We start from the raw sequence: 211897 nt of genomic DNA, 5'->3' as shown, positions 1-211897 counted from the left end.
CTGCTTTTCGTAAAAGCAAAACATTGCGAGCAAAGAAATGAAAAATAACTTTTACTATGCTTTTCGTAAAAGCTAAACATTGCAAGCAAAGAAATGAAAGATACTTTTACCATGCTTTTTTCAAAAGCATAAAAATTTTGTTAAGCTTTTTTCAAAAGCAAAAAAGAACGCCTTAACGACAAGGCGTTCTGGACTATTTATATATGAGTACTTTTAAAATTATTTTTCACGATGACGCCGTCCTCCGTAACAATAACAGGCTCGGACATCATATCCAGCGGGTCGCAGTGCTTAGGGTAAAGCTGGAAATCGGCGTCCTTTCCAACCTCTATGCTGCCTGTCAGGTCAGCTATTCCAGCGGCTTCCGCCGCATTGCAGGTTATAGCCTTCAGTGCTTCGTCATAGTCCATTCCGCCCTTGACTGCAGCCGCAGCCGACAGCGGCAGATATTGTATAGGAACGACTGTATGATCTGTGCAGATAGCCGTCTTAACTCCATTTTCGGCCAGTGCCCCCGCATTTTTCAGTTCAAGTGACTTCATTTCCGGCTTGCATCTGTCGCATAATATTGGGCCTGCTATTGCGGTTACATTTTCTCCTCCAAGAATATCTGCGATAAGGTGTCCCTCGGTTGCATGGATCAACACAGGCTTTATTCTAAATTCTTTGGAAATTCTCAGAGCGGTGAAAATATCGTCGGCTCTGTGACAATGAAAATAAGCTGCTGTTTCATTTTTCAGAAGCGGCAGAAGCGACTCGCATTTTATATCGTATTCAGGCAGCTCGGAGTTTTCTTTGTCATTTTCATAATCACGAATTCCATCAAGGTATCTCTTCGCCTTGGCAAGCCCTTCTCTAATAACTGCGGCAGTAGCCATTCTTGTAATAGGCATTTCATCTCTTCCGTTATAGACTCTTTTCGGATTTTCACCGAGAGCAAATTTAACGCCTACCGTTCTGATTACCATATCGTCGATACGTCTGCCGGCAGTTTTTGCTGCTATTATCTGCCCTCCGCAGGGATTGGCGCTCCCCGGACAGATAACTGCGCTTGTAATTCCCCTTGCTACAGCCTCGTAAAAGCATCTGTCAAATGGGTTTATACCGTCTATTACTCTCATCTGAGGCGTAAACGGGTCGGTAGCTTCGTTGCAGTCGTCGCCCTCAAAGTCTATTCCGTTTTCAATAATACCCAGATGAGTATGAGCGTCGATAAAGCCCGGTAAAAGCAGACCGCCGCTGCCGTCGATATCGTGGCTTTCCGTTTCCTGGGGGCGTCCCTCGCATACCGCTGCGAATTTTCCGTTTTCGATTTGAACCCACCCGTTTTCGATTACCCTGTCGTCCGCCATTGTTTTAATTTTAACGTTATAAATTTTCATAATTGAATTAATCTCCGAATTTATTTCTGGAATAAGCTTAAATTATCCATTATTTCTTTTGCAACGCTTAAAGGACCGCCTTCACATTTTATAGTCATAGAAGAATTTTTTTTATATACGGGATATCTTTCATTAAAAAGCTCTTCAAGCTGCTTTGGAGTACGGCTTGCAGCAACCGGACGGTTTGAGTCTCCTGAAATACGGTAAAAGCAGGTCTTGAACGGGACGTCAAGAAAAACGACAATACCGTTTTCACGGGCGATACCGCTGTTTATATCGCTCAGCATCGCGCCGCCTCCGCATGCCGCTATTCCGTTGAAATCGCAGAGCTCTTTTATAATGTCCGTTTCCAGCTTTCTGAAATAAGGCTCTCCGTATTTTTTAAATATATCGGGTATGGGCATTCCCGCTCTTTTAACAATAAGCTCGTCGGTATCGCAGTAGCCGCGTCCGCTTATCTCCGCAAGCTTTTTGCCAACCGTAGTTTTGCCGCAGCCCATGAAGCCGCATAAAAATACAGTCATCTGTGCTCCTCCTTTATTTTAAACAAAAAAGTAAGATGTTAATTAATTAAAATCCCGTTCTACAATTTTAGCGGCGTCCGAAATAATTGTGTTTATCTGTTCGTCGGCGTAGCTGTCGCCGTCCCATATTTCATGAGCGGACACAGCCTGAAGTACAAGCATCGACATACCGCCCACAGCGGCTATTCCCGCTTCCTCCGCATACTGTATAAGCTTGGTTTTAACGGGATTATAAACGGCGTCGAAAACCGCTCCGCAACGGCCTGTAATTTCTCTGCTTACCGGACATGCGCCGGTCTTAGGGTACATTCCCACAGGCGTAGCGTTTATAAGCAGGTCGAATTCGCCGGATATACTATCCATAGAGGTTATACTGATTTCCGCGCCGCTTATTTTTTCCTTCGCTTCTCCGACAAGCCTTACGGCGGTTTCCATAGCCTCCGGAATTACAGCCATAGTAACCGCAGCGCCGTGCCTTGCCGCTTCTATAGCCATCATTCTGCCAACTCCGCCGCAGCCCAGAAGCAGAACGCGTCCTCCGAGATTTTTTTTCGGAACTGAACGCAAAAAACCGTCGCAGTCTGTATTAAAGCCGGTCAGCCTGCCGTTTTTTCTGCATATACAGTTTACCGAATTATATCTCTCGGCGCTTTCGTCCAGCGAATCGAGGTATTCTATAACGGAAACCTTATGCGGTATGGTTACGTTAAGTCCGTCATAGCTTTCGAGCAGCTCCGGCAGCTTAACTGCTATTTCCTCCGGAGCTATATCCAGCAGATCGTATTGAGCGCTTCTGCCGGATTCCTCAAAAAGCCTATTATGTATAAAGGGGGACATGGAATGTCCCAGCGGATGACCTATCAAACCGTATTTTTTCAAAATGATTACCTCCCTGCAAACAGCTTAAAATTATATTTTCTTATTTTAATTCCGCCGCTTTTTCAAGTGATTTGATATCCTCAATATTTGCGGCGTTTACGCCCTTAAGGGTTTTTCTGACAAGTCCGGTCAGAACCTTATTCGGACCAAGCTCTATAAAGCTTTCAATGCCGTTTTCCTGCATATTCGCAAGCTCTGAGGTAAACAGAACCGGCGAAGTCATGTGCTTTGCCAGAAGCGACGGCATATCGGAGAAGTCCTTAAGCTCTCCGCCAAGTACGTTTGAATAAAAAGGCACGCGAGGCTTTTTGAATTTAATATTCTTTATTTCATTATAGAATTCTTTTGCCGCGCTCTCCATAAGCTTTGAATGAAAAGCCGCCGAAACCTTTAGCTGAACTGCTCTTGCGCCCGCTTCGGCAAAAGCCGCCGCCGCTTTTTCAGCCGCCGCCTTTTCTCCCGCAATAACGGTCTGCGCCGGAGAATTATAATTGACTGGAACAACATAGCCTTCGGTATCGGCGCAGATTTTTTCGATTTCCTCAGGGGACATTTTCATAATGGCGTACATTGCTCCGTCGGTTTCATTTCCGGCCTTGTCCATAGCCGCCGCTCTTGCTTTTATTATACGGAAGGCGTCCTCTAAGGAAATCATTTCAGCGGCGGTCATCGCCGCGTATTCTCCCAGAGAATGACCTGCCGCGGCGTCGAATGAAAAACCGTTTTTCTCAGCGGTTTTAAAGCACAGCAGGGACATAGCCATTATGGCCGGCTGCGAATTACAGGTTTGAGCAAGCTCTCCTTCAGAGCCTTCAAAGGTTAGCTTTGCCAGATCGAATCCAAGTATATCAGAGCCCGTTTCATAAATATACGAAAATTCTGGGTTTGCGTTCAAAAGCTCTCTGCCCATACCCGGATACTGAGAGCCTTGTCCGGAAAATAGGAATGCTGTTTTAGACATAATAATAACTCCAATCAAAAAAATTTTTTATGTTTATATTCCACAGTTTTTTTGAATGATATTTGTGCAAACTGCGGTATTTTATTTTGAGTGTCACAAAATAACAATTATTACATTGCAAAAAAGTTAAAAATAGATTACAATAAAATATGATTGATTTAAAGGTTAGCTGAAATCACTGGCTTCAGTTTGACCTTTTATAATAACTATACCACAAATTAAAGGATATGACAACTTACAAGGAGGAATTTTTTTTGCCGGGAATCAGAATTTTAGGTACTGGTAGCTACCAGCCTCAGAAAAAAGTAGTGAATGAGGATTTCACATCGTTCATCGAAACCAGCGACGAATGGATCACAACCAGAACGGGAATGAAGGAACGGTTTGTTTCAAACGGCGAGCCGACATGGTTCATGGGAGCTCAGGCGGCAAAGTCGGCTATATCGGCCGCGGGAATTTCTCCTGAGGATATTGGAGTCATAATAGATACCAGTGTTTCACCGGATTATTACACTCCTTCTATGTCCTGCATGATTCAGAGGGAAACGGGAGCCGTCAACGCTATGACAATAGACGTCAACTGCGCGTGCGCCGGATGCGTTTACGCTATTGATATGGCAAAGCGTTATTTGCAGACTGATAAGGATATTAAATATGCTCTTGTAGTTGCAAATGAAAATCTGACTAAAATAACCGATTATACCGACAGAAGCACATGCGTACTGTTCGGAGACGGCGCGGCGGCTATGGTTATAGAAAGAGCCGACAACGCCGTTTATTCAAGCTTTCTGGGAGCTGACGGAAACGGGGCCAAGTATCTCTTTGCAAGGTCTATACCGCCGGCAAACGCTTTTATGACCGGAGAGGGCAAGGTAGACGACGGTTTTCCCGAGTCGAATTCCCACTATCTTTATCAGGACGGCAGAGAGGTCTATAAGTTTGCTACGAAGGCTCTGCCCAGCGCGCTGACCAAGGCGGCTGAAAAGATAGATTTCGAACTGACAAGGCTGAACGTTATAATACCCCATCAGGCAAACGTAAGAATTATTGAAACCGCCGCTAAGAATCTGGGTATATCCATGGATAAATTCATTATCAATTTGGATAAGCACGCCAATACGTCAAGCGCTTCGATTCCTATTGCTCTTCATGAGGCGGTAACGGAAGGAAAAATCAAAAGCGGAGATTTGGTGGGACTTGTCGGTTTCGGCGCGGGACTAACGTTCGGAGCTATAATATTTGAATTTTAAACGACAGGCCTTAGTGTTGACTGCCGGCGGGTTATTGTATATAATATTGATTACGGCGTCAGATTAATTTCGTGAAATTTAAGCGGACATTTTAAGAAATAGCCTTAGGAAAGAGGAAAACTGATGACTACAAGAATAACAGAACTTCTGGGTATAAAATACCCTGTAATACAGGGCGGAATGGCATGGGTGGCTGAAAGCACCCTTGCAGCCGCCGTATCAAACGCCGGAGGACTCGGCATTATCGCGGGCGGAGCCGCTCCGATCGACTATCTCAGAGAACAGATAAGAAGGACCAAGGAGCTTACAGATAAACCGTTCGGCGTTAATATAATGCTTATGAGCCCTAATGCGGAGGAGCTTTCTCGGCTTGTAATAGACGAGAAGGTCCCGGTTGTAACCACAGGGGCCGGAAATCCGGGCAAATATATGGCGGCATGGAAAGAAGCGGGTATAAAGGTGATTCCTGTTATACCGTCGGTGGCTTTGGCAAAGAGAATGGAAAGAGCGGGAGCAGACGCGGTAGTTGCCGAGGGTACGGAATCCGGAGGACATATAGGTGAAAATACTACTATGTGTCTTGTTCCTCAGGCTGCCGACGCTTTAAATATTCCGGTAATAGCTGCCGGAGGAATTGCGGACGGCAGAGGAATTGCAGCGTCCTTTATGCTGGGTGCAGAGGGCGTTCAGATAGGAACACGCTTTCTGGCGTCCGAGGAATGTCAGATACATCCCGTTTACAAGCAGCTTGTGGTTGAGGCAAAGGACACCGATAACGTCGTTACCGGCAGAAGCACGGGCCACCCGTGTCGGAATCTCAAGACTAAATTTTCAAAAAGACTTTCCGGCGGCGAAATGAACGGAACTATCACTCCGGACGAGTTTGAGAAGATAACTCTCGGCTCAACCAGAAAGGCGGTTGTGGACGGCAATCTCGAAGAGGGATCTTTCCTTTGCGGACTTATTGCGGGAATGATAAATGATGTAAAGCCCTGTAAGGAAATAATTGAGGAAATGATGGCGCAGGCTGAAAAGCTGATGAAGATATAATTATGCTTTCAGTTTTTCGATACCGGAAAGAAAAGAATAAAGCCTGGCGGCAAGAGTATCGCAAAAATGGGAATTGTAATCTGTATTATATAAAAGGTTTAGATAAAAGCAAACAGGAGGTAGCAGTAAATGGCAACAGCTTTAATTACAGGCTCTTCAAGAGGAATCGGCGCGGCTATAGCCTTAAGGCTTGCTAAGGACGGCTTTGACATAGCTCTCAACGATTTAAACGAGGGAATGTTTGAAAATAACGATATTGCGGAAAAAATCAGGGAATTCGGAGTAAAGTGCGAAATTTTCCTCGCCGACGTATCTGATTATTCGCAGTGTGAGGAAATGGTCGGCAGCATTAGGGAAAAATTCGGCGGACTTGACGTTTTAGTAAACAATGCCGGAATAACCAAGGACGGACTTATGGCGAGAATGTCTGAGGAGCAGTATGATAAGGTAATAGCGGTAAATCAGAAGAGCGTGTTTAATATGATGAAGCTTGCCGGAAAAATAATGATGAAGCAGAGAAGCGGAAGGATTATCAATATGGCTTCCGTTGCCGGTCTTTACGGAAATCCGGGGCAGATCAATTATTCAGCCTCTAAGGCTGCCGTTATAGGAATGACAAAGACCGTTGCCAAGGAGCTTGGCTCAAGAGGCGTCGGCGTCAACGCCGTTGCTCCGGGATTTATAAAAACTCCCATGACCGATAAGCTTACCGAAGAGCAGAAAAACGCAGTGCTGAATCTTATCGCCATGAAGCGTTACGGCCTTCCGGAGGAGATTGCCGGAGTAGTTTCTTTCCTTGCCTCAGAGGATTCAAGCTATGTTACCGGACAGGTTATCGAGATTTCCGGCGGGCTTTCGATGTAATAAAAAAGAGAAAAGGAATGTATATATGAGCAGAAGAGTTGTAATTACTGGACTGGGAACTATTAATCCGCTCGGAAACAATGTACACGAATTCTGGGAGGGAGTAAAGTCTAATAAACTCGGAATAGACAGAATCAAGGAGTTTGAAACAGACGATATCGGAGTACGCGTAGCGGGAATTGTAAAAGGCTTTGAGCCTACGGATTTCATTGAAAAAAAAGAAGCGAGAAAAATGGAACGGTTTACACATTTTGCGGTAGTGGCTTCAGACGAGGCTCTCAAGGACTGCGGATCGGATTTCAAGGATATCGATCCTTACAGAGCCGGAGTAATAATAGGCTGCGGCATAGGCGGAATCGGGCTTACTCTCAGCGAATATGAAAAATTTCTGGGCAAGGGAGTCAACAGGGTATCTCCGTTTTACGTTCCTATGATGATAGGAAATATGGCGGCAGGACAGGTTTCTATGAAAACCGGCTTCAAGGGAGATAATTTTTCAACTGTAACCGCATGCGCTTCAGGTACTCACGCGGTAGGAGAGTCCTTCAGAAAAATAAAGGACGGTTATCTTGACGTTGCGCTCTGCGGAGGAACCGAATCGGCAATACTGCGTTTCACACTTGCCGGCTTCAACAATATGAAGGCGCTTACTAAGGCGGAGGATCCTCAAAGGGCGTCCATACCCTTCGACAAGGAAAGAAGCGGCTTTGTTCTGGGAGAGGGCTGCGGAATGCTTGTGCTTGAGGAATACGAGCATGCGAAGGCCAGAGGCGCAAACATATATGCGGAGGTTGCCGGCTATGGCGCAACCTGCGACGCATATCATATAACGTCTCCTGATCCGGAGGGAGAGGGCGCCGCCGCCGCAATGAAAAACGCCTACACGGAAGCCGGACTTAAGCCGGAGGATGTGACATATATTAATTCTCACGGCACTTCTACAGGTCTTAACGATAAATATGAAACTCTGGCTATTAAAAAAGCGCTGGGCGAAGCGGCCTACAATGTTAAAATCAATTCTACCAAATCCATGATAGGACATCTTCTTGGTGCGGCAGGCGGCGTGGAGGCAGTTGTAACGGCTCTCAGCGTTAAAAATGACATTATCCATAAAACTATCGGTTTCCAGACGCCGGATGAGGAATGCGATCTTGATTACTGCGTTTTAGGCAATGTTGAAACAACTGTAAACGCGGCGCTTTCAAACTCTCTCGGCTTCGGCGGACATAACGCTACAATTTGTATGAAAAAGGCTATTGATTAAGGAGAATGTATATGAGCGAAAATATGATTGCCTGTAATCTTACATTCGAGGAAATAAACAAACTTGCGGATAAGGTTGAAAACGGAAAGCTTTCGAAGGTAAAGATCAAAAACGGCGACTGCGAGATTGTGATAGAAAAGGAAATAAAAGGACCTCCCGTTATGCCGATGATTCCGCCTCCGTCAATGAGTATGGGTATGGCTGCAGGAACGGTTCCGGCTTCTCCGTCGGTTTCGCAGGAGCAGCATGAAGCGGAAAAGGAAATAAGCGGAAATATAGTTAAGGCACCTATCGTAGGCACATACTATTCAAAGCCCGGACCTGACAAGGCTTCCTTTGTCGAAGTGGGAAAAACCGTTAAAAAGGGCGACGTGCTGATGATAATCGAGTCTATGAAGCTTATGAACGAGGTGCAAAGCGAATTTGACGGCGTTGTAAAGGAAATACTGGTCAGTGACGGAGCGGCCGTTGAATACGATCAGCCTATTATGATAATCGGATAAGGAGGGTAAATAATGTCCGACGCAGTATATAATAAGGAGCAGATAATGGAGATTATCCCTCACCGAGATCCTTTTCTGCTGATCGACGAGATAAATGAGATAGAGCCTGGAAAGAGAGTAGTTGCAACTAAGCATATAAATGAAGACGATTTCTGGTTCAAAGGTCATTTTCCTGAATATCCCGTTACCCCGGGAGTTCTCATGATAGAAATGCTTGCGCAGGCCGGGGCCGCGGCAATGCTGGTTCTTCCTGAAAATAAGGGTAAGCTGGGGCTTTTTGCCGGTATCGACAAAGCAAAATTCAAAAAACAGGTAGTTCCCGGCGACACGCTGAAGCTTGAGGTTGAAATCATAAAGGTAAAGGGCCCTATCGGAGTAGGAAAGGGTATCGCAACTGTTGACGGTCAGAAGGCGGTTTCCGCGGAGATCACTTTTGCTATTAAATAAAAGTGAAAAATCAAACATACCTGAAAGTAGGCGAATAAATGTTTAAAAAGGTATTGATTGCCAATAGAGGCGAGATTGCTGTCAGAATAATAAGGGCGTGCAGAGAGCTTGGAATACGCTGCGTCGCCGTTTATTCCACTGCCGACCGGAACGCTCTTCATGCGCAGATAGCCGACGAGGCGGTGTGTATAGGGCCTGCCGATACAAAGGACAGCTATCTGAATATGAAGGCTATTATAGCGGCATGTGAAACTACGGGCTGTGACGCCGTCCATCCCGGCTTCGGTTTTTTATCCGAAAACGCCGCTTTTGCAAAAATGTGCAGAAAGTGCAATATAGAATTTATAGGACCGTCGCCGGAATCAATTGAAATGCTGGGCGACAAGGCGGCCGCCAAGGAAACTATGAAGAGGGCTGGAGTGCCGGTTATACCCGGCTCGGACGGAGCTGTCCGCACATTAGAGGAAGCGGAGGAGGCTGCGGAAAAAATCGGATTTCCGCTGCTTGTAAAGGCTTCTGCGGGCGGAGGCGGACGCGGCATAAGAATGGTGGAATCAAGGGAGCAGCTTGCGGCGCAGATAACCGCGGCTCAGTCGGAGGCAAAGAGCTTTTTCGGGGACGACGCCGTTTATATGGAAAGGTTCGTTGAAAATCCAAGACATATCGAAATACAGATACTTGCCGATAAGCAGGGGAACGTTATACATCTGGGAGAGCGTGACTGCAGTATGCAGCGGCGTAATCAGAAGGTTCTTGAGGAAAGCCCCAGCCCTGTTATGACCGACGAGCTTAGGAGAAAAATGGGCGAGGCGGCCGTAAAGGCGGCGAAGGTCTGCGGCTATTATAATGCCGGAACTATCGAGTTTCTTGTGGAAAACGGAAAAGATTTTTACTTCATGGAAATGAATACAAGAATACAGGTTGAGCATCCGGTAACGGAATTTGTGACCGGAGTAGATCTTGTCAAGGCTCAGATAAAGATCGCGTCGGGAATTCCCCTTGAAATCAAGCAGGAGGATATAACTATTTCGGGGCATGCGATCGAATGCCGTATCAACGCTGAAAATCCAAAGCTTAATTTCCGTCCTTCTCCGGGAAAAATAATAGCTTTGCATACTCCGGGCGGTCCGGGAATAAGAATAGATTCAGCGGCGTATCAGGGATATACCATTTCACCCTATTATGATTCCATGATAGCAAAGCTGATAGTTTACGCCCCTGCAAGGGAAGAGGCTATCATGAAAATGAAATGGGCTCTTTCAGAGTTTATTGTAGAGGGTATTGATACGAACATAGACTTCCAGCTTGCGCTGATAAAGTGTAAAGCCTTTGAAAGCGGGGAATACAGCAACCGTTTTCTTGATACATTTGAATTTGAAGGATAGGAGGCGGCGGATAAAAAATGTTAGAGGATCTTTTTAAGGTCGTAAAGACGAGATTCAACGGAAGTGAAAAGGCGGAGGTCAAATCTGCCGCAGAATCCAATAAAATACCGGATGATCTGCTTTTTAAATGTCCGAGATGCCGATGCGTTGTATTTGAGGACGAAATCAGAGCCGTTAATATGGTTTGTCCGGGATGCGGCTATCACGCCAGACTTACGGCTCAGGAGCGTCTTGCTATTACGGTTGACAAGGGAAGCTTTCGTGAAATAAACGGAAATATGACAAGTAGGAACCCTATAGGATTCCCGGGCTATGAGGAAAAGCAGCAAGGTCTCAGAGAGAAAACCGGTCTAAACGACGCCGTTGTAACAGGAGAGGCTGAAATCAGAGGGATTCCTGTCGTGATCGGTATCATGGATTCCAGATTCATGATGGCTTCAATGGGAAGCGTAGTCGGTGAAAAGATTGCAAGAGCTTTCGAATACGGCGCGAAGCATAAAATGCCTGTTATATTGTTTACCGCTTCGGGGGGAGCGAGAATGCAGGAGGGCATAGTCTCCCTTATGCAGATGGCGAAAACCTCCGGAGCCGCCGCAAGGCACGACGACGCGGGCCAGCTTTATATTACAGTGCTGACTGATCCTACGACCGGAGGAGTTACGGCGTCCTTTGCGTCGCTTGGGGATATTATAATAGCCGAGCCTAAAGCGCTTATAGGATTTGCGGGAAGGCGCGTTATAGAGGGTACTATAAAGCAAAGGCTTCCCGATGATTTTCAGCTTGCCGAATTTCTGCTTGAAAAGGGATTTATAGACATGATAGTTGAAAGGCGCAGAATGCGCAGCGTGCTTTCACATCTGCTGAAGCTGCACGGCTATCTTCCGGATAAGGAGGGACGCTGATATGAATAATAAAACTCCTTGGGAAAGAATGGAGCTGCTTCGAGGCAAGGAACGTCCGACTATAAACGATTATATACCCCTTATATTTGACGAGTTCTACGAAATGCACGGAGACAGACTATACGGCGACGACGCCGCAATACTTGGAGGTATAGCCCGTCTTGAGGGAATTCCGGTAACGGTTATAGCCGAGGTAAAGGGCAGAGACCTTAATGAAAATAAGAAAACAAATTTTGCTATGCCTCATCCGGAGGGCTACAGAAAAGCCCTGAGACTTGCAAAGCAGGCAGAAAAGTTTCACAGACCGGTTATCTGCTTTATAGACACTCCCGGCGCGTTCTGCGGAGTTGAAGCTGAGGAAAGAGGTCAGGGCGAAGCGATAGCCAGAAATATCATGGAATTCATGAGATTGAGAACGCCCATTACTTCCGTGGTTCTCGGTGAGGGCGAAAGCGGAGGCGCGCTTGCGATCGGCGTGTGCGACAGACTTGCCGTGCTTGAAAACGCTTTATATTCGGTGATATCTCCGAGGGGCTGCGCAAGTATACTCTGGAAGGACGCTGCTCGCGAAAGGGAAGCGTGTGAAATTCTCAGGATAACCGCCGAGGATATGCTTGAGATGGGAGTGGCGGAGGCCATAATCGAGGAGCCGAACGGAAGCGCTCATAACGATTTATATAAAATAGCAGAAAATATTAAGGAATTTTTGTCAGATACTATAAGAGAAAATTTACAAAAAGATATTGACATTTTGCTTGAAGCAAGGTACACTAAGTTTAGAAAAATCGGAGAATATAACGAATAGTTATATTTTACTAAATGTTATATCGGTGTTAGCACCTTTATATAAAAATTAGACAATGGAGGAAATAAGAAGATGGTTTTTGACAAGGTAAAAGAGCTTATCGTTGACCAGCTTGATGTTGAAGAAGACGCTGTAAAGACGGAGTCGGTAATTATTGACGATCTCGGGGCTGATTCGCTTGACGTCGTTGATCTGGTTATGTCAATCGAGGAAGAATTTGATATTGAAATTCCTGACGAAGCGGTTGAAGGTATCAAGACTGTTGGCGATATTGTAAGCTACATCGAAAGCAATCAGTGATTTAAATATAAAGGCGGACGCGAAAGCGTCCGCCTTTTTTATAATATAGCGCGCAGTCAAAAAAGACTTAGAATTTGAAAATATAAAATAAAGTGGAATCGGCAGTTTTAGACAAATATGCCGCATACGTGCGAAATTACCGAACATATTACTATGCCGAAGGCTGTCGGCAGAAGAATCGCAGCGGCAGTCCATTTCAGGCTTCCTGTTTCCTTTTTAATAGTCAGACAGGTTGTAGAGCATGGGAAGTGAAACAATATGAAAATCATGGTACAGATAGCCGTTACCCATGTCCAGCCGTTGTCCACCAGCAGAGCCTTGAGTATTTCAGGACTTTCCGCCTCCGTTAGCATTCCGGCGGACATATAGGACATCATAATTATCGGTACAACGATTTCATTTGCCGGAAATCCGAGAATAAACGCCAGCAGAATCGTTCCGTCCATGCCCAGAAATTTTCCGGGTACTTCAAGAAAGCCGGCAAGCTTTGAGAGTATTGTTATATCGCCCACCGAGGCGTTAGCCAGAATCCAAATAAGAAGCCCTGCCGGAGCCGCAACCAGACATGCTCTTCCAAGTACGAAAATAGTCCGGTCAAATATTGATCTTATAATGACCTTACCAATCTGCGGACGTCTGTATGGCGGAAGCTCAAGGGTAAACGACGACGGTACGCCCTTTAAAACGGTAATTGAAAGAAGCCATGACGCAAGAAGAGTTGCCGCGACGCCGAGAACTATTACTCCGAGCAGAATTATTGCCGATGAAAAGGATTTTCCTATTCCGGTAACAGAGGCTGTAAAGAACATTGTAATAATAGTAATAAGCGACGGGAATCTTCCGTTGCAGGGCACGAAGTTGTTGGTCAGAATAGCTATAAGGCGTTCTCTGGGAGAATCAATTATACGGCATCCGGTTACGCCGGCGGCGTTACAGCCGAAGCCCATGCACATAGTCAAAGCCTGCTTACCGCATGCGTTTGCACGTCTGAAGTGTTTATCAAGATTAAACGCTGCTCTCGGCAGATAGCCGAGATCCTCCAGAAGAGTGAAGAGCGGAAAGAAAATTGCCATCGGAGGAAGCATTACGGAAACAACCCAGGCGAGTACGCGGTAAATTCCGTTTACGGCCATATCCGTTACCGTAGGATTGCAGTTGAGGGATCCGAGCAAAGCCTCCAGTTTGTCTCCAAGATAGAAAAGTCCGTTTGAAAGAAGCTGAGAGGGGTAATTTGCGCCGACTATCGTTATCCAGAAAATAATTCCAAGAATACCCAACATTATCGGTATTCCGAATATTCTGCTTGTTAAAATCCTGTCTATTTTGCTGTCGCGCTCATAATAGTCGGAATTTTTGAAGCTTACGGTTTTTTCTGCGATTTCCTCCGCGGAATTTATTATGCTCGATATTATATCGTCGTTTATAGTTTCCGCAGTAAAGCTTTTTCGGGCGAGAGATTCTCTGCATCTGTTAAGACATCCGAAAATTCTTTCCTCTGCGTCGAAGCCGAGATAGCTGTTTATGGAGCGGGATAGACGTTCATTACGGTCAATAAGCCTGACAGCCGTCCACCTTGCCGGTAATTTTCCGTTAATCTCCTTTTCAAGACTAAGGGAAACCTTTAATATTTCTTCCTCCAGACCTCTGCTGTAGGACGGCATAAACGAGCTTTCAGGCGGGCTTTCTATAACCTTCTCTACCGCGTCCATGAGCTCGTCAAGTCCCTTATTGTCTCTTGCCGTTACGCCCACCACCGGAATACCGAGTATCCCTGATAGTTTATCAATATCTATGCTTATTCCTTTTTTCTTTGCTTCGTCCAGCAGATTAACGCATAAAACTGTTTTCGGCGTGATTTCCATTGCCTGCAAAGTAAGGTTAAGATTTCGTTCAAGACAGGTTGCGTCGCAAACCACTATAACTGCGTCAGGTGACGCAAAGCAGATAAAATCTCTTGCCGCTTCCTCCTCCGCCGAATGAGCCATCAGCGAATAGGTTCCGGGCAGGTCTGCAAGTATGTATTTTTTTCCGTTATGCTCACACCGTCCTGCCGCGTTTGAAACCGTTTTGCCGGCCCAGTTGCCGGTATGCTGCCGCATTCCGGTCAGGGCGTTGAATACTGTGGACTTGCCGACGTTGGGATTTCCGGCGAGAGCTATCAGAAATTCTCCTTCCTGCTTGGCGGGCATATTTCCTTCAAAGGCATTTTTACCCGTTGATTGTGAGGTTAGTCCCATTTTGTCCTCCTCGATTAAGATTTATCATAGCTATAATATGAAAAATCCTGTATGTCCGATACAAAAAATTATGTAGTAAAAGTGCGAATGGAACGAGGTATCTGAATTATAAAAGAGATTTTTAATGAATTGTTGTAATTGAAATTAACGCATGGAAGAGCTGTCAACGAATTATGATGTATTTTCTGACGTGCGATAATAGTGCATAGTGACGATAATCTGAAGAGGACGGCAAAAAATAATTGTAATTGATTACAAAAATAGATTTTTTTATTGACATTTTGAGTAAAAACGTGTATAATAATAAAGCTGTTTGAATGAAAAACAATAAAAATAGTGTAATCGAGGCGTAACTCAGTTTGGTAGAGTGCTTGGTTTGGGACCAAGATGCCGCAGGTTCAAGTCCTGTCGCCTCGACCATTTTCCTTGAAAAATTTCAAAAAAAGGTTGACAAGCAAAAAAAGGTTGACAAGCTTAGATACTTGTGATATAATAATTAAGCATTCTGAAAAGATGCTGGTGTAGCTCAGTTGGTAGAGCAGCTGATTTGTAATCAGCAGGTCGGGGGTTCGAGTCCGTCCACCAGCTCCATATTCTGTCGGCAGAGTCCGACGGAATTTTTATGGGAGAATTCCCGAGTGGCCAAAGGGGGCAGACTGTAAATCTGTTGCTTTCAGCTTCGATGGTTCGAATCCATCTTCTCCCACCAATAACAAGTCCTGCATTTTTATGCAGGACATTTTTTATGCATTAAAAAAAACGCTCTTTAGACAAAATGTGCAGTTTAATGTTGATTCATTTAGGGGAAATTATATGGTAAAAGCGATTATGAACGGTTATGATGAAAACGATATATATTCGCTTTTTCAGGCAAGTTAAGCGCACTGCTGAAAAATTATAATTAGACTTTAGGTTATATTAATATAAATTTCATACCCTAAACATTTCTGGAGGAATGAAAAATGATCAGAGAAGATTTAAGAAACATAGCCATTATAGCCCACGTCGATCACGGTAAAACTACCCTTGTCGACGAAATGCTCAAGCAGGGCGGCGCGTTCAGGGAAAATCAGGTGGTTGCCGAAAGAGTCATGGACAACAATGATATAGAACGTGAAAGAGGAATTACCATTCTCGCAAAAAATACGTCCGTTTGCTATAACGGAACTAAAATTAATATAATAGATACGCCCGGACACGCGGATTTCGGCGGAGAGGTCGAGCGCGTGCTCAGTATGGTGGACGGGGTGCTTCTGCTTGTGGACGCAGCCGAGGGAGCAATGCCTCAGACCAGGTTTGTACTGTCTAAGGCTTTAGAAATGAACCATAAGATTATTATCGTAGTCAATAAGATTGACCGTCCCGACGCCCGTCTTGACGAAATCGGCGACGAGGTTCTCGAGCTTCTGCTTGATCTTGACGCAAACGAGGAACAGCTTGAAAGTCCTATACTTTTCTGCTCCGGAAGAGCCGGTACGGCGTCGCTGAGCCAGTATGAGGCGGGAACTGACCTCGCTCCTCTGTTCGATACTATTTTAAGCTATATTAATCCGCCTGAGGCAGACGAGGAAGGCCCGTTTCAGATGCTCATTTCATCAATAGATTATAATGAGTATGTGGGAAGAATCGGAATAGGCCGCATACAGAGAGGATCGGTCAGAGTCAATCAGAACGTTTCGGTCTGTAATCATCAGAATTCCGAAAAAAGGATTTCCAACGCAAGGCTTGTTTCTCTGCTTCAGATAGAGGGACTTCAGAGAGTGCCTGCCGAAACGGCAAAAGCGGGCGACATCGTCTGGATCAGCGGTATCGAGGGAATCACCATCGGCGACACAATATGCGCTCCCGATTGCGTGGAGCCTGTTGAATTTACAAAAATAAGCGAGCCTACGGTTGAAATGACTTTTTCCGTAAACGATTCTCCTTTTGCAGGCAGAGAGGGAAAATTTGTGACCTCGCGTCAGCTCCGTGAAAGACTTTTCAAGGAAACTCTAAAGGACGTTTCCCTGCGCGTTGAGGAGACCGAAAACACCGATTCGTTTAAGGTCGCCGGAAGAGGAGAGATGCATCTTTCAATCCTTATTGAAAATATGCGCCGCGAGGGCTATGAGCTTTCGGTTTCAACTCCGAGGGTGCTTTTCAAGGAGGACGAAAACGGCAGGAAGCTGGAGCCTGTCGAAAGACTTGTTATAGACGTTCCTGAAGACTGCGTCGGCTCTGTAATGGAAAAAATGGGAACGAGAAAGGCCGAGCTTGTTGAAATGCATCCGCAGGGTTCAAGAATGAAGCTTGAATTTATTATTCCCGCAAGAGGACTTTTCGGATATAAAAGCGAATTTCTGACGGATACTAAGGGCGAAGGAATAATGTCCAGCGTTTTTGACAGCTATCAGCCTTATAAAGGCGAAATTCCCAGAAGAAACACCGGCTCGCTTATTTCCTTTGAAACGGGCGAGGCGGTTACCTACGGCTTGTATAACGCGCAGGAGCGCGGACAGCTTTTTATCGACGCCGGCACTCCGGTTTACGAGGGTATGATAGTGGGGGCGTCTCCTAAAACCGAGGATCTGGTTGTAAATGTCTGCAAGAAAAAGCACCTTACCAATACGCGCGCAAGCGGTTCGGACGACGCTCTCAGACTTGTTCCTCCGAGACGTCTTAGTCTTGAGGACAGTCTGGAATTTTTGGCGGACGACGAGCTGCTGGAGGTTACTCCGGAAAATATCCGTATAAGAAAAAGAATCCTAAGTAATACTCAAAGAGCAAAAAACAGGGCGAAGCAGTAATTTGAAGGAATAAAAGCGCGGATAATTTTAAATCATGATTAAATTTATATGTTATTGATGAAAAAAGTTCGGGCAATATGTTAAAAACCTGAATCGGGTATTGAAAAACGGCAGCTTTTATAGTATAATGATTTTGTGAAAACTTTTATTTGTCTGCGCTTAACAGTACAGACAGTATATAAAACAATTCCATTTCATATGGGAGATAGGAGATAATAATGACAATAAAGCCGGAAATCGCAGATATAAAAGAGTCATTTATAAAAGAGCTTCAGCTCAGGTATAATATTTCACCGGATGAAGCTTCGGATAAACAGATATATCAGGTTTTGTCCTCGATAATAGTTGAATTTCTCAAAAAAAAGCGACAGAAGTTTATAAACAAGGTACATTCGGACGGCAAAAAGCAGGTATACTATCTTTCAATGGAATTTCTTATGGGACGTTCGCTGAAAACAAGTCTTTATAATCTTGAAATTGCCGGCGAAGTTGAAAAAATGCTTAAGGAATACGGCGTAAAGCTTGAAAATGTATATGAATACGAGCCTGACGCAGGACTTGGAAACGGCGGACTCGGACGTCTTGCGGCGTGTTATCTTGACGCGCTGGCAACTCAGGCATATCCGGCGATGGGCTATTCTATCTGCTATGAATACGGAATATTCAAGCAGAAGCTTGAAGACGGCTGGCAGACCGAACTTCCTGATAACTGGCTGCCCGGCGGCTCCGTATGGCTTGATCCCCGCCCCGAGCTTTCAATAGACATTCATTTTGAGGGCGAGCTTCAGGAATACTGGGACAATCAGTATCACCATATTTCACATGTCAATTACTCCACGGTTCAGGCTATTCCGTATGATATGTATGTTTCCGGACACGACAGCGAGGGAGTTTCGGTGTTAAGACTCTGGGCCGCTAAGGCTCCGAGCTTTGATATGTCGATGTTCAATCACGGCGACTATGAAAAGGCGTTGGGCCAGAACGCGGCTGCAAACGCCATCTCAAAGGTCCTTTATCCTAATGATAATCACCTTGAGGGCAAGGCTCTGCGTCTGCGTCAGCAGTATTTTCTCTGCGCCTCCTCTGTGGGGGATATTGTAAACAATCATATGTCGGTATACGGCACCTTGGATAATCTTCATGAAAAAACGGCTATTCATATAAACGATACGCATCCGACTCTTGCTATTCCCGAGCTTATGCGCATACTTCTTGACGACTGCGGCTATACATGGGAAAAGGCGTGGCATATCGTTACAAATACCTTTGCGTATACTAACCACACTGTAATGGCTGAAGCCCTTGAAAAATGGGACGTTAATCTTGTCAAGAGAATAATTCCGAGAATTTTCTCCATTATTGTTGAAATAAACAACCGCTACTGCGCCGAGCTTATGGAAAGAAACAACGGAGACAGCGCAAAAACGACAAGAATGTCTATTATCAAGGATAATCAGATTCATATGGCTACGCTCTGCGTTGTGGCGTCGCATAGCATAAACGGAGTTTCAAAGCTTCACTCGGAAATTATCAAGCACGATGTTTTCAACGACGAATATACCGATACTCCGAGAAAATTCAAAAACGTTACCAACGGTATCGCTTACAGAAGATGGCTTTATCAGTCCAATCCGGGACTTACCGCTCTTCTCAGGGAAAAGATCGGAGACAAATTCCTTCATGACGGCAGCGAGCTGAAAAAGCTCTGCGTATTTGAAAACGATAAATCAGTCCTTGAGGACATTATGAAAATAAAGAAGGATAATAAGGAGCGTTTTGCAAAGTATGTAAAGCAAAACAGTAATATCCTTATAGATACCGACAGCATTTTCGACGTTCAGGTAAAGCGTCTGCACGAATACAAGCGTCAGCATCTGAATGTTATGAACATTCTTGCGGATTATGAATTTCTGCTTAACAATCCCGACGCGGATTTTATTCCTAAGACATATATCTTTGCCGCAAAGGCGGCGCCGGGATATTATCTGGCAAAGCAGATCATCAAGCTTATATGGGCGATCTCCGAGGAGATAAGAAAGAATCCAAAGATAAGCAAAAAGCTTTCAGTTTATTTTCTTGAAGATTATAGGGTTACTCTTTCCGAGCTTCTTATGCCGGCAAGCGACATATCCGAACAGATTTCTCTGGCGGGCACAGAGGCTTCGGGTACGGGAAATATGAAGCTTATGCTCAACGGCGCTATTACGCTTGGAACGCTCGACGGCGCTAACATTGAGATAAAGGAGGCTGTCGGGGACGAAAATATAATAATCTTCGGAATGAAAACCGAGGAGGTCAACGATCTCAAGAGATCAGGCTACGATCCCGGCGCATATTATAAATCAAACCCTGTTATAAAAAGCTGTATAGACAGAATGTATCACGGCATAAACGGCTGCAGCTTCAGCGAGGTTGCAAATTCCCTTAAGGACGCGGATCCCTATATGGTTCTTGCGGATTTCGATTCCTACAGAAAGGCTCAGGCTCACTCTTCCGAATGCTATAAGAATTCTGAAAAATGGGCGAAAATGTCATTGAATAACATTGCCGGAGCAGGAATATTCTCCGCTGACAGAGCTGTAACAGAATATGCAAAGGACATCTGGGGACTTTGATAAGCTTATATAGATTTAAAGAAGGGCGCCCGGTTTTTCCGGACGCCCGGTTTTTATAACATTAAAGAGGAGAGGCTCTATGAAAAAGATTTTCGATAGCTGGAACGTTATGTATAAAAAGCCGTTCGGGGCTATAAAAAAGGGCGAGCCGTGCGAATTCAGGATAAGGCTTCCTAAAGACGTTGTTCCTGATTTTCCGCCGGTGCTTGTGCTTTTCAGAAACGGCTTCAAGGAAAGGTTTCTTCAGATGAATCTGGAGTCGGAGGACTCGGCGAATAACGTATATCAGACTACGTTTATTGCAAAATACGCCGGAGTACATTATTATTATTTTTCCTATACGTTAAACGGTACCAGAAATTATATAAAAAAGACTGCGTGTCATGAAAGCAGTATAAATTTCGGCGATTTATATCAGCTTACGGTTTACGACGAATCCTTTGAAACTCCCGAATTTTTAAAGGGCGGTATAATGTATCAGATTTTTCCGGATCGTTTTTATAAAAGCGGAAGGGTTCACGAAAATATTCCTTACGGCAGGGTAATGAGAGATAATTGGGAAGATACTCCTTATTACCGTCCTGACGAAAACGGTCACGTCTGGAATAACGATTATTTCGGCGGAGATCTGGAGGGTATAAGGGAGAAACTGCCTTATCTCAAGGAGCTTGGCGTGACCTGCATATATCTGAATCCTATATTTGAGTCCCATGAAAATCATAGATACAATACGGCTGATTACCGAAAGGTAGATCCGCTTTTAGGCACTAACGAGGATTTTAAAGCTCTTTGCGCAGAGGCGAAAGAATTCGGTATTTCCATTATACTTGACGGAGTTTTTTCCCATACGGGAGCAGACAGCGTTTATTTTAACAAGTTTAACCGTTACGACAGTCTGGGAGCTTATAATTCAAAGAACAGCGAATTTTATCCCTGGTATACCTTTTATGAATATCCTGATAAATATGAGGCGTGGTGGGGGATAGATACCCTGCCGAATGTGCGGGAAAACAACAAGGAATATACGGAGTATATCTGCGGAGACGGCGGCGTACTGGATTATTGGATTGAAATGGGAGCTGCCGGTTATCGTCTGGACGTTGCCGACGAGCTGCCCGACGAGTTTCTGGATAAGCTTAATAAATGCGTCAAGAAGCACGGCAAGGAAAAGCTAATAATAGGAGAAGTCTGGGAGGACGCCTCTAACAAGGAGAGCTACGGAGTTAAAAGGCGTTACCTGCTTGGACATCAGCTTGACTCGGTTATGAATTATCCGTTTCGTTCAGCGATTATGAATTATGTAAAGGGCGGCAGTCCTTATGATTTCAGAAACAGCGTTATGACGATTGTCGAAAATTATCCGAAGCCGTCGGTAGACGTGCTTATGAACAGTATTTCAACCCACGATATTGAGAGAGCCATAAATGTTCTTGGCGGTGAAAGCTGCGAGGGAAAAAGCAAGGACTGGATGAGCGGCCGTATGCTGACTGCGGAGGAATATGAGCTTGGCAGAAACAGAATGAAGGTGGCTATGGCTTTGCAGTATTTTCTTCCGGGGGTACCCTGTATTTATTACGGCGACGAGGCCGGTCAGCAGGGATATAAGGATCCGTTCAATCGCCGTTGCTATCAGTGGGGCAAAGAGGATCAGGAGCTGCTGAATTATACCCGTCTGCTTGCCAAGGTAAGAAAATCCTCTAAGGTTTTCAGGGACGGAACATTGAAGTTTTTGTATATAGACGATAACGTTATCGCTTTTTCAAGGGCGAGAAATCACAGGAGAAAAGCCGTTATTATATTTATAAACCGTTCGGCTCAGGAGCAGGTAATAGACAGCTCAAAGACGGACGTTAAATCTTGCTCGTATTATCATACTCTTTACGGAGATGTTAAGTTTGAGGAAAGACTGGTTCTGCCGCCGTATGGGTTCGCCGCGTTTAAGGTCGAGCTGCCGCTGCAATAAAAAGAATATAAGGGACGCTTTCTGAGCGTCCTTTTTTTGCCTTTGAAAAGTATGAACATGCGTTTTGCCTTTACAAAGCTGTCGGATTATGTTAGAATTACAATGAAAACAGGTTATAAAAAAACCGCTTATTACTTTTTCCGTACAGTCGGAGGAACGGAGGGCGTCTTGAAAAAATTAAGAACGGCAATAGCTTTATTTTTATTATTCGTAACGACGTGTACTTTTTGTATAAACGCGTATGCGGAAAACGTGCCGCTGTTGTATATAAACGCCGGCTACGGCGAAGAGAACGGCGTTGCCGAGGTAGAACTGAAAATAAAAAATAACAAAGGTATATCTGCCTATTCGGTAATTGTGAATTACGATCCGGATATGCTTACCTTTATTGAAGCTTCGCAGTCGGACGCGCTTTCCGGCGGAGTGTTTTACTGCAACGGAAGCTATGCTCAGGACGCGGTCAGGCTTGTCTGGTCAGACAGCAGAAATAAAAGCGGAGACGGAACGGCGGCGGTACTTCGCTTTAAAGCGGCGGACGGAACAGCCGATTTGAATACGCTTGTTTCTATCGGTCATACGTTGGTGGGAGACGATTTGCAGCCGGCAGCGTTTGAAGCGTCTGACGGTGAACTGAAAATTTCCGGAGAAATATTTTACGGCGACGTAAATAGGGACGGAATTGTTAATGTGGCGGATATAGTCGCCCTGAATATGTATCTGCTGGATTCTGATAAAAACGTCTTAACTAATACGTCGCAGGCAAATGCGGACGTAAACGGCGATAAGCTTATTAATTCAAACGACAGTCTAACTATAATGAACTATATCTCTATGACGATAGGGGGTTTTTAAATGAACGCCAAGGGAATTTGTCTGAAAATAGTTTCGGTTATACTTTCGGCCGTAATGCTTTTTCCGTATTGCACGGTTGAAGCCGGCAATTCTATGAAGGCCGGGCAGGATTGCATAGAGCTTATCAAGAAGTGCGAGGGATTCAGTAAATATAAATACTGGGATTACAGCCAGTGGACTATCGGCTATGGAACGGGAGTGGGAGCGGACGAATATCCGGACGGAATAACGGAGGAGGAAGCGGAAAAGCTCCTTAAAAACGCGTTGGGTACATACGAGGGCTATGTTAATAAATTTGCGGATAAATATAATATAAGCCTTAAACAGAATCAGTTTGACGCGCTGGTTTCACTTTCTTATAATATGGGTAATATATGGTCTGTATATGATGAATTTGATCTGAAGAGCTATCTTATAGACGGGGCTGAAAAGCATAGCTTTCTTGAGATTGCAAAGGCGTTCGGAGAATGGCGCGTAGCCGGAGGAAGCGTTTTGCAGGGGCTTGTAAACCGCAGAGAGGACGAAACAAAGCTTTTCCTTTCCGACAGAACGGAAAATAAATCCGAGGTATGGAGAGTGAATACGGAAAGCGGTATAAATCTGCGCGAGTCTGCGGATTCGTCGTCGTCAAAAACAGGTTTTCTGCCCATGAACACCATTTACGAGGTGACGGAGAAAAAAACGAACGATGGAAGTCTCTGGGGAAAAATCTTTGCCGACGGCAGGGAGAGCTGGTGCATACTTGATTATTCAAGATATATAGTCGGGGGGCCGCTTGAATACGGCGAAAGCGGGAACGGCAGCGGTAAAACCGAAAAATGGAGGGTGACATCGGATAACGGTCTAAATCTCAGGGAGGGGCCGGGCCTTAGCTATAAGTCGCTGGAGGTTCTGGATAACAGGACCGAATTCAGCGTATCGCAGACGGTTGAGGCTGACGAGCATATCTGGGGCAAAACAAAGTATAATAATAAAGAAGGATGGGTGGCTCTGACATTTGCGGAACGTATCAGCGGAGAAGAATTTGAATCCGCTGTCCTGGAAAGCATAGCGATAACCTCCGAGCCGGCGAAGAAAGAATATAAGGAGGGAGAAAAGCTTTCGCTGGAGGGTATTGAGGTAACGGCGAAGTACGGCGACGGAAGCGAGAAAATTGTAACGGATTTTACTGTGTCGGGATTTGAGCCGATTGCCGGAGAACATACCGTAATCGTTTCATATATGGAAAAAACCGCGTCATTTAAAGTCAGGGTAGCGGAGAAAAGTCTAATAGGCATCGAAGTTGTCAGCGCGCCTGAAAAAACCATGTATAAGCAGGGCGAAAGACTTGACGTTACCGGTTTAAGGATAAATGCAGTTTACGACAATAACGTTATGGAGGAAATATCGGATTATAATATAAACGGTTTCGACAGCAGCGCCGGAACAAAAACTATAGAGGTGGAGTATAATGGATTTAAAGACTATTTTATGGTGACGGTGAGCGAAAAGCAGATGACGGAACTTAAAATAACAAGACTGCCGGATAAAACAGAGTATGTTATCGGTCAGCAGCTTGATTTGAGCGGAATGATAGTTTACGCTTATTTTGATAATAATAGTAAAAATCAGATAACCGCCTATTCCTTCGACGGGTATAATCCGCAGGTGGAGGGGGTTCAGACAATAACTATCGGCTATAACGGCTTTTATCAGAGCTTTGAAATAACAGTCAGCGAGCCGGATATGTACGAGCTGCCCGGAGATCTCAACGGAGACGGCGTGAGGGATATTTTTGATCTTGTCCTGCTGAACAGGTTTGTTTTTGAGGGCAGGGGAGAATTCCCTTCTGAGAGAGTTTATCTTGCGGATATAAACGGAGACGGATATTACGACATAAAGGATATTGAAGCGCTGAGCAGAATTGTTTCGGAGCAGTAAGGGAGAATTAAAAATGCTTAAGGGTTTACTGGAAAATAAAATATGCGCGTCCTGCAAAATATGCTGCGGATTTGACAATACAGATCTTTGGGAAATGCCGGTTATGAATGAAAAAACCAGGCGAAGGCTTGCCGAACTCAGACCGAACGTAGGATTCATTGAAAAGGACGGCGGCTTTGTGGTAGACGCCGGAAATCTTCCTGACGGCGAATTGTTTTATTGTCCCGCACTTGATCCTGAAAAGGGCTGTATGCTGGGCGTTGATAAGCCCTTTGACTGCTTTATATGGCCGTTCAGAATTATGTCCGTTGATGAAGGACTGCTTGCTATAACGATTTCGCCTGTGTGTCCTGAGATTTACAGCCGTCCTCTGTCACAGCTTATGGATTTTCTTTCCCGGGGACTGGAAAAAACTATTTATGAATATGCCGGAAAACACCCGGAAATAATAAAGCCATATGAACATGATTATCCTATTTTGTCAATAAAAAGGTTGTTTTAGTATATTTCTGCCAATGTACTATACAATCTGCACAAGGCTGCTAACAATTATTTTATCAAAATAGAGAAAACGCCGAAATTAGTTGACTTCCAAGGAAAATCATGGTATACTTAGAACATAGAAAAAGCGAAAGCATTGATGCTATTAAGCGATTCTAAATTGCAAGCAAGAAGAGTGAGAAAAAATATTTTGGCAAACTTATTGAAAAGTAAGGACGCAAAGCTAAGGGTCTAACCCGTTTCTCATTTGAAACGGTATGATTGCCAGTTGCACAATAATTTATGATTATTGTTTTTTGATAACTGATTAAAAACAGTTATCGTAATCAAAAGTCATACGTCCCAAACAGTAAGATTGCCCTTGATTTTTTGAAAGAAGGGTAATTATGAAAAAAACATTTAAAAGATTGTCCGCATTATTAGCAACGGCCGCTATGGCTGTTTCTTGCGGAACGATGAGTCTATCCGCGGAAGAAACCAGCGCAGTAATCAATTTATCCGATTCAGTTGCGGTTGCAGGTAAATATGTTACCGTTGACTTAACTCTTGAGTCGGGAAACAGATGCGCAGGCTATAACCTTGACATTGAATTCGACAGTGAACTTAAGCTTGAAAGAATAGAAGGCGTTGTTACTTCTTGCGTAGTTGATAATGTTGTTACCTTAGTAAATTTTACCGGTACGCATTTTCAAGACGGTAAGGTAATGTCTACTTTAACTTTCGAAGTTCCGGAAAACGCTGAAGAAGGAACAGTTTATGATGTAAGGGTTTCCAGAATCGGCAATCTGTGTAATGGCAATATCGGCGAATTTGACAATGTTGAAATCAACGACAGCGCTATTACGGTTTTAGAGGCTGCAAAGCCTGTAACCAGGCACATGGTTTATATTGAAGAAAAAGGCAATACCAATGCTGAAGTCGCTTTAAGAGGCGATGTAAACGGCGACGGCAATGTTGATCTTTATGATGCGATTATGGTTACAAAGAAAATGATGAGTATGGAAAATCTTAACAAAAAGCAAGAATTTTTTGCTAACGTTAATGAGGACCAATCTACTGATTTGTATGACGCTATCAGTATATGCAGATACAATATGTCAGCAGATAAGGAAAATGCTTGGGGTGAAATTATTTCCAAGTGAGTTATTTGTAATTTCAAAGAAGGACGCTGGCGCGTCTTTCTTTTTTTATTTCTAAGTGATAACCATTATCACCTGTTATTGCATATTGAACAGCTTGATTGTGAAAAGTTTGTGAATTTTTATAAAAATGGCTTGACAACTGAATTTTGATGTATTATAATAAATTCAGAACTTAAGAGACATTATTCTTTTCGGTTCGATTTTGATTTAAAACATAATATATTTGGAGGATTTTAGAATGAAGAAGTTTATTTGTTCAGTTTGCGGTTATGTATATGAGGGAGAAGCTGCTCCGGAGTCATGTCCACAGTGCAAGGCGCCGGCTTCGAAGTTTAATGAGGTTAAGGAAACAGCGGGTCTTGCATGGGCTGATCAGCATGTTGTAGGCGTTGCAAAGGGCGTTGATCCTGAAATAATAGAAGGTCTTAAGGAGAATTTCAACGGCGAATGTTCCGAGGTTGGCATGTATCTTGCTATGGCAAGAGTAGCGCACAGAGAAGGCTATCCTGAAATTGGTCTTTACTATGAAAAGGCAGCTTATGAGGAAGCAGAGCATGCGGCTAAATTTGCTGAGCTTCTCGGCGAAGTAGTAACAGATTCCACAAAGAAAAATCTTGAGCTTAGAGTTATGGCTGAAAACGGCGCGTGTGAGGGCAAGAAAAAGTTGGCTTCAAGAGCTAAGGAGCTTAATCTTGACGCAATCCATGATACGGTACATGAAATGGCTAAGGACGAGGCTCGTCACGGCTGTGCGTTTGCAGGTCTTTTAAAGAGATATTTTGGTTAAGCTAATACGAGAGTCTTTAACATAGATTTCCTTCTTCTTTATTTATACAAACCGGCGCCTGATTTTATTCAGGCGCCGGTTTTAATATGTCAATAATTGAATCACAATCAGATTAAACGATACGTTCAGGTCTTTTCGTGGTTTTACAGGGGCAAAGGGCTGTCAGCATATAGAATACCTGACTTTATAGCCGGTGAATTTTCAAGAATTCATAGACCTGTCAGAATAGCCGAATTCCTCGTCTTTTTATTTTGTTTCAATTTATAAATAAAAGTCCCGTATCAGACTTTTAAACGTCTGAACGGGGCTTTTTGTGTTTAACGAAAGCAAAGGCTTTTGTTAAACATGATTATTAAAAATACAAAGATTACTTGCTTGCAATAGCAGCCTGTGCAGCGGCAAGTCTTGCGATCGGAACGCGGAAAGGCGAGCAGGAAACGTATGTCAGACCAAGCTTGTGGCAGAATTCAACTGATGAAGGATCTCCGCCGTGCTCGCCGCATATGCCGATGTGCATTTCAGGACGAACTTCCTTACCGAGCTTAACAGCCATATCCATAAGCTTGCCTACACCTGTCTGGTCGAGCTTAGCGAACGGATCGTTCTCGAAAATCTTAGCGTCGTAGTAAGCGTCGAGGAACTTGCCTGCGTCGTCTCTTGAGAATCCGAATGTCATCTGAGTAAGATCGTTTGTGCCGAAGCAGAAGAATTCAGCTTCCTTGGCGATTTCATCGGCTGTCAGCGCAGCTCTTGGAATCTCGATCATTGTACCCACCTCATACTTGAGGTCTGCGCCGGCTTCCTTTATTACTGCGTCTGCTGTTTCAACAACAAACTTCTTAACGTATTTAAGCTCCTTGATGTCTCCGATCAGCGGGATCATGATTTCAGGAACGATTGTCCAATCGGGGTGTCTCTTTGAAACTGCGATAGCAGCCTTTATAACAGCCTTTGTCTGCATTACTGCGATTTCGGGATATGTTACGGCAAGACGGCAGCCTCTGTGACCCATCATTGGATTGAATTCGTGAAGCGAAGCTATGATATTCTTTATTGTTTCAACTGACTTGCCCTGAGCCTTAGCAAGAGCTTCAATGTCAGCTTCTTCTGTAGGAACGAATTCGTGAAGCGGAGGATCCAGGAATCTGATTGTAACAGGGCAGCCTTCAAGCGCTTCATAAAGGGCTTCAAAGTCGGCCTGCTGCATAGGCTCGATCTTAGCAAGAGCGGCTTCTCTTTCTTCAACAGTATCGGAGCAGATCATTTCACGGAAAGCGCCGATTCTGTCCGGCTCAAAGAACATGTGCTCTGTACGGCACAGACCGATACCTTCAGCTCCAAGCTCTCTTGCCTTTTTAGCGTCGGCAGGAGTGTCCGCGTTTGTTCTTACCTTGAGAGCTCTGTATTTATCAGCCCAAGCCATGATTCTTCCGAATTCACCGGCAATGGTAGCGTCTACCGTAGGAATAATTCCGTCGTAGATGTTGCCTGTTGAACCGTCGATTGAGATGAAGTCGCCTTCATGATATGTCTTTCCTGCGAGTTCAAACTTCTTGTTTGCTTCGTCCATCTTGATATCGCCGCAGCCTGAAACGCAGCATGTACCCATACCGCGGGCAACAACGGCAGCGTGAGATGTCATACCGCCTCTTACCGTGAGGATACCCTGAGCGGACTTCATGCCTGTGATGTCTTCAGGCGAGGTTTCAAGACGAACCAGAACAACCTTTTCGCCCTTTTCAGCCCATGCAACAGCGTCGTCGGCTGTAAACACGATTTTACCGCAGGCAGCTCCGGGAGACGCGCCCAGGCCTTTGCCGACAGGAGCGGCAGCCTTAAGCGCCTTTGCGTCAAACTGAGGGTGAAGCAGAGTGTCAAGGTTTCTTGGGTCGATCATAGCTACCGCTTCTTCTTCAGTTCTCATACCTTCGTCAACGAGGTCGCAGGCAATCTTCAGAGCAGCCTGAGCCGTTCTCTTGCCGTTTCTTGTCTGAAGCATAAAGAGTTCGCCGTGTTCAACTGTAAATTCCATATCCTGCATATCTCTGTAGTGATCTTCAAGAGTCTTGCATACGTTCTGAAATTTTTCAAACGCAGCCGGGAATTTTTCAGCCATCTGCGCGATCGGCATAGGCGTTCTTACGCCGGCAACAACGTCCTCGCCCTGTGCGTTTGTAAGGAATTCGCCCATAAGCTTCTTTTCGCCTGTTGCAGGATCACGGGTAAACGCAACGCCTGTACCGCAGTCGTCGCCCATGTTTCCGAAAGCCATTGACTGAACGTTGACAGCGGTACCCCATGAATAAGGAATATCGTTATCTCTTCTGTAAACGTTAGCTCTCGGATTGTCCCATGAACGGAATACAGCCTTAACTGCTCCCATAAGCTGTTCCTTAGGATCTGAAGGGAAGTCTGAACCAATCTTTTCCTTATATTCGGCCTTGAACTGACCAGCAAGCTCCTTGAGGTCGTCAGCAGTCAGGTCAACGTCCTGAGTAACGCCCTTCTTAGCCTTCATTTCGTCAATAAGCTCTTCGAAATATTTCTTGCCGACTTCCATAACTACGTCGGAATACATCTGAATAAATCTTCTGTAGCAGTCCCATGCCCATCTCGGATTATTTGACTTTTCAGCGATAACCTCTACAACCTCTTCGTTAAGACCAAGGTTTAGAATGGTGTCCATCATGCCGGGCATTGAAGCTCTTGCGCCTGAACGAACGGAAACGAGAAGAGGATTTTCGTGATCGCCGAACTTCTTTCCGGTGATTTCCTCCATCTTGCCGATGTATTCGTTGATTTCAGCCATGATGTCAGGGTTGATCTGACGGCCGTCCTCATAGTATTGTGTGCAGGCTTCGGTTGAAATAGTGAAGCCCTGAGGAACGGGAAGACCCATGCCTGTCATTTCAGCAAGGTTTGCGCCCTTGCCGCCGAGGAGTTCTCTCATGCTTGCGTTACCTTCAGAGAAAAGGTAGCAATATTTCTTTGCCATTGGTTTTATACCTCCAGATATTTTTTTACTAAAGACCGGAAAAGGGCAGAAAAATCCTTTTTGGTCCGGTTAATTAATATTATACCATATATACGAAAAAAATTCCATATATTTTTGAAAAAAATCTCAATACTTATTTTGTAGCAATATTCACAAATTTTTTATATTTATCAACTTTTTTGAAAAATCCCTTGAAAAATTTTCATTTTATTGTCATAATATATTAATACGGTATACGAAGACTCTGAATATGTGACGTTTAAAAGACGATCCGTTTTAAAAGAGCGGGTAATAATTTTATAGATCAATTTACAGTTTGATTTCAAGGAAAAGAGGAAATTTAGTTATGAATAACGCTGTTATACTGGCCGGAGGTCAGGGAAAAAGAATGAAAGCGGAGATTCCCAAGCCTATGTTCAAGGTTTTGGGCGAGCCTATGCTTGAATGGGTTATAGGAGCCTGCGAGGGCGCGGGTATAGAAAAGCTTTGTATTGTCAAGGGATTTATGTCTGAAATGATAGACGAATATCTTAACGGACGTTATGAAACTGTATTGCAGGAGGAAAGGCTCGGAACAGGTCATGCCGTTATGCAGGCTGTGCCGTTTATGGAGGAAAGCGGCGGTAAAAATACTCTTGTTCTATGCGGCGACGCGCCCTTCATAGACAGCGAAACCATCAGAAAATCTCTTGAAGCTCATGAGAGAGGCGGAAATTCCATAACCGTCATAACCGCCGTATCGGAAAATCCGACGGGCTACGGCAGAATAGTCAGAGGTGAAAACGGCATAACCTCTATTGTCGAGGAAAAGGACGCTACAGTCGGACAGAAGGAAATAAAGGAAATAAATTCAGGAGCCTACTGGTTTAAAACGGCGGATCTTACGGAATATCTGGGAGAGCTGACGACAAATAACTCTCAGGGAGAATATTATCTTACAGACAGCGTATTCATTGCGCTTAACAAGGGCAGACGCGTGGACGCTTATATATCGGAAAATCCAGATGTCGTGCTGGGCGCCAACGACAGAAAGGGGCTTTTGGAGCTTAATACGGTTGCAAGAATGGCGGTTATAGAAAAGCATCTTGAAAACGGCGTGGAATTCAACTGTATTGACGGCGTTGTGATCGGGCGCGGCGTCGTGATCGGCGAGGGGACCGAGATCATGGAGGGAACCCATCTGAGAGGAAACACGGTTATTGGAAAGAATTGCCTGATAGGGCCTAACTGTATAATATCCGACTGCGAAATCAGAGATAACGTAAGCTTGAATTATGTTCAGGCGTTCAAATCCACTATTGACGCCGGAGTTAAAATAGGTCCGTGGGTGCATATAAGGCCCGGCAGCCATATAAAATCCGGCGTAAAGATAGGCGATTTTGTGGAGATCAAAAATTCTACCGTCGGCGAGGGAACAGCCGTTGCGCATCTTACTTATGTGGGAGACAGCGACGTCGGTAAAAACGTCAATTTCGGCTGCGGCACTGTAACGGTAAATTACGACGGAATAATCAAGAGCCGCTGCGAAATAGGAGACAATTGTTTTATAGGCTGCAATACCAATCTGATCGCTCCTGTTAAGCTTGGAAAGGCGGTTTACACCGCGGCGGGTACAACGATTACAAAGGACGTTCCCGATTACGCTCTGGCGATTGACAGGGGAACGATGCAGATAAAAGAGGGGTACAGCCTAAGAAAGCTGAAAAAAAGACTGGAAAAAGCGTGATATAAATGAGTATTTTCGATAAATTCAGACAAATATCAAAACAGGACGATACGCCGGCGGGGCCTGTTGAATATATTATCGCCGGACTTGGAAATCCGGGAGAAAAATATGAGGGAACCCGTCATAACGCGGGCTTTATTGTTATGGACGCTCTGGCGGAAAAGCTTGGATTTGAGATGAAAAAGCTGAAATTCAAATCTTTGTGCGCGGACGTGTCGGTAAGCGGAAAGCATTGTCTGGTAATGAAGCCCTCCACTTTTATGAACAACAGCGGTCAGGCGATTTCCGAGGCAATGAATTATTATAAGCTGGATATCGAGCATGTCGTTATTGTTTATGACGATATTTCTCTTGAGCCGGGAAAGCTGCGTATCCGAAGGAAGGGCAGCGACGGCGGTCATAACGGTATTAAAAGTATAATATACCTGACAGGAGAGGATACGTTTCCGAGGATAAAGATGGGCGTAGGAAAAAAGCCCCATCCTAAATATGATCTTGCGGACTGGGTGCTGAGCCGTTTCAGTCCTGATGACAGAAAAAAGCTTGGAGAAGCGGCTGACAACGCCTGCGAATGTATCGAGATGATCGTCGGCGGAAGGATAGACGAGGCTATGAACAGATATAATTCATAGTTGCCGCGGCGGGCTTTGGTCTTATCAAAAAGTTATTAAAAGTAAAAAGGATTTAAGATAATTGCGGCATTCCCCCTTTATACAAATGGGGGTATGCTGTTTTGCGCGTTATAAAAAGGAGGGCGGAATGGATTTCTTTAAACATAGCTTTATGGAGCTTGCCGGCTGGAGAGATATTGAAAAATATCTTTCAGACGGAATATCGCCGGTCTGCGCAACCGGACTGTCTCATATTCACAAGGCGCAGCTTCTCTATACGCTCAGCGGAAAGACCGGTTTTTTAGTTGTTACAGACAGCGAGGCGGAAGCAAAACGTCTATGCGATAATATAAATACAATGGCTCAGTCGTCAAGGCTTGCCATGCTTTATCCGGCAAGAGAAATTTTTCTGACCTCTGCCGAGGGCATGTCCAGGGATTATGAGCATCAGCGTATAGAGGCGCTTTCCGCTGTGCTGAGCGGGGAGTGCAGAGTGCTGGCGGCGTCTGCCGAGGCCGTTATGCAGCCGGCTATACCGCCCGACGTTTTGTCCGGGCATACTTTAACGATAAAAAGCGGTTCGCAGCTTGATCTCAAAGAGTTTAAAACAAGGCTGGTCAATATGGGCTATGTCCGAAGCGATAAGGTAGAGGGTCCCTCGCAGTTTTCAGTAAGGGGCGCTATAGCCGATATTTTTCCGGTGCAGTCGGAATTTCCCGTCAGGATAGAGCTATGGGGGGACGACGTTGACAGTATAGCTTATTTTGATCCGGAAACACAGAGAAGGACGGAAAGCGCCGGCGAATTCAGGATAGCTCCGGCAATCGAAACTATTACGGACAGAGCCGGATTGGCGGAAAAAATTGAAGGACTCGCGAAATCGGCGCGCGGCAAAAAGGCGGAAGCCGTAAGGGAAAAGCTTTTTCGCGACGCGCAAAAGCTGAGAGACGGTTCGGAGCTTGAATGCATAGATAAGTATATACCCGTTATATACGACAGGCTGCCGTCGGTTTTTGATTATTTCAGTGGTCTTACGGTATTTTCCGAATATACAAACGCGGTCGAGCGGGCCAAGGGAGTTATTTCGCAATATAACGAGGATTGCAGGATTCTTCTGGAGGAGGGATCGCTTTGCAGAGGTCTTGAGGGGCATTATTTTGACTTCGGTGAAATAACGGAGCGGGCGTCCGGCGGCGAGCGGCTTTTTATAAGTAATTTTATATCGGGGCTTGACCGTGTGGGATATAAGAAAATAGTCAATTTCGAGGGAATTCAGAACGCGCCGTGGGGCGGCGAAATGCGTCAGCTCAACGAGGATCTGACCGGCTACTGCGAGAGGGGCTTCCGCACTATGCTTATCGCGGGAAGCGAAAAAACTCTCCCTATCATAAAGCAGGATCTGGAGGACGCCGGAATAGGCTGCGATATAGCTAATCCCGAAAGCGTATGTCAGCCGGGCAGGGTACTGCTGATGACCGGAAGTCTTTCCGGAGGCTTTGAATATCTTGAAAATAAAACTGCCGTTATAACGCAGGCTAAGGCGGCAGGCTCAAAAAAGAGAAAGAAAAAGCATAAAAAGGGCGAGGAGATAAGAAGTCTTTCCGATATAACGTCCGGGGATCTTGTGGTTCATTCTCTTCATGGAATCGGGCGTTTCGCCGGAATAAGAAAGCTTGAGCTTGAAGGCGTAACAAAGGATTATATTACTATTCAGTATGCCGGAAAGGACGTTTTATACGTTCCGGTGACTCAGCTTGATATGGTTTCAAAATATATCGGTCCGAGGGACGACGCGGGAGTAAAGCTCAATAAGCTTTCCTCCGCCGAATGGCAGAAAACGCGCAGCAGCGTAAAGCGGGCGGTAAAGGATATGGCCCATGAGCTGATAAAGCTTTACGCAAAAAGAGAGCAGAGCAAGGGAATCGCTTTTCTGCCTGACGATGAGACGCAGAGAGATTTTGAGGCGAGGTTTCCTTATGCCGAAACCGACGATCAGCTTCAGTCCATAAGCGAGATAAAGGAGGATATGGAAAGACCGCGTCCAATGGACAGACTTCTCTGCGGCGACGTAGGCTTCGGAAAGACCGAGGTTGCTTTTCGCGCGGCGATGAAGTGCGTTATAAGCGGAAAGCAGTGCGCCATACTTGTTCCGACGACGGTGCTTGCCATGCAGCATTACCAGACCGCTCTGAGAAGATTCGAGCAGTTTCCGGTAAATATAGAGCTGATATCGAGGTTTCGTACTTCAAAACAGCAGCAGGATATTGTCAAAAGACTTAAAAAAGGGCTTATAGACATAATAATAGGCACTCACAGACTTGTTCAGAAGGATATAGAGTTTAAATCCCTGGGACTTGCAATCATAGACGAGGAGCAGCGATTTGGGGTGGCTCATAAGGAGAAATTCAAGGAATATTTTTCCGGGGTGGACGTTCTTACATTGTCGGCTACTCCTATTCCGAGGACGCTTAACATGGCGATGAGCGGAATAAGGGATATGTCGGTTATAGAAGAGCCGCCCCAGGACAGATATCCCGTGCAGACCTATGTGGTGGAATACAATGCGGGAATGATATTACAGGCAATAACAAAGGAGCTTAAAAGGGGCGGTCAGGTGTATTATATCCATAACCGGGTGGACAGCATTTCAGGCTGCGCCGCAAGGCTTCAGGAGCTGCTGCCTGACGCGAGAATCGCCTATGCCCACGGTCAGATGACCGAGGAGAAGATGTCCGGAATATGGAACAGTCTTGTGGAGCATGAAATTGATATACTTGTCTGCACCACTATAATAGAAACCGGCGTAGACGTTCCTAATGTCAATACTCTTATAATAGAGGACAGCGACCGATTCGGTCTTTCACAGCTTTATCAGCTCAGAGGACGGGTAGGACGTTCAAACAAAAGGGCGTACGCTTATTTTACATTCCGACGGGAAAAGGTGCTTTCGGAAATCGCCTCTAAAAGGCTGAATGCAATGAGAGAGTTTACCCAATTCGGCAGCGGCTTCAGGATTGCTCTCAGGGATCTTGAAATCAGGGGAGCCGGAAGTATTTTAGGCGGAAAGCAGCATGGTCATATGGAGGCGGTGGGCTACGATATGTACCTGCGCCTGCTTACCGAGGCAATAGCAGAGGAAAAGGGCGAGCCGGTTGAAAAGGCGGCGGACTGCTCTGTGGATATCCGCATAGACGCTCATATTCCGGAAAAATACATTGAAAGCTCCGCTCAGAGAATTGACGCCTATAAAAAAATAGCGGCAATTGAAACGCCTGAGGATAAAATTGAAATGATAGACGAGCTGATAGACCGTTACGGGGAGCCTCCGAAGTCGGTTACGGGGCTTATAGAGGCGGCTCTTCTGAGAAACACGGCGGCCGCGTTGGGTATTACCGAAATCCAGCAGAGAAAGGAAAACCTGTTTTTCTATATAGAAAATCCTAAGCCGGAGCAGATAAGCGGGCTTTCAAGGACGTTTAAGGGCAGAATACTTTTCAACAGTCTTGCAAAGCCGTATATCAGCGTAAGGCTTGAAAAGGGCCAGAGACCGGAAATTCTGATGAAAGATGTGTTAGATGAAATGAAATCCGCTGGAAAAATAATGAATTGAATAAAAATAATTCAGAATTAAATGGAGAAATAATACAATTATTGTGCATTATGAGCAGAACATACAAATTAAATGTTCAATCTTTGGTTAGCATTAACATAGACATATCAGTGCCGGTAATGTTATAATTAAGACGTGAAAATTTGCTTTTTAGGTAAGACAGCAAAATAAAAAAATATAAAATAACGAGGTGCTAAAAATGAAGAAATTAAAAAGAATAATCGCTTCCGCTTCTGCCGCAGCTATGGCGGCTTCCGCATTGCTTGCCGCTGTTCCGGCATCCGCAGCAAGCGTCGAAAAGGAAATTGCGTATACAGGTCCGTCTGACGGAGCTTTGGCTTTTGAAAACGACGGTTCATCGCTGCGTATGAACATTTTTAACGAATGGGGAATCGACATCAAGGATATCGAAAATAAAGGAGATTTTTCCGAAAAGATTTCTGTAACATTTACAGTTTCCGGTCTTGGAGAAAATTCTGCAAACATTGCCGAGGACGGAACTGAAACGCCTTACGAAGCGTTTCTTTCAGGATCTGTCGGAACAGATTCCTATTGGGGTTCGACCGCTGAAGGAAATACCGTTGACAATAAGTCTGTTGCAATCGAGGGCGACGGAACATATATGGCGGAATTTTTGTTAAGCAGTCCTGCCGATACGATCAGTTGCTTGATTCTTTCTACTAATATCAACGCTTATCAGTATGCGGATTCGGCTGAAATAGACGAGATGGGAGCAGCCGCTGCCGGAATTACATTTAACATTGATAAGGTTACAACAATGGCTGAAGAAACAGAGCCTGATCCGGACGTTCCGGTCGGCACTATCGGAACCGCAACAATAATCGGTAATATCGGCGCAACGGGCGTATGGGGCGCTGATGAAATTACAGAAGGTTCAAAAACAGCTAATATTGACGGAGACGCTCAGTACGAAGTCGTATGGAACGTAACGGACGGCGGTACTGACACGCTTGAATTCCTTGCCGTTCAGATTCCCGGTCTTTCGAGCGATAAATATGAGAATCTTGCCGTAAAGGTAGACGGAGTTTATATTGACGGCAAGGCTGTTGAAAACTATGAGACAAGCGCGGCCGCTATTGATCTTAATTATGTAGAGGGCACGGTTGCTACGAGAATTTATCTGATCGATCAGTGGGCGGGTACCGGCGTTGAGGATCTTGCCGCTGATACTGCGATTACACAGAGTCTTAAGGTTGTGTTCACAGTTTCCGGTACAGGCAAGGACGGTACTTCAAACGTCGCTAAGTATGAAAAGGGCGATATCACAAGAGACGGAGTAGTAGACCTTTACGACGCTATTGAAATAGCTAAATATATGATGAACATGATTGATATAGACGAGGAGCAGATGGAAGTCGGAGATATAAACAACGACGGCGTAGTTGATCTTTACGATGCAATCGAGGTTGCAAGGACTCTTCTGCCTAAAAAATAATATCGGGACGGTTTATTTATGAATTTTAAAAAAATATTGTCAGTCGTTTCTGCCTGCGCCGTAACAGCGGCTGCTGGAATGAATTTAATAACGGCAAGCGCTGCGGTGCGTGAAATTACATATACCGGGCCCAGCAGCGGAGCTTTCGCCAAAAATGATGACGGTTCTACACTGCGTTTTAATATTTATAACGAGTGGGTCAACCCCGTAATAAAGGACATGAATAACACAGGAGTCTTTGAAGAGGCGATTGATGTTACGTTTACTGTTTCGGGACTTACGGGTTCTGTAAATAAGAATGATGATGGATCTGATGGCGAGCCTTATGCAGCGGAATTGGTTGGAACTGTCGGAACAGATCAATTTTGGGGAGCAGGAAAAAATGGTAATACTGTAACGAATGATTCAGTACTTATAACAGGAAATGGACAATATACAGTGTCGTTTAACCTTTCTTCTCCTGCAGATACTGTTCTTTGTCTTATACTTTCTACAAATATAAATGCGTATAATTACGATGCGGGTGGTAATCCGGAAAAAACGGGTATAACATTTAATATTGATAAAATTGTGACACAGGATTCGTCGCAATCTGAAGAAACTACAGAACCGATTCCAGTTACCGAGGAAACGACCGAGCCGGCAACGGGCGGAGTAGAGCCTACTCCTACGGATCCGACAGACGCAGCTGAAACTGAGCCTACTACAAATGCTCCTGCCACTTCTGCCAATACGCAGGTGACGACCGTTGCCGCAAACGCTAACAATAACAGCAATAACGGCGGCAATACAAACGGGGGAAATCAGGTGTCAAACAGTACGTCCGGATCACCGACGACAAAGGGAGCCGGTATTGCGGCTGCTTTTGCAGGTCTTGCTCTTACGGCAGGTGCCGCTGTGCTGACAAAGGTTAAGAGAAAATAATTTATTTGAGGTGTTAAATATGAAATTCAAAAAGATTTTTGCGGCTGCGGCTGCATGTGCGGTAGCAACTCTTTCTGCAGCGTCGTACGCTGCGACTACTGTTAGCGCTGCAACTGTAGTTGGAAAAGCTATGCTTAGCGGTCAGATGGGAACTTACTCTCAGTGGAAGGAAGAAGATGCAATTGCCAACGGGTCAACTGTTGCAAATATTGACGGTAATGCGCAATATGAAGCAACGTGGAATATAACAGGCGATGGTACGGGTTCAATTGAGTTTCTTATTCTCCAAATCAGCGGTTCTGATTCGTCAAGCGAGGATTATAAGAATTTTACCGCAGATCAATATCCTGATTTAAAAATAACAGTTGATGAGGTTTATATTGACGGTGTTAAGGCTCCTTATACATCAAGCGCTGATTCAATCGATTATAAATATTATGAAGCAGATCTTGGAAAGGCAAGAATATATTTAACCAGTACATGGGAACAGCCTAAATTATGTCAGGATCTTTCACCACAGACAGAAGTAAAACAGCAGATCAAAGTTGTTTTTACAGTTTCCGGATTATATAATGATGGCACTTCTAATGTAACAAACAATTCCTCCGGCGGCAATAATACAACGCCTACACAGGCTCCGTCGGAAAATAATAATCAGCCGACGCAGGCAAATAACGGAAATAACCAGACTACGCAAGCTCAGAATAATAATACTTCTGGCGGTACGTCAGGCGGCGCTGTTCTGGGCAACTCAACTCAGACAACTTCTGCTTCTACAGGCGACGCAGGCGTTGCAGCAGCAGTTGCAGGTCTTGTTATAACAACTGGTATTGGTATAACTGCAGTTGCTCTAAGAAGAAAAAAATAATTAAGTAAAAAGCATTTAAGCTTCCCCTTGTTAAAAAAGGGGAAGCTTTTTTGGTATATTTCATTGTTTTCTTTCACGTTGTTGAATATATTTGACAAAAAAGTAGGAATATGCTATACTTAAAATGTTTATTTAAGTTAAAGTGGGGGATAGGAATGTACATTGCAGTTTATATTGTTGCCGTTGCGGTATTTATTTTTATGTCGGTCGTTTATATAAGCGACATGAAAAACAGGGATATAAGCTTGGCGGAGAACGCCGGTAAATTGAAAAAGCGTTTAAAAGCGGCGGCGTTTACGGCCTCGGCGGTTAATGCGGTATTGGGAATTGCAGACATTGCACGTATATTGAAATCAGATATGTTTGTTCATATCTTCTTATTTATAGGTATTGTGTCCGCTGTCGAGACTGTAATTTATCTGCTCTATATGAAGCTGGGGTTTAAAACCCTGCGGTTTTCAGCCAAGGTTATATTTATATCCTCTTTGCTGGAGCTTACCGTTTTTAATTATCCGTCGTTTTACCTATGGAATTCTGACTTTAAGGAACAGAATGTTGAAATTTCAAAGGCATATTACGGCAGTGAAAACAGCTTTTATGACGAACAGAATAATCTTATAGCGGCTAACGGAGCCGGTGAATTTAAAGTTTCAATTGAAAATTTCAACGGAAAAATAGGCTCCGTTTATGCTGATTTGGATTTTGGGAAAGACACTCAAAGGGTACTGTTTAAAATAGACGCCGGAGATGAGGCGCAGAAGGCCTTGCTCCGCACTGATTACATAAGCAGGTATATGGTAAACGGACGCATAAATTCACAGACTGTTCAGACGCTTTTTTCCGGAGATGTGAACGAAATCCATCTCAGATTCATACTTGAGAATCCCGGAGACAGCGTTAATTTGAAAGGAATTACTTTCAACAAGCCTATTCCGTTTACAGTTTCGGTTCTGAGGCTGACAGCGACCGTGCTTATTCCGATTTTGGCGTATATCTTTTATGCCGCGGCCGTTATGAAGCGAAAATATGAAAAAGGAAAACGCTTTTGCAATTGGGGGGCAGCTATAATAACAGCGGCGTTCTGCGCTATGGCGGTTGGAACCGTTGCATACAGGCTTGAGACTCCCCTTGCTGAAGAAATGAAGCAGACAAAGGGGAATCAGATAACTCAGGAGCTTGTCGACGCCTTTTCAAATGGTCAGGTAAATCTTCTTGCGGAGCCGTCTGCCGAGCTGCTGGGGATGGATAATCCGTATGATCGTACGGAAAGAGACGTAGTGGGGTGCGATTTTGAATGGGATCATTTACTCTATGACGGCGCGTATTTTTCATATTACGGCATAGCTCCGGTATTATTGCTTTTCTGGCCGTATCATTCTCTGACGGGGTATTATTTTCCGTCTACGATTGCGGTATTGCTCTTTGCGGTTATAGGAATGGTTGGTTTGTCCCTTGCATACATGACCTTTATAAGAAAATGGTTCGGCGGCCTTTCCACAGGTATGGCTTTAGCCGGTCTCATTATAATTCAGCTTGTAAGCGGTATATGGTTCTGTATCGGCAGACCGGATATTTACGAAATTGCAGAATCGGCGGGCTTTGCGTTCCTGACCTGGGGAGCGTGGCTTCTGTTTGACGGCAATATAATCGGACCCGGGAAAATATCATTGGTTAAAACGGCTCTATCATCGCTGATTTTAGCAGTTTCAGTTTTATGCAGACCGACTCTTGCGGTATATTGTATCTGCGCTGCCATATTTATGATTTATGCGATTCCACGGTCGGCAAGCGTTACGGGAGTTTCCGGTTCGAATATAAGAAGGAGCAGATATATCGTTTACATTCTGTGCGCCGCTGTTCCGATGCTTCTAATTGCCTTGATTCAGATGTGGTATAATTATGTAAGGTTTGGTTCGCCGTTTGACTTCGGTATACAGTATTCCCTGACTATAAATGATTTTACTAATGCGCAGTATCATTCAAAGCTTTCGCTGGTACCGGTTTTCAATTATCTTTTCGGTATTCCGTCCTTTGTTATGAGGTACCCTTTTGTATATACGGAATATCAGAGTCTTGACGTTGAAGGTTTTTTGTATGCCGATCTGATAACTAAAAATACATCGGGAATATTTTTCCTTGTTCTCCCTGCCTTTGCTTATTTCCTGTCAGGAAAGGCATTAAAAATGCTGCCGGACAAAAAAAGCAGAATATTATCAATACTGTATATAGGCCTGCCGTGCGTTATAATGCCGGTTATCATTATGGCGGCGGTATGGGAGAGCGGCTATTCTATAAGATACACGGTTGATTTTTCATGGGAAATGGCGATGGGCGCGTTTGCGGTTTTTTTCTGTATTTATCTTAATATGAAAAATCAGACTGTAAAAAAGCTTATGAAGAAATTTTTCATGTTTTCAATGGTATGGGCTATCGCGGTTTCAGGATTTCAGATAGCCGACCAGATGTTCAACAATTCCTTCAACAGCTTTCCGGAAATACAGTATTCTATTGAGCAGGCGTTTGCTTTTTGGAAATAAAGGTTTCTAAAAGTCAAATTATAAATTTAGACAAAATAAAATATTGAGAATGAGTTTGATATTGTATCGGACTCATTCTTTTTAATTTCAAGTAAAATCGTTCGTTGTTGCAGTAAAAACATGCACCCCAAAAGTCAGACGCTTTTGGGGTGCATTTTATTTTACCTTTTTAATATTTTTCTGACGGTAGCCATAAGCTCCGGGAAATTTACGGCGGTTATAAATATTGTTATACCGATTTGCAGGGGAATATAGAATCCCGGCTGATGTACGGCTATAATAGCCATTCCCAGCAGAATTGAAAGGTTCATAACTGTTTTTGTATGGTCCACCTTAAAATAAATGTATCTTCTTGCGTCTATAACGCGTATAATATAGCATGCTACATAGCTTATAAAGCTTGCCGCAACCGCCCCGTGGACGCCGAATTTTTTTATTAATATAATGTTCAGAACTACGTTTAGCACCATGGAAACCATGCTGGTCCAGAAGGAATTTTTCGTATGCTGCGAGGCGGTGTAAATACTGCTGAAAAACAGGTTAAAGCACATCATAAGAACAGCCAGAATCAGAACGGGAGTGTATAAATAGGCTTTTGCATATTCAGGATGGTTGTTGTAGTTCAGCAGTAGTTTTGAAACAGGCTGTACAAGGGTAATAAGAAAAGCGGAGGCTATATACATTATAGACTGGTAGGCTGAAAATACGGTGCCGAAAAACCTTCCCTCACCCTTGTTTCCGTGTTCCGTTATAGCCGACATATTCCACGCCTGGAAAAACACGGTTGACACCATGGAAATAAGGTTCGGCACCTTAGAGGCGGCGGTATAAAGTCCCACTGCGGTATCTCCGGTTTTTCCGGCGGGTCCGTCTATATATTTAATCAGCAGACGGTCTGAAAAGCCTGTTATGATCCACATTATAGCGGTCGGTATCAGCGGAAGTGAAAATCTTACCATCATACGCATTGTGTCTCTATCCGCCCAATAGGGCCTGAAAAACTTGCCCAGACCGGCAATATTCCAAAGGAAAATTCCTGAACAAAGATCTGAGAGTATCATAGCTATCATAAAGCCCTTTATGCCCATCTGGAAATGGGAAATAAATATAATATTAAATATAAAAAGCGTCAGCGTAGCGAGTATGCCGTCAAAGGCGAACAGCTTTACGAAGCCCCTCGAACGTATAAAATTCGAGCATGTAAGTCTGAAAACCGAGGTGCAGACATAAATCATCAGCCAAGGCGTATAGCCTTTAATAAAAGGTATAAGCGAAATAATCGGCGAAAACAGCAGCATTATGATAAGTCCTCCGATCTGAACCATGCATGCTGTTGAAAATATCTGACGCTTGTTGAATTCACGGTCAAGTCCGAATCTTATTATAGCCTCGGACATTGAAAAAGAAAAAACAGGTATCAGAAAGTTTGCGGCGGCTTCGATCAGTTCCTTGCTTCCAAGTATATCCGCGCCCATATAGGTAGTGTAAAGGCGGGTAAGAAAAAGCGTAAGGATTTTTGAGCCGAAAGTGCCTATAGCAAAAATAACAGTATTAAACGCAAGACTTTTATATTTATTCATGTTATAATCTCCGCTTTATTATGATGAGTTTAAGCATATACAATTATTATATCAGATTTTTCCTTAAAATGAAATAGATGGAGGTAAATTTGTTTGTTTATTACAACACTTTTTAATAACGGTAAAGCTTAGAATATTAGAAAACGTAATTAAAAATATAAACGAAGCAGGGGTTATCGGCTGTTTTTTAGCAGTTTTTCACACATTTACCATATATGAAAAGCAAAATATATTGCAATTTTCTTGACGCTGTGATATAATAAACTGTAAACAAGTTCGTTTTTTAAATGAACATTAAGCCGGAAAACTTATAAACAGGCGAAAGGAGTAGATTTGCTTTAACGGCAGATCAAACAATATATATGTGCGGAATAGTTGGATATGTAGGACCCAGGGAATGCACCGACGTTTTGATCGACGCGCTTTCCAAGCTTGAATACAGAGGCTATGATTCGGCTGGAATCGCCGTTTTTGACGGCGGAGAAATAAAGGTTGCAAAATCCAAGGGCAGACTAAAGGATCTTGTTGATAAGATGAATAATACCGAAAAGCCGGGCGGTCATGCGGGCATCGGTCATACAAGATGGGCTACCCACGGAGAGCCTTCGGACGTTAATTCTCATCCCCACAGCGGAAAAAGAGTTACAATAGTACATAATGGAATAATAGAAAATTATAAAGCCCTGAAGGATTTTCTGATTGCTTCGGGACGCGAGTTTCAGAGTGAAACGGACACCGAGGTAGTGGCTCAGCTTCTTGATTATTACTATGAGGGAAATCCCCTTGATACGATTATAAAAACCATGAATGAGCTTGAAGGCTCGTTTGCACTGGGAATTGTATTTTCTGATTTTAAGGATACGGTCTATGCGGTAAGACGTGAAAGCCCTCTGATAGTCGGAGTGGGCGAGGGCGAAAGCTTTATTGCGTCGGACGTTCCCGCAATTCTTAAATATACGAAGGATTATTATCTGCTTGAGCACGACGAGATAGCGGTACTTGATAACAGCGGCGTCAGCGTATATGACAAGCACAAGCAGAAAATAGCGAAGGAGCTTAAAACTGCCGACTGGGATATGGACGCGGCTGAAAAGGGCGGCTATGAGCATTTTATGCTCAAGGAAATTCACGAGCAGCCCTCTGCTGTCAAGACTACGATTACTCCCAGAATAACCGACGGACTGCCTAATCTTGAGGAATGCGGAATAACTCCGCAAAAGCTTAAAAACTTTAATCAGATTTACATTGTTGCCTGCGGTACGGCTATGCATGCGGGGATGGTTGGAAAATATGTTATCGAAAAGCTTGCAAGAGTTCCCGTTGTTGTCGATATTGCGTCAGAATTCAGATACCGCGATCCTTTGATTACTAATAAGGATCTTGTGATTATTATTTCCCAGTCCGGAGAAACGGCGGATAGTCTTGCGGCGATGAGACTGTCTAAAAAGCTGGGGGCTGAAACCCTTGCGATTGTAAATGCAAAGGGAAGCTCTATAGCAAGGGAAGCGGATATGCTAATATATACCCATGCGGGTCCGGAAATTGCCGTAGCCTCCACAAAGGCTTATATGGTGCAGATTGCAGTCATGTACCTTATAGCGTTTGAGCTTGCGCTTGCTGTCGGCGCGATAGACGAGAAGGAGTGCCGCCGGCTTACCCGCCTTCTTCAGGAAATGCCTGAATATATAGCTGAAATTCTTGATAATAAGGAGGATACGCAGTATATAGCTTCCTCGCTTATAACTGCCGACAGTCTTCTTTATATAGGCAGAGGCCTGGATTATGCGCTTAGCATGGAGGGCTCGCTTAAACTAAAGGAAATCTCCTATATTCATTCAGAATCATATGCGGCAGGAGAGCTAAAGCACGGAACCATATCTTTGATATCCGACGGAATGCCGGTTATTGCTGTAGCGACTCAAAAAGCGCTTTTGGAAAAAACTGTAAGCAATATAAAAGAAGTCAAGGCAAGAGGCGCAAAGGTAATAATGATATGCCGCAGCGGTTATGAACCGGACGCTGACGCGGCGGATTATAAGTTCGGTCTGCCGGATATAGACGATATACTTATGCCGATGGCGGCTGTGGTGCCGTTACAGCTTATCGCTTATTATACCTCTGTCCTGAAGGGCAATGATGTTGATAAGCCGAGAAATCTCGCGAAATCCGTAACGGTTGAATAATGAAGTAATGCTGCTGCGGGAAAAGATTTTTCCGCAGCGGAAAAAATGATGGAGAGCTTATATGAAATTAATAAAAAGAATAGCGGCGGTAATTATTTCCGGTGCGGCAGCATTAAGCTGTTATACATTTTCCTCCGCTGCTGAAGAGGATATTGACGGCGACGCGGATGTGATTGATACGGAGGACGAAGCTTCGGAGGATAGTGATTATATCACCAGCGGCGATTATAAATATTCCGTTAAGGTTTATGACGACGGAAGCGACGTTGCTTTTCTGGAGGAATATACAGGGGACGCCGAAAAGGTGGAGATTCCTGAGGAAATAGACGGCTATAAGGTAAAGGGGCTGGGTAATAAGACCTTTTATCTGAATGACAAAATAACTGAGATAACTATATCTGAAAATCTTGCGGATTTCGGTTATTATCCCTTCTACGGCTGCACTTCTCTTATGGAATTCAAGGTAAATGAAAATAACCCTATTTATACCTCCGACAGCGACGGCGCTCTTGTGGGGAAAGACGGTCTTGCGATAATGGCTTATCCTACGGGAAAAAATCCGGAGAAGTATACGCTTGCAGATGGCATAGTAGCGATAAACTCCAGCGCGTTTGCAATGTGCTCTGAGCTTAAGGAAATAAATTTTCCGGATAGTCTGGAGTATATCGGCAATTTTGTTTTTTCCGAGTGCACGTCTCTGGAATCCATAACGTTCCCCGATTCGGTTTCAGCTCTGGGTAAGTTTGTTTTTTCCGGCTGTACTTCTCTTAAAGACGTTACGCTTCCTGCGAATCTTCAGAAAATAGGCGATGCCGCGTTTTATAAATGCGAATCCCTTGAACTGATTGATTTTCCGATAACGCTGACTGAAATAGGACAGGCTGCTTTCGCGTCTACCGGAATGACTTCGATTAAAATCCCCCCGACCATAACGGCAATCGGATACAGTGCGTTCGGATTTTATACAAATGAAAACGACGAGATAATACTTGACGAGGATTTTGTGGTAATGGGCTACGAGGGAAGCTACGCTCAGACCTACTGTCAGGAAAACGAGGTTACGTTTTTAGCGCTTGACGAAGATGAAGCTGCCGGTTCTGATGAAAAAGCTGAAAATCAGACTTTTTCAAAAAGAGCTATAGTTCTGATTTGCATAGGCGGCGTTTTGGCGGTTGCTGCTGTAATTGCAGCAGTTATAATTATAAAGAAAAGAAAATCGTTAAAAGATAAAGAGGACGGGGAAGAGGAATCCGAAGAAAATAACTATACGGAGGATGAATAATGAAAATTGCCCCGAAAAAAAGTCTTTTTGCTCTGCTCTCGGTTGCCGCGGCAGCGTTAACCCTTTTACCCGCAGCTTATGCCGAGGATGCAAGCGATGAATCGTCTACAGTTTCTTCTGCCGCTCCTGAGCTTGTTGAGGGAGAAACGTTTACCGATGAAATACTTACCTATAATAAGGCTGAGGGCGGAGTATATATAACCGCGTGCAGCATAAACGCAACGTCTGTAAGCATAGGCGGAGAAATAGACGGATATAGAATATTGGGTATATACGACGGCGCTTTTGCTGAAAGGGACAAGCTTAGGTCGGTGGAAATTTCAGATGAGGTTTCTTATATAGGTACTTCCGCCTTTGCGTCCTGCGAATTGCTTGAGTCTGTCAAGCTTCCCTCCGGTATTACGGAGATACCGGCTCAGTGCTTTGCCGCTTGTTCCAGCTTAAAGGATTTGGAAATACCGGATACGGTAGAGTCGATAGGCGCTTATGCATTCAGCTACTGCGACAATCTCAGCGGTCTTGAAATTCCTGAATCAGTACGTTCGGTAGAAGATTACGCTTTTGCATATTCCAATCTGGGAGATTCGTTAAAGCTGTGGGAAGGTCTTGAAACTCTCGGTTCAATGTCGTTTTATTATTGCAGAGGAATCAAGAATGTGAGTATTCCTGCTTCTCTGACCTCGATAGGCTCCTTGTCGTTTTTGGGCTGCGAGGATTTGGAACGTTTTGAAGTATCTCCCGACAGTCTTTATTTTAAGGAAACTGACGGCATACTTTATTCAAAGGACGAAACTATTCTTGAAATATTTCCGATGGGAAAAAATCTTACTGATTTTACTATACCCGATTCGGTGCAATACATACCGTCAGGCGCATTTTTTGACAATCCATTTTTAGAAAATATAGTTATGCCGGACAGCGTCGAGGCGGTAGGAGAAGCCGCTTTTTCAAATTGCACCGCCCTAAAGAGTATAACTCTTTCAAGTAAGCTTACTGAACTGCCGGGAAGCATATTCTGTGACTGCTCGTCGCTTAAAAGCATAGAAATTCCTCAGAACGTAACCACGATCGGCGACTATGCTTTTTTGGAATGTACGTCTCTTAAAAGCGTAACTATACCTGACGGAGTTGAAGCTATAGGGGAATATGCTTTAGGATTTACCGACGATGACGACGGTGAATTTCACAGGCTTGACGGTTTTGAGATAAAGGCAAATTATGAAACCGCCGCAAGGAAATATGCGAAAAGCAACAGAATTTCCATTGAATATCTGGACGGAAACAAGGATCTGCCTTACATTATAACCTTGATCGTTGTCGGCGTAATCGCTGTGGCGGCAATTTCGGTTATTTCCGTTATTCTGATCAGAAATAAGAAAAAACGCGACGAATTTTACAAAATTTGAATTATTAGCTATAAATACTGTTCATTTTATTATATGAACAGTATTTTTATCTTTAAATATATTTTCGGTCTAAAAAATTTACTGCGGGGATTGAAATTATGTCCTTTTTTTGTTATAATATATAGTATGAATTGAGGTGATCTGAGCAATGAGGGCGGGAGTTTCAACTGCGTGCCTTTATCCTAAGCTGCTCGAGGAATCGGTTTATGACCTGGCGCTTAACGGCATTGCTCATACCGAAATTTTCGTGAATACCGGCAGTGAGCTTGAAAGGAATTATATAAACGGTCTTGCATCTACGCTGAAGCAGTTTGAAGTAACCTGCCGTTCGCTTCATCCGTTTACCTGCGCTATGGAGCCAATGATGTTTTTTTCAGGTTATAAACGACGGGTAGACGATATGCTGGAATTTTACAAAAAGTATTTTGAGGCGATGAATATACTCGGGGCTGAAATTTTTATTTTTCACGGAAACAAGAAAATACCGGATATATCCAAGGAGATTTACTATGAAAGCTTTAGTCGTTTAGCTGAAACAGGCAGGGAATTCGGCATAACAGTCGCGCAGGAAAATGTTGCGCGATGCGTCAGCGGTTCTCTGTCGTTTATGAAGGATATGGTAAGAAACTTGGGCGGCGACGCAAAATTTGTACTGGATACAAAGCAGTCTGTAAGAGCCGGCGAAAGTAACTTCGATATTCTTCGTACACTGGGAAGTCATATCGTTCATGTTCATATCAGCGATCACGGCGAACTGGGAGATTGCCTGCAAATTGGCAGGGGGAGATTTAATATAAGAAAGTTTTTATCTATGCTAAATGAAAATTCTCCCGACTGTTCGGTTATGCTTGAGCTTTATAGGAGTAATTTTGAGGGTATTTCAGATCTGGTTAACAATTATAATACTCTGGTGAGTATGATAGGAAAACTCTGAATAAAGGAAGGAAACAAGCTATGCAATGTCCTTACTGCGGAAACGAGGATACAAAGATCATAGATTCACGCTCGATGGAGCGTAAAAAACGCAGGCGGCGCGAGTGCGGAAAATGCGGGAGACGTTTTACTACCTTTGAAATAATAGAGCGTCCTATGCTTATGGTGATAAAAAAAGACGGAACGTTTGAACCCTTTGACCGCAATAAGCTTATGAGAGGAATTTTCAACGCTATAAAAAAGCGACCGGTTAATATTGAAAGGGTAAATAAGATAGCTGAGGACGTTGAGAATCATTTTGCTAACGCTATGATAAGCCAGACTACCTCCGAGGAGATTGGAAACATGACTCTGGAGCTTTTGAAGGATGTCGACGACGTAGCTTATATTCGGTTTGCTTCAGTCTATAAGGCCTTTACAAGCGTGGAGGGATTTATCACTGCGATCAGCGAGCTTGATAGAAAACATAAATAATACACAAAATTCTACGGTGAAAATTGTCTGTTATGTAGAATTGCTTATTTCTTATAGAAAAATACGCCGCGATATGATATGATAAAAACATCACTATGAAAGAGGTTGATATATAATGTCAAATAATTTTGATTCGGACGATCTGACCGGAATGTATGACACAAATGACATAAATCAGAATAAGGCGCTTTCTATCGTAGCTTACATACCGGTGCTGTTTCTGATTACGTGGCTTGCGGCCGGCCATTCGCCGTATGCCAAATTTAATGCGAATCAGGGACTGATTCTTACTATATTTGCTGCTGCTGCGGCAATCGTAAATAAGTTTATAGGCTTTGTAATAGGCTGGATACCATTTATAGGCGATGTTATTTCGTGGCTTGTCTGGATGGTTCTCAGCATAGCCGTCCTGGCGTTAATGATAATCGGTATTGTAAACGCCGCACAGGGCAAGGCTAAGAAGCTGCCGCTAATAGGCGATCTTATTAACGCTATTCACTGATTTATAAAGGGACGCTTCACAGACGGGGCGTCCCTGAAATATCTGATATAATAAAGGGCTGCGCCGCAGAACCGGCGCTTTAATTATTTTTACCGAAGGGAATGACTTAAAAGCATGCGGGAAATAAATGTCAAGGCTATAGAAAATACCGTAAGGGATCTGTGTATCAAGGCAAATATACATCTTCCGTCAAGTCTGGAAAAAAGAATTAAAGAGGCTGCTGAGGAAGAAATATCTCCGGCCGGAATTAATGTTTTTGACGATCTGAAAGCCAATCTCAGGGCGGCTGACGAGGAAAATATACCGATATGTCAGGATACCGGAATGGCGGTTATATTTGCAGAAATCGGACAGGACGTGCATTTTACAGGCGGGGAATTCGAGCAGGCGGTAAACGCGGGAGTTTCCAGAGGCTATACAGAGGGGTTTCTGCGCTGCTCTGTCGTAGGCGATCCGCTGGAGAGGGTAAATACGGGAGATAATACGCCGGCAGTTATACATACGAGAATAGTTTCGGGAGACAGGGTTAAAATAGATGTGTGTCCAAAGGGTTTCGGAAGCGAAAATATGTCGGCGCTTAAGATGTTTACGCCGTCTGCCGCGACGGATGATATAGTGAATTTTGTTACCGAAACCGTGTCCGGAGCCGGAAGCAATCCATGTCCCCCTATGGTTGTAGGCGTAGGTATCGGCGGAAATTTTGAATACTGCGCTTATCTCGCTAAAAAGGCCTTATGCCGGGACGTTTCTGTCAGAAATTCAAAAAAGCTTTACGCGGATTTGGAAAAGGCTATGCTTGAAAATATAAACCGCTTGGGTATAGGTCCTCAAGGCTTCGGAGGATTAATCACTGCTCTTTGCGTTAATATTGAGGAAGCGCCGACTCATATTGCAGGGCTTCCTGTAGCGGTAAATATAGGCTGTCATGTAACTCGTCACGCGGGAGCTGTTATTTAATATTGAAAGGCTATTATGAAAAATTTATTATTTATAGGCGATGTTGTCGGAAAAAGCGGCTGCGATTTTCTGGCGTCACGAATATACAGTATGAAAAAAAAATACTCAGTGGATATAACCGTAATTAACGGAGAAAACTCTGCGCAGGGGAACGGAATAACCGCTTATTCAGCGGGACTTATAAAAAACAACTGCGGAGCCGACGTTATAACAACCGGCAATCACTGTTATAAACGACGTGATTCCTTGGCTATATACGATGAGGAGTATATAATAAGACCTGCCAATTATCCGGAGGGCTGTGCAGGAAGAGGACTGTGCATTATAGATATGGGCTCTTATAAGGCGGCTGTGGTAAATCTTATGGGTACCGTTTATATGGAGCCGCTTGATAATCCTTTTACTGTGGCAGAAAATATTTTAAAGGATATAGGAACGCCCAATATTTTTGTGGATTTTCATGCCGAAGCAACTGCTGAAAAAAAAGCGATGGGCTATTTTCTTTCCGGAAAGGCGACCGCCGTTATGGGGACGCATACTCATGTCCAGACGTCTGATGAAGCTATAATTGACGGACATACGGGCTATATAACCGACGCCGGCATGACAGGCCCTGAAATATCGGTGCTTGGCGTAGATGTAAAACCGGCTGTGGATAAGCTGCGGTTTAAGTTTCCTGTCAGGTTCAAAGAGGCTGAAACTCCCTGTTTTATTAACGGAGTTGTAGTAACGTTTGATGAAAAAGTGGGCAAATGTACTAAAATTACAAGAATAATTGAGAGATAATTCACAATTTTTAAAGCTGGCTATTGAAAAACAAATCCGAATGTTGTATAATGAATGTGTATTAAAACCAGCTTAATATATGGTTATTATTATCAGTATTAAACAGATCAGCTATTTTCATGGAGGTCAAAACAATGGAAATTTTAAAGGTTTCATCACACTCCTCTCCCAATTCAGTTGCAGGAGCGATCGCAGGAGTAATTCGTGAACAAAGAGCAGTTGAGGTTCAGGCAGTGGGCGCGGGCGCTGCAAATCAGGCAATTAAGTCTATAGCTATTGCAAGGGGTTACTTAGCTCCTATCGGAGTAGACTTAATCTGTATTCCTGCGTTTGCTAATATTCAGATAGACGGCGAGGAAAGAACGGCTATTAAGCTTATTTGTGAGCAAAGATAAATAAAACGGCGGTTTAGCGGGCGGTCGATAAAGAAGTATAATAAAGGCGCTTTTGATATTCATGTCAGAAGTGCCTTTGCGTTTGTTACGCTATTGATTTTTCAGCAGATTTCCGCTATAATAAGCTAAGCGATAAATCAGAACTTGGAGAGTAATACTATGCATATTGAAATAATTAATAAAGACAGCTTTTGCGTAATAGGAAAAGAAGGCTCTACTGATATGGGAACAGGTTTCATTCAGAAATTGTGGAATGAAGCAAATACACATTTCAATGAAATCTCCAATTTGGTAAAAAGAGATGATGAAGAAAAACCTTTGGCTTGTTGGGGTGCTATGAGCGATTTTTCTATGAGTTTTATGCCGTGGGAAAACAACTTCACTCGTGGTAAATACCTTGCAGGTGCTGAATGTTTGGATGAGGCTCTGGCTCCTGAAGGATGGGTTAAATGGACAGTACCTGGGTTTAAATATATAAAAATTCGTTGCGATGATTTGGATACATTTCCTAATGGTTTAAAATATTTAGAAGAACACGGATATAAACTTGTTGGTGCAGTACACGATTTCACAGATATAAAAACAGGTCAGAATTATATGTGTTTTCCAATTGAAAAATTATAAATCAAATTTCAGTTTATCAAACAGTGTTACATAAAAAATCCCAAAAAGATTTTTCTTTTTGGGATTTACTTCTATATGACCATCCGTCTTTAACCGCCGTTTTTTTGTTTTATGGAAGTAAAAAAGGACGGCTTAACCGTCCTTTTTAATTAACATCAGAATTCTGTTTTTTTGTTTAAATAGTTTTCAAGCTCTTCTATCCTGATTCTTTCCTGTTCCATCGTATCTCTGTCGCGTACTGTTACACAGCCGTCGTTTTCAAGTGTGTCGAAGTCGTAGGTAATGCAGAAGGGCGTTCCTATTTCGTCCTGACGGCGGTATCTCTTTCCTATTGTACCCGTTTCATCGAAGGTAACCATAAACTTCTTTGAAAGCATTTCAAATACCTCTTCAGCCTTTGGAGTGAGCTTTTTAACTAACGGAAGGACTGCTGCCTTGTAAGGCGCAAGAGCCGGGTGAAGTCGCATAACTGTTCTGACTTCCTTCTTTTCGTTGCCGTTTTTGTCCGTTGAGATAAGCTCCTCCTCGTCGTAGGCTTCTGTAACAATAGAAAGGAACAATCTTTCAACACCGAGGGAAGGCTCGATAACGTAAGGTATGTATTTTTCATTAGTTTCAGGATCAAAGTATTCAAGCGATTTTCCGCTTGTTTTGATATGCTGGGTAAGGTCGTAGTCCGTTCTGTCGGCAACGCCCCAAAGTTCTCCCCAGCCGAACGGGAAAAGATATTCGAAGTCAGTCGTTGCCTTTGAATAGAAACAAAGCTCCTCGGGAGAATGATCTCTAAGGCGGAGGTTTTCTTCTTTCAGTCCAAGGCTGATTAGGAAGTTTCGGCAGAAGCTTCTCCAATATTCAAACCATTCAAGGTCTGTACCGGGCTTACAGAAAAATTCAAGCTCCATCTGTTCAAATTCACGGACGCGGAAAATAAAGTTTCCCGGAGTAATCTCATTACGGAAGGATTTGCCTACCTGAGCAACGCCGAAGGGGATTTTTTTTCTGGTAGTACGCTGGATATTTGAAAAGTTTACGAATATACCCTGAGCGGTTTCAGGACGGAGATAAAGCTCGGATTTTGTATCCTCTGTAACTCCCTGAAACGTCTTGAACATAAGATTAAACTGTCTTATATCAGTAAAATTGGATTTTCCGCAGTTAGGACAGCAGATTTCGTGATCTCTGATATAGTCGGTCATCTGTTCGTTTGACCAGCCGACGACGTTTGTACCGTCGAAATCCTCAATAAGATTGTCAGCTCTGTGGCGGGTTTTGCATTCCTTACAGTCCATCAAAGGATCTGAGAAGCCGCCTATATGACCCGACGCAACCCATGTCTGAGGATTCATCAGAATAGCGCTGTCGAGTCCAACGTTATATTTATTTTCCTGAACGAATTTTTTAAGCCAAGCTTTTTTGATATTATTTTTCAGCTCAACGCCAAGCGGACCGTAATCCCAGGTATTAGCAAGACCGCCGTAAATTTCAGAGCCGGGGTAAACAAATCCCTTGGATTTGCATAGGTCGACGATTTTGTCCATTGATTTCTCTTTATTAGATAACATTTAAGCGCATCCTTTCACAGTTTAAAATCATTCTATTTTATTTTACTCTAAACTGTAAAAAAAGTCAATACGGGTAAGCATTTTAGCTTTTTTAAAAAGCAAAATAAAAGTTTGGTCAAGCTTTTCAAAGCTTGCGGATTCCAAAGGCGGAGCCTTGGACGCCCTCCGCAGAGGGCGGAAAGCCTTGCCTTAGAGGAGCTCCGCAAAGGGTGAATTTTCAAATAGTCCTTACGGACTGTTTGAAAAGAGGGAACGCCCTGCGATAGAGGGCGTTCCTTTATTTAGCTTTTTAAAAAGCTAAGTAATTGCTTTTACGAAAAGCATAGTAAAAGTTATTTTTCATTTCTTTGCTCGCACAAAGAAACGAAACAAAGAAATGCGCCGGCTCAAACGCCGCCGGACCGCTTATGCCGCATAAAGCGGCAAATTTTATACATTAAATTATAAAGCTAACTAAATTGACTCCCATTAAAAGCTTACATATCTCGGATGGGAAATGCTCCTATGTTTTATAAGAATATTAATCATTTTTCAACAAAAGATAAGGTGGAATTTTCAAAACATCTGCAATATCAAAAAGAGTATCTAACGATATTGTTCTGTTTATATTAGGAGCTTCAACTGCCCCAACAAATGATAGACTTTTATCAATTTTTTCCGCAAATTGTAATTGTGTTAAGCCGTTTATTTTTCTATAATAGCTTATTTTTAAACCTAATTTCTTATATTTATCTAAATGCTCCTGTTTCATATCCTCGCCCACTTTCTGTATTTAATTTTACCAAAATATCTTGACAATTTAAATTGTGGGTGGTACAATAATTATTGTATAAAAAGCAATAATTTATGCATTGAGAAAAAATAAAACACTAACGTAATATTTAACGTTAGTGTTATTCAGTATCTAATAATTTTGATGCCGGTATTTCTAAAACATCAGAAATATCAAAAAGGGTATCTAATGATATTGTTCTATCAATATTCGGCGCTTCGACAGCGCCTATAAAAGAAAGACTTTTACCAAGTTCTTCGGCTAATTGCTCTTGTGTCATTCCCTTTACTTTTCTATAATAACTTATTTTTAAGCCTAATCTTTTATATTTATCTAAATGTTGTAATTTCATACTACACTTCACTTCCTATTATTATTTTAACATAGAAAAGAAGAAAAGTGTATTAGATGTAAATCAATATATATTGTATTATAGTGTATAAATTATGCTTTTAAAACAAATTTTAAGAAATATTGGAGTGTAATTTTAAAATGGGCATAAAATTAATAAACGGAATCGTTATCGGTAAAACCGGAAATTATCTTAAAATTATAAGGGAAGATAGAAAAGAGGATGGGTATGATCTTTTAATATATGAGGGAGCAGCTAAGGATTTGAGAATAGGAAGCAGATTTTCACTTTATGTTACTTCTAAATCAGTAAAAACAAGAAACGGTAAAAAAATTATGACCTATATAAACCCAACCCTTATCCAAAACGGACAAGCTACATATAATATTGAATTTAGGCTGCCAGAAATTGAAGCTGTTTACTGGGCTATTATAACTTCGCTTGAAAGCCATAACTACCGCAAGGAAAATATGAAGGGTTATGAATATGACTTTGATGGAGAAATTGAAAAAAAGTGTAATATTCTAAAAATTGTTGCCGATAGAATTGCGGATTCTGCATTACGTTAATTAATTTACATAAAGTTTAAATAAAACAAAAACAGCATATCCTATTGATATGCTGTCATGTATTTAATCTGATTACTTAAATTATCAGCCGGCCGCGTTAAGCTTCTTAGCAAGCTGAGATTTTTTTCTTGCCGCACAGTTTTTGTGCATAAGTCCCTTAGCTGCTGCCTGATCAACCTTCTTTATTGCAACTCTGATTGCGTCTGCCTTGTCAGCTGAATTTGCTGTACAAGCTGCGTCTGCATTCTTGAGAATAGTTTTAAGATTTGATTTTCTTGACTTGTTTGCTGCCGCTTTAGTCTTATTAACCTTTACTCTCTTCATTGCGGATTTAATATTTGGCATATTCTCTGCACCTCCTTAAATTTGAAATATCCTGAATTATTATTTACAAATTTTATCGTAATAATTCAAAAAATTCAGCATAATATAAAAGCAGCGCATGCTATTAAAAGCAGGACACGACCGCCGCTTTTCAGATCCGGACGTAATGATCATCCGGACGGCGCAGTCAAGCTGCACCAACGCTAATAATTATTTTACCATTTTAAGCGTTAAAATGCAATAGGTAAAATACAAATAAAACAACAAAATTAAAGCGTTGATTTAAAGCATAATGCACAAGTTTATAGATACGGGAGCCGAATTTACATGAATATTAGAACAGACCTTGCTCTTGAAAGCGTCAACGCCACTAAGGTCAGAGACGGTATAACGAAAATTTCAAGGGGAAAAGCCTTTAAGGTAACGGAAATTAAAATTGCCGAGGACCGGCACGGAGTTCCCATAGGAAAGAAAAAGGGACGCTATATAACGCTTGAGGGCGCGCCTTTGGGACGTTTCTCCGAAAGCTTCAAGGATATGGCCTGCGAGCTTTCTGAGGAGCTTTCACAGCTTGTCCCAAAGGGACCTGCGTTAGTTATAGGGCTGGGAAACAACGATATAACGCCGGACGCGTTAGGACCTCAGGCGGCTTCAAGGGTGCTTGCCACAAGGCATCTGCGGGAGGAATTAGGCTCGGAGGACGAGTTTTTGTCAGGGCTCAGGCAGGTAAGCGTTATGGCAAGCGGTGTACTTGGACAGACTGGAATTGAAACCGCTGAAATAATCGAGGGCCTGCTGGAAAAGCTAAAGCCCTCCTGCGTTATAGCGGTGGATGCTCTCGCCTGCTCGGATATCAGCCGTCTGGGAACGACTATACAGCTTTCCGATTCTGGCATATCTCCCGGCAGCGGCGTCGCCAACAAGCGTAAGGAGCTTTCTGAAGCCACGCTTGGAATACCCGTCATAGCCGCGGGAGTTCCGACGGTTGTGGATATGTACACGATTGTTGAGGGAATGACGGGCAGGAGAGCGGTTACGGAGGTTCCTAACATGATGGTTACTCCCAGAGATGTGGACAGGCTCATAGAGCGTTCTTCGGCGCTTATTTCAATGGGAATAAATCTTGCTCTTCATCCCGAGCTAAGCTTTGAGGATGTTGAAACAATTATGTTTTAAACAGCTCTTTCAACACTATGTTGAAAGACGTGTTGAATCAAATTTGGAATATGCCTTCAAAAGTCGCGTTTTTCCCATGAATATGTGTGTTAAGCGACTGTTAAATTGTTGAAAAACTTTCAAGAGCGAAACTATGTGATTTTTTGCTGAAATTTTATTGAAAATTACCATTGACAAAACAAATCCCCTTTAAATACGGATAAATTGCAATATACCGGAAAAAATAAAAATGTATTGCAGTAAATGCAATAGAAAAACGAAAGGATTGAAGATAATGAAAAAAACGCTTCCTATTATATTTTCACTTGCTCTTATAAGCTGTTCGTTTACAGCCTGCGGAGATAAGGATAAGAACTCAGGCGCTAATGGCACAACAGAAGCTCCTACTATGGCGGTTGATGAAACCTCCGGTCTTAATTCAGCGACCGACGCTTCTATGGACGCTGCCGGAGAAAACGGTGCGCAAGGCAATAACGGAAACACCGGTAATACCGATAACAATAATGGTAATGACAGAAATAACGGGAACGGCGGCATAGGCAATAATCTTGTTACAGATGCGGAAGGACTTGTGGACGACCTTGTATCAACAGGCGAAGACATAGTTGACGACGCCGGATCTGTAATCGAGGGCGCCGGCGACGCGATTATGGGTACAGACTAATATATGATAAAATAAAGGACGTCCTGTTTTAAGGAACGTCCTTTTGTTTTTATATTAGATTTCCGCAATAACTTCAACTTCAACCAGAACGTTCTTAGGAAGCTCTCTGACTGAAACACAGCTTCTTGCCGGTTTAGAAGTGAAATATTCTCCGTAAATTTTATTGAACGCGGCAAAATCGGACATATTTCTTAAAAAGCAGGTTGTTTTAACCGCCTTGTCAAACGACGAGCCCGCTTCCTTTAATACGGTTCCGAGATTTTTCATAACCTGAATAGTCTGGCCTTCGATATCCTGCGTTTCAATAGCGTTTGTCGCCGGATTAACGGCAATCTGTCCTGACGTAAAAACAAGTCCTCCCGTTATAACTGCCTGCGAATAAGGACCTAATGCTTCCGGTGCGTCCGGAGTATAGATGATCTTAGACATTTTATTTCCTCCTGAATATTTTTTATTCGACTATTTTAAATCCTGCGTCTGCCAAGGCTTTTCTGATTGACATTTTATGCTCAAAATTCCTTGTTTCCAGTACGATTCTCAGGTAGCAGCCGTTTATATCCGAGCCTTCGCTGGCTCTTTCGTGATGAATAGCCACAACGTTTCCGCCAAGCTCGGCAATTATACGTGAAACGTCCCTTAGCTGTCCGGGCTTATCCATCAGCTCGATATTTATGGAATCTGAACGGCCTGATTTAAGAAGGCCTCTTTTGATAACCCTTGAAAGAATAGTTACGTCTATGTTGCCTCCGGATACTAAGCAGACCGTTTTCTTTCCTTTTATAGGAACTTTGTTGAACATTGCGGCGGCTACAGAAACTGCTCCGGCGCCTTCGGCTATTAGCTTATGCTGTTCGATAAGCGCGAGAATTGCCGACGAAATTTCGTCGTCGGTTACAGTTACGATTTCATCTACATATTTCTGACAGCAATCAAACGTATTTACGCCCGGCTCTTTAACCTTGATACCGTCAGCTATAGTTGAAACGGAATCAAGGCATTCTATCTTTCCGCTTTCCATAGACACGAGCATACTTGGCGCGCCGCTTGCCTGAACGCCGTAAATCTTGATTTCGGGCTTTAGCATTTTAGCGGCAAAGGCAACGCCGGAAATAAGTCCGCCGCCGCCGATGGGGACGATTATTGCGTCAATATCGGGAAGCTGGTCAAGCAGCTCAAGTCCGATAGTTCCCTGCCCTGCAATAACGTTTTCATCGTCGAACGGATGAATAAACGTGTAGCCCTTTTCATCTCTTAGCTGTATCGCTTTATTATAGGCGTCGTCATAGACTCCGTTTACTAAACAAACATCGGCTCCGTAGCTCTTTGTTGCCTCAACCTTGGAGATAGGCGCGCCGTCCGGCAGACATATCAATGATTTGATACCGTTTTTCGAGGCGGCAAGGGCAACGCCCTGAGCGTGATTTCCGGCGGAGCATGCTATAACGCCTTTTGCCTTTTCATCGTCGCTTAGCTGGGAAATTTTATAGTATGCGCCCCTTACTTTAAAAGAGCCCGTTATCTGAAGGTTTTCGGTTTTCAGGTAGATATCGCTCTCGGGATTTATTTTCGGGGCGTGAATTAAATCTGTTTTTCTGATTACGTTTTTCAGCACATAGCCTGCATGATAGATTTTATCAAGAGTAAGCATTTTTTATACACTCATTTCAGTTAAATTTTGCTTTAAGGACGGAATTCGATCCGCTTAAACCACCTTAAAGCGGTAATTTTTATCGTATCTGACAATACGGTTCCTTTTTAACGGGGGAAAGCCGGAGCGACTTAATACCCTTTAAGGGATTCGGCCGTCTGCTCTGGGAGGATAATATTCCGGATCCGTAAACGCCGTTTTCTCAGCAGACTCGGCTCTCTGTAAATTCGTAATCCGGATAAGTTCCCTTCACGGCATTTTAACTCTTACAATCAGTTCAGAGTGTTATGGCAGGTAAGCATTTTGTCTATAAACTGCTTTGCGGCTCTTGCCGACCGTCCGCTTCTGCCAACAGCGAAACGTTCAGCCTCTTTCTCAAGCTCTTCTCTGGTCATGTCAAGCTTGCATTGCTCGGCAAGACCGTATACAATATCAAGATATTCCTCCTTGTTTGGTCTTGAAAAGGAGATTTTTATTCCGAACCGTTCTGAAAGGGATATCAACTCCTGAACGGTATCGTTTCTGTGCATATCGTCGCCGTCTCTGTCTGAAAAGCTTTCCTTGACAAGATGACGTCTGTTGCTTGTGGCATAGATAACGATATTGTCTGCTCTGGCTGATACGGAGCCTTCCAGTATGGCCTTGAGAGCGCCGAAATTATCATCGTCCGAGGCAAAGGAAAGATCGTCGATGAAAAGGATAAATTTAAGGGGATTTTTGCTGAGATTGTCGATTATTACCGGTATATCTCTAAGCTGATCCTTGCGCACTTCTATTATACGCAGTCCTTTTCCCCTGAATTCATTAGCAATGGCTTTAACCGACGAGGATTTGCCTGTTCCTGCGTCGCCGGTAAGCAGTACGTTGGAGGCCGGCTTGCCGCTGAGAAGGGCGAGGGTGTTGTCAATTATCATCTGCCGCTGCCGCTGATAGCCGATAAGCTGTGAAAGCTTGATTTCATCAGGATATTTGACGGGAACAATATTGCCCTCTTTTACTATAAACATATAATACTTTGCATAAATTCCATAGCCAAAGCGATCAATATTTTCGATTCTGTCCCGATATTCCGATTTGAAATCATAGCGTGTATTGTCCCATTCGGGCAGAAAGCCTGAATAGGCTATATTACTTTTAACCGTTTCAGAGGTCATGTCGGCTATACATTGCAGGGCTTCAAGCTCGTTCATAAGACAGTCCTGCATTTTACCGCTTATTTCAAGCCCGTGGGCCTTTCTTATCATATAGATATTTTCGTCCTCAAGCATAAGCGTGAGGATATAGGAGCTTAGGTCGTTGTGGTGGCGGTAAAGGTTAGATACGAAATCCGAATACGCCTGAATCTGCTTTACCGTATCGTCGTCCTCTAAGCTTTTCAGCAAACGTTCAAGACTCCGCATAGTTCGGCAGTTTAATATATCTCTGAAAATGACCAGTGAGCTTAATTTAAAATAAAGCTCCGTTAGCTTGCTGTTCAATCAAAACGCCTCCGCTCTTTAGAGAAGCTCTAAGATTTTATCGGTTACTTCTGTTGTGGACAGAGGCTTGATTCCCGTATTTCCCACAAGATCGGCGGTTCTGAAGCCCTTTTCCAGAAAATCATCTACCGCGGATTCAATAGCGTCAGCTTCTTTATCAAGATCAAAGGAGTATCTGAGCATCATTGCGGCTGAAAGGATCGTCGCGATGGGGTTAGCCTTGTTCTGTCCGGCGATGTCGGGGGCGGAGCCGTGAATAGGCTCGTACATTCCTCTTTTTGACGAGCCCAGCGACGCGGACGGAAGCATGCCGATCGAGCCTGTAATCTGGGAGGATTCGTCTGAAAGTATATCGCCGAACATATTGGTTGTTACCACCACGTCGAACTGCGCCGGATTTTTTACAAGCTGCATCGCAGCGTTATCAACCAGCATATCTGTGCATACGACGTCCGGATAATCCTTTGCGATTTCATGAACCGTAGCTCTCCAAAGACGCGAGCTTTCAAGGACGTTTGCCTTGTCTATGCTTATAACCCTTTTATTTCTTTTTTCAGCCGTTTCAAAGGCCACTCTGGCGATACGTTCTATTTCCATTTTACTGTAGCATTCCGTATCGTAGGCTTCCTCGCCGTATTTGCCCTCTCTTCTGCCTCTTTCGCCGAAATAAATTCCTCCGGTAAGCTCCCTGACCATCATAAGATCGAATCCGTTAGCGGCAATATCGGGGCGGAGCGGGCACTCGTCCCTAAGCGCTTTGTAAAGCTTGGCAGGACGCAGATTTGTAAAAAGACCCAGTGCGGAGCGTATACCGAGGAGAGCCTTTTCCGGACGGCGGTCGCCGGGAAGGTTATCCCACTTCGGACCGCCGACCGCGCCCAACAGGACGCTGTCGCTTGCAAGACAGCCCTCTACGGTTTCCTTGGGAAGCGGATTTCCTGTTGCGTCAATAGCCGCGCCGCCGATAAGATAAGGCGTAAAATTAAATTTATGTTCGAATTTTTCAGCGGTTTTTTTTAGTATAAGGACGGCGCTGTCCACGATTTCCGGACCGATTCCGTCGCCTCTCAGCAATGCTATGTTAAATTCCATGTTATATATCTCCTTATTTAAAGCTGCCGTTTTTTATCGACTCTATAAGTCCGCCGTTTTTAATAATTGATTGTATAAATTCCGGAAACGGCTCGGTTTTGAACTGTCTGCCGGTATTTTTATCCGTTATAACGCCCTTATCCAGATCGGCTTCAACAATATGTCCTTCTTCAACAGCCTCGGCGGCCTCCGGACACTCCAGTATTGCAAGACCGATATTTATAGCGTTTCTGTAAAATATTCTTGCAAAGCTTTTAGCTATAACAAGAGAAATTCCGCTTTCCTTTATTGCAATCGGAGCGTGTTCACGGGAAGAACCGCAGCCGAAATTGAAGCCGGCCGCCATAATGTCGCCCTTTTGAACCCGTCCGGCAAAGCTTTTGTCAAGATCCTCCATACAGTGTGACGCAAGCTCCTTTTTGTCGCTTGTGTTAAGGTATCTTGCGGGAATTATAACGTCTGTGTCTACATTATCGCCGTATTTTATGACCTTACCTTCAAAAACCATTTTACATTACCTCCTTAGGCTCTGCAATTTTTCCGGCAATAGCCGACGCCGCCGCAACAGCCGGACTTGCCAGATATACCTCTGAATCGACATGTCCCATTCTGCCGACAAAGTTTCTGTTTGTAGTGGCGACAGCTCTTTCGCCCTCGGCGAGAATGCCCATATATCCGCCCAGACAAGGACCGCAGGTAGGAGTTGAAACGACTGCTCCGCACTCGATAAAGGTTTTCAGGAGTCCTTGCTCCATAGCTTCAAGATAGATTTTCTGAGTTGCCGGAATTATAATTGTCCTGACATTCTTAGCAACCTTTTTGCCTTTCATGATTTCAGCGGCAAGCTGAAGATCCTCAAGACGGCCGTTTGTACATGAGCCTATAACTACCTGATCTATTTTTATATCGTCGATTTCGTCGACAGTGTGAGTATTCTCCGGAAGATGAGGGAAAGAAACGGTAGGTTTGATTTCGCTCAGGTCAATTATGTAGGTTTCGTCATAAGCCGCGTCCTCGTCAGCCTTGTAAACCTTTGGCTCTCTTGAGCTGTGTTCCCTGACATATTCTATGGTTTTATCGTCGACTTCGAATATACCGTTCTTAGCGCCCGCTTCAATAGCCATGTTAGCCATACAGAGCCTGTCGCTTACAGAAAGACTGTGAAGACCTTCTCCGGTAAATTCCATTGAACGGTATAACGCGCCGTCAACGCCGATCATTCCGATTATATGGAGAATAACGTCCTTACCTGTTACATATTTATTGAGCTTTCCCTTGAGCTCGAACTTTATAGCTGACGGTACCTTGAACCATGCCTTTCCCGTAGCCATTCCGCACGCCATATCTGTTGAACCTACGCCTGTAGAAAATGCGCCCAGCGCGCCGTATGTGCAGGTATGGGAATCGGCGCCTATTACGGCGTCGCCTGAAACAACCAGTCCCTTTTCGGGAAGGAGAGCGTGTTCAATACCCATTTCGCCCACGTCGTAAAAGTTTGTGATTTCCTTTTCACCGCAGAAGTCGCGGCACATTTTACACTGCTGCGCCGCCTTTATATCCTTGTTCGGAGCAAAGTGATCCATAACCATAGTCACCTTATCCTTGTCAAAGACATTTTCGGCGCCGAGCTTGTTGAATTCCTTGATGGCTACAGGAGAGGTAATGTCGTTGCCGAGAACTAAATCAAGGTTTACTAAAATAAGCTGTCCGGCCTCGACCTTTTCCAGTCCCGCATGAGCCGCAAGAATTTTCTGCGTCATTGTCATGCCCATAATATATCATTCCTTTCAGATTTTTAATTTGTTTGCTATTGTGGTTTAGATATTCTTAATTTTTTTCTACTATACTTTTATTTCCAAAATATTTGATTAAAATTAATATCAAAGCGCTGCCAGCGAGTATTCCATCCATTATTCCGGCAGGAAGCAAAAACATCATTAATGTTATTGTGATAACGCAATTTATGACTGATAATACCAGTCCCCACATTCTATTTTTTAACAATCCTATTGCACCGATAAGCCTAAATATTCCATAAATTGCTCCTATGATCATCATCATATAAAGATTGTCTTGTAAATATGAAAGTTTAAATGCAAAATATTTACCAATATCAAATTTGTCAGTTCCGAATATCAATGCCGGTATTTTGTAACTTTTCATAAAAATTAGATTTCCATTCAAATTAGTTATTTATTAATAATAGCTCCCTTATCAGCGGAGGAAACCATAGCCGCGTATCTTTTAGCATAGCCCGTTATGCCCTCTTTTACAAGCAGCTTTGTATTTTTCTTTCTTGTCTCAAGCTCCTCGTCGGAAACCTCAAGAGTGATTTTATAGTTTGGAATATCTATTGAAATAATATCTCCGTCCTTAACGTATGCGATATTTCCGCCGCTGACAGCCTCCGGAGAAACATGACCGATAGCGGCGCCTCTTGTAGCTCCGCTGAAACGTCCGTCTGTAATAAGAGCAACGTCCTTGTCAAGCCCCATTCCGGCAATCGCCGACGTAGGAGAAAGCATTTCTCTCATACCCGGACCTCCGGCAGGACCTTCGTAACGAATCACTACAACGTCGCCGGCCTTAATTCCGCCGCCTCTGATAACTTCTATGGCTTCCTCTTCGCTGTTGAATACCCTTGCAGGACCGGTATGCTTTAACATTTCAGGAGCAACCGCGCTTCTCTTTACAACGCAGCCGTCGGGAGCGAGGTTACCTCTTAATACGGCGATTCCGCCGGTTTCGCTGTAAGGATTATCAATTGTTCTTATAATTTCAGGATTTCTGTTGACAACGCCCTTTATATTTTCACCTAAAGTCCGGCCGGTAACGGTCATAACATCGGTATTGATAAGTCCTTTTTTGTTAAGCTCGCTGAGAACCGCGTAAACGCCGCCCGCTTCGTTAAGATCCTCCATATATGTATGGCCGGCGGGAGCGAGATGACAAAGGTTAGGCGTTTTGGCGCTGATTTCATTTGCCATGTCAAGATTTATTGTAATTGAGCATTCATTTGCGATTGCGGGAAGATGAAGCATGCTGTTTGTTGAGCATCCCAGCGCCATATCGGCGGTTAATGCGTTATGGAACGCTTTTTCCGTCATGATGTCAAGAGGACGGATATTCTTTCTGTAAAGCTCCATTACAGCCATACCCGCTTTTTTCGCAAGCTTTATTCTCTCCGAATAAACTGCCGGAATCGTACCGTTGCCGCGGAGTCCCATACCCAGAACCTCAGTCAGGCAGTTCATGGAGTTAGCGGTATACATTCCGGAGCATGAGCCGCAGGTAGGACAGGCCTTGTTTTCATATTCCTCAACGTCCTCAAGGCTAATTTTGCCGGCAGAATAAGCGCCGACGGCTTCAAACATGCTTGAAAGACTGGTCTTGCCGCCGTTTACGTGCCCTGCAAGCATAGGGCCGCCGCTTACGAATATGGTAGGAACGTTTACTCTTGCCGCCGCCATAAGAAGTCCCGGAACGTTTTTATCGCAGTTGGGAACCATAACGAGAGCGTCAAAGTGGTGAGCAAGCGCCATGCATTCAGTTGAATCGGCAATAAGATCGCGGGTTACCAGAGAATATTTCATTCCCTTGTGTCCCATTGCAATACCGTCGCACACCGCGATTGCCGGAAATACTACGGGGGCGCCGCCGCCCATTGCGACGCCGAGCTTAACCGCCTCGACGATTTTATCTATGTTCATATGTCCCGGTACAATTTCATTGTATGACGAAACAATACCGACCAGCGGACGCTTCATTTCCTCGTGAGTCATTCCGAGAGCGTTGAACAGCGAACGCTGTGGAGCCATTTCAACTCCGTCGCAGAAAAAGTTTTCAGCCATTTTTATTACCTCGTTTTATTTATTTTACATCAATATCCGTTTTTATATTTCCCACATCAACCTTAACATTAGTTTTGATATCATCAGAATCATTTGAACATCCGACTAAAACTCCCAAAGAAACAATACAACAAATAAATATTAGAATTTTTTTCATGATATTTTCTCCAAAAAGCAAACTGCTTTCCCGACTTTGTAAATCAGGAAAGCAGCAGTTATTGATTATAAATGCCGGCCAGTCCGATTACAGCGATTTCTCGTTTAATCCAATACCGGATATAACAGCGTCAGTTTTATCAGTTATTGATAAACTTATCTTCTTCGTTGTTCCAGCTATAAAGCTTGCGGATTTCTTCGCCGACCTTTTCTGACGGATGCTCGGCGGCAAGCTTTCTCATAGCTCTGAAGTGAGCCTGACCGCCTGCGGCAGACATATCGAGGAGGAATTCCTTTGCAAAGGAGCCGTCCTGAATATTTTTGAGTATCTGCTTCATAGCCTTCTTGGTATCGTCAGTGATGATCTTAGGACCTGTTATGTAATCGCCGTATTCAGCGGTGTTTGAAATAGAATATCTCATGCCGGCGAAGCCGCTCTGATAAATGAGGTCGACAATAAGCTTCATTTCATGAATACACTCGAAATAAGCGTTTCTCGGATCATATCCCGCTTCAACAAGAGTTTCAAAGCCCGCCTGCATAAGAGCGCATACGCCGCCGCAAAGAACTGCCTGTTCGCCGAAAAGATCTGTTTCTGTTTCTGTTCTGAAAGTTGTCTCAAGAACGCCCGCTCTTGCGCCGCCGATTGCAAGACCGTATGCGAGAGCCATATCCTGAGCCTTTCCTGACGCGTCCTGAGCAACTGCCACAAGACACGGAACGCCCTTTCCGGCCTGATATTCGCTTCTTACCGTATGACCGGGTCCCTTAGGAGCGATCATTGTAACGTCAACGAATGACGGAGGAACGATCTGACCGAAATGGATAGCGAAGCCGTGAGCAAACATGAGCATATCGCCTTCCTTGAGATTAGGCTCTATATCCTGCTTATACATAGCGGCCTGCTTCTCGTCATTGATAAGTATCATGATGATATCGGCCTGCTTTGCAGCCTCTGCGGCCGTAAACACTTCAAAGCCCTGTGCCTCGGCCTTTGCCCATGACCTGCTGCCTTCGTAAAGACCGATAATAACTCTTGCATTGTCTCCGAGAGATTCCTTGGCGTTAAGAGCATGAGCGTGTCCCTGGCTTCCGTAGCCGATAACCGCTATCGTCTTGCCGTAAAGTAAGGTTAAATCGCAGTCTTCCTGATAAAATACCTTTGCTGAATTTGACATTATAAAGACTCCTTTTACAATATAATAATTTATTGGACAGCCGACGAGATTAATTTTTTCTCAGACAATTGCTGCCTCTTTCAAGAGCTACTATACCCGTACGGCATATCTCCATTATGCCGAAGGGCTTTACAAGCTCAATAAAAGCGTTGATTTTTGAGCTTTCTCCGGTTATTTCAATGCAGAGAGCGTCCGGAGAATAATCTACGATCTTGGAACGGAAAACGTCTACCGCGGCGAGTATATCCTGTCTTGTCCTGGAATCGTTCTTGATTTTGATAAGAAGAAGCTCTCGGGTGACAGTTTCGTCGCGCTCCATAATCTGAACCTGCTTTACGTCGTGAAGCTTACTGAGCTGTTTGATAATCTGAGTTTTTGAATATTCGTCGCCTCTCATGGAAATGGTTATCCTTGAAAATTCAGGCGATTCTGTCTCGCCGACGGTCAGCGTATCAATGTTAAAGCCTCTTCTTGTGAACATGCTTGAAACTCTTGTTAAAACTCCGAATCTGTTTGAAACAAGTATACTGAAAACATATTTTTCCATCAGATTTCACCTCCGCGGATTTCTGTTATAATATCGTCGATAGAGCCGCCCGGAGGAAGCATAGGAAGAACAAATTCATCCTTATCTATTTTGCAGTCTATAACCGCCGGACGCTTTGCCTCAGCGGCCTTATCCAAAGCCTCTGAAAGCTCCGCTGTGTCTGACGCTCTAAAGCCCAAAGCGCCGAAGGCCTCCGCAAGCTTTACAAAATCGGTCTGACGGCAGAGCGTCGTATTTGAATAGTGCTTGTTGAAAAACAGCGTCTGCCATTGCCTTACCATTCCCAGAACCCCGTTGTTCATAATTACGATGATTACCGGAATGTTGCATGAAACTGCGGTTGCCAGCTCGTTTAGATTCATTCCGAAGCTTCCGTCGCCTGTGAAAAGAACGGTCGGTTTCCGCGAAGCCGTATACGCGCCGACAGCGGCTCCCAAACCAAAGCCCATAGTGCCTAAGCCGCCGCTTGAGATGAATGTTCTCGGCTTTTCGAATTTGTATCTCTGCGCAACCCACATCTGATGCTGTCCTACGTCGGTTACTATAATAGCGTCGTCAGGCATTTTTTTATTGACTGTGTCTATAATATCATAGGGAGTCATAGCGCTTGACTTTGCAGTCATTCCGGCTTCCTCAGCCTTGAATTTTTCTATTTCGGCATTCCATTCAGGACGCTGCTGCTTTTTAAGCATAGAATTAAGCTTTGAAAGTATTTCCTTAACATCCCCGTTTAATCCGAGATGGCTGGTTACGTTCTTATCTATTTCCGCGTCGTCTACGTCAATATGTATTATATTGCAGTTTCTAACGTAAACGTCCTTGTTTCCCGTCGCTCTGTCGCTGAATCTGGCGCCCGCGGCAATAACCAGATCCGCTTCGGCCTGAGCCATAGATGACGCGTAATGTCCGTGCATTCCCTGCATTCCGAGGAATCTCGGATTTGAACATGGAACGGCGGAAACGCCCATCATACTGCATCCGATCGGAGCGTCGATAAGCTCGGCAAATTCCATGACCTCGCTTCCCGCGTTTCCTGAGATTATACCGCCGCCGCAGTAGATATAGGGCTTGCGTGCTTTGGCTATCATTTCCGCGGCAATTTTAAGCTGCTCGTCGCTTGCTTGGGGATTTTTATAAGGCTCGAACGGCTTTTTATTTTCAAACTCTGTCGTGGCTATCTGAACGTCCTTGGGAACGTCTACCAGAACAGGTCCGGGACGTCCCGATTTTGCTATCCTGAAAGCTTCTCTCAGCGTATCCGCAAGCTCGTCTACGTCCTTTACAATATAATTGTGCTTTGTTACCGGCAGGGTAACTCCGCAGATATCAACCTCCTGAAAGCTGTCTCTGCCCAGCAGACTGCACGGAACGTTGCCGGTTATTGCGACTACCGGAACAGAATCCAGATAAGCGGTCGCTATTCCGGTTACAAGGTTTGTGGCTCCCGGACCGGACGTTGCAAGAACGACGCCTGTTTTTCCGGTTGATCTTGCATAGCCGTCCGCGGCGTGAGCCGCGCCCTGCTCATGGGCCGTTATTATATGCTTTATGCGGTCCTGATTTTCGTAAAGAGCGTCGTATATATTTATAACCTGACCTCCGGGATAGCCGAAGATACAGTCGCAGCCCTGTTCTAACAGAACCTCGATTATAATCTGTGAACCTGATAATTTCATAAGTAAAATCCTTTCGATAAAAATATGTTAAAAAGCCTGCGGAAATCTTTACCGCAGGACTGCTGAGTATATCTAAAATAAAAATAAATATAGCAGGTGAAACTCAGACTCGGTAAATCGCCGGCTCTCCCGGCATAATAATCAAGCTTGAAGCGGAAAACACTTCGGCAAATCTATTCACATTTATTTTAATCATCCGGGAAAACCTCCTTTAATCCTATTTTGAATACTATTAAATATATCACGATTAAATAAAAGTTTCAATAGATAATTTTATTTTTGTAGAATTTGAACATATAAATCACGGGAAATCATGCCGTCGGTTAACGGTTTAACAATAATCGAACGGAAAAATTCAGCCGCGGAAGATTCAAATCATTAAAATTATACCACAATTCAGATATTATTTCAATATACCGGAAGAAAAAAGGTATAAAAAAGATTTACATAACAAAAACAAACTGGTATTTTCAACCTTGACATTATCTTTACAAACGGGTATACTATTAATGAATTGTTCAAAGACATAAGGGGAGGATATTATGCCCGCTGACTATTCGGTTCTTATGGCGGTTTATGCCAAGGAAAAACCGGAAAACCTGCGTGAAAGTATAAAAAGCATGGTAGAACAGACTGTCGCGCCGAACGATTTCGTTATTGTCTGCGACGGTCAGCTTACCTCTGCTCTTTATCTTGTTATAGACGAATTTAAGGAAAGATATCCTTATATCAACGTAATCTACTCTGAAAAAAACAGAGGACTGGCCGCGGCTTTAAGCAATGGTCTGAATTACTGCAAAAATGATATAGTAGCAAGAATGGACAGCGACGATATAGCCTTTCCCGACAGAATGAGGCTTCAGCTTGACGCTTTCAGGGAACAGGGCGCGGATATAGTAAGCGGTACTGTGACGGAATTTGAAGGGGATATAAGCAACGCTCTTGCTGTCAAGGAGCTTCCCGAAACACCGGAGGAAATAAAAAAATATGCCGGCAGGAGAAATCCGTTTAATCATCCCTGCACAGCGTTCCGAAAGCAGCAGGTTTATGTGTCCGGAGGATATATGGAGTGCCGCTGGTTCGAGGATTATTATCTTTGGCTTAGAATGCTCCGCCGCGGCTGCAAGGCGTATAATATACGTCAGCCGCTGCTTTACATGAGAGCGGGAAGAGGTATGTACGGCAGGAGAGGCGGTCTTGATTATACGATAGCGGCGTTGAAATTCCGCAGGAGAATATACAGAGAGGGATTTTGCGGATTCGGTGATTTTTTAGCGGCCTGCGCCGCACATATAGCGGTCGGACTTGTTCCCAACAGGCTTCGCATATTTCTTTATTCGAAATTTCTGAGAAAGCGGAGGGATAAATGAGCTTTTTAAGAATGGCTCCGAGAAGGATATGGTCCTTTTTGAATATCGTCAACAGCGTTGTTCCCAAAAATGAAAGAAAAATATTTTTATATTCTAACATGGGCTTCCGCGACAATATCAGGGCGGTTTACGATTATCTTATTGAAAACGGCTATAACAGTCGTTTTAAGATAATATGCAGCCTTGACGACAGAGCCGTTGTAAAACGGGAAAAAAACGTTAAGCTTATAAACAACCTCAGGGGACTTTTCAGCTTTTTTACCTGTAAATATGTTTTCTACTGCTTCGGGAAATATCCCGTAAAGCCGAAAAGAGGGCAGAAGGTTTTTAATCTCTGGCACGGCATGCCGCTTAAAAGAATAGGAAATATGCTTCCGGGATATGAAAAAACCGATTATAATTATTTTACCGGAATATTGTGCACCTCCGAGTTTTTCCGAGATATAATGAAAAAAAGCTTTAGCTGCGACGACGGTCAGATCATAATCTGCGGGCAGCCCAGAACTGACGAAATGATAAAAAGCGCGTCTGTAAAACATTCAGACGGCGACAGACTTCTGCTCTGGCTTCCCACCTTCCGTCAGGGGCATGCGGACGAGCTTGATATTCTTAATCCAGAACAGTTTAAACGCCTTGATTCCCTCTGCGGCAAATACGGCTGGAAAGTGACGATCAAGCTTCATCCGCTGTCGGAGTCCTCGCCGGACAGGTTAAGAAAATTCAATAATATAAGCGTAATAGATCAGGAAACCTTTGAAAAAAACGGCGTGGGACTTTATTCCCTGCTCGGAAGGGCGGACGCTCTGATAACCGATTATTCGTCGGTTTATTTTGATTATCTGCTTCTTGACCGTCCTATCGGTTTCGCGGTAGGCGATATGAAAGATTATGAAGGAGAGCGCGGCTTTACAGTGGATAATCCGTATGACTATATGCCTGGCGAAAAGTTTTCAGACGGCGAGGGAATGCTGGAGTTTGTACGTTCTGTTTTCAGCGGCATAGATCCTTACGGGGCAAAGCGAAGGGAAATGAACGATATTTTCAATAAATATCAGGACGGTCAAAACTGCCGCAGAGCTGTCGAGGCTGTCGGAATAAGGTAAACGAGATGAGTATAAAGGAAAAAATAAAGGAAGTTGCGTTCTTAAAGAAGCTTTTAAAACGACTTTATCTTAAAATCAGGTCGGATAAATTCGTTAAGCTTTCTCAAAGGGAAAAGACTGACGCCAAGCTCGTGGTTTTCGAATCCTTTCAGGGCAGAAGCTATTCGTGCAGTCCAAAGGCTATATACGAGTATATGCAGAAGGCTCCTGAATTTGCGGATTACCGCTACGTTTGGGTTTTCCGTGATATTAAGTCTCATGGAAGCTTTGCTGAAAACACAAGTCTTGTAAAATTTGATTCTGATAAAGCGTACAGGGCGTATGCCCGGGCGGGCACATGGATAGTTAATTCAAGGCTCAGGGATTTTATCTTCCCCAGAGCGGATCAGCGTTATATACAGTGCTGGCACGGTACTCCGTTTAAAAAAATAGGCTGCGACATTGAAGCGGCGGGAAACGCAACCTCTACGGTTGACGAAATCCGCAGGGAATATACAAAAGAGGCGGAAAAAATAACCGCTATGATCTCACAGTCGCCATTTTGCACTCAGAAGCTTATATCGGCTTTTAATCTTGACAGGCTCGGCAAAGAAAATATTATATTGGAAACCGGATATCCGAGAAACGACGAGCTTTTTAATTACAGCGGAGAAAAAGTTGAAAGAATAAAGGAAAGCTTTAATATACCGGAAGATAAGCTTGTGATTCTTTATTGCCCTACGTTCCGCGATAATCAGTTCGGCGGCGCGGGCTACACCTTAAAGCTTTCAATGGATTTTGAAAGCCTGCGTCTCAAATGCGGCGATGATTTTGTTATACTTTTCAGGGCGCATTATTTTGTGGCGGATAATTTTGATTTTGAAAGGTTCGGAGGCTATGTGCTGGACGCGTCCGATTATGGAGACATAAACGATCTGTATATTATAAGCGATGTTCTGATAACCGATTATTCAAGCGTTTTTTTTGATTATGCTAACCTGAACAGACCGATGCTGTTTTATTTATATGACGTAAGCGAATACATGACGAGAATGAGAGACTTTTATTTCGGTACCGCAATGCTTCCGGGCTTTACGGCTCAGACGCAGTCAAAGCTTGAGGAATGTCTGAAAATGGTTTTGAACGATCTGAGAGCCGGAGGAAACGGGCTATTAAAATATGAATCGGTTCTGAAGGCCTTTAGAAAGAAATTCAATCCATATGACTGCGGAAGCTGCGCTAAGAAGGCTGTAATCGAAATATTCAAATAAACCGGAGATGATAAAATGGTAAAGAGAAAAACGCGTTTCGGATTGACTGAGATAGTTTCCGAACACAGAGGACAGTGGAAAAAAATATGGATGCTTGCGGTAAACGATCTTATAAAAAAATACAAGGGTTCCGTTATGGGGCCTTTATGGGCGCTGATTAAACCGTCGTTTACGCTGTTTATATTATGGTTTGCCTTTACTGTGGGAATAAGAAACAGCGGGATGGTAAGCGGCTATCCGAGGTTTGTCTTTATGCTTTCAGGATATATTCCGTGGTTTTTTATAAATGAGGAAATCGTAGGCGGATCCCGTTCTATCAGAAACAACAGTCAGTTTGTGACGAAGCTTTCCTTTCCAGTATCTAATATAATGACCTTTAATGCGCTTGGTTTGCTGATTGTCCACATAGGCATGTGCGTTATAATGTATATTATGCTTATATTTATGGGATACGGACCGTCCGTTTACAATCTTCAGTTTTTCTACTATATGCCGATGATGTTCCTGTTTCTGCTGGCTCTTTCTTGGGCGACGGCGCCTCTGAGCGCGTTCAGCAGGGATTTTGAAAATCTTATTAACTCAATTATGACCGGCCTTTTCTGGCTTTCAGGCATATTCTGGAACACATATGAGGTGCAGAGCAGAATTTTAAAAACGGTTATGTATTTTAATCCGCTGAATTATTTTATAAACGGTTACAGGAAATGCTTTCTTTACCATGAATTTATTTTCGACAGCAATTACACTACGGAAACCCTTGTATTCTTTGCGGAGTTTCTGCTTATTATCTTCTTAGGCTCGCATTATTACAGAAAGCTTAGAAAAATCCTACCCGATGTTCTTTAAAATAACAGCAAAGGAGCGGCAGTCATGAGCAAAACCGTAATAAAGTTTGAAAATGTCAGTAAAGAATATTTTCTTTATAAAAATGAAAAAGCAAGATTCAAGGCTATTTTCAACAATAATAAGGGCGTCAAGCGCCATAAGGTATTGGACGGCATTTCATTCGAGATAAAAGAAGGAGAATCAGTCGGAATAATAGGTAAAAACGGCGCGGGAAAATCGACTCTGCTGAAAATGATAACCGGCGTGTCCTTCGCAACCTCCGGAGATATATACGTAAACGGCAAGGTGGCGGCGCTTTTAGAGCTTACGGCCGGTTTTTCCGGGGATATGACGGGCAGGGAAAATATTTATCTTAAGTGCTATCTGCTCGGTCTTGAAAAGTCCGAGATAAGTGAAATAGAGAATAGTATAATTGAATTTGCAGCGCTGGGAGAATATATTGATCAGCCGGTAAGAACCTATTCAAGCGGTATGAAAATGCGTCTGGGCTTTGCTATAAATATAAATATACGTCCGGATATACTTGTTATAGACGAGGCTCTCAGCGTGGGGGACGCCGAATTCAGAAAAAAATGCGAGGCCAGAATAAGAAAACTGAGAGATTCGGGCATAACCGTTTTATTTGTAAGTCATTCTATGGCGAGCATGAGCGACACATGCAGCAGGGCTATTTATTTGAACGGCGGAAAGATTGTTTTTGACGGGGACGTCTGCGAAGCGTTTGAAAGGTATAACGGAAAGAAAAAGTGAGTTTATTGTTAAGAACTTTATTATGATAGACCGGTCAAACGTGCCCAAAACATTTGTTATGTGACGACGATATACAGAAACAAACCCTCAGGAAATAAAAATCCTGAGGGTTGATAAATTTAATTACTGTTAAACTAAAAGCTATAGTTAAAATTCAGCCTGTAATTGAAGATTTCTATTTCAGCAAGTCTTGATGTATCATCTTGTCTTGCTTGACGTATATTAATCATTTTTTTACCTCAAATTTCTGTTTATTGCTTTTAATTATAGCAAAGTAAACGATATGAGTCAATACAATAAAAATACTTAAAGCCTTTGATACTTTAATTTCAAAGGCTTTTGGTATTTTAATCATTAACTATTTCCGCATATTTTTTCTAAAAAATATCTGTGCACTGAAACGTCGTTTGTAAGCTCCGGATGGAATGCGGTAACAAGCTGCTTATCCTGTCTTGCCGCGACTATTTTGCCTCCGCAGACAGCAAGAGGCTTAACCCCTTCGCCTGCCTCTTCGATATACGGCGCTCTTATAAAAGTCATTGGGATTTTTCCTATTTCGTCAAAGCTTTCTTCCGCGTTGAAGCTTCCGAGCTGACGTCCGTAGGCGTTTCTTTTGGCGGTAATCCGCATTGTGCCTAAGTGAACGGATTCGTCGCCGAGGATTTTTTCCGCAAGCAGAATAAGACCGGCGCATGTGCCGAATACGGGCATACCGTCCTGTATAAACTTTCTCAACGGATTCATTAATTCAAGCTCGTTTAAGAGCTTTCCCATGACCGTGCTTTCTCCGCCCGGCAGCATCGCCGCGTCCATGCCCTGCTCTATATCCTTTTTCTGCCTTATTTCAAAGACATCGGCGCCTAAAGACGCAAGCATTTTTTCATGTTCAGTAAACGCTCCCTGTAAAGCCAGTACGCCGACCTTCATTATTTCCCTCTTTCTGCCATAAGCAAAGCTATTTCCTGCTCGTTTATTCCGACCATTGCTTCTCCGAGATCCTCGGAAAGCTCTGCGAGCATTTTGTAATCGTTAAAATTGGTTACGGCTTTTACTATTGCAGCCGCACGTTTGGCGGGATTTCCCGATTTGAAGATTCCCGAACCGACGAATACTCCCTCTGCGCCAAGCTGCATCATAAGAGCGGCGTCCGCCGGAGTCGCAACGCCTCCCGCCGCAAAGTTTACAACAGGCAGTCTTTTGTTTTCTGCAACATATCTTACAAGGTCATAATCAACCTGCAAGTCCTTTGCCGCCTGATAAAGCTCGTCTTCGGACATTGACGAAATTCTGCGGATTTCTCCCTGCGTCGTTCTCATATGTCTGACAGCCTGAACGACATCTCCGGTACCAGGCTCGCCCTTTGTTCTTATCATAGACGCGCCCTCGCTGATTCTTCTGAGAGCTTCCCCTAAATCCTTGGCGCCGCATACGAACGGAACCTCGAATTTTGTCTTGTCGATATGATATTTATCATCGGCCGGCGAGAGCACCTCGCTTTCATCTATATAGTCAATTTCTATAGACTGCAAAATCTGAGCCTCGGCAAAATGCCCTATCCTGCATTTTGCCATAACCGGTATTGACACCGCCTCCTGTATTCCCTTTATCATTTTAGGATCGCTCATTCTGGCGACGCCTCCTGCCGCCCTTATATCGGCAGGTATCCTTTCAAGCGCCATTACCGCGCATGCGCCGGCCTTTTCAGCTATTTCCGCCTGTTCGGGAGTTGTAACGTCCATAATAACTCCGCCCTTGAGCATCTGTGCAAGCTCCTTATTCAGTTCATAACGATTATTTGCCATATTAATCTCCATTCTGCCGCTTTCGGAATCAGCGAATATAGTAATGAAAATATCTCTGCGGCTTTATGTATTTTCATTTGATCTGTCGTACTAACGATTTATCAGTATAATATTAATATTTTTTACGCTGATTGCCGCTTGACTGTTTTTATAAAGTACGATATAATATTAATACTGAATTGACATTATTTCAATAACCAATTTTAATATTTTTTATAAGGTCGATTTTATATGCTAACTTTTAATTTAGATCCTCAATCTCATATTCCGTTATACAGTCAGCTTTACAGCGCTGTCAGAAGCTCTATAGAAAAAGGTGAAATAGCCGCAGGAGAGCGGCTGCCGTCGAAAAGAGAGCTTGCCTCGCATCTGAAAATAAGCGTTGTTACAGTTGAAAGCGCTTATTCTCAGCTTTGCGCGGAGGGCTATATTCATTCGAAGCCGGGCAGCGGTTTTTATGCTGAAAAAATACAATCAAGGCTTGCTTCTGAAAATATGGATATTCCGCATATAGACAAGGAGCCGCCGGAAGACAATTATAAATATGATTTTGGTACTAACCGCGCTGACACGGCCTTCTTTCCGTTTTCATCATGGGCAAAGCTTTCAAGGGAGGTGCTGAACAGTCAAAGCGAAGATCTGCTTAATTCCTGCGGTCCTTATGGTACGGCGGAGCTGAGAGTGCAGATAGCGGCATATCTTAAAAGCTTCCGCGGTATGAATGTAAACCCAAAACAAATCGTTGTGGGAGCGGGCTCAGAATATCTTACGGGACTTATTATACAGTTATTGGGGAGGGAACGTTCCTATGGAATAGAAAATCCCGGATATGGGAAAATATATCGAATATTCAAGCAAAACTGCATGAAAACTGTGCCGATAGCTATGGACGATTACGGCGCGGATATAAGAAATGTATTTGATAATACTGATATTTATCATATTACGCCCTCCCATCACTTTCCCCTCGGAACAATAATGCCCGTCAGCCGCCGTCAGGAAATTTTAGGCATGGTTTATTCTGAAAACGGAAAATATATAATTGAGGACGATTACGACAGTGAATTCAGATTTTCCGGTAAACCGATACCGACTCTTCAAAGCATGGATACCGGCGAACGCGTTATATATATTAATACTTTCACAAAGACGCTTGCTCCGTCAATGAGAATAAGCTATATGGTTCTTCCGCCTCATCTTGTAACGGCCTACCGTAAAAGGCTTGGATTTTACGCCTGCACTGTTCCGGTTTTCGAGCAAATTACTTTATCGGAATTTTTAAAGCAGGGTTTCTTTGAGAGGCATATCAGCCGCATGAGAAAGCTTTACAGAAAGAAGCGGGACATTTTTCTGACAGCGGCGGAGGAATGGAAAAGAAAAGGGACGGTTATTATAAGCGGTGAGGATTCGGGACTTCATTTTCTTATGCGCGTCAGAAATTCAATGACTGAAAGCGAGCTTTTGGAGTCGGCGGCGGCACACGGAATAGGACTTCACGGATTGTCCGAATATTACTGGACGGATAAAGAGTCGGCGCCCGAAAGCCGAATCGTCATAGGCTATTCGGGAATGGACGGCGAAGCGATAAGAGAAGCGGCCTCACTGCTTGGAGAAATATGGAGACTTTAAAATAATAAAAAAGTACCGGATATTATTCCGGTACTTTTCATATATAATATATTAACCCATTATAACTGTGATTTTGTTTTCTGTCGCGAGCTTATCAGCCGGAATGTAATTACCCTCCAGTTTTTCTCCGTTGAGTACGATTTCCCTTACTCCGCTCTGAACATGCTCCGCATTCTGAACTTCAATAGAAAGCTGTTTTCCTCTGAATGATTTCTCGATTCTGAAACCGTCCCATTCAGATGGAATTGCAGGAGAAACAGTCAGTCCGTCGGCGTCGGGACGCATTCCGCAGATACCCTCCACACAGCCAACCATAACAGTTGAGGCTGTTCCGGTAAGCCAATGAACATGAGAGCGTCCCTCATAAGGAGAAGCCTTGCTTTCAGTGAACTGTCCGTGAGCATAAGGCTCGATAACTCTTATTTCCGCCTTGTCGTTCATTGCCGCCGGAGAACTTTCCATAAAGTATTCAAACGCTCTGTCGCCGTGACCTATCAGGGATTCGGCAAGAATGAGCCAGCCCTGCGACTGAGAGAATATTCCCCCGTTTTCCTTTGTATCGGCGTTGAAAATATGCATTAAAGCGCCGTCAAAGTAATGATCCTTATAGGGAGGATCTAAAAGCTTAGCGCCGTATGGAGTATTGAGTATATCGTGAACGCTGTTCAAAGCGTCCTCCGCCTGCTTGTTCGAAGCGAATTTTGAGATTACGCTCCAGCTCTGAGGATTAAGCCACATGCTTGCTTCAGGATCGTTCTTTGCTCCTACGATTACGCCGTCTTCGCGTATTCCTCTTATAAATCTGTCCTCGTCCCAGCACTTTTCAAGCGACGCGCCTAATTCGGACTGAACCTTTTCAATATAAGAAACATATTCTATATCGTTTCTTTCAGCCGCCATATCCTTTATTACAGACATTGCATAATAAAGCTGGAATGCTACAAAGGTGGATTCGCCCTTTGCGCCCATTCTCAGGCAGTCGTTCCAATCGGCGTGAAGTCCGGCCGGCATAGCGTGAGCGCCGAGTCTTTCCATTGAAAAGCGTATGGCGTTTTTAAGATGATCGTAAACTGAAGCCTCGCCGCCGTTGGCATATACGATTACCTCGTCAAGAAAGCTCTTGTTGCCGCTTTCTCCGATATATTTAACGATAGTCGGAAACAGCCATAATGCGTCGTCTGCACGGTATGAAGGGTGTCCTGTTTCCTTAACGTATTCCGGATCGTCCGGCGTATTTTCATGACCGGCGTTATGATTGAATTTTACAAGAGGCAGACCGCCGCCGTTATCAACCTGCGCCGAAAGCATAAAGCGGATTTTATCCGCCGCCGTCTCCGGATCAAGGTGAATAATGCCCTGTATGTCTTGAACGGTGTCGCGGTAGCCGTAGCCGTTTCTGAGTCCGCAGTAAACGAATGAAGCCGCTCTTGACCATATAAAGGTTATAAAGCACTGGAAAGCGTTCCATACGTTTATCATATTATTAAATTCTTCTGACGGAGTTTCAACCTGAAAACGGTTGAGAGTAGAATGCCAGTAGCTCTTAAGCTCTGCTATTTCCCTGTCCGCCCTGCCTTTTTCCTTGTATTCCTCAAGGATAGCGCTTGCTTCCCTGTTATCCTTCTGACCTAAAATATATATAAGCTCGGCAGTCTGTCCCGGCTCAAGAGTAATATCCGATTGCAGCGCTCCGCAGGAGTTGGAGTTATAATTCATAGAGCCGTCAAGCCTGCCCTTTTCAACTGCCTCGGGATTTGAATAGGTTCTGTAAGAGCCGATAAAGCTGTCGGGATTTCCGCAGGCTGCCGTCACGTCGGCGCCTACCATACCGAAAAATCTTTCGCGGTGGTTTGAGCCTGTTTCGTCCCTGCCTGAATTTTCGTTGATGTGCTGAAGAATCTTGTTGCCCTCAAAGCTTGTTCTGGTAATAAAAAGCGTATACTGCAGATTTACCTGATCCTGTTCATAGTTGTTGTCATTGGTAAATTCCACAAAGCCGAAAACAGAAAGCTTTCTTGGCTTTGAATCGTTATTTATTATTTTGCTGCGCCATACCTCGTAGGTTTTTCCGTTCGGCACATAATAAGCGGTTTCAGCGGCTATATTCTCATATTCCGAGCTTATAACCGTATAAGCGGTACCGTGGCGGCATTCGCTTTTATACTTGTCCAGAGGCTTTCCCACAGGCTGCCATGAAGCAGACCAGTAATCAGCCGTATCGTTATCTCTTATATAGATATAACGGCCGGGCAGAGCCATCATGGAATTGAAGCGGAAACGGCTGATTCTGCCGTTGGCGCCGGATTTTACAAAGCTGTAGCCGGCGGCATTGTTTGAAATGATAGCGCCGTATTCAGGCGAGCCGAGGTAATTCACCCACGGCGCCGGCGTATCAGGCTTAGTTATGACATATTCCTTGTTTTTAAGGTCAAAATAACCATAGTTCATCGTCAGATCTCCTTTTAGCTGAATAGTAAAAGATTCGCTTCGCCTTCCGGCATAAAGCTAATAATATGATACCATTTAATAAGATATATTTCAAGGGGGTATATTAAATTTTTTCTTTTGTCTATCAGGTATATTAATGAAAGGAATTTTTTTATTTAACACTTCCATTTTTTATGGAAAAGTAGTATAATAATAAAGATTAAGCAAAAGACTATTAAGATTGGAGGTTTTTCCTTTTCGGGAAATACGTACTTAACATGAAACCATATCTTAAAAGAGCGTGGGCGGAAATAAGTCTGAGCGCACTTGAAAAAAACATAAGAGCGATTAAATCAACGCTTTTCAGGGAAACGTCTCTGATGGCCGTAATTAAGGCTAACGCTTACGGTCACGGCGAGGACGGCATACTGAAAAAGCTTTGCGAATGCGGAGTAAAATATTTTGCCGTATCTAATCTTGACGAGGCGGTGAGCGTCAGAAGTCATTGTCCCGAGGGAGAAATACTTATTCTCGGCTACACTCCCCCTGAGTTTGCGGATGAGCTTGTAGAAAATAACATAATACAGGGAGTGCTTTCGCTTGACTACGCCGGAGAGCTATGCAAAAACGCCAAGGCGGCGGTTCGCTGTCATATAAAGATAGACACCGGAATGGGCAGAATAGGACTTAAATATCGCGCTCCGGAGGAATGCGCCGTCGAAATAAGAAATATTCTCTCGCTTGATAAACTGAGCGTAGAAGGATTATACACTCATTTTGCGGCAGCCGACGCAGATGATGAGGAAAGCTGTGAATATACCGAACGTCAGGCGGATTTTATTATCAGAACCTACGATCTTCTTAAATCAGAAGGAATCGTTCTTCCGCACCTGCATTTCCTCAACAGCGCAGGGCTTTGCTATCACAACAATAAAAGAAGCACTCTTGCCCGGGCGGGAATTATAATGTATGGGCTTCACCCTAATTACCCGTTGAAGCTGCCGATAGAGGTAGAGCCGGTAATGACGCTCAAGGCTGTCGTTTCTCAGGTCAAGGAGCTTGGGAAGGGAGACAGTGTAAGCTACGGCAGAATATACCGCGCGCCTGAGGATAATATAAGGGCCGCGACGGTAACGGTCGGTTATGCGGACGGCTATTCAAGGCTTCTTTCTGAAAAGGCGGAGGTACTGGTAAACGGGAAGCGATGTCCTGTTATAGGCAGAATATGCATGGATCAGCTTGTGCTGGACGTTTCGCATGCCGGAAACGTCAGGGAGGGCGATATTGTTACGCTTATAGGAAGAGACGGAAACGAAGAAATAACCGCCGACGAGTTAGCGTCGCTTTACGGAACTATCGGCTATGAGGTCGTATGCGGCATATCTAAAAGAGTGCCCAGAATATATGTGGACTAACGATATTTGGAGGAATATGATTTGACTGAATTACAAAGGGAAATAAACAAAAGGCGCACGTTCGCCATTATATCGCATCCTGACGCCGGAAAAACCACTCTTACCGAAAAGCTTCTGCTTTACGGAGGCGCAATAAATCAGGCGGGCAGCGTTAAAGGAAAAAAATCAGACAGACACGCGGTTTCGGACTGGATGGAGATAGAAAAACAGAGAGGAATCTCGGTTACGTCATCTGTGCTTCAGTTCCGTTACAGGGATTTCTGCATAAATATTCTGGATACGCCGGGACATCAGGACTTTTCCGAGGACACCTACCGAACGCTGATGGCTGCGGATTCCGCGGTAATGGTTATCGACGCGTCGAAGGGGGTTGAAAACCAGACCAGAAAGCTTTTTAAGGTTTGCGTAATGAGGAATATACCGATATTTACGTTTATAAATAAAATGGACAGAGAATCGCGTAATCCCTTCGATCTTCTTGAACAGATAGAAGATGAGCTTGGCATAAAAACCTATCCCGTAAACTGGCCTATCGGATCGGGCAGGGAATTCAAGGGCGTTTACGACCGCGGAACAGGTCGTATAATCAGCTTTGAGGCGAACGGCGGAAGCCGTCAGGCGGACGCGGTAGAGGCAAGTCTTTCCGACAGTTCTCTTGACAGTCTTATCGGCGCAGAGCGTCGTGAAGCTCTCGTGGAGGATATTGAATTGCTCGACGGTGCAAGCGAGGAATTTGATATGGAGCAGGTAAGAAACGGAAAGCTTTCTCCGGTATTTTTTGGCTCAGCGCTTACCAATTTCGGAGTACAGCCGTTTTTGGAAAGCTTTCTTGATATGACCACATCTCCGCTTCCGAGAATCTGCGCCGAGGGAAGCGCGGATCCGTTTGACGAGGAATTTTCAGCCTTCGTGTTCAAAATACAGGCGAACATGAATAAGGCTCATCGTGACAGACTGACGTTTATGAGAATATGCTCGGGTAAGTTCGAAAGGGATATGGAGGTTGTGCATGTCCAGAGCGGCAAGAAAATGCGTCTTTCGCAGCCCCAGCAGATGATGGCGCAGGAGCGTGAAATAATTGAAAGCGCGTATGCGGGAGATATAATCGGCGTTTTTGATCCCGGTATTTTCTCTATCGGCGACACTGTTTGCTCTCCGAAAAAAAAGGTTACCTTTGAGGGCATACCTACCTTCGCTCCCGAGCATTTTGCAAGGATTAGGCATAAGGATACCCTGAAGAGAAAGCAGTTTGTCAAGGGCACGGAACAGATTGCGCAGGAGGGCGCAATTCAGATATTCAAGGAGCCTTATACCGGTATGGAGGAGGTTATTGTCGGAGTTGTCGGCGTTTTGCAGTTCGAGGTATTCGAATACCGCATGAAAAACGAATATAACGTTGAGATAATCCGCGAGCCTCTGCCGTATTCATATATCAGATGGATTGATAAAAGTCCCGTCGAGCCTAAGGAGCTTATAATAAGCTCAGATACCAAGCTTGTTCAGGATTTCAAGGATAATTTCCTGCTGCTGTTTTCAAGCGAATGGAACATTAAATGGGCTTTGGATAAAAACGAGGGACTGGAGCTTTCAGACTTCAACAGATAAAATAAAAGCCTTTCTGATAGAAAGGCTTTTAATTTTAGCTTTTAGAAAAAGCAAAGCAAAATATTTTTGCTTTATGAAAAGCAAAGAAAAGTATTTTTCATTTCTTTGCACGCAAGATTTAGCTTTTACGAAAAGCATAGTAAAAGTTATTTTTCATTTCTTTGCTTGCACAAAGAAACGAAACAAAGAAATGCACCGGCTCAAACGCCGCCGGACCGCTAATGCCACATAAAGCGGCAAATTTTATACATGAATTTACAAAAATAACTGTTTTCTCACCCATTAAAAGCTTACATATTTTAGATGGAAAACGCTCCTATGCTTTATAAGAGTGTGGTTTTACTTGACTTATTTCTTTATTCTACTTTTTTGTTTTTATGAAAAGCAAAGAAAAGTATTTTTCATTTCTTTGCTCGCACAAAGAAACGAAACAAAGAAATGCGCCGGCTCATTCGCCGCCGGACCGCTCATGCCGCGTAAAGCGGCAAATTTTATACATGAATTTACAAAAATAACTGTTTTCTCACCCATTAAAAGCTTACATATCTCGGATGGAAAACGCTCCTATGATTAATAAGAATGTGGTTTAATTGAATTTTAAAGTATTTTTATTCAATGCCAATAAAAAAATAATATATATCAACATCTAATGCTCTGGAAATATCAAATAGAGAATCTAAGTTAATTTCTTTGCCATACCGAGGATATTCAATTAAACTTATAAATTTTCTGCTTTTGCCAATCATTTTACCAAGCTGCATTTCCGTTAATTTTTTCTGCTTTCTAATATTTTTAATATTTCTGCCGAGAATCTTGCTTTTCTCATAGTTTTCCTTATTTTTCTTATATTCATTACTTCTTTCAACTTCCTTTTTCACTTTAACCTCCACTATTAATAACTTATAAGATAATTATATCATATAAAGATATTAATAGTGAATTTTAGCGAATATTTCGCTATATCATAAACAATGTTCTTATAAATCATAGGAGCGTTTTCCATCCGAGATATGTAAGCTTTTAATGGGAGTCAATTTAGTTATCTCACACATTCATGTATAAAATTTGCCGCTTTATGCGGCATAAGCGGTCCGGCGGCGTTTGAGCCGGCGCATTTCTTTGTTTCGTTTCTTTGTGCGAGCAAAGAAATGAAAAATACTTTTACTATGCTTTTTCTAAAAGCTAAATCTTGCGAGCAAAGAAATGAAAAATACTTTTACTATGCTTTTTTCAAAAGCTAAATTTGGCGAGCAAAAAAATAAACAAAAAAAGCCAAAGGAGCAATCCTTTGGCCTTTTTTATTTAAAATACATATAAAGATTACACTTTATCATGCCGTTGTAAAGCTTTCGTTTTTTATCGGCTTTTTTTCCGAAAAACCGTTCAAAATCCTCATGAGGAGAAATTATATAGCAGGGATTTTCTGCCGACGGATTCATTACCTTACCCATTATTGTATAAAGCTGTTCCGCCTCTCTTATGTCAAGCATTCTTTCGCCGTAAGGAGGATTACAGATAACTATGCTGCCCGGCGTCGGCTTGAAATCTGCAATATCGGCCGCGTCTATCCTGATTTTAGATTTAACGCCCGCCTTTTTGGCGTTTTCAACCGAAAGCATAACCGCCTCTCGGTCGATATCAAAGCCGAAGGCCTGAAATTCCGCTTCACGGTTTACCATGCTGATTGCCCGCTGTCTTTCATCGCTCCAGACGCGCTGATTAATACAGTCCCACTTTTCAGCGGCGAATCTGCGGTTAATGCACGGCGGAATATTCAGCGCCTTTATTGCTGATTCAATAAGAAACGTTCCGCTGCCGCAGAGAGGATCGCATACTGTGCTTGAGTCTCTGATCCTTGCGAAGTCGATTATTCCCGCCGCAAGCGTTTCCTTTATAGGAGCCGCGTTGGCGTTTCTGCGGTAGCCTCTTTTGTGAAGTCCCGCGCCGCTGGTGTCAAGGTAGATAACAGCGTTGTCTTTCAGAATACTGAACTGTATCTGGTGAACGGCTCCGGTTTCTTCAAACCAGCCGGTATGGTATTTTTCCTTAAGGCGTTCAACAGCCGCCTTTTTGATTATCGACTGACAGTCGGGAATACTGTGTAGTGTGGAATTAAGGGAATGTCCCTTTACCGGAAACGCGTCCTTTATCCCTATAAAATTTTCAAAAGGAATTTTTTTTACTCCCTGAAAAAGCTCTTCGAATGTAACTGCTCTGAATTCCGAAAGCTCTATGAGTACTCTTTCAGCGGTGGAAAGGCAGATATTAGCCCTTGCCGCCATATCGAAGCCGCCCTCGAAGCTTACTCTGCCGTCTCTGACAGTTATGTTCTCTCCGCCGATTTTATTTACTTCGTACTTCAGTACGCTTTCAAGTCCGAAATGACATGGACAGGTCAGTTTAAGTTTATTATCCAAAATATCTCCTATTCCGCATTGCTGCTTTCAGGCGAGGATTCCGGAGCAGATTCGGAGGATGAATCGGAATCTACTATTTCCACGCTGCTTTCATCGGGCTTTGAGCTGCTCTCTGCTTCTGAACTGCTTTCATCCTCTGAGCTTTCGTCCTCGTCGTCCTTAGACGGAGCGGAGGAATAATGATTAGAACAATAAGGCGCGTTAGTTGATTTCCAATATCCGGTTATTCCCTTGGGACATCCGTCGCCGGCTATCATTCCGGTGGAGGTGCACATAGGCGCGGAAATTACGTCGTCGCATTCGGGATAATGATTGTCTGATTCTATGCTGTCGGCATATTCTCCGATTATATTGTACCAAACCTGTGCCGATGAAAGACTTGTATTAAGCTCGGTTTTGGTATCGTATCCGATCCATACGCCGCTTACAAAATCCTCGGTCATTCCCACAAAGCAAAGGTCGTTCCAGTCCTCTGAAGTACCGGTTTTTCCCGCAACGGTTTTATTTGAAAGCTGTGCCGCCGTACCTGTACCGCTCTTTATAACCTCCTGAAGCAGTTTGTTCATAACATATGCCGTTTCCTTATCGACCGCTTCGTGAGGATTGCCGTCGTTTTCATAAACGAGGGATCCGTCGCCCTTTTCCACGCGGCTCACAATATGAGCGTCGTAATAGGTTCCGCCGTTTCCGTAGGGCATAAACGCGTTTACCAAATTTTCAATCGAAACGCCGTAGGTCAGCGCGCCGATGGTCAAGGGAGCATATGCTATATCCGAAGCGCCGTCCTCTGTTATATCCACAAGGTCCATTCCCAGATTCTGTGTAGAGAAGTTGAAAACCGACTGCGGAGTAAGCTCCTTGCAGAGCTGTGCCGGAACAGTATTTCTGGAGCGTCTGAGAGCGTCGTAAATCGGAATGCTTGAACGAGTCCAAATATAGTCGTAGTTCTGCGGCCATTCCTTGCCGTCGTCGAGCTTTATAGGGGAGTCCTTATACATGCTTCCCCAGTGAATGTGATCGCTGAACAACGCCAGCCCGTAGGTTGATACCGGTTTCATACAGGAACCCGGCTGTCTTTTGGCCATTGTCGCTCTGTTAAATGCGAGCGATTCGGTTTTTTCGCCGATACCGCCTACGACGCACTGTATTTCACCCTTATAATTCATAGCCATGAACGAGGACTGAGGATAAATCTTTTCATCGTTTTCGTCCCATGAGTAATTTGAATCGGGATCCATAAGATTGCTCAGATCAAGATACTTTTCTTCTACATATTTCTGCATATCCAGATCGACCGTGGTATATATCTGATACCCGCCGCTGTTGATTCTTTTGATGGCCTCTTCTTCGTCTATGCCGTATTCGTCCATAAGCACGGCCGCATATTCTCTCAGGGCGGTATCGACTACCCATGAGGTGGCCTTCTGTTCGTCCATCATATCGTCGGCGCTGGCCTCCGGATGTTCTTTTTTGTATTCCTCCGAGTCTGTAAATATAAGCTTTTCATCAAGAGCCTCTTTATATTGGTCATAGGATATTGCCCCGTTATTATACATGTGGTATAAAACGGTCTCCTGACGGTCGCGGTTTGCTTCCTTTCCGGTGTTAACCCATTCTCCCGTTTCCTCGTCCTCGTAGCCGGCAAAGGGATTAAGGGTTTCCGGACTTTTCGGAATAGCCGCAAGGCAGGCCGCCTCCGCAATAGAAAGATCCGCAACGTCCTTTCCGAAATATTTTATCGAAGCGAGCTGTATTCCGTTTGTGGGACCTCCGAAGCCTATATAATTAAGGTAATTTTCAAGGATAACGTCCTTTGAGTATTTTTTCTCAAACTGCATGGCTCTGAAAATTTCCCTTATTTTACGCGACGGACTGGGATCGTCGTCTCCCGTAAGGTTTTTGATAAGCTGCTGGGTTATCGTAGAACCGCCCTGATTGGTGTCGTATATATGAATGAACATATTGGCGAAGGCGGCGAAGGTTCTTTTATAATCAACGCCCTCGTGCGAATAGAAACGTTCGTCCTCAACGCAGACGAAAGCGTCTCTTACGTGCTGGGGAATATCCTCAATATCTACCGGTACTCTCTGAACGTCGTTTTTAACCGTATAGAGCTGAACCAGCTCTTTGTCGCCCTTATTGGCGTATACTATGGTGTTTGCGCTGCTGGCAAGCTCGGTAATGGTAACGTCGGAAGTTTCGTCCATGAATTCCAGTACGTAAACTGTCATTGCCGTTGCGACTATTGTACCGGTTATGACGACTACCAGGAATATAGACAGCAGCGTAGTTCCCATTATTGCCGCAATTTTTTTTGCCAGCGCCGCCTTTTTATTTTCAGGCTTTTTCCTTGTCGGTCTGCTCTGCGGGTTAGGAGGAGTATGCTTTGCCGACGTATTTGCTTTTCCGGGCGGTCTTCCTCCTGTGCTTCCGCTTCTGCTTTTAGCGGTATGACCGGTTTTTCCCGCGGCGCCTGAAGCGCGCGGCTGCGTCTGCTTTTTGTTCGGCGATTTTCCGCCGTCTGAATATGCGGCGTACGGCGACCGCTGCCGTGAGACGTTATCACGTTTATGATTATCTGACGGTTTACGGCTTTGCCTGTTTCCGGAATTTCCGGAGCTGTGCCTGTTGCTTTTATTGTCTGTCATAATAAAATACCTCTGTAACGCTTTGTATTATTCGGGTGAATCCCGTTTTCCTTTCCGTATATTGTAATATGTATTTATACATTATAATTATAACATATTTTTTTAATGCTGTTAAGTCTTTTTTAAAAAAATCATATGGTATATTTTGAAAAAAAACAGTCAATAATAAGAGAAATACTTATGAATAATGTAAAAATGGAGGTAAAAAATGACAAGACGGCACATTGTATACACTATTATAACGGCTTTGGCGCTTTCCGCAATAATCGTTATCGTTTCTCTTGCTTATTCCATAAAGGGACAGCGTGCCGAGGCTCATAGGAGAAGCTTGGAAAACAGCGTTGCAGAAACGCAGACGGAGGTGGGCTTTATGCTAAAGGAATTCGGAGGCGAGCTTGCGGTTTTCAGAGGCAGCAGTGAGACTCCCTATCGGCTTCTCGGAATATCTACCGCGGTAATGTCCGACTATGACAAAGAACAGCTTAAAAGCGGAATTTATGTCCGTACAGAGCAGGAGCTGAATTCTCTGCTGGAGGATTATACCTCGTAATTCAGATAAAAGCTAAAGGACGGCTAATAAAGCCGTCCTTTAGCTTTTATCAGTCGACAGGACTGAACATATCCTTTCCTACTCCGCATACCGGACATACCCAGTCGTCAGGAATATCCTCGAACGCTGTTCCGGGAGCTATTCCTGAATCAGGATCGCCTGTTTCAGGATCGTAAATATAACCGCATGGATCGCACTGGTATTTCTGCATAATTAAATATCTCCTTTTATTTTTATTTGTCCGAACATAATCCGGACGGATCGTAACCATATAATAGCATTGTATGCCGCGCTTGTCAAGCTAAAAATTATGATCTGCGTTTGAGCAGCCGGAAAGACCTCGGAAAATTGACATTTCATACCGATATGTGATATAATTAAGCGTTAATATTTGATAAAAAAGGAGCTTAAACTTTTATGAGTAATACAAACAGCTATGAAAGTCCTTTCTGCACCCGCTATGCGAGCGGCGAAATGCAGTATATTTTTTCTGCGGATAAAAAGTTTTCCACATGGCGCAGGCTCTGGGTTGCTCTTGCAAGGGCTGAAATGAAGCTGGGGCTTCCTGTTACTCAGAAGCAGGTAGATCAGCTTGAAGCCAATATTGAAAACATTGATTATGAAACTGCCGCCGCACGGGAAAAGGAGGTACGCCACGACGTTATGGCGCATGTTTATACCTACGGCAAGGCATGTCCCGACGCAAAGGGTATAATTCATCTCGGCGCAACATCATGCTATGTCGGCGATAATACCGATATAATTATTATGCGTGACGCGCTCAAAGTTATACGCAGAAAGCTGATAAATGTTATAGCCCAGCTTTCAGATTTTGCCATGAAATATAAGGATATGCCGTGCCTTGCTTATACTCATCTTCAGCCGGCGCAGCTTACTACTGTTGGCAAAAGGGCGACGCTGTGGATAAACGAGCTTCTGATGGATCTTATTGAAACAGAGCGCAGGATTTCAGATTTAAAGCTTTTGGGTTCAAAGGGTACTACCGGGACGCAGGCCTCGTTTATGGAGCTGTTTGAGGGAGATACCGGAAAGATCAAGGAGCTTGAAAAAATGATAGCTGAGGAAATGGGCTTTGACGGAGTAGTTCCGGTTTCCGGTCAGACATATTCTAGAAAGATTGACAGCTTTGCGGTAAACGCTCTTGCGGGAATAGCCCAGTCATGCAGCAAGTTTTCAAACGATATGAGAATCCTGCAGTCTTTTAAGGAAATGGAAGAGCCCTTTGAAAAAAGCCAGATAGGCTCCAGCGCTATGGCTTATAAGAGAAATCCTATGAGATGCGAGAGAATAACGTCGATTTCAAGGTATCTTATGATAGATTGTCTGAATCCGGCGTTTACCGCGGGAACTCAATGGTTTGAAAGAACGCTTGACGATTCCGCAAACAAGAGAATTTCAGTCGCGGAGGCATTTCTTGCGGCGGACGCAATTTTAAATATTATGATTAACGTGACAAGCGGAATGGTCGTTTATCCTAAGATTGTCCGCAGAAGGGTTATGGCGGAGCTGCCATTTATGGCTACTGAAAATATTATGATGGACGCCGTTAAAAAGGGCGGCGACAGACAGGCTCTTCATGAAAAGATCAGACAGTATTCAATGGAGGCCGGCAAAAGGGTCAAGGAGGAAGGGCTGGATAACGATCTTTGCGAAAGAATACTTGCAGATCCTATGTTCATGATTACAAGAGAAGAAATGGACGCTATTATGAAGCCGGAGAATTTTACAGGAAGAAGCGGTCAGCAGGTTGAGGAATTTATAGATGAATACATTAAGCCAATCCTCGATGAAAACGGGAATATTCTTAACGAAACCTTTGAGATGAAGAACTGATTCGGAGGCTGGAAATGTCTGATAAGACAAAAAAGGTGAAGCCGGAAAAGCGTTTTATCGTAAAAGATCAGCAGTCGTTAGACATGGGAGATATTTTAAAGTAATTGCCGACAGTCAGACAGGCGTAAATTATATTTTGGCAGGCGATACAAGTCGAGATTTATTACTCCTCTGATTGATGGCGAAGGAAAGATTGTTGTTGACAAATTTAGGAGCTTTCCGGAATTTGTGAAAAAACAATGAAAAAACGGCAAATATGCAAAAATCACTTGACATGTTGATTAAATAATCATATAATTATAAGTAACTGCCGGCATATAAAACGTGTATTATGCCGGGAAAAAATATACAGGAGGTTTGAATGTGAAACATGCAAAGAAACCGGTATTTTTCATCGTCTTCGGACTGATACTTGTTTTTGCCGCTTCCGTAGTGTTCGGATTTTCAACGCAATACGGCGACATAAAGACGGTACGGATCAAGGGCGTTGAGGATATCCGTCTGGGAATAGATATTCAGGGCGGCGTCGACGTTACGTTTATTCCGGCCGACGGGGCGGAAGCAACGGACGAGCAGCTTGACGCGGCTCTTGAAGTAGTAAAGCTCAGACTTGCTTCGCTTAATATAAATGACAGCGAGGTATACGAGGATACGGAAAACGACAGAATTATCGTCAGATTTCCGTGGCAGGCCGGAGAAAAGGACTTTGATCCTGAGGCTGCCGTAAAGGAGCTTGGAGAAACGGCTATGCTTTCGTTTAGGGTAGGAACTGATACTAATGAGGACGGATCCCCGGCAGGAGATATTGTGCTTCAGGGTACCGACATAAAGAAAGCCGAGCCTTTGAGACAGGCTGAAGCCGACGGTACATACAGCTATGTCGTGTCGCTTGAGCTGACGGATACGGCGGCTGAAACCTTTTCCGCAGTTACGTCTACTATGGCTGGAACAGGCGAATCCATTTCCATATGGATGGATAACAATATGATCTCCGCGCCGACCGTAAACGAGGCTATTACAGACGGAAAGGCGGTCATTTCAGGCAGCTTTACCGCTGACAGCGCAAAGAGCCTTGCGGATAAGATAAATTCCGGCGCGCTTCCGTTCAAGCTGGAAACGTCAAGCTTTAAGACAATTTCACCGACGCTGGGAACAGGCGCGCTTAAGGCTATGATAATAAGCGGTATTATCGCTTTTGCCTTTATTGCGGTTTATATGATTTTTCTTTACAAGGTTACAGGCTTTGTTGCCGCTATTTCTATTATAGGACAGGTTGCCGTAACGCTCGCATGCATATCCGGCTGGTTTGGATTTATGCCAAGCTCGACGCTTACAATACCCGGTATAGCCGGTATTATCCTGACGGTCGGAATGGGCGTAGACGCCAATATAATTACCGGAGAGCGTATAAGAGAAGAGCTGCGTGCGGGAAAGAGCCTTGACTCCGCGCTGAGAGCCGGTTATAAGAGAGCGTTCTCTTCTATTTTTGACGGAAACCTGACCGGACTTATCGTCGCTGTAATTCTTATGGGCGCGTTCGGAACGCCTGACAGTTTCTTTGCAAGCGGGTTAAATAAGGTTCTCAGTCTGTTTGGAATAGGCGCGACAACGGAGGGCGTTATTTATTCGTTCGGCTTTACGCTCCTTATAGGAACACTGATGAACTTTGTAATGGGCGTTTTTGCTTCAAGACTGATGGTTTATTCACTTTCAAGGTTTAAGATCTTCAGAAATAAGAAGCTTTACGGAGGTGAGAGTAATGACTAAAAAAGTTTATGATTTTTCAGCTAAGAAAAAAATCTGGTTTCTCATTCCTCTCATATTGATTGTCGGAATAATAGTGTTTACAGTAATCAGAGGCGTTGAAATCGCCATTGAATTTAAGGGAGGAACTATAATTTCCTATTCCTCTGAGGTAGAATGCGACGTCAATTCCGTTAAGAAGGATATAGAGGAGCTGCTGGATACCCCCGTAACCATACAGAAGGGCGAGAGCCTTTCAGGAAACGCAGATACGTTTTCAATTTCTTTCAGCTATGATCAGGGACTTTCAGCGGAAAAACAGAATTCTCTGACAAGCCTGCTGCAAGAGAAATTCCCTGACGCCGGTATTGAGCAGTTGGATTCAAACGATGTAAATCCTACCTCCGGTCGCGAGTTTTTTATAAAATGCATAATCGTTTCAGTTCTTGCCGCTTTGCTTATTATCCTGTATATTGCTTTCAGATTCAAACAGATAAGCGGCTGGTCCGCGGGCGTATGCGCGGTTGTCGGTCTTGTTCATAACCTGATTTTTGTTTTCGGTACATTTGTAATTTTAGGCTATGAGATAAACGCAAACTTTATCGCCGTTATTCTTACTATACTCGGCTATTCTGTAAACGATACTATCGTAGTATACGACAGAATAAGAGAAAACAAAAGTATCATGAAAAAGGCTTCTGTGGCGGAGCTTGTAAACGTAAGTACGTCGCAGTCTATGAGACGTTCTATCAGAACGTCCGTTACTACTGTTTCGACAATGGTTATAGTTACAATAGTCGCTTACTGCTTCGGTGTAAGCTCGATTCTGAGCTTCTCCATTCCGATGATAGTCGGCATGGCGGCCGGAACATATTCAAGCCTTTTCATTGCTTCACAGCTATGGGTTTGGTGGAATGAAAGAAAATTAAGCAAAAAATAAAACAAAAGTCGCCTGAAAAGGCGGCTTTTTTTCCTTAGGGCATATAAGTATTTCAGAATTGGAATATAGCGTTTGTTATTATTAAAGGGGCGAAGCGTTATGATTAGAAAGCTGAGGAACGAGGACGTTGAAGCGGTTATGGATATATGGCTTTACGGAAATATTCAGGCTCATTGGTTTATCTGTGCGGATTATTGGCATAAAAATTATGAGTATGTCAGAAGAGCCGTAAAAAAGGCCGAGGTCTGGGTTTATGAAACAGACGGCGTTATTGCCGGATTTATTGGATTAAACGATGATTATATAGCCGGAATATTTGTAGAGTATGAATACCGTTCAAAGGGTATCGGAAAAGAGCTGATAGATTTTGCTAAAATGAATCGTATGCGTCTTTCCTTAGACGTTTATGAAAAAAATAACCGAGCAGTGGATTTTTACAAAAGGGAAGGTTTTATTACAGTAAATAAACGGCCGGATAAGGATTTCGGGGAAAGAGAACTTCTGATGGAGTGGCACAAATGCAAAAACCGCTTATAATTCCGTTAAAAAATGGTTTCGCTTTTTATGCGAAACCATTTTTTTATACTCTTGCCTTTTTAAAAATCAGCTCTGACTTCAATTCCTTAATCTTTAAAAAATAGGTTATAATAAGAAGTATGTCTGCGAACAGCCATGCAACCGGACTTGCCAGACATGCCGCCATAAAACCGAACGATGAAACGAATGCAAATACTACAAGAGTTCTTGCTATAAGCTCGCTTACGCCGGCCATCATGGGAAGGAAGCTGTAGCCCATTCCCTGGAGAGCGTTTCTTAAAATAAAAAGTATTCCTAAAACAGGATAGAATATACTGTTGAGCCTTAAATATTTTACCGAAAGGCTTATTATTTCTTTAAGCTCTTCCGGAGAGGTTTGCTTCGATTCAACAAATAAAACTGTCATAAATCCGCCCAGTAACGATACCGCTAAAGCAGAAATAACGCAGTAGATCATGGACATTATCAGGCTTTGCCTTATACCGACGCGTATTCTTGTATATTTTCCCGCGCCTCTGTTCTGTCCGCAGTAGGTTGCCATTGTTATTCCAAGGCTTTCCATGGGGCCGATGGCTACCGTTTGTATTTTCGTAGCTGCCGTTACCGAGGCCACGGAGGCGGTCCCTAGAGAGTTAACGGCGCTTTGCAGTATAATACTGCCTATTGCCGTTATAGAAAACTGCAAGGCCATTGGTATTCCTACAGAAACAAGTCTTTTGGCTCTGTGCGCTTCGAATTTAAACTCGTCATGTTCAAATCTCAGTATATCATAATTCTTTCTGATATATATTAAGCAAAGGAAAGCAGATATTGCCTGCGATATTACGGTAGCTATACCCGCGCCGGCAACGCCCATCTTAAATACAATGATGCACAGAAGGTCAAGGCCTACGTTTAAAACTGAGGATACTCCTAAAAAAATCAAAGGAGTTCTGCTGTCTCCCACTGCTCTTAAAATACCCGAAAGGATATTATAAAACATGGTGGCTGATATTCCGGCGAATATAATAATGATATAATTATAAGCGTAATCGTATATTTCCTTGGGAGTGTTCATAACGGTTAATATCGGCTTAGTCAGGAGCATCGTTACCGCTGTGAGTATCACCGCTACCGCTATGCATAAATAAATAGAATTTGCTATGAATTTTCTCATTCCCGAATAATCTCCGGCTCCGAAGCGTTGAGCGATCATAATGGAAAATCCGCTGCATATCCCCAGAGCAAAGCCTATAACAAGGAAATTAATAGCGCCTGTCGAACCAACTCCGGCAAGCGCGTTTACTCCAACAAATTTTCCTACGATCACAGTGTCGACCATATTGTAAAGCTGTTGAAACACATTGCCGAGTATTAACGGTATGGCGAAGCTCAGTATAAGCTTATATGGTTTTCCCGACGTCATTTCTTTTGTCATTGACATTGCTCATCATCCTTTCTATGTATTGCTATATTTTAAAGTTTATGGTAAAATATGATTATATTATAAATAGGGGAGTGTATAAATGGAAAATTACAGTCATGAACAGATTCAATATCAGCCTGAAACAGGAATGCTGTTTGAAATCTACGATACAGACGGTTTTTTTAATTCAAAGCATTGGCACAACGGTCTTGAAATAATATATCTAATTGCCGGCGGAATGACGCTTAATATAAGCGAAAGCAATTATATGCTAAAGCCGGGCGGATTCATAGTGGTGAATTCAAAAACTATACATTCTGTTATATGCCGTGAAAAAGGCCGTCATCTGCTGCTTCAGATTCCCTATGAGATTCTGGAAAAAAGTATATCCAATATTGACATTATTAAGTTCAACTGCTACAGCGCGCCGGCTGCGTCAGACGGAAACGGAAATAATGCCGGAGTCAGGGAAACTCTTGAAAAGCTCAAAAGTCTTTTTGAAGCCCCGAGAGACGACGGTTATATTTTAATGTTTAATTCGCTGGTTTATGAGCTGCTTTATAAGCTCGTTAAGGGATTCAAGTCGAGCGCAGATCCTGCGCTGAAAAAGAAAACTGACAGGAATATTCAAAGACTGGGGGTTGTTCTTCAATATGCCCGTCAGCATTATGCCGAAAACATAACGCTGCAGGACGCAGCCGAGGCCGTTGCCCTTAACAGGGAATATTTTGCGCGGTTTTTCAGAAAATATATGGGCATGACGTTCATGGAATATGTTTTCGCTATTCGTCTTGAGCATGTTTATTACGATATCGCAAACACCGATTATACAATAGGCAGTATTGCAGATAAGCATGGCTTCTGCCATAACTATAAGCTCTTTGTGAAGAAGTTCAAGGAGCAGTATGGGTGCAGTCCCGGAGAGGTTAGAAAGCGATCTCGCAAGGACGAATAATCTTTTCCAACAAACAATAGTATATCAGTATAAAATTTATTTTTCAAGAGATGATTATGACGATTATATTATGTAATATTGACCTTAAACGATTTAGTTCGCAATTTTAAGAATTTTTTTATTGTTTCCGATTAATTCGCAGAATACTATCTCAGGGGGATTAAAAAGTCTCGGCTTGCCGATCCCCCCCGAAACGATCATTTCTGTTTTGCCTATACGATAGATTCCCTTGCTGTATTCAGGAAGAAATTTTCTTTCAGGAGAAAGCAGTCCGCCCAGAAGAGGCAGTCTTACGGCGCCGCCGTGTATATGTCCGCAGAAAACAATATCGGCTCCCCATTGGCTGTAAGCCTTGGCGCACAGCGGGTTATGCGCCAGCAATAATGTAAAACCCGCTTTTGGACCTATATCCTCCTCAAGCTCTTCGGAGGTATATTTGTGAAGTCTTTTATATCCGCCCTTGTCGTCCCGATAGACGCTTTTTCTCAGAGAGGCTCCCGCTATATTTATTTTAACGCCGTTTCGTTCAAAGACCGTCCGGCGGTTTTCAAGATAAATAACGCCGTTTTTCTGCATAATCGTTTTATACTTTTCGTATATTTCTGAGGGCAGATCAAGCTCATGGTTTCCGGGGCAGGCATAAACAGGACATAAATCTGATAAGGAGCGCGTTAGGTTATCTATTCCGGACATATCCCTGACTGATCTCGAAATCATATCTCCGGTTAGCAAGATAATATCCGGTTTTAACTGTTTTGTTCTTGAAATAATCTTATTTTTTTTATTGCTTTTATGTATATCGGAAATCTGAACGATTTTCAGGCTCCGCACATTATCTGTGCCGAGCCTTATTTTGTATTTTCTTGTTAAAAGAAGTCGGTTTTCTGCAAAGAAGTAAATAAGCGCGAGAGTTATAAAGCAAAGCGCTAAAAAAATCAATTCCATATTATTTTCCTCACAGTTTTATATGAATATTGAACGTATATATTCCTCGTCAAGGCGATACTTAGGATTAAAGCTTTCGGAGCCGCAGTAATCGCAGACGCTTTTAACAAACCATTTTCCCTCTATTGATTCGAAGAGCCGCCTCAGCGACATTGTGCATACGATAAGCTTTCCGTTTAAAACGTTTGCTTCAAACAGATTTCCGAGCTTATGGTTTCTTTCTATGTTATCAATTGTCTGTACTATCGGGTAAAAATCCTTCGGAGCGTCGTCCAAAACGGCGCATACTCCGCTTTTTACTATGTTGTACCATTGCGGCGTGGAGTAATATTCGCTTGCGAAATATTTCAGAGCTTTATGGGAATTATCTATGAGAAGTCCCATTGTTCCCACAGGAACAGGCTTATTCATTTGTTCCGATATGGTTTTGAACATAGGATAGCACCAGAAATCGGTACAATAGGTTCCCTCCACATAATTTTTCAGATTTTCTGAGGCGAGCAAAACGTTTCCGCCCTCCCTCAGCGTTTTAACGGCTGTATCCGTACTATCAGTTACAATTATTTTGTTGCCGTCCGCGGGATTCCAGCTTTTTAATTCCGGAAAATACCAGAGATCATAGCTGTTTTCAGTATTTTTCGCAGTAAGGGTAAGCGTCAGTTTTTTCGGCGTTTTATAATCCTCCGGGATATTCCAATTTACAGAGTCTATCTTGAAAAGACCTGTTTTGTTTCCGTCCGCCGCAAGCTCTCCTCCGCCGGCGGTGCGACCGCCGTCAGAAATTTCCCATCTTATATAATCGTCCTTAAATCCCTCCGGTTTATAGCATCTGGCGTATATCGAAGCTGTAAACCGTTTATCGGTTATAACATAGCTTTTAAAGTCCGCAAGGAGGATTTTATCGGAGCAAAAGCCCTTCCATTTTTCAGGAGTTATAAAACCTTTGCTTTCCATGAATGAGTTGAGTATGCCGACCAGCGCCGTGCCTTGTCCGGGAAAATCCTGAATATCCAGAAGCTGAAAGCCTGCCAGCTTTTCAGAACGCATTGCGGTTTCTATTTCATTTTTATAGCATTCCGCGGCGAATCTTCCGTTTGCCTTGAAAAATTCCTCCCACTTGCTGAGCATACCCTTTTCAGCCAAACGTTCTCTGAATATTTTAAGATTTTCCGCCTTCAAAACGCCGGTATATTTATCTATCTCATTAAAATCGGGATAAAATGAATATTGACCTACCTCGTGGGAAATTACAGGAATATTCGGCTCAAGTCCGGCCTTGCTGCCGGAGGCCTTAACTCTTTTAACTCCTGTTCCGTATTGAATTTCAATTTCTGTTTCCTCAGCTTCAACGGCGTCGGAAGCTGCCGGACATATAATGTTGTCATAGCAATGAGAAGCATTGGGAATGTCCGTCTGTATATGTCCAAGCGGAGCGTCGCACATTGCGTAGGAGCCTCTTATCAGTCTTTCACGGCTCAGTCGAACTCCGCAGAAAAAGTCGTCGTTTTCAACAATGGTAGGGTAGAACTGAAAATTGTTCGAACCTATGGTATAAAGACGGCTGCTGTCGAATTCCTTATAGTTTTTTAGTATAAGGTTCATTCTTTCAGGACTGCCCCAAAGCTCGTTGCCCAGTGAAAACATTACGAAGGACGGATGGTTTCCGAAGCTTTCAAGAATTCTATATCCCTCGCTTATCAGATATTCCTGTTCCTCTTTATTAAAGCCCTCCTCGTTTTCCGCGTGAATTGTTCCCCAGAACGGAAGCTCCGGTTCCATATAAATTCCCAGTAGATCGGCCGCAGTAAACGCGGCGTCGGGCGGGCAGCAGGTATGAAAGCGGTAATGGTTGATTCCGTAATCCTTTGCGGTTTTCAGCGTTTTTATCCAGCTTTCAGTATCGGTGGGAGCCGCGCCTGTCAGAGGAAAAACCATTCCATCGTGCTTACCTCGGAGAAAGACGGGCTTTTCGTTGATTCTGAATTCCATTCCCTCCGTACTGAATTCCCTCATGCCGAAGCAAGTCCGTATGGATTCTCCGCTTTCGAGTTCTATAACCAAGGTATAAATATACGGAGTATATTCGCTCCACAGCTTTGTATCTCCGTCCATTTTGTAAGTAAATTCTGAATATCCATATTCGTCGGTGCAAAGCTCAAAATGCTGCTTTTCGTGGATATCGTCCTCTATGAAAGCAAAGACTGCTATATTGATACCGTCAGCTCCGTTTATACGGAGTTTAACCTTAACGGATTTATTATGTATATCCGGAAACGTCCGGATATTGTCGATATAAACGTCTTCATAAATCCTTACCGAGATTTCTCCCGTAATTCCGTTCCAGTTAGTTTGGGTATCCTGAGAGGTCATATGTCCTCCATTGGTGGGGTAATCGGTGTTGTCAACCATTATTGTTATAGTATTTTCCCCGGCTCTCAGCGATTCTCCTATATCGTATATGTGCGGAGCGTTAAGGCTGTCGAGGACTTTTCCGGTTTGCCGGCCGTTTACCCAGAGCATTGTTTTTCTTGTTCTTTCAAGAAAAAGCTTCGCATTTTTAAAGTTTTTTTCTTTTATATTGAAGCTTTTTCTATACCAGGCATATCCCTCAAACCTATATTCATCTGTAAGAAAGCCCGGCTCCCGTTCTTTATTTGGCGTTCCCTTTTTTGACTGCGAGGTGGTTCCGGGAAGATTTATGGTATCGTTAAAGGAGGAATGAAAGTATCCCTGATTTAGCCCCGCTTTATCGGCGTCAAGGCGGAAATCCCAAGAGCCGTCAAGATAGATAATATTCTTCATTTTGCTTTTTCCTTTCCTAAATGGCTGGCATAACTCTGCCGCCGTTTACCGGAATATATGCTCCGGTTGTGAACGACGCAAGATCAGACGCAAGAAATGCCGCCATAGCGGCGATTTCTTTATCCGTACCTCTTCGTCTCAGAGGTACGGTGGAGTCGTAAGCCTCCTGCTTCTGAGTTCCGTTTTCTCTGTCTGCAAAGCTTATTGTCCAGCCCGGAGCGATTTGGTTTACCGTAATATTGCTGGGACCAAGCTCCTTGGCAAGACATCGTACAATTCCGTCAAGCCCTCTTTTGGCAGAAGTATACGCGCTGCATCCGGCTTCTGCAAGGGCGGCGGATTCTGTGTTTATAGCTATTATCCTGCCGTAATTCTGTTTGATCATATACGGGGCAAAGGCCTTTGTCATATAAACCGTCTGCATCACACACGATTCAAACTGACTGTAATAATCCTTTATGTCCTGATCCAGCAGCGGTTTCCATTCATACTGAATAACCGCGTTATTTATGATTATATCGGGCATTTTGAACTCTGAAACGCGTTTCTTCATACGCTCGATCGAATCTTGGCTGGTTATATCGGCTTGAACTGAAACGGCGTTTCTGCCCATAAACTTTATTTTTTCCTCGATAAGCCTTGCTTGCTCGGCGTTTGAGTTATAATGTATGATTATATCTGCTCCGCATTGCGCCAATACCTCGCACATGACGCGTCCAAGCTGTCCGGCCGCACCGGTTATTAAGGCGGTTTTTCCTTCTAAATTGATATTTAACATAGTTTTACTTGACTCCAATCAATTATTTTATATTTTGTGTATTTATTATAGCATTATAATGGTAAAAATAAAAGTGAATATTATTTTTTTATTTTTTTAATTTTTATTTATATTATAGGATTATTTTTAATTTCTGAATAGCTTGACGAATATTGTGTAAAATAAGATTAATTATGAAATACAGCGCGTTAGAAAGGAAGGGTTTCATTTGAATATTGTATTTATCCGTGCAATTATTTTATATATAATTGTAATATTTTCAGTCAGACTTATGGGAAAGAGGCAGATAGGCGAGCTGCAGCCGTCGGAGCTTGTTATTACTATTTTAGTTTCAAATATTGCCACCCTTCCGCTTGAGGACCTGAATATACCGCTTGTAATGGGGATTCTTCCTATATTGTCGCTTGTCTGCTTTGAGGTAATAATGTCGTGGATATCCCTGAAATCAAAAAGGATACGGCATATAGTGTCCGGCAGCCCCAAGGTTATAATCAGGGACGGAACGCTTGATCAGAAGGTTATGAGAGAACTGAGATTTTCGGTGGACGATTTGATGACGGCTCTGCGGGGCAACAATATATTCGATATTTCCGACGTACAATTTGCGGTTGTTGAAACTAACGGAAGCGTTTCGATCTATGAAAAATTCGCGCAGAGAAATGTTACTAATAACGATCTTAACCTTACGGGAACCTCAATGGATCCGCCGGTTATTATTGTATCGGACGGAAAGCTGATACAAAAGGGACTTGAGGTTTCAGGTCTGAAAAAACAATGGCTTTATGATCTGATTGACCGAAAGCATATGAAAATATCTGATATTTTTCTGCTTACCGCGGATAAAACCGGAAAATATAATTTGATAAAAAGGAGCAGCGGCAATGATAAGAATTAAAATCAGTATAGGCATTATAGCGGCTATAATTGTTCTTGGCGCAGTAGGTTTTTTTATGCTAAAAAATGAAACCGACGAAATTATTGCCATGCTTGATGAAACAAGGGAGCTTTCTGATAATGGAAAAAAGGAAGAAGCTCTGGAATCGGTCGACGCGTTGCTGGAGGAATGGGATAAATTTCATACTTACGCAAGCGTTTTTGTCAATAATGATAAAATTTCGGCTACGCAGAATTCCATGTCCCGTTTGAAAGCGCTTATAGAAACTGATAATGACGAGCTAAACGCGGAATATGACACCGCCGAATCATCTATAAAATGGATAGTGGAAAGCGAAATACCCAGATGGACCAATATCCTTTGATATATGCTTTAAAAGCCTCCTTGAATCGGGAGGCTTTCATTATATTTCAAGCTTTAGAAGTCTTAGGGCGTTCTTGTAGAAAATCATATCCTTTTCCTCTTCGCTTAAGGGAAGTCTGCGGATCATATTAATTTCATTTTCCGGATCGTCCCAAGGGCAGTCGCTTCCTAAAAGAATTCTGTCTGCTCCGTGCTTTTTTATAATTCTCAGAAGCTGCTTTTCACCGATTTCTCCGGCGGTGAAGCCTACGTCAAAATAGATGCCGCCGCTTTTTCCCGCCAGCAGTCTTTCAACGCCGTCCCAGCGATACATACCTCCGCAGTGGGCGATTATCATGGTAAGCTTAGGAAATGACTCGTAAACCTTTAGAAAGCCCTCCGGCGTACCGTGAATCAGTTCGGGCGAAAGAGGATCGTAGCCTGCGTGAAAAGTAATCGGAAGGTTAAGCTCCGAGCATTTCTGATAGATGGGAAAAGCTTTTTCATCCTCTACAAAAAAGCCCTGGTAGTCCGGATGCAGCTTGACGCCGTGCAGTCCTGACGCCTTTATGCTTTCAAGCGTTTGAACGGCGTCGTCCGCGTCCGGATGCACGCTTCCGAACGAATATATACCGTTTTTTCCGTTAATATCCGCGGCCCAGTCGTTGACAACCCTCTGCTGAGACGGCTTTGTCGCAATCGGAAGTACGACCGCCGCGCTAATATCGCGTTCCCTGAGCTTTTTTTTAAGACCGCACAGGGTTCCGTCCGTATACGGCTTTAAGCCGGAGGTAGCCGAAAGAGCCTCCATTGCTCTTCCCGCAATTTTATCGGCGAAGGCGTGGGTATGAAAATCAATATACATCTGAACATCTCCTTTTTACTATTAAATATAGTATACCCTTAGTAAAACTTTGTCAACCATTAAATTAAAAAAAGGTATTGCAATTTTATAAAAATATGTTAGAATATATTTAGGGCTGTAAGAAAACAGTTCATATACCGCAAAAGACAAAAACGGAGGTGTTTTTAATGGCATACGCAATTTCAGACGAATGCATCAGCTGCGGCGCTTGCGCGGCAGAATGTCCTGTTGAGGCTATTTCAGAGGGAGACGGAAAATACGTTATCGATCCTGAAAAGTGTATTGACTGCGGCGCTTGTGCAGGCACATGTCCTGTTGACGCTCCGGCAGCTCAGTAATTTAACTGAAATACATTTGAAAATAAGCTCTCTGTTTTTTAACGGGGAGTTTGTTTTTTTGTTTATTATTAACTGTTGCAAATTTTGCGATATAATGTTATAATCATATTATTATAAACAGAAATTTTTTATTTAAGGAGATTCTATTGTGAAAAATATAAAAAAAGTTATAACGGTTTGCTCTGCGGTAACTTTAATTTTTTCAGCCGGATGTTCCGATAAAAGAAACGTTACTGAAAACGGCATAGTTTATTATGACGGTTCGTCAAACGAGTACGTTCAGCAGACGGAGGGCATGGAAAACGGCGACGGGCAGGTTGTTCCGCAGGACGAGCTGATCGAAAATATACCTACGCAGCAGATTCAGCAGGGCGTTAAATCCGAGGTGTCCGGTCTGGACGTAACCCTTACCGATATTTTTGACGTGGGAGAAATAAAGGCGGAGCAAGTAAATTACGACAGGCAGGTAATAGCGTTTGTTTTTGAAATAACTAATAATACCGATTCTGATATCGACGTCAACGCATTCGATGTCAAAGTCGAATATATGGACGGTGAGAGAAATACGGTGACAACCGGCGTGGAAGCAATGCTAAAGGCGGAGGACAAAATAAAGGATATGGAGTCCCTTAACGCGACCTTAAAGCCCGGAGAAACTGTTAAGGGCTATGCCGCTATCGGCGTTTATTCAGTCTGGGAAACCATGACCGTTTATTTTACTCCTCAGGGAACCGGCCAAAAGGACGCTCTTGCCTTTGATATTACTAAAGACGCTGTTAAGGAATTATAAAATAAAACAATACGGACAGATATAAGGAAAGAGGCGAAAGCGCTCGTTGCTTTCGCTCTCTTGTCTGCCTATGAGCAGGGACAAACGCGCTTGCGGGGCGGGCAAAGCCGTTCATCTTGAAAATAATAAGTTGACGGAGGGACATATGTTAAATAATAAAGGTTTTGATTTATGGGCAGATGATTATGATAAGAGTGTAGGAGTATCCGATGAAGATAGAACATATCCGTTTGCAGGATACAAAGATATCCTAAACAAAATATGTAGCAACGTACTGGCTCAATCTGGGAAAGTGGTGTTGGATATTGGTTTTGGTACTGGAATACTTACGTCCAAACTCTATGAAAATGGATGCCACATCTATGGACAAGATTTTTCAAACAAAATGATAGAACTGGCTTATGAAAAAATGCCTAATGCTAAACTGTTTCAAGGGGATTTTTCGGTAGGTCTGGCAGATGAACTGGTTCAAAACAGATATGATGCAATAATTGCTACTTACTCATTGCACCACCTTACTGATATGCAGAAAATTGATTTCCTAAATATGCTTATAACTTTATTGAACGATGAAGGATGCATCTATATCGGAGATGTCGCTTTTAAAACTCGCAAAGATATGGAATTGTGTAAAATGCAGATGGGCAACGAGTGGGATGATGATGAGATATATTTTGTTTTTAATGAATTGAAAGAACATTTCTCTCAATTGGAATTTGAACAGGTTTCCTATTGTGCTGGAGTTTTGTATTTAAAGAGATAAAATTAGAATTTGTGCAAAGGTTTGGAATATTCCCAACAAGCAAAATTCACGCTGATTTCGTTGGAGAAAAGCAGGGATTTTATGGAAAGGGTACCCCAAAATAAATAAAAATTAAACGTTAGGGCTTGCGGCCAGGGCGCTTTAGTGATAAGCGCCCTGTTTTTCTGCTTTGTCTGATCGAAATAAGACGTATAAGGATGTTTAGGGATATAATTCAGTATATTATTTTACAACTTGACAATATCGCCTTATATTGCTATAATTAATATCAGATACTTATGCATTTTTGACAACTTGCCGTTGCAGAAGGCGGATTCATTTTTAAATTATTTATTTTGCGAAGATTATTCGGCAGAGATGTGAGGAGGGCGTTCGGCTGTCCGCGAACGGAATATGCGGACGGATATGCATAAAGGCGGAGCCGCGTATAGCCGCGGTCTTTAACAGGTATACCGCCTTGGATTTTTATCTTTACGGAAAGGTGGAAAAAAATGATAAAAAACAAAATATCCAAAAGAATACTTTCTTTTTCGGCGGCGCTGCTTTTATGTTTTTCACCGTCCGGTTCTGTTTCAGGAGAGCCGGCAGATGATAATAACGGTTCCTCAGCCGAGCTTTCTCTGGAAGCTGCGGACGTCGCGCCTGTATCAGAAGAAACCGAGCCTCTTTACGTCGCTCAGAATACGTACAGCGATTATTACGATCAGTATTCCGGCGAAAATCGTCCGGACGCTGAAATACTTACCTGGTTCAAGGATTACAGCTCCGCTGAAAACGGAGATTTTTCCGTCGGAGAATACGGAGACGAGGCTGAAACCAAGTCTGACGTTTTGATTTGGAATTCAAACGAGGGTGAAATCACATATAAGGTAGATATTCCTGAAAGCGGTATTTACTGCATGAACATGTCGTATTTTCCTATTGAATCAACGGCTACCACTATTGAATTCGGTATTGAGATAGACGGCGGTTCTCCTTATGACACCGCGTCGCGAGTATCGGTTAATAAGGTATGGGTAAATGAAAAGGAAATAACCGAGGATTCCAGAGGCAATCAAATCAGGCCGGCTCAGATTCAGAAGGGCGAATGGCTTACTTCCGATATAAAGGATGTTGACGGTCTTTTTAACGATCCGCTGATATTCTATCTTGAAAAGGGCAGCCATACTGTTTCGTTTAAGGGAACTAAGGCTAATATGGCGCTGGAATATTTTAAATTTTATAATCCGTCTGATCTTCCGGATTATGCCGAGTATACGGAATCTGTAAAGGACGCTCCGGAAAAGGGCGGAACTGAAAGCAGCCTGATTCGGATTGAGGCTGAAAACGCTGTGAAGAAATCCGATTCGACGCTTTATCCGACAAACGATAACAGTAATTATATGGTTTCGCCTTCAAGTCCTGTAAATATGCTTTATAACACTATCGGCAGCGGCACATGGTCTAAGGCTCTTCAGACGATAACCTTTGAGGTGCCTGCGGATGAGATACCGGCGGAAGGCGGATGGTATAAGATGGGAATAAAGTCCAGACAGAACGAGATGAGAGGATTTTATTCCAATCGCAGAATCTATATTGACGGCCAGGTTCTCTGTGAGGAGCTGGATCAGGTTAAGTTTTTTTATGACAATGACTGGAGCGTCGTTACTCCCAAGGATAAGAACGGCGACGATATGTACATATATTTGTCGGGCGGAGCGAGTCATACGATTACTATGGAGGTCATTCCGGGAGAAATCGGAGACTCCATGAGAAAACTTGACAATGTGGTTTTTGAGCTTAACAATTATTATCGCCAGATATTAATGATAACGGGACCTACTCCGGATAAATATACAGATTATTATGTTCATGACAAGATTCCGGGACTTATAGACGAGCTTGCGAAGCTTTCACAGGATCTGAAGGACGTTCAGAACAACATTGAAAGTCTTGCCGGTTCCGAAGGTTCTGAGGCGGCGGCTTTAGAAAGAATGACCGTAGTTCTTGACCAGTGTGTTGAGAAGCCCCTCAAAATACCTGATTATCTCGGACAGATAAAGGATAATGTAACGGCTATTTCTTCATGGATGAGGGATTACAGAAACCAACCGCTCGAAATAGACTATATTGAGCTTTCTACTGAAAATCAGGATTTCTCAAGTATTAAGAAAAATTTCTTTAAATCCCTATGGTTCAGCATCAGATCCTTCTGGAGCTCTTTCTTTGAGGATTATACCCAGCTATCGGAGGAAACCGGCGGCGAGGTTATAAATGTCTGGGTAAATCTCGGACGTGATCAGGCGCAGGTTGTCAAAAGCCTTGTAGAATCTGATTTTTCACAGCGATATCCCGACATACCGATTTCGGTAAACCTTGTTGTAGGAGGAGTTGTGGAAGCTACGCTTGCAGATAAGGGGCCGGACGTAGCGCTGTTTTTGGGAGGAGAGTTTCCCGTCAATTTAGCGGCGAGGGGATTGCTTGTGGATTTTTCGCAGTTTAGCGATTATGAAGAGGTAAAATCAAGATTTCACGAAAACGCAACGGTAAACTATGAGTATGACGGTGGGTGCTACGGTATTCCGGTAAACCAGATGTGGCCGATGATGTTTTATAGAAAGGACGTTCTTTCCGAGCTGGGAATAAATTCGCCTCCTGAGACTTGGCAGGAACTTATTGACATGCTTCCCGCTTTACAGAGAAATTACATGGGCGTCGGTTTAGTTCTTCCTCCCGCCAATATTTCCCCGGCAACAGAGCTTGGACATACGTTTGCGATGCTCATGCTTCAGAAAGGCGTGAATTACTATAATCCGGAGCAGACGGCTTCCAATCTGGATTCTATTGAAGCGGTTCAGTCGTTTGAGGAATGGACAGATTTCTATACAAAATACGGCTTTGAGCAGACGTACGACGCGTTCAACAGATTCAGAACGGGCGAATATCCGATAGTAATTCAGAATTATACGTTCTATAACCAGCTTTCAGTGGCGTCGCCTGAAATCAAGGGTCTGTGGGACTTCACAACCGTTCCCGGCACGCTCAGGGAGGACGGAACTATATCCCACGCCGCCAACTCAAACGGTACTGCCGCGGTTATCTTTAATAAAGTATCCGATTCAGACGCCGCATGGGAATTTGTAAAGTGGTTTACGTCTACAGACGTTCAGGTTAAATACGGAACTCAGATTGAGGGCTTGCTTGGTACAATGGGACGCTTTGAGGCGGCTAATACCGAAGCGCTTCAGCAGCTTTCATGGTCGCAGTCGGAGCTTAGCAAGCTCAATTCGCAGAGAAGCGAGCTTGTGGAGATTCCGGTTATTCCGGCTTCCTATGCTACTACCAGAAACATTATGAACGCTTTCAGAGAAACGGTTAATAATCTGGAAAATCCAAGAGATACCCTGATGTGGTATAACAGGGACATAAACGAGGAGATTACGAGAAAACGTGAAAACCTTGGGCTTGACAATTAAGGTGAGCCGGGCGCATAATGCGCCTGCTCCCCGTTTTTGAAATTATAAAATAAGGAGGGTTACAATTTGGATTCAGCCGCTATCGGTAAAAGGGACAAAAAAGAAAGCAGACGCCAGACATGGCTTGCTGTCAAGCAAAATAAGGAATGCTATCTTATGATGCTGCCTTTTATGATATTTTTCCTGATATTTACAATTGTACCGGTTGTTATGTCTGTCCCTATGGGCTTTACGGATTTTAACATGGTTCAGCTTCCTAAATATGTGGGACTTTCAAACTTTTATACGTTATTCCTATCTGATAAGATATTTATGAGTTCTATAAGGGTAACGCTCGTATTCGCTCTCTTTACGGGACCTATAAGCTATGTTCTCTGCTTTGTGCTGGCATGGCTTATAAACGAGCTTCACCCAAGACTTAAAACTATATTTACACTGGTTTTCTATGCGCCGTCAATGGCTAATATATATACGATATGGCAGATAATTTTCAGCGGCGACTCTTACGGCTATATGAATTCGATACTGCTCAATCTCGGTATTATTTCATCGCCTGTTCAGTGGCTGACAGACGCTAATACAATTCTGGGGGTTACGATCGTCGTCCAGATGTGGATAAGCTTGGGTGCGGGATTTCTTGCGCTTCGCGCGGGCTTTCAGAATATAGACCGTTCTCAGTATGAGGCGGGCGCTATAGAGGGTATAAAAAACCGCTGGCAGGAGCTTATTTATATCACGATACCGTCTATGGGACCTCAGCTCATGTTTGCCGCCGTTATGCAGATAGTCGGTTCGTTTACTGCCGGAACCGTTGCTCAGAATCTCGTAGGTTTTCCGAGTACGGATTACAAGGCTCATACAATTATGACCCATGCTTACGATTACGGTTGGGTCAGGTATGAGATGGGTTATGCGTCGGCAATATGTATGGTACTGTTTGTAGCCATGTACGTTTGTAACAGGCTTATAAGCAAGGTACTCAGCAAATATATGGATTAGGAGGGAAATAAATGACTGATGCCAAACGTATGAAAGCGTCAAGCAAGCAGGCCGGAAAAAGAATAGGCGGAACCATCGGCATATTTATTTTTCTGCTGATTTTAGGATTATTCATGGCGCTGCCTATTTATCTTGCAATAGTCATGTCTATAAAGCCTGTGCAGGAGCTGTTTATTTTTCCGCCTAAGCTTTATGCGATAAGTCCTACGCTGGATAATTTCCGGGATATGTTCAGCGTTATGAGTGAAATGTGGGTGCCGTTTTCACGCTATGTATTCAACAGCGTATTTGTAACGGTAACCGTAACCCTTGCACAGTGCATAGTCGCTTCTATGGCGGCGTTCGTACTGGCCAAATGCCGCTTTCCAGGCAGCAAGGTTATAAACAGCGTTATTGTTATATCGCTTCTGTATACCAGTAATGTAATATATATTATGCAGTATATCGTCATGGCTAAGCTTAATATGATAGATACATACTGGGCGCTGATACTTCCTTCGATTGCGTCGCCTATGGGATTGTTCCTTATGCGCCAGTCTATGAGCACTATGCCCGACGCTATGATTGAGGCGGCAAAGGTGGACGGAGCGAATATGTTCACTATCTGCTGGAAGATCGTTATGCCTAATCAGAAGCCTGCGCTGATGACGCTTATTATATTTGCGTTTCAGGCGGCATGGAATATACAGGGCGGTACGCTCGTTTACGATGAATCGCTTAAGACTCTTCCTACAGTTGTTCAGCAGGCCGCAATGGCGGGTCTTGCACGAGCGGGAGTAGCGGCCGCGGCGGCGGTGTTCATGCTGGTTCCGCCGATAGTAATATTTATGCTGGCTCAGAAAAACGTAATTGAAACAATGGCGCACTCCGGTATCAAGGAATAAACCGGCAAATGCAGAAAGGATGAGAATTAAGATGAGCAAAGGCTTAAAAAAATTTCTTGCGGCTGCGTTTGCGGGTGTGCTTATGATTGGAAATGTTTCGGCATTGTCGGTCGGCGCCGAGGAACCCTACGACGTTTATAATTACGACAGGTGGGGCGAGCCGATTCCCTCGCAAGCCGGATATATCGCGGACAGAGCCGTTTCCGGAGATGATCTTGGCGTAGGTCATTTCAAGGATCCGAGCGATCTCTTTAAAGACGCGGATAATAATTTTTATATTGTCGATACCGGCAACAGCCGTATAGTGATAGTTGATTCTGAATTCAGGCGCGTATTGAAAATTCTTGACACGTTCAGGTACGCGGACGGAACGGAAACAACGCTTAAAAACCCAAAGGGAATATTTGTTTCAGATACCGACGGTATGCTTTATATTGCGGATAATGATAATGCAAGAGTAATAAGGTGCGACGCCGACGGAAATATAAATCTGGAAATAACAAAGCCGGAATCTGAAATCTTTAATCAGGATCTTACGTTTCTTCCTCAGAAGGTTCTGGCTGATAAAGCCGGAAATATATATGTTGTCCTGAATAACGTCACAAGCGGAGCCGCTATGTTCGACAGCGAAGGAGCGTTTATAGGCTATTACGGCGCAAACAGAGTCGAAGCTACTTCGGAGGTTTTAGCTAATTATTTCTGGAATGCTATTTTGTCGGACGAGGCAAGGGCTAAGAGAAGGAGAAGCGTTCCGGCCGGATTTTCTAATTTCGACATAGATTCCGAGGGCTTTATCTTTACGTCTACGGAGTCTACGACTCAGACTACCGATATAGTGAAAAAGCTTAGTCCCAGCGGAGATAATCTGTTTGCAGATTATGAAATATATATCGGCGATTATCCGTCTATGGCTATAAGCTCCAGCGTCAAGGTCGACGAAACTCAGCTTGTGGATATAGACATAAGCGAGGATGGAACTATCAATTGCCTTGATCTTGCGACAGGCAGAGTTTTTCAGTATGACGAAGAGCTGTGGCTGATGTTTATAATAGGAACAAAGGCGGATCAGCTCGGAGGCTTTACAAGGCCCTCGGCGCTGGAAACTATGGACGATAATATATACGTTTTGGACCAGACAAAAGCTACGGTTACGATTTTTGTTGAAACGGAATTCGGTGAAATAGTTCATGAGGCGGTAAGCCTTTATAACGGAGGCTATTATGAAGAGGCTCTCGATCCGTGGAACGAGATATTGAAAAGAGACGGAAATTACCGAAGAGCTTATATAGGAATAGCAAGCGCGATGCTTAATAAGGGCGAATATAAATCCGCTATGAAATACGCAAAAATGGCGGACGCAGCAGGCATTTACAACAAGGCTTTCGAGGGCTGGCGTTCGGACTTCTTGAAGGAATATTTCGCTTGGATAATCGGAGGAGCCGCTGTCGTTATAATCGGATCGGTAGTATTGGTAAAGGTTCGAAAAAAGAAAAAGGCCGAAAGGGCTAAGAAGGAGAGTGAAGAATAATGCTGGATCTTACGCAGAAGCAGTTTGTAAAGCATGCTGTTTTTCATCCGTTTGAGGGATTTGAGGATCTCCGCTGGAAAAAGGCGGGTTCGCTTAAATACGCTTTCCTTATTATAGTGCTGCTGTTTTTTGCGCAGATAGCCTATAACCGTCTTTACGGCTTTCAATATTATGTCAGCTATGACAAGATGTTCAACATTATTCCTTATATAACTCAGAGCTTTATAATATTCGGCACATGGGTTATTGCAAACTGGGCGGTTTGTACGCTCCTTGACGGTGAAGGAAGTCTTAAAAATATATGCGTTTACAGCGCTTACGCTATGATACCTTACATTGCGCAGATTTATATTAATACAATTTTGTCGCATGTTCTTGTGAGAGACGAATATATTTTTATTCAGGCGGTTTCGATAATCGGTACTGGTTGGACTGTTATACTGATATTTTCCGCGATAAAAGCGGTTCACCAGTATTCTTTTATGAAAACGGTCTTTGCTATAATACTGACCATTGCCGCTATGCTGATAATATTATTCCTGCTTGTTCTTCTGCTTTCTCTGCTTCAGCAGGTATATGTGTTCGGTTATTCGATTTATACAGAAATAGCTTACAGGATCAAGGTTTAAGCTAACGTGATAAAGGCGGTGAAATATTGATGAATAATAAATTCAAAAAGCTTTTAATCGGTGCGATGGTTCTTGCCTTGATGGCGCCTGTAACTTCAGTTTACGCCGATGAGGAGGACGCTGCCGGCGGAGACGCTGCTGCCGGCGACGCTGAAACGGCCGGCGGGGACGAGGAAGAAGCCGTTCCTGACGAGGTGGACGAGGATTTCGTCGAGCGTACCGAAGAAGAAGCTTTGTCCACAATGGAGCTTGTGGGCGAAAACGACGGCTATCAGCTATACGCCTGCACCGACGTTTCGGACGAAGCGCAGGAAAAGGGCGTTAATCCCAAGGAAAAAGGAAATCTGTTTGCGATTAAAAATAAATCTACGGGCTATATATGGTGGTCTGCGCCGATTAACGCATACGGCGATCCGGGAGCGACAAATTCGCTTAGGCGACAGCTCGCTTCGGCTGTCGTGGTTACTTACGGCGTTCCAAAGGACAGAACCAGCAAGACTTTAAGATCGGCAAACAAGGCGACGGTAAAGATATCGAATATAGATAACGGAGTTAAGGTCGTTTATAATTTCAAGGACTGCGGAGCGAAAATTCCAATTGAATATACGCTATGCGAGGATTATCTCAATGTCAGGGTAGACGTCGAAAACATTGAAGAGGAGGACATTTCCTCGGCTACGGGAAGTCTGCTGACCTCAATTTCCGTATTCAACAGCTTTGGCGCGGCTCTCGACGACGAGGAGGGCAGCTTCGTTATACCGGACGGAAGCGGCGCGCTTATTAATTTCAATAATGGAAAGACTTCCGCAAAAAGCTATATGTCAAAGGTTTACGGATCAGATATATCAGCCGTTCCTGAAACAAAGCCGGCCGTGACGCAAAAGGTTTATATGCCTGTTTACGGCATTTTAAAGGGCGGAAAGAACGGCGCGCTTGTTGCGATACATTCCGGAGACGCAAATGCGACGCTTGAGGCAAGCGTAAGCGGACAGTCAAAAAGCAGCTATAACGTGTGCGGGTTTACGTTCATGCTCAGAGGATCGGAAACCTATATAATGAACGGAGAGGCAAGCGCGTTTACTGTTTTCGAACAGGGTAAAATAAAAACCGATAATATTGAGCTGAGATATTATCCTGTTTCCGGAAACGATGTTACGTTTACGGACATTGCCCTTAAATACAGGGATTATCTTGAAAAGGATGAGGGCGTGACAGGCTCAGGTTTAACCGATCCTTCGCTTTATATAAATCTTTACGGCGGTGTTGAGAAGCAGAAATCAATACTGGGCTTTCCGATTACGATGAAAACTGAGATTACCGGGTTTGAACAGGCGAAGGAAATAGTTGAAGAACTGAAAAATTGCGGCGCCGATAATATGGTCCTGACTTATGACAACTGGACTAACGCGGGAATTGCGGGCAAGGTGGATTATAAGGCGAAGCCGGCGGGGGTACTGGGCGGTAAAAGTGCGTTTGAGGAATTTACCGATTATCTTAAAGGAAATAATATCTCCCTGTATCCTGCCGTAAATAATAAAGGATTCATAAGCGGTCAGGGCTATTTCACATTTACTAAAACAACTACGAGAGTTTCCGGTTCTTATTCAAGACTGCTGACCTACGATAGGGCTTACGGAGTACAGAGCACATTCTACGATCCTGTTTCTCTTCTATCTCCGTCGGCTTTTGACGATATTTATTCGGATCTGACTGAAAATTATTCCGAAAAAGGTCTTACCGGAGTTTCATTGGGAGATATGACGTCCGCTCTATACGGAGATTACGGCAAAAATACTCTTTCCAGAGACGACACAATGGCTATTCTTGAGGGAAATTATGAGAAAGTGAAAAACGGCGTAGGTTCGATATTGGCGGATACAGCCAACGCTTATTCGTTCTCAAGTGTGGATCATATTACGAATGTTCCTATGTCCTCAAGCGAATTTGATATTTTTGATGAGGACGTACCTTTTTATCAGGTCGCAATGCACGGTCTTAAGCCTTATTCAACAGAAGCTGTCAACGGAAGCGCCGATTATAAGACGCTGATGCTGAAGGCGCTGGCGACAGGCTCGAATTTCAATTACGATATGCTTTACAAGGAAACCAACGAGCTGAAGGATACCGTATACGATATTTATTTCTATGCAAATTATAAGTACTGGACAGAAGCCGCGGCAAGGGGCTACGAGCTTAGCGGCAAGGTACTCGGCGGAACGGCCTCCGAAAGAATAACCGGTTATGAAACAAACGGAGACGTTATTACAACCTCCTATGAAAACGGAACTGTAACAAAAATAAATATCTCTACAGGAGAAATAAATGTAAACGGAACGGTTTACATGCTTGATGATTTTTTAGGGGAAGGAGCGCTGAATAACTGATGAAGATAGCGTATGAGAAGAGAAAAAGTCTTTACGGCTACGGCTTTATAGCGCTCTGGCTTGTGGGAACAGTGCTTTTCTTTATAGTCCCCCTTATAAAATCGTTCACCTATTCCTTCCGGGATATTGAGAGAAACGTTTTCGGCGGCTTTGTCGGACTGGATAATTACAAGCAGGCTTTTCTCGGAGACGAGGTATATGCCGAGAGACTGGTTTCTGTTTTAAAGACAACCGCTATGAAAACTCCGCTTATTCTTATATTTGCTCTTTTTGTAGCCGTTATGCTCAATCAGAAATTTAAAGGCAGGGGCTTTGCAAGGGCAGTGTTCTTCCTGCCGGTAATTATCGCAACCGGTCCGGTTTATAATATTATAACGGGAAATATGGCTACAAGCGGAAACAGCGGCGCAACCCAGTTTTCGACAATGTTTGAAACCGACCTTGTCGGCGAGCTTCTGGAATTCTTAGGAATTTACGGGATAAGCGATCAGCTTACCCAGACTATACAGACTGTAACCACCGATATATTTGGTCTCGTCTGGAATGCCGGAATACAGATACTGATATTTCTTGCGGCTTTGCAGAATATTCCGGTTTCTGCAAAGGAGGCCGCACAGATGGAGGGCGCTACGGCTTGGGAATATTTCTGGAAGATCACTTTCCCCTATGTAAGTCCGATGATACTTGCAAATTTGATTTTCACTATTATAGATTCCTTTACCGATCCGAGCAATCTTGTAATGGACAGAGTTCTTACAATGCAGAAGGACTGGCAGTACGGAATTTCGGCAGCAATGGCGTGGGCTTATTTCGGAATTGTTATAGTAGCGCTTGGAATAATTGTTGCGATAGTAAACAGATTTATTTATTACGAGGTAGATTAAGGAGGGTAGGCAATGGCGGAGGCTGTTAAAGAAGAAAAAATTATCGGCAACGGATTGTCCAAAAAACAAGCTAAGAAAATCCGTATGGCCACAATGAGCAAAAAAGAAATTGCCTATCTCAGAAGAAAGGCGCTTATAGAAAAGGTATGGCCGTTTTTCAGATTCCTGATTCTTTTCGGATTATGTTTTGTTATACTTTATCCGCTGATTTATATGATAAGCTGTGCGTTCAGGGATCCTTCCGATATGACGGATCCAACGGTTATGTGGATACCCCGAAACCTGACTCTTAAGGTTATCAAGGAAACTGCTCATGCAATGAATTTCTGGGAAACTTTAAAGACCACGCTTTTTCTGAATATAGGCTGTTCGCTGGTGCAGGTATGTTCCTGCGCTTTGGCCGGATACGGCTTCGCACGATTTAAATTCAGGGGGAAGGGACTTCTTTTCGCCATCGTGGTGATGATGATTCTTGTCCCGTCTCAGGTTATTGCTATACCGCAGTATCAGCAGTTCAGGAATTTTCTCGGTAATCCGGATTGGAGCCTTATAAACAATCCGCTTTCGATGTATCTTCCTGCGCTGACCGGAAACGGAATACGTTCGGGACTGATGATATTTATTTTCAGACAGTTCTTTAAGGGTCTGCCGAAAGAGCTTGAGGACGCTGCTTATCTGGACGGCTGCGGTCCGCTCAGGACGTTTGTACAGATTATGATACCAAACGCTCTGTCGTCTTTCCTTACAGTATTTCTCTTTTCGGTAGTGTGGTATTGGAACGATTATTATGTAAGCTCAACATTCTTTACAAGTAATACGACTATTGCTCTGATGCTAAAGAATCTTGGAACGCAGTTGAATAATACGATTCTTAAGGATATGGGCGGCGCCGCCGGATTCAGAGAGCAGATTGTCTGGATGGAAGCAGGCTGTCTTATTTCGATACTGCCTATACTGATTATGTATGCGTTTTTGCAGAAATATTTTACAGAGGGTATAGAACGATCAGGTCTCGTAGGATAAATTTTATAGGAGCATGGCTGACCATGCTCCTTTTCTTTTTATCATTTATTTTTAATAGCTTTATGAAAATATATTCCGCCGTCTTGAATTTTTCATTAAATTATGTTATACTTTTTCAGTATCATAATATAAACTCATATTTATTTCGTCTTATCGAAAGGAACGCTTTAATAATGACAAAAGAAAAATCAGTCTGTTTTACAGGGCACCGTCCGGAAAAGCTGCCCGGATACGGGGAAATGAATAACAGTCTTCTTAATATGATAAAAAGCATGCTTTATTACCGTATTTATCTTGCCGCACAGTCAGGATATGAATATTTTATATCCGGCCTTGCCAGGGGCGTAGATCTGTGGGCGGCTGAATCAGTAATTGATATTCAGAAGAAGCTTCCTAATATAAAGCTTATCTGCGCTAAGCCGTATCCCGAACATGGGAGCGTATTTAAGGGCGCGGATCTTTGGTCGCTGAATAATGTGCTTGAAAAGGCGTATGAAGTAATATGCGTTTCAGACAGCTATTCCAGAGACTGTTATAAGATACGCAATCGTTTTATGGTTGATAACGCCTCCTGCCTTATAGGAGTGGTTGACGATTATAAAAGCGGTACGGGGCAGACTATAGCCTATGCCAGAAGGAAAGGCCTGGAGCTGTCGGTGATAAAGGTGTCGGACATTGCGTCGGCAAGCGGTTATGTAGAGAAAAATAAACGAATTATGTTTGATTAATTGTATAAAATGCCGATTGACTATATGGAATGTCCGCACGCGGAAAAACTTTCAACCGTTTCAACATAGTTTTCAACATTTTGAATACAACATTACAAAAATGTATAAAAGAAAAAGAAACGCCGTTTTAAACGGCATATTGTGAAAGGAGATACCATAAATCATGAAAAAAAAGAGATCAGGAAGTATTGCTATTCCGTTTCTGCTGACGTTTTTAATATCGCTTATAATAATAGGCGGTATAACAATGATTATTTATGACAAAATTGACAGTGACAATTCTTCGCTTCTGACGATGAATAACGAGGCAGGCTCGCTGTCTGACAGCGACAGTCATACTATATTGTTCGTACTCGATCTCAGCGACAGTATCGACGTTCCGGATGAAGGTTCCGACAGCTCCTCGTCAGAGGAGAGTTCCGACGACGAAGAAACTTATGACTGGGAGGTTTCTGAGGAGGAAGAGGAGGAAATTTATCCTAAGCAGTATACTTTTATGCTTATGCGCTCTATGCCGGTCCATAAGCAGATGGTGTTTATAGGACTTCCGGAAAATATGATAGCGGGCGAACAGAATAAAACGATTTCTGAAATTTATAAATCCGGCGGAGCGGCGGAGGTAAAGGCGGCGGCGGAGTTTTCGCTTGAAATACCCGTAGATCGCTATATGGTTTTTGAGTCGGAATCATTTCAGAAGCTTTGCAATATAATGGGCGGAGTAAATTTTGCGCTTCCCGGAAAAATAGAAGGATTCTCTCAGACTGACGGTTTGCAGTATCTTGGACCGGACCAGATTGAAAAGGTTATCAGCTACGGAGGCTACGGCGGCGGAGAAATACAGCGTGTTTCCACAGCGGCCTCGCTTCTGACGGCTATGGTTAACCAGACTAACGGCGCAAGGATAGCGGATAACCTTGACAATACGTTTGAAACAATGGTAAACGCTAATGAAACTGATATTTCAGCGCTTGATTATCAGGATAAAAAATATGCTATCAAATTTATGATGAAATACAGCGATCCTTCGGAAGATGAAACGGTTTCCGACAGGGCTAAGTTTGTAACGCCCTCAGGAACTCAGACTGCCGATAAGTTTGTTCTGGATTCATCCTTTATAGAGGAGATTTCACAGTATTTTACGGTTGAAGCAACTTCTCCGAAAAATGAAGAGGAAACGCTTCAGCCTATGATCCCTGAAACAAGAGGCGGCGACAGCGATGCTGAATAATATTTTTGATTCTCATGCGCATTATGCTGACAGCGCATTTGATAATGATCGTGAAAGACTTTTGAAATCGCTTCCTCAAAAGTGCGTGTCGGGTATTGTAACGGTAGGCTCAAATATGGAGGATTCGTATAAATGCGTTGAAATAGCAGAAGCCTATGATTATGCGTATGCCGCCTGCGGCGTACACCCTGAATCGGAGAGCTTTACTTCCGACGGATATTTGTCCGGACTTGAAAAGCTTCTGAGCTCCTCACATAAGATAAAAGCGCTTGGTGAAATAGGTCTTGATTATCACTATGAGAATTATAACCGTGAACGTCAGATAAAGCTTTTTGAGGAGCAGCTTGAGCTTGCCGAAGCGTTAGGACTTCCTGTAATTATCCATTCCAGAGACGCTTTCGGGGATACTATGGAGATTTTGCGTAAATACCGTCCCAAGGGAGTTATGCATTGCTTTAGCGGTTCTCCGGAAATAGCCGCTGAGGTTATTTCTCTTGGAATGTATATAAGCTTTACCGGCGTTCTGACTTTTAAGAATGCGAAAAAGGCTTTAAGGGCCTTAGAAGAGGTTCCTATGGAAAAGCTTATGCTTGAAACGGATTGTCCCTATATGGCTCCAGAGCCTTACAGAGGAAAGCGGTGTGACAGCAGTATGATTGAGCGAACCGCGTTAAAGGCGGCGGAGATCAAGGGAGCGTCACCTCAGGAGATACTGGACGTCACCTATAAAAATTCACTTGAATTTTTCGAAATTTAAAATTGAAAGGATAACGTGTGAGAAAACGTCATAAACTGATGATCGTCGTGGTTATAGCCGGTATCATTCTTTATATCTTTGCCGTACTGTGGTATAACGGTATAATATGGCTGAATACTCCTTCAAAAAAAGATTATCCGGTCAGAGGCGTTGATGTTTCATCTTATCAGGGTGAAATAAACTGGAGAGAACTTGAATCTCAGAATATCAGCTTTGCATTTATAAAAGCGACTGAGGGCAGCGGCTTTGTAGACGAATATTTTATTGAAAACTATAAAAATTCAAGTAATACCGGAATCAGGATCGGAGCATATCATTTTTTCAGCTTTGACAGTCCGGGAAAAACGCAGGCGGAAAACTATATAAGCGTTGTGGAAAAGCGTGAGAATATGCTGCCGCCGGTAATTGATGTGGAATATTACAACGGAAATGGAAGCGATCCTCCCGACGAAGATAAGGCAAGGCAGAATCTGAATGATCTGATTTCCGCGCTGAAAGAGCGCTATGGCTTGACTCCGATAATTTACGCTACGAAAACCACCTATAATCGTTATATAAGGGGACATTTTGAAGATAATGATATTTGGATACGCAGTATTTATACAAGAGCCGAGCTTTCGGACGGGAGGGATTGGACGTTCTGGCAATATTGCGACAGAGGACGTCTTGACGGCTATGACGGTATTGAAAAATATATAGACCTTAATGTTTTCAATGGAAGTATGGAGGAATTTGAAAATTATTGCGGTTAATTTTCACATTATTTTCGTATTTACACTATATTTTCTTCATAAAAAGCCGATATAATATAACCATACCGCAAAGGAAAAATAATATTGATGGTATAGATAAGGTTTACTGCCTTCCCTTGAAAGGCAGACCAAAAATTCCGTCTTTTAAGGCGTTGATATACATTTTCTTCATAATTGCTGAGCGCTGTTTCCCTCCTTTAACAGTGTCCGGAAAAACCGCACCGTCTGTAATGCTTACACAGACGGTGCGGTTTTTTAATCATATTTGGCCGGAGTATAATTCTTATCGCTAACGGCTCTGTTCAAGGCCTTAGGAAGCTCCGGATTCTGCCATTTCAGACTGCCGCGGTCAAGCTCTGATCCGTTATCCCACAGAAACGCCGGAATATTGTTTTCATGACAAAGCTTTACGAACGTTTCACTGAAATAAACTCTGCTTGGCTCGTCGTTTCCTCTTGCTGTTCCATATTCGCCGATGATGACCGGAATGCCGTTATCGGTAAACTTATCTGTCATATTTGTTATAAGGCGTTTCATTTCTTCGACTTCCGCTTCGGTCCCCCAATTCCGCTGCTGCGTCGTTGTGCAGAACTGCCAGGGGGTATAATAGTGTAGCGAGAGAATACAGCGGTTTTCAGGATCGTCGGGCATTTTGAAGTCGCTGCTGCAAGTCATTGTAATATCTGTATAATATCCGGCTATCAGTAGATGACGTTTGGGATTGTTCCCGCCGCTGCTTCTGATAAGATTTACAAATTCCTGATTAATTTTATTTAAAACCTCATAATTTTCAGGTCCCCTCAGATCATCAAAGCCAACCTCGTTCATAGATTCAAAAATCAGGCGGTCGGAATAATCCTCAAACCTATCGGCAATCTGGTTCCAGAGCGCTTTGTATTTTTCAATAACGCCGTCATAGTCATAGGACGCGTTTCTTATCCATGCGCCGAAATCCGGATCTCCTCCGCCGTCGTGATGGACATTGATTATTACATACATATCCAGTGAGTAGGCGTAGTTTACAACCTCCTCGACTCTGTCCATCCAATTATCGCTTATTATGTAATCGGGGGCTTTTCCCAGATGATCGCGCCACGTTATTGGAATACGAACAGAATTAAATCCGTCGTCCTTAATTTTTTCAAAGACCTTTTTGTTTGCCTTCGGGTTTCCCCAGAGGGTTTCATCTACCTCCTCGCCCTCGGCGGGAGCCTCGTTGATTTTACCGTCGCCGTCGCGGTCGGCAGCGCAAACGTCCAAGGTGTCTCCGAGATTCCAGCCAAGCGTCATTTCTGAAACTAGCGTTTCAGACGAAATATCCCGCATTTCTCCTTTTTTGGCTGTGCTCTTATTACATGAAATCAACAGGCATACGGATATTGCGGCCGCAGATAAAAATGCGGCAATCTTTTTATAGTTCATATTTTACTCCATTCAATAAAGAGATTTAAAGTCGTAATAATTATAGCTTTCTTAAGCTTATTTGTCAATGCAAGAGCGGACACAGACGGTTAAAATTAAAACGGGTATATTCCATACCCGTTTTAAGACTTAAGCTATTTGTTTTTTGAAAGCCTTTTAGCCGCCTTTGCCGCCTTGTCGGCAGCCTTTTTTTCCGCTTTTCTGTATGCCTCCTCAAAGAAAAATCGTTGAGCGTCAAGCGGAGGATGTTCGCTTATCGCTCTGATATAGGTACCGTCCGGAAGCTGATTGCGGGCTTTTACATTATCGTTTAAAAGCGTTTCGAACATATTCCATACGCGCTGCTTTATTCTTGCGTTATACAGCGGAGCCGCTACCTCTACTCGTCTGACGGTATTACGCGTCATGAAGTCGGCTGAGCTTATATAAATCTTACTGCGTTTTTTTGTACCGAAAATATATATCCTGCTATGCTCCAAATATCTGCCGACAATGCTTATAACCTTTATATTTTCAGTTTCACCGGAAACGCCGGCGGCAAGACTGTTAATGCCTCTGATTACCATATCTATTTTAACTCCGGCTTTAGAGGCTTCAACAAGCTTATCCATTATAACCTTATCGCACAGTGAATTTATTTTTATACCGATGTATCCTTCCTCACCGTTACGGACATGAGTTATTTCCTCTTCAATCATTTCCAGAACCTTGTTTTGAAGACACAATGGAGCGATAAGCAGATGTTGACTCTGTTCGATAAGTCTGTTTTCCATAAGAGCTTCAAAAAGCAGTTGAGCTTCATTTCCGATGTCCTGATTGGCTGTCATAAGTGAAAGGTCAGTATAAAGAGTAGATGTTTTTTCGTTATAGTTTCCTGTTCCGACCTGAGTTATATATTCTGTTTTGCCGTTGTTTTGCCGGGTTATAAGAAGGAGCTTGGAGTGGACCTTAAGCTCTCTGGGACCGTACATTATATGACATCCCGCTTCCTGAAGACGTCTTGACCAGTTTATATTGTTTTCCTCATCAAACCTTGCTCTCAGCTCTACGAGTACAGTCACCTGCTTGCCGTTTTCAGCCGCGTCGCAGAGAGCGTCTATAACCATACTGTTTTTTGCAAGACGGTAAAGAGTTATTTTTATTTCAGTTACCCTTGAGTCGTTCGCGGCTTCATTTAGAAGCTGGATAAAAGGTTTTATGGTTTCGTACGGGTAGCTCAGAAGTATATCATGTCGTTTTATTTGCGGTATCATCGCCATATTATCTGCAACGCTTGCAGATTTTTGCGGGACAAGCTTGTCGAACTTAAGCTCCGGCTTGTCAAGCATATCTCTGATTATGCCTGTAAATGAAAGGTCAAGCGGAGTTTTAAGATAAAATATATGATTTTCATCTAAATCCAGCTTTTTGCAAAGAAACTGGAGAGCAGGCTGACTGAAGGTTTCGGAAAGCTGCATTCTTACAGGGTGCAGCTTTTTACGCTTTTTGCAAAGCTCCTCCATTGCCTCCCTGAAATCAAAATCCTGATCATATAAGCCTTCTTCAACGGTTATATCGGCGTTTCTTGTCAGTCTGAAAAGGGTTTTATCAACAACCTTATAGTTTTTGAAAATAGACGGGGCAAAATGAAGTATCAGATCCTCCGCAAGAATAAACCTGTTTCCTCCGGAAAGTCTTATAACTCTGTTGAACTGACCGCTTGCCGGAATTATACCGAGCTTCACGTTTGACTTTGATTGAAGCTGAACGGCGCAGTATATTTCCTTGTTTTTCAGAAATGGAAAAGGATTTTTCTTGTCGATTATTGTCGGAAATACAAGAGGCTTGATTTCTCTTTTGAAATATTCCTGAAGATACTGCTGCTCCTCAATAGACGCCGACCGGAAGTTTATTTGCTCGACGCCGTATTCCATCAATTCAAGCATAATGTTTTTGTAGGCAATGTCCTTCATAGGTTCAAGCTCGTTTACCTTATAGAAAATAGCCTCAAGCTGTTCCTGTGCGGTCATATTTGATTTATTGTCCTTCTTTTTAGGCTTTATCAGCATCTGATCATACAGGGAACCAACTCTGACCATAAAAAATTCGTCAAGATTGCTTTGAAATATACTTGCGAAATTAAGCCGTTCCAAAAGCGGAACAGCTGGATCCTGAGCTTCCTCAAGGACTCTTTCATTAAATTGCAGCCATGATAATTCTCTGTTTATATATATATTATTTTCGTCCATAGTTGATTTCCTCCGTGATTATATCAGTCGAAGCGTTTAACGTGTATTTTGTTTGATTTTAACTGAATTGCCTGCTGATATTTATATAAATATTATATAACAAATAAGTCTTTTAGTCAAGAAAACACATATAAAATTACGTTAATAATATGAAAAATTTATATAAAATTTAAATTAAAAATGCGGCGTATAGGAAAATAGTAAAAGCGGCGCACATAAAATGTACGCCGTTTTTTAAATTAATCCTTATATACGGAATCTATTCCGAGAAATTCCTCAAGGCAGAGTCCGCTTTCAAATACCTCGGCTGCTTTTTCCACTCCGAGATAACGTATATGCCATGGCTCATACTGATAGCCCGTTATATCTTCCTTGCCCTTCGGAAAGCGTATTATAAAGCCGTATTTATGCGCGTTTGCCGCAACCCAGTCGCTTTCCGGAGTATATCCGAAGGAATCGTCAATACTATTTAAATCAAATGCAAGGCCGGTTTGATGATCGGAATGTCCGGGTCTTGAGGAATATGTATCCGCAGCCTCCTGTCCGTCTCTTTCAACATAACTGTTGTATATTCTTTCCTGATCGTAATAGGAACGGTAATCGGAGGAAATATATATACTTAAGCCTTCCTCGGCGGCGTCTGCCGCCATTTCATCGAATGCGTCAAGGGCCTCCTGATTTACCCCGGGATCAAAGTCAGCCGGCATGGAATAGGATTTGTTTGCGATCAGTATACCGTCTATATATGTAAGGCCGTTCTCTACATTTATTTCATGACCGTTTTCGGTCGTGTTTCCGGTCTCGACGTTTACTCTGAGAGACGCGCTCAGATTAGTGCCGTTTATGGTAACGGTTATATTGCATGAGCCTTCCGATTGTCCTCTGATTTCTCCGTTATCCACAGAGGCTACGGAAACGTTAGAGCTTTCCCAGATATAGCTGTCAGTATTTCCGGAATCGTTTATAACCTTTGCGATATAGGTTTCTCCCACTTTGATTGTTATTTCGTCTTCTTCAAAGCGTATAGAACCTTGTTGGTTTTCCTTACCGCCGTCTACCGGAAGACCGCTTTCGTCAGTCTGCGAGACCGTCGGCTTTTCGCTGTTTTTTATCGGTTCGCTGTCCTTTGATACAAATATAAGGACGATCGCCGTTATAACCGCTATAATCACAACGGCAATACAAATCAGCAATACCGTCTGACGCCGTCTGTATATTTTCATTTTTTCCTTTGTCATTTTGTTTCTCCCAATTTAATTTTTTATTTATATTTCAGTCTGCTTTTATAATATTATATCATTACTTACTGTAATATGTCAATATTTCCAAAAAAGCAGACTTATAATTATGAAATTTATTTTTTTGCGAGCTCTTGAAATTTATCTCAAAATAATGTATAATAAACTAAAAAGGTTTGTGAAATTTAACAAAATGTTTCAGGGTTTTGGAGATTAATTTAATAATTTTTTGCAAACATATTTTTTGGAGGGAGAATTATTATGAATATTAAGAAAAAACTGGCAGGTCTGATAACCGTCTGCGCAGTTGCTATTTCGGTTGTTCCCGCTTTCGGCATTTCGGAAGAATCCGCTTTTGCTGCCGAGGATATATCCGGTTCTATGGAATGGGGAGCTGTTGAAATCGGCGGCGGCGGATTCGTTTCAGGAATAGTGACCGGCCAAAGAGAAATGTATGCCAGAACTGACGTAGGAGGGGCATACAAGTATAATTATGAAACAGACAGATGGGAGCAGCTTCTCGGCTTTCTTAACGAAGAGGACAGAGGATTTTTAAGCGTCGACGCTATTGCGATAGATCCTACAGATGACGATACCGTTTACCTTCTCTGCGGTTGCGCTTATTTCTCAAACGCAAGAACTGTTATATTCCGTACCCGCGACGGCGGAAAAACGTTCGATGAAATTGACGTGACAAGCATGATACAGGTTCACGGAAACGGAGACGGACGTCAGTGCGGAGAGGCGATAGCTGTTGATCCTGATAATCCCGATATAATTTACTGCGGAGGCGACGTTAATTCAGGAAGCTCCGCGTTGATCTGGTCTCAGGACGGCGGAGATACATGGGAGCCTGTTAAAGGATATGACGATCTTGGTTATTATACCAATTCCATTAATTGGCCCACATGGGATGAGAGTCATTTTGTTAAATCAATAACTGACGGAGCTTATAATAATCAGAACGGGGTTGCAACTATCGCTATTTCTGACGGAAAGGTATATGTGGGAACGTCTGTAACGGGAAAAGCAAACGTTGTTGTGGCAGACGTTGGATCTGATAAATTTGAAACGTTAAGCGCAGATCTGCCTACCAATTATTTCCCGTCAAGAATCAACAAGGATGTAAACGGCAAGCTTTATATTACCTATATTGCAGGTCTTGCCTTTAACGGTTCCTCCGGAGGCGCATTCAAATATGATCCGTCTACACAGGAGGTTACTGATATTTCCCCGACTGCGAACGGTTTCGGCGCTGTTTACAGCGATCCTCAGAATCCGGATCATCTTGTAGCGACTACATGCGGACTTTGGTATTCTCAGCTATGGTATGAAAATGCCTGGGAGGATGAAAACGTATGCTGGGGCGACCGTTTCTTCAAATCTGTCGACGGCGGAGAAAGCTGGATTAGTATGACTCCCGGCAATCAGATCGGCTGGGGACAGCCGCTTGAGGCCGAATATCTTGCGGACGGCGGCAGAAGCTGGATTAGAAATAAAGCCATTCACTGGGTAGGAGCTATCGTGCTTGATCCCAGAAATACTGACAGAAGCTTTGTAACGTCCGGAAACGGCGTTTTTGCATGCGATAATACATGGGATACTACTCCGGCATTTTATTTCCATCCGGACGGTATAGAAGAAGTCGTTGCTCTCGATATGGTAAGCGTTCCAGGCGGCAATGAATTTTCTGCAATCGGCGACTATGACGGTTTTGAGCATTCTTCCGTTTATGAATCCGGTAAACAGCATCAGCCGAATGTGGGATCTACCGGCGCTATTGCTTATTGTCCTCAGAATCCGGATGTTATGATTAGAATTGCCGAAAACCAGAACGACGTAGCTCCGGGCTTCTACACCCTTGACGGCGGCGAAACATGGACTAAGATGACCAATACGTCCGGAGGAAAAGCTGCGATAACTCAGCTTGAGGACGGCTCATACAGGTTCTTTAAAGGCGCAAGCGACAGCGGCAATGTTTCTTACTCCGATGATTTTGGTCAGACATGGACATCTTGCACAGGAATCCCAAGCGCATACGGCTCAAAGCCCACATATATGCTTGTAGAGCCTGATAAGCCTAATATCGTTTACGCCTATGCGACATACTACAATTCATCATGGAGCTATTCAAAACCGGAGCCGGATTTCTCCGACGCTCATTATACTCTTTGCGTAAGCACCGATTACGGCAAAACGTTTACAACAACCGATATCGCAATGTATGACCAGTGCGATACGGCCGGCAGAATAGCTTATCTTGGCGAGGATAATATTATACTCGGCGCGGGCTACTATGGTATGTATAATGTGACTGATACAGGCAAAACAGTAAACAAGCTTGATGTGTTCTATTGCAAGACGGTAGGCTACGGCGCTCCGGAAAAGGCCGGCGATGTAAATACCCTTTATATGTACGGAAAACCTCAGGAGACTGATCCTGAAGGCATTTATCGTTCTCAGGACGGCGGTAACTCATGGGTGTTGATAAATAAGGATAATCTTTACGGAGGCACAGGAAACGGAAATTTCCTTGTAGGGGATATGAATGAATACGGTACGGTTTATATGTCTACTGTTGGATGCGGAATTATATACGGAAAGCTTTCAGATTCACCGACTCCTCCTGTAACTACCGCGGCGACTTCCTCGGTATCGCCTTCTACTTCTACTACTGTAATCACTTCGGTTAAGCCCACTAACGAAACAAACGCAAAGTCAACTAAATACGGAGATGTAAATGTTGACGGTTCTGTAAATATCGCAGACGTAGTTGCTCTGAATATGTATCTGCTGGGCGGTGAGGACAACGATCTTACCGAGGTTGGTATTGCAAATGCAGACGTGTTATATGATAATGTAATAGATTCGTCTGATTCGCTGACGCTTATGAACTATGTTGCAATGATAATAACTGAAAGTGAATTGGGACCGCAAGGTTAATTAAGAAAAGGCAGACATTTTATTGTCTGCCTTTTCTGCAAATAGGAAGCCGCACTGTTTTTCAGTGCGGCTTTTTTAATATAAATTATTACTTTATTACTCTTACCTTGATTATACCGTCAACCGAGCTGATTTTAGCGGAAATATCGTCTGTAACGTTGCCGTCAACATCAAGCATGGTATAAGCGTAATCCTTTTTGCTTGCGTTTACCATGTTGTCGATATTCATACCGGCGTCTGCAACTGCTGATGTTATCTTAGCGATAACTGCCGGAATATTTTTATGAAGCACGCATATTTTTGTGCCGTTAGCCGCCATAGAAGCGTTTGGATAATTTACGCTGTTTTTGATATTGCCGTTTTCAATGTAGTCGATCAGTTCGTCTGCTGCCATTACGGCGCAGTTGTCCTCGCTTTCGGGAGTGGAGGCACCGAGATGAGGTAGAACGATAACATCCTCAACTCCAAGTACGGTATCGTCGGCAAAATCCGTAACGTACTTTGCTACCTTTCCTTCTGCAATAGCTTTAACTACCGCTTCACTATTGATAAGCTCGCCTCTGGCAAGATTTATAAGACGGACTCCGTCTTTCATCATAGCTATCTGTTCAGCATCGATAGTATTTTTTGTGTCGGGAGTATAAGGAACGTGTATTGAAATATAATCGCTGTTTTTATAAATGTCATTGATATCAGCCGCAACCTTTACCGCCGGATCAAGGTGAAGCGCTCCGTTTACGGAAAGGAAAGGATCGAAGCCTATAACCTTCATACCAAGAGCGACCGCTGCATTTGCAATTTTACCGCCGATAGCTCCGAGTCCTATGATACCAAGGGTTTTTCCGAGAATTTCCGGACCGGCAAATTTGGACTTACCGCCCTCGACTGTCTTAGGAGCGTCCGGAGTACCCTTAAGCGAAGCGGCCCATGCCGCAGCCTCGGTTATCTTTCTTGATGAAAGAAGCATTGCGCAGATAGCCAGTTCTTTTACCGCGTTGGCGTTAGCTCCCGGAGTATTGAAAACGCATATGCCTGCCTCGGCGCATTTATCAACAGGAATATTGTTTACGCCTGCGCCTGCTCTTGCAATTGCAAGAAGATTTGAGCCGAATTCCATATCGTGCATTTTTGCGGAACGAACCATAATAGCTTCCGGGTTTTCAACTGAATCTCCGACTGTATATTTGCTGCTGTCAAACTTTGATGTTCCGACGGCGGCGATCTTGTTTAATGTCTGAATATTATACATTATCAAATTACTCCTTTTTTGGATATAATCAGGCGTTTTCAGCCTCAAATTTCTTCATGAATTCAACGAGCTTTTCTACGCCCTCAATAGGCATAGCGTTATAAATAGAAGCTCTCATTCCGCCGACTGTTCTGTGTCCCTTGAGATTTTCAAGACCTGCCGCCTTTGCTTCCTTTACGAACTTAGCGTCAAGCTCGGCGTTTCCTGTGACGAACGGAACGTTCATAAGCGATCTGTCCTTAGGCTCAACAGTACCCTTGAACATCTTGCTCTGATCAAGAAAATCGTAAAGGATCTTTGCTTTCTTTTCATTATGAGCTTTCATAGCTTCAAGACCGCCCATTTTCTTGATCCACTTGAAAACCTTTCCGCAGATATAAATTCCATAGCAGGGAGGAGTGTTATAAAGCGAATCGGCGTCTGCCTGAGTTTTCCATTTCAACATTGTAGGAGTTCCCTCTAAGACATCGTCGGTAATAAGATCCTCGCGGATAATAGAAATAACAACGCCGGCAGGACCGATATTTTTCTGAACGCCGCCGTAGATCACGCCGTATTTGGTAACGTCTACCGGCTCGGAGAGAAAGCATGAGGAAACGTCAGCGACAAGCTCCTTGCCCTTTGTATTAGGCAGCTCCTTGAATTTTGTTCCGTAAATAGTATTGTTTTCGCAGATATAAACATAATCGGCGTCTTCCGGAATATCAAGATCCGAGCAATCCGGAATATAGGAGAAGGTTTTGTCTGCCGATGAAGCTACTGCGACTGCTTCTCCGTAAATCTGCGCTTCCTGATAAGCCTTTTTAGCCCACTGGCCGGTAATTATGTAAGCTGCCTTTTTATTCTTCATAAGGTTCATAGGAACCGCGGCAAACTGCTGTGAAGCTCCGCCCTGAAGAAACAGCACCTTATAATTATCCGGAATATTCATAAGGTCGCGGATATCTTTTTCAGCTTCCTTGATAATTTCGTCATAGGCCTTGGAACGGTGGCTCATTTCCATTACAGACATCCCGGTTCCCTTGTAATCAAGCATTTCGTCAGCGGCTTCTTTCAGAACTTCCTCAGGAAGAACGGCAGGACCTGCGCTGAAATTATAAACTCTGCCCATATTATAAACCCTCCAAAATATATGTAGTTATTAGATAAAATTCTATACCTTTATATTATACTATTTTAGCGAAAATAAGTCAATAATAAAATTGTATTATTTTGTATAATCATTCAGAATATTTTCGGAAAAAAGCCTATTTTGCCGCGAGATATTCAGCTCGTCAGGCTCCGCCTCGCTATAACGGCGTCAAAAACGTCTATATTTCCGTCGTCGTTGAAATCACTGATTTTTTCGGTATTATATTCTTTTTTCAAAATAAAATTAATAAGCTCTTCCAGAGAAGTTTTTGTTATCGCAGGCTCGTCAGCGTTTATATCGCAAAATTCTACCGTGTAGCTTATAGTCTCGTCAAGCCCCGTTATTGTAACCTCGAAGCTGTCGCCGGCGCTGTAGGATATATTATCTGGGCGGAAAATTATACACCCCTTTTTGCCGTAATTATTGTTTTCAACATTAAAATATCCGTCCGCGGCCGTTTGTGAAAAGCTCCAGCGTTTTCCGTCGTTTTTTCTGACAAGATTTACATTGACGTTTGACGGATCTACCTGGTATCCCATTGATATGCTCCACGGATCGTTATTTCCGAATAATTCTGCCGGCATTATCTGCGCCGGCCAGCTTACTCCGTAATATTCGGTTTCATTCCATACTCCGTCAAATGCATACATGGCATAGTATTTTCCCGTATTGCCGAATCCGGTCTGCTTCATTGACGGGTTAAGGCACCATCTTCTGTGTCCTACTCTTGATATATTTGAGCTGTCTGCGTCGCTCATCCAGCCGTAGATTATATTTTCTGCAAGACTTCCGTATCCCCAGCCGATATTGGAGCTTGAGGTCCCCTCAAGGCATTTCTCATAAAGCTCGTCAGACATGCCCGAAGGCTGAGACGGACTATGCGTAAGCTCGTCGTTAACCGCGTTGACAAGCGTTCCCGCCTGTGCAAGATCGTTATAATTATCTGAAAGGCTCACTTCGTCAAGACCGGCTATAAATCTTACCGTATTAAGCGCGTTAAGTGCGTTTTCAAGAGTCGCGTCGCTTAGCTTTCCCGGCTCATATGGCGTTTGGGTATAGCTGGGCAAAGCGTCGAATTCGGACGCGTTATAATTAAAAGGGTGATTTCTCATATATTCGGCAATTTCATCCGCCGTACGGTATTTTAAATAAATTCCCGATGCCGCTGAGGCGCTGTTGATTTCAGGGAGCGGCGCTGCAAATAACGCTGCTGAAAGAGCAACGGCAGTAAATTTTTTAAATATGCTCATTTAGGCTCCTCCTTTTATATGCAAAAAAGGCGTGTAATTTCACGCCTTTTAATATTATATTCCGCATTCGTCGTAATCTTTCCATTTTTCTTCGTAGCTTTTATTGCTCATTGCCTTGTAGACAATATAGGCTACGGATATAACTCCTCCGATAAGAGCTACCAAAATTGAAATGAATACTACCAGACTGCTTTTTTTCTTTTCTTCCATTTCCATATCGTTCCTTTCCGCCGTATGACTGAGCGCCTGATTATTCAGCGCGGTTGTCGGCTTACATTCCCATTTCCGCCTTAAGTCTTTCAAGCTCGGAATTTATTTTTGAATCCTTTTCAAGCTTTTCAAAGCTGTCAAGAGCGTCGTTATTCTGACCGGCTATTTCTGCAAAAGCCTGAGCTTCGGCTTCCTTTTGAATAATCTTTTCTTCCATACGGTCGAATTTTTCTGACGCGCTCGAAGAATCGAATCCGCCAGTGGATTTTGCCAGGTTTTTCTGCGTCTCAGCCATCTGAGAACGGGCTATAAGCATTGCCTGACGGCTTTTTGCTTCCTCAAGCTTTGATTTAAGCACCTCTACCTGAGTCCTTATGGTTTCAGTCTGCTGAGAGATAGTATCGTACATTTCCTTATATGCGGCGGCGTCTTTATCTGCCTTGATTTTGTTTTCAAGAGCCTTTTTAGCAAGTTCCTCGTCGCCGGCAGCCAAGGCTGTTTTAGCCCTGTTTTCCCATTCTGAAGCTGATCTAGCCGCGTCGTCGTATTGTTTTTTCGCTATACGTTCGCTTGACGCCGCTTTTCCAAGCGCCTGAGTAGACTTATTAAGCTCCTGCTGCATATCTATTATGATTTGCTTTACCATTTTTTCCGGATCCTCGGCTTTATCTATCAAATCGTTGATATTTGATTTCAAGACGTCGCCGATCCTCTGAAATATACCCATTAAAATACCTCCGTTATATAATCAATGCTTTGTAAATAATACCTTTAACACCAGAGCCGCGCCTACTGCTATAAATCCGAACATCAGTATATAGCTGAAAAGCGATTGTGAAACAAAATGCAGACTGACGCTGTTCATAACAGTCAACAGGATTATCAAAACGCCTATGGCGGTCACAACCCAGCCGAAAATCTTTTTTCTCATAACAAAAAGCATAATGATTCCCGCTAAAAGGGGGATTATTATAACTCCGTTAGGCATAGCCCATGATCCCAGACGATAAAACGAACCCCACACTGAAGTTACTTTGATTGACTGAAATACCCAGAAAAGTCCTCCGCCCAGCAATATAAGACCTGTAAGAAAGCTTATAAGACCGCTTTTATCATTTCTTTTGCCGTCAGGATCGATTCTGCGATTATTTCTTTCTATTTCCTCCATCAGCTTTCGCTGCTGTTCTTCAAGCCGCTTTAGCTTTCTGTCCATTCTATTTTCCCCCGTATAATATAATTTAATTATAGCCTATACAACAGTTCGTGTCAAGAAAAATATATGTTGATTTCATGAAATATAATAATTTTTTAAGGTAATCTCAGGCTTTTCCTATTTTTTTGTCTATATATTTCGGTTCCAGCTTTGAATAAAGTATTTTCTGTTCGCTGTAAAGTCCGGCGTAGCCTGAAAGCATATAGGCGCATGAGCAGGCAAGAAGATACAGCGGAAGATATTCCGCGCCGAAAAGCTCTGTACAAAGGAGCACCGCTGTTACAGGACAGTTTGTCACTCCGCAGAAAAGACATGACATTCCTATTGCGGCGCCTAAGGAGCAGTCAAGTCCCAATAAGGGCGCAAGCGCGCTTCCGAATGTCGCCCCTACAAAAAATACCGGCATAATTTCTCCGCCTTTGAAGCCGGCGCCTAGCGTCAGGGCGGTAAACAGAAGCTTCAGCGCAAACTGCTCCCACGACGCTGATTCGACAAAGGCACGGTTTATAACCTCGCCTCCGGCGCCGTTATAGTCATATGTTCCGCATAAAAAGGTTAGAGCCGCAACCGCCGCCCCTCCGGCAGCTATTCTTATATATGCGTTTCTTATGAATATCCGATAAAGACGGGCGGAATTTTTCAGAACAAAACAGAATACTATACTTAAAACCGCACAGCATACCGCTATCAGCAGAACCCGTAAATATACGGAAACATCAGCCGACTCAAGTCTTATGATCTGCTTGTCGGGGGCCGCTCCGAAGCGAGAGGATACGGTAAGCCCAATCAAGGCGGAAATAACGCACGGAACTATTGCGGAATAATGCATTATTCCTACGCTTATAACCTCCATAGAAAAAAAGGCTGCTGCTGCCGGAGCGCCGAAAAGAGCAGAGAATCCTGCGCTCATACCGCACATTGTAAGCAGCCGGCAATCCTTTGAATCAAGCCTAAGCCATAGTCCTATCTGAGAGCCTATGCTTCCGCCGATCTGAAGGGCGGCTCCCTCTCTTCCGGCAGAGCCGCCGCAGACATGAGTCAGAACAGAGCCGGAAAAAATGCTCAGCGTATTGCGCCACGTCATCTTTTTTCCGTCTCTTACGGCTATTAGAACCAGATTCGTTCCTTTATCGTTTGTAAGTTTTAAAAATTTATATATTAAGACGATGATGATTCCGGCTGCGGGCAGGAGAAGTATTATAAGCGGATACCGTTCCCTTAAATAAGCCGCTTCCTTAAGCGACAGATGAAACAGCGAGGAGATTAAACCGACGGCTGCGCCTGTTATCAGAGAAAGAAAACCCCATTTTATAAAGCTTTCAGACATTTTAGGAATACCGTCCCTAATCCGCATTAAAACTTTTTTTAAAAACTTATTCAATATTAACACCCCAATTAATCGTCTGTTATAATAATAGCATGTCTGGCGGAAATGTCAAGCATATGCTGGTTCGGGCTTATTTTTATTGACTTTTATGTGAAATTTTAGTATAATAAAATGAATAAGTGAATCATATTATGGTTCGGATAAAACGGAGTTGCTTTATATGGGAAAAATTATTTTAACTGGAGACCGTCCCACAGGCAGACTGCATGTGGGGCATTATGTAGGCTCGCTGAAAAGACGCGTTGAGCTGCAGAATTCAGGCGAATACGATGAAATATATATAATGATCGCCGACGCACAGGCGCTGACTGATAATGCCGATAATCCTGAAAAGGTTAGGCAGAACATAATTGAAGTTGCGCTTGATTATATGTCTTGCGGACTGGATCCGGATAAGACCAATATGTTTATACAATCGCAGATACCAGAGCTTTGCGAACTGACCTGTTATTACATGAATCTGGTCACAGTGTCAAGATTGCAGAGAAATCCTACTGTTAAGACGGAAATTAAAATGCGTAATTTTGAAACGAGCATACCGGTGGGATTTTTTACATACCCGATCAGTCAGGCGTCGGACATAACCGCTTTTAAGGCGACTACAGTGCCGGCGGGCGAGGATCAGATGCCGATGGTCGAGCAGACCAAGGAAATTGTGCATAAATTCAATTCGGTCTATGGAGAAACATTAACCGAGCCTGAAATTCTACTGCCGGAAAATCAGGCGTGTATGCGCTTGCCGGGTATTGACGGCAAGGCTAAGATGAGCAAGTCTCTGGGAAACTGCATTTATCTGAGCGATTCCGCCGAGGACGTCGGAAAAAAGGTCATGAGCATGTATACGGATCCTGATCATATTAAGGTAAGCGATCCGGGAAAAATTGAAGGAAACACCGTGTTTACATATCTTGACGCTTTTTGTCGAAAGGATCATTTCGAACGCTATCTGCCTGATTATGCCGGTCTTGATGAGCTTAAGGAGCATTATAAGCGCGGAGGACTCGGAGATGTTAAGGTAAAGAAATTTTTAAACAGCGTGCTCCAGGAGGAGCTGGAACCTATAAGAGCGAAAAGAAAAGAGCTTGAACAGAACATACCCTATGTCTACGAGGTTTTGAAAAAGGGAACTGCCGCGGCAAAGGCTAAGGCGGAGTCCACGCTTTCAGAGGTAAAGGCCGCTATGAAGATTAATTATTTTGACGATACAGAATTAATAACGGCTCAGACTGAAAAATATAAAGCATGATTATGCGGGGCGGATTATTTCTGCCCCGTTCTGCTTGACGTATACGCGGCGTTTATGTTAAAATAATCTAAGAGATTTTATATGATGAGGAACGTTAATGAAAAAGGAATCAAGCTCTGCCGGAGGAGTTGCGCTCTGGCTTTTTATCATATTGATGCTGCTTCTCATTATACTCGGAGGTGTAAGCCTGCTGCAGAAGAGAAGCGATACGGCTTCTGTGGACGTATCAGAAAATAATACTCAGCCTTCACAAATCGCAGCTGAATCAGAGCCAACCGACGCTCCGCCGACTGAGCCTGAAACGACCGAGGAAAGGGAGATCAGCTTCGATTTTATAGAAATTGAAAGCGAAACGGCGCTCTTAACGGATATAGACGGTAATGAGTTATATTCCAAGAATCAATATAGCCGTATTTATCCGGCTTCGCTTACAAAGATAATGACTGCGATAGTTGCCATAGAGCATATAAGCGATCTTGACGAGCAGATTATGATACCCGGCGACATATATGATCAGATCGCCTATGAAAACGGTTCTACTGCCGGATTTGTCGCCTATGAATGCGTAACTTACAGGGACATGCTTTACGGAGCCGTTTTAAGCTCGGGGGCGGAATGCTGTCTTACGCTTGCAAGCTATATAAGCGGCAGCGAATGGGAATTTGTTGAGCTGATGAATAGTAAGGCCAAGGAACTGGGCATGAGCGATACAAGCTTTACAAATGTCTGCGGATTTCAGAATTACGAGCATTATTCAACCGCTTCAGATATATCGCTGCTGCTGCGCTATGCGCTTGAAAACGATACGTTTTACGAAATATTTACCTCTCAAAGCTATTATACGGAAACTGACGAGCATCCTGACGGCATAACGCTTTCCAGTACAATGTTTTCGGAAATGGATTCCTCCTATGTTGAGGGAGGCAGGATACTGGGCGGAAAAACCGGTTATACTGACGAAGCCGGACTGTGCCTTGCTTCAATTGCGGAAATAGACGGTGAAATTTATGTTTTGATTACTGCCGGAGCGCAGGGAAGTCATTATACCGAGCCTTTTCATATATACGACGCGTTAAAGCTTTATGGAAACATAAGCGGCTGATGATTGGGGTTAGAAATGAAGAAAATGATAAAATTAATTCCGGCAGCAATTTTATTAACCTTTGCGATGATTGTACCGTCATATTCTGCGTATTCGGATTCAGGAGATATAACGGCTCTGATAGATTTTCTCATAAAAAAATCTGATAAAGCAAACGGGGTATGCGATATTGACGGTGACGGGGACTGCGATGTGTTTGACGTTATAAAGCTCAGAAGAAATGTTCTGTATGAAAATAATTCAGTTAATACTGTTTATGTAAGGACATCCGGAGAACTGACTCAGGCGTTGAATAATGCACTGCCAGGAGATGAAATAGTGCTTGAAGCCGGAATTTATACATCTGACTCTACCGGACCGAAAGGCGCAAACTTTTGGTCGGCTGCCGACGGAACAAGGGAAAGACCTATTACTATTCGAAGCAGTGACACAGAGAATCAAGCGTTGCTTTATGGAAAAAGCATAGAAAACGGCGTTGTATTTTATATTACCGGTGATTACTGGAATATAGAAAATCTTGAGATTTCAAATGCACAAAAGGGAATAATACTTGATAATTCCAATTATTCTGTAATCAGGAAATGTAAGGTAAGCGAAATCGGCAGCGAGGGGATACATTTGCGTGATAACAGTTCTTATTGCAGGGTTGAGGACTGCACTGTTATAAATACCGGTCGTATCAGTCCGGGTTATGGAGAAGCAGTTTATATCGGAAGCTCGGAAAGTACATTAGGTTACGGTTATAATTGCGATTACAATACCGTTTCCGGCTGTGTTCTCGGTCCCGGAGTTACAGCCGAAATGATTGATATCAAGGAATATACTACCGGAAGCATTGTTGAAAACTGTAAATTATACGGCGATGATCTTAGCGGCCAGACGTCGGCTAACGCATTTATCAAAGTTAAGGGCAATGATACTGTGATTAGAAATAATGACGCATATCAGAACGGAAATATTATTTTAAGAAACGCTTTTGAGGTTCACGAGATTGTTTCAGGCTGGGGGTATAATAATAAGTTTACCGGTAATACTTGTATGCTTGATAACGATTCTGCATATGTAGTCAGAGTTTACAGCGGCTCAGCGTCTGCCGATAATAATGTAAGAATGCCTGACGGAAAAATGTATTATGGAATTGATAATTAAAATAATATAAAAACGCCCCGTATCCGATATCAGCTTAATATCAGATACGGGGCGTTTTTTATAATAAAACAGCGGACTCTTGTATGAGTCCGCTGAATATTTATGGTCTGGACCTCCCGCATTGTGCTGCGGTTCTTCCTTTCGCATCAATTATTGATTAGGATTAGTCTTCGCCGTAGAGCTTAGAAAGTCTTGTTAGATAATCATATCTGTCCTTAGCGTTAGCGAGCGCGTTATCAAAGAGTCTTTCTGCTCTTTCAGGATTCTGACGTGCAAGAGCATTGTAACGAACCTCTCCCATGAGGAAGTTCTTATATTCGTCTGTATTAGGCGCCTTGGAATCCATTATGAAAGGATTCTTACCCTCCTTCTTCAAGGTAGGGTTGTATCTGTAAAGGTGCCAGTAACCTGCCTGTACCGCCTTTTTCTCCTCTGCCATAGCAGTACCCATACCGGTTTTGATACCGTGGTTTATACACGGAGCATATCCGATAATGATTGAAGGACCGTTATAAGCCTCAGCCTCTGCGATAGCTTTAATACACTGGTTATAATCAGCGCCCATAGCTATATGTGCGACATAAACATAGCCGTAGCTCATTGCTATGCCTGCCAGATCCTTTTTCTTTACTTCCTTGCCGGCAGCGGCAAACTGAGCGATAGCGCCTGTAGGAGTCGACTTTGAAGATTGTCCGCCCGTATTGGAATAAACCTCTGTATCAAATACGAAAATATTAACGTCCTGACCGGAAGCGATAACATGGTCAAGTCCGCCGAAGCCAATGTCGTAAGCCCAGCCGTCTCCGCCGAAGATCCACTGAGATTTCTTTCTCAGATAATCCTTGGAGGCGAGAATATCCTTAGCTGCTTCGCATCCGCATGCCTCGAGAGCGGCTACAAGCTTCTCTGTTGCGGGAGTATTTGCATTTCCGTCGTCTACCGTGTCTAAATATTCTGCAATGGCAGCCTTTACGTCTGCATTGTCAGTAGTTTCATTTAAGTCCTTAACCTTAGCGATAACTCTGTTTCTGAGAGTTTTCTGACCTAAGAACATACCGTAACCGAACTCAGCGTTGTCCTCAAACAGGGAGTTAGACCAAGCCGGACCCTTTCCTTCTTTATTGAAGGTATAAGGAGTTGAAGGAGCGGAACCGCCCCAGATTGAAGAACAGCCTGTAGCGTTGGCGATATACATTCTGTCGCCGAAGAGCTGTGTAATGAGCTTTGCGTAAGGAGTTTCACCGCAGCCTGCGCAGGCGCCTGAGAATTCAAGCATAGGCTGCTTGAACTGCGAGCCTTTAACAGTCGTAGCCTTAAACTTGGCCGCAACCTCCGGCTTTTCGTCAAGAGAAGCGCCGTAGGTGAATTTTTCCTGCTCGTCGAGCTGTGATTCCAGCGGTTCCATAACGATAGCCTTGTTCTTTGCGGGGCATACGTTTGCGCATGATCCGCAGCCGGTACAGTCAAGAACAGATACTGTCATAGCGAATTTCATACCGTCCATAGCGGGCTTGAAATCAACCATCTTCATTCCGTCCGGAGCGTTTGCGGCTTCATCGGCAGAAAGAGCGGCAGGTCTGATTACAGCATGAGGACAAACATATGAACACTGGTTACACTGGATACAGTTTTCAGGAATCCATCTCGGAACCTTAACTGCGATACCTCTCTTTTCAAATGCGGAAGAGCCCTGAGGGAAGGTACCGTCGGCGGCGTCCTTGAAAGTGGAAACGGGGAGCGTATCGCCCTTCTGAGCGTTGCAGGGGATCTGAATATTGTTTACGTAATCAGCCAAAGCCTTATTGCTGCTTGTTACGCGAGCCATTCCCATCTGAGTATCGGACGCGTCGGACCATGACGCAGGAATATCGATCTTTACGATATTCTGATGACCCGCGTCGATAGCGTTCCAGTTCTTTTCAACGATATCCTGTCCCTTCTTGCTATAAGAAGCTTCAGCGGCTGCCTTCATGTATTTTACGGCGTCCTCGAAAGGAATAATGTCGGCGAGCTTGAAGAATGCAGACTGAAGAATAGTATTTATCCTTGTTCCCATTCCGGTTTCTTCGCCCAGCTTAACGCCGTTGATTGTATAGAAATTGATATTATTTTGCGCAAGGTATCTCTTTACCTGACCGGGAAGGTGCTTTTCAAGACCGTCCATATCCCAGATAGTGTTGAGAAGGAAGGTTCCTCCCGGCTTAATGTCGGAAACCATATCGTATTTATCAATATAGCTCTGATTATGACATGCGACAAAATCAGCTTTATTAATAAGGTAAGTTGATTTGATAGGAGTTTTTCCGAAACGCAGATGTGAAACCGTTACGCCGCCCGATTTTTTTGAGTCATAAGAGAAGTAAGCCTGAGCATATAATTCAGTATGGTCTCCTATGATTTTGATCGAGTTTTTGTTTGCGCCGACCGTACCGTCGGAGCCGAGACCCCAGAATTTACATGAGGTTGTACCGGCAGGAGCGGTGTCTGGACATTCAACTGAATCAAGCGAGAGATTTGTAACGTCGTCCTTTATGCCGATAGTAAATCTTGGCTTTTCCGTGTTCTGGTAAACGGCGATGATCTGTTCCGGAGTGGTATCCTTTGAACCAAGTCCGTATCTTCCTGTGAATACCGGAATATCGTTGAATTTTGTTCCCTTGAGAGCGGCAACCACGTCGAGATAAAGAGGTTCGCCCAGAGAGCCGGGTTCCTTTGTTCTGTCGAGTACAGAAATTCTCTTGACGCTGTCAGGAATAGCTTCAACAAGCTTGTCGGCAACGAAAGGTCTGTAAAGTCTTACCTTGACAAGACCGTACTTGCCGCCGTTCGCGTTGAGGTAATCTATCGTTTCTTCGATTGTATCGTTTACAGAACCCATAGCGACGATTATATGTTCTGCGTCGGCCGCGCCGTAATAGTTAAAGAGCTTGTAATCTGTACCGAGCTTTGCGTTTACCTTGCCCATGTATTCTTCAACAATTGCAGGCATAGCGTCATAATATGGATTGCACGCCTCTCTTGCCTGGAAGAATATATCAGGATTCTGTGCAGTGCCTCTTAAAACAGGGTGCTCCGGATTGAGCGCCTCGTCGCGGAATCTCTGAACCGCGTCCATATCGAGCATTTCCTTTAGGTCTGCGTCGTCCCATGTTTCGATCTTCTGAATTTCATGAGATGTTCTGAAACCGTCGAAGAAATGAATAAACGGAACTCTTCCCTTGATTGTGGAAAGATGAGCCACAGCTCCTAAATCCATGATTTCCTGAGGATTTGAAGAGCAAAGCATTGCATAGCCTGTCTGACGGCATGCATAAATATCTGAATGATCTCCGAAAATATTCAGCGCGTGAGTAGAAACGCAGCGCGCGGAAACGTGAATTACTGAAGGAAGCAGCTCGCCGGCAATCTTATACATGTTAGGGATCATCAGGAGAAGACCCTGGGAAGCGGTATATGTTGTTGTAAGAGCACCTGCCGCCAGAGAGCCGTGAACAGCGCCTGCCGCACCTGCCTCAGACTGCATTTCAACTACCTGAACAGGCTGTCCGAATAAATTTTTCTTATCTTTTGCGGACCACTGGTCTGTAACTTCGGCCATTGGTGAAGACGGTGTGATAGGGTAAATAGCCGCAACTTCTGTAAATGGGTATGATACCCAAGCGGCAGCGTTGTTACCGTCCATGGTTTTCATTTTTCTTGCCATTGGTAATAGTCCTCCTAAATTTATGTAAAAAATCAAATTGGGTTATATGAGTACACATAACTTCACTATTAATAATATCACAACCTTAGCTTTTTGTAAATACCTTTTTATAAATATCCTGTTAAAAATAAGACAAAGTTTCAGACTGTAAAACAGCCGTCAGGAATCGTCAGATTATTATAAAAATAGTTAAAATCCGACTTATAAAGCATTAAAGTTGTATAATCTTTTGTGTGAATAATTGGTGAAAACAACAAAAATATATATAAAATCAAAAAAAACTGATTTTTTTGTTGACGATTAGCGTATTTTGGTGTATAATAACAGCAGTGTTAAATAATTCATGAATTATTTACACTCGTTTTGTTGTCTCCTTTCTTTTGTTCTACACATATTTATTTTCTCTTATTTTAATTGTACCCGGGCTTTTGCCCGGGTATTTTTTTATCTAATGTCGTGCAGTCATGGAATATGTTAGAAAATACCCTGCTTACAGGCAGTTCCCTTAATTAATCGTCTTCAAGCAAATAATGTGGAGGAATTTCCAATTCGTCGGCTATGTCAAATAAAGTGTTTAATTTCACCTTGCAAATGATATCAGGGGATTCAAGTGCGCTGATAAAGGATCTGCTTTTTCCGATGTTTTCTGCAAGCTGCTCTTGTGTCAAGCCTTTAGATTTCCGGTAAAAGCAGACCTTTTTACCAAGCTTCAGGTATAAATCGTTAATATTATGTATCATTTTTATCACCTCATTTTGATTATACGATAAAAACCAATAAAATATAGGGAGATTTGACCTAAATTAGTTCTTCTTGTAATAATTATTAATTTTATTTATGAAAGAAAGCAAAGATTAAAAATAGAATATGTATAAGTAAAAACGCTGCCTGTTATTACAGGCAGCGTTATTCTGGCATAAAAGCATAATACAATGCGGCATCATTTATTATTATGCCTTAATGTCTTTTTATGAGGACTTACGAGTCTGTTGCTTCAATCATCTTGTCGCTCGGTCTGAAAAGCAGAGAAATGCACCATATAGCAGAAATTGCAACTATTATATAAATCGCCCTGCTTAATATGGAATCGGTTCCGCCGAAAAGCCATGCAACAAGGTCAAATTGGAAGATTCCGACCAGACCCCAGTTGATTCCGCCTATTATGAGCAGAATCAATGCGAGCTTGTTCCACATACTGTCCACCTCGTTTCCAGAACATTATAAATGTTCATGACATTATTATTTTCAGTCCTATAATAAATATACTTTATAAATTAAGGAAATAAAAGCAAAATCTGTAATTAATTTTTGAAATTTGTTCACGCTTATATCATAAATTTATCACATTGTTTAGGCATAATATGCTTGTCGGTTGAAAGATCGGCTGAGGTTAAAAGCAGTTGATAAGATTGTTTTATAATTTCATCTCCTCTAATTATGTCACTCTCTTATTTTTATTTCCCCTTTGCATTTTTATGCAGAGGGGATTTTTTTATCCCCCTCTTTACAAATTTGAAAAATCAATATATAATTAATTTATAAAGCTGTAAGGAGAATTATGGATATGGATGAAAAAAAGAATAACAAGGGGCTGAAAATAGCAGTCGCGGTCATGGCTGTTGTAATAGTAGCATTAGCCGGCGTCGTGACTGCGTTTCTTCTAAAGGGAGATAATAATGACAGGGAGACTTCGTCTGCCGTTACTGAGACCGAAGCTGAAACCGAGCCGACGTCTACTCAAGCGCCGACCGAAGCCCGGACAACCGAGGCTGTTACCACTGTTCATATCAGTCCGACGGAAACCGTCAGCTTTTCAATGGGCAGCGAAAAAAGCGATATAAATGAAATATTGGATTATGATAAGAATAAGACGTATAAGGCGGCTCTCAGCGATTTTGCAAAAGAAGGAGATAAGATAGACTCGTTCGTATTTGTATTTTACGCTGAGGACGGCTCGTCGAATATCAGCAGCTACAAGGGCGCGTGCGGAATATCCGTCGACGAGTCCTGCAAGGCGGCTACGGATAAGGGCTGGTATCAGTCTGACGATTTTGAAATTGATGTAAACAGCGCATATCTTGAGGTTACATGGGATGTTCCGGGAGAAATCAAGGATTATGTAAATGTAAGCGATAAGGGATTTATTGAAGTCGGATATTGGTGGGGCGGTCTTCAGAAGCTAAGGCTTTCAAGCATTATATGCAATTATACATCCTCGGCTCAGATACCTGTTGACGGTACAAAGACAATAGAGCCTGACAAGACGCTGAAATACGGAAGCGAAAAGGATAAAAAGGCCGTTATACCGCTTTCCGAGCTTATCGGCGAGGGAGACGTTCCGCAGTACTTTGAATTTAAAGTAAAGGCGGGAGGGGAGCTTCAGAAATATTCGGGAGCGTTCGGCATATCGGTTGACGATTCCTGTCCGGACAAAACTGACAAAAACTGGTATCAGAGTGGTAACGCCGCTGTTATGACGAATTCGGACAGCGCGACGCTTTATTGGCTTGTTCCTGATGAAATCAAGGATTATATCAACGCCGACGGCGACGTAATGCTGGGCTATTGGTGGAGCAAGCAGGACTCCGTAACGCTTGAATCCGTAACAGTCAAATACAGCAGCGGCGCGCCTGCCTCCGCGGCAAACGCCGACGCGGACATACCGAAAAACGATGAAAAAAACAAGATAACATCGGACGGTTTAAGCTCGGCTGAGATAGTAAAGGATATGAAAATCGGCTGGAACCTCGGAAATACCCTCGATTGCTATGATATAACGTGGGAAGTTGACGATTTTGAAACTGCATGGGGAAATCCTAAGACTACTAAGAAGATGATAGATACGGTAAAGGCGGCGGGCTTTAACGCCGTAAGAATCCCCGTGACCTGGAACGAGCACATGGACGGCGATAAAATAGAAGAATCGTGGCTGAACCGCGTAAATGAAGTAGTTGATTATGCCATTGACAATGATATGTACGTTATAATAAATGTTCATCACGACGATTACACATGGCTTAAGCCCAGCAGGGCAGATAAGGCTAAAAGCGAATCGAGACTAATCAGTATCTGGGAGCAGCTTTCGGAGCGTTTTAAGGATTACGACTATCATCTTCTGTTTGAGGGAATGAACGAGCCGAGAATAATAGGCGGCGAAAACGAATGGACCTGCGGAACGGCAGAGGAGCGAGATGTAATAAACGAACTGTTTGCTTCTTTCGTTGAAACTGTACGTAATTCCGGCGGAAATAATGCTGTCCGTTCATTGATTATAACCGCTCATGCGGCTGCTATGGACGAAACCGGTATTAAAGATGTGAAAATACCCGACGACGATAGGATTATAGTTTCGATACATTATTATTCTCCGTGGGACTTTGCAGGCGGCGATAATTCAAGATCGGAGTGGGGAAGCGACGCCGACAAAAAAGAGCTTGACAAGGGTTTTGAGCTTGTTAAGAAATATTTTATTGATAAGGGAGTTCCGGTAATAATAGGAGAATGCGGAGCTACAAATAAAGGAAACGACAGCGTCAGAGCAGATTACATGTCGTATTATATCGGCTCCGCTAAAAAAAGAGGAATCACCTGCTTTATCTGGGACAACGGAGCTAAGGAGGAGTTCGGACTGCTTGACAGAAGCAGTAATACATGGTATTTTAAAAATATCGTTGAAGCCGCTGTTAAGGCGGCGGGATAACGTAGCTTACTTGCCGTCCGCGGTTTACCGCGGACGGTTTGCGCCGTATTTTACGGGGAAATAATTGTTTTTAGTCAGCAGCGCTTTGAAAGGATGAAAAAAATTGATAACTGATCTTACAAAGGGAAAGCCGTCAAGGGTATTGTTTATGTTTACGCTGCCTCTTTTGGGGAGCGTTGTATTCCAGCAGCTTTATAATATTTCCGACAGTATTATTGCCGGGAGATTTGCAGGTGAAGACGCTCTAGCGGCTATCGGGGTATCGTATCCTGTTACTATGATTTTTATGGCTATCGCAATGGGCTGCAATATAGGAAGCTCTGTTATAATATCTCAGCTTTTCGGCAGCAGAAGAATGTCGGAAATGAAAACGGCGGTAAACACTTCGTTTGTTATGTCCGCGGCTATAAGCTTATGTATTCTGCTATTCGGCGTGATATTCTGCAATCCTATATTAAAGCTGCTTAATACTCCGGAGAATATTTTCGACGACGGAGGAGTATATCTCAATATTTTCACCTACGGTCTTCCGTTTCTTTTCTTTTATAATATATCTTCGGGCGTTTTCACTGCTCTTGGCGACGCTAAAACACCTATGTATCTGCTTATAGGTTCCTCTCTGGGAAATATCGGTCTTGATCTGCTTTTTGTAGCCGTTTTCGGCTGGGGAGTCGCCGGAGCAGCTTGGGCTACCTTTATAGCGCAGGGAGCGGCGTCGGTAGTATCGGTAATTATTCTTTTTACAAGACTCAATAAGCTTCAGTATGAGATCAGACCGAAAATATTTGACGTCGGTCTGTTCCGCAGAATAGGCGCGGTTACGATACCAAGCGTTTTGCAGCAGAGCTTTGTGTCTGTCGGAAACCTCTTTATACAAGGAATAATAAACGGCTACGGCTCTTCTGTAATAGCGGGGTATTCGGCCGCCATAAAGCTGAATACCTTTGCTATAATGTCCTTTGCCGCCGCCGGAAACGCGGTATCCAGCTATACGGCTCAGAATATGGGCGCCGGAAAAACGGAGAGAATCAAGCAGGGATATTCAGCTGGAGTCTTGATTTCGCTCGCAGTCGCACTGCCGTTTGTACTTATATATTTTATTTTCTGCCGGCATGCGCTTATGCTGTTTATGGAAAATGACCAGAGCGTAACCGCTTTAAAGACGGGAATGGAGTTTTTAAAAATAGTTTCTCCGTTTTATTTGGCGGTTGCCGTTAAAATAATGACTGACGGACTTCTCCGCGGAGCCGGAAGCATGAGAGCTTTCATGGTGTCGACGTTTGCAGACCTTATTTTAAGAGTTATACTTTCATATATTCTTTCAGCACGTTTTGACACGCTCGGAGTTTGGCTTTCTTGGCCGATAGGGTGGATAATTGCTACGGCAATAGCCTTTTTCTTTTACAAAAAGGGAGTATGGAAAAGAGGTTTGGTATAATTATATGCTTTTTTGTGACATGTTATAATTTTTTTGTGTAAAATTCTCCAGTATTAACAATTGAAATATAGTTTGTGCGGAAGTATAATAATAGTATTGAAGTCCGAATATTTTTTGAGGGGTATATTATTATGAAGTTAAAAAAGATTGTTACCTGTATGCTGGCTGCCGCAATTGCTGCCGGCGGAGTAATGTCCGGTATGGGAAATTACTCTTATCTCAGAACCGGTATCGTTTCAGCGGAAGTTTCGGTACCGGCGCAGTCGGTTGTTCTCAAGGAATCCGCTTATATCACATGGACGCCCGTCAGCGGAGCCGACGGCTATAATGTATATTGCAAGCCCGAAGGCGGAAGCTATGTTCAGCTTGATTCCATGCTTATAAGGCAGTATGGCGGCTATTTCAGAGCGGACGCAGTTGGACTCAAGGCCGGCAAATATGTTTTGAAGGTTGTTCCTACCTCGGGAGGAGAGGAAAATTCATCAGGCTCTATTGAATCGGCGCCTATAACAGTAGGAAGCTATGACAGAACCGGTTTTGCATGGACGGACGGCACCTCCTCCGGAGCATATAATGAAGACGGAACCCTCAAGGATAATGCCGTTGTTCTTTATCTTACCGAAGAAACAAAGGATACGGTAACAATGGATGTGGTAACAAGCAGCAGCGGCTCTACCACAAACGGTACGGGAATACAGAATATACTTAACCTTTATAAAAAGGGTTATGAAACAAGACCGCTTGATATAAGGGTAATAGGAACTGTAACCGATCCTGCGGTAACTGATAAGGGAGATATAACCATTGACGGCGGCGGAAAGCTGAAATGCGGAATAACTGTAGAGGGAATCGGCGACGACGCGGTTATTTCAGGCTTTGGTCTGAGAGTAAAGAATATGTCAAACCTTGAGATAAGAAATATCGGCGTTATGCTGGTTGACAGCAGCGAGGGCGACAATATTACTTTGCAGCAGGGGAACGACCACGTTTGGGTGCATAACTGCGATCTGTTCTACGGTATGGCCGGCAGCGATGCTGATCAGGCCAAAGGCGACGGTGCGCTTGACTGCAAGAAATCCACGTATATCACATTTTCTTATAACCATTTCTGGGACAGCGGAAAGTGCAACCTGCTGGGACTTAGCGAGGATACGACGGACGGTCTTTATATAACATACCATCATAATTGGTATGATCATTCGGATTCGAGGCATCCAAGAGTAAGATTCTATTCAGCTCATGTCTATAACAATTACTATGACGGCAATTCAAAATACGGAATAGGCTCTACGCTGGGCTCGTCCGTTTTTGCCGAGAGCAATTATTTCAGAAACTGTAAATATCCGATGCTGACCTCCATGCAGGGCTCAGATGTTGCAGACGGGGCTGAAGGAACGTTTTCAAGCGAAGACGGAGGAACTATAAAGGCTTACGGAAATTACATGGAGGGACAGAAAAGATTTGTTTCATATCAGGAGGATTCGGTCGAGTTTGACGCTTACGTAGCCTCCTCAAGGAATGAAAAGCTTTCGTCCTCTGTAACCTCCAAGCAGGGATCCAATACATATAACAATTTTGACACGGGAAGCGCTATGTATAGCTATACTGCGGATTCCGCCGAAGATGTTCCCGCTGTTGTAACGGCCGAAGCGGGCAGACTTGGCGGAGGAGACTTTGATTTTACCTTTACTGCGGACGATGATTCAAGCTATGCGGTAAATACGGAGCTTATGGCCAAGCTTAAGGCGTATGAGCCGTCTGTGATTGCAATAGGAAGCGGATTCGAGGACGGAGGAGAAGTTGAGCCTACAGAGCCTTCTGAAGAAACGACGGAAGCTCCGGTTACGACTGTATCCTCCGATACGTCGAAGCCTTCGACGACCGTTACGACAAAAATAACGCAGCCTGATATTTCAGCGGACGCGGTTTACTGTTCACCGGACGCGTCGTCTTCAGGAAAGGGAACCAAGGAAGATCCGATCGACGTGTTGAGCGCAATAAAAATGGTTCAGCCGGGAGGCGTAATTTATCTGCTCGGCGGAGTTTATAGCTTTGACAGCACTATATTGATTGAAGATACAAATAACGGAGCTGACGGAAAATACAAAACGATTATGGCTTATCCGGGCGATGAGGTTGTGTGGGATTTCTCGGCCATGGAGGTGAGCGATTCAAATCGGGGAGTTGTTCTTGACGGCGATTACTGGTATTTCAAGGGCTTTGAAATAACCAAGGCCGGAGATAACGGAATGCTTCTTGCCGGAAACGATAACCTTATTGAACTGATGGAATTTAACGATAATCAGGATACGGGATTGCAGCTTTCACGCTATAAAACAAGCAATGCGGATATCGGTTCATGGCCTTCTGATAATTTAATTTTAAATTGCACTGCTAAAAACAACTGTGATAACGAAACAATGGAAAATGCGGACGGATTTGCCGCAAAGCTTACATGTGGAGAAGGGAACGTATTTGACGGCTGTATGTCATACAACAACAGCGACGACGGCTGGGATTTGTATGCTAAGTCTGAAACGGGGCCTATAGGCGTTGTAACGATAAGAAACTGCATAGCCTTTAGAAATGGTTATACGGAATTCGGCGAAGGCTTCGGAGACTGCGACGGCAACGGCTTTAAGCTTGGAGGCGGCGGTATAGGATCGGCTCATATTGTTGAAAACTGCCTTGCCTTTGAAAATCTTAACTGCGGATTTACAGACAATAACAATCCTAAGCTCGGCAGCATTTCAAAATGCACGGCTTATAATAACGGCATAGGCGGAAACGGAAAGCCCAACTTCTCCTGTTACCGCTGCACTGACGACGGATGTGATTTTTCAGCCGTTCTCACATATGTAAACGCCGATAATTTTAACGCGGCGCTGGCTCCGGGAATCAGCTCGGCAAAAATAGCAAACGATAAGTTTGTCGGAACTATGGAAAATTCCGCTTATTATAACGGCGGCAAATATTATAACGTTACTGACAAGCAGACTATAAATAACGGAGATAAGATCGGAAATATAGTTACAATAACGGACGACGACTTTATCAGTCTTGAGGTTGCGCCGTATGTGAGCGCTTCCGAGGGATCCGGCGCAGGCTGGTTTGATTTTCATAAGGAATGGAGAAATGCGGACGGAATCTTGAATACAGGCGGTTTCCTTGAAACGAAGGATTCCAGTGAATACAAGGATATAGGAATCGACTTCCAAAGCATAGAGCTTCCCATTGATCCTATAGATCCTCCTGTTACAACAGAACCGATCCCCGTTACAACCTCGTCTACAACGACGGCAGTTACTACTGAAGACGTCCCAGATAGTACGACTGAGGTTACTACGGAGGTAATTCCCGACGGCACAAAATACGGAGATGTTAATACTGACGGAAGTGTAAATATAGCCGATGTTGTCGCTTTAAATATGTATATTCTTAATAACGAAGTCAACGCGATTTCGTCGGAGGGGAAAGCTAATGCAGATTGTGCAAGAGATAACAAAATTGATGCCTCCGATAGTCTGACTCTTATGAATTATGTGGCAATGGTTATTTCAGCCGATAAGCTCGGACAGACGCTTGAATAATACGACCGGTTTAGTCTATACACAGTAATAAACCGAATAAAATGCACGAGGAAATTTAATTTCTCGTGCATTTTTAGTTTTTTATGAGGCTATTTTTATACTGTAATAAAACTGTAGTCTGGGTATAAGCTCCTTCCATTCGCCATTTATATTTATGTTTTCTGAAGATATGCATTTTTGTATTCCTAAGACGTCGGCTTTCATTCCCGTAACGGTTTTGGATATGGTCTTTGAGCACAGACCGGAAATTTTTGCGGCGGCTGCCTCTGAGGCTTCCTCGTGGCTTATCCCTTCTTCAACGCTTCCGCCGCTGATTTTTATTTCGGTGGTTATTTTTATATTCTTTCCGTCAAACTCAGCCTTTAGCTTGGGACTGCTTTTTCTTATTTGAAAGCTTATAGTCCTTCCGCCTACTTCTACGGGCAGATAAATGTCCCTCAAGGAACCGGTTAGCCAGCACAGGCCCTGCGATTCCTCCTCGGACAGTATTCCCACAATAGAATCCGAATCAATAACGGCCATTGTTAGCTTGTTGTAGCTTAGCGCAGGAACGGCGGCCATAGCGTCGTCTTCTAAAAGATCGTTTAAAACGCCGCTTATGTTTTTGTTTTTTATTTTACCCTTTCGGCATCCGCTTTCAATTAGGTCGGTAAGCTCGGTTTCCTCATAGCTTTCAATGGCGCCTGAAGCATTTTCCGGTATCATAAGCAGGGAGCAGGATGGTGAAATTCGGTTGTTCTGCATCATAACGGTCAGCATCTCCCTTATATTTCCGGGACTCAGAGCCAGAAGCTCCAGATGACCTGTAAACAGCGTTTTTCCCTGGCTGGTTTCAGCGTTTTCAATAGCTGTAAATATTGTCTCGCCGTTTCCGGAAAGTACGTCTTTTTCACCGTAAAGCCGGACTGAAACGGTTTTATTTTCCTTTCCGTCGCAGCCTATGCTTCTTACAAATCCTTTATCTCTTACTTCTGTTTTATGACTGCACCCGCAAAGGAGCAGAGTCAGAGCCGCCGCCGTCAGCAGTTCTTTTTTCATTGCAAACCCTCCTTATGAGCATAATTACCGGAATAATAATCGACAGTATTATAATCAGTATTCCCAGCGCCGGAAAAATATCGACTCCCGTTGAATTGAGCAGAGCCGATAATCCGAGCATCAGGATCACAGATAACAGCGTATTGTATTTAAGCTCCGGGAATATTTCTTTAATTAGTATCGACGAGAGAACAAGCTGAAGCGTGACGTTCAAAACGCACAGAAGCGTAAACACTATCATATAAAGGGAGTCCGACCTCTGAATACTGAACGGCTGAGAAAACGCGCCCGCTGTAAAAAACGGAAAATCCGTAAGGTCTATTATTCTGCCGAGAACTGTTATTTCTATAATGTATATAAGCTCGGTTACAATAAACGCGCCTATAAAAAATGCCGTAACGCCTCTGTGACTATTGGATTTAGTGAACTCAAGCAGTATAAACAGCATCACAAGCTCTCCTGAGGAACAAAAATTATTTATTGTGCTGTTCATGACCGTTTTCAGTTCTGTGTCCGGAATGTAATTGGCAAGCTCGGCCTTAGGATATGCTCCGAATATTAATACCGCCATTGAAAAGACCAAAATTCCGAATATTATTACAGACGACTTGGAAAGAGAAGATAGCTTCATTGACGCGCAGTAAAGACATACGGCGGCAAGTATAACGGCGCAGGCGAGGCTGCTGTCTACCGGAAAATAAACGCTTTTGCTTACGCCCCACAGTCTGTTGAAGGAAACGGCTCCCCATACGATAAAGAAAAGAGCATAAAGGCATTTGCCGAATTTTCCGAAGAGCATTTCTTTTTTCAGGCTGAATCCCTCTCTTCTGTAAAGAGTCATCATCGGTATCGCCAACAGAAACTGCGCTATTATCGAGATGGCCGCTCCCGCCATCTGAGAGGCGTCGGCCGTTACTCCTGAGCATATCAGGCTAAATGTTTTTACTCCGAACATCAGAGCGAAAAGCTGGCTGTTTGATATATTATTCATGAAGCTCCTCCACTGTGAAGTTGTTGTTCTGCATTTTCCGGAAGCCTTGTCTTACAGCAATATCTCCCATTGTTTTAGGCTTGAAGGGCGATATCGGCGCAGTGTACGGGAATCCGAAATCCCCTGTGGCGCACATATTGAACAATACCGCGGATCCGAACAGACTGATTCCGAAAATCCCCCATATTCCTCCGCAGATTATAAATACTATACGAAGGATTGTAATTGCCGGCGCAAGATCGGGTATTACAAAGCCGCTTATAACGGAAAGCGCCGCTACCGTCAGAAGCGGAGTACTTATAAGACCGGAGGTCACCGCCGCATCGCCTATAATCAGACCTCCTACGATACTTACCGCTCCTCCTACTGCCTTAGGAAGCCGCAGACCGGCTTCTTTGATTATTTCGTATATTATTAGTACGCCTACCGTTTCCGTTATTATAGAAAACGGAGCGTTTTGTTCAGATTCGGCAAGAATCAGCAGGAGAGTGCTGTTTAAAAGCTCAGGGTGGTGCATGGCTATCGCCACATAAAGAGCCGGAAGCAGTATGGCAATAAGAAAAGCCGCATATTTCAGCCATCTTGTGAATGTGGCGTAATAAGGCTTGAAGTTGTAGTCGTCAACAGTCTGAAAATCGTCGCTCCATAATTTAGGAATAATAAGAGCAAACGGATTGCCGTCCACCAATATTGCAACTCGTCCCTCTATAAGCTTTGAGCATAAAACGTCAGGTCGTTCAGTTCTGCCGACAGAATTGAAAAACCGTTTTTTGTCCGGCTCTATAAACGGCTGTATATAGCCTGTGGACAAAATCGATTCAAGATCCGTTTTTTCAATTGACGTCATTATTTTTTCTATAAGCTTTTTCGGAACTCTGTCGGACATGTAGCAGATGCACATATCAGTCTGGCTTTTATCTCCCATTACAAACAGCTTCTGAACAAGAACCGGCGATTTCATTCGCCGCCTTATAAGGGACATGTTCGAGCGTATAACCTCTACAAAGCCATCGTGAGATCCGGTTATATTGTTTTCGCCGGACGGCTCGTCCACGCCTCTTTTGTCGTAGCCCTGGACTCCGAAGGCGAGAACGCTGTCCTGTCCGTCTGCGGCAAGCATTGCAAATCCGGAATTTAAAAGACGGAAAAAATCTTCGTAGTTATATGCTACGGGACGGTCGACAGACAGCAGCATTCGGTTTTCTATTTTATTAAACAGCGCCGCAGGACTCGGATTATCAAGCTTTAGGTTCATAAGCGGGTGCAATATCAGCTCTGTCATTGTCGAGGTGGAAACCATGCCCTCGCAGCATATGAGGGCGGTCCTTATTCCGCAGATTTCTATTTCATTTATAAGCAGGTCTGAGCTTCCGCCGGAAATTTCCTTGATTTTTTTCAGGTGAGAGGACAAATCCGGCAATATGCTTTGATACCTCAATTCTGTTGCTTTCATAACTATCTCCATTCTGCCGCGACGGAAGATTACGGCTGTTTATATTACTATGATTGGCAGAAAATGTGCATAAAATTCACATCGATAAAATAATTTAAATATAAAATTGCAAAAAAAATAAAATAATTCAAACACCTCATTTATAAAAACTAAACAAAAGTTATTTAATGTATAATAAAAAGCTTTACACAAAAAGTCTTTTAGTGTATAATTAGACAAAAGTTAATTTGTATTTGTTTAAGTTTTCTCTTGACTTTTGATTAAGTATCGTCTATAATAGAGTTGGTATCAGCTTGGAATAATTATGGTATTTTCGGGGCGGATTGTGAAGAATTATTGTATATAATGTTTAAAGCGCGATAAAATGAAGATTTATTCATTATATTCAACAATTCCAGGTGATTTATTTTATAAAACCATACAAAAAGCTTGAATACCTATTGACTTTAATGTGCATTTAACTTATAATTGTAATGTGAATAGATTATAAACGTTTAATTGCTCACATGGTCGAATATAATGAAGGGAATGTACAGCGAAAGAATTCCCTTGTTATAGATAAAATATTATGCTTAATCAGAAAAGGAGGAAAACGCAAATGAGGACCAAAAAAGTAATTGCGGGACTTTTGGCAGCCGCAACGTTGGCGTCTGTTTCGGTTTCTGCAATTGTATCGGCTGAAGACGGCTTCGGCGTCGGTATCAGCAATACAACCGCTGAAGCAGGCGGAAGCTTTACATTAACGTTAGATATGTCCAATATCCCCGATACCGGACTCAACGGATGTGATTTTGGAATTTCATATGATTCATCATTGGTTACTGTTGAAAGTGTAGAGCTTGGCGCATTGGCAAAAGACGTGTCGGGTGTGGAAACAGATCTGCCGTCGCCTTTTGAATGCAATATCGACACTGATATTATCAGCATAATGTATGCATTGGGTACAGTAAATCCTGATTATTATCTTACGGGCTCCGGTACATTTCTAAGTATTACAGGTACTGTTAAGGAAACCGCGGCCGCCGGCGACAAGGCGGACTTCAAGATAGTTCCTATTGACAGAGCTGTAAAGCCGGGAGATTCTGCAACTAATGCAAGCATTATATTCGGTTATATGTCGTCGGATGAAGCGATAACAGTATATGATCCGGTATTTACCGACGGCTATGTGGAAGTTACAGGAGATGTTCAGTCTTCAACAGAGGAGGGCTCTACGGAGGATATTCCGGTAGGAACCAAATACGGCGATGTTAATGTGGACGGCTATGTAAATATCGCCGACGTAGTAGCGCTTAATATGTACATATTGGATAATGAAAGCAATGCGCTTACTGCCGAAGGCAAGGCTAACGCCGATTGTCTGAGAGATATGAAGATTGACGCTCAGGACAGTCTGGTGCTTATGAATTTTGTGGCAATGGTTGTTACAGAGGATAATCTCGGAGCAGCTCAGTAATTTGCAAATATAAATAAGTTTTTAAGCCTAACGGTTTAAAATAACGGGGGATCCGTAAATAAAAAAACAGCGGTCTGCGGGAGAAAGCAGACAGAAAGGAAAAATAGTGATGAAGAAGAGTAGAATTCTTTCGGCTCTGACATCTGTGGCTATGGTTGGTACCATGATTGCAAGCGCGTTGCCGTTTACAGCGTCAGCCTTTGATAGGTTAGTAGTCAAAGAGTCAGTAAGCCAGTTCAGCTTAGTGCCTGAAAAATCATCTTTCACTATGGATGAGGTTAAGGCCGGAAACGCTAAAACGACTGTTGCTATGTTAGTAGATAATTTTGGTGACGATGAGTTAGTTACATATCTTAAATCAGGATTTGCTGCAAGCGACAGCGGAATTACTTTATCTAATTTAAAGTTTACAGAAGTGAACGGTCTTACAAACGTAAATGGTACTGGAGGAAAGTTCAGCAGAGACTTTGACGCTTCCGGTATATCGGGAACAAATTTCTTTATTCAGAATGGTCCTGATAAATGGTTTGTAAAGAATGACAACGACGCGTCAGTTGTTACATTCGACGTTACTTTTGACAGCTCAATGGCTGAAGGCGAATATACGATTGATTTTGACAATCAGTTTGAGTTATTGTCGGGTAACTCTACGGCAGCCGGCTTAGATAAGGATGATCCTAATTACGGACTTGTAAACGTTGATTATTCAGCTTCTGTAACTAAGATTCCGGCTACAATTACTCTCGGAAGCTCCTCTCCTTCAACCGAGGGAACGACAGAGCCTTCTGAAGCAACGACGGAAAGTGAAGATAATCGTGTATATGTTGGCGACGCTAATCTCTGGGCAGATAAGGTAGAAGCTGCTCCGGGTGAAGAAGTAGTAGTTAATATGTATATAGATACGCAGGGAAAAGAAATCAGAGGACTTGAAGCAAGAGCAATGTTTGACAGAACAATGCTTGAAGTAACAAAGATGGTTCAGGATTGGGGTCTTGATAAGAGCGCGACAATTACTCTAGAGGAAGCGTTGTACGTAGTATCTTCAGCAGAAGAGAAAATCCCGAACGATCCGACTCTCCCGATTGCAAAGATGACCTTTAAGGTATCGGAAGACGCAAAGCCGGGCGAAGTTTATGAGATAGATATTCACGGTTCAAACGGCGCTCCGAAGCCGGTAGTACTTGTTACAGGCGGCGGCGAAGGCTACACATATCTCACACCTATAGTAGAAAAAGGATCTATTACAATCAAGGGCGAAACAGAGCCTGAAACAACAGAGCCTTCTGAAGCAACAACGGCAAGTGACAGTCGTGAATATGTTGGCGACGCTAATCTCTGGGCAGACAAGGTAGAGGCTGCTCCTGGAGAAGAAGTAGTAGTTAACATGTACATTGATACAAACGGCTTTGAAATCAGAGGACTTGAAGCAAGAGCAATGTTTGACAGAACAATGCTTGAAGTAACAAAGATGGTTCAGGACTGGGGTCTTGATAAGAGCGCGACAATTACTCTAGAGGAAGCGTTGTACGTAGTATCTTCAGCAGAAGAGAAAATCCCGAACGATCCGACTCTCCCGATTGCAAAGATGACCTTTAAGGTATCGGAAGACGCAAAGCCGGGCGAAGTTTATGAGATAGATATTCACGGTTCAAACGGCGCTCCGAAGCCGGTAGTACTTGTTACAGGCGGCGGCGAAGGCTACACATATCTCACACCTATAGTAGAAAAAGGTTCTATCACAATCAAGGGCGAAACAGAGCCTGAAACAACAGAGCCTGTTACAACAACAGAAGCTCCTGAAACAACTGTAACTACAACATCAACAAAGGCTCCTGAAACAACTGTAACTACAACATCAACAAAGGCTCCTGAAACAGGCGATGATACTGTAAAGACGATTATTGTAACAGTACCTGTGACGGTTCCTGTAACAGTACCAGTAACAGTTCCTGTGACAGTGCCAGTAACGGTAACTGTTCCAGTAGTTGAAACTGTAGTTGTGACTGAAACAGTAATAGTTCCGTCCGAGACAGTTATTGTGACAGTTCCGGTAACGGTGACTGTTCCAGTAGTTGAAACTGTAGTTGTGACAGAAACGGTAGTAGTTCCGTCTCAGACAGTTATTGTAACGGTGCCAGTGACGGTAACAGTTCCGGTAGTTGAAACGGTAATTGTAACAGAAACGGTAATAGTAACCGAAACAGTTATTATAACTGAAGCTCCAGATACTTCTACAACTGTAACAACGGGTACGGGAGAAAATGACATAGAAATTGTCACAAATTACGATGTTGACAAAGACAGCGATCAGTGGTATCATAATGATAACGTCGAATTCTTTAAGAATGGTATCGTTGTTATGCTTGGTGATGAAGACGTAACTGAAGACGCAGTAATTAAATTTGCTGATACGCCTGCCGATGTTTACGACGGTGAGAACTTTGATTATACAGTTGAATTTACTGTTGAATATAACGGTACAACCAAGACTGCATCAATCCCTGTTAAGATCGGACCTCGTGGCGACGCTAATATGAGCGGCGGCGAATTGGCTGACCTTTACGATGCAATCACAGTTGCTACGTTTATTCTCCCAACAAAGCCTATTGATATTCCTAAGGGTTCATTCCAGGAATTCCTCGGCGATAACAATGAGGACGGCGTTGTAGATCTGTATGATGCAATCAATGTTGCTAAGCTTATTCTTCCTACGGTAAACGGAGATTGGACTAAGGTTAGTAACGATTATCAGAACTGGATTAAAACCTGATAATCAGTAATCATTAATTAAGTTTTGTTTTCGCATAAGCCGGAATTCCGGCTTATGCTTAACAAATATAGAAAAGAAAGGAAAATATTAAAAATGAAGAAGAATGTATTTTCAAGAGCAATTGCAGTATTGGCTTCTATGACAGTACTTGGCGCAGCATCAATGATGTCTGCAAGTGCGGCAGGTGAAGGCGTTAAGGTTGCTGATGTAACAGTTCCTTACGGTACAACAGAAGCTACAGTAGGTCTTTCACTTATCGGCGATATTGACTCTCAGGGCGCTGTTCTTACAGTAACATATCCTGAGGAACTTACACTTGTTGAAACTCTTACAGGCGCACTGGTTACAGATGAATCTGTTGCTGGTTCAGTTTCAGCTACATATGTAGCTCCAAATGGCCTTAAGACAGATTTCTCATCAATTACATTTGGTATTCCTGCAGATGCAGAAGCTGGTACAGTATATGACATCGGTATCACTATCACAAGCCTTGATAACGGCGGTGCATATGTTGAATCTCCAGTAGCTGAGGCTGGTTCTATCACAATTGAAGCAGAGCCGACAGAAGAACCTACAGAAGAGCCGACAGAAGAGCCAACAGAAGAACCTACAGAGGCTCCTGCAGTAACAACAGCAGCACCTGCTACAACAGTAGCTCCTAAGAAGACAGGTTCACCTAAGACAGGTTCAGCTGGCGTAGCAGTAGCAGTAGCTGGTCTTGTAACAGCTGGTGCAACAGCAGTTGTTCTTAAGAAAAAACACTAATTTAAGTTAGTCGTTAATTTTTCATAAAATTGTCCCCTTGTTTCAAGGGGACTTTTTTTATTTCCCAACAAAAAAACCATCGTAACTAAACGATGGTTTAAAGTATTTGATCAGTCATTACCGGATTCTGAAAAGCCGACTCCTCCCCAGCCGTCAATATTGCTTCTTCGCATAGCTCCGAATATTCTGTCTGAAAAGCCGCTGTTCTCCTTATCCATTTGCCGGATAAAATTCTTTGTTTTCTCACGGTTTGTATGCCCGTCGGCAGGGCATTTTGATTTTACAACATTTAATTCATTCTTTAAGGCTGCCTTGCATATTTCTTTTTCCGGAGCAAAAACAAGCGGACGGATTAATGTTATGTCTTTACGTGAAAGGTAGCTTTTCGGAGAAAAGCAACCGATTCTGCCTTCGTTAAATAAATTCATTATAAAGGTTTCTATTGCGTCATTATAGTGATGTCCAAGGGCAATTTTATTGCAGCCATATTGTTTAGCTGCGTCATGCAGCGCGCCTCTTCTCATTCTTGCGCACAGACTGCATGGATTTTCCTCCTTGCGTATATCGAAAACTATTTCGCCGATATGAGTTTGAATAATATGGTATTCTATGTCAAGGCCGGAGCAAAGTCCTGCAACTGAACTGAAATCTCCAGGGGTACCTTTAAATTGTGGATCAAGCGTAATTCCTACAAGCCTATAATCAATACCTATAAATCTCCTGAGTAACGCAAGACCGTTTAATAAAACAAGACTGTCTTTTCCGCCAGATATACCTACCGCTATGGAATCGCCGTCTGAAATAAGATCAAATTCTTGAATGGCTTTTCTCATATATCCTAAAATTTTTTGCATAAATTCCTCCTTATCAGTTAGTATATATTATACAATATTTTGCAGTATTTTTCAATTATACTTGAAAAAAATGTCGCTTTATTATATACTATACTTAAGATTTACTAAAAAGGGGGATTAAATGGAAAGTGTTGATGAAGCGCTGAAAAAAATTGATTCCGGCGGCTATGATAATATATTGTCAGATCTTTATGGATGTGAAAAGTTAAGTTATCAAAGGCAGCGTATAGTCAGCGCGTTAAATTTATTTGAGCGTTATTTTGGAACTGAAAGAAAAATCAGTTTATTTTCGGCGCCAGGAAGAATGGAAATTTCAGGAAATCATACGGATCATCAATGGGGCAACGTTCTTTCAGCAAGTGTTGATTTGGACACTATTGGTATTGTATCTCCCAATAATGACGGGGTTATAAGAGTTAAATCAAACGGCTTTCCTATAGACGAAATAGCTGTTTCACTTAAAATAAAGGGGGATCCGCGGGAATACTCGCCGCTTGGAGACTTTGTAATAGCTGATTTAGATCCGTATCCTAATGAAATACATAAATCTATAGCGCTAATCAGAGGGATCGCCGCTAAGCTTTATCTGATGGGAAAAGAGCTCGGCGGTTTTGATTGCTATACCACGTCAAACATTATACACGGCGCCGGACTTTCCTCTTCTGCGGCGTTTGAGGTTTTAATAGGCTGTATAATGAATTATCTATTTATGGATAATTCGGTATCTCCGGAGGAAATAGCTCAAATAGGACAATTTGCTGAAAATTATTATTATAAAAAGCCCTGCGGACTTATGGATCAGCTCACTTCGGCTGTCGGCGGGATAATCTGGATAGATTTTTACGATAGCGATACTCCTTTTGTGAAAAAAGTGAATTATGACTTTTCAAAATCCGGATATACTATATGTATGCTGGACAGCGGCGGAACTGATAATGATAATGTCAGAGAATATGAAACGATTACCCGTGAAATGAAGTCAGTGGCGAATTTTTTCGGCAAAACTGCGTTATCAAGGCTTGATGAGGACGAATTTTTAGCTTATATAGGAGATGCCAGAAAAAAATGCGGGGACAGGGCGGTTTTAAGAGCATGGCACTTTTTCAATGAAGACAAAAGAGCAATAAGGTGTGCCGAGCTTCTGAATAAAAATGATTTTCAGAAATTTTTAAGAGAGGTAGATAATTCTGGAAAATCGTCTTTTATGTATCTTCAGAATGTTTTTGATCCGTCTGACGTCAATTATCAGCCGTTGTCAGTCGTACTCGCTCATTGCGGGAGAATACTTGACGGAGAGGGTGCGTTCAGAGTGCACGGCGGAGGATTCGGAGGTACGGTTCAGGCCTATGTACCTGATGATATGGTAGGATATTTTAAACGGGAAAGTGAAAAGCTGCTGGGAGACGGCAGATGTCATATATTAAAAATAAGACGGCACGGCTGTGCTGAAATAGGAGGAAGCTATGAGTAAAGTTTTGGTTACCGGAGGTACAGGCTTTATAGGAAGTCATACCTGTGTTGAGCTGCTTGAAAACGGATATGACATAATAATAATGGATAATCTCAGTAATTCCAAAAGAGAAAGCGTGGAGCGCATAGAAAAGGTTTCCGGAAAGACGGTAAAATTTTATGAAACCGATATGCTTGATCTTGATAAAACTGATGAAATCTTTGAAAAGAATGAGATTGCCGCAGTGATTCATTTTGCAGGTCTGAAGGCTGTCGGGGAATCGGTTGAAAAACCGCTGGAGTATTATCATAATAATATTTCCGGCACTATAAACCTGCTTAGAGTTATGAAAAGATATAACTGCAAAACAATGGTCTTTTCATCGTCGGCAACCGTATACGGAGTAAATAATAAAGCGCCGTATACAGAGGATATGCCTACCTCCGCTACCAACCCTTACGGTTATACCAAGGTTATGATAGAACAGATTTTAAAAGACATTACATTATCGGACAAATCGTGGAATGTCGTTTCCCTAAGGTACTTTAATCCTATCGGCGCGCATAAGAGCGGTCTTATCGGAGAAAACCCGAACGGTATACCAAATAATCTTGTTCCGTATATAGCGCAGGTAGCTTTGGGAAAGTTGGAAAAGCTTAAGGTATTCGGCAATGATTATGACACTCCGGACGGTACCGGCGTCAGGGATTACATTCATGTAGTGGATCTTGCTAAGGGTCATATTTCAGCTTTGAAATACGCTGAAGAGAACAGCGGCTTTATCCCCGTTAATCTCGGTACCGGAAAAGGCTCTAGTGTACTCGATGTAGTAGCCGCTTATGAAAGAGCGTGCGGTAAAAGTATTCCCGTTGAGATAACGCAGAGGCGTTCAGGTGATATTGCAGTTTCATATGCAGATACATCGCTTGCTAAAAAGCTTTTTAACTGGGAGGCTAAAATGACCGTTGACGATATGTGCAGGGATAGCTGGAATTTTACCCTTAATAATCCTGACGGTCTTTAATATATCTAATTCAACAAAATGATATGCGCCGGAAACTTAGCGAATTTTCGGCGGCGAAAGGAGTTGAAAATAATTGAAGAAGCATATTAAAATTGACGGTATGAGCTGCGAGCATTGTGCAAATGCGGTAAAGTCCGCGTTGGAAGAAATCGGTGCGAAAAATATTTCAGTGAATCTGGCTGACGGCTATGCGGAAGCTGAGATCAGCGCTTCGGACGTCGAAATAAAGAATATAATTTCAGAAGAGGGATTTACCGCAGAAACTATTACAGTTATTGAGTAGACTGTTATTTTTATAATATCGTCTTTTCAATAGCAGAAATTATCGGGTATAACCTATAAGCCGTTTAAACGGCTTTAAATTGCGGCGGAGATACTGTTAGAATGTATCTCCGTCGGTTTTTGATAAATTGCTGCGTTAAGGCTGTTTTGCTTCTTATACGATACTATAATTTGTTATTGAAGAAAGGTAAGGCAGACGGTATGAAAAACATATTAAAAGAGGACCTTATATATGAAATTCTGTCAGTGGTTGCGGAAATTCCCTTAGGAAAAGTAGCTACATATGGTCAGATCGCAAGACTTATCGGCAGGGAAAAATACTCGCGGCTTGTGGGAAGAGCGTTGAGTATGGCTGATTATTACGGCAGGTATCCATGCCATCGCGTGGTTAATCATGCAGGAAGACTTGTTCCAGGATGGAGCGAGCAGGGGGATCTGCTTCGAAGCGAGGGCATACCAATGAAGAACGACAATCATGTTGATTTAAAGCTTTGCATGTGGGAGTGTTAAAACGCTAAAAGAATATTGGAAGAATTTAAGGAAAAGCCGAAAATGCATATAACTGAAACAGCGTTACTAAGCGCTTTTTCATAAGTTAAAATTGAGGTCTAAGGAATAAGGTATGATTTACACAACACATTATTCTTCGCCGATCGGAAAGCTTTTACTTGCTGAAAAGGACGATGCTTTGGTTGGTCTTTGGATAGAAGGGCAGAAATATTATCTCGGAACCGTTCGTGAGGAAATAAAGGAAGTCGGCGATTCAGCCGTTTTAGCTCAGGCAAGGCGATGGCTTGACAGGTATTTTGCTGGCGAAAGACCGTCGGTAATGGAATTGAATACCGCGCCGGATGGCAGTCCGTTCCGTAAAGCGGTCTGGCAGATTCTTTGCGAGATTCCCTATGGCAGGACTATTACTTATGGCGAAATAGCTAAAAAGCTCGTTCAAAATAACGGATTTTCAAAAATGTCCGCACAAGCTGTTGGAGGAGCGGTAGGGCGCAATCCTGTTTCTATTATAATACCATGTCATCGTGTAGTCGGTTCAACCGGCAGCCTGACCGGCTATGCCGGCGGCGTGGAAATAAAACAAAAGCTGCTTGCATTAGAGGGTGCGGATATGACGGGTTTGTTTATACCTAAGAAGGGTACGGCATTATAATAAACGCTTGTATAATTACCGCTTTCACACAGAAAGCTTTACGTTCTTATAATTTCGATTTAAGGCTGAAAAAATGCGCAGGATCAGTTATCTGACCGTTCTGCGCATTTATTTTTATTTTAAATTTTACAGATTTTCATTATAGTTATCTTTTGATTCTTAAAACTTCGCCGACAAAAATAAGATTGACATTAGTTATTCTGTTTTCCCTTGCTATTTCTTCAACTGTTGTATCGAATCTTCTTGCAATATCATAGAGGGTATCGCCTGCCTTTACCCTGTAATAGATAAAGTTCTCGTCAGGACGGTTTTCATTTTCATCGTCAGTTATATAAACGGTATCAGTAAATCTATCCCTGTCCACCGCATCGTCTACTCCGCATACTCTTCCGTCGTCAGTAAACTGGAAACCGCTCCAGCCGTTGGTGAAAACTCGAGTTATATCAGGCTCGTATGCGCCGTAATCCGCCGCCCATAAAGGATATTCGGCAAAATTTTCGTCCCAGATGCTGTCGGCCGCAAAGGCGTCCGTATATATCATCGGTTTTGTATAAATAAGTTCGTGAAGTCTTTCCATAAAGGCAGTTCCGATTTCATTTATCTCTCTTCGCGAAAGACCTGAAAATTCTTCAAAGTCCATTGCAGGGCGGCAGCTATAGTCCTTATTCCTGATCAGATCCGCAAAGCGTTCGGCCTGTCGGCGGGCTTCTTCGGCGTTTCGTGCTGTAACGTAAAAATAATAACCGAATTTTATTCCCGCTTCTTTTGCCTTTCGACTGTTATTTTCAAATTCTGAATCAGTATAATCTCCGGCAGCCGCTCTTATATAAACGGTTTTAATGTCGCAGTTCTTAAGCTCGTCAAAATTAACGTCGCCCTGATATTCGCTTATATCAATGCCGTCGTGTACTCGTTCAGAGTCCGGACGCAGAGCGTATACGGAAAAGCTTCCGGTAAATAGCATAAGAAACGCGGAAGCGGCTGCTAATAATTTCTTTTTCAGCATATTTTCCTCCATTTGCCGCAAAACAATTTGCTTAATTTTTAGCACAGTAAAAAGTGTATTGCGGCGATTAGACGTTATATTAGTATATAGGATTAACTAAACTGATAGTTATCCAATATTATGATATGGCTTTATAAAGTAATGTGTGATTTAAGCGTTTATACAATTTACATATTTTATTGAAATTATTACATGAATTTTAAAAATGATTATAGTATTTACCTATAATTATTGACACAAACAAAAATATTGGTTATAATTTGAATATAATAAAAAATGAGGTAAAGTGAATGGGGATTTTTGAGTTTTCAAGACCTGAAAATTATAGCATAATAAGCGAGGAATGGCAGATTTTTGAAAGCGTTTTTCCGGATACGGGAGCGTTTAAATATATATCCGAAAAGAGAACGGCTTATCTGGACGATAATACTTACCGGATATTAAGGCTGGAAAAATCTAAACCGGACGGCTCTATGTCTGAAAAGGATTTTTTTGATCTTCTCCGCTCTATTACCGTTGAACCTGTTTATAACAAAAGGCATGTTTATAATTATCGCAAGGGATCGGAATGCTTTTGGGTGAAGCTTTGTATGATTGAAAAGGACGGCAGATGGCTGGGCTTTATAAAGGATATGACCGCAACGATGCAGGAAATATATTTTTCGGAATCCTTCAGCATACTTGACACCGTTACAAAGCTTAATAATAGGGAAGCGTTTCTTGAGGAGCTAAGGATACTTTCAGAAACAAGAAACATTAAATCGGGCTGTCTGGCTACCTTTCATATAAACGGCATTAATCAGTTAAACAATATTTTAGGATTGGATAACAGCAAAAAGTGTATTCTATGCGCTGCGCGTACGATTTATCATTTTAAATCTGACGATATTATAATCGGTTCTACTCCTTATCACGAATTTCTTGTTTTTTTCAAGAATAAAACTGAAAAGGAATCGCTGGAGATTATGAGGCAAATAGGCGAGGCGGTTCACGAAATGACGGTAACAGATGATTTCGGAGAAGCGCTTATACCGGGCAGCGACGCTCATTTAACGCTTAACTGCGGCTATGGCGTCTATCCTGACGATTCGGAGGATTTTAATATTCTTGTAAATTATTCCGGTTTCGCGCTTTTTGAGATACATGAAAACACCACCGGTATGATAAAGAAATTTGAACGCCATACATATGAAAAGGAAAAGGAATATTATACTGACGCTCAGATATTCTGTAAGATAATAGACGATAATTTGTTTGAATATCACATGCAGCCTATAGTAGACGCTAAGACCGGAGTCGTATTCGGCTACGAGGCTCTTATGAGAACAACCGGAAATAAATATCTGAATCCGGTTCAGATGCTGGAAATCGCAAGGAAACAGAAGCGACTTTATGATATTGAAAAGAAAACATTCTTCAATGTGATGAAAATATTAAGAGATAACATTGAAATGTTTAAGGATAAGAAACTATTTATAAACAGTATACCTGACCATCTTCTTAATGACGAGGATTTTGGGGAGCTATACAGGCTATATGGAGATCTCATCGGCAAGACTGTTATAGAAATAACGGAGCAGGCTGATATTTCAGAGGAATTTCTCGAAAAGCTTAATAAAAGGAAGAATTTGTCAGGCTTTCAGCTTGCCTTTGACGATTACGGAACAGGCTTTTCCAATACTGCAAATCTAATAAGATGCGAACCGGAATTTATAAAAATAGACCGTTCGCTTATCATGAATATTGATACTGATCCTAAAAAACGGCAACTGGTAGGTTCTGTAGTTAATTTTGCCGAAAATAACGGAATCATGACCTTAGCGGAGGGCATCGAAACGTCCGCAGAGCTTTCAACCGTTATAAATCTCGGCGTTAATTTAATACAGGGTTATTACACCTCCCGTCCTAAGCCGTTTATACTTTATGAAATTTCAAGGGAGGTCAGGGACGAGATTTTGCATGTAAATTCATTCAGAAACAATTTGTCTCAGCCTTTATGCATTTCGGAGGATCTTGGCGTTCTTGAACTGGAAAGTGTCGATTCCAATGTTTATAATGAGATACTTGTGAGAAGAAGCAACGTTAAGGTATGCGGAATTTCCGGTAATGTGTTTGATACCGGTATATTTATCGACAGCGGAATAGATTGCGTTATGACTATCAAGGACGTTTTCATCAGCAGAAAACACGGCAAGCCCGGAATTTCGCTGGGCGAGAATACTAATCTTACTCTCATCGCAGAGGGTGAAAATACATTTAACTGTGTGGGTATATATGTTCCCGCATCGTCTTCGCTTACAATTATCGGTGATGGAAGTGTAAGCATAAATGCCGACGAGGACGCTCCCTATGGGATCGGCGGAAGCGTGAACGATTCTTACGGGAATATATCCGTAGATATGTCGGGTACGCTTTCAATAACTGTAAACGGAATAAATACGGTAGCCGTCGGCGGCGGACGGAATGATTCGGGCAGCGTAATAAATCTGGTTTCAGGAAATATTAAAATACTTAATACGGGCAAGTCTTGCATATCCGTGGGCAACGCGGAAGGAAACGCGATTATAAATATCGGCGAGAAGTGCCGCTTGGAAATTGAAAATTCAAGTATAATAAACGTTTCAGTGGGCAGTTTAAAAGACTCTGCCGTTATAGCTTCTAAGGGAAACGTTAAAATAATAGGCTCCGGAAGCAGCGTTTTGGGAATAGGCGTGTTGGAAAGCGGAACGGGAAATATAGACATAACTGCCGGAGAGGTCGATATAAATTTCGGGGCAAAATATGCTTTTTGTATCGGAACGAACGGCGGAAATATGAAAACGAGGGCTGAAAAATCAAATATTATCCTAACCGCCGGAGGAGTCAACGCAATAGGAATAGGCGATTGCGAGGGTAGCGGCGCAGTTACACTCAATAATAATAATATAAGCATAAAATTAAACGGAGAAAATATAATAGACATCGGTTCTCCCCTTGGAACAGTTGAAAAATATGGAAATAATATTATTTCAAAAATCAATTATTAAAAATAACGCGCAGCTATTTTCGCTGTGCGTTATTTTTGTCGTTTTTATTGCTCAATATTACTTTGAAGCCTGAGAAATTCTTCCGTCAGCCTTAAAGCGTCGTCATAGCTTTCAAGACTATAGCATTTTGCTCTGAACGACGCCGCTCCGTAAAGCCCCTTCATATACCATGAAGCATGCTTTCTTGCCTCCTTCATAGCCTGTTTTTCATTGCCGCGGCCCTTCTGAGAGAGAATCAGTCTTATATGGTAAAGCATGACGTTCATGCGGTCTTGAGTCGTCGGAGGATCGTATGGTTTATTCTCAAACCAACTGTTTATTTCATCAAAAACAAAAGGATTTCCGTATGACGCTCTGCCAATCATAACGAGATCGCAGCCCGTTCGCTCATACATGTCAAGGCATTCTCTGAGCGTAGTTACATCGCCGTTTCCAATGACGGGTATTGAAACGCTTTCTTTAACTGAACGAATGATGTTCCAATCCGCTTTTCCGGAATACATTTGATCCTTTGTTCTGCCATGTATTGTCAGAGCGTCCGCACCGGCTTCTTCCATTGCCTTTGCAAATTCAACGGCATTGACTGAATCTGCGTTCCAGCCCTTGCGGAATTTAACTGTTACGGGAACATCAGACGCTCTTTTTGCAGCCCTGACTAAATCCGCCGCCAATTCTATATTTTTCATAAGAGCGCTTCCGGAATTATTGTTCACAACCTTTGGAACAGGACATCCCATATTCAGATCAAGAATATCCGGCTTGTAGCCCATGCAGATGCGGACCGCTCTTTCTATAAATTCCGGCTCGCTTCCAAAAAGCTGCAATGCCATCGGGCGTTCATTATCGGTAACTGTGCAAAGCTCTGATGTTTTTCGGTCGTTATAGCAGAGACCTTTAGCGGAAATAAGCTCGCTTACAGTATAGCAGGCGCCGTATTCACGGCAAAGCATACGATAGGGTCCGTCGGCAACGGAAGCCATCGGAGCAAGAGCCGCGGTTCTTTTAATTTTAACGTTTCCTATTTTTATATAATTCATTTGAATACCTCGTTGATTTTACTTATTATATTTTAACATAAATCCCCGAAAAATGGTAGAGGCAGCGGTGTAAATATTTTTTTTGACGGATAAAAGAGACAATTATAATACTCAGTATATAAATTTTCGAAAAGGGATAGAGTTTTGCATAAAAATCTGTTATAATAATAATGAATATAAATACGGTGGGCCGTATACCGTAAAGGCGGCGGACGGAGAAGCTAAATGAAGTTACTTGCGATTGACGGAAACAGCATATTAAACCGTGCTTATTACGGTATCAGACTGCTTACAAACAAAAACGGAGTTTATACAAATGCTGTTTTAGGCTTTATGAATATATATTTCAAAAATTTTGAGGAGGTAAAGCCGGATCGAGTTGCTGTTGCATTTGATCTTAAGGCTCCGACTTTCAGGCATAAGGCGGTGAATACCTACAAGGCTAATCGCAAGGGAATGCCGGAGGAACTGGCGCAGCAGCTGCCTATAGTCAAGGAGCTGCTGACATATATGGGGATCAGAATTGTTGAATGCGAGGGATACGAAGCCGACGATATTCTCGGTACTCTTTCTAAGGTCTGTTCAGACAGCGGCGGCGAATGCTGTATTCTTACAGGTGACCGCGACAGCCTTCAGCTTGTAAACGATAGGGTAACGGTAAGACTTGCTACAACTAAAGAAACTATTGTATATACTCCTGAAAGGTTCATTGAAGAATACGGTTTCGAGCCTATATACCTTATTGATCTTAAATCCTTAATGGGAGACAGCTCGGACAATATTCCGGGAGTAGCGGGAGTGGGGCAGAAAACTGCGGGAGCGCTTATTAAAAAATGGAAAACCATTGAGAGCTTATATGAGAATATAGACGGGGCGGAGCTTTCAAAGGGCGTTTACAATAAGCTGATAAACGGCAGAGAGGACGCTATACGAAGTAAATGGCTCGCTACGATATGTCTTGACGTTCCGGTCGACTATGATATAGAAAATTATAAGATTTCCGAAAGGAATGACGAAAAGCTAAGCGATCTTCTGACAGAGCTTGAAATGGCAAAGCTTATGCAGAAGCTTGGGATTGAGCCTTCGGAAAAAAGAGCGTCCGAAAAAACAGTCAGGGCGGTTGATGTAAAAACACAGCTAAAGGATATTGATGAAGAAATCCTCGGGGGATTTCTTAAAATGAATTCTATATGCTATCTGTTTGACGGAAAAGCTTTTAAATCGGCGCAACGTTTAGACGATGAGAATTTTATAATATATTTTACGGAAAATAAAGAATATATAACAAAATTACTTTCGTGCAGTGCGGAAAAGTATACTTTCGGCGCAAAGCCGCAGTACAGGCTGTGCTTTGCAAACGATACTGAGCTTGCAAATATGGTCTTTGACGCAGAGATCGCCGCATATCTGCTTGATCCGTCAACGTCTGAATATAATATAGAAAAGCTTTGCTTCAGATACGATTCGCCGTATTATAGGTCGGCTGGAGAAACGGCGGACGCCGTCAGTCTTTCAGAGCTTTGCGAGGCATTGAAAAAGGAAATTGAAATTCAGGGTATGAGCAGGCTCATGTTTAAAATTGAACAGCCCTTGACGGAGGTTTTGGCTTCAATGGAGCATTACGGAGTAGGTATAGACGTCGGCGGCGTAAGGAAATTCGGAGACAGTCTTGTCGATGAAATAGGCGGTCTGGAATCGCAGATTTACTTCATGTGCGGAAAGGAATTCAACATTTCTTCTCCTAAACAGCTTGGTGAAATCCTCCATGAAATGGGAGTCCCTCTGAAAAAGAAAACCAAGACGGGTTATTCTACAGGCGCGGAAATCCTTGAGGAGCTAAGGGACAGTTATCCTGTGATAGATCTTATTCTTCGTTATCGTCAGCTCACAAAGCTCAATTCCACTTATGTTGAAGGTCTGCTTAAAACTGTAGCTCAGGACGGCAGAATACACACGTCGTTCAGGCAGACGGAAACCAGAACCGGAAGAATATCGTCAACAGAGCCTAATCTTCAGAATATACCCGTCAGAACGGAACTGGGACGGGAAATGAGAAAGTTTTTTGTAGCTCAGGACGGCAGGACGCTCCTTGACGCCGATTATAGTCAGATAGAGCTTAGGCTTGTCGCTCATATTTGCGCCGATGAAGCGATGATCAGCGGCTTCGCAGACGGGGCGGATATTCATACTTCAACTGCCGCAAGGGTTTTCGGTCTTCCGGAGGAAATGATTACTCCGGAAATGAGAAGCGCGGCTAAGGCTGTAAATTTTGGAATAATTTACGGAATAGGCGCATTTTCACTTTCAAAGGATATTAATGTCAGCGTTTATGAGGCAAAAAAATATATTAATGATTATCTGCATAAATTCCCAAACGTTGAGAAATTTATGAATGAAACGGTCGAAAAAGCTAAAAAAGACGGATATGTCACAACTATGTTCGGAAGAAAGAGATATGTTCCCGAGCTTTCGGCTTCAAATAAGAATATGCAGGCGGCAGGAAAGCGTATTGCTATGAATACGCCGATACAGGGAAGCGCGGCGGATATAATAAAAATTGCTATGGTCAGGGTATACGGGCGGCTGAAAAAGGAGATACCGGAGGCAAGGCTTATACTTCAGGTGCACGACGAGCTGATCGTCGAGTGTTCTGAGAATGACGCCGACAGGGCTGCGGAAATTCTTTCCGAGGAAATGACTCATGCATGCGAGCTTAAAGTTCCGCTGATAGCAGATGTGAACAGGGGCGGAAGCTGGTATGACGCCAAGGGTTGATATAGAGGAAGCCGTAATAGCTCAATTAAAGGATATTGCGGAGATAGAGAAGCAATGTATAGCTGACGGATGGTCAGAAAAAGCCTTTTTGGAGGCGTTTGAAAATAAATACTCAATAATTCTGTCGGCGGTATCCGCTGGCAGAGTTATAGGCTTTTTAAATGGTACCGCAGTTCTCGACGAGGCGGAGCTTCTAAATATAGCAGTCATGGAGGAGTATCGAGGAATGGGCGCGGGCGGAGCGCTGATAAGCGAATTTCTGCATATTCTTTCTGATAAGAATGTTGGTACTGTTTATCTGGAGGTTCGTGAAAGCAATGCCGAGGCTATAAACTTATATAAAAAATATGGTTTTGAACAGAACGGAATGCGCAGAAATTATTATAGACATCCTGTTGAAAACGCTGTATTGATGATGAAAAAAATAGATTTGGCTGGTGATTAGAATGCTGATACTTGGAATTGAAAGCTCGTGTGATGAAACGGCTGCGGCTGTTTCTGAAAATGGTACAAATATATTGTCCTCGGTAATTTCAACGCAAATTGAGGAGCATAAAAAATACGGCGGCGTTGTACCGGAAATAGCGTCTCGCCGTCATTGTGAAAATATACTCGGCGTGGTTGAAAAGGCGTTGAGAGATTCGGATAAAACTCTTGACGATATGGACGCTGTGGCTGTCACGTATGCGCCGGGACTTATAGGAGCATTGCTTGTCGGAGTCAATTTTGCAAAAGGTCTTTCGCTTGCCTCAGAAAAACCGCTTGTGCCTGTGCATCATATTTCAGGGCACATTGCTGCGAATTATATTGCGCATAGCGAGTTGAAGCCGCCGTATATCTGTCTGGTTGCAAGCGGAGGACATTCTCATATAGTTGAGGTAATTGATTATACAAAATTCAGAATAATCGGACGCACAAGAGACGACGCTGCCGGAGAATGCTTTGATAAGTGCGCAAGGGCAATGGGTTTTCCGTATCCGGGAGGTATACATATTGACAGAGCGGCGCAGCTTGGCGACAAATCAGCCTATGTATTGCCTCGTCCGAGGGTAACAGGCTGCGAGTATGATTTCAGTTTTTCCGGATTAAAGACCGCCGTTATAAATCTTCTGCATAACGCCGAGCAGAAGGGTAAGGAAATTAATAAAAATGACCTGAGTGCAGCCTTGCAGCATACTATTTCTGATATACTCTGTGAAAAGACAATTGCAGCGGCTAAAACGCTGGGGTATAATAAAATAGCCGTTGCAGGCGGAGTATCAGCCAACAGCGGCGTTCGGTCGACCTTTAAAAGAGTATGCGGAGAATGCGGAATTAAGCTTTATCTTCCGCCCAAGGAGCTTTGCGGAGATAACGGAGCAATGATAGCGTGTCAGGGGTATTATAATTTCCTTGCAGGTCAAAGGGCTGACGAGAGTCTTAATGCCTGCGCAACTCTTTCGATTGATGATATTTAAGGGAACGGCGAAGCATGTTGGAATAGGGGGATATTATATGATTGATATTTTATTTCTTACAGCCGCGGTTTTGGTTTCTTCATTCAACACCTTTGAAAACCAATCCTATGATGACATTGAAATATATGAACAGCGGCTTGAAAAATTCAATGAAGTATACGGAACTTCCTACGCTATACCGGAAAAACCTGTAGTCGGAGGGGATATCGTTGAATTTTATACTTCAATGACGCTTAATGAATTTGATAAATATATAATATCTATTTATGACGGATCTTATTATGATACAGAAGCGCCTTCTTTAAAAAATGACAGCGGCGGCGAACGTTTGGAAATACGCAGCGAATATTATTTTGCGGACTATGCAGATAAATAAAATATAAACAAAAACGCAGACTTTTTAGTCTGCGCTTGTTTTGCCGAATAAAAAAAGTTTTTGTTGGAAACACAATTGTCCATTGTGAAAAAACAATGAAACTTGTTATTAATTTCACAATTCAGGTTAAATTCTATTGACATCCAATAAAAAAAATATTATAATATAAAAATGAAGGGAATTTTGGAATTAAAGGTTTCAGGATTCAAAAATAATCGCACAGTATTTTTGTGCAGAAATATTAAGGAGGATATAACCATGTCACTGACAAATAACCCCAATGTCTTAAAATGGGTTGAGGAAATGACAGCCCTCACAAAGCCTGACAAGGTAGTATGGATTGACGGCAGCAAGGAGCAGATAGAAGCTCTTAAGAAGGAAGCGCTTTCAACAGGCGAAATGCAGGAGCTCAACCAGGAAAAGCTTCCGGGATGTCTTTATCACAGAACTCTTCCCAACGACGTAGCCAGAGTTGAGGACAGAACCTTTATCTGCTGCAAAAATAAAGAAGACGCAGGGCCGACAAATAACTGGTGCGATCCTGAGGAAATGTATGCAAAGCTCAGACCTATGTACGACGGCGTTATGAAGGGAAGAACAATGTATGTAATCCCTTATTCAATGGGTCCTATCGGTTCTCCTCTTGCTAAAGTAGGCGTAGAAGTAACAGATTCTATTTATGTTGTTCTGAATATGAATATAATGACCAGAATGGGTAAGCAGGCTTTTGATAACCTGGGAGACGCTTCTAACGATTTTGTAAGAGGTCTTCATTCAAAGGCTCAGGTTGATCCTGAAAACAGATATATTGTTCATTTCCCTGAGGATAATACTATCTGGTCCATCAATTCGGCTTACGGCGGCAATGTTCTTCTTGGTAAAAAGTGTTTTGCTCTCAGAATAGCTTCATATCAGGGCAAGAACGAGGGCTGGATGGCTGAACACATGCTTATTCTCGGTCTTAAAAAGCCCGACGGCGAGGTTAAATATATTACGGCCGCTTTTCCGTCTGCATGCGGTAAGACAAATCTTGCTATGCTTATTCCGCCGGAGGGATATAAGAAGGACGGATACGAAATATTCACAGTCGGCGACGATATTGCTTGGATGAAGCAGGGCGACGACGGCAGGCTTTACGCAATTAACCCTGAAAACGGATTCTTCGGCGTTGCTCCGGGAACAAACGAAAAATCAAATTATAATGCGCTTGCTTCAACAATGAAGGATACAATTTTTACAAACGTTGCTATAAATAATGACGATATGACGGTTTGGTGGGAAGGTCTTGACAAGAATCCGCCGGAAAACGCGACAGAATGGAAGGGCGCTAAGGTAAACGGTAAGGAATATTCTGCTGAAGGCAATAAGCTTGCTCATCCTAACTCAAGATTCACAGCGCCGGCTAAGAACTGTCCTTGTATTTCACCTGAATTTGATAATCCTAAGGGCGTTCCGATTTCTGCAATTATTTTCGGCGGCAGACGTGCGGCTACTACTCCGCTGGTATATCAGTCGTTTGACTGGAAGCACGGTACCTATATTGGCTCGGCGGTTTCATCAGAAACGACTGCTGCCGCAACCGGCGAGGTAGGCGTTTTAAGACATGATCCTATGGCAATGAAGCCGTTCTGCGGTTATCACATGGGCGATTATTGGGCACATTGGCTTGAAATGGGCGAAAAGCTCGGCGATAAGGCTCCTAAGATATTCAATGTAAACTGGTTTAAGCAGGACGAAAACGGCAACTTTATCTGGCCGGGCTTCGGCGATAATATGAGAGTTCTTGACTGGATCATCAAGAGATGTGAGGGAACTATCGACGCTGATGAAACAGCTATCGGATATCTTCCTAAGAAGGGCGATATTAATGTCAAGGGTATAGAGGACGAGGTTACGCCTGAAGTTATGGATAAGCTTCTTGCCGTTGATAAGGAGCTTTGGAAGAAGGACGTTGCTGATATGCGTGAATTCTATAAACAGTTCGGCGATAAGCTTCCTGAAGAACTCAGCAAAGAGCTTGATAAGCTTGAAGAAAGACTCGAAAAATAATTTTATAATTATTATAAAGAAGAACGGTTTTAAACCGTTCTTTTTTTATGAAAATTTTGAAAATGGGTATTGACAAACGCTGAATTATATGGTATTATACACTTGTAGTTAGTTAGTCTACTAATTAACCATAGTGAAAAGGAGGCGGAAAGGTGCAGGTGGATTTTGAAACAGAAAAACCGATTTTTGTCCAAATTGCCGACGGAATCGAAGACGCTATTGTGACCGGAGCTTTTCCTGAGGAAAGCCGTATACCGTCGATAACGGATTTCTCAGTGAGATATAAGATAAATCCTGCTACAGCGTTAAAGGGAATCAGCATACTTGTTGAGAACGGAACTATATATAAAAAAAGGGGTGTAGGAATGTTTGTTTCAAAAGGAGCTAAGGAAAGGCTCACTAAAAAAAGGCGTGACGCGTTTTATGAGCATTATATAAAAAATATGCTTGCAGAGGCCGTCAGGCTCGGAATAAAAAAAGAAGAAATTATAGATATGCTTAAAGGAGAATGAATGATGAACTGTATTGAAATCAAAGGCATTACAAAGGACTTCAAAAATACAAGAGCGTTGAATAATGTGAATCTGACTTTTGAGGAAAATAAGATTTATGGGCTGCTGGGAAGAAACGGAGCCGGAAAATCAACACTTTTGAAAATCATATCAAATCGTATTTTCACAGACTCCGGAAGCGTTACTGTTGACGGAATAAATTCTATGGAGGACGACAGAGCGCTTTCTAAAATATATATTATGAGTGAAAGCAATCTTTATCCTCCTAAGATGAAGATAAAGAATATTTTTAAATGGACTAAGGAATTTTATCCTGCCTTTGACCTTGATTATGCAAATAAGCTTTCTAAGGCTTTCAATCTCAATGTTAATAAGAATACACGGTCGCTTTCAACGGGTTATAATTCAATTTTTAAGATAATAATAGCGTTATCTGTCAATGTTCCGTATCTTTTCTTAGACGAGCCTGTTTTAGGACTGGACGCTAATCACCGCGATCTTTTTTATCGTTTTCTTATAGAAAAATATTCGGAAAATCCGTTCTGCTGCGTTATATCGACTCATCTTATAGAGGAGGTATCAACAGTTATAGAGGATGTGGTTATAATAAAAAACGGAGAGGTTATAAAGAATCAGACGAGGGATTCGCTGCTTGAAAGCGGTTTTACAATATCAGGCTCAGCCTCTGCGGTAGATAGCTTTATTAACGGCAGAGAGGTTATAGGCTTTGACTCAATCGGCGGATTGAAAACCGCGTACATTTTAGGAGAGGTCAATAAATCAGAGGTGCCTGACGGACTTGAAATAACTGCGATGGATCTGCAGAAGCTGTTTGTACAGCTTACAAACTCATGATAAGGAGAAATGGATTATGAAGATTAAGAGCATGACGAAATATTCTTTCAGCGGAGCGCTGAAGGCTTATCTAATTTTTGCGGCGATTATATTTGCCATTATTAATACGGTCGTTATAATAACAGCCGCAACTGGTTCTCAGGGCGGAAGCTTCGGGGGTATGGACTTTTCAACAGTAGTTTTTATGTTTATATTAGGAATTGTAAACTACCGAGAGGATCTTTCGATGTCGATACAGAACGGGATTTCCAGAAAAACATATTTCTGCTCAACTGTTATAGTATTCGCACTTATTGCAGTAATTGGTTCTGCCGGAGATACGCTTATTAGTATGCTTGGCAATTTTTATCAGAATAATGTTTCTGAAGAAATAAGCTTTGATTCCGGCTATGAACAGCTTTTTATGTGGTCGAAGGATATAATCGTGCCTCCTACTCCTGAAGCTTTTGATTACTTAAAACAATTTATACTGCAAATAACCTTTAACATTGCTGCTCTTGCAGGCGGACTTCTTTTTGCTTCGGTTATTTACCGTCTTTCAAAGGTGTTTAAATTTATAGTTCCCGCTGCTTTTTATGTGTTGATATGCGTAGTTTTTCCGATAATAGATTATTCCGTTTTCGACTTTGCAATCACTAAAAATGTTTCAAAGCTTTTATTGTGGATGGGTGAAAGCGTTTGGTATATGTCCTCGGTATTTGTAGGATTGGCGGCTGTGCTTTTTGCAGTTTCATACTTGTTTATAAGGCGTGTTCAGATTAACGACAGAAAATAATAAAAAACGGGCGCATTAAGCGTCCGTTTTTTTATAGATTGCGGGCCTCAAGCGATAACTTCGTAATTTTCTGCGGCTGATTCCTTTGTAGCATATTCGCTGACGTTTGTAACCTTAACCTTCAGCGCTCTGGCGCCTAAGTTTATTTCAATTATATCGCCGACTTTTACGTCGTATGAAGCTCTGGCCTGCTTACCGTTTACAATGACCTTACCCGCGTCACATGCCTCGTTGGCAATAGTTCTTCTCTTTATCAGACGGGTAATTTTAAGATATTTGTCAAGACGCATAAAATCGTTCCTTTCATATAAAAATAATGCAAAAACGGCAGAGCACGTCCTCTCTGCCGTTCATTTTTTCAAAGATAATTATGCATTAACAGCGTCCTTAAGGGCTTTGCCGGCCTTGAATGCCGGAGCCTTCTTTGCAGGAACTGTTATCGTTTCGCCTGTCTGAGGATTCTTTGAAAGCTTTTCTTTGCGGTCACGTACTTCAAAAGTACCGAAACCAACGATCTGAACCTTTTCACCGCTTACAAGAGCGTCAGTTATTGTTGAAACAACTGCTGAAAATGCCTTTTCCGCATCCTTTTTTGTTAACTCGCTTTTTTCTGCGATCTGATTGATTAATTCTGACTTTGTCATTTTTATACCTCCAAAATTCTTTCGAACTATTAGTCCTCTGCCCGGCGTTTAACCTTATTCCAGTAAACGTCAAGCTGATCTATGCTAAGAGCCTTCATATCGGCTCCGTCCAGCCTTACTAAATCTTCGGTTTCTGCAAATCTTTCAATAAATTTTTCGGTTGCGCGCGTCAATGCCTCTTCGGCGTCAATATTCAAGTGTCTTGCGGTATTTACGCAGGAAAATAAGAGATCTCCCAGCTCTTCATAAATATCGTCTTTTTTCCCGGATCTTATAGCTTCCTCAAGCTCGTCGGTTTCAGACTTTACACGCTCAACAGCGTCTGAAACGCAGCTGAAATCCATTCCCGCCCGCATTGCTCTTTTACCCACCTTTTGCGCGCGCATCAGCGCCGGAAGTGATTTTGCTACGCTTGTAAGGGTTTCCGTATAGCTTGTCTGCCCTTTTGTTTCTTTTTTAATACTGTCCCAATTTTTCAGAACCTCTCCTGAATCTGAAACGGTTATATCTCCGAAAACATGGGGATGTCTTATAATAAGCTTTTTGCAGAGTTCATCACAGATGTCGTCAAAATCGAAGCAGCTTTTTTCCTCTTCTATTCTGCAATGAAAAATTATCTGAAGAAGAACATCTCCGAGTTCTTCTTTTAATAGCTCCGTATCCTCCAGGTCTATAGCTTCAATGGCCTCATAAACCTCTTCTATAAAATCGTTTCTGATAGATTTATGAATCTGTTCTCTGTCCCACGGACAGCCTTGAGGCGAGCGCAATATAGACATAATATCGCGAAGATCATTAATATCATAACGATCCTTGCGCTGATATTCAACCATAAAAATCACCCTGTTCCCAGCATTTTATATACTACATTAAAATCAAACAAAAAGCAATAGTTTTTTATAAGTTTGTAAAAAAGATTGAAATATAATACCTTTTTCTATAAAATTCTGTTAAATATCGCTTTATCCTTCGTTGACGCTGCCGCTGCTGACGCCTGCCGCCTGATCTTTCATCTGGGCAATTCTGAGCTGTGACATAACTCTTTGATACATATTGAATATTTTTCTTTTGGATTCGTCTTCCTTTGCAATTGCGTTGGGAACGATTTCTGTTGTGTAAACTCCGTTTTTGGTAAGAAAATAAACATAATTTTTACCGGCTATCGGCATATCAAATTTAGTTGTTTTTTTGCAGCAGTCGAGACAATCGGTGGCAAGTCTTATAAAATCAAACGAAGCCTGCGCTACGCCTCTGTAACGGGCGGCAGAGTTTATATATTCTCCCCCAAGATTAAAGTAAATATTAGCCGAACCGTTAATAAAGCATACAAGCGACGCTAAAACGGTAGGCGACATAGGAATATCGATTACTGCCCCGTATACCTGATTCGGACCGATTTCCTGCTTAAATGGCGCCGCCGGAAATGTAAGCGCCTTTCCTCTTGAAACTATATATTTTTGAGATGTCGTATATCTATCAAGTACTGAACGTTTTTTTGCCATTTTCAACTCCTATTTACCGCAATAATAATTGCGGCGCCGTCTTTTCCGGCGGACGGCGCGCCGTTTTTTTATATTAATATCAGAAAATTTAATCAAGCATATCCTTAGTCATTCCGCTGAGTATTCTAATGCCCTCCGTTATCTTATCGTCGGAAGGTGTAGAAAAATTAAGCCGGAATGAATCGGTTTTGTCGTTTTCGTTTATCATGAACGCAGTTCCGGGGACTACTGCAATTTTATAATCCTTAACCGCCTTTGTGCAGAAGCGCATCATATCGCTTCCCTTTGGAAGAGTCGCCCATATAAACAATCCGCCGTCCGGACGGGTATAGGAAATTTTTGAAGAAAAATATTTATCCATATTTTCAAGCATAAGCCCGCATTTTCTTTTATATATAAGCCTGAGCTTGTTAAAATGCTCGTCAAGATCACATTCCTTCATGAATTTAAAGCATACAAGCTGCGGCCAAATGCTTGTGTGAACGTCGGACACCTGCTTGCAGACAACCATCTTCTGGAATATTTCCTGTGGAGCGCATGCATATCCTACGCGAAGTCCAGGAGCCAGAATTTTTGAAAAGCTTCCTACATAAATAACCCTTCCTTCTTTATCAAGACTTTTTATTGAAGGGACGCTTTCTCCGGCAAACCGCAGGTCTCCGTAAGGATTATCCTCTATGATAACGCCGTTGTATTTACATGCAAGCTCGTATATTCCTTTTCTCTTTTCAAACGACATAGTAGAACCGGTCGGATTCTGAAAATTCGGGATAACGTAAATTACCTTCTGACCGGGCGCGTTTTTCATTACTCTCTCAAGCTCGTCAAGCTTCATACCGCCTTCTTCCTGTTCGATTCCGATAAGGTTTACGTTAAACGAACGGAAAGCGTTAAGGGAGCCTATAAAGCTCGGCGATTCGGCTATGAGCGTGTCGCCCTCGTTGCAAAGAACCTTGCTTGCAAGCTCTATCGCCTGCTGCGCTCCGGATGTAACGATCAGATCGTCGTTTTCGCTGAAGCAGTTCTGAGATTTCATTCTCTGCTTTAAAAGCTCTCTGAGAGGAGGATAACCCTCTGAAATATTATATTGTAAAGCCAGTATCGGATCGTCCTTGAGTATTTCTGCCGATATGCGTCCGACTTCTTCCGTCGGGAACGCCTCGGGGGCCGGGTTGCCGGCGGCAAAGGATATAACCTCAGGGTCGGAAGTGAATTTTAATATCTCCCTTATGGCAGACGCTTGGAGTCCCGAAACCTTTTCTGAAAATTTATAGTTCATTTCACATGCAACGCCTTTCATATATAAAAATATAACCGCATATAATTATAACACATATTCTTACGGGTAGCAATATAATTTCATATAATTTTTGAAATCATTATGCAATTTAAACAAAGATAAAGTAACAAAATTAAGCATTAAAACAACAAATGAAAGGAGAGCAGGGTGAAAAATCAAAGTTTTCTTAAAGGCTCTGTTATATTGATCGCTTCAGCCGTTATTGCCAAAGCAATAGGCGCGCTGTTTAAAATACCGCTTACAAATATGCTCGGCGGTGTGGGAATGAGCTATTTTAGCTGTGCCTATGGTCTTTTTCTGCCCGTTTACGCTGTAACGGCAACCGGGCTGACAACTGCCGTTGCAAAGCTAACGGCTGAAAACTGCGCCTTCCATAATTATAAAAACGCCGCTAAGATACGGCGGATTTCCCTGCTGCTGTTCAGCGCCGTCGGAGCGCTGGGAACGCTGCTTATCCTAGCCCTTGCCGTGCCGTTTGCCGGTAAAATTGCGGCTTGTCCGAAAGCATGGCTGTCAATTATGATGATTGCGCCGTCTGTGCTTTTCGGTTGTATTACTGCTGTTTACCGCGGCTTCTGGGAGGGAATGCGGAACATGTATCCTACCGCGCTTTCACAGGTAGTTGAGGCTGTGGTAAGGCTTGCCGCCGGACTTGCATTATGCTCGTATGTCTTGAATAACAGCGAAAGTGTTTTAAAATATCTTCCAAAAGGTACGGATATAACGGCGGCCGCTTCCGCCGCGGCTGTTCTGGGAATAAGCCTTTCGACAATTGCCGGTACCGCTTTTCTATACATAAGAGGCACAGGACTTGAAAAGGATTCTCCTCTGATTTCGGAGGGCGTCGAGGAAAGCGGCAGGAAAATAATAAGGTCGTTATTTGCGGTATTGGTACCGGTGGCTTTAGGTTCAATCGTTACCAATCTGACCTCGCTTATTGATCTTGCAACAATAATCAGATGTCTTGATAAGGCTGCGGACGCGGCTCCGGATTATTTATATCATAAGTTCGGATTAAGCGGTATTTCCCATATAGAGCTTTCAGAATTTATTTACGGCTCGTTTACAGGGCTTGCCGTAACGGTTTTCAATCTTGTTCCGTCAGTCACCAACATGTTCGGTAAGGGAATACTTCCCAGTCTTGCTCAGGCGTGGGCTAAGGAAGATAAGGCGGAATCTGAAAGACTGTCGCAGAACGTGCTAAAAGCAACCGCCTTCCTTGCCGTTCCGTCCGGCTTGGGTATAAGCATGCTTTCAAATGAAATACTGTTTTTTCTTTACCCCAGCAGGACTGCCGAATGTATGGTTTCAGCCGAAAGTCTGAGTTTTTTGGGAATCGGAGTAATATTCCTTTCGCTTTCGTTTCCTCTTTTCAGCATGTTTCAGGCCATAGGAAGAGCTGATCTTCCGGTAAAGCTAATGATAGCGGGAGTTGCGGTCAAGCTTGCGGGAAATATGATCCTTATACCAATGCCGCATATAAACGTAGCTGGCGCCGCAATTTCAACATTGCTTTGTTATCTGGTCATATTTATATTATCTGTTATTATCTACTGCAATTATACAAAAATAAAAATTAAATTGTTTTCAACGTTCATGCCTTCGCTTATTTCAGGGTGCTTTTGCGGGTTATCCGCCCGCATGGTTTATAACGTACTGCCGTTGGACAATAAGCTTTCTCTTCCAATAGCGGTATTTGCGGGAGGCGTCGTTTATCTGATTTTGTCTAAGCTGACCGGAAATGCAGGTAAGCTTAGGTAAAATAAAAAAGCTTCCGCTGAATAGTTTTCAGATTTTTCAGTGAAACTTTATTACATTTTGCTGCCGTAAGACATAGACGGATAATATTGTCAGCGGCGTCATATTTTTAAAGGTTTTTGCCGCCGTTTATTTTGTGCATCGACTCATGCTCTCTTTTAAGCTCTTCAATTAGACGGTAAAGCTCCCAATCCTGATTAAACGGAGTAACGGTGCATTTCAGGTCAATTGAAGTGTTTTCATTTCTTAATATTCTAAGCAGTCTGTCAATAACGGAGCTTTTAAGGCCCGACATTATCAGTACCTCGCATTCCGGAGGATTTTCAACGGTTTCTTCAGATTTGGAATAGCCGTTTATAGCGGCGACGTATGCTACCTTTTCGTTTGCGCTGCTGCCGTTGATAAAGGTTATATCTGTGTCAAGCTCCAAAGCTGCGGTCATAAGAATACTTTTTTTGCGTTCTTCGATACAATAGCCAATTATTTTCGGGTGTATAGATATCCTTGGATTTATCCTTGATTTCATATATATTCTCTCCTATAAAAGTTTTTCCCGTAAGTTAGCATATAAATTATGAAACTCACGGGAAAAGCGTAATTATAAATCAGATTTTGGAATAACCGTTGCTGTTGATAATAGCGTCGATTTTCTGTCCGTTTCTGCACATTTCACACTTATTGAATGAAACAGATTCGTAACTCGGTATATCGTCAGGAGAAAACACAGAATTTATTCTGATGCCTTCATAATCCTCAACCGCGCTGAATATCGCAGATATACCGGCAAGACGACCGTTATAATATTTCAGGCATTCCACAGACCTGTTTATGGTTTTACCGGTTGATACTGAGGAAATCAGAAGCAGAATATTCTTGTTGTAAATATCCTTAAGTAGGTTGTCGCGGAAAATAAGCTGATTGTTTGCGTTTGTTTCAGGTGTTATTACGCAGATATCATTGCCGCCGTTGAGGGAAGAATTTCCTTCCTTGGCAAGCTCTCTCGCAAGGAACGCGCCTATTATTTCGGTTCCCTCCAGACATATTATCGTGTCTACCGAGGTGCTTGAAATGTATTCCTTAGCAAGCTCGGCGGCGGTTTCCTTTGCGATTTTATGATGAGTTTTTATACCGGTCATGTCAATATAGTAATTTACATGCGAATGGTTTGTTGCAAAGTGACCGGGTATTACTCCGATTTTTATTTTTTTGTTGGAATTTGAAATTATTTCATGTAATCTTGTTTCCACTTTAACTTGCCTCCTGTATTCATTTAATTTAATAACATTATATCAGCTTATCTATAAAATGTCAATTGGTTTGATTTGAATTTAACAGATATTCACAAATATTCAGAGATATATTTAACATATGTTATAATTTAAACGTTTAAGATTACAAAGAGATAAGGTTTTTTGTATAAACTACGGGAAATTATATAACTTTTACCATTTACAATTAACGCGGTTTATGTTATTATGATTATAATAAGACAGAAGTAGGAGGCATTATGAAATCTCTTGTAAAGAATATCGTTATTGCCGCTGAATTTGTAATAATAGCGGTTTTGCTTGCAGCGGTTATCAGATTATACCCTGAAAAAAGAAACGCTGTGGAAACGGCGGCTTCTGTACCTGATTCTGATAATCCCGTTGATTATGAGGATATAAAGGAAAGGGTAAGTAAAAATTATTATGATCTGAGCGGAAAAAAGGTGCTAATGGACGACAGTACATTCGGAGAAATATGGATACCGGCGCTTGAAAACGTTCCGGCGTTTTCCCGGGAAAAGAGTAATCTTAAATCCAGAAACGGAAGGATGTTTTATGTCGAGGATTCTCAGATAAAATCATATCTTGGCGTGGACGTTTCAGTACATCAGGACGATATAGACTGGAATGAGGTTAAGAGGGCGGGAATTGATTTTGCAATGATCCGTCTTGGCTTCCGCGGATACGGAACGGGAGAAGCTCAGCTTGACGATAATTACAGGCAGAATATAGACGGCGCAAGAGCTGCCGGACTTGACGCGGGAGTTTATTTTTTTTCTCAGGCCGTAACGGTTGACGAAGCTCTTGAAGAGGCTCAGATTGTTATTGACAGTCTTGATGGGTTAGACGTTAATTATCCGGTTGTTTATGACTGGGAAATAATATACGACGATACGGCCAGAACGGACGACGTTCCGGTGGACGTGCTTACCGATTGCTGCGTAGCCTTCTGCGAGGCGATCAGGGACGCCGGATATACGCCTATGATTTATCAGAACAAGAAAACGACAATGTTCAAGCTCGATCTTGAAAGGCTGACTGATTATGATTTCTGGCTTGCCGAATATAATTCCGAGCCTACATATTATTATGATTTTACAATGTGGCAGTATACAAGCGAGGGAAGAGTTCCCGGAATAGAGGGCGATGTTGATCTTAATATAAGCTTTAAGGATTACGCGGAATAACGGCGGAATATACTTAATGGATTTTATGCGGCTTTCGGATAAGGAAGACGCATTTATTTTTTTGCTTTCTGAAATACTGGACAAATTATGTAATTTGCGGTATAATAAAAAATATATAAAATCAGGAGGAACTATTATGTCTAAGAAACCTTTTTACATCACTACCCCGATTTATTATCCGTCGGGAAATCCGCATATCGGTCATTGCTATACAACGGTTGCCTGCGATTCTATCGCCCGTTACAGACGAATGCAGGGCTTTGACGTAATGTTTCTTACGGGTACGGACGAGCACGGTCTGAAAATTGAACAAAAAGCCGCCGAGGCGGGGATCACTCCTAAGGAATATGTAGATAACATAGTAAAAACGTTCAAAAAGCTCTGGAGCTATATGAATATAAGCTATGACAGATATATCAGAACTACCGATAAATATCATATTAAAACGGTACAGAAGATTTTTAAGGAGCTTTATGATAAGGGGTATATTTATAAGGGAGAATATTCGGGAAAATACTGTACTCCCTGCGAAAGCTTTTGGACTGATTCTCAGCTTGCCGACGGAAAATGTCCCGACTGCGGAAGAGAAGTAATAGAGGCAAAGGAGGAGGCTTATTTCTTTAAAATGTCTCCATTTGCCGAAAGAATCGAAAAGCTTCTTACTGAAACGGATTATCTTCAGCCAAAAACAAGAGCCTTAGAGCTTGTAAATAATTTTATTAAGCCTGGTCTTGAGGATCTATGCGTTTCAAGAACAAGCTTTAAATGGGGAATACCTGTTACGTTTGATGAAAATCATGTCGTTTATGTTTGGATAGACGCTCTTTCAAATTATATTTCTGCGCTGGGCTATAAGAATGAATCCTATGATGAATTTGAAAAATTCTGGCCTGCCGATATTCATATGGTTGCTAAGGATATTATGCGTTTTCATGCTATTATCTGGCCCGCAATGCTGATGGCTCTTGAGCTGCCTTTGCCTAAGCACTTAGCGGTTCACGGCTGGATTACGTTTAACGGTCAGAAAATGAGCAAATCGCTGGGAAATGTCGTTGATCCGTTTATTCTTGGAGAACGCTACGGAGCCGACGCTATCCGTTATCATATATTAAGAGAAATGGCTCTCGGAGCAGACAGCTCTTTTTCAAACGAGATTATGATAAACCGTATAAATTCTGATCTTGCAAACGGACTTGGAAATCTGGTTTCCAGAACGGTTGCAATGGTTATCAAATATTTCGGCGGAACTCTTCCTGCTGAAAGACAATCAGGGGAATTTGACAGCGAGCTTATTGAACAGGCATGCTCGCTTCGTTCGATAGTGGACGAATGCATGGACAAGACGCAGCTTCAGAATGCTTTATCTGAAATATTCAGAATGGTTTCCCGCGCAAATAAATATATAGATGAGACTCTGCCGTGGGTACTTGCAAAGGACGAATCTAACAAACCGAGACTTTCATCGGTTCTTTATAATCTTTTGGAATCAATCAGAATTATTTCAACTCTTTTGAGTCCGTTTATGCCTGCGACCATGCCAAAGGTTTGGGAGCAGATCGGCGCTGACATAAATGCCGTTTCATATGAAAATGCAGGAGTATTTAATGTTCTTCCTCAAAACGTTACCGTTAAAAAGGGAGAGGCGCTGTTTCCGCGTATAGATACCGAAAAGGAAATAGAGGAATTGAATAAGCTTATCGAGGCGCAGATGGCAGAGGCGGAAAAGAAAAATGCTAAGATTGAGCTTGCACCGGAAATATCTATAGACGAGTTTTTTAAAACGGAGCTGAGGGCTGCTAAGGTGATAGCCTGCGAAAAGGTCAAAAAGTCTAAAAAGCTTCTTAAGCTGCAGTTGGACGACGGTATGGGAGGCAGACAGGTTGTTTCAGGAATTGCCGAATATTATAAACCGGAGGAGCTTATCGGCAAAACAGTAATACTTGTCGCTAATTTAAAGCCCGCAAAGCTTTGCGGAGAAGAAAGCATGGGTATGATTTGCGCGTCAGATATGCCTGACGGCGGCGTCAAAGTAGTTTTTCTTGACGAGGAAGTCCCGGCAGGAACAAAAATAAGATAAACAGAAAATCCCCTGCTGAATTGAACTATATGTGTTCAATCCGGCAGGGGATTCTTATGCCTTGATATATTTAATTTATAATAGTTTTTCCCATTCGCTTTCTCTAAAGCCTACCAGCGCTGTTTCGTCTGTTACGGCAATCGGTCTTTTAACAAGCATACCGTCGGACGAAAGAAGACGTATCTGTTCTTCCTCTGTCATATCCTTTAGTTTATCCTTTAATCCCATATCCCTATAGAGAATACCGCTGGTGTTGAAAAATCTTTTAAGCGGAAGTCCGCTTGCTTTGTGCCATTGTTTAAGTTCTTCCGCGGTAGGATTCTGTTCTTTGATGTTTCTTTCCGTATAAGATATTCCATTGGCTTCAAGCCATTTTCTTGCCTTTTGGCATGTAGTGCATTTAGGGTAGCATATAAACAGCATAATATCAACCTCCGTATGAATAAATTATTTTTTCTTGCATTTTCCGCAGCCACTGCAGCCGTTGCATATCGGACGGCTTGCACATTCTATACAGTTATCAGAAAAATACGGCTTATAAAGCAAGTCGCCCGGAATAACTGTTCCAAAGCCGTCAGTCAGCTTGAAACTTATGGGTTTTCCTATAAATGAGGCTCCGGATTTATAGGCCATAATGGATTGCAGACGCTTATTGGGAAGAGTGTAAAGCTTTCTGTCCTTGATAAATTTTGTTCCGGTTTCAATAAAAGCGAATGTAACGTCATAATTTTCACATTCGCGCCGCAGATTCTTTACCCATTCATAATTGCATGGCCTTGCGCCGTCATAATTTTCTCCGCCGCAGGACACCTGTTCTATTTTGCCCGATTTCAGATATTCGGCGATTGAAACGCCGCCTATAAACGGAGCGCACATAATTCCCTTGTGCTTAAAGGGAAGTTCGAGCAATATGGGTATTCTTTCGTCGGCGCGTTTCTGGTTTTCACAGGTCACATTAAAGAATATATTTTCCCAGCCGTCGCCCCAGTTTTCCGGCAGACAATTTTTTACTCGCTGGGGACGCTTTGTCAGAAGATAAAATATGACGTCGCTGCGGATTTTCATTATCTCCCAAGCTTCATTACGCCAACGGTCCGCTTCTTCAAGGAAAAAATCGGACGTCATGCATACGCTGATAGTTTCCCCGCTTTTTATTTTGTAATTCCCCTTACGGTCCTTTTTCAGGGGATAATAAAAGCTGCCTGTCTGGTATATATAAGAGCCGTCTTTATCGCGCATGCGATCCAGATAATACATATAGCAATTTTCGCAGCCCTCGCTGATTTTTTTACAACCATGCCATGGATTCCATATGTTGTGCATAATAATCTCCCGTTAAACGGTAACAATTTCTTTTTCCGGAGTATTTATTTGATTATTTAAGTTGTCCTGTTTACTTGTCCTTCGAGAAACAAGCCTTATAATGGGAGAGGTTATAAGCTTTGTAAATATATTAAGAGTTGTTGCGCCTATATAGCATAACGTGAAATTTAACGGGACTATAAGAAAATAACTTCCAAGCATGCCGTTTACTCCGTTGCTTAACCTGCCCTTATAGCTGAAATAAGGATATATTTCGTTATCTCCGATCCATGAAAGAAGATAAAGTCCGAGGGTAACGCTGGAAATGCTCGCAAAAATTGCTCTGACCGGTAAATTCTTAACGTTTATATCATAAATAAGTAAGAATAAAATGGTTCCGGTTAAAACTGTTATAAGATCCTCATAATCTGCGCAGACTCCGTTATAGAAATTTCCTCCGTTAGCTGTAATGTAGGTCTTGATGGTCTGATAGGCGATACAGCATGCAAATAGCAGTCCTAATACCCATTTTTTTATTTTAGGTCTGTATTCGCCTATATAGGCGCCGATAAGAAAATATGTAATAGCATAGCAGGTTGTCCATCTGTTGGGAGTAAACCCGAGATTTGTGTCCATAACCGGCCATCTGTTAATGGTTTGAGGTAGAGCGGTCAGGATTGCAAAAACGATAATCGTCATCTGTTTTTTTCGAGGACTTTCAATCGCATTCCATGCATAGCTCAAAAACGGCATGATTAAAGCAAGACATAGATACATATTAACATACCAGCCGTAGCCGGGCTGTTCGCATGCCCATATAGATCGCGCCCAAATAAACAGAGGATTCGATTCTCCCAAAAACAGGATTTTATATAATACCGTTATTACGCCTACAAGTATAGTCGTTACTATAATCGGCGTTATTTTAACATAATGCAGACCGTTGAACTTGGATTTTCTTTTTAAATATCCGGTTGAAATAATAAAAAGCGGAACCCCTGTAAAAAATATCCATCTAAATGCGGTAGGAATCATAATATTCCTTTCGGTCATCGGAATATTATAGTAACCGTTTTTAAGAAAAAAATGAACGCTTAATACGAACAGTGCGGCAATAGACTTTATAAAGTCTATACCAAAATCTCGTTTTTTTAGTCCTCTCGTGTTAAATATAAAGCCGACGATACCGCTGAGCTTATTATTATTTCCCAAATTAAATCCCTCCTCATAAATATAATATATTAAAATTATAATTCAAGTTCCCATAAATGTCAATATTTTAGCAAAAAAATAAAAATTTCGTACTGCCTTTTATAGCAATACGAAATTTTTTACTTATCAGAATCTATAAGGTTCCAGTAGCCCTTTAGATATATACAGCCTGATACAACCGTCAGTGCGGCGGAAACCCAGATCAGTATTTGTATTATAATATCCGCACACTGCTTGAAGCTGTCTGCGAATGCAAAACCGAACCAGCCGTAATCTCTGGAAATTGCAAGGTTTATAAGTATAGCGATAATTGTTATCATAGTAAAGGCAGTTTTAAGCTTTCCTGAAAAACCGGCGGCCACTACGATTCCGCTGCCGGCCGCAAGAAGTCTTAATCCTGATACCATGAATTCTCTTGCCACTATAATGATTACCGGTATAGAGCTTATTATATCAAGCTCTATAAAAGCAATAAGAGCCGAAACTACCAGAACCTTGTCCGCAAGTGGATCAAGAAATTTACCGAAATTGGTAACCAGGTTATTCTTTCTTGCTATATGACCGTCAAGAGCGTCGGTTATCGAGGCCACGGCAAATACAACAAGAGCCAGAGTATAGTGTACGGGTATTATATTTAAAAATAACAGGAGCAGAAAAACCGGTACAAGAACCGCTCTTAGAAGTGTAAGCTTATTCGGCAGATTCATCAGTAATCACCTCTCCAATCAAGTCGTAATCCAGTGTATCAGTAATCCTAATATTAACATATTGTCCGACTCGAAGCTTGTCGGTCCCTGCGAAAAATACTTTGCCGTCAATATCGGGAGCGTCGGATTCAGTTCTGCCGAAATAGCATTCCGCCCACTTATCAAAGCCCTCGACAACCGCCTCAAAGGTCTTTCCCATGCACGCTTCATTTTTTCTGCGGTGTATTAACTGCTGCTGTTCCATAATTATATCGGCACGGTGCGCCTTTATATCGTCGTCCACCTGATTATCCATTTTTCCTGCGACGGTTCCGTCCTCCTGAGAATAAGGAAAGCACCCCAGTCTATCGAATTCAATTATTTTTACAAATTCTGCCAGTTCGTTAAACTGTTCTTCCGTTTCCCCGGGAAAGCCGGTAATCAGCGTTGTTCTCAGAACAATTTTCGGAACCTTATCTCTTATTTTAGTAATCAGGGCTTTTAGCTGCGCTTGGTCGCCGCAGCGGTTCATATTTTTAAGAACCTCGCCGCTGCAATGCTGTATGGGTATATCCAGATATTTAACTATTTTAGGCTGCTTTGCGATAACGTCAAGAAGCTTATCGGTTATTCTTTCGGGATAACAGTAAAGCACTCGGATCCATTTAAAGCCGTTAATGCCGCAAAGCATTTCGAGAAGCTCCGGAAGCTTTGAAGCTCCGTAAAGATCTTCTCCGTAGCGGGTTGTATCCTGAGCGATGACTATAAGCTCTGTGACGCCGTTTTCAGCAAGCCATTCGGCTTCTTTAATAACGTCCTCCATAGGCACGCTTCTGAAACGTCCCCTGATTTTAGGAATAGCGCAATAGGAGCAGCAGTTATCGCAGCCTTCGGCAATTTTAAGATAAGCGAAAAAGGAGAGCGTCGAGATTATACGTCCGCCGGTAACCGGCAGCTTTTCTTTTTTTTCAAAGCTTACTACACGTTCGTTTGCCAGAACATGATCTATAACGTCGATTATGTCCTCCTGATTTCCGATTCCGATGACAGCGTCTGCCTCAGGAAAAAGCTCGGCGGCTTCCTGACGGTATCTTTCTGAAAGACATCCGGTGATTATAATTTTCTTGATTGTACCCTCTTCCTTTAGCTTACCCAGCTCAAGGATAGTTTCGATTGCTTCTTCCTTAGCCGATTGGATAAATCCGCAGGTATTCACAACGGCTATATCGGATAGCCCCGGTTCAGTCACAAGCTCATAGCCTCTCTCACGTATTTTATATAGCATTCTTTCCGAATCCACAAGATTTTTCGAACAGCCCAGTGAAACAAGTCCGATTTTAATAGACATATTATTTCTCCTTTATTATTTATCGAAAAAATCATTTATTGCGCTGTTAATGTCACTGTAATCATACCCCATTCTTACAAGCGCGTTTTTAACCTTATCAACGGCTCTTTTATCGTCCGGATCATCGAGGTAATCAGCATATTTTTTTTCTATAACTGATAAAAGACGTTCGTATAATCCTTCAGACGCATTTTCCAGCGCTGTTTCGGCAGTCTGTCCCTTTACTCCTCTTTTGTAAAGCTCCTGCTTTACCCTTCTGGGGCCGTAGCATTTGCATATCATGTAGCTGTATACGATTTCGTCGGCGTATCTGCGGTCGTTTATGTAGCCCTTTTCAGCCATTTGGTTTACAACCTTAAAGCATATATCGTCGGGGTAATTCTTCTGAAGCCTTTCAAAAAGCTGAATATAAGAGTAATCCCGTTCATTTATCAGGTACATTGCTCTGCGTGAAGCCCGCCGCAAATCCGATGCGTAAAGAATTTCAGTAAGCGTTTCACTTTTAATTTCACATGAAGGCTCCAGACTGAATTTTTGTATAATTTCTCTGTGAAGGTAAACTTTTTTGATTCCGTCAATAATAACGCGGAAGGTATCGCCCTTATATTTTTCAATAGATGTGATTTTCATAATTATTCGTCATCCGCCGGCGTAAATTCTTCAAAATCGTCTTCAGCGCTGATTACAGGATCAATTTCATTCATATCTCCAATATCTTCAATGTCATCGATATCTCCTAAAGCCGCCGTTTCAGCCGCTTCCTCAAGCTTAGTCCTTTTTTTGGAGGCTTTTGTTACAGCCATAAGCGCGTCCTTGTTTTCGTTGATTTTTTCCTCAACGACCTTCATAAGCTCCGGATTTTCCTCAAGCGCCTTTTTAGCGTTGTCGCGGCCTTGACCGAGTTTCTGACCGTCATAGCTAAACCAAGCTCCGCTTTTTTTGATAACGTCCAGCTCAACCGCAAGATCCAGCACCTCTCCGGTTCGGGAAATTCCTTTTCCAAATATTATATCAAACTCACATTCCTTAAAAGGAGGAGCGACCTTATTTTTCTTAATTTTTATTTTGGTCCTTGAGCCTATAAGCTCTGTGCCGTTTTTTATAGCCTCGCCCTTTCTTACATCTATAATAACCGACGCATAAAATTTAAGAGCGCGTCCGCCCGGCGTGGTTTCAGGGTTGCCGTACATTACGCCGATTTTTTCACGGATCTGATTGATAAAAATAGCCACGCAGTTAGTTTTTGAAAGAAGAGGTGTGAGCTTTCTCATTGCCTGCGACATAAGCCTTGCAAGCTGTCCCACATTTGAATCGCCCATATTACCGTCTATTTCCGCCTTTGTGGTGAGAGCTGCAACTGAGTCGAGAACTACCACGTCCACAGCCCCTGAGCGCACCAGCGCTTCCATGATTTCAAGCGCCTGCTCGCCGCTGTCCGGCTGAGATACGAGCAGATTATCCACGTCGACTCCAAGAGCTGCCGCATACTGCGGATCAAGCGCGTGTTCGACGTCTACAAAGGCCACCTCTCCGCCTTTTTTTTGAGCCTCGGCTATTATATGGAGAGCTACGGTGGTTTTGCCGGAGCTTTCCGGACCGTATAGCTCGACTATTCTTCCCTTAGGAACTCCTCCGATTCCGAGCGCCAGATCAAGTCCCATGGATCCGGTAGGAATAGCGTCTACTTGCATAGTCTGATTAGAGCCGAGCTTTATTATTGCGCCCTTTCCGAAATTCTTTTCTATTTGCGCGATAGCTCCCGCAAGCGCTTTCTTTTTTTCTTCCTGAGATGTCGGCAGCATTATAGGTTTTACCTTTTTTTTCAAGTCTGATTTTGCCATTCAAGAATCTCCATTCTGCCGTTTGAATACGGCGTTAAATTGCTTTTTCACCTTTTACCACCCGGATAACGCCGGAGAGGTCTTTGATAAATAATATATTTGTAAATCCATTTTTTTTCATTATATCTGATACATCGTTTTCCTGGCCCATTCCAATCTCATAGGCAAGGATCCCGCCGTCATTTAAGAAATTTCGCCACAGCTCTGTTATTTTCCTGTAAAAATCCAGACCGTCAAGACCTCCGAACAAGGCCTCGGCAGGCTCATATGTCACTTCTTTCTGAAGGAAATTCATATCGTTCGCGGTAAGATAGGGGGGATTGCATGCTATTATATCGAAATTCCCGTATACGAGAGCGGCTTCGGGCTTTAAAACGTCTGCTTGAATTACTGTAATTTTCGATTTATTTAATTCTATATTTTTGTTAAGATAACCGATAGCGCGCTCTGATTTTTCAAGGGCGTATACCTCGGCGTTCTTTACATAAGCGGAAACCGAGCACGCAATACATCCGCTTCCGCTGCAAAGGTCTATTATCTTCGGCTTGATGAAATTCCGTGAGGATTCTATGACTGTCTCAACCAGCGTTTCGGTATCCTGTCTTGGAATAAGAACTCCGCGGCCGACATAAAAAGGCAGACCGAAAAACTCCCATTCCCCCAGAAGATACTGTAGCGGCTCGCCACTGATCCTTCTGTAAGCGATATTATCCGCAAATTTAATTTGCTCTTCGGCGGCAAAAGGCTTTTCAAGCAGAAGAGTGCCAAGCTTTTTTCTGAATATATGCTCGACGACGCACATGGCTTCAAACTGCGGGTTTTCTATACGGTTATTTTCAAAAATATTCTTTATGTGAAAATAGAGCTGGGGAGCCGTTACCATCTGTCCTCCTCAGGGTTTTCCGGTATACAGGGCTTTATCGCCTTTATTGCGACTTCTATCTGCTTTTCGTCTGGCTCCTTTGTTGTCAGTCTCTGTATATAAAGACCGGGAGCGGAAATAATTCTTGTTAATATGTTGTCGTAACGCCCTGCGATTCTTATAAGCTCATAGGATATTCCAACCATAACGGGAATAAGAATAATACTTGCAATTACTCTCTGCCAGACTATTGTGAAAGGAACAAGACACATAACAAGTATACTGATTATAAGAGTGATAAAAAGAAAGCTTGTACCGCACCGCGGATGAAAGCGTCTCTGCTTTTTTACGTTGTCAACCGTCAGCTCAAGACCAGCCTCAAGGCAGGCTATTGTTTTGTGTTCTGCGCCGTGATATTCGTATGTACGTCTTAAATCCTTCATAAGCGCTGTGCAGCCCAGATATGCTATAAATATGACTATTTTGATTATACCCTCCGATAATGAGCGGAGATAACGGTTTTCCGTAAGCGTATCAGAAAAGTTTACCAGCCATTTCGGCAAAAAAACAAACAGACCGACTGCGAGAACAATTCCAAGAATCATTGCGACCGTCATAATAATATTCATTGCTTTATCGCTTAACTTTTCATCCTCCGGAGTTTCCTCGTCGTCCATCTGCTTTTCAGCAGATTTCATAAGACAGCGATAGCCCTCCTTCATTGATATGACAAAATTGAAGATACCTCTAATAAGTGGAGTTTTTCTGTACCATGCCGTAACAGGCTTTTTATCCCAAACCTCAAGATCTATCGTTCCGTTGGGGAGACGGCACGCCATCGCGCCCTTATGGACGCCGTTCATCATAACGCCCTCAATAAGCGCCTGTCCGCCGATTTTTGATTTATACGACGTTTTCTGTTCGCTCATACTGCAAAATACCTTTCCGTCCCGTTCGGGACTGTTTTATACTCCGTTTTTCTGCGTTGGAATAGTTATAGTTACCTTGGTTCCTTTTCCTTCCTCACTGTCAACGGTCAGAGTTCCGCCGTGCATGGTTATTATCTCATCGGCGACCGCAAGACCGATACCCGAGCCCTTTTTCGTATGGTTAGCTTTATAGAATTTGGTTTTGATTTTGGGAAGATCGGTTTTTTTTATGCCGCAGCCGTTATCCTCCACTATAACGCATATATCTCCGTTTTCCGTTTCTGAGGCGAATATTCTAACAACACCGCCTATATTGGAATATTTTATGGCATTGTCTATAATATTGATAAACACCTGCCTTATCCTGTTCTTATCCCCGTTGACAAAAGGAAGCATCTCTGGTTCTTCGTAAATTATCGTCACGTTCTCGCTTCTTGCCTTTTCGGCGTATATCAGCACGGCGTCGCCAAGCTCGGCAAGTATATCCATAGTGTCCTGCTGCAATGTGAAATGACCGCTTTGCATTCTTGAAAAATCGAGAAGCTCCTCTACCATTCTTGAAAGCCTTTCAGTTTCGTTAGTTATAACTCTTATACCTTTTCCGGTAATTACAGGATCTCTTTCATTATTTATGGTTTCTGCCCAGCCCTTAATAGCTGTAAGGGGAGTTCTGAGTTCGTGAGAAACCGACGATATAAACTCGTTTTTCATAGTATCCGCGCTTGAAAGCTCGTCTGCCATATGATTTATGGCAGTGCATAGATCTCCGATTTCGTCGCCGCTGTCATTTTTTATCCGGAGGGAAAAATCTCCCTTGGCGAATTTGGCGGCCGTTGCGCTTATCTGCTGAACAGGCTTGACTATGGAATTTATAAAATAAAATCCGGTTAAGGCCATCAGCAGCAGTATTGCTATGCAGACGGCCGTCATAACTATAATAAAGCCTGTAATTGCATTGTCTATTTCTGAAAGCGATATAACGACTCTTACGGCGCTGTATTCAGTGTTCATAGAAGCAATAGAATAAGCGGCAGCCATTATTTTTTCATCGCCGTCCTGCTTTCCTATATAATAGCCGTAATTATTATCGCTTTTAATTGCGTCTTCATAATCGTTCATTACCGTATCGGAATCCGGAGAAAAGCCGGATGATGTAAGAGCAATGTGTCCCTTAGAGTTTATAGCCATAAGCTCCATTTTATCCTTTTCGGAGAAATTTTCGAGCATATTCCTGACCTCTGAGGAAAAATTAACGCTGGTATCGTCGGCGTAAAGCGAAAGTATGCTTGTAACTGCGTTTAGCTTTGATACAAGATACTGCTTAGCGGAGCTGTAATAATAATTCTGGACTACATAAATAAAAACCATTTCTATGATAAGAAGTATCATAAGCACAACGCCCAGATTGTTTATAAGCCAGCGTTTTGTTATGCTTTTTTTTGCCACTTAAAACTCCGTTTCGTTACTTCTCGTTCCATTTATAGCCGTAACCCCATATAGTCATGATATATTGGGGATTAGAAGGCTCGTCCTCTATTTTAAGGCGTATTCTTCTTATGTTTACATCGACGATTTTATCGTCGCCGTAATAGCTTTCGCCCCATATGTGATTTAGTATGCTTGAACGGTCAAGAGCGGTATTTTTATTATTCATGAAATATTCCAGAATCTGATATTCTACCTGGGTAAGATCTATAGAAACGCCGTTTTTTGTGACCGTTCTGCTGTTTATATCCAAAACAAAAGGACCGGATTCAAGCCGCATGGATTTATCGTCCTTTATAAAGCTCATGCACACCCTACGGTAAATTGCGTCTACCCTTGCGGTAAGCTCTGAAGGGGAAAACGGCTTTGTAATATAATCGTCCGCGCCTATCATCAGTCCGTTTACCTTGTCCATTTCCTGAGCCTTTGCAGTCAGCATGATTATTCCGGGAGTGGAGCTTTTTTCACGGAGCTTTTTGCAGACTGTAAAGCCGTCGATTCCCGGCATCATTATATCGAGGAGAACAATGTCAAAGTTTCCGTTTTCTTCATCGAAAACTCTTAAAGCCTCCTCTCCGCAGTTTACATCGTAAACGTCATATCCTGCACGTTTAAGGTTAATTACAACAAAATCACGGATTGCGTCCTCGTCCTCGCATACCAATATACGTTTCATGGTCTTTTTTCTCCATCCTTTGTTTCAAAGCCGCGAAGAGTTTAAACGGCGGCTTTGATATTATTGCCTTAGTCCTTGAAATTGAATCGGAACATAAGCTCCGCAGAAGGCTGCGTCAGCTCGTCGTCCTCATTTATATCTATCAAAAACAGTTTATCGCCTCTGGAATGAAGCAGCTCGTAGCCTTGATTCAGAAGCCTGTTGATTTTTTCAGAATCATTATTGGAAATTGTTTGCAGACTGAAAAGGCGTTTTTCATCTTCGTGCGCTTTTCCTGTAAATCTGGTGAAAACGATACGGCTCATTGAAGAATCGGCGTAAGCGGTCACATTTCCCAGCCAGCCGTCCGGAAATATAAATGAATAGCCGTTTGTTATGCTTTGGTAGCCGCACATTTTTACCGAAAGCTTTTTATCTTTTAGCTCATACCATTTAGTTAAGCTAAGCGGAATACTGTCGTTTTCGCTGTAGCCGGGAAAAAGCTGCGGAACGGGTATTTCAACGCGTCCGTCGCCGTCTATATCCGTGCAGATATAGGCGGATGGTCTTGCAGTTTCTTCTGTTTGGCTGTCAGGAGTAAAAATTCTGTTTAAAACATTATTTTCATCAACGGAAAAAACCGTTGTAACGATTTTTCCGTTTCCCGCAACTGCGTCAAGATATATTCCGGTGGAGCCGTCCTCTAAAATACCGTACGTCGCTTGCTGATAATCTGTATATCCTTCCTCAAGGCCTACTGAGGAACGGGAGTATTCGCCGTTTTCATTCAGATGATATATTTCAGCGGAAGCGTCTCTTGAGGTGCTTTGGTTAAGGGCGATAAAAAGCTCTTTTGTATCGTCGCCGTTTAAGTCTGCGGCGTCAAACAAGGAATAGTAATTATTTTCAAATGTTGTATTGAGAGCGCCGTTTTCATAATGGTATATGCTTACTACCTTTTCGCTTTGATTTATGAGACTGTAGCCTACTATTATATTGATTCTTTTATTGTCCCCTAAGGGCGTGATAACGACCTTTTCTACCTCGTTGCCGTCCGCCGCGTGATCGTAAACGGACTGCCACTGTGTTCCGACGCAGTCGAGTATATTCATTCGGAGCGAATTATCCTCTGTGGAAACTGTGTTTTTTTCATAAAAAACAATGGCCTCCTCGTCATCGTCTCCGTCAATATCGGCGATGATGAATGCTGAAAGATAATCGCCTGATTTCGGGTATTTAAGGCTTATGTTGGCTCCTGTATAATTTTTAAGCGCGTTATAAATATATTCCTGTTCGCGGCTCAGCTTAGGAGGAGCGATAAGCGTATCTATGCCTGTTGAAAAACTGCAGCCGGTAAGCAGGAGAAAAAAAAGCGTAAAAATACCCAGATATTTTTTCATTGCCGTTTTTTCCTCCGTTGACTGATTATTTAATCTCTTTCGCTGAGCGGGATATATTTTCTCGGTTTTGCAATAGCCTTGTATGCCGGACGGATTATTCTCGAGCCGGTAAGTATTTCTTCCATTCTGTGAGCCGCCCAGCCGACAATTCTTGACACGGCGAAAAGCGGCGTATAGAGATCCGAAGGAATACCGAGCATTTTGTAAACGAGCCCCGAATACATATCAACGTTTGCGCACACTACCTTATCGCTTCCCTTGACTTCTTTGAATATTTCCGGAGTAAGTCTTTCGATTGTATTAAGCAGCCTGAAATCCGCTTCTATTTCTTTTCCCTCGGCAAGCTCGAAGGCTTTCTTTTTCAGTATTACAGCTCTTGGATCCGACAGGGTATAGACGGCGTGACCCATGCCGTAAATAAGTCCGGACCTGTCGTTGGCTTCCTTGTTGAGGATCTTTATCATATGATCCGCAACCTCTCCCTCGTCTTCCCAGTTTCTGACGTTTTCTTTGAAATCGTCAAGCATCTGCATAACCTTTATGTTAGCTCCGCCGTGACGGTGTCCCTTTAGAGAGCCTATTGCGGCTGAATACGCCGAGTATGCGTCTGTTCCGGATGATGTCAGAACTCGGCAGGTAAACGTAGAGTTATTTCCGCCGCCGTGTTCAGCATGGAGCATGAGCATTGTGTCTAAAAGCTGAGCCTCTTCTTTGGTATATTTTCTGTCAAATCTCATAAGAGAAAGAATAGTTTCCGCCATTCTTTCATCTTTTCTTATCGGATGCATTATCATACTTTTATGCTCATAATAGCTTTTTTTAGTCTGATATGCGTTTGTCATAATAACCGGAAGCTTAGCGACAAGCTCTAAGGCTATTCTCATTTCATTTTCAATGGAATGATTTTCACACTCTTCGTCATATGAATATAATGCAAGGACGCTTCTGCCCAGCTTATTCATTATATTCTTTGAAGGCGCCTTTAAAATCATGTCGACAACGAATCCTGATGGGAGTTCTCTTCTTTCAGCAAGGTAATCTGAAAAGGCGGCAAGAGATTTTTTGTTAGGCAGCTTTCCGGTCAGAAGGAGATATGTAATTTCTTCAAAGCCGAATCTGTCGTCGTTTGTAACGTTTTCCACAAGCTCCTTTATACTGTAGCCGCGGTAAATAAGCTCACCGTCGATCGGTTCGCGGTCTCCCTCGTTCACCACATATCCGTGTACGTTGCAGATATTTGTTATTCCCGCAACTACCCCGGTGCCGTCTGAATTTCTCAGCCCTCTTTTTACGAAAAATTTGTCGTAAAGTTTAGGGTTAATGCTGGAATGTTCGGACAAGTCGCTGCATAATTTTTTAATACTTGAATTTTCATTGAAACTATTCACATGTATCACTCCCATTCTGTTATACTTAAAATTTATTATACTATATTTGAGGCGGATTGTCAACTTTATGAATCAAAAGTAAAAAATCAGAAAGAGTAAAGAAAAGGAGGATTTTATGAAATCTTATATCTCTGCGGCTCTTATTTTTGCCGCATTGCTCGTTACGGTGCCTGCCGCTCCGTTATTTGCTTCTGAAATAAGCTCCAGACATCGTCAGCCTGACGAAAAGCAGGTAAACGCTTCCGTCGTATCAGAAAAGAGTACGGAGCCGGAAAGCGCGAAAACTAAAAAAGAATCATCAGAAAGCTATAAGGTGCTTGATATTACCACAGGAAAGATCGAGGATATATCCGCTTTTGATTATATTGTAGGCGCAGTTTGTGCCGAGATGCCCGCAACCTTTGAAAAGGAAGCGCTGAAGGCTCAGGCGGTAGCCGCTCATACATATGCTGAACGTCAGAAGGAAAAAGCTGAAACGTCGCCGGATCCGGAGCTTGGAGGAGCCTATTTTTCCAACGACAGCGCTAAATATCAGGCATATTTTACAGAAAATCAAGTAAAGCAGTATTACGGCGATAATTACGAGCAGTATATAAAAAAGGTACGCGAAGCAGTAAGCGAGGTTGAAAACGAGATTATAGTATATAAGGACGAGCCGATAATCGCCGCTTTTCATTCCATGTCGGCGGGAAAAACAGAAAGCGCTGAGAACGTCTGGGGCAGCGGAGTGGATTATCTTGTTCCTGTAGACAGCGAGGACGATGTTTCCGCTCCTAAGTATCTTGAAGAATATGAGTTTACCGAGGACGAAATGCGCCGGCGGCTTGAAAACGCCTTTGAAGGAATAAAGCTTGGTGATGAGCCGGAGAAGTGGTTCTCCGAGGCTGAATTAAGCGATTCAAAGACCGTATTGAAAATAAAAGTCGGAGATAAAACCGTAACGGGGCAGGAAATTCGCGCGGCTCTTTCTCTGCGCTCCGCCGCCTTTGAGATAAGTTATGATAAAGAATTCAAGATAACAACCAAGGGTTATGGTCATGCGGTAGGAATGAGTCAGTACGGTGCGAATTCCATGGCGGAAAAGGGAAAGGATTATAAGGAAATTTTAGAGCACTATTATCCGGGCACCGATATACTGGAGCTTTCCTGAAACGAAAAAGACGCCTCGTATGAAGCGTCTTTTGTGGTTATATTAAATTTGTGCCGAATAGTTAGGAGCTTCCTTTGTGATATAAATATCATGAGGATGGCTTTCCTTTAAACCGGCTCCGGTAATTCTGACAAATTTGGAATGCTCGTGAAGCGTAGGGATATCCTTGCAGCCGCAGTAGCCCATACCGGATCTGATTCCGCCGACAAGCTGGAAAATAGTGTCGGCAACGGGGCCTTTGAAAGGAACTCTTCCCTCAACGCCCTCCGGAACTAATTTTTTAGCTCCCTCCTGGAAATATCTGTCCTTGGAGCCGCACGCCATTGCGCCCAGACTTCCCATACCTCTGTAAACCTTGAACGAACGTCCCTGGAAAATTTCAGTTTCTCCGGGGGCCTCTTCGCATCCGGCAAGAAGCGAGCCGAGCATTACCACGTTTGCGCCTGCCGCAAGAGCCTTGACGATGTCGCCGGAATATTTAATACCTCCGTCTGCGATAACGGGTACGTTATATTTCTGAGCTACTCTTGCAACGTCGTAAACTGCTGTGATCTGAGGAACGCCGATACCTGCGACAACGCGCGTCGTACAGATTGATCCCGGGCCTATTCCAACCTTGAGGCAGTCGGCTCCTGCCGCAATAAGATCCTCGGCAGCCTCTGCCGTCGCAATATTTCCGGCAATAACCGGAGTATCCGGATAAGCCTCCTTTATCATTTTAAGACATTTTAAAATGTTTTTGGAATGACCGTGCGCGGAATCAAGTACAAGTACGTCGGCTTGTGCGTCGATAAGAGCTCCAGCTCTTTCAAGCACGTCCGCCGTTACTCCGATAGCGGCGCCGCAGAGGAGCCTTCCGCTCTTATCCCTTGCAGAGTTAGGATACTGAATCGCTTTTTCTATATCCTTTATTGTAATAAGTCCTTTGAGATAGCCGTTTTCGTCAACCAAAGGCAGCTTTTCTATTTTATGTGTTCGGAGAATTTCCTGCGCCTGCTCAAGAGTGGTGCCTATCGGAGCCGTTATAAGGTTGTCCTTTGTCATAACGTCTCCGATTTTAGTATCATAATCGGAAATAAAGCGCATGTCTCGGTTTGTGATAATACCGACAAGCTTGCCTGTTGAATCAACGATAGGTACGCCTGAAATCTTATATTTGCCCATAAGCTCGTCGGCGTCGTATACATATCTGTCGGCAGTGAGAGAAAATGGATTGACAATTACGCCGTTTTCCGAACGCTTTACCTTATCGACTTCGTCCGCCTGCTTATCAATAGTCATGTTTTTATGTATTATTCCTATTCCGCCTTCTCTTGCGATCGCTATTGCCATTTTAGCTTCTGTTACGGTATCCATGGCTGCTGTCATGATAGGCGTTTTAAGCGTTATGCCGCCGGCAAGACGTGTTCCGAGGTTTATCATGTTCGGAGTTACGTCCGATTTGCCGGGGATAAGCAGGACGTCGTCAAACGTCAGCCCCTCTTTTTCAAATTTACTCTCACTAAGCATAAAATCCTCCTAAATATACGAAGAAAGCAGCCAAATTCACAGAGAACTAAAGCTGACTTTCAATGTTTAATATTTGCTTTTTTAATATGATACTATTTTTTTTTGCCTCTGTCAAGAGGTTTTTGCAGTCTTTCGAAAAAAAAGTCGATTTTGCGCATGGTTAAAAAATTAACGTTGGTATAGTATAAATATATTTCTGAATTTAATGAAAAATGGATTCAATAAAAAAGTATAGAATAGCCGCGGCTTTCAGTAGTGTTGAGATAAAGAAGTATTATAAAGGTACTCTGAAAACAAACATAACCGGCATCCTACAGGCGAAGATTTTTCTGCGACATAAGCTTGTATGCAACGATTGATAAATGGAAATTTATTAGGCTGTTTAATACGAAAAAAGTCCACAGAGATTGTTATTTCTCTGTGGATTTTAATCTTTATGGCTGCAAAATTTTAGAGTGCGGTCTTAAATTTATATATCAATCTTACCGATATGCCAGATGTTTTCGGCATAATCGCTGACAGTTCTGTCAGAACTGAATTTTCCCGCATTGCACATATTCAGCCACATTTTTTTGCCGATCAGCCGTTTATCCTCAAAATCTCCGATGCATTTAAGCTTTGTTTCAACATAGTCTTCCAAATCTCCGAGAAGATAGTAATTATCTGGAGTATGCCATGACGCGCCGTCTGTCAGCGAATAATAAAGCTCTCTGAACATTCCTGAGCCTCCGTCTGAAACGGTTCCGTCGATTAAAGTATTTATAATCCTTCTGATTTTTTCATTTTCTGACAAAAGCTTCCTGCTGTTATATCCGGGTATAATTTCTTTAAGCTCTTCTACTCTTGCGCCGAAAATATAATTGTTTTCTTCTCCGGCCTCTTTTACTATTTCAATATTGGCGCCGTCGTAGGTTCCGAGCGTAACTGCTCCGTTAAGCATAAGCTTCATATTTCCCGTTCCGGACGCTTCTGTTCCGGCAGTGGATATCTGCTCGGAAATATCTGCGGCCGGTATAAGCTTTTCCGCATAGGAAACGTTATAATTCGATACGAACACAACCTTTATATATCTGTTGACCTCGTCGTCGTTTTCGATAAGTCTTGCAATTTCGTTGATATATTTTATAATGCCCTTTGCTCTCCGGTATCCGGGAGCTGATTTCGCTCCGAAAATAAACGTAACCGGATTCATGTTTATTATTTCTCCGGATTTAATGCCGAAATAGATATAAAGTATTGAAAATGCGTTCAGAAGCTGACGCTTATACTCATGCAGTCTTTTTATCTGAATATCAAAAACTGAATCAGGATTAATCTCAATCCCTTCCTTGTTTTTAATATATTCAGCCAAAGCTCTTTTGTTATTCTTTTTTATATTAAGAAATCTTTCGATTATTCCGTCGTCATCAGCGTATTGTTCAAGAGATTTCAGTTTGTCGAGATTCGTCAGCCATTCCTTTCCGCCGGTTAAATCCGTCGCCATATCCGCCAGCTCTCTGTTACAGAGAGCCAGCCAGCGTCTCTGGGTTATACCGTTAGTTTTATTCTGAAATCGTTCGGGGTAAAGCTTATACCAGTCCGCAAGGACGGAATCCTTCAGAATTTCCGTGTGGATTTCGGCTACGCCGTTGATATAAGACGAGCAGTAAACCGCCATATCGGCCATGTTTACCTGTCCGTTTCTGATAATTTTTATTTTTTCAATATTTTCCGGAGTCATTTTCTTGGAATACATTTCAGAGATAAGACGCTCGTGGATCTGAAGTATTATCGAATAGATTTCAGGGAGCAGCTCTTCTACCAGCGAGCAGTCCCATTTTTCAAGAGCCTCCGGCATAACGGTGTGGTTTGTGTAATTAAAGACCTTGCGCGTTACCGCGAATGCTTTTTCGAAGGACATTCCTTCGGCGGTCAGTATTCTGATAAGCTCCGGTATGGATATAACAGGATGAGTATCGTTTAGCTGAACGGTTATGCTGTCGGCTATATTTTCCAGCGTTCCGAAACGTTCGCAGTGTTTTTTCGCTATGTCCTGGAGCGAGGCGCTGCAAAAGAAATACTGCTGTTTAAGTCTAAGCAGCTTGCCCTCTCTTGTATCGTCGTTAGGATAAAGGCATTTAGAGATATTTTCCGCAGATATTTTGTCAGCGCTTGCCTCCATATATTTCTGCTGATTAAAAAGTGCGAAATCAAATTCGTTTAAAGCTTCAGACTGCCAAAGACGGAGGGAGCTGATATGCTCTGTATCGTATCCTATTATAGGCATGTCGTAGGGTACGGCTTTAACGGTTTGATCCTTATATTTTACCTCGACGGCTTCATCTTCCCGCCTTACAGACCATGGATCGCCGTATCTTGTCCAATCGTCGGCTTTTTCAGTCTGAAAACCGTTTTCGATTCCCTGTTTAAACAGACCGTATTTATATCTGATTCCGTAGCCGTCAAGGGGAAGATTCATTGAAGCGGCGCTGTCAAGAAAGCATGCGGCAAGTCTTCCCAGACCGCCGTTTCCAAGAGCCGCGTCCTCGATTTCTTCAAGCTCGGACAAACTCCGGCCCATTTCGTTCAGAACGGCTTCGGTATCCTCGTAAAGTCCGAGACAGAGCAGGTTATTAAAAATTGCGCGTCCAACAAGAAATTCCATAGAAAAATAACATGCGCGTCGGCTGTGATAGTGGGAATACTTTGATTTTTCCCAGTTTTCCGAAATAAAGCTCATGATCGTATTTCCTATTGCGTTATGAATTTCCTGAGGATTACTGCAATTTTTTAAAGCAATTTTTAGTGTTTCTCTGAATTGTTCCATAAATTCTCTCCTGATATAAAATTTTGGCTGACGCTGAATATACGGAATTACTATGCCGCTTTTTATAGGTGAAAAGCAATATAGAATTTTATTATCTGTTATATATTTTATTCAGCTTAAGTATTTTTTTGGAAAGCTTTTCGCTGAAATCCTCTTCCTTGGTGCGGAACTGCCAGTTTCCTCCGAGAGTAGAGGGCGTATTCATTCTTGACGTCGGATCGCTTTCAAGGAAATCCTGTATCTGAGCCACGGCAATCCGCGCGACGCTTGACCATGCGGCTTTTATCATTCCCTTTGGAATATCCTTTTTCTTTTTTATATTGAAATAAGTCATCGCGTATTTCAGAGCGCCGGAGGCCGACGAACCTACCCATCCCTTAAGAGTTTCGTTGTCGTGCGTACCGGTATACGCTATGCAGTTAGAGGTTTCAAAATTATGGGGAAGGTGTTCGTTTTTGCTGTCTTCTCCGAATGCAAACTGCATTACCTTCATACCCGGATAACCCAATTCGTTTAGCATCCGACGGACATCGTCGGTAATAAAGCCGAGATCCTCTGCTATAATGCTTAGATTTCCGAGCTTTTCCTGAACAGTTTTGAAAAGCTCAACGCCCGGTCCCATGCGCCATTCGCCTTTTTCGGCGGTTTCATTGCCGTATGGGATAGCATAATAGCTTTCAAAGCCTCTGAAATGGTCTATTCTTACTATATCATATATTTCTGAGGAAAATTTCAGACGTTTTGTCCACCATTCATATTCTGTTTTCCTGTGATATTCCCAGTCATAAAGAGGATTTCCCCAAAGCTGACCGGTTAAGGCGTATTCGTCGGGAGGACATCCGGCGACGTCGACAGGTCTTTTCTTGCTGTCGAAAAGGAAAAGCTCAGGATAAGTCCATGCCTCGACGCTGTCGTAGGAAACATAAATAGGCATATCTCCGATTATTTCTACACCCTTATCGTTAGCGTATTTTTTCAGATTACTCCATTGTCTATAAAATTTATACTGTATGAACTTGAAAAATTCTATATCCTTTTTTAGTTCCTGCTTTGCCTTTTCTATTGCGGCAGGTTCGCGGAATGCGAGCTTTTCGTCCCATTCATACCAAGGCTTTCCGTCGTTTTTGAATTTAAGAGCCATAAACAGCGCATAATCCTCAAGCCAGTCTTTGTTTTTTTCAACAAAGCTTCCGTATTTCTTCGATATGTCTCTGCGGTATGTTTTATATGCGATTTTAAGTACTTTATAGCAATTTTCGTAAATCCGGCTGTAATTGACCTGATTAGGGTTATCCTGCCATTTTATATTTTGATAATCCGATTTTTTCAGAAGTCCTTCCTGTTTTAAGGCGTCAAAGTCGATAAAATAGGGATTTCCGGCGTATACGGAAAAGGATTGATAAGGAGAATCTCCGTAACTTGTAGGCGAAAGCGGCAGTATCTGCCAGCATTTTACTCCTGACTGAACAAGAAAATCAACAAAATCATAAGCCGAACTTCCCATTTTTCCAATACCGTATTCTGAGGGAAGGCTTGAAATGTGCATAAGAATTCCGCTTTTTCTCATAATAATCTCCATTCTGCCGCGAAAAATTCAGCGGCGTTTTCTTGGGACCGTTATTTAGTTATATAACGGTAAAATATTTTGAAGCTGCGCCGTCCTTTAAAGCGTATAATTTTCTGCGGAAAAATCATAATAAATCTGTAAATAATATAAAGGAGGCGGGATTTTGAAAACAATCGGAACAAGAGCTTTTGTATTTTTAACAGGATGTTTTATATACAGCCTTATGGAAATATCTGCCAGAGGATTTACTCACTGGACAATGACGCTTACAGGCGGAATTATCCTGACGATCCTTTATGAGATGTTTACCGGTCTCAGAAGCGTTCCCTTTTGGCAGAAGTGCATACTTGGTTCTCTTATAATAACTTCTGTGGAATTTACGGTCGGGGTGATAGTCAATATAATTCTTGGCTGGAATGTCTGGAACTATTCCGATATGCCTTTTAATATACTCGGGCAGATTTGTCTGCCCTTTACTGTTTTATGGTTCTTTCTTTGCATACCGGCAGGATTTGTCTGCGGTATAATAAGAAAAAAGCTTGAATAAAACCGATTGCTAATATTATAACATCAAACCGCATGATTTATCAAGAGTATTTGCAAATTAAGATGAAATGAATTATAGGAACCTGTCTTTTAAGACGGGTTCTTTTTGAATTCAATTCAGTAAGGCGTTAAAACGTTTGGTGCATTTATTAATCTATTGACAATATTATCTTTTAGTGGTAAACTATATTTTATCTGGAAGGGAGTTTATTCTATGAAAATAAGACATAAAATAATAAGTAGGATTACGGCAATAATATTTTTAGCAGGTATGTTTTCAGTTATTCCTTTGACTGCCGTAGCTTACGGTACATATGGAAGTCTGACTTATAATACTTATGATTCTGACGGAGACGGCGTTTACGACTATCTGACAATAGCAAATTGCGATGAGTCTGTGACAGAAGTTGAGATTCCCGCGGAAATCGACGGCGTTCCCGTTACGGAAATTCAGCAATACGCATTCGGCGGCTGTAATAATTTGAAAAACGTGATAATTCCCGACAGCGTTGTTAAGATCGATAAATATGCATTTTATGGCTGTAGAAGTTTGAAGGAAATAACAATTCCCGAAAGCGTCGCGTCAATCGGAGAAGGAGCGTTTTGTCTTTGTACGCTTCTTGAAAAAATAAAAATCAAAAATCCGGAATGTGAGATATTTGATAATGAAATCACAATAACCCATAATAATAAATCGGAAAGTTATTTTTCTTTTAATGGCACAATATATGGAATTCAAAATTCAACCGCGCAGGCTTATGCGGAAAAATATGAAAGAAAGTTTGCTTTGCTCGGTTCTGATCAAACCGATACCTTTGAAAATTTTACTTATATAATTCTGGACTCCGATTATGACGGCGTCAATGATTGTATAGAAATAACTGATTGCGATCACTCTGCGACTGTAATCAATGTTCCTGCGGAAATTAACGGCGTTCCCGTTAAATCAATCGGAAATAATGCGTTTTATAAATATACTGAATTGACCGATATAACATTGCCGGCCGGCATAACAAGTATTGGAAATTATGCATTCTGGTTTTGTACGAATCTTGAAAATATAAATATACCTTCTAACGTTAAAAAAATCGGAGAAGAAGCGTTTTATAAATGCTATAAATTGACTGAAATAGAAATACCCAATAGTGTGACGGAAATTTGCGACGGAGCTTTTTTAAGCTGTGAAGGTCTTACTGAAATAGAAATTCCGGATAGTGTTAAGTATATTGGAGACAGTTCGTTCCATACATGCGATAATTTGGCGGAAATAACGCTTTCCGACGGTATAACATCAATAGGACATTATACATTTCATCAATGTGAAAGACTGATGGATATAAAAATTCCTGAAACGGTTGTTTCAATCGGCAACGGCGCATTCTGGAACTGCTTCGGTCTTACCAATATAACTATTCCAAGCAGTGTTGCGTCAATTGATAATTGTGCGTTTAAGAATTGCAGTGTTCTGGAAACAGTTTTAATCAAAAATCCGGAATGTGAAATATATGATTCAGCGGATACGATTTTCAATAATTTGATATTTGACGAAGAAACCGGAGAAGTTTTTAATTGTTTCAACGGTACAATCTATGGTTATGAAAATTCAACCGCTCAGGCTTACGCGGAAAAATACGGGTATAATTTTAAACTGTTTGTTCAGGGGGATATTTCAAAAAACGATTTAATCGACCTCTATGACGCAATAGAAGTTGTCAAATATATCATGAAAATAAGAACTTTTACAGAAACTGATAAGCAATTCGCCGATTTTACAGGAAACGATGCTGTTGATTTGTATGATGCTATTGAAATTGCAAGAACGTTAATATGATATACTGATTTAGTCCGCAGTTTTTAATATCTGCGGATTTTTATATAATTCTTAAAAATAAGTCGTTTTCTCTTGAAAAAAAGCTTTTTTTCTGATATAATACATAATGTATGCTGTCGGGCATACCTAAACTTATTGAAAAGGGGAAAATCAATGCCTGCTAATATTGTTGTCGGAACTCAATGGGGCGACGAGGGAAAGGGTAAAATCATAGATATTCTTGCTTCTCGCGCCGATGTCGTAGTTCGTTCACAGGGCGGTAACAACGCCGGACATACCGTCGTAAACAACGGTGAAACTTATAAGCTTCATCTGATTCCGTCCGGTATTCTCTACCCGGACAAGCTTTGTCTTATAGGCGCCGGAGTAGTCATGGATCCTAAGGATTTTACCGGAGAGCTTAATTCTCTTCATGAGAGGGGAATTTCTACAGGCAACCTTAAAATAGATCCGAGAGCTCATGTCGTAATGCCGTGGCATATTGTTCTCGACGGTCTTTCAGAGGATTTCAGAGGAAATTCCGATATAGGCACTACAAAGCGCGGCATAGGTCCGGCGTATATGGATAAATATGAACGCTGCGGCATAAGGGTATACGATTTGGTTCACCCCGAGGTGTTTGCTGAAAAGGCAAGAGCGACGGGCAGGCTTAAAAATAAGATTATAACAGATGTTTACGGCGGAGAAGCGCTGGATATCGAAGCTGTAATAAAAGAATATAATGAATACGGCAGAATGCTTGCCTCGTATGTCGGCGACGTATCTGTTTTAACCTATGAAGCCGATAAGGCCGGTAAAACTATAATGTTTGAAGGAGCGCAGGCGACTCTGCTGGATATAGATTTCGGAACATATCCTTACGTAACGTCCTCCCACCCTCTATCGGCCGGAGTATGCGTGGGCACAGGAGTGGGACCGAGAATGATTTCAAATATCATCGGCGTTGCTAAGGCGTATACAACAAGAGTCGGAAAAGGACCGTTCCCTACGGAGCTTGACGATGAAACCGGAGATAAAATCAGAAATGTCGGAGGAGAGTTCGGCACAACTACGGGACGTCCCAGAAGAACAGGCTGGTTTGACGCTGTTATAGTAAAGCATTC

Annotated in this window: 177 protein-coding genes, 3 tRNA genes and 1 riboswitch (1 of these 181 running past the window's edge); of the genes, 103 read left to right on the top strand and 77 right to left on the bottom strand. The window is 42.9% G+C overall.

What is annotated here, in order from left to right:
- Positions 1-197 precede the first annotated feature (197 nt).
- From ACYQ0N_RS14140 to fabD, 4 genes are read right to left on the bottom strand one after another with little or no spacing between them, the layout of a single operon-like run.
- Positions 198-1382 (bottom strand): amidohydrolase, encoded by a 1185-nt coding sequence (locus ACYQ0N_RS14140; RefSeq protein WP_460163047.1) that lies wholly within the window; start codon positions 1380-1382, stop codon positions 198-200.
- Positions 1383-1402: 20 nt separating this feature from the next.
- Positions 1403-1906, bottom strand: coding sequence for a shikimate kinase (locus ACYQ0N_RS14135; protein WP_177532794.1), 504 nt, complete (start codon positions 1904-1906; stop codon positions 1403-1405).
- A 42-nt stretch (positions 1907-1948) separates the two neighbouring features.
- Entirely contained in the window at positions 1949-2785 is an 837-nt protein-coding gene (locus tag ACYQ0N_RS14130) for a shikimate dehydrogenase family protein (protein ID WP_460163046.1), read from the bottom strand.
- A gap of 40 nt (positions 2786-2825) precedes the next feature.
- Positions 2826-3746 carry an ACP S-malonyltransferase gene (gene fabD, locus ACYQ0N_RS14125; RefSeq protein WP_177532792.1) on the bottom strand — a complete coding sequence of 307 codons (921 nt, stop codon included), beginning with the start codon at positions 3744-3746 and terminating at the stop codon, positions 2826-2828.
- Between the two features lie 254 nt (positions 3747-4000).
- Here fabD and ACYQ0N_RS14120 point away from each other — a divergent pair, with 254 nt between their 5' ends.
- From ACYQ0N_RS14120 to acpP, 10 genes are all read left to right on the top strand, one after another.
- Positions 4001-4996: a 3-oxoacyl-ACP synthase III family protein gene (locus ACYQ0N_RS14120; protein ID WP_177532791.1), complete on the top strand. Its 996-nt coding sequence runs from the start codon at positions 4001-4003 to the stop codon at positions 4994-4996.
- 123 nt (positions 4997-5119) lie between these two features.
- Entirely contained in the window at positions 5120-6046 is a 927-nt protein-coding gene (fabK, locus tag ACYQ0N_RS14115) for an enoyl-[acyl-carrier-protein] reductase FabK (RefSeq protein WP_460163045.1), read from the top strand.
- Between the two features lie 129 nt (positions 6047-6175).
- Positions 6176-6910: a 3-oxoacyl-[acyl-carrier-protein] reductase gene (gene fabG, locus ACYQ0N_RS14110; protein WP_460163044.1), complete on the top strand. Its 735-nt coding sequence runs from the start codon at positions 6176-6178 to the stop codon at positions 6908-6910.
- A 25-nt stretch (positions 6911-6935) separates the two neighbouring features.
- Positions 6936-8174 carry a beta-ketoacyl-ACP synthase II gene (gene fabF / locus ACYQ0N_RS14105; RefSeq protein ID WP_460163043.1) on the top strand — a complete coding sequence of 413 codons (1239 nt, stop codon included), beginning with the start codon at positions 6936-6938 and terminating at the stop codon, positions 8172-8174.
- 11 nt (positions 8175-8185) lie between these two features.
- Complete coding sequence (gene accB, locus ACYQ0N_RS14100; protein WP_460163042.1) at positions 8186-8677, top strand: acetyl-CoA carboxylase biotin carboxyl carrier protein; 492 nt, start codon at positions 8186-8188, stop codon at positions 8675-8677.
- Between the two features lie 12 nt (positions 8678-8689).
- Positions 8690-9124, top strand: a complete 435-nt coding sequence (fabZ, locus tag ACYQ0N_RS14095) for a 3-hydroxyacyl-ACP dehydratase FabZ (RefSeq protein ID WP_177532787.1) — start codon at positions 8690-8692, stop codon at positions 9122-9124.
- Between the two features lie 38 nt (positions 9125-9162).
- Positions 9163-10509, top strand: coding sequence for an acetyl-CoA carboxylase biotin carboxylase subunit (locus tag ACYQ0N_RS14090; protein WP_460163041.1), 1347 nt, complete (start codon positions 9163-9165; stop codon positions 10507-10509).
- A 17-nt stretch (positions 10510-10526) separates the two neighbouring features.
- Entirely contained in the window at positions 10527-11411 is an 885-nt protein-coding gene (gene accD, locus ACYQ0N_RS14085; RefSeq protein WP_177532785.1) for an acetyl-CoA carboxylase, carboxyltransferase subunit beta, read from the top strand.
- Position 11412: 1 nt separating this feature from the next.
- Positions 11413-12216, top strand: a complete 804-nt coding sequence (locus ACYQ0N_RS14080) for an acetyl-CoA carboxylase carboxyltransferase subunit alpha (RefSeq protein WP_177532784.1) — start codon at positions 11413-11415, stop codon at positions 12214-12216.
- Positions 12217-12288: 72 nt separating this feature from the next.
- Positions 12289-12516: an acyl carrier protein gene (gene acpP / locus ACYQ0N_RS14075; RefSeq protein ID WP_177532783.1), complete on the top strand. Its 228-nt coding sequence runs from the start codon at positions 12289-12291 to the stop codon at positions 12514-12516.
- Positions 12517-12623: 107 nt separating this feature from the next.
- Here the strand turns inward: acpP and feoB are convergent, their stop codons facing one another.
- The gene (feoB, locus tag ACYQ0N_RS14070) at positions 12624-14753 is read right to left on the bottom strand and encodes a ferrous iron transport protein B (RefSeq protein ID WP_177532782.1); all 2130 of its coding nucleotides are present in this window, start codon (positions 14751-14753) and stop codon (positions 12624-12626) included.
- A 343-nt stretch (positions 14754-15096) separates the two neighbouring features.
- Here feoB and ACYQ0N_RS14065 point away from each other — a divergent pair.
- From ACYQ0N_RS14065 to ACYQ0N_RS14015, 11 genes are all read left to right on the top strand, one after another.
- A tRNA-Pro gene (locus ACYQ0N_RS14065) sits at positions 15097-15173 on the top strand.
- Between the two features lie 95 nt (positions 15174-15268).
- Positions 15269-15344: transfer RNA gene (locus tag ACYQ0N_RS14060), tRNA-Thr, on the top strand.
- Between the two features lie 33 nt (positions 15345-15377).
- Positions 15378-15462, top strand: a tRNA-Tyr gene (locus ACYQ0N_RS14055).
- A 253-nt stretch (positions 15463-15715) separates the two neighbouring features.
- A complete protein-coding gene (gene typA, locus ACYQ0N_RS14050) occupies positions 15716-17539 on the top strand; it encodes a translational GTPase TypA (protein ID WP_177532781.1) in 1824 nt (607 codons plus the stop codon).
- Positions 17540-17757: 218 nt separating this feature from the next.
- Positions 17758-20154 carry a glycogen/starch/alpha-glucan phosphorylase gene (locus ACYQ0N_RS14045; RefSeq protein ID WP_460163040.1) on the top strand — a complete coding sequence of 799 codons (2397 nt, stop codon included), beginning with the start codon at positions 17758-17760 and terminating at the stop codon, positions 20152-20154.
- A 79-nt stretch (positions 20155-20233) separates the two neighbouring features.
- Positions 20234-22117 (top strand): glycoside hydrolase family 13 protein, encoded by a 1884-nt coding sequence (locus ACYQ0N_RS14040; RefSeq protein WP_460163039.1) that lies wholly within the window; start codon positions 20234-20236, stop codon positions 22115-22117.
- A 168-nt stretch (positions 22118-22285) separates the two neighbouring features.
- Positions 22286-22969 (top strand): dockerin type I domain-containing protein, encoded by a 684-nt coding sequence (locus ACYQ0N_RS14035; RefSeq protein ID WP_177532778.1) that lies wholly within the window; start codon positions 22286-22288, stop codon positions 22967-22969.
- Positions 22970-24889 carry a bacterial Ig-like domain-containing protein gene (locus ACYQ0N_RS14030; RefSeq protein ID WP_460163038.1) on the top strand — a complete coding sequence of 640 codons (1920 nt, stop codon included), beginning with the start codon at positions 22970-22972 and terminating at the stop codon, positions 24887-24889.
- Between the two features lie 13 nt (positions 24890-24902).
- Complete coding sequence (locus ACYQ0N_RS14025; protein WP_460163037.1) at positions 24903-25391, top strand: hypothetical protein; 489 nt, start codon at positions 24903-24905, stop codon at positions 25389-25391.
- Between the two features lie 181 nt (positions 25392-25572).
- A riboswitch (cyclic di-GMP riboswitch) is annotated at positions 25573-25666 on the top strand.
- A 110-nt stretch (positions 25667-25776) separates the two neighbouring features.
- Positions 25777-26532: a dockerin type I repeat-containing protein gene (locus tag ACYQ0N_RS14020; RefSeq protein ID WP_177532775.1), complete on the top strand. Its 756-nt coding sequence runs from the start codon at positions 25777-25779 to the stop codon at positions 26530-26532.
- Between the two features lie 238 nt (positions 26533-26770).
- Positions 26771-27319, top strand: a complete 549-nt coding sequence (locus ACYQ0N_RS14015) for an NADH peroxidase (protein WP_177532774.1) — start codon at positions 26771-26773, stop codon at positions 27317-27319.
- A 367-nt stretch (positions 27320-27686) separates the two neighbouring features.
- Here ACYQ0N_RS14015 and ppdK read toward each other — a convergent pair whose 3' ends face one another.
- The gene (gene ppdK, locus ACYQ0N_RS14010; protein ID WP_460163036.1) at positions 27687-30314 is read right to left on the bottom strand and encodes a pyruvate, phosphate dikinase; all 2628 of its coding nucleotides are present in this window, start codon (positions 30312-30314) and stop codon (positions 27687-27689) included.
- Between the two features lie 346 nt (positions 30315-30660).
- Between ppdK and glmU the strand changes: the two genes are divergently transcribed.
- From glmU to ACYQ0N_RS13975, 7 genes are all read left to right on the top strand, one after another.
- A complete protein-coding gene (gene glmU, locus ACYQ0N_RS14005; protein WP_177532772.1) occupies positions 30661-32040 on the top strand; it encodes a bifunctional UDP-N-acetylglucosamine diphosphorylase/glucosamine-1-phosphate N-acetyltransferase GlmU in 1380 nt (459 codons plus the stop codon).
- A gap of 5 nt (positions 32041-32045) precedes the next feature.
- Complete coding sequence (gene pth / locus ACYQ0N_RS14000; RefSeq protein ID WP_177532771.1) at positions 32046-32672, top strand: aminoacyl-tRNA hydrolase; 627 nt, start codon at positions 32046-32048, stop codon at positions 32670-32672.
- 127 nt (positions 32673-32799) lie between these two features.
- Complete coding sequence (gene mfd / locus ACYQ0N_RS13995) at positions 32800-36261, top strand: transcription-repair coupling factor (RefSeq protein ID WP_460163035.1); 3462 nt, start codon at positions 32800-32802, stop codon at positions 36259-36261.
- A 199-nt stretch (positions 36262-36460) separates the two neighbouring features.
- Positions 36461-37717, top strand: a complete 1257-nt coding sequence (locus ACYQ0N_RS13990) for a dockerin type I repeat-containing protein (RefSeq protein WP_460163034.1) — start codon at positions 36461-36463, stop codon at positions 37715-37717.
- Between the two features lie 18 nt (positions 37718-37735).
- Positions 37736-38641: a hypothetical protein gene (locus ACYQ0N_RS13985; RefSeq protein WP_177532768.1), complete on the top strand. Its 906-nt coding sequence runs from the start codon at positions 37736-37738 to the stop codon at positions 38639-38641.
- A gap of 19 nt (positions 38642-38660) precedes the next feature.
- The gene (locus ACYQ0N_RS13980; RefSeq protein WP_177532767.1) at positions 38661-39509 is read left to right on the top strand and encodes a hypothetical protein; all 849 of its coding nucleotides are present in this window, start codon (positions 38661-38663) and stop codon (positions 39507-39509) included.
- Between the two features lie 155 nt (positions 39510-39664).
- Entirely contained in the window at positions 39665-42046 is a 2382-nt protein-coding gene (locus tag ACYQ0N_RS13975; RefSeq protein WP_177532766.1) for a hypothetical protein, read from the top strand.
- Between the two features lie 161 nt (positions 42047-42207).
- Here the strand turns inward: ACYQ0N_RS13975 and ACYQ0N_RS13965 are convergent, their stop codons facing one another.
- Entirely contained in the window at positions 42208-43626 is a 1419-nt protein-coding gene (locus ACYQ0N_RS13965; RefSeq protein WP_177532765.1) for a lipopolysaccharide biosynthesis protein, read from the bottom strand.
- 362 nt (positions 43627-43988) lie between these two features.
- Here ACYQ0N_RS13965 and glmS point away from each other — a divergent pair, with 362 nt between their 5' ends.
- The 10 genes from glmS to ACYQ0N_RS13915 all read left to right on the top strand — a co-directional run bounded on the left by glmS (position 43989) and on the right by ACYQ0N_RS13915 (position 53168).
- Positions 43989-45809: a glutamine--fructose-6-phosphate transaminase (isomerizing) gene (gene glmS, locus ACYQ0N_RS13960; RefSeq protein WP_460163033.1), complete on the top strand. Its 1821-nt coding sequence runs from the start codon at positions 43989-43991 to the stop codon at positions 45807-45809.
- Between the two features lie 61 nt (positions 45810-45870).
- A complete protein-coding gene (locus ACYQ0N_RS13955; RefSeq protein WP_177532763.1) occupies positions 45871-47091 on the top strand; it encodes a leucine-rich repeat domain-containing protein in 1221 nt (406 codons plus the stop codon).
- Positions 47091-48497 carry a leucine-rich repeat domain-containing protein gene (locus ACYQ0N_RS13950; RefSeq protein WP_460163032.1) on the top strand — a complete coding sequence of 469 codons (1407 nt, stop codon included), beginning with the start codon at positions 47091-47093 and terminating at the stop codon, positions 48495-48497. The genes ACYQ0N_RS13955 and ACYQ0N_RS13950 overlap by 1 nt, the downstream gene beginning before the upstream one ends.
- Positions 48498-48645: 148 nt before the next feature.
- Entirely contained in the window at positions 48646-49431 is a 786-nt protein-coding gene (locus tag ACYQ0N_RS13945; protein ID WP_177532761.1) for a sugar phosphate isomerase/epimerase family protein, read from the top strand.
- Positions 49432-49451: 20 nt separating this feature from the next.
- The gene (nrdR, locus tag ACYQ0N_RS13940) at positions 49452-49904 is read left to right on the top strand and encodes a transcriptional regulator NrdR (protein ID WP_177532760.1); all 453 of its coding nucleotides are present in this window, start codon (positions 49452-49454) and stop codon (positions 49902-49904) included.
- Between the two features lie 115 nt (positions 49905-50019).
- Positions 50020-50406, top strand: a complete 387-nt coding sequence (locus tag ACYQ0N_RS13935) for a magnetosome magnetite crystal formation protein family (RefSeq protein ID WP_460163031.1) — start codon at positions 50020-50022, stop codon at positions 50404-50406.
- 114 nt (positions 50407-50520) lie between these two features.
- Positions 50521-51363 carry a fumarate hydratase gene (locus tag ACYQ0N_RS13930; protein ID WP_177532759.1) on the top strand — a complete coding sequence of 281 codons (843 nt, stop codon included), beginning with the start codon at positions 50521-50523 and terminating at the stop codon, positions 51361-51363.
- A gap of 15 nt (positions 51364-51378) precedes the next feature.
- On the top strand, positions 51379-52149 hold the full coding sequence (locus tag ACYQ0N_RS13925; RefSeq protein WP_177532758.1) for a TIGR00282 family metallophosphoesterase: 771 nt from the start codon (positions 51379-51381) through the stop codon (positions 52147-52149).
- Between the two features lie 134 nt (positions 52150-52283).
- On the top strand, positions 52284-52544 hold the full coding sequence (locus ACYQ0N_RS13920) for a stage V sporulation protein S (protein ID WP_147642773.1): 261 nt from the start codon (positions 52284-52286) through the stop codon (positions 52542-52544).
- Positions 52545-52703: 159 nt separating this feature from the next.
- The gene (locus ACYQ0N_RS13915) at positions 52704-53168 is read left to right on the top strand and encodes a GyrI-like domain-containing protein (protein WP_460163030.1); all 465 of its coding nucleotides are present in this window, start codon (positions 52704-52706) and stop codon (positions 53166-53168) included.
- 155 nt (positions 53169-53323) lie between these two features.
- On the opposite strand, the gene ACYQ0N_RS13910 is transcribed toward ACYQ0N_RS13915, so the two are convergent.
- From ACYQ0N_RS13910 to ACYQ0N_RS13900, 3 genes are all read right to left on the bottom strand, one after another.
- Complete coding sequence (locus ACYQ0N_RS13910) at positions 53324-54730, bottom strand: glycine--tRNA ligase (protein ID WP_460163029.1); 1407 nt, start codon at positions 54728-54730, stop codon at positions 53324-53326.
- Positions 54731-55250: 520 nt separating this feature from the next.
- Positions 55251-55481 carry a helix-turn-helix domain-containing protein gene (locus ACYQ0N_RS13905; protein ID WP_177532756.1) on the bottom strand — a complete coding sequence of 77 codons (231 nt, stop codon included), beginning with the start codon at positions 55479-55481 and terminating at the stop codon, positions 55251-55253.
- Between the two features lie 142 nt (positions 55482-55623).
- A complete protein-coding gene (locus ACYQ0N_RS13900) occupies positions 55624-55854 on the bottom strand; it encodes a helix-turn-helix domain-containing protein (RefSeq protein ID WP_177532755.1) in 231 nt (76 codons plus the stop codon).
- 140 nt (positions 55855-55994) lie between these two features.
- Here ACYQ0N_RS13900 and ACYQ0N_RS13895 point away from each other — a divergent pair, with 140 nt between their 5' ends.
- Positions 55995-56423 carry a hypothetical protein gene (locus ACYQ0N_RS13895; protein ID WP_177532754.1) on the top strand — a complete coding sequence of 143 codons (429 nt, stop codon included), beginning with the start codon at positions 55995-55997 and terminating at the stop codon, positions 56421-56423.
- A gap of 84 nt (positions 56424-56507) precedes the next feature.
- On the opposite strand, the gene rpsT is transcribed toward ACYQ0N_RS13895, so the two are convergent.
- On the bottom strand, positions 56508-56768 hold the full coding sequence (gene rpsT / locus ACYQ0N_RS13890) for a 30S ribosomal protein S20 (RefSeq protein ID WP_460163028.1): 261 nt from the start codon (positions 56766-56768) through the stop codon (positions 56508-56510).
- Between the two features lie 306 nt (positions 56769-57074).
- Here rpsT and gpr point away from each other — a divergent pair, with 306 nt between their 5' ends.
- Both gpr and ACYQ0N_RS13880 read left to right on the top strand, forming a co-directional pair.
- Positions 57075-57923, top strand: a complete 849-nt coding sequence (gene gpr, locus ACYQ0N_RS13885; RefSeq protein ID WP_460163027.1) for a GPR endopeptidase — start codon at positions 57075-57077, stop codon at positions 57921-57923.
- Positions 57924-58197: 274 nt separating this feature from the next.
- Positions 58198-58587, top strand: a complete 390-nt coding sequence (locus ACYQ0N_RS13880; RefSeq protein WP_177532751.1) for a hypothetical protein — start codon at positions 58198-58200, stop codon at positions 58585-58587.
- 54 nt (positions 58588-58641) lie between these two features.
- Here ACYQ0N_RS13880 and ACYQ0N_RS13875 read toward each other — a convergent pair whose 3' ends face one another.
- From ACYQ0N_RS13875 to ilvB, 12 genes are all read right to left on the bottom strand, one after another.
- On the bottom strand, positions 58642-59016 hold the full coding sequence (locus tag ACYQ0N_RS13875; protein WP_460163026.1) for a RidA family protein: 375 nt from the start codon (positions 59014-59016) through the stop codon (positions 58642-58644).
- A 22-nt stretch (positions 59017-59038) separates the two neighbouring features.
- Positions 59039-60235, bottom strand: a complete 1197-nt coding sequence (gene ilvA / locus ACYQ0N_RS13870; protein ID WP_177532749.1) for a threonine ammonia-lyase — start codon at positions 60233-60235, stop codon at positions 59039-59041.
- Positions 60236-60507: 272 nt separating this feature from the next.
- Positions 60508-61713 (bottom strand): ATP-binding protein, encoded by a 1206-nt coding sequence (locus ACYQ0N_RS13865; RefSeq protein ID WP_460163025.1) that lies wholly within the window; start codon positions 61711-61713, stop codon positions 60508-60510.
- 18 nt (positions 61714-61731) lie between these two features.
- The gene (leuB, locus tag ACYQ0N_RS13860; RefSeq protein ID WP_177532748.1) at positions 61732-62805 is read right to left on the bottom strand and encodes a 3-isopropylmalate dehydrogenase; all 1074 of its coding nucleotides are present in this window, start codon (positions 62803-62805) and stop codon (positions 61732-61734) included.
- A gap of 13 nt (positions 62806-62818) precedes the next feature.
- On the bottom strand, positions 62819-63313 hold the full coding sequence (gene leuD / locus ACYQ0N_RS13855) for a 3-isopropylmalate dehydratase small subunit (protein WP_177532747.1): 495 nt from the start codon (positions 63311-63313) through the stop codon (positions 62819-62821).
- 1 nt (position 63314) lies between these two features.
- Positions 63315-64577, bottom strand: a complete 1263-nt coding sequence (gene leuC, locus ACYQ0N_RS13850; RefSeq protein ID WP_177532746.1) for a 3-isopropylmalate dehydratase large subunit — start codon at positions 64575-64577, stop codon at positions 63315-63317.
- 55 nt (positions 64578-64632) lie between these two features.
- Complete coding sequence (locus tag ACYQ0N_RS13845; protein ID WP_460163024.1) at positions 64633-64968, bottom strand: DUF2127 domain-containing protein; 336 nt, start codon at positions 64966-64968, stop codon at positions 64633-64635.
- 26 nt (positions 64969-64994) lie between these two features.
- Entirely contained in the window at positions 64995-66656 is a 1662-nt protein-coding gene (gene ilvD, locus ACYQ0N_RS13840; protein WP_177532744.1) for a dihydroxy-acid dehydratase, read from the bottom strand.
- Between the two features lie 19 nt (positions 66657-66675).
- Positions 66676-66813, bottom strand: coding sequence for a hypothetical protein (locus tag ACYQ0N_RS13835; protein ID WP_177532743.1), 138 nt, complete (start codon positions 66811-66813; stop codon positions 66676-66678).
- 139 nt (positions 66814-66952) lie between these two features.
- A complete protein-coding gene (ilvC, locus tag ACYQ0N_RS13830) occupies positions 66953-67990 on the bottom strand; it encodes a ketol-acid reductoisomerase (protein WP_177532742.1) in 1038 nt (345 codons plus the stop codon).
- 49 nt (positions 67991-68039) lie between these two features.
- Positions 68040-68537, bottom strand: coding sequence for an acetolactate synthase small subunit (ilvN, locus tag ACYQ0N_RS13825; protein ID WP_177532741.1), 498 nt, complete (start codon positions 68535-68537; stop codon positions 68040-68042).
- The gene (gene ilvB, locus ACYQ0N_RS13820) at positions 68537-70213 is read right to left on the bottom strand and encodes a biosynthetic-type acetolactate synthase large subunit (RefSeq protein WP_177532740.1); all 1677 of its coding nucleotides are present in this window, start codon (positions 70211-70213) and stop codon (positions 68537-68539) included. The genes ilvN and ilvB overlap by 1 nt, the downstream gene beginning before the upstream one ends.
- Positions 70214-70755: 542 nt before the next feature.
- Here ilvB and ACYQ0N_RS13815 point away from each other — a divergent pair.
- The 5 genes from ACYQ0N_RS13815 to ACYQ0N_RS13795 are packed head-to-tail and all read left to right on the top strand — an operon-like array spanning position 70756 to position 75532.
- Positions 70756-71583, top strand: coding sequence for a glycosyltransferase (locus tag ACYQ0N_RS13815; RefSeq protein ID WP_177532739.1), 828 nt, complete (start codon positions 70756-70758; stop codon positions 71581-71583).
- A complete protein-coding gene (locus tag ACYQ0N_RS13810) occupies positions 71580-72686 on the top strand; it encodes a CDP-glycerol glycerophosphotransferase family protein (RefSeq protein ID WP_460163023.1) in 1107 nt (368 codons plus the stop codon). Before ACYQ0N_RS13815 ends, ACYQ0N_RS13810 begins: the two co-directional genes overlap by 4 nt.
- Before the next feature lie 5 nt (positions 72687-72691).
- Positions 72692-73936 (top strand): CDP-glycerol glycerophosphotransferase family protein, encoded by a 1245-nt coding sequence (locus ACYQ0N_RS13805; RefSeq protein ID WP_460163022.1) that lies wholly within the window; start codon positions 72692-72694, stop codon positions 73934-73936.
- Between the two features lie 15 nt (positions 73937-73951).
- Positions 73952-74782 (top strand): ABC transporter permease, encoded by an 831-nt coding sequence (locus ACYQ0N_RS13800; protein WP_177532736.1) that lies wholly within the window; start codon positions 73952-73954, stop codon positions 74780-74782.
- A gap of 24 nt (positions 74783-74806) precedes the next feature.
- The gene (locus ACYQ0N_RS13795; protein WP_177532735.1) at positions 74807-75532 is read left to right on the top strand and encodes an ABC transporter ATP-binding protein; all 726 of its coding nucleotides are present in this window, start codon (positions 74807-74809) and stop codon (positions 75530-75532) included.
- A gap of 354 nt (positions 75533-75886) precedes the next feature.
- On the opposite strand, the gene pdxT is transcribed toward ACYQ0N_RS13795, so the two are convergent.
- Positions 75887-76459 carry a pyridoxal 5'-phosphate synthase glutaminase subunit PdxT gene (gene pdxT / locus ACYQ0N_RS13790; RefSeq protein WP_460163021.1) on the bottom strand — a complete coding sequence of 191 codons (573 nt, stop codon included), beginning with the start codon at positions 76457-76459 and terminating at the stop codon, positions 75887-75889.
- Entirely contained in the window at positions 76459-77334 is an 876-nt protein-coding gene (gene pdxS / locus ACYQ0N_RS13785) for a pyridoxal 5'-phosphate synthase lyase subunit PdxS (RefSeq protein ID WP_460163020.1), read from the bottom strand. The genes pdxT and pdxS overlap by 1 nt, the downstream gene beginning before the upstream one ends.
- A 231-nt stretch (positions 77335-77565) precedes the next feature.
- Between pdxS and pdxR the strand changes: the two genes are divergently transcribed.
- On the top strand, positions 77566-78963 hold the full coding sequence (gene pdxR / locus ACYQ0N_RS13780) for a MocR-like pyridoxine biosynthesis transcription factor PdxR (RefSeq protein WP_460163019.1): 1398 nt from the start codon (positions 77566-77568) through the stop codon (positions 78961-78963).
- A gap of 51 nt (positions 78964-79014) precedes the next feature.
- Here pdxR and ACYQ0N_RS13775 read toward each other — a convergent pair whose 3' ends face one another.
- A complete protein-coding gene (locus tag ACYQ0N_RS13775) occupies positions 79015-81411 on the bottom strand; it encodes a glycoside hydrolase family 94 protein (protein WP_460163018.1) in 2397 nt (798 codons plus the stop codon).
- A gap of 257 nt (positions 81412-81668) precedes the next feature.
- Here ACYQ0N_RS13775 and alr point away from each other — a divergent pair, with 257 nt between their 5' ends.
- Together alr and ACYQ0N_RS13765 are read left to right on the top strand one after the other, a co-directional pair.
- Positions 81669-82805 (top strand): alanine racemase, encoded by a 1137-nt coding sequence (gene alr / locus ACYQ0N_RS13770; protein ID WP_177532730.1) that lies wholly within the window; start codon positions 81669-81671, stop codon positions 82803-82805.
- A gap of 21 nt (positions 82806-82826) precedes the next feature.
- Positions 82827-84410, top strand: coding sequence for a peptide chain release factor 3 (locus tag ACYQ0N_RS13765; protein WP_177532729.1), 1584 nt, complete (start codon positions 82827-82829; stop codon positions 84408-84410).
- A gap of 608 nt (positions 84411-85018) precedes the next feature.
- Here ACYQ0N_RS13765 and ACYQ0N_RS13760 read toward each other — a convergent pair.
- The 3 genes from ACYQ0N_RS13760 to ACYQ0N_RS13750 all read right to left on the bottom strand — a co-directional run bounded on the left by ACYQ0N_RS13760 (position 85019) and on the right by ACYQ0N_RS13750 (position 89475).
- Positions 85019-85288 (bottom strand): helix-turn-helix domain-containing protein, encoded by a 270-nt coding sequence (locus ACYQ0N_RS13760; protein ID WP_460163017.1) that lies wholly within the window; start codon positions 85286-85288, stop codon positions 85019-85021.
- Between the two features lie 420 nt (positions 85289-85708).
- Positions 85709-86827, bottom strand: coding sequence for a THUMP domain-containing class I SAM-dependent RNA methyltransferase (locus ACYQ0N_RS13755; protein ID WP_460163016.1), 1119 nt, complete (start codon positions 86825-86827; stop codon positions 85709-85711).
- A gap of 8 nt (positions 86828-86835) precedes the next feature.
- Positions 86836-89475, bottom strand: a complete 2640-nt coding sequence (locus ACYQ0N_RS13750) for a transglycosylase domain-containing protein (protein WP_460163015.1) — start codon at positions 89473-89475, stop codon at positions 86836-86838.
- 208 nt (positions 89476-89683) lie between these two features.
- On the opposite strand from ACYQ0N_RS13750, the gene ACYQ0N_RS13745 reads away from it, so the two are divergent.
- Positions 89684-90025: a BofC C-terminal domain-containing protein gene (locus ACYQ0N_RS13745; RefSeq protein ID WP_177532701.1), complete on the top strand. Its 342-nt coding sequence runs from the start codon at positions 89684-89686 to the stop codon at positions 90023-90025.
- Between the two features lie 49 nt (positions 90026-90074).
- On the opposite strand, the gene rd is transcribed toward ACYQ0N_RS13745, so the two are convergent.
- Entirely contained in the window at positions 90075-90236 is a 162-nt protein-coding gene (gene rd, locus ACYQ0N_RS13740; protein ID WP_177532700.1) for a rubredoxin, read from the bottom strand.
- Between the two features lie 206 nt (positions 90237-90442).
- On the opposite strand from rd, the gene purB reads away from it, so the two are divergent.
- The 4 genes from purB to ACYQ0N_RS13720 all read left to right on the top strand — a co-directional run bounded on the left by purB (position 90443) and on the right by ACYQ0N_RS13720 (position 95099).
- A complete protein-coding gene (gene purB / locus ACYQ0N_RS13735; RefSeq protein WP_177532699.1) occupies positions 90443-91879 on the top strand; it encodes an adenylosuccinate lyase in 1437 nt (478 codons plus the stop codon).
- Between the two features lie 363 nt (positions 91880-92242).
- The gene (locus ACYQ0N_RS13730) at positions 92243-93646 is read left to right on the top strand and encodes a preprotein translocase subunit SecD (protein WP_177532698.1); all 1404 of its coding nucleotides are present in this window, start codon (positions 92243-92245) and stop codon (positions 93644-93646) included.
- Positions 93639-94562 carry a protein translocase subunit SecF gene (gene secF / locus ACYQ0N_RS13725; RefSeq protein ID WP_177532697.1) on the top strand — a complete coding sequence of 308 codons (924 nt, stop codon included), beginning with the start codon at positions 93639-93641 and terminating at the stop codon, positions 94560-94562. The genes ACYQ0N_RS13730 and secF overlap by 8 nt, the downstream gene beginning before the upstream one ends.
- A 99-nt stretch (positions 94563-94661) precedes the next feature.
- Complete coding sequence (locus tag ACYQ0N_RS13720; RefSeq protein ID WP_460163014.1) at positions 94662-95099, top strand: GNAT family N-acetyltransferase; 438 nt, start codon at positions 94662-94664, stop codon at positions 95097-95099.
- Positions 95100-95142: 43 nt separating this feature from the next.
- Here the strand turns inward: ACYQ0N_RS13720 and ACYQ0N_RS13715 are convergent, their stop codons facing one another.
- Positions 95143-96516, bottom strand: coding sequence for an MATE family efflux transporter (locus tag ACYQ0N_RS13715; RefSeq protein ID WP_460163048.1), 1374 nt, complete (start codon positions 96514-96516; stop codon positions 95143-95145).
- Positions 96517-96604: 88 nt separating this feature from the next.
- Here ACYQ0N_RS13715 and ACYQ0N_RS13710 point away from each other — a divergent pair, with 88 nt between their 5' ends.
- Positions 96605-97459, top strand: coding sequence for an AraC family transcriptional regulator (locus tag ACYQ0N_RS13710; protein ID WP_177532695.1), 855 nt, complete (start codon positions 96605-96607; stop codon positions 97457-97459).
- A gap of 93 nt (positions 97460-97552) precedes the next feature.
- Here ACYQ0N_RS13710 and ACYQ0N_RS13705 read toward each other — a convergent pair whose 3' ends face one another.
- The 3 genes from ACYQ0N_RS13705 to ACYQ0N_RS13695 are packed head-to-tail and all read right to left on the bottom strand — an operon-like array spanning position 97553 to position 101984.
- Entirely contained in the window at positions 97553-98404 is an 852-nt protein-coding gene (locus ACYQ0N_RS13705; RefSeq protein ID WP_460163013.1) for a metallophosphoesterase, read from the bottom strand.
- An 18-nt stretch (positions 98405-98422) separates the two neighbouring features.
- Positions 98423-101206 carry a sugar-binding domain-containing protein gene (locus tag ACYQ0N_RS13700; protein ID WP_177532693.1) on the bottom strand — a complete coding sequence of 928 codons (2784 nt, stop codon included), beginning with the start codon at positions 101204-101206 and terminating at the stop codon, positions 98423-98425.
- Between the two features lie 16 nt (positions 101207-101222).
- Positions 101223-101984, bottom strand: coding sequence for an SDR family NAD(P)-dependent oxidoreductase (locus ACYQ0N_RS13695; protein WP_177532692.1), 762 nt, complete (start codon positions 101982-101984; stop codon positions 101223-101225).
- Between the two features lie 208 nt (positions 101985-102192).
- Between ACYQ0N_RS13695 and ACYQ0N_RS13690 the strand changes: the two genes are divergently transcribed.
- Positions 102193-102879: a DUF421 domain-containing protein gene (locus tag ACYQ0N_RS13690; protein WP_460163012.1), complete on the top strand. Its 687-nt coding sequence runs from the start codon at positions 102193-102195 to the stop codon at positions 102877-102879.
- The gene (locus ACYQ0N_RS13685; protein WP_177532690.1) at positions 102866-103243 is read left to right on the top strand and encodes a DUF4363 family protein; all 378 of its coding nucleotides are present in this window, start codon (positions 102866-102868) and stop codon (positions 103241-103243) included. The genes ACYQ0N_RS13690 and ACYQ0N_RS13685 overlap by 14 nt, the downstream gene beginning before the upstream one ends.
- Positions 103244-103282: 39 nt before the next feature.
- On the opposite strand, the gene ACYQ0N_RS13680 is transcribed toward ACYQ0N_RS13685, so the two are convergent.
- Entirely contained in the window at positions 103283-104086 is an 804-nt protein-coding gene (locus ACYQ0N_RS13680) for an amidohydrolase family protein (protein WP_177532689.1), read from the bottom strand.
- 167 nt (positions 104087-104253) lie between these two features.
- Between ACYQ0N_RS13680 and ACYQ0N_RS13675 the strand changes: the two genes are divergently transcribed.
- The 15 genes from ACYQ0N_RS13675 to ACYQ0N_RS13605 all read left to right on the top strand — a co-directional run bounded on the left by ACYQ0N_RS13675 (position 104254) and on the right by ACYQ0N_RS13605 (position 121228).
- Entirely contained in the window at positions 104254-104424 is a 171-nt protein-coding gene (locus ACYQ0N_RS13675) for a DUF362 domain-containing protein (protein ID WP_177532688.1), read from the top strand.
- Between the two features lie 148 nt (positions 104425-104572).
- On the top strand, positions 104573-105214 hold the full coding sequence (locus ACYQ0N_RS13670) for a DUF4352 domain-containing protein (RefSeq protein ID WP_177532687.1): 642 nt from the start codon (positions 104573-104575) through the stop codon (positions 105212-105214).
- A 145-nt stretch (positions 105215-105359) separates the two neighbouring features.
- On the top strand, positions 105360-105977 hold the full coding sequence (locus ACYQ0N_RS13665; protein WP_177532686.1) for a class I SAM-dependent methyltransferase: 618 nt from the start codon (positions 105360-105362) through the stop codon (positions 105975-105977).
- 491 nt (positions 105978-106468) lie between these two features.
- Positions 106469-109432 carry an extracellular solute-binding protein gene (locus tag ACYQ0N_RS13660; protein ID WP_177532685.1) on the top strand — a complete coding sequence of 988 codons (2964 nt, stop codon included), beginning with the start codon at positions 106469-106471 and terminating at the stop codon, positions 109430-109432.
- Between the two features lie 66 nt (positions 109433-109498).
- Positions 109499-110431, top strand: coding sequence for a carbohydrate ABC transporter permease (locus ACYQ0N_RS13655; RefSeq protein ID WP_460163011.1), 933 nt, complete (start codon positions 109499-109501; stop codon positions 110429-110431).
- A gap of 11 nt (positions 110432-110442) precedes the next feature.
- Positions 110443-111315, top strand: coding sequence for a carbohydrate ABC transporter permease (locus tag ACYQ0N_RS13650; RefSeq protein ID WP_177532684.1), 873 nt, complete (start codon positions 110443-110445; stop codon positions 111313-111315).
- Between the two features lie 31 nt (positions 111316-111346).
- Positions 111347-112843, top strand: coding sequence for a hypothetical protein (locus ACYQ0N_RS13645; RefSeq protein WP_177532683.1), 1497 nt, complete (start codon positions 111347-111349; stop codon positions 112841-112843).
- On the top strand, positions 112843-113472 hold the full coding sequence (locus ACYQ0N_RS13640) for a Yip1 family protein (protein WP_177532682.1): 630 nt from the start codon (positions 112843-112845) through the stop codon (positions 113470-113472). The genes ACYQ0N_RS13645 and ACYQ0N_RS13640 overlap by 1 nt, the downstream gene beginning before the upstream one ends.
- A 29-nt stretch (positions 113473-113501) precedes the next feature.
- On the top strand, positions 113502-115856 hold the full coding sequence (locus ACYQ0N_RS13635; RefSeq protein WP_460163010.1) for a DUF5696 domain-containing protein: 2355 nt from the start codon (positions 113502-113504) through the stop codon (positions 115854-115856).
- The gene (locus tag ACYQ0N_RS13630; protein ID WP_177532680.1) at positions 115856-116740 is read left to right on the top strand and encodes a carbohydrate ABC transporter permease; all 885 of its coding nucleotides are present in this window, start codon (positions 115856-115858) and stop codon (positions 116738-116740) included. The genes ACYQ0N_RS13635 and ACYQ0N_RS13630 overlap by 1 nt, the downstream gene beginning before the upstream one ends.
- A gap of 12 nt (positions 116741-116752) precedes the next feature.
- Positions 116753-117763 (top strand): carbohydrate ABC transporter permease, encoded by a 1011-nt coding sequence (locus ACYQ0N_RS13625; RefSeq protein ID WP_177532679.1) that lies wholly within the window; start codon positions 116753-116755, stop codon positions 117761-117763.
- A gap of 173 nt (positions 117764-117936) precedes the next feature.
- A complete protein-coding gene (locus tag ACYQ0N_RS13620; RefSeq protein ID WP_177532678.1) occupies positions 117937-118491 on the top strand; it encodes an SLOG family protein in 555 nt (184 codons plus the stop codon).
- 163 nt (positions 118492-118654) lie between these two features.
- Entirely contained in the window at positions 118655-119719 is a 1065-nt protein-coding gene (locus ACYQ0N_RS13615; protein ID WP_460163009.1) for an LCP family glycopolymer transferase, read from the top strand.
- Positions 119709-120476 carry a TatD family hydrolase gene (locus ACYQ0N_RS13610; protein WP_460163008.1) on the top strand — a complete coding sequence of 256 codons (768 nt, stop codon included), beginning with the start codon at positions 119709-119711 and terminating at the stop codon, positions 120474-120476. Before ACYQ0N_RS13615 ends, ACYQ0N_RS13610 begins: the two co-directional genes overlap by 11 nt.
- A 17-nt stretch (positions 120477-120493) precedes the next feature.
- Positions 120494-121228, top strand: a complete 735-nt coding sequence (locus ACYQ0N_RS13605; protein WP_460163007.1) for a glycoside hydrolase family 25 protein — start codon at positions 120494-120496, stop codon at positions 121226-121228.
- Positions 121229-121483: 255 nt separating this feature from the next.
- Here ACYQ0N_RS13605 and ACYQ0N_RS13600 read toward each other — a convergent pair whose 3' ends face one another.
- The 3 genes from ACYQ0N_RS13600 to ACYQ0N_RS13590 form a co-directional block, all read right to left on the bottom strand.
- The gene (locus ACYQ0N_RS13600; protein ID WP_460163006.1) at positions 121484-122650 is read right to left on the bottom strand and encodes a glycoside hydrolase family 5 protein; all 1167 of its coding nucleotides are present in this window, start codon (positions 122648-122650) and stop codon (positions 121484-121486) included.
- Between the two features lie 134 nt (positions 122651-122784).
- Positions 122785-124878 (bottom strand): polyphosphate kinase 1, encoded by a 2094-nt coding sequence (gene ppk1 / locus ACYQ0N_RS13595; protein WP_460163005.1) that lies wholly within the window; start codon positions 124876-124878, stop codon positions 122785-122787.
- Positions 124879-125117: 239 nt separating this feature from the next.
- Positions 125118-126116 (bottom strand): D-alanyl-D-alanine carboxypeptidase family protein, encoded by a 999-nt coding sequence (locus ACYQ0N_RS13590; protein WP_460163004.1) that lies wholly within the window; start codon positions 126114-126116, stop codon positions 125118-125120.
- Between the two features lie 261 nt (positions 126117-126377).
- Between ACYQ0N_RS13590 and ACYQ0N_RS13585 the strand changes: the two genes are divergently transcribed.
- Entirely contained in the window at positions 126378-129059 is a 2682-nt protein-coding gene (locus ACYQ0N_RS13585; RefSeq protein WP_460163003.1) for a dockerin type I domain-containing protein, read from the top strand.
- Between the two features lie 88 nt (positions 129060-129147).
- Here the strand turns inward: ACYQ0N_RS13585 and ACYQ0N_RS13580 are convergent, their stop codons facing one another.
- The 7 genes from ACYQ0N_RS13580 to ACYQ0N_RS13550 form a co-directional block, all read right to left on the bottom strand.
- Positions 129148-130308, bottom strand: coding sequence for a phosphoglycerate dehydrogenase (locus tag ACYQ0N_RS13580; RefSeq protein ID WP_460163002.1), 1161 nt, complete (start codon positions 130306-130308; stop codon positions 129148-129150).
- Positions 130309-130336: 28 nt separating this feature from the next.
- Positions 130337-131419, bottom strand: coding sequence for a 3-phosphoserine/phosphohydroxythreonine transaminase (gene serC / locus ACYQ0N_RS13575; protein WP_177532670.1), 1083 nt, complete (start codon positions 131417-131419; stop codon positions 130337-130339).
- Positions 131420-131574: 155 nt separating this feature from the next.
- Positions 131575-132690: a CAP domain-containing protein gene (locus tag ACYQ0N_RS13570; protein ID WP_460163001.1), complete on the bottom strand. Its 1116-nt coding sequence runs from the start codon at positions 132688-132690 to the stop codon at positions 131575-131577.
- A 54-nt stretch (positions 132691-132744) separates the two neighbouring features.
- Positions 132745-132906 carry a hypothetical protein gene (locus ACYQ0N_RS13565; RefSeq protein ID WP_177532651.1) on the bottom strand — a complete coding sequence of 54 codons (162 nt, stop codon included), beginning with the start codon at positions 132904-132906 and terminating at the stop codon, positions 132745-132747.
- Positions 132907-132961: 55 nt separating this feature from the next.
- Entirely contained in the window at positions 132962-133627 is a 666-nt protein-coding gene (locus tag ACYQ0N_RS13560; RefSeq protein ID WP_177532668.1) for a PspA/IM30 family protein, read from the bottom strand.
- A 21-nt stretch (positions 133628-133648) separates the two neighbouring features.
- Positions 133649-134113, bottom strand: a complete 465-nt coding sequence (locus tag ACYQ0N_RS13555) for a hypothetical protein (RefSeq protein WP_460163000.1) — start codon at positions 134111-134113, stop codon at positions 133649-133651.
- Between the two features lie 106 nt (positions 134114-134219).
- Positions 134220-135494 (bottom strand): chloride channel protein, encoded by a 1275-nt coding sequence (locus ACYQ0N_RS13550; protein ID WP_460162999.1) that lies wholly within the window; start codon positions 135492-135494, stop codon positions 134220-134222.
- Positions 135495-135660: 166 nt separating this feature from the next.
- On the opposite strand from ACYQ0N_RS13550, the gene trpS reads away from it, so the two are divergent.
- From trpS to ACYQ0N_RS13535, 3 genes are all read left to right on the top strand, one after another.
- A complete protein-coding gene (trpS, locus tag ACYQ0N_RS13545) occupies positions 135661-136746 on the top strand; it encodes a tryptophan--tRNA ligase (protein ID WP_177532666.1) in 1086 nt (361 codons plus the stop codon).
- 97 nt (positions 136747-136843) lie between these two features.
- Entirely contained in the window at positions 136844-137848 is a 1005-nt protein-coding gene (locus tag ACYQ0N_RS13540) for a D-alanyl-D-alanine carboxypeptidase family protein (protein ID WP_177532665.1), read from the top strand.
- A 15-nt stretch (positions 137849-137863) separates the two neighbouring features.
- Positions 137864-138997, top strand: coding sequence for a right-handed parallel beta-helix repeat-containing protein (locus ACYQ0N_RS13535; protein ID WP_177532664.1), 1134 nt, complete (start codon positions 137864-137866; stop codon positions 138995-138997).
- A gap of 163 nt (positions 138998-139160) precedes the next feature.
- Here ACYQ0N_RS13535 and nifJ read toward each other — a convergent pair whose 3' ends face one another.
- The 3 genes from nifJ to ACYQ0N_RS13520 form a co-directional block, all read right to left on the bottom strand.
- Positions 139161-142700, bottom strand: a complete 3540-nt coding sequence (gene nifJ, locus ACYQ0N_RS13530; RefSeq protein ID WP_460162998.1) for a pyruvate:ferredoxin (flavodoxin) oxidoreductase — start codon at positions 142698-142700, stop codon at positions 139161-139163.
- Positions 142701-143209: 509 nt separating this feature from the next.
- On the bottom strand, positions 143210-143440 hold the full coding sequence (locus tag ACYQ0N_RS13525) for a helix-turn-helix domain-containing protein (RefSeq protein ID WP_460162997.1): 231 nt from the start codon (positions 143438-143440) through the stop codon (positions 143210-143212).
- A gap of 238 nt (positions 143441-143678) precedes the next feature.
- Positions 143679-143894 carry a DUF378 domain-containing protein gene (locus tag ACYQ0N_RS13520; RefSeq protein ID WP_177532660.1) on the bottom strand — a complete coding sequence of 72 codons (216 nt, stop codon included), beginning with the start codon at positions 143892-143894 and terminating at the stop codon, positions 143679-143681.
- A gap of 370 nt (positions 143895-144264) precedes the next feature.
- Here ACYQ0N_RS13520 and ACYQ0N_RS13515 point away from each other — a divergent pair, with 370 nt between their 5' ends.
- The 3 genes from ACYQ0N_RS13515 to ACYQ0N_RS13505 all read left to right on the top strand — a co-directional run bounded on the left by ACYQ0N_RS13515 (position 144265) and on the right by ACYQ0N_RS13505 (position 151428).
- Positions 144265-146400: a cellulase family glycosylhydrolase gene (locus tag ACYQ0N_RS13515; RefSeq protein ID WP_460162996.1), complete on the top strand. Its 2136-nt coding sequence runs from the start codon at positions 144265-144267 to the stop codon at positions 146398-146400.
- Positions 146401-146503: 103 nt separating this feature from the next.
- Entirely contained in the window at positions 146504-147838 is a 1335-nt protein-coding gene (locus ACYQ0N_RS13510; RefSeq protein WP_177532658.1) for an MATE family efflux transporter, read from the top strand.
- A gap of 131 nt (positions 147839-147969) precedes the next feature.
- Positions 147970-151428 carry a pectate lyase family protein gene (locus ACYQ0N_RS13505; RefSeq protein WP_460162995.1) on the top strand — a complete coding sequence of 1153 codons (3459 nt, stop codon included), beginning with the start codon at positions 147970-147972 and terminating at the stop codon, positions 151426-151428.
- Positions 151429-151509: 81 nt separating this feature from the next.
- Here ACYQ0N_RS13505 and ACYQ0N_RS13500 read toward each other — a convergent pair whose 3' ends face one another.
- From ACYQ0N_RS13500 to ACYQ0N_RS13490, 3 genes are read right to left on the bottom strand one after another with little or no spacing between them, the layout of a single operon-like run.
- Positions 151510-152466 (bottom strand): Ger(x)C family spore germination C-terminal domain-containing protein, encoded by a 957-nt coding sequence (locus tag ACYQ0N_RS13500; protein WP_460162994.1) that lies wholly within the window; start codon positions 152464-152466, stop codon positions 151510-151512.
- A complete protein-coding gene (locus ACYQ0N_RS13495; RefSeq protein ID WP_177532655.1) occupies positions 152405-153457 on the bottom strand; it encodes a hypothetical protein in 1053 nt (350 codons plus the stop codon). The genes ACYQ0N_RS13500 and ACYQ0N_RS13495 overlap by 62 nt, the downstream gene beginning before the upstream one ends.
- Complete coding sequence (locus tag ACYQ0N_RS13490; RefSeq protein WP_460162993.1) at positions 153450-154910, bottom strand: spore germination protein; 1461 nt, start codon at positions 154908-154910, stop codon at positions 153450-153452. The genes ACYQ0N_RS13495 and ACYQ0N_RS13490 overlap by 8 nt, the downstream gene beginning before the upstream one ends.
- 598 nt (positions 154911-155508) lie before the next feature.
- Here ACYQ0N_RS13490 and ACYQ0N_RS13485 point away from each other — a divergent pair.
- The 3 genes from ACYQ0N_RS13485 (at position 155509) to ACYQ0N_RS13475 (ending at position 159901) form a co-directional block, all read left to right on the top strand.
- On the top strand, positions 155509-156366 hold the full coding sequence (locus tag ACYQ0N_RS13485; protein WP_460162992.1) for a cohesin domain-containing protein: 858 nt from the start codon (positions 155509-155511) through the stop codon (positions 156364-156366).
- Positions 156367-156475: 109 nt separating this feature from the next.
- Positions 156476-159136 (top strand): hypothetical protein, encoded by a 2661-nt coding sequence (locus ACYQ0N_RS13480; RefSeq protein WP_460162991.1) that lies wholly within the window; start codon positions 156476-156478, stop codon positions 159134-159136.
- Positions 159137-159190: 54 nt separating this feature from the next.
- Positions 159191-159901 (top strand): NPXTG-anchored protein, encoded by a 711-nt coding sequence (locus ACYQ0N_RS13475; protein WP_460162990.1) that lies wholly within the window; start codon positions 159191-159193, stop codon positions 159899-159901.
- 110 nt (positions 159902-160011) lie between these two features.
- Here the strand turns inward: ACYQ0N_RS13475 and ACYQ0N_RS13470 are convergent, their stop codons facing one another.
- The gene (locus ACYQ0N_RS13470; RefSeq protein ID WP_177532048.1) at positions 160012-160755 is read right to left on the bottom strand and encodes a tRNA 2-thiocytidine biosynthesis TtcA family protein; all 744 of its coding nucleotides are present in this window, start codon (positions 160753-160755) and stop codon (positions 160012-160014) included.
- A gap of 121 nt (positions 160756-160876) precedes the next feature.
- Between ACYQ0N_RS13470 and ACYQ0N_RS13465 the strand changes: the two genes are divergently transcribed.
- The 5 genes from ACYQ0N_RS13465 (at position 160877) to ACYQ0N_RS13445 (ending at position 164673) form a co-directional block, all read left to right on the top strand.
- A complete protein-coding gene (locus ACYQ0N_RS13465) occupies positions 160877-162226 on the top strand; it encodes a galactokinase (RefSeq protein WP_460162989.1) in 1350 nt (449 codons plus the stop codon).
- Positions 162219-163229 (top strand): UDP-glucose 4-epimerase GalE, encoded by a 1011-nt coding sequence (gene galE, locus ACYQ0N_RS13460; RefSeq protein WP_460162988.1) that lies wholly within the window; start codon positions 162219-162221, stop codon positions 163227-163229. Before ACYQ0N_RS13465 ends, galE begins: the two co-directional genes overlap by 8 nt.
- A gap of 73 nt (positions 163230-163302) precedes the next feature.
- Positions 163303-163512 (top strand): heavy-metal-associated domain-containing protein, encoded by a 210-nt coding sequence (locus ACYQ0N_RS13455; RefSeq protein WP_177532045.1) that lies wholly within the window; start codon positions 163303-163305, stop codon positions 163510-163512.
- 200 nt (positions 163513-163712) lie between these two features.
- A complete protein-coding gene (locus ACYQ0N_RS13450; protein WP_460162987.1) occupies positions 163713-164021 on the top strand; it encodes an MGMT family protein in 309 nt (102 codons plus the stop codon).
- A 112-nt stretch (positions 164022-164133) separates the two neighbouring features.
- A complete protein-coding gene (locus tag ACYQ0N_RS13445; protein WP_460162986.1) occupies positions 164134-164673 on the top strand; it encodes a methylated-DNA--[protein]-cysteine S-methyltransferase in 540 nt (179 codons plus the stop codon).
- A gap of 145 nt (positions 164674-164818) precedes the next feature.
- Here ACYQ0N_RS13445 and ACYQ0N_RS13440 read toward each other — a convergent pair whose 3' ends face one another.
- A complete protein-coding gene (locus tag ACYQ0N_RS13440; RefSeq protein ID WP_460162985.1) occupies positions 164819-165679 on the bottom strand; it encodes a GH25 family lysozyme in 861 nt (286 codons plus the stop codon).
- 290 nt (positions 165680-165969) lie between these two features.
- Here ACYQ0N_RS13440 and ACYQ0N_RS13435 point away from each other — a divergent pair, with 290 nt between their 5' ends.
- Positions 165970-168705, top strand: a complete 2736-nt coding sequence (locus tag ACYQ0N_RS13435) for an EAL domain-containing protein (RefSeq protein WP_460162984.1) — start codon at positions 165970-165972, stop codon at positions 168703-168705.
- Positions 168706-168749: 44 nt separating this feature from the next.
- Here the strand turns inward: ACYQ0N_RS13435 and dusB are convergent, their stop codons facing one another.
- Entirely contained in the window at positions 168750-169742 is a 993-nt protein-coding gene (dusB, locus tag ACYQ0N_RS13430; RefSeq protein WP_460162983.1) for a tRNA dihydrouridine synthase DusB, read from the bottom strand.
- Positions 169743-169967: 225 nt separating this feature from the next.
- Between dusB and polA the strand changes: the two genes are divergently transcribed.
- The 8 genes from polA (at position 169968) to ACYQ0N_RS13390 (ending at position 178541) form a co-directional block, all read left to right on the top strand.
- Positions 169968-172517 (top strand): DNA polymerase I, encoded by a 2550-nt coding sequence (gene polA, locus ACYQ0N_RS13425; protein WP_177532039.1) that lies wholly within the window; start codon positions 169968-169970, stop codon positions 172515-172517.
- Positions 172501-172962 (top strand): ribosomal protein S18-alanine N-acetyltransferase, encoded by a 462-nt coding sequence (gene rimI / locus ACYQ0N_RS13420; RefSeq protein WP_177532038.1) that lies wholly within the window; start codon positions 172501-172503, stop codon positions 172960-172962. Before polA ends, rimI begins: the two co-directional genes overlap by 17 nt.
- 1 nt (position 172963) lies before the next feature.
- Positions 172964-173974 carry a tRNA (adenosine(37)-N6)-threonylcarbamoyltransferase complex transferase subunit TsaD gene (tsaD, locus tag ACYQ0N_RS13415; RefSeq protein ID WP_177532037.1) on the top strand — a complete coding sequence of 337 codons (1011 nt, stop codon included), beginning with the start codon at positions 172964-172966 and terminating at the stop codon, positions 173972-173974.
- Positions 173975-174011: 37 nt separating this feature from the next.
- Positions 174012-174350 carry a hypothetical protein gene (locus tag ACYQ0N_RS13410; protein ID WP_460162982.1) on the top strand — a complete coding sequence of 113 codons (339 nt, stop codon included), beginning with the start codon at positions 174012-174014 and terminating at the stop codon, positions 174348-174350.
- Between the two features lie 258 nt (positions 174351-174608).
- Positions 174609-176399 (top strand): phosphoenolpyruvate carboxykinase (GTP), encoded by a 1791-nt coding sequence (locus ACYQ0N_RS13405; RefSeq protein ID WP_177532035.1) that lies wholly within the window; start codon positions 174609-174611, stop codon positions 176397-176399.
- Positions 176400-176551: 152 nt separating this feature from the next.
- Positions 176552-176911: a GntR family transcriptional regulator gene (locus ACYQ0N_RS13400; protein WP_177532034.1), complete on the top strand. Its 360-nt coding sequence runs from the start codon at positions 176552-176554 to the stop codon at positions 176909-176911.
- A complete protein-coding gene (locus ACYQ0N_RS13395; RefSeq protein WP_460162981.1) occupies positions 176912-177766 on the top strand; it encodes an ATP-binding cassette domain-containing protein in 855 nt (284 codons plus the stop codon).
- A 16-nt stretch (positions 177767-177782) separates the two neighbouring features.
- Positions 177783-178541: a hypothetical protein gene (locus ACYQ0N_RS13390; protein WP_177532033.1), complete on the top strand. Its 759-nt coding sequence runs from the start codon at positions 177783-177785 to the stop codon at positions 178539-178541.
- 47 nt (positions 178542-178588) lie between these two features.
- Here ACYQ0N_RS13390 and ACYQ0N_RS13385 read toward each other — a convergent pair whose 3' ends face one another.
- From ACYQ0N_RS13385 to ACYQ0N_RS13365, 5 genes are all read right to left on the bottom strand, one after another.
- Entirely contained in the window at positions 178589-178831 is a 243-nt protein-coding gene (locus ACYQ0N_RS13385) for an RNA-binding S4 domain-containing protein (protein WP_177532032.1), read from the bottom strand.
- A gap of 78 nt (positions 178832-178909) precedes the next feature.
- A complete protein-coding gene (locus ACYQ0N_RS13380; protein WP_177532031.1) occupies positions 178910-179185 on the bottom strand; it encodes an HU family DNA-binding protein in 276 nt (91 codons plus the stop codon).
- A 29-nt stretch (positions 179186-179214) separates the two neighbouring features.
- Entirely contained in the window at positions 179215-180018 is an 804-nt protein-coding gene (mazG, locus tag ACYQ0N_RS13375) for a nucleoside triphosphate pyrophosphohydrolase (protein ID WP_177532030.1), read from the bottom strand.
- Between the two features lie 129 nt (positions 180019-180147).
- Positions 180148-180687: a hypothetical protein gene (locus tag ACYQ0N_RS13370; protein ID WP_177532029.1), complete on the bottom strand. Its 540-nt coding sequence runs from the start codon at positions 180685-180687 to the stop codon at positions 180148-180150.
- 88 nt (positions 180688-180775) lie between these two features.
- Positions 180776-181966 (bottom strand): aminotransferase-like domain-containing protein, encoded by a 1191-nt coding sequence (locus ACYQ0N_RS13365; protein ID WP_460162980.1) that lies wholly within the window; start codon positions 181964-181966, stop codon positions 180776-180778.
- Between the two features lie 168 nt (positions 181967-182134).
- Here ACYQ0N_RS13365 and ACYQ0N_RS13360 point away from each other — a divergent pair, with 168 nt between their 5' ends.
- Positions 182135-183748 carry a putative polysaccharide biosynthesis protein gene (locus ACYQ0N_RS13360; protein ID WP_460162979.1) on the top strand — a complete coding sequence of 538 codons (1614 nt, stop codon included), beginning with the start codon at positions 182135-182137 and terminating at the stop codon, positions 183746-183748.
- Positions 183749-183854: 106 nt separating this feature from the next.
- On the opposite strand, the gene ACYQ0N_RS13355 is transcribed toward ACYQ0N_RS13360, so the two are convergent.
- Both ACYQ0N_RS13355 and ACYQ0N_RS13350 read right to left on the bottom strand, forming a co-directional pair.
- On the bottom strand, positions 183855-184271 hold the full coding sequence (locus ACYQ0N_RS13355; protein WP_460162978.1) for a DUF3783 domain-containing protein: 417 nt from the start codon (positions 184269-184271) through the stop codon (positions 183855-183857).
- A 79-nt stretch (positions 184272-184350) separates the two neighbouring features.
- Positions 184351-184992, bottom strand: a complete 642-nt coding sequence (locus ACYQ0N_RS13350; RefSeq protein ID WP_177532025.1) for an orotate phosphoribosyltransferase — start codon at positions 184990-184992, stop codon at positions 184351-184353.
- Between the two features lie 260 nt (positions 184993-185252).
- On the opposite strand from ACYQ0N_RS13350, the gene ACYQ0N_RS13345 reads away from it, so the two are divergent.
- Positions 185253-186200 (top strand): glycoside hydrolase family 25 protein, encoded by a 948-nt coding sequence (locus tag ACYQ0N_RS13345; RefSeq protein ID WP_460162977.1) that lies wholly within the window; start codon positions 185253-185255, stop codon positions 186198-186200.
- A gap of 136 nt (positions 186201-186336) precedes the next feature.
- The gene (gene metG / locus ACYQ0N_RS13340; protein ID WP_177532023.1) at positions 186337-188277 is read left to right on the top strand and encodes a methionine--tRNA ligase; all 1941 of its coding nucleotides are present in this window, start codon (positions 186337-186339) and stop codon (positions 188275-188277) included.
- Positions 188278-188352: 75 nt separating this feature from the next.
- On the opposite strand, the gene ACYQ0N_RS13335 is transcribed toward metG, so the two are convergent.
- The 13 genes from ACYQ0N_RS13335 to ACYQ0N_RS13275 form a co-directional block, all read right to left on the bottom strand.
- On the bottom strand, positions 188353-188700 hold the full coding sequence (locus tag ACYQ0N_RS13335; protein WP_177532022.1) for an arsenate reductase family protein: 348 nt from the start codon (positions 188698-188700) through the stop codon (positions 188353-188355).
- Positions 188701-188724: 24 nt separating this feature from the next.
- Positions 188725-189600, bottom strand: coding sequence for a DUF5131 family protein (locus ACYQ0N_RS13330; RefSeq protein WP_177532021.1), 876 nt, complete (start codon positions 189598-189600; stop codon positions 188725-188727).
- Between the two features lie 12 nt (positions 189601-189612).
- Positions 189613-190791, bottom strand: a complete 1179-nt coding sequence (locus ACYQ0N_RS13325; protein WP_177532020.1) for an acyltransferase — start codon at positions 190789-190791, stop codon at positions 189613-189615.
- 119 nt (positions 190792-190910) lie between these two features.
- Complete coding sequence (gene pgsA, locus ACYQ0N_RS13320; protein ID WP_177532019.1) at positions 190911-191498, bottom strand: CDP-diacylglycerol--glycerol-3-phosphate 3-phosphatidyltransferase; 588 nt, start codon at positions 191496-191498, stop codon at positions 190911-190913.
- On the bottom strand, positions 191482-192825 hold the full coding sequence (rimO, locus tag ACYQ0N_RS13315; protein WP_177532018.1) for a 30S ribosomal protein S12 methylthiotransferase RimO: 1344 nt from the start codon (positions 192823-192825) through the stop codon (positions 191482-191484). The genes pgsA and rimO overlap by 17 nt, the downstream gene beginning before the upstream one ends.
- A 15-nt stretch (positions 192826-192840) precedes the next feature.
- A complete protein-coding gene (locus tag ACYQ0N_RS13310) occupies positions 192841-193455 on the bottom strand; it encodes a regulatory protein RecX (protein WP_177532017.1) in 615 nt (204 codons plus the stop codon).
- Between the two features lie 2 nt (positions 193456-193457).
- Positions 193458-194666, bottom strand: coding sequence for a recombinase RecA (gene recA, locus ACYQ0N_RS13305; RefSeq protein ID WP_177532016.1), 1209 nt, complete (start codon positions 194664-194666; stop codon positions 193458-193460).
- A 34-nt stretch (positions 194667-194700) separates the two neighbouring features.
- Positions 194701-195549 carry a peptide chain release factor N(5)-glutamine methyltransferase gene (gene prmC, locus ACYQ0N_RS13300; RefSeq protein ID WP_177532015.1) on the bottom strand — a complete coding sequence of 283 codons (849 nt, stop codon included), beginning with the start codon at positions 195547-195549 and terminating at the stop codon, positions 194701-194703.
- The gene (locus ACYQ0N_RS13295; protein WP_460162976.1) at positions 195543-196457 is read right to left on the bottom strand and encodes a DUF1385 domain-containing protein; all 915 of its coding nucleotides are present in this window, start codon (positions 196455-196457) and stop codon (positions 195543-195545) included. The genes prmC and ACYQ0N_RS13295 overlap by 7 nt, the downstream gene beginning before the upstream one ends.
- A gap of 36 nt (positions 196458-196493) precedes the next feature.
- Positions 196494-197903 (bottom strand): sensor histidine kinase, encoded by a 1410-nt coding sequence (locus tag ACYQ0N_RS13290; RefSeq protein ID WP_177532013.1) that lies wholly within the window; start codon positions 197901-197903, stop codon positions 196494-196496.
- A gap of 16 nt (positions 197904-197919) precedes the next feature.
- Positions 197920-198618: a response regulator transcription factor gene (locus ACYQ0N_RS13285; protein WP_177532012.1), complete on the bottom strand. Its 699-nt coding sequence runs from the start codon at positions 198616-198618 to the stop codon at positions 197920-197922.
- A 68-nt stretch (positions 198619-198686) separates the two neighbouring features.
- The gene (locus ACYQ0N_RS13280) at positions 198687-199997 is read right to left on the bottom strand and encodes a hypothetical protein (protein WP_460162975.1); all 1311 of its coding nucleotides are present in this window, start codon (positions 199995-199997) and stop codon (positions 198687-198689) included.
- Between the two features lie 29 nt (positions 199998-200026).
- Complete coding sequence (locus ACYQ0N_RS13275) at positions 200027-201400, bottom strand: citrate synthase (RefSeq protein ID WP_177532010.1); 1374 nt, start codon at positions 201398-201400, stop codon at positions 200027-200029.
- Between the two features lie 100 nt (positions 201401-201500).
- On the opposite strand from ACYQ0N_RS13275, the gene spoIID reads away from it, so the two are divergent.
- Complete coding sequence (gene spoIID, locus ACYQ0N_RS13270) at positions 201501-202535, top strand: stage II sporulation protein D (protein ID WP_460162974.1); 1035 nt, start codon at positions 201501-201503, stop codon at positions 202533-202535.
- A 42-nt stretch (positions 202536-202577) separates the two neighbouring features.
- Here the strand turns inward: spoIID and guaB are convergent, their stop codons facing one another.
- The 3 genes from guaB to malQ form a co-directional block, all read right to left on the bottom strand.
- Positions 202578-204044, bottom strand: a complete 1467-nt coding sequence (guaB, locus tag ACYQ0N_RS13265) for an IMP dehydrogenase (protein ID WP_177532008.1) — start codon at positions 204042-204044, stop codon at positions 202578-202580.
- A gap of 469 nt (positions 204045-204513) precedes the next feature.
- Positions 204514-206850 carry a glycogen/starch/alpha-glucan phosphorylase gene (locus ACYQ0N_RS13260; protein ID WP_460162973.1) on the bottom strand — a complete coding sequence of 779 codons (2337 nt, stop codon included), beginning with the start codon at positions 206848-206850 and terminating at the stop codon, positions 204514-204516.
- Positions 206851-206941: 91 nt separating this feature from the next.
- Positions 206942-208417, bottom strand: coding sequence for a 4-alpha-glucanotransferase (malQ, locus tag ACYQ0N_RS13255; protein ID WP_460162972.1), 1476 nt, complete (start codon positions 208415-208417; stop codon positions 206942-206944).
- Positions 208418-208580: 163 nt separating this feature from the next.
- On the opposite strand from malQ, the gene ACYQ0N_RS13250 reads away from it, so the two are divergent.
- From ACYQ0N_RS13250 to ACYQ0N_RS13240, 3 genes are all read left to right on the top strand, one after another.
- Positions 208581-208964: a putative ABC transporter permease gene (locus tag ACYQ0N_RS13250; protein ID WP_177532005.1), complete on the top strand. Its 384-nt coding sequence runs from the start codon at positions 208581-208583 to the stop codon at positions 208962-208964.
- Between the two features lie 213 nt (positions 208965-209177).
- Positions 209178-210794, top strand: coding sequence for a leucine-rich repeat protein (locus ACYQ0N_RS13245; protein WP_460162971.1), 1617 nt, complete (start codon positions 209178-209180; stop codon positions 210792-210794).
- 153 nt (positions 210795-210947) lie between these two features.
- A protein-coding gene (locus ACYQ0N_RS13240; protein ID WP_177532003.1) for an adenylosuccinate synthase crosses the window boundary here: on the top strand, positions 210948-211897 show its 5' portion. Its footprint extends 325 nt past the window's final position; the window shows 950 of its 1275 coding nt (coding positions 1-950); its start codon is at positions 210948-210950; its stop codon lies beyond the right edge, outside the window.

This window comes from Ruminococcus sporogenes (assembly GCF_054655175.1).
This window is presented reverse-complemented; position numbering and strand designations above follow the sequence as displayed.

What these genes read in the sequence shown, in the direction of transcription:
- ilvB (WP_177532740.1), bottom strand. Translation starts at nt 70,213, where the DNA reads ATGAAATTATCAGGTTCACAGATTATAATCGAGGTTCTGTTAGAACAG.
- ilvA (WP_177532749.1), bottom strand. Translation starts at nt 60,235, where the DNA reads ATGCTTACTCTTGATAAAATCTATCATGCAGGCTATGTGCTGAAAAAC.
- ACYQ0N_RS13875 (WP_460163026.1), bottom strand. Translation starts at nt 59,016, where the DNA reads ATGTCTAAGATCATCTATACTCCGGACGCACCGGAAGCATTAGGTCCT.
- pth (WP_177532771.1), top strand. Translation starts at nt 32,046, where the DNA reads ATGAGTATTTTCGATAAATTCAGACAAATATCAAAACAGGACGATACG.
- feoB (WP_177532782.1), bottom strand. Translation starts at nt 14,753, where the DNA reads ATGGGACTAACCTCACAATCAACGGGTAAAAATGCCTTTGAAGGAAAT.
- ACYQ0N_RS13590 (WP_460163004.1), bottom strand. Translation starts at nt 126,116, where the DNA reads ATGACAAAGGAAAAAATGAAAATATACAGACGGCGTCAGACGGTATTG.
- ACYQ0N_RS13910 (WP_460163029.1), bottom strand. Translation starts at nt 54,730, where the DNA reads ATGTTATCTAATAAAGAGAAATCAATGGACAAAATCGTCGACCTATGC.
- ACYQ0N_RS13490 (WP_460162993.1), bottom strand. Translation starts at nt 154,910, where the DNA reads ATGAAAGCAACAGAATTGAGGTATCAAAGCATATTGCCGGATTTGTCC.
- ACYQ0N_RS13720 (WP_460163014.1), top strand. Translation starts at nt 94,662, where the DNA reads ATGATTAGAAAGCTGAGGAACGAGGACGTTGAAGCGGTTATGGATATA.
- ACYQ0N_RS13650 (WP_177532684.1), top strand. Translation starts at nt 110,443, where the DNA reads ATGACTGATGCCAAACGTATGAAAGCGTCAAGCAAGCAGGCCGGAAAA.
- ACYQ0N_RS13500 (WP_460162994.1), bottom strand. Translation starts at nt 152,466, where the DNA reads ATGAAAAAAGAACTGCTGACGGCGGCGGCTCTGACTCTGCTCCTTTGC.
- rd (WP_177532700.1), bottom strand. Translation starts at nt 90,236, where the DNA reads ATGCAGAAATACCAGTGCGATCCATGCGGTTATATTTACGATCCTGAA.
- ppdK (WP_460163036.1), bottom strand. Translation starts at nt 30,314, where the DNA reads ATGGCAAAGAAATATTGCTACCTTTTCTCTGAAGGTAACGCAAGCATG.
- ACYQ0N_RS13555 (WP_460163000.1), bottom strand. Translation starts at nt 134,113, where the DNA reads ATGGACAGAAAGCTAAAGCGGCTTGAAGAACAGCAGCGAAAGCTGATG.
- polA (WP_177532039.1), top strand. Translation starts at nt 169,968, where the DNA reads ATGAAGTTACTTGCGATTGACGGAAACAGCATATTAAACCGTGCTTAT.
- ACYQ0N_RS13815 (WP_177532739.1), top strand. Translation starts at nt 70,756, where the DNA reads ATGCCCGCTGACTATTCGGTTCTTATGGCGGTTTATGCCAAGGAAAAA.
- ACYQ0N_RS13775 (WP_460163018.1), bottom strand. Translation starts at nt 81,411, where the DNA reads ATGAACTATGGTTATTTTGACCTTAAAAACAAGGAATATGTCATAACT.
- ACYQ0N_RS13665 (WP_177532686.1), top strand. Translation starts at nt 105,360, where the DNA reads ATGTTAAATAATAAAGGTTTTGATTTATGGGCAGATGATTATGATAAG.
- ACYQ0N_RS13920 (WP_147642773.1), top strand. Translation starts at nt 52,284, where the DNA reads ATGGAAATTTTAAAGGTTTCATCACACTCCTCTCCCAATTCAGTTGCA.
- accB (WP_460163042.1), top strand. Translation starts at nt 8,186, where the DNA reads ATGAGCGAAAATATGATTGCCTGTAATCTTACATTCGAGGAAATAAAC.
- galE (WP_460162988.1), top strand. Translation starts at nt 162,219, where the DNA reads ATGAGTAAAGTTTTGGTTACCGGAGGTACAGGCTTTATAGGAAGTCAT.
- ACYQ0N_RS13930 (WP_177532759.1), top strand. Translation starts at nt 50,521, where the DNA reads ATGCGGGAAATAAATGTCAAGGCTATAGAAAATACCGTAAGGGATCTG.
- metG (WP_177532023.1), top strand. Translation starts at nt 186,337, where the DNA reads ATGTCTAAGAAACCTTTTTACATCACTACCCCGATTTATTATCCGTCG.
- ACYQ0N_RS13385 (WP_177532032.1), bottom strand. Translation starts at nt 178,831, where the DNA reads ATGCGTCTTGACAAATATCTTAAAATTACCCGTCTGATAAAGAGAAGA.
- rpsT (WP_460163028.1), bottom strand. Translation starts at nt 56,768, where the DNA reads ATGCCAAATATTAAATCCGCAATGAAGAGAGTAAAGGTTAATAAGACT.
- ACYQ0N_RS14090 (WP_460163041.1), top strand. Translation starts at nt 9,163, where the DNA reads ATGTTTAAAAAGGTATTGATTGCCAATAGAGGCGAGATTGCTGTCAGA.
- pdxT (WP_460163021.1), bottom strand. Translation starts at nt 76,459, where the DNA reads ATGAAGGTCGGCGTACTGGCTTTACAGGGAGCGTTTACTGAACATGAA.
- ilvN (WP_177532741.1), bottom strand. Translation starts at nt 68,537, where the DNA reads ATGGAAAAATATGTTTTCAGTATACTTGTTTCAAACAGATTCGGAGTT.
- ilvD (WP_177532744.1), bottom strand. Translation starts at nt 66,656, where the DNA reads ATGGCTGAAAACTTTTTCTGCGACGGAGTTGAAATGGCTCCACAGCGT.
- ACYQ0N_RS13700 (WP_177532693.1), bottom strand. Translation starts at nt 101,206, where the DNA reads ATGAAGAATATTATCTATCTTGACGGCTCTTGGGATTTCCGCCTTGAC.
- ACYQ0N_RS13630 (WP_177532680.1), top strand. Translation starts at nt 115,856, where the DNA reads ATGAAGATAGCGTATGAGAAGAGAAAAAGTCTTTACGGCTACGGCTTT.
- ACYQ0N_RS14020 (WP_177532775.1), top strand. Translation starts at nt 25,777, where the DNA reads ATGAAAAAAACATTTAAAAGATTGTCCGCATTATTAGCAACGGCCGCT.
- ACYQ0N_RS13945 (WP_177532761.1), top strand. Translation starts at nt 48,646, where the DNA reads ATGAGGGCGGGAGTTTCAACTGCGTGCCTTTATCCTAAGCTGCTCGAG.
- tsaD (WP_177532037.1), top strand. Translation starts at nt 172,964, where the DNA reads ATGCTGATACTTGGAATTGAAAGCTCGTGTGATGAAACGGCTGCGGCT.
- malQ (WP_460162972.1), bottom strand. Translation starts at nt 208,417, where the DNA reads ATGAGAAAAAGCGGAATTCTTATGCACATTTCAAGCCTTCCCTCAGAA.
- ACYQ0N_RS13980 (WP_177532767.1), top strand. Translation starts at nt 38,661, where the DNA reads ATGAAATTCAAAAAGATTTTTGCGGCTGCGGCTGCATGTGCGGTAGCA.
- ACYQ0N_RS13475 (WP_460162990.1), top strand. Translation starts at nt 159,191, where the DNA reads ATGCTTAACAAATATAGAAAAGAAAGGAAAATATTAAAAATGAAGAAG.
- ACYQ0N_RS13680 (WP_177532689.1), bottom strand. Translation starts at nt 104,086, where the DNA reads ATGTATATTGATTTTCATACCCACGCCTTCGCCGATAAAATTGCGGGA.
- ACYQ0N_RS13745 (WP_177532701.1), top strand. Translation starts at nt 89,684, where the DNA reads ATGACAAGACGGCACATTGTATACACTATTATAACGGCTTTGGCGCTT.
- ACYQ0N_RS13405 (WP_177532035.1), top strand. Translation starts at nt 174,609, where the DNA reads ATGTCACTGACAAATAACCCCAATGTCTTAAAATGGGTTGAGGAAATG.
- mfd (WP_460163035.1), top strand. Translation starts at nt 32,800, where the DNA reads ATGGATTTCTTTAAACATAGCTTTATGGAGCTTGCCGGCTGGAGAGAT.
- rimO (WP_177532018.1), bottom strand. Translation starts at nt 192,825, where the DNA reads ATGTCTATTAAAATCGGACTTGTTTCACTGGGCTGTTCGAAAAATCTT.
- trpS (WP_177532666.1), top strand. Translation starts at nt 135,661, where the DNA reads ATGGGAAAAATTATTTTAACTGGAGACCGTCCCACAGGCAGACTGCAT.
- leuD (WP_177532747.1), bottom strand. Translation starts at nt 63,313, where the DNA reads ATGGTTTTTGAAGGTAAGGTCATAAAATACGGCGATAATGTAGACACA.
- ACYQ0N_RS13975 (WP_177532766.1), top strand. Translation starts at nt 39,665, where the DNA reads ATGTACATTGCAGTTTATATTGTTGCCGTTGCGGTATTTATTTTTATG.
- ACYQ0N_RS13345 (WP_460162977.1), top strand. Translation starts at nt 185,253, where the DNA reads ATGAAATCTCTTGTAAAGAATATCGTTATTGCCGCTGAATTTGTAATA.
- ACYQ0N_RS13895 (WP_177532754.1), top strand. Translation starts at nt 55,995, where the DNA reads ATGGGCATAAAATTAATAAACGGAATCGTTATCGGTAAAACCGGAAAT.
- fabF (WP_460163043.1), top strand. Translation starts at nt 6,936, where the DNA reads ATGAGCAGAAGAGTTGTAATTACTGGACTGGGAACTATTAATCCGCTC.
- ACYQ0N_RS14030 (WP_460163038.1), top strand. Translation starts at nt 22,970, where the DNA reads ATGAACGCCAAGGGAATTTGTCTGAAAATAGTTTCGGTTATACTTTCG.
- ACYQ0N_RS13275 (WP_177532010.1), bottom strand. Translation starts at nt 201,400, where the DNA reads ATGGGAGTGATACATGTGAATAGTTTCAATGAAAATTCAAGTATTAAA.
- ACYQ0N_RS14045 (WP_460163040.1), top strand. Translation starts at nt 17,758, where the DNA reads ATGACAATAAAGCCGGAAATCGCAGATATAAAAGAGTCATTTATAAAA.
- dusB (WP_460162983.1), bottom strand. Translation starts at nt 169,742, where the DNA reads ATGAATTATATAAAAATAGGAAACGTTAAAATTAAAAGAACCGCGGCT.
- acpP (WP_177532783.1), top strand. Translation starts at nt 12,289, where the DNA reads ATGGTTTTTGACAAGGTAAAAGAGCTTATCGTTGACCAGCTTGATGTT.
- ACYQ0N_RS13990 (WP_460163034.1), top strand. Translation starts at nt 36,461, where the DNA reads ATGAAGAAATTAAAAAGAATAATCGCTTCCGCTTCTGCCGCAGCTATG.
- ACYQ0N_RS13925 (WP_177532758.1), top strand. Translation starts at nt 51,379, where the DNA reads ATGAAAAATTTATTATTTATAGGCGATGTTGTCGGAAAAAGCGGCTGC.
- ACYQ0N_RS13585 (WP_460163003.1), top strand. Translation starts at nt 126,378, where the DNA reads ATGAATATTAAGAAAAAACTGGCAGGTCTGATAACCGTCTGCGCAGTT.
- fabK (WP_460163045.1), top strand. Translation starts at nt 5,120, where the DNA reads ATGACTACAAGAATAACAGAACTTCTGGGTATAAAATACCCTGTAATA.
- leuB (WP_177532748.1), bottom strand. Translation starts at nt 62,805, where the DNA reads ATGGAATTTAACATAGCATTGCTGAGAGGCGACGGAATCGGTCCGGAA.
- ACYQ0N_RS14025 (WP_460163037.1), top strand. Translation starts at nt 24,903, where the DNA reads ATGCTTAAGGGTTTACTGGAAAATAAAATATGCGCGTCCTGCAAAATA.
- ACYQ0N_RS13950 (WP_460163032.1), top strand. Translation starts at nt 47,091, where the DNA reads ATGAAAATTGCCCCGAAAAAAAGTCTTTTTGCTCTGCTCTCGGTTGCC.
- ACYQ0N_RS13505 (WP_460162995.1), top strand. Translation starts at nt 147,970, where the DNA reads ATGAAGTTAAAAAAGATTGTTACCTGTATGCTGGCTGCCGCAATTGCT.
- ACYQ0N_RS13370 (WP_177532029.1), bottom strand. Translation starts at nt 180,687, where the DNA reads ATGGCAAAAAAACGTTCAGTACTTGATAGATATACGACATCTCAAAAA.
- ACYQ0N_RS13295 (WP_460162976.1), bottom strand. Translation starts at nt 196,457, where the DNA reads ATGAGCGAACAGAAAACGTCGTATAAATCAAAAATCGGCGGACAGGCG.
- recA (WP_177532016.1), bottom strand. Translation starts at nt 194,666, where the DNA reads ATGGCAAAATCAGACTTGAAAAAAAAGGTAAAACCTATAATGCTGCCG.
- ACYQ0N_RS14080 (WP_177532784.1), top strand. Translation starts at nt 11,413, where the DNA reads ATGAATAATAAAACTCCTTGGGAAAGAATGGAGCTGCTTCGAGGCAAG.
- ACYQ0N_RS13410 (WP_460162982.1), top strand. Translation starts at nt 174,012, where the DNA reads ATGATTGATATTTTATTTCTTACAGCCGCGGTTTTGGTTTCTTCATTC.
- ACYQ0N_RS13810 (WP_460163023.1), top strand. Translation starts at nt 71,580, where the DNA reads ATGAGCTTTTTAAGAATGGCTCCGAGAAGGATATGGTCCTTTTTGAAT.
- ACYQ0N_RS13750 (WP_460163015.1), bottom strand. Translation starts at nt 89,475, where the DNA reads ATGACAGACAATAAAAGCAACAGGCACAGCTCCGGAAATTCCGGAAAC.
- fabG (WP_460163044.1), top strand. Translation starts at nt 6,176, where the DNA reads ATGGCAACAGCTTTAATTACAGGCTCTTCAAGAGGAATCGGCGCGGCT.
- pgsA (WP_177532019.1), bottom strand. Translation starts at nt 191,498, where the DNA reads ATGAATCTGCCGAATAAGCTTACACTTCTAAGAGCGGTTCTTGTACCG.
- ACYQ0N_RS13355 (WP_460162978.1), bottom strand. Translation starts at nt 184,271, where the DNA reads ATGAAATCAAGGATAAATCCAAGGATATCTATACACCCGAAAATAATT.
- ACYQ0N_RS13965 (WP_177532765.1), bottom strand. Translation starts at nt 43,626, where the DNA reads ATGAATAAATATAAAAGTCTTGCGTTTAATACTGTTATTTTTGCTATA.
- ACYQ0N_RS13640 (WP_177532682.1), top strand. Translation starts at nt 112,843, where the DNA reads ATGCTGGATCTTACGCAGAAGCAGTTTGTAAAGCATGCTGTTTTTCAT.
- ACYQ0N_RS13715 (WP_460163048.1), bottom strand. Translation starts at nt 96,516, where the DNA reads ATGACAAAAGAAATGACGTCGGGAAAACCATATAAGCTTATACTGAGC.
- ACYQ0N_RS13465 (WP_460162989.1), top strand. Translation starts at nt 160,877, where the DNA reads ATGGAAAGTGTTGATGAAGCGCTGAAAAAAATTGATTCCGGCGGCTAT.
- ACYQ0N_RS13695 (WP_177532692.1), bottom strand. Translation starts at nt 101,984, where the DNA reads ATGTTAAATATCAATTTAGAAGGAAAAACCGCCTTAATAACCGGTGCG.
- ACYQ0N_RS14140 (WP_460163047.1), bottom strand. Translation starts at nt 1,382, where the DNA reads ATGAAAATTTATAACGTTAAAATTAAAACAATGGCGGACGACAGGGTA.
- ACYQ0N_RS13620 (WP_177532678.1), top strand. Translation starts at nt 117,937, where the DNA reads ATGACAAAAGAAAAATCAGTCTGTTTTACAGGGCACCGTCCGGAAAAG.
- ACYQ0N_RS13625 (WP_177532679.1), top strand. Translation starts at nt 116,753, where the DNA reads ATGGCGGAGGCTGTTAAAGAAGAAAAAATTATCGGCAACGGATTGTCC.
- ACYQ0N_RS13705 (WP_460163013.1), bottom strand. Translation starts at nt 98,404, where the DNA reads ATGGAATTGATTTTTTTAGCGCTTTGCTTTATAACTCTCGCGCTTATT.
- ACYQ0N_RS13610 (WP_460163008.1), top strand. Translation starts at nt 119,709, where the DNA reads ATGCTGAATAATATTTTTGATTCTCATGCGCATTATGCTGACAGCGCA.
- typA (WP_177532781.1), top strand. Translation starts at nt 15,716, where the DNA reads ATGATCAGAGAAGATTTAAGAAACATAGCCATTATAGCCCACGTCGAT.
- ilvC (WP_177532742.1), bottom strand. Translation starts at nt 67,990, where the DNA reads ATGTCAAATTCAGCAAAGGTATTTTATCAGGAAGACTGCGATTTAACC.
- ACYQ0N_RS13390 (WP_177532033.1), top strand. Translation starts at nt 177,783, where the DNA reads ATGAAGATTAAGAGCATGACGAAATATTCTTTCAGCGGAGCGCTGAAG.
- alr (WP_177532730.1), top strand. Translation starts at nt 81,669, where the DNA reads ATGAAACCATATCTTAAAAGAGCGTGGGCGGAAATAAGTCTGAGCGCA.
- ACYQ0N_RS13560 (WP_177532668.1), bottom strand. Translation starts at nt 133,627, where the DNA reads ATGGGTATATTTCAGAGGATCGGCGACGTCTTGAAATCAAATATCAAC.
- ACYQ0N_RS13900 (WP_177532755.1), bottom strand. Translation starts at nt 55,854, where the DNA reads ATGAAATTACAACATTTAGATAAATATAAAAGATTAGGCTTAAAAATA.
- ACYQ0N_RS13395 (WP_460162981.1), top strand. Translation starts at nt 176,912, where the DNA reads ATGATGAACTGTATTGAAATCAAAGGCATTACAAAGGACTTCAAAAAT.
- ACYQ0N_RS13685 (WP_177532690.1), top strand. Translation starts at nt 102,866, where the DNA reads ATGATAAGAATTAAAATCAGTATAGGCATTATAGCGGCTATAATTGTT.
- ACYQ0N_RS13800 (WP_177532736.1), top strand. Translation starts at nt 73,952, where the DNA reads ATGGTAAAGAGAAAAACGCGTTTCGGATTGACTGAGATAGTTTCCGAA.
- ACYQ0N_RS13515 (WP_460162996.1), top strand. Translation starts at nt 144,265, where the DNA reads ATGGATGAAAAAAAGAATAACAAGGGGCTGAAAATAGCAGTCGCGGTC.
- ACYQ0N_RS13660 (WP_177532685.1), top strand. Translation starts at nt 106,469, where the DNA reads ATGATAAAAAACAAAATATCCAAAAGAATACTTTCTTTTTCGGCGGCG.
- ACYQ0N_RS13520 (WP_177532660.1), bottom strand. Translation starts at nt 143,894, where the DNA reads ATGTGGAACAAGCTCGCATTGATTCTGCTCATAATAGGCGGAATCAAC.
- ACYQ0N_RS13880 (WP_177532751.1), top strand. Translation starts at nt 58,198, where the DNA reads ATGAAAAAAACGCTTCCTATTATATTTTCACTTGCTCTTATAAGCTGT.
- ACYQ0N_RS13445 (WP_460162986.1), top strand. Translation starts at nt 164,134, where the DNA reads ATGATTTACACAACACATTATTCTTCGCCGATCGGAAAGCTTTTACTT.
- ACYQ0N_RS13570 (WP_460163001.1), bottom strand. Translation starts at nt 132,690, where the DNA reads ATGAGCATATTTAAAAAATTTACTGCCGTTGCTCTTTCAGCAGCGTTA.
- fabD (WP_177532792.1), bottom strand. Translation starts at nt 3,746, where the DNA reads ATGTCTAAAACAGCATTCCTATTTTCCGGACAAGGCTCTCAGTATCCG.
- ACYQ0N_RS13380 (WP_177532031.1), bottom strand. Translation starts at nt 179,185, where the DNA reads ATGACAAAGTCAGAATTAATCAATCAGATCGCAGAAAAAAGCGAGTTA.
- ACYQ0N_RS13845 (WP_460163024.1), bottom strand. Translation starts at nt 64,968, where the DNA reads ATGAAAAGTTACAAAATACCGGCATTGATATTCGGAACTGACAAATTT.
- ACYQ0N_RS13310 (WP_177532017.1), bottom strand. Translation starts at nt 193,455, where the DNA reads ATGAAAATCACATCTATTGAAAAATATAAGGGCGATACCTTCCGCGTT.
- ACYQ0N_RS13935 (WP_460163031.1), top strand. Translation starts at nt 50,020, where the DNA reads ATGTCAAATAATTTTGATTCGGACGATCTGACCGGAATGTATGACACA.
- mazG (WP_177532030.1), bottom strand. Translation starts at nt 180,018, where the DNA reads ATGGTTGAATATCAGCGCAAGGATCGTTATGATATTAATGATCTTCGC.
- ACYQ0N_RS13600 (WP_460163006.1), bottom strand. Translation starts at nt 122,650, where the DNA reads ATGAACTATAAAAAGATTGCCGCATTTTTATCTGCGGCCGCAATATCC.
- ACYQ0N_RS13805 (WP_460163022.1), top strand. Translation starts at nt 72,692, where the DNA reads ATGAGTATAAAGGAAAAAATAAAGGAAGTTGCGTTCTTAAAGAAGCTT.
- glmU (WP_177532772.1), top strand. Translation starts at nt 30,661, where the DNA reads ATGAATAACGCTGTTATACTGGCCGGAGGTCAGGGAAAAAGAATGAAA.
- ACYQ0N_RS13580 (WP_460163002.1), bottom strand. Translation starts at nt 130,308, where the DNA reads ATGTATAATATTCAGACATTAAACAAGATCGCCGCCGTCGGAACATCA.
- ACYQ0N_RS14135 (WP_177532794.1), bottom strand. Translation starts at nt 1,906, where the DNA reads ATGACTGTATTTTTATGCGGCTTCATGGGCTGCGGCAAAACTACGGTT.
- secF (WP_177532697.1), top strand. Translation starts at nt 93,639, where the DNA reads ATGACTAAAAAAGTTTATGATTTTTCAGCTAAGAAAAAAATCTGGTTT.
- ACYQ0N_RS13535 (WP_177532664.1), top strand. Translation starts at nt 137,864, where the DNA reads ATGAAGAAAATGATAAAATTAATTCCGGCAGCAATTTTATTAACCTTT.
- ACYQ0N_RS13645 (WP_177532683.1), top strand. Translation starts at nt 111,347, where the DNA reads ATGAGCAAAGGCTTAAAAAAATTTCTTGCGGCTGCGTTTGCGGGTGTG.
- guaB (WP_177532008.1), bottom strand. Translation starts at nt 204,044, where the DNA reads ATGCTTAGTGAGAGTAAATTTGAAAAAGAGGGGCTGACGTTTGACGAC.
- nifJ (WP_460162998.1), bottom strand. Translation starts at nt 142,700, where the DNA reads ATGGCAAGAAAAATGAAAACCATGGACGGTAACAACGCTGCCGCTTGG.
- spoIID (WP_460162974.1), top strand. Translation starts at nt 201,501, where the DNA reads ATGAAATCTTATATCTCTGCGGCTCTTATTTTTGCCGCATTGCTCGTT.
- ACYQ0N_RS13525 (WP_460162997.1), bottom strand. Translation starts at nt 143,440, where the DNA reads ATGATACATAATATTAACGATTTATACCTGAAGCTTGGTAAAAAGGTC.
- ACYQ0N_RS13795 (WP_177532735.1), top strand. Translation starts at nt 74,807, where the DNA reads ATGAGCAAAACCGTAATAAAGTTTGAAAATGTCAGTAAAGAATATTTT.
- ACYQ0N_RS13495 (WP_177532655.1), bottom strand. Translation starts at nt 153,457, where the DNA reads ATGAATAATATATCAAACAGCCAGCTTTTCGCTCTGATGTTCGGAGTA.
- ACYQ0N_RS13635 (WP_460163010.1), top strand. Translation starts at nt 113,502, where the DNA reads ATGAATAATAAATTCAAAAAGCTTTTAATCGGTGCGATGGTTCTTGCC.
- rimI (WP_177532038.1), top strand. Translation starts at nt 172,501, where the DNA reads ATGACGCCAAGGGTTGATATAGAGGAAGCCGTAATAGCTCAATTAAAG.
- ACYQ0N_RS13480 (WP_460162991.1), top strand. Translation starts at nt 156,476, where the DNA reads ATGAAGAAGAGTAGAATTCTTTCGGCTCTGACATCTGTGGCTATGGTT.
- purB (WP_177532699.1), top strand. Translation starts at nt 90,443, where the DNA reads ATGAGTAATACAAACAGCTATGAAAGTCCTTTCTGCACCCGCTATGCG.
- ACYQ0N_RS13915 (WP_460163030.1), top strand. Translation starts at nt 52,704, where the DNA reads ATGCATATTGAAATAATTAATAAAGACAGCTTTTGCGTAATAGGAAAA.
- ACYQ0N_RS13260 (WP_460162973.1), bottom strand. Translation starts at nt 206,850, where the DNA reads ATGGAACAATTCAGAGAAACACTAAAAATTGCTTTAAAAAATTGCAGT.
- ACYQ0N_RS13565 (WP_177532651.1), bottom strand. Translation starts at nt 132,906, where the DNA reads ATGGAAATGGAAGAAAAGAAAAAAAGCAGTCTGGTAGTATTCATTTCA.
- ACYQ0N_RS13440 (WP_460162985.1), bottom strand. Translation starts at nt 165,679, where the DNA reads ATGCTGAAAAAGAAATTATTAGCAGCCGCTTCCGCGTTTCTTATGCTA.
- pdxS (WP_460163020.1), bottom strand. Translation starts at nt 77,334, where the DNA reads ATGGCAAATAATCGTTATGAACTGAATAAGGAGCTTGCACAGATGCTC.
- ACYQ0N_RS13435 (WP_460162984.1), top strand. Translation starts at nt 165,970, where the DNA reads ATGGGGATTTTTGAGTTTTCAAGACCTGAAAATTATAGCATAATAAGC.
- ACYQ0N_RS13365 (WP_460162980.1), bottom strand. Translation starts at nt 181,966, where the DNA reads ATGAACTATAAATTTTCAGAAAAGGTTTCGGGACTCCAAGCGTCTGCC.
- ACYQ0N_RS13615 (WP_460163009.1), top strand. Translation starts at nt 118,655, where the DNA reads ATGAAAAAAAAGAGATCAGGAAGTATTGCTATTCCGTTTCTGCTGACG.
- ACYQ0N_RS13285 (WP_177532012.1), bottom strand. Translation starts at nt 198,618, where the DNA reads ATGAAACGTATATTGGTATGCGAGGACGAGGACGCAATCCGTGATTTT.
- ACYQ0N_RS13335 (WP_177532022.1), bottom strand. Translation starts at nt 188,700, where the DNA reads ATGCTGTTTATATGCTACCCTAAATGCACTACATGCCAAAAGGCAAGA.
- ACYQ0N_RS13245 (WP_460162971.1), top strand. Translation starts at nt 209,178, where the DNA reads ATGAAAATAAGACATAAAATAATAAGTAGGATTACGGCAATAATATTT.
- ACYQ0N_RS13675 (WP_177532688.1), top strand. Translation starts at nt 104,254, where the DNA reads ATGGCATACGCAATTTCAGACGAATGCATCAGCTGCGGCGCTTGCGCG.
- ACYQ0N_RS13905 (WP_177532756.1), bottom strand. Translation starts at nt 55,481, where the DNA reads ATGAAACAGGAGCATTTAGATAAATATAAGAAATTAGGTTTAAAAATA.
- leuC (WP_177532746.1), bottom strand. Translation starts at nt 64,577, where the DNA reads ATGGGCATGACAATGACGCAGAAAATTCTTGCGGCTCATGCGGGACTG.
- ACYQ0N_RS13835 (WP_177532743.1), bottom strand. Translation starts at nt 66,813, where the DNA reads ATGAAAAAAATTCTAATATTTATTTGTTGTATTGTTTCTTTGGGAGTT.
- ACYQ0N_RS13710 (WP_177532695.1), top strand. Translation starts at nt 96,605, where the DNA reads ATGGAAAATTACAGTCATGAACAGATTCAATATCAGCCTGAAACAGGA.
- nrdR (WP_177532760.1), top strand. Translation starts at nt 49,452, where the DNA reads ATGCAATGTCCTTACTGCGGAAACGAGGATACAAAGATCATAGATTCA.
- ACYQ0N_RS13485 (WP_460162992.1), top strand. Translation starts at nt 155,509, where the DNA reads ATGAGGACCAAAAAAGTAATTGCGGGACTTTTGGCAGCCGCAACGTTG.
- serC (WP_177532670.1), bottom strand. Translation starts at nt 131,419, where the DNA reads ATGGGCAGAGTTTATAATTTCAGCGCAGGTCCTGCCGTTCTTCCTGAG.
- ACYQ0N_RS13280 (WP_460162975.1), bottom strand. Translation starts at nt 199,997, where the DNA reads ATGAAAAAATATCTGGGTATTTTTACGCTTTTTTTTCTCCTGCTTACC.
- ACYQ0N_RS13955 (WP_177532763.1), top strand. Translation starts at nt 45,871, where the DNA reads ATGAAATTAATAAAAAGAATAGCGGCGGTAATTATTTCCGGTGCGGCA.
- fabZ (WP_177532787.1), top strand. Translation starts at nt 8,690, where the DNA reads ATGTCCGACGCAGTATATAATAAGGAGCAGATAATGGAGATTATCCCT.
- ACYQ0N_RS13470 (WP_177532048.1), bottom strand. Translation starts at nt 160,755, where the DNA reads ATGCAAAAAATTTTAGGATATATGAGAAAAGCCATTCAAGAATTTGAT.
- ACYQ0N_RS13450 (WP_460162987.1), top strand. Translation starts at nt 163,713, where the DNA reads ATGAAAAACATATTAAAAGAGGACCTTATATATGAAATTCTGTCAGTG.
- gpr (WP_460163027.1), top strand. Translation starts at nt 57,075, where the DNA reads ATGAATATTAGAACAGACCTTGCTCTTGAAAGCGTCAACGCCACTAAG.
- ACYQ0N_RS13985 (WP_177532768.1), top strand. Translation starts at nt 37,736, where the DNA reads ATGAATTTTAAAAAAATATTGTCAGTCGTTTCTGCCTGCGCCGTAACA.
- ACYQ0N_RS13330 (WP_177532021.1), bottom strand. Translation starts at nt 189,600, where the DNA reads ATGCACAACATATGGAATCCATGGCATGGTTGTAAAAAAATCAGCGAG.
- pdxR (WP_460163019.1), top strand. Translation starts at nt 77,566, where the DNA reads ATGCTAACTTTTAATTTAGATCCTCAATCTCATATTCCGTTATACAGT.
- ACYQ0N_RS14040 (WP_460163039.1), top strand. Translation starts at nt 20,234, where the DNA reads ATGAAAAAGATTTTCGATAGCTGGAACGTTATGTATAAAAAGCCGTTC.
- ppk1 (WP_460163005.1), bottom strand. Translation starts at nt 124,878, where the DNA reads ATGGACGAAAATAATATATATATAAACAGAGAATTATCATGGCTGCAA.
- ACYQ0N_RS14015 (WP_177532774.1), top strand. Translation starts at nt 26,771, where the DNA reads ATGAAGAAGTTTATTTGTTCAGTTTGCGGTTATGTATATGAGGGAGAA.
- glmS (WP_460163033.1), top strand. Translation starts at nt 43,989, where the DNA reads ATGTGCGGAATAGTTGGATATGTAGGACCCAGGGAATGCACCGACGTT.
- accD (WP_177532785.1), top strand. Translation starts at nt 10,527, where the DNA reads ATGTTAGAGGATCTTTTTAAGGTCGTAAAGACGAGATTCAACGGAAGT.
- prmC (WP_177532015.1), bottom strand. Translation starts at nt 195,549, where the DNA reads ATGGTAACGGCTCCCCAGCTCTATTTTCACATAAAGAATATTTTTGAA.
- ACYQ0N_RS13540 (WP_177532665.1), top strand. Translation starts at nt 136,844, where the DNA reads ATGAAAAAGGAATCAAGCTCTGCCGGAGGAGTTGCGCTCTGGCTTTTT.